The organism is Ruegeria sp. CI5, from assembly GCF_056536885.1.
The window spans coordinates 1,069,162-1,295,530 of sequence record NZ_JBQFQN010000001.1 but is presented as its reverse complement, the minus strand read 5'-3'; the positions used below and the strand labels follow the sequence as shown (position 1 = coordinate 1,295,530).

Below are 226,369 nucleotides of genomic sequence, written 5' to 3'. Positions count from 1 at the left end.
ATCCTGGATGTCGGAAGTTCCAAGATCGCCTGTCTTGTGCTGCGGTTTGATGGGTCGGCGCGGCTCAGCGAGGACAACTCGATCGGGTCCATGGCCGGGCAGACCGGGTTCCGGGTGATCGGTGCGGCGACGACCCGATCGCGCGGGGTGCGCTTTGGTGAGATCACGGCCATGCAGGAAACCGAGCGCGCCATCCGCACCGCGCTGCAGGCTGCTCAGAAGATGGCCGATATCAGGGTAGACCATGTGATCGCCTGTTTCTCGGGGGCAAACCCTCGGTCTTATGGGCTGGATGCGCAGGTGGATCTGGACGGTCAGCTGGTGACCGAGGCCGAGATCGGTCGTGTCCTGAACGCTTGCGATGTCCCGGACTATGGGGCAGGGCGCGAGGTGCTGCATGCACAACCTGTGAACTTCGCTCTGGACAACCGATCTGGCTTGATCGACCCGCGGGGGCAGATGGGCCAGACGCTTGCGGTCGACATGCACATGTTGACGGTCGATGCGGTTGCGATTCAGAACATCGTTCGTTGCGTCAAGCGGTGCGACCTGGAATTGGCGGGCATCGCGAATTCGGCCTATGTGTCGGGGATTTCTGCGCTGGTCGAAGACGAACAGGAACTTGGAGCGGCCTGTATCGACATGGGCGGTGGGTCCACCGGCGTTTCGATCTTCATCAAAAAGCACATGATCTATGCTGACAGTGTTCGCATGGGCGGGGATCATGTCACCAGTGACATTTCGATGGGGCTTGGTGTGTCCGCCTCGGTTGCCGAGCGGATCAAGACCTTCAATGGCGGGGTTCACGCCACCGGAGCCGATGACCGCGACATGATCGACATTGGCGGCGACACCGGGGATTGGGAACACGACCGGCGCACCGTCAGCCGTGCCGAGCTGATCGGCATCATGCGTCCGCGCGTCGAGGAAATCCTGGAGGAAGTCCGTGTTCGGCTGGACGCTGCAGGGTTCGAACATATGCCAAGCCAACAGATCGTTCTGACTGGTGGAGCCAGTCAGATCCCCGGTCTGGATGGGCTGGCCAGCCGCATACTGGGTCAGCGGGTGCGTCTGGGCCGACCGCTGCGTGTGCATGGGTTGCCGCAATCCGCGACGGGCCCGGGGTTCTCCTCGGCGGTCGGTCTTGCGCTGTTCGCGGCGCATCCGCAGGACGAATGGTGGGATTTTGAAATCCCGGTCGATACCTACGCAGCACGGCCATTCAAGCGTGCCGTGCGCTGGTTCCGTGACAACTGGTAGGTTCCTGCTCCGGGCTGCGGTGTTTTGCGCAGCCTGGGTTCCGGCTGCGGCTGTCGCGCAGACCCGTATCTCGCCCGAAGCATTCCTGGACGCGGTGGTCGGAAAAACCGTCACGTTCCACGAATTGACCAGCGGTATGCTTGTGGGCACCGAGGAGTTCCTCAGCCCAACCCGCTCGGTCTGGCGGCGAGAGGGCGAGGGCTGTGTCTATGGCCAGATCACGACGCCTGACGGCAAGCTGTGCTTCCTCTACGACACCGAGCCCGGCCCTGTGTGCTGGTGGCCATTCGAGCATGATGGGCGGTTGCTGGTCCGGATCGCGCGGCTGGGGGATGGCGAAATCCAGGAAGTCAGCGGATTTTCGGACGACGGCCTGGATTGTCCTTCCGTTCCCATCAGCTGAAAATTCCGGTTGCGGTGCAGGGATTTATCCCTCAGAATATCAACAAGGCCCGTCAGAGGCTCGTCGGCAGGACCCGAGCAGTCAGCCGCAGTTTGAACAGGATGTCCAGCATCGCACCCGCCAAATCAGGCTGGGCGTTTTCGCGTGTGTGGTGGTCTGTCCGCCCTGAACCGCTAGATTTGCGCAGGCGGGCGAAATGCCGCGAAAAACCGCCTTATTTCTTCCATATTTTGTGGATTCACGCGATTTTTGGCGTGACGTTTGACGTTTGGAAAGGTAGAATCACAAGCGGATAGGCAAGAAAAACACCGCTTTGCGGGATCATAAATACAGGCGGACAGAGCATGACATTGAATCTTTCGATGCCCGGGCACGACGAACTCAAGCCTCGGATTACGGTATTTGGCGTAGGCGGTGCAGGTGGAAACGCCGTCAACAACATGATTGAAAAACAACTCGACGGCGTTGACTTCGTGGTGGCCAACACGGACGCGCAGGCACTGCAGCAAAGCCGCTCTTCGGCTCGGGTGCAGCTGGGCATCAAGGTGACCGAGGGTCTGGGCGCGGGCGCCCGCGCATCGGTCGGTGCCGCCGCCGCCGAAGAGAGCATCGAGCAGATCGTCGATCACCTGGCCGGCGCGCATATGTGCTTCATCACCGCCGGCATGGGCGGGGGCACCGGTACCGGCGCCGCTCCGATCATCGCGCAGGCTGCGCGTGAGCTGGGTGTGCTGACCGTGGGCGTGGTGACCAAGCCGTTCCAGTTCGAGGGCGCCAAGCGCATGCGTCAGGCCGAAGATGGCGTCGAGGCGCTGCAAAAGGTCGTCGACACGCTGATCATCATCCCCAACCAGAACCTGTTCCGTCTGGCCAACGAAAAGACCACGTTCACCGAGGCCTTCTCGATGGCCGATGATGTGCTGTACCAGGGCGTCAAGGGCGTGACTGATCTGATGGTGCGTCCGGGCCTGATCAACCTCGACTTCGCCGACGTCCGCGCGGTGATGGACGAGATGGGCAAGGCCATGATGGGCACGGGCGAGGCCGAGGGCGAAGATCGCGCCATCCAGGCTGCGGAAAAGGCTATCGCCAACCCGCTTCTGGACGAAATCAGCCTCAAGGGCGCCAAGGGCGTGTTGATCAACATCACCGGCAGCCATGACCTGACTCTGTTCGAACTGGACGAGGCCGCCAACCGCATCCGCGAGGAAGTGGACCCCGAGGCCAACATCATCGTCGGCTCGACGCTGGATCCCGAGATGGAAGGCAAGATGCGCGTCTCGGTCGTGGCAACCGGCATCGACGCCAGCGAAAGCGGCTCCGAGGCGCCGGCGCCGCGCCGGTCCATGTCCGCTCCTCTGACCCGTACCGTATCGGCGGAAGAAGAAGCAGCACAGCCGGCTCCGGTCGCGGCGGAAGTTGCTGAACCGGCTCCGCAGCCCGAAGCTCCGCGCGAACCGTCTCTGTTTGAAGCGGCCGAAGAGCCTTCGCACACGACTTTGCAATTCGGTCAAGGCGCGGATGAGGCTGTCGAGGACGATGACGACGGGCTGCCTCCTCCGGCCTATCAGCCACGCAGCGCCGAGTTCGATCCGCAGCCCGAGCCGGTCGAACGCCCGGCGGAAAGCTATCAGCCGCAACAGGTGCCGCATACCCCTGGAACGCCTTCGCCGGCCGCGCTGGAACGGCTGCAGGCGGCTGTTCAGAACGTACCGACTTCGGCCCAGCGTCTGACCGCGTCGCGCCCGCAGGAACCGGCGCCGCAGCGCCAGCCCGCCGCCGAGGAACGGCCGCGGTTCGGGTTCAACCGTTTGATCGACCGGATGACTGGGCATGCCCCGGATACCCCCGCTCAACCGGCCCGGCAACAGCCTGCGATGCGCCAGACTGACGCTACGGCACCCTCGCATGAGGAGGTCGATCCCGAGCAGGAGCGTATCGAAATTCCGGCTTTCCTGCGCCGTCAGGCCAACTGATCGCGGTAACAATATCCACTCACGGGGTCGCCGAAAGGCGGCCCTTTTTCCTTTTGATGCAAACGTTTAAGTGCCAGTAAGCAGGGTTTTGCCGATCTGTTGCAGAACTGTTTCATTCAGTTACAAAGAGTGAGTTGAGCCTTGATGCGCGCTTCCTTAACTGAGGGTGCAACACAGCCGAAAAAGGCTGGACACCGCTCACCGAGGTTCAATTTGCAACAGACGCTCAAATCTTCGATCACGTTCAAAGGCGTGGGCCTGCACAGTGGCAAGCCCGCGACGATGGTTCTGAAACCGGCAGCTGCCGGTCACGGAATCTGGTTCAAGCGGACAGATATCGAACTGGGCAATGCGTTGATCCCGGCCATCTACGATGTGGTCGAAAGAACCCAACTATGCACGCGCCTGGTCAATGACGCCGGCGTTTCGGTGTCGACTGTCGAGCATATCATGGCTGCGCTGGCAGGGTGCGGGATCCACAACGCCCTGATCGAGATTGATGGACCCGAAGTTCCTATCATGGACGGTTCTTCGATCGACTTCGTGCGCGGTATCATCGCCAAGGGCGTCCGCCGTCAGGCCAGCCCGGTTCTGGCGTATGAGGTCCTCAAGCCGGTCGTGGCCGAGCGGGAAGGTGCCCGTGCCTCGATCCGGCCGGCAGACGGTTTGATCATCGAGTTCCACATCGATTTCGAAGACACTGCGATCGGCAGCCAGTCGAAGATCCTGGATATGCGCAACGGGTCGTTTGCAAGGGAACTTTCCGACTGCCGGACCTTCTGCCGCCGAACCGATGTTGAGGCGATGCGCGAAAACGGTCTGGCCTTGGGTGGCACTCTGGAGAATGCGGTTGTTGTTCAAGGGGCCGAAGTACTGACACCGGGTGGCTTCCGTCACCAGGATGAAGCGGTGCGCCACAAAATGCTGGACGCGTTGGGAGACCTGTATCTGGCCGGCGGCCCGATCTTTGGTCACTTCGTCGGCGAGAAATCCGGCCATGCCATGACCAACACATTGCTGCGCAAGCTGTTCGAGACGCCTGGCGCCGTGCGACCGGTGCTGTGTACGCCTGAGCAAGCCGCACAACTTCCCGGGCAGGGGTTGGTCTGGGACGAAATCCCCGAAGTTGCCTGATCCGGCCCGGCCCGGCGACAAATCGGTCGTGGGGCCGATAAGGCGTTTTGCACCGGAATTTTATGTGCTAGACCAAAGCTCAATCCGGGGTTACCCAAAGAGACAAGACGACTAGGATGGGCGGTATGGTTGGCACCAAAGCGGCAGTCAGGCTTGCGGGCGCGATTCTTCTGGCAGCTACTTTGACGGCCTGCGGCAACGCGGGCGGCCTGTTTGGTAACAAGGGCGCTGACAAGTCCCAGAACCTTGAAGGCTTTACGCCCGAGCAGATCTACACCCGTGGCGAATACGAGCTTGCGCAGAATCGTCCCGCAGATGCGGCCTGGTACTTTTCCGAAGTCGAACGGCTTTATCCCTATTCCGACTGGGCCAAGCGGTCACTGATCATGCAGGCTTTCGCGTTCCACTCGGACAAGGAGTATGAAGAAAGCCGCGCCGCCGCGCAGCGGTATATCGACTTCTACCCAACCGACGAAGACGCAGCTTATGCGCAGTACCTTCTGGCGCTCAGCTACTATGACCAGATCGACGAGGTCGGCCGCGACCAGGGTCTGACCTTCCAGGCGTTGCAGGCGCTGCGCACGGTGATCGAGGTCTATCCCGACAGCGAATACGCCACCTCGGCCGTGCTGAAATTCGATCTGGCCTTCGACCATCTGGCGGGCAAGGAAATGGAGATTGGGCGCTATTACCTGCGTCAGGATCACTATACTGCGGCCATCAACCGTTTCCGTGTCGTGGTCGAGGATTTCCAGACCACCAGCCACACAGCCGAGGCGCTGTACCGCTTGGTCGAGGCTTATCTGGCCTTGGGGCTGGTCGACGAGGCTCAATCGGCCGGCGCGATCCTGGGCTACAACTACCAGTCGTCTGAATGGTATGACGCGGCTTACAAGCTGCTGACCTCGCGCGGGCTTGAACTCAAGAGCCGCGGCAACAACTGGCTCAGCACGATCTACCGCCAGACCATCAAGGGCCAGTGGTTGTAATCGCCATGGTCACAGGCTTGGGACGCTGACGACCCGATGCTGCGCGCCCTTGATATTCGCGATATGCTGATCATCGACCGGCTGGAATTGACCTTTCAGCCGGGCTTGAACGCACTGACCGGCGAGACGGGGGCGGGCAAGTCGATCCTGCTCGACTCGCTGGGCTTTGTGCTGGGCTGGCGCGGTCGGGCCGAACTGGTCCGGCAGGGGGCCGCGCAGGGCGAGGTCGTGGCCGAGTTCGAACTGCCCGAGGGCCATCCTGCCCATGCGATCCTGGCCGAGGCTGGTTTGCCCGGCGGGGCAGAGCTGATCCTGCGCCGCGTCAACACCGCCGAGGGGCGCAAGACCGCTTGGGTCAACGACCGCCGCTGCTCGGGCGAGGTGCTGCGGGCGCTGTCGGAAACCTTAGTCGAACTGCACGGCCAGCATGATGACCGCGGCCTGCTGAACCCGCGCGGCCATCGCGCCATGCTGGACGCCTATGCCGGGGCCGAGCCGCAATTGGCCGCCGTGCGCGCCGCCTGGACCGAGATGGCGCGGGCCCGCAAGGCCCTTGCCGAGACCGAGACCGCCGTGGCCGCCGTGCGCAGCGAAGAAGAATTTCTGCGGCATTCCGTGGCCGAACTCGACAAACTTGATCCGCAGCCGGGCGAGGACGCCGAACTCGACGCGCGCCGCCGGATGATGCAGGGGGCCGAGCGCATCCGCGACGACGTGGCCCGCGCCTTTGCCCTGCTGGGCGGTGACGGGGCCGAAGGTGCGATGGCAGATGCCGTGCGCTGGCTGGAAGGCGTCGCCGACCGGGCCGAGGGCCAGCTGGACGAGCCGATCGCCGCCTTGGGGCGCGCCCTTATCGAACTGGGCGAGGCGCAGGACGGCGTGACCGCCTGCCTCGAGGCGCTGGACTTCAACCCTGTCGAGTTGGAGCAGACCGAGGAACGTCTGTTTGCCATCCGCGCACTGGCCCGCAAACATGACGTGGCGCCCGATGACCTGAGCGGTTTCGCCGACACGCTGCGCGCCCGTCTGGGCCAGCTTGAGGCCGGAGACGCCGACCTGGCCGACCGCCGTGTTGCGGTTCAGACCGCGCAGGCCGCCTATGACGCGGCCGCCGAGGCGCTCGGCGCTCTGCGGCGAACGGCGGCCGGCCGGCTGGACGCGGCGGTGATGGCCGAGCTTGCGCCGCTGAAGATGGAGCGTGCGGTGTTCCAAACCCAGATCACGCCCGCCGACCCCGGACCCGAAGGGCAGGACGCCGTGGCCTTTACCGTGGCCACCAACCCGGGCGCGCCGTCGGGTCCGCTGAACAAGATCGCCTCGGGTGGAGAACTCAGCCGCTTTCTGCTGGCGCTCAAGGTGTGCCTGTCGGGCGACGACAGCACCCGCACCATGATCTTTGACGAAATCGACCGCGGGGTGGGTGGCGCCACCGCGGACGCCGTGGGCCGCAGGCTGGCGGCGCTGGCGCAGGGTGGGCAGGTGCTGGTGGTAACCCATTCGCCGCAGGTCGCGGCCCGCGCGGCGCATCACTGGCGGGTTCAGAAACACGTGACCGACGGGCAAACCCTGTCGACCGTCCTGCCGCTGTCCGAACCGGACCGTATCGACGAGATCGCGCGCATGGTTTCGGGCGACGTCATCACGGATGAAGCCCGCGCGGCCGCCCGTTCGTTGTTGCAAGCCTGATGCAGCCAGGCGGCGACACTTGCCTTCAATATCTTGTCAGCCGACTTTTCTACGCGCTCGGCGTGGCTTAGTAAGGGATACCTGTTTATCCACAAAGCCCTATGACACAATCAACCCGAACCGTCCTGCGCACTCAGCTCAACCAGGCCCTGGCCGCGCTCAAGGACGCGTGGCGGGTGCTGCGGCACCGCGGGCCAAGCCAGATCCAGTTCTGGTTCATCGCGCTGGTGATCGGGATCACGGCGGGTTTCATGGCCTTGGGGTTTCGCAAGGGGATCGCGGCCCTGCAAGCGCTGGTCTATCAGACCGACGACATCCTGTTTCTGCACAGCTTTGCCGAGAAACTGCACTGGACCTGGATTTTGGCAATCCCCACGGTTGGAGGGCTGGTCGTCGGGATCATCCTGCACCGTTTTACCGATGACGGGAGAGTTCGGTCTGTCGCCGATGTGATCGAAGGATCCGCGATCAGCGATGGCCGGGTCGAAACCAAAGCCGGGGTCGCGTCGTTTTTCGCCTCGCTGATCACACTCAGCACGGGCGGGTCGACGGGCCGGGAAGGACCTGTCGTGCACATGGCCGGCGTGATTTCGACCTGGGTGTGCCAGCGCATCAATGCGGATGGAATAACCGGCCGCGACCTGCTGGGTTGCGCGGTGGCCGCGGCTGTATCGGCCAGTTTCAACGCCCCGATCGCCGGAGCGCTGTTCGCGCTGGAAGTCGTGTTGCGCCATTTTGCAGTCCACGCATTCGCACCGATCGTGATCGCGTCGGTGGCTGGCACCGTCATCAACCGGCTGGCATATGGCGATGTGACAGAGTTTGTCCTGGATACGCCCGGATCCCTGCAATTCTACGTCGAACTTCCGGCCTTTTTGATCCTTGGGCTGATCTGTGGGCTGGTCTCGCTGTTGCTGATGCGGTCGATCTTTTTTGCCGAAGATTTTGGCAATCACGTGCAGGCGCGCCTGTCGCTGCCGCGCTGGCTGCGACCCGCCGTGTCCGGCGCGATGCTGGGCGTGCTGGCGGTGTGGTTCCCGCATATCATCGGCGTCGGATACGAGACGACCATCCGTGCCCTGACCGGAGATCTGGTGCTGACCACGGCCATCCTGTTTGCCGTGATGAAAACCGTGGCAGTGGCCATTACCATGGGTGGACGTATGGGCGGCGGGGTATTTTCTCCGTCGTTGATGATCGGCGCGCTAACCGGCCTTGCCTTTGGCCTGATCGCCACAGGCCTTCTGCCAAGCGTTTCGGGCACGCATACGCTTTATGCCTTTGCCGGCATGGGTGCTGTCGCGGCGGCGGTTCTGGGCGCTCCGATTTCGACCACGTTGATTGTGTTTGAATTGACCGGAGACTGGCAGATCGGGCTTGCCGTGATGGTCTCGGTGTCGATGTCCACGGCGTTGGCCTCCCGCCTTGTGGACCGGTCCTTCTTCCTGACCCAGCTTGAGCGCCGCGGGGTGCATTTGGCCGCCGGGCCACAGGCTTATTTGCTGGCGATGCTGCGCGCCGGGGCCGTGATGCGACCGCTGGGAGATCCGAATACGGCAAGCAGGGAAGAGGTTCAGGAGATGATTGAGCAGGGTCTGTGCGTCCGGGCCAGCGCAACCCTCGAGGCGGCAATGCCGTATTTCGATCGAGACGGAATCACCTGGCTCCCGGTGGTCGTTCGGGATGACGACGGGGTCGAGAACCCGGTCGGAGCCTTGTACCACGTGGACGCATTGAAGGCGTACAATCGTGCACTGGCCGCAACAGCGGCCGAGGAACACTCATGACGCAGCAGTGGCAGGCGGGCCACTGAGAGTTTCTCTTTGATTTTGACGCCTTGTCAAAAAGTGAGAGCATTCTAGCCTGATGGAAGAATTATCCCTGATAGTCACTTTGATTGAGGTGTGAACATGGCTTTCGAACGGTCTTCTTTGCTGACTGTGGTGGTTGCGGTTTCGATGATTGGTGCTGTCCCCGCGCGGGCGCAGGAGGCTCCGTACGTGACCGGCTTTCTCGGTATCACCGATATGGGCGACTATGATTTTGATTTTTTCCAGACAATTCCTTCGGTCGTGGTTGGCCAAGGCACCATCACAACCGACAATGGAGTAACCTACGGTCTGGCCGTCGGACTACGTGTCGCGCCAAATCTGCGGGCCGAGTTCGAACTTTCATATGCTTCGAATGATACCAAGGAAATCGGTCGCCCGTTTGCTCAGTATGACGGAAGCTTTGATGCGACCTTCGGGATGGCAAACCTTTGGTATGACGTCCCGGTTCAGGGCAGGTTCAAGCCCTATGTTGGGGGCGGGCTCGGGTTTGCGCGCGTGTCCCATGACGGTCAGTCTGGTGCTGGCGTCACATTGGTCGATGACAGCGACACCGCCATTGCGGGGCAATTGGGGTTTGGCGGACGCTTTCAGGTAGGGGAACGCGGGAACATTGACATCGGGTACCGCTACAAGACGACCGGCGATCTTGATTTCACCACGACCCAAGTGTTCATCCCGACAGATCTCGCGAATGGCCGCTACTCTTCGCACTCGCTCATTGTCGGATACAGCTACAGTTTCTGACAGACGTAGTTGAGGGCCAGGTTTGTCCAGCCCTCAAATCTGTTCGACCTTCACCGACTCCAGCGGGTAGAACGCAAGGTAGCCCTTGATTTGGGCAACGGCGGGTATCGGATCTTCATAGCTCCAGACCGCGTTCTGCGTCACGCTCGACTTGTTGACGATCGAGTAATGCGTGGCATCGCCTTTGTGCGGGCAATGGGTCAACTTTTCGGTCTTGTCCAGAAAGGCCATCGCGATGTCTGCACGCGGAAAGTAGATGACGGGGGCCAGATCGCCTTCCAACAGTTCCAGGGCGTTGGTCGTCTCGCCCAGAATCGCGCCACCGGACCTGACGCACCACTTGCCAGGTGCTTTGCGGATCTTGATGTAATCTGTCATGTCTGCTCCTTCCCTCGTCGTCGCGGCCTCGTTGTGGTCAGGCCTTCGCCTATGCCCATAGTATGTGACAAACGGGTGTCACAAGGGCGCGGTTGCGGCATCCAACCACAGTTGCGCGGCATGTGACAGTCTTGGCCGGACTTTTTCCGCCACGTCCCGGTGATACGCGTTCAACCAATCACGCTCGGCAGTGGTCAGCATGTCGACGACGATCAGGCGTCGATCGATGGGGACATATGTCAGTGTCCGCCAGCACAGCATCGCGCGCTCGGGGTCTGCGCCGGGCAGGGCGGGGGCCTCCTCAACAACCAGCAGGTTCTCAATCCGAATGCCGAAGGCACCTTCGCGGTAGTAACCCGGTTCGTTCGACAGGATCATCCCGGGCTCGAGCGGAACGTGGCTGACCCGCGCCAGGCGCTGTGGCCCTTCGTGAACGCTCAGGTATGCGCCGACACCGTGGCCGACGCCGTGATTGAAATCCTGGCCCGCGGCCCACAAAGGTGCCCGGGCGATGCACTCGATGTCTCGACCGGCCAGACCAACGGGCCAGCGCAGTTTCGACATCGCGATCATTCCCTTCAGAACCCGGGTAAAGCAGGTTTTTTCCTCGTCTCCCACCGTGCCGATGGGGATCGTCCGGGTGATGTCCGTGGTACCATCCAGATACTGCCCGCCGCTGTCCAGAACCAGAATATGACCGTCCTCAAGCCGGCTGTCGGTTTCTTCGGTCACTCTGTAGTGCATGATGGCGCCGTTTGGCCCGGTGCCCGCAATGGTGTCGAACGAGATATCCTGCAACGCATTGTCGCGCCGCCGGTTCTCCTCCAACCGTGTGACGACCTGCGTTTCAGTCACGCTGCCGGGGGGTTGGGCATCCAGCCAGCACAGTGTTTCGATGACGGCGGCGGCGTCACGAAGATGCGCGGCGGCGCTGCCGGCAATTTCGGCTTCGTTCTTGCAGGCCTTGGGGCGGGCGCAGGGATCGCCACCGTCCACAGCCCGGTCGCCAAGCACATCGGCAACGGCTTGCGGCAGAGTTCCCATGTCCACTTGCACCGCGCCCTCAAGCGCCGCAACAGCGTTCAGGAACGCGTCGGGTTCGTGGATCGAAACGCGCGACCCCAGATGCTCGTCCATCCCCTTCAGCTTTTTTGCGGCCATGAACAGGTCCACGTGCCCGTCGGCCTGCAAAATCGCAAACCCATGCGCAACCGGGTTATATGGGATGTCTGACCCGCGGATATTCAGCAGCCACATGATCGAATCCGGCAACGTGATGACGGCAGCCGACCTCCCGTTCTGAGCCAGCGCCAAAGCCAGCCGCGAGACCTTGCTTTCGGCGCTTTCGCCTGCAAATTCCAGCGGGTGCACCTTGACCGGGTTCATTGGCGGTGGTGGCTGGTCGGACCAGATGCGGTCCACAAGATTGTCTGACGCAACCAACTCTATCCCGCTATTCTGCAGCTCGGCCCGGGTTGCGGTGATCTGTCCGGCGGAATGCAGCCAGGGATCGAACGCCACTTTCCCTCCATCGGGCAATTGCTGCTTCAACCACGCCGCAAGGCTTACGTCCGGCCATGGTACCGGCGTGAAATCGGATGCCACCTGCGCCTTGACCTGAGTGCGATACCGTCCGTCCACAAATACGCCGGCCACGTTTCGCAGCGCTGCGCAGAACCCGGCAGAACCAGTGAATCCGGTCAGCCATGCCAGCCGCCCGTCGCGGGCGGCCACATATTCGCCCTGATGCGCGTCGGCACGCGGGACGATGAAGCCATCCTGTCCTTCGCGCTCCAATTCTTTGCGCAGCGCCGCCAAACGTGGCGGCCCCTGTTCGGGTCGCGCCGTGACTTCGAAAGACTGGAACATCTGCATCTCCTTCGGCTCACTACAGGTCTTGATCGCCTGCCTTCACCTTTCTTTTAAATGCTCTCGCTGGAGGCAAGACCGGCCTCATCCGGCCTTTTTCATGCCCATCACGCGGGCCCGCGCGCGCGGGTCGCTGTCGAACAGCGCGGCCAATTGCTCGGTTATCGCTCCTGCCAGCTGTTCGACATCGGTAATCGTGACCGCGCGATCATAATAGCGGGTGACGTCGTGGCCGATGCCGATGGCCAGCAACTCGACCATCTTGCGCTTTTCGACCATGGCGATGACATCGCGCAGATGCTTCTCAAGGTAGTTGGCGGGGTTCACGCTGAGTGTTGAATCATCGACCGGAGCGCCATCCGAGATCACCATCAGGATCTTGCGCTGTTCACGACGCGCCAACATCCGGCGGTGGGCCCATTCCAGCGCCTCGCCGTCAATGTTTTCCTTCAGCAGGCCTTCTTTCATCATCAGGCCAAGGTTGGGCCGTGCGCGGCGCCAAGGCGCGTCGGCGCCCTTGTAGACGATGTGGCGCAGGTCATTCAGGCGGCCGGGTTGCTGCGGTCTGCCGTCGTTGAGCCACGCCTCACGCGCTTGTCCACCCTTCCATGCCCGCGTCGTGAAGCCCAAGATCTCGACCTTCACGTTGCACCGTTCCAGCGTGCGGGCCAAAACATCGGCGCAGATCGCTGCAATGGAAATCGGCCGTCCACGCATCGAGCCCGAATTGTCCAGCAACAGTGTCACCACGGTGTCGCGGAACTCGGTATCCTTCTCGACCTTGAAGCTGAGCGGTGTCGTGGGGTTGGCCACCACCCGCGCCAGCCGACCGGCATCCAGAATGCCCTCTTCGCGGTCAAACTCCCAACTGCGGTTCTGCTGTGCCTGAAGGCGGCGCTGCAGCTTGTTGGCCAAGCGGCTTACAGCGCCCTTCAGCGGCTCGAGCTGCTGATCAAGATAGGCCCGCAGCCGTTCCAGTTCGGCGGGTTCGGCAAGGTCCTCGGCCGCAATCTCTTCGTCATGCGTGTTCAGATAGACCATGTAGTCCGGATCGGCCTCAGATGCGGGCGGTGGGGCGGGCGGCTCCAAAGGCGCTTCGCCCTCGGGCATCTCGGCTTCTTCACCCATCTCGTCATCGGCCATCTCGTCCATCGAGACCTGCGCCTGAGACTGATCCTGTTGCTCTTCCTGAGTTTGCTCGGGCGTCGCGTCGGCGTCCTGTTCGTCTTGGTCGTCCTGGCCGGTGCTGTCCGGATCGGGCTGTTCTTCGGCGTCTTCCTCGGCCTGATCTTCCTGATCTTCGTCCAGTTCGTCCGGGTCGTCACCCAACTGGTCGCCATAGCCCAGATCCTTGATCATCTGGCGGGCGAATTTGGCGAATTCGGCCTGATCCGAGAGCACCTCGTCGAGATTCTCCAACACACCGCCGGCCTGTTCTTCGATGAACCCGCGCCACAGGTTCATGACGTTCTCGGCTGCAGCGGGCAGATCACGCCCCGTTGCCAGATGACGGATCAGATAACCCGCCGCCACCGCAAGCGGTGCCTCGGAGGGTTGCTTGCATTGGTCATAGCCGCGCCGCAACGCCTCGTGGCCGATCTTGACGTCAATGTTCGAAGCCGTGCCGGGCATGTCCCGGGCGCCCATCGCTTCGCACCGGGCGGTTTCCATCGCTTCATAGAGGTCGCGCGCCATATCTCCCGGAGGCGCATATCGTGCATGCGTCGCATCGTCATGGTAGCGCCGGTTCAGCGCCAAGGCATCTGCGGTGCCCCGCGCCAAAAGAACCTCTTCGCGTGTCATACGACGTGACACCTGCGGCAGGCGCATCGAATCTCCGGACAGGCCCGACGGGTCGACGGAATAGCTTACCGACAACTCGGGATCATCGGCCATGACCTTGGTCGCCTCGGCCAGAGCCTTCTTGAACGGATCAGCAGGGTTGTCGTTCTTCTGCGCCATATCTATCAGCCCTCACTCACGCCCTTAGGCCCGACGCCCGGTTGAAGTGACCGGACCCCGTCTTCATCTGGCCCCCGATGTCCCCGCCGGGGGCGTTGCGCCCGATCTGGGCGCAATCGATGCCATCAACCTAGGCTCACGCTGGCCGCGCTTTCCGGCAGTTCTTCATCAAAACAACGCTGATAGAACTCGGCAACGGTCTGCCGTTCCAGCTCGTCGCATTTGTTCAGGAAAGACAGGCGGAAGGCGTAGCCCACGTCGCGGAAGATCTCGGCGTTCTGCGCCCAGTTGATAACGGTACGCGGGCTCATCACGGTCGACAGATCGCCGTTCATGAACGCCGTCCGGGTCAGGTCGGCAACGGTGACCATCTGGCTGACGGTCTTGCGGCCTTTTTCGGTGTTGTAATGCGGCGCCTTGGACAGAACGATCATGACCTCGGCGTCGTGGCTGAGATAGTTCAGCGTCGCCACCAGCGACCAGCGGTCCATCTGGGCCTGGTTGATCTGCTGAACGCCATGATACAGGCCGGTGGTGTCACCCAGGCCGACGGTGTTGGCGGTCGCGAACAGGCGGAAATAGGGGTTCGGCGTGATGATCTCGTTCTGGTCCAGCAAGGTCAGCTTGCCGTCATGCTCCAGAACCCGCTGGATCACGAACATCACGTCGGCGCGGCCTGCATCGTATTCGTCGAACACGATGGCCACAGGGTTGCGCAGCGCCCAGGGCAGGATGCCCTCGTGGAATTCAGTCACCTGTTTGCCATCACGCAGCTTGATCGCATCCTTGCCGATCAGGTCGATCCGGCTGATGTGGCTGTCCAGATTGACGCGCACGGCAGGCCAGTTCAGTCGCGCAGCGACCTGCTCAATATGGGTCGATTTACCGGTGCCGTGATAGCCCTGGATCATCACCCGGCGGTTGTGGGTGAACCCGGCCAGAATTGCCAGCGTGGTTTCGGGATCAAACTTGTAGGTAGGGTCGATTGCCGGAACGCGGTCGCTGCTTTCGGCGAACCCTTTGACGGACATATTGCTGTCGATCCCGAACACGTCACGGACCGAGATCTCTTCGGTGGGTTTTGCGTTGATATCGGTCGATCCGTCAGCCATTCGCCTTGTCCTTATCCTTTGGCCCGTTTTGCCGGGTTTGAACCCGTGTGTGGTGCAACATATTGCAGGCAAGGGCAAGGGAAAGCCGTTCGCGCCGTTGCGTAGTCCGGTGTTTCTTTGAAACTGGCTGTATACAGGGGCGTTCGGTGGCGGGTGGGAACGAAAACTGGAAGCTGGCACCATGCGGTTCCCCGGATCATCCAAGTGTGCACCGGCGTAGTAGGGGGCGGATGTAAGAAACAAACACCCGCCGACAACCCGGATTGGTGGGGGGGTCGGCGCAAGACAACTCCAAAAACCGGCCAAACAGGCTGACACTAGGCAAAACAAATTCAAACAATATAATGCCTTCAGTTCTTGGTTTGAGCGGGACGCGCGCCGTCATGCAAATCGCCGCCGGTGTGGCGGTGCACTAGGGCGCAACCCGTCAGGTGTTTGCATGGTTTCGACCCCAATTGATCCGGTTGACGCGGTCCTTCTGACCATATCAGGGGACACATCCGGCACGGTGACGGGCGAGCCCCCCTTGCCGGCGACTGGCGAGCTTGACGGAACAATTGGTGTCCCAGGCCCTGGATGGACGCCATTTGCCACTTTTTGGGAGATTTCGACGCCGCCGCAGTTCGGCACGGCGTCGATCACGCTGGTCAGTGGGCAATGGACCTATGAGGTGGACCCCGCCTACTACGACAGCCTCGATCCCGGCACGTATACCGACACCTTTGTCGTTCGCGGCGTTGGCACCGCGTTCAACCCGGGTGGGGAACTGCGCGGTGGCGAGGCGTTTCAGACCATCACCATCGAGATCGAGGTCGTCTGCTTTGCCTTGGGTACACTGATTGAAACCCCATCCGGGCCAGTGCCGGTGGATCGGTTGGAACCCGGAGATCTGGTTCTGACCATGGATCGGGGGGCGCAGCCGGTTCGATGGGCGGAATCCGCGCGTATTTCAGCGGATCAACTGGACCAGAGCCAGCATCTCTGCCCGATCGAAATCGCGCCGGGGGCGCTTGGGCCGAACCGACCATCCAGACCACTTCGGGTATCTCCACAGCATCGTATGTTGCTGGACGGCCCGCTTGTGGAATTGTTGTTCGGCGAGTCCGAGGCCTTGGTTGCGGCTTGCCACCTGGTCGGCCTGCCCGGAATTCGCTGGGTCCGTCCGAGTGATGGCGTGACCTATGTGCATGTCCTGTTGGACCGTCACGAAATTCTGTTCGCAGAAGGTGCCCCCGCTGAAAGCCTGTTTCTGGGAGAAGAGGCGCTGACGACGCTCAGCTCGGACGGGTTGCAGGAGTTGGCCGACATTTTCGGGGACCAACTGAACGCTCTGGTCGATGGGTTCCCGAACCTCGCGCGCCGGGCGCTCAAACGGTTCGAGGTGCAGGTCTTCCTGTCCGAATATGCCCAGTTAACGGACAGGTCCGCCGCCGCGGCCGAACTTACTTGAAGTTCCTGCTGTCCTTGATCTGATCCCAGGCCCAGACGACTTCCTGCAGCTGTTCTTCCTGGCTGCGGTCGCCGCCGTTCATGTCCGGGTGCAGCACCTTGATCAGCTTTTTGTAGGCTTTGCGAACTTCGGCCTTGGTCCAAGTGTCCTTTGCTTCGAGGATTTCGATCGCACGACGCTCAGTAGGCGGCAGGCGACGGCCTGTTGCGGCTCGACCGGGGTTCTTGGTTGCGTTTTCGCCCAGAACCTGATGCGGATCTTCGATGCCAAGCCGGGCCCAGGCCCGCGCCTCGGGGTCGCCCATGGGCTTGGTTTCGCGTTCCCACACTTTGTCTTTCGACCGTTGGGCGTTCAACTCGGCCTCGGTGGTGCCGTCGAAGAAATTCCACTTCTGATTATATTCGCGCACGTGCTGCTGGCAGAACCAGAAAAAGTCGTCCAGCACATCCGGTGCCTTGGGCGCGCGGAACTTGCCGGCTTCCTGGCATCCTTCGTGGTCACAAACCCGGGTCGAGGTCTCGGACGCGCCCGACATGCCCCGACGCCCGCGCGGGTTTTTCTTCTTGGCGCTGGACACCGACATGTCGAATCCGAAGGGATCTGATTTCACCATATGCTCATCCTCATGAACGCGTCTTTTCGACTCGGAGGCAGCAGTTTAATCTAAGTGATCGAAAGTAGAAGAGGGGCGCGGCAAAATAATTGCCGCTGAGCGTAAAAATGACCGTGACCGACGAAATCCGCCAGCGACTGCAGGCCGAGTTCAACCCGCGTGAGCTGGAAGTCGTGGACGACAGTGAACGCCATCGCGGCCACGCAGGGTTTCAGGAAGGCGGCGAAAGCCACTTCAACGTCCGAATTCGCGCTGCCGCGTTTCAGGGGCAGTCCCGCGTTGCGCGTCACAGGGCCGTTCACAAGGCCCTGGGCGACATCGTTCCGCGCATCCACGCCCTGGCTTTGGACATCGGTGACTGAAGCCTTTCGCCCGACGTTGTCGATTATTGTCGGCTTTTTTCAATAATCTGCTATGTTTCCCGTGATTTGCGCGGAGGAAACTATGGAACAGATGAGCCACGCCGTTCGTACGGTGCTGTCAAAATACGCAACCTTTCAGGGGCGCGCGCCGCGCTCCGAGTTCTGGTGGTGGGTGTTGGCGCTCTTTTTGGTGCTGGTTGTCACACAATTGATCGACGGTGCGGTGGTGGCGCCTTTGCTGGGCTTCGATGCCTTCGCTTCGGAAGCCGGTCAACCGCTGTCGTGGCTAGTCTCGTTGGGCGTGATCGTGCCGAACATCGCGGTGGGTGTGCGCCGTCTGCATGACACCGGGCGGTCCGGTTGGTGGATCCTGATCGGTTTGATTCCGCTGATCGGTACGCTGATCCTTCTGTATTTCTACATTCAACCCAGCGAGCAGGCCGAAAACGCCTACGGTGCCGCGCCGGCCTGACGCGGCCTTCGCCTAGCTGTCGGGCTTTTCTTTTTCGTCCTCGGCATCCGCTTTGGGGGCATCTTCTGACTTGGCCGGCTTCAGCGTCAGCGGCGGGTCGTCATGGTCCTGCGCGATGCGGGCCGGAGCCTCGACTTGACCGGCCGCAGCCGCATCGTCCGGGCCAGGAACCGGTCGTGCCAGTGGAGTGTCATCCTCTTCTGGCGGGGTCAGGAGTGCGGCGACGTCGTCGTTGGCGACTTCGGTTTCGACCGCACGGCGAAACACCAGAACATTGCGCCAGTTTTCCGCGGTTCCGGTAAGGCCGACCCGCTCCTCGCTGGGCAGCAGCTCGGCGCGCTGGTACTCCCAGCCTTTCGCACCCAACTCGTTCAGCAATTGCTCGATGGTGACGGCAAACCGGCCCTCGGGTGTTTTGACCCCTTTGGCTTTGGTGCCTTTCTTGGGGGCCGGGACGACCTTGTATTCGTAACGCTGCATCAATGGTTCCTGAACTGGTGTTGGCGGGCAATGTATCGTTCCGTCCGGGACGGGGAACAGAAAACTTCGCGCCCCGGCGAATTTCAGCCTCGACTGTTGCTTTCCCCCTGCGTCGCCTTTGAGGCGATCTTCAGGCACAGCTCGGTCGCCACCGCCATGTCCTGGACCGAGATCCACTCCAGCGGCCCGTGGATGCATTGCATCCCGGTAAAGATGTTGGGGCAGGGGGTGCCGAACTCGGTCAGGCGCGACCCGTCCGTGCCGCCGCGGATCGGAACCGAGACCGGCTCGATCCCCATGTCGCGGCAGGCCTCGCGCGCCAGATCCACCGGTGTCATGTCCTTTTCCAGCCAATAGCGCATGTTGCGGTACTGGTGGCTGATCTCGACGCTGATCTTGGCGCGCGGTTCGCTGGCCTGCACCGCGTCGCAGACCTTGCGCACCAGTTCGCCCTTGGCTTCCAGCCCGTCCATCTCGAAATCGCGCAGGATCAGCTTGATCTCCATCTCGGACGAGCCGCCGTTCAGATCGGTCACATGGATGAACCCTTCGCGCCCGTCGGTGACTTCGGGGGTCATGGTGGCCTGCGGCAGCGTCTGCACGATCTTGGCGGCCAGGTGGGTCGCGTTCACCATCTTGTCCTTGGCCAAGCCCGGGTGAATCGAAACGCCCTCGATCCTGATCACTGCCCGGTCGGCCGAGAAGCTTTCATATTCGATCTCGCCCAGTTGCTGACCATCCAGCGTATAGGCGAAGTCGGCGCCCAGATCCTTGGGAAGCGCCTCGGTTACGCCCCGGCCGATTTCCTCGTCGGGGGTAAAGGCGATGCGGATCGGTCCATGCGCGATCGTCCGATCGGCCAGCAGGTGTCTGGCCATCGTCATGATGATCGACACGCCCGCCTTGTCGTCGCCGCCCAGCAGCGTGGCGCCCGAGGCGGTGATCAGGTCGTCACCGACCTTGCTGGCCAGATAGGGATGCTCGGCCGGGGACAGCACCAGTGACGGATCGTCGGGAAAGGTAATGTCGCCGCCATTGTAGCCTTTGATGACTCTCGGTTTGACCCCGGTCGCGTTGAACTGCGGTGCAGTGTCCACATGGGCCAGAAAGCCGATAGTCGGCCCCGGCGCGGTGCCCGGAATGGTGGCCAGAACGACGCCATAGTCCGTCATGGTCACATCCTGCGCGCCCATTTCGGTCAGTTCCTGCCGCAGCAGGTTCAGCATGTCGTATTGGATTTCCGTGCTGGGGGTGGTGGGTGAGTTTTCGTCGCTCTGGCTGTCGATAGCAGCGTAGCGAACCAGCCGGTCCTCCAGCTCCTGGTCAAATCTGTTCTGCATGGCACCTTACCTCTCTGGCCAAGACAAAGGCCGCAACCGGCCGCCCGAGTCAAGCGCCGCCTCGAGCCTGGAAGGCGTCAAGAACTCCGGGTAAAACTTTGAGCAACCGGGCAAACCCGGCTGCCGGGCCTGTACAAATGGAAAGACCTTATTGGCCCAGCTTCTGCGCAACCAACTGGTTGACCGCCTTGGGGTTGGCCTTGCCGCCGGTGGCCTTCATCACCTGTCCGACGAACCAGCCGGCCAGCTTTGGGTTCACCTTGGCCTTCTCGACTTGGGCCGGGTTGGCAGCGATGATCTCGTCCAAAGCAGCCTCGATGGCACCGGTGTCGGTCACCTGCTTCATGCCGCGCTCTTCGACGATCTGCGCCGGGTCGCCGCCTTCGGTATAGACGATCTCGAACAGGTCCTTGGCGATCTTGCCCGAGATGGCGTCCGAGGCGATCAGGTCGATGATCTCACCCAGCTGCGCGGGCGAAACCGGCGAGTCGGTGATGTCGCGGTCGTCTTTCTTCAGGCGGCCGAACAGCTCGTTGATGACCCAGTTCGCGGCCAGCTTGCCGTTGCGACCCTTGGCGACCTCTTCGAAGTACACGGCCGATTCAACCTCGGCGGTCAGCACCGAGGCGTCATAGTCGGTCAGGCCAAAATCGTTGATGAAACGGGCCTTTTTCTCGTCCGGCAGCTCGGGCAGCTTGGCGGCGATGTCATCGACCCAAGCCTGCTCGATCTCAAGCGGCAGCAGGTCGGGGTCCGGGAAATAGCGATAGTCGTGCGCCTCTTCCTTGGACCGCATCGAGCGCGTTTCGCCCTTGTCGGGGTCATACAGGCGGGTCTCCTGCTCGACCTTGCCGCCGGCCTCGACGATGGCGATCTGGCGACGCGCCTCGACCTCGATGGCCTGCTGGATGAAACGCATCGAGTTCATATTCTTGATCTCGCAACGCGTGCCCAAGTGCGAAAAGTCCTGCGTTTCCATGTATTTCTCATAGTCGCCCGGACGGCAGATCGACACGTTCACGTCGGCCCGCAGATTGCCGTTCTGCATGTTGCCGTCGCAGGTGCCCAGATAACGCATGATCTGGCGCAGCTTGGCGATGTAGGCGGCGGCCTCTTCCGGGCCGCGGATGTCGGGGCGGCTGACGATCTCCATCAGGCAAACGCCGGTGCGGTTCAGGTCGACGAAGGACATGTTCGGATCCATGTCGTGGATCGATTTGCCTGCGTCCTGTTCCATGTGGATACGCTCGATGCGCACCATGCGCGCGGTGCCGTCGCCCAGTTCCACCAGAACTTCGCCTTCGCCCACGATCGGGTGATACAGCTGGGAAATCTGGTAGCCCTGTGGCAGGTCGGGATAGAAATAGTTCTTGCGGTCAAAGGCCGATTTCAGGTTGATCTGCGCTTTCAGGCCAAGACCCGTGCGCACTGCCTGTTCCACGCAGAATTCGTTGATCACCGGCAGCATGCCCGGCATGGCCGCATCCACGAAAGACACGTTCGAGTTCGGCTCGGCCCCGAATTTGGTCGATGCCCCCGAGAACAGCTTGGCATTGGACGAGACCTGCGCGTGCACCTCCATCCCGATCACCAGTTCCCAGTCGTGCTTGGCACCGGCGATGGTCTTGGGTTTGGGCAGTTCATAGGTCAAGTCGAGCATGGCGCGCCTCATTTCCGCAGAAGTTCAGGCATGGGTATTATGCCCGGCAAGGCCAAGGGGCAAGGGGCAAAGGGCGCCGAGACGCAATTCTCAGTGGCTGGTCAGTTGCAGACCTGAAGGCGTGAAGGTCACGTCGGTCCCGTTGCGCAATTCCTCGCGGAACAGATCACCGATGGCGCGCAAAGCGTCACGCTGTCCACGTGCCGCGAACCGCTCGGGTGAGTTGACGCGGACCGAGTTGTTGAACCCGTTGGCCGCGTGAGCCCAGATGAGCGGGTGCAGTTCGGTCAAATGATCGCGGATCAGCCATTGGGCGGCCTCCCGGATCTGGCACCGGACCAGATCGGCCTTGTCGTCCAGACCGAACCCATTCTGCACCGTGATCGCGCAATATGAGGCCAGCAGGTTGATCGTTTGCTGGTCCGGCATCCGTTGCACAATGTCGCGCAGACCTTCCAGAAAATACTCGACGTCCAGCCGCGCGCAGGCTTGTTCATCCAAGGCAATTGCGTCGAACTGAACCCACGTGTATCCGCCGGCACCCCACGTGTCGCGCGTGTTCGCGGCATTGCGCAGGGCCTGCACCTCAAGCTCTTCATAGCTGCCGAACCATCGCGGCAGCAGGTGGCTGCCCATCGCGCGCATGTGTCGATGGTTTCGCGGATCCAGAGAAATAAGGCGTTCGTACTGATCCGCCACCCGGGCCCGCTGGGTGCGCTGACCAGCCAGCAGGGCACAGTCGGCGGCGGCGACCACAGGGCTGTCCGGCAGCGCCTTGCGGCACTCGGGCAGGATGGCTGCAGCCCGGTCAAAATGTGCAGCACAGCGTGAACGATGCAGCGGCGGTAGCGCCGCGTCCAGAGCCGTGCCACGCCACGCCCATGCCAGATCGATGTGGGCCAGAGCGACGATGAGAGCAATCATCGGATCATCGGGATGATCCTGTTTCACACCCTCAAGCTCGGAAATACCGCCAAGCAGGTCGTACTCGGCGATCGCACCGCCGTCGGACAGCGCGTGTTCGGCGGCCAGGACAACATCCGATCGCGCGCCAAATGCCAGAAGATCGGCGATGGGCAGCCCGTCCGGGGCTGTTGTCCGCGCTTGGTCCGCGGCCCGGATCTCGGCTGACAGTTCGGCCCAACGATCCTGCCGAGCAAGATGGCGCCCGCGTTCGATCATGTCCCGCCCGATCAGGTCAGCCGCACCCAGTTCCGCAACGGGAATATTGAGACGCCCGACATCTTCCAGACAGCGGGAACCCGCGTCCGAAACCGGAGCCACGTGAGTTGATATGGGATTGATACGGGCAAGACCTGCCCAGAACGACCGGAACATCGAAAACACTCGAAACTGTACAAACTTGTTAACTAGCGATGAATTCTGAACCGGAATTGTGACCAGTTCAAGGATTCTAACATTAAACTTTCTGCTTCAATGGATCGGACAGGATCAATCTACGCGGATTCCGTGAATCGTTTCAGAAAACCGTGAAATGGTGCCGATCAACCCGGAAGCCGGCTTGTTGCAGCGCCTGTTCCAGCTGTTTGTGCGGCGGTAGGGACTCGTCCGGCAGGCGCAACCGCTTGCCGCTGGTCAACACAATCGACACGCGCACGGAAAAATCCCAGCGCGTGTCGAAGCGGAAGAAGTCGATCTCGGTCAGGTCGATCTCGCCCTGCCGCGCGCCCGAATGCCAGCTCAGTTTGGCCGGGTCCAGGTCCAGCCCGGCATCGGTGTCGCGCAGCACGTCCCACAACGTGGGCAGGGTGCCCAGCGCCAGCAACCCGATCAGCCACCAGGCCGCGTCGAAAACCAGAACAAGTGCCAGCAGCCCCGCATAGGCAGCGGCCAGGATGGCGATGCTGCGGGGCGACCGGTTGTGTCGGGTAAAGCGAAACCCGGAGCCCTCGGGCGCCGTCATGCCCCGAGGATGCGCGAGATCATCTCGGTCGTGTCGCGCGACAGGTTCGGGGTTTCGGCGATGCGGGTCAGTTGGGCGCGGATCAGGTCCTGACGGTCGGCGTCATAGCGTTTCCAGGTCTGGAATGCGGTGCACATGCGCGCGGTGGTCTGCGGGTTGACCGGGTCCAACCGGATCAGCCAGTCGGCCAGCAGGGCGTAGGCCTCGCCGCTGGCGTGGTGGAACCCGGCATGGTTCATTGCCAGCCCACCCATCAGCGCACGGAACCGGTTGGGGTTCTTCCAGTTGAAATCCGGATGCTCGGACAGGGCGCGGGCGATCCGCGGCGCATCGTCCGGGGCGGCCAGCGAGGCCTGAAGCCCGAACCATTTGTCCAACACCAGCCGGTCATGGCGCCATTGGTCGTAGAATGCCGCCAGTTCCGCCTGACCTTTGCCAGCACGCAGCAGGCAGGACAAAGCGCTAAGCTGCAGGGTCATGTTGTCGGCCTTGGCATAGACTTCGGCCGCCATGGCACCGCCGTCCAGCCGGGTGGTCAGGGCCAGCGCGGCGCTGCCCAGGGCGCGCTTGCCCGCCTGTTCGGCCTCGGGCGAATAAGGGCCATCGACCAGCGCCTCGGAGTGCAGGCGGGGCGGCAGGTCCTGCATGTGCTGAGCGGTGGCCTGGCGCAGAGTCTCGACCGCGCGCCAGATCGCCATCGGGTCGGGCGTTTCGCCCTGTTCGTGCAGCGCGGCGGCCAGTTCCGATTGGGTCGGCAGGCCCAGCATCAGCGCGCGATAGGCCGGGTCCAGATCGGCGTCGCGCAGAACGGCCAGCAGACCGTCCAGGTATTCGGCATCGGGGGCCGCGTCCTGGGTGATCATGCGCAGCAGGGTATCCTGCGCCAGCGTCCGTCCGGCCTCCCAGCGGTTGAACGGATCGGTGTCATGGGCCAACAAAAACGCGCGTTCGGCGTTTGGGCGGTCGTGTTCAAGGATCACCGGCGCCGAAAACCCCCGCAGGATCGAGGCGACGGGCCGCGCGGCCAGCCCCTCGAAGGTGAAGCTCTGGAGCGCTTCGGTCAGTTCCAGCACCTCGGTACCGCGCACCTCGTCGCCATTGGGACCCAGCAGGCCCACGGCCACGGGGATCACCTGCGGCAGCTTCTCGGGCTGGCCGGGCGTGGCTGGGGTGCTCTGAGACAGGGTCAGGGTATAGGTGCCGTCGGCCCAATCCTCCTCGACCTTCACCCGTGGCGTGCCAGACTGGCTGTACCACCGCTTGAACTGGGTCAGGTCGCGGCCGGTCGTGTCCTCGAACACTTTCAGCCAGTCCTCGATCGTGCAAGCCTGCCCGTCATGGCGTTCGAAATACAGATCCAGCGCTTTGGAATAGGCCTCGTCCCCCACCAGCGTATTCAGCATGCCGATCACCTCGGCGCCTTTCTCATAGACGGTCGCGGTGTAGAAGTTGTTGATCTCTTGAAAGCTTTCGGGGCGCACGGGGTGCGACAGCGGCCCGTTGTCCTCGGGGAACTGGCGCGCGCGCAGGTCGATCACGTCATGGATGCGCTTGACCGGGGCCGAGCGCATGTCCGAGGTGAACTGTGCGTCGCGGAACACGGTCAGCCCCTCTTTCAGGCACAGCTGGAACCAGTCGCGGCAGGTGATGCGGTTGCCGGTCCAGTTGTGGAAATACTCATGCGCGATGATCGCCTCGATCCGTTCGAAATTGGCATCGGTCGAGGTTTCAGGGCTGGCCAGCACCGCCGACGAGTTGAAGATGTTCAGCCCCTTGTTCTCCATCGCGCCCATGTTGAAATCATCCACCGCGACGATGTTGAAAACGTCCAGATCGTATTCGCGGCCATAGACATCCTCGTCCCATTTCATCGACCGCTTCAAGGCCTCCATGCCAAAGGCGCATTTGCCCTCGTCCCCGGGGCGGACCCACAGATTTAGCTCCACATGCCGCCCCGATTTGGTGGTGAAACTGTCGGAATGGGCAAGCAGGTCACCGGCGACCAGAGCGAACAGATAGGCGGGCTTGGGCCAGGGGTCGGTCCATTCGGCCCAGCCTTCGCCCTTGCCCGTCGGGTTGCCGTTGGACAGCAGCACCGGCAGGTCGCCGTTGATGCGCACGGTGAAGGTGGACATCACGTCGGGACGGTCGGGATAGAAGGTGATCTTGCGGAACCCCTCGGCCTCGCACTGGGTGCAATACATGCCGTTCGACATGTAAAGCCCTTCGAGCGCGGTGTTGTTGCCGGGGTCGATCTCGACCTCGGCCTCCCAGACAAAGGGGGCATCGGGGACGCTGGCGGTCAGGCCTTTGTCGGTGACGTCAGGAGTGATCGGGGTGCCGTCGATGCTGGCGCGGATCAGCTTCAGCTCTTCACCGTGCAAAAAAAACGTGCGGTCGGTGGCCTGCGGATTGGGCCGGAACGCGATGCGCGATGTCACGCGCGTTGCCTGCGGGGCCAGATCGAAGGTCAGGTGAACGCTGTCGACCAGAAAACCGAAGGGCGAATAGTCGGACAGGTAGATCGTAGTGGGGGCGGCGTCGCGCATCTGGGGCCTCGTGTCGGTGTGTTCCCGCGCGACGTTAGGAGGATCGCCGTGGCGCTGCAAGCCGGCGGGTCGGGGCGGCATTACCTTGCGCGGTTTGAAGCTGTTTCAGGCGGAATTGAAAGGCGGATTGATGCAGCGGCAAGTTGCCTATCGGAAATAATGCCCCTAATTGAAGACTGCATACAACGGCACACGAAGGGCAGGAGATTCGAGTCATGAGCGGCAGAGCTATCCGGAGCGGATTGGATTTAGATCAGGTTCTGATCGATTTCATCGAGGAACGCGCGCTTCCCGGAACGGGCGTTGAGCCCGATGCATTCTGGGCTGGACTTTCGCGGATGGTGTCCGAGTTTGGCCCGAAAAACCGCGACCTGCTGCAAAAGCGTTCGGATATCCAGGGCAGTGTCGACGCGTGGCACCTTGCGCGCAAAGGGCAACCCATCGACATGGCCGAGTATCAGGCGTTCCTGCGCGAGATCGGCTATCTGCTGGATGAAGGCCCCGATTTCCAGATCGACACGGCGAATGTCGACCCCGAGATCGCCGCGACGCCCGGCCCGCAACTGGTGGTGCCGATCACCAATGCACGCTTTGCCCTGAACGCGGCCAATGCCCGCTGGGGCAGCCTGTATGACGCGCTCTATGGCACCGACGCGACGGGCGACCTGCCGCAGGGGGGCGGCTATGACGCGGCCCGCGGTGCGCGGGTGATCGCCTGGGCGAAGGCGTTTCTGGACGAGGCCACGCCGCTGGCCCAAGGCAGCTGGACCGATGTGTCCGGTCTGAAGGTCGAAGGCGGCGCATTGGTGCCGGCGCTGGCCGAGCCCGGGAAATTCGTGGGCTTCGGCGGCGCGTCCGAGGCCCCGGACTTCGTGCTGCTGAAGAACAACGGCCTGCACATCCAGATCATGATCGACCCGTCCAGCACCATCGGCGCCTCGGACCCGGCGGGCATTTCCGATGTGCGCCTGGAATCGGCCCTGTCCACCATCATGGACTGCGAAGACTCGGTCGCCTGTGTCGATGCCGAGGACAAGGTCGTGGCCTACGGCAACTGGCTGGGCCTGATGAAGGGCGATCTGACCGAAGAGGTCACGAAGGGCGGCCGGACCTTTACCCGCAAACTGTCCGAGGACATCGCCTTTACCCGGCCCGACGGATCGACCGGCAGCCTCAAGGGCCGGTCGCTGATGCTGGTGCGCAATGTGGGCCACCTGATGACCAACCCCGCCGTGCTGGACGCCGAGGGCAACGAGATCGGCGAAGGGCTGATGGACGCGCTCTGCACCACGCTGATCGCCATGCACGACCTGCAGCGCGATGGCGGCAACTCGGTCCACGGCTCGGTCTATGTGGTCAAGCCCAAGATGCACGGGCCTGAAGAGGTGGCGTTCTCGGTCGAAATCTTCGACATGGTCGAGGACATTCTGGGCCTGCCGGGCAACACCGTGAAACTGGGCATCATGGATGAGGAACGCCGGACATCGGTGAACCTCAAGGAATGCATCCGCGCCGCGAAATCACGCGTGGCCTTCATCAATACCGGGTTCCTCGACCGGACGGGGGATGAGATCCATACCTCGATGGAGGCCGGGCCGATGCTGCCCAAGGGCGAAATGAAGAACACGCCGTGGATCCAGTCCTATGAGGATCGCAATGTCGATATCGGGCTGGCCTGCGGGCTGAAAGGCCGGGCGCAGATCGGCAAGGGCATGTGGGCCATGCCTGACCGGATGGGCGAGATGCTCGAGGCCAAGATCGGCCACCCGATGGCCGGTGCGACCTGCGCCTGGGTGCCGTCTCCCACCGCAGCGACCCTGCACGCGACCCATTTCCACAAGGTGGACGTCTTGGCCCGTCAGGACGAGATCGCTACCGGAGGTCCGCGCGGCACGCTCGATGATCTGCTGACCATCCCGCTGCTGGGCGGCCGCAACCTCAGCGACGATGAAATCACCCGCGAGATCGAGAACAACGCGCAGGGCATCCTGGGCTATGTCGTGCGCTGGGTCGATCAGGGCGTCGGCTGCTCGAAGGTGCCCGACATCAACGACGTGGGTCTGATGGAGGATCGCGCCACCTGCCGGATTTCGAGCCAGGCGCTGGCCAACTGGCTGCATCACGACGTGATCGGCGCCGATCAGGTGATGGCGGCGATGAAGAAGATGGCCGCCGTGGTTGATCGCCAGAACGCGGACGACCCGGCCTATCGGCCCATGGCGCCGGGGTTTGACGGCATCGCCTTCCAGGCCGCCTGCGATCTGGTGTTCAAGGGGCGGGTGCAGCCCTCGGGCTATACCGAGCCGGTCCTGCATGCGCGGCGGCTGGAACTGAAAGCCAGTCAGGGCTAGAACCGGGGCAGACCACCGCAGACAGAGGAAAATATCATGTCGGTTTCACTCAGAAAAGCCCGCACCATCATACGCAAAACCCTTGAGAAAGGGCGCGAGATGGACCTGAAACCCCTGTCGGTGGTGGTTCTGGACGCCGGTGGCCATGTCATCGCCTTCGAGCGTGAGGACGGCGCGGCCCCCGGCCGGTTCGCGATTGCCCATGGCAAGGCCTATGGATCGGTCATGCTGGGCATGGCGGGCACCGCCCAGATGCAGCGGGCCGAGGCGCAGGCCTATTTCATGGCCGCGGTGAATGGGGTCTATGGCGGGCAGGTCGTTCCGGTTCCGGGCGGTGTGCTGCTGCGCGACCGCAAGGGCGCGGTGATCGGGGCCGTCGGGGTAACCGGCGACACCTCCGACAACGACGCCGCAGCCGCCATGGCCGGGATCGAGGCCGCCGGGCTGACCGGCGAAACCTGATCTGCACAAGCGCCGTTCCGCCGCGGCCGCATCTTGCGGGAAATCGGTCCAGTAATCTGCGGAAATCGGGAACATTGTGTGCGTATCTGAACACGTCCTTGCGCCATGGTGCAGGGCGTGTTTTCTTGCACGTTACTGACGGGGCGGATAATTTCCGACCAGTTCAAGTAAAACAGCAAGGTAGCACAATGTCCCGACCCGTCGTTGGCATCATCGGCAATTCGTATCTGATGAACGACCAGTACCCCACCCATGCCGGGGGGACGATGAATTCGGACGCGGTCGCGAACGTCTCGAACTGTCTGCCGCTGCTGATCCCGGCCGACCCGCGCTATGTCGACGTGGCCGAACTGCTTGAGGTTTGCGACGGGTTCCTGCTGACCGGTGGCCGCCCCAACGTTCACCCCGAAGAATACGGCGAGCCGGCGACCGATGCACATGGCGAATTCGACCGGGCGCGCGATGCGATCACCCTGCCGCTGGTACGGGCCTGCGTCGAGCGCGGCCAGCCCTTTCTGGGCATCTGCCGTGGCTTCCAGGAGGTCAACGTGGCCATGGGCGGCACTCTGTACCCGGAAATCCGCGATCTGCCCGGCCGGATGAACCACCGCATGCCACCCGATGGCACGCTGGAAGAGAAATTCGCCTTGCGCCACGTGGTCAAGCTGACCGAGGGCGGGGTGTTCCACCGACTGTTCGGCGCCAGTGAGGTGATGACCAATACACTGCATGGGCAGGGCATCAAGACGGTGGGCAAGGGCGTGGTCATCGACGGCCACGCGCCGGACGACACGCCCGAGGCGATCTATATCCAGGATGCGCCCGGGTTCACCTTGTCGGTGCAATGGCACCCGGAATGGGATGCGGCGAATGACCCGGTCTCGCGGCCCCTGTTTCAGGCTTTCGGCGACGCGGTGCGGGCTTGGTCGGCAGGTGCAATGCCGACGCCTGTGCGGCAATCGGCCTGACAATCGGCTCTCGGATTTCTTCAAAAGACCGGCGCGGCAACCACCGCGCCGGTCTTTTTCGTTTCACACCAGCAGGTTGAACTGCTTGTTGAGCGGCAGGGTCCGAGCGCGCTGACCGGTCAGGTCAAACAGCGCGTTGCCCAGCGCCGGCATCGAGGGCGGCGTGCCGGGCTCTCCCGCGCCACCCATGAAGCGGTTGGTTTCCAGCACCTGAACCTCGACCTGCGGCGCGGTGTGCATGCGCAGCGCGTCATAGTCGGGGAAGTTGTACTGTTCGACCTCGCCATCGGCGAAGGTGATCTCGCCGTAACAAGCCGCCGACAGGCCATACATCATGCCGCCGAACATCTGCGCCTTGACGTTTTCGGGATCCAGCGCCAGCCCCATGTCGCAGGCGATCCAGGCCTTGCTGATGCGGATGGTTCCGTCTTCGTCCACCACCTCGATCACCTGCGCGACGGGGGTGCCGAAGCTGTAGGTCAGGGCCACGCCTCGGCCCACGCCATCGGGGGTTTTGCCGGTCCAGCCGGACATGTCGCGCACCGCCTCAAGACACCCGGCCGAGGGCGCATGTTCGCCGCCCGCCAGTTCCAGCCGGAACTCCAGCGGGTCGCGTCCGGCGGCATGGGCCATCTCGTCGATGAAGGTTTCGTGGAAGAACCCGTTGTGGCTGTTGCCGACCGAGCGCCAGAAGCCTACCGGGATCTTCAGATCGGCGATGTGGCCGCTCATGCGATAGTTGGGCACCGCGTAGGGCTGATTGAAGAACCCTTCGACCAGCACCTTGTCGGGGCCAGCGCCGGGCATTCCGGTATAGCGCTCGACGGCCTGCTGCGTGCAGGACTGCGCGGCGACCGCACCATCGATGAGCACTGCTTTGCCATCCTGAACCGCACCGCGCATCCGCGCCATCGCACCGGGGCGGTAGTAGTCGTGGCGCATATCCTCTTCGCGGCTCCAGGTGGTCTGGACCGGAGTGCCGGGCATCGCCATGGCCACCTTGGTTGCGATTTCGCCGAAATCCAATTCTCCGCGGCGACCAAACCCGCCGCCCAGATAGGTGGTGTGGATTTGGACGGCTTCGGTGTCCAGGCCGGCCGTGTTGGCAACGCGGAACTGGATCAGCGTGGGGGCCTGGTTGCCGCACCACAGTTCCAACGCGTCGCCGGTGAACAGCGCGGTGGCATTCATCGGTTCCATCGTGGCGTGGGCCAGGTAGGGGACAGTGTATTCGGCCTCGATCACGGTTGCGCCTTCGGGAACGGTGCTGACATCGCCATCATCGCGCATGGTCGAGTTCGGGTCCGCGTCGAAGGCCTTGGCGATCTCGGCAAAGATGGCGTCAGTTTCGGGCGGATAGGGCGCCTCGCCCCAATCGACCTCGATCGCTTCGACCGCCTTGTTCGCAAGCCAGGTGTTGGTGGCGATCACCGCAACACCATTGCCCAGATCGACAACCTTTTCGACACCCGGCATTGCCTTGGCGGCGCTGTCGTCGAAGCCGTTCATCTGGCCGCCCAGCTTGGGGTTCATCCGGACGCTGGCGAATTTCATGCCGGGCAGGCGCACGTCGACGCCGAACTGGGCGGTGCCGGTGGCCTTTTCCACCATGTCCAGACGCGGCAGGGTCCGCCCCAGATAGCGCCACTGGGACGGGTCGCGTAGTTCTGCGTCGATGGGCTCCATCTGCGCCACGTCGGCAGCCAGGTCGGTATAGGCGATCTTGCTGTCATCAGGCGCGATGACGTGGCCTGATGCGGTTTTCAACTGGCCGCGGTCAATGCCCAGCCGCTCGGCGGCGGCCTGTTTCAGCGTCTCGCGGGCCGAGGCGCCCGCCGCGCGCATGCGTTCGAACCCGTCCTTCATCGAGGTCGAGCCGCCGGTGACCTGCAGGCTGAGCGCCTTGCCGATCACGCCCAGAGCCTCACCCAGATTGTGCTGGAAGTTCGAGACGTCATAGCCCTTGTTGGGCAGGCTCTCGCCGATCAAGGCCGAGTTGTAATAGGCCGCCGCCGCAGGTCCGTGCAGAACGGTGACCTGATCCAGATCCACGTCCAGTTCCTCGGCAATCAGGGCGGCCCATGTGGTTTTGACGCCCTGGCCCATCTCGGCGCGCGGCGCAAACAGGGTCACGCCGTTCTGGTCGATCAGGATGAAGGGGTTCAGCGCCGCTTCGCCCTCGCCCGGTTTCAGCGGGTTCTTGGCGGGACGGTTGACGTAATAGACGCCGAAAGCCACGCCGCCGACGATGGCGGCGGACCCGATCAGGAAGGTGCGGCGCAGGATTTTTCCGATACTGGCCATGGATCAGGCCTCCTTCAGCTTGGCGGCGGCGTCGTGGATCGCGGCGCGGATGCGCGGATAGGTGCCGCAGCGGCACAGGTTGCCCTGCATCGCATCGTCGATCTCTTCGTCAGAAGGGGCGGGGTTTTCGGCCAGCAGCGCGGCGGCCTGCATGATCTGCCCCGACTGGCAATAGCCGCATTGCGCGACCTGATGGTCGACCCAGGCCTGCTGGATCGTGGCCAGGTTGTCGGGCGTTCCCAACCCTTCGATCGTGGTGACCTCGCCCCAGACATCGGACAGGGCAACCTGGCACGAGCGGACGGCCTCGCCATCGATCTGCACCGTGCAGGCTCCGCAGGCGGCCACACCGCAGCCGAACTTGGTTCCGGTCAGGCCAACCTCGTCGCGCAGCACCCACAGAAGGGGGACATCGTCGGGCAGATCGACCTGATGTGGCTTTCCGTTGATCGTCAGCGTGGTCGCCATGGCGCACCTCTTTTGGCTGTGGCTGGTTTCTGACATAATTGATGAAAAATGTCAGTGCGTCAATTGACAATTTTGCGCGAAACTGTCAGAGGTCAATTCATGGCGGAAAAACTGGATGATACACGAGCAAAGGCGATCCTGACTTCGGCGTTTCAGGCCTTTTCCGCCTATGGGTTCCGCAAGACCTCGATGGATGACATAGCGCGTGGCGCGGGCATGTCCCGCCCAGCGGTCTATCTGCATTACAAGAACAAAGTGGCCATCGTTCGCAGCCTGACACAGGCGCATTACGCCGAAAAGATCGCGGCGGTGGCACATGCGTTGCAGGGCGACGGAGCGGTGTCCGAGATCCTGGCGCGGGCGATTGACGCGCAGATCGCCGGGATGGCGGCCATCTTGGCCTCGCCGCATGGGCTTGAGATGCTGGATACCAGCAAGTCCACCGCTGCCGACATCGTGGCCGAGGGCGAGGCGGCGCTGGCGGATCTCTACGCTGAATGGCTAAAGCGCGAACTGGCGGCCGGTCGCGTACGCCTGCCGGACGGTCCGGCCGAGACCGCGCGGACCATCACCGCCACGTTGAAGGGGATCAAGATGACCGCCTCGAACGCCGAGGAGTTCGAGCAGCGCATCGCCCAGTTGTCCGCGCTGATCGGCGCGGGGCTTGAGGTCAGGTAACCCGCTGCCGGATCTTGTATTCCGGCTTGTCCCACAAACGGTTCTGCATGATGTCGGTCAGGATCTCGACGGCGCGCGTCACGTCGCCTTCGTCGATATACAGCGGCGTGAAGCCGAACCGCATGATGTCGGGCGCGCGGAAATCCCCGATCACGCCGCGGGCGATCAAGGCCTGCATCGCTGCATAACCGTCGGCAAACCGGAACGAGACCTGGCTACCGCGCATCTCGGGGTCGCGGGGGCTGGCCAGTTGTAGATCGGGGCAGGTGGCCTCGACCTGCTGGATGAACTGTTCGGTCAGGGCGATGGACTTGGCGCGCACATTATCCACGTCGGCCATGTCCCAGATATCCATCGCCGCAGCCAGCGCGGTCATCTGGATCACCGGTGGCGTGCCGACGCGCATGCGCTCGATGCCTGCGCCGGGGCGATAGTCCAGATCGAAGGCAAACGGCGCCTCGTGTCCCAGCCAGCCCGACAGGGCCGGGCGCGCGGTGTCCGCCCATTTCGGAGCGACATAGATGAAGGCCGGGGCGCCCGGACCACCGTTGAGGTATTTATAGGTGCACCCGACCGCGAAATCGGCGTTGCAGCCGGCCAGGTCCACCGGGATGGCCCCGGCTGAGTGGGCCAGATCCCACACCGTGATGACGCCGCGCGCATGGGCCAGCTCGGTCAGCGCATTCATGTCGTGCCTGCGGCCGGTGCGATAGTCGACTTCGGTCAGCATCAGCACGGCGACTTCATCGGTAATGTGCTCGGCCACGGTCTCGGGGTCCACGACCCGAAGCTCGTACTCCTCGCCCAGCGAGCGCAGCAGCCCGTCAGCCATGTAGAGATCGGAAGGGAAGTTGCCATTGTCCGACAGGACCACCTTGCGCCCCGGGTTCAGCTCCAACGCCGAGGCAACCGCCTGAAAGACCTTGATCGACAGCGTGTCGCCGACCACGACCGTACCGGGCGCGGCGCCGATCAGGCGGCCGATCCGATCGCCCAGGTCGGTCGGCATGCTCATCCATCCGGCCTTGTTCCACCCGGTGATCAGCATCTGGCCCCATTCCTCGGTCAGCATCTTCTGCACTTTCGCGGCCGCCGCCTTGGGCAGAGGGCCCAGCGAGTTGCCGTCCAGATACAGCACTCCTTCCGGCAGGTGGAACATGGCTTTGGTGGCAGCGAAATCGGTCATGATCAATCCCGGTGTTTTCTTGTGTCCGACCCGGGGTATCGGATCGGTGCCGGGCTGTCTACGCCCGCCTGTTTGTGGCCCGGGTGCACAATATTCGACCGCAAGGCCAAGATGCTTTGCCATCGGGGTCTGAAAGCGGTAGGACTTGGCCCGGAAGCGACATGTGTCGGTGCATGTCGTCGTTCAAAAGGGATGCTCATGCGCCGTATCGACGTACCGCCACTGTGGCTTTTGGGCTTCGCGGTGTTGGCTTGGTTGCAGGGCCGTTATCTGTCGCTCGGCCTGTCGCTGGAAGGCGGGTTGACCGACCTGCTAAGCGGGTTGCTGATTGGTGGGGGTATCCTGCTGGCGGTTCTGGCCATCGTAGAATTCCGCCGTCACCGTACGACGGTCATTCCGCATGAAACACCCACCGCAATGGTGCAGTCGGGCATCTACAAACGCAGCCGCAATCCGATCTATCTGGGCGATGTCCTGATCCTTGCCGGGTTGATCCTGCGCTTCGATGCCGTGTTGTCGCTGGTGTTGGTTCCTGTGTTCGTCTGGGTATTGGAACGGCGGTTCATCCTGCCCGAAGAGGACCGCCTGCGCCGCACCTTCCGTGCGGATTTCGCGCGTTACGAACGCAAAACCCGTCGGTGGATCTGAAATGCGCCGACCCGTGACACAACGTAATGAATGCTGCGCTTGCGAAATAATGTTGCGCAGGATAGATCTTTGCTTAACAAACAATACCGACCACCCGCTCGGTCAGAGTGAAAATTAGGGGGACTTGCCGGTGAAAATAGGCACGCCAAAGGAAATACTGAAAGGCGAGAACCGGGTCGCGATGACTCCGGAGTCAGCCGTGCAGCTGCAGAAATTGGGCTATGAATGCGCCATCGAGAAGGGGGCTGGTGCTGCCGCCGGTTTCTCAGACGAGGCTTACGAGGCCGCCGGGGTCGAAATCGTCAAGACAGCTGCCTCTTTGTGGAAATCGTCGGACATCATCGCCAAGGTGCGCGTGCCCACCGAGACCGAAATGAAGCGTCTGACCAAGGGCAAGACGCTGATCTCGTTCTTCAACCCGGCAGGGAACGAAGAAGGGATGGAATTGGCGAAAGCCAAGGGCGCCAATGTCATCGCGATGGAAATGGTGCCCCGCATCAGCCGTGCACAGAAGATGGATGCGCTGTCGTCAATGGCCAACATCGCCGGGTACCGTGCGGTGATCGAGGCGGGCAACAACTTTGGCCGCTTCTTCACCGGCCAGGTGACGGCCGCGGGCAAGGTGCCGCCGGCCAAGGTTCTGATCGTTGGTGCCGGTGTTGCAGGTCTGGCCGCCATCGGGACGTCGACGTCGCTTGGCGCGATCACCTATGCGTTCGATGTGCGCCCTGAGGTCGCTGAACAGGTGGAGTCGATGGGCGCCGAATTCGTCTATCTGGACTTTGAAGAGGAACAGCAGGATGGCTCGGCCACCGGCGGGTATGCTTCGGTTCAGTCCGAGGAGTTCCGAAATGCGCAGCTGGCCAAGTTCCGCGAGCTTGCGCCCGAGATGGACATCGTCATCACTACGGCCCTGATCCCCAACCGCCCGGCCCCCAAGCTGTGGCTTGAGGATATGGTCAAGGCGATGAAGCCCGGCTCGGTCATTGTGGACCTTGCGGCCGAGCGTGGAGGAAATGTCGAAGGCACCGTGCCGGATGAAAAGGTCGTGACCGACAATGGCGTGACCATCATCGGCTATACCGACTTCCCCAGCCGAATGGCGGCTCAGTCCTCGTCGCTTTATGCGACCAACATCCGTCACATGATGACTGACCTGACCCCGGACAAGGACGGTCAGATCAATCACAACATGGAAGATGACGTGATCCGTGGCGCGACCGTCACCTACGAAGGTGAGATCACCTTCCCACCGCCACCGCCCAAGGTGCAGGCCATCGCCGCCAAACCCAAAGCCGAGGTCAAGGAACTGACGCCCGAAGAAAAGCGCGCGCAAGAGATCGCTGCCTTCAAGGCGCAGACCAAGCAACAGGTCACCCTGCTGGGCGTGGGCGGTGCGCTGATGCTGCTGGTGGGGCTGGTGGCTCCTGCCAGCTTCATGCAGCATTTCATCGTCTTCGTGCTGGCCGTCTTCGTGGGCTTCCAGGTGATCTGGAACGTCAGCCACAGTCTGCACACACCGTTGATGGCGATCACCAACGCGATTTCCTCGATCATCATCGTGGGCGCGTTGATGCAAATCGGGTCGGGGTCTTTCCTCGTCATTCTGCTGGCGGCGCTGTCGATCTTCATGGCCGGGATCAACATCTTCGGCGGTTTCCTCGTAACCCGGCGCATGCTCGCCATGTTCCAGAAATCTTAAGGAGGCCGGGCACATGGAATTTGGCTTCACCACTGCCGCCTATGTCGTTGCGGCTGTTATGTTCATCCTTTCGCTCGGCGGCCTGTCGAACCAGGAAAGCGCCAAGCGCGCGGTCTGGTACGGCATCGTTGGAATGGCGCTGGCGGTTTTTGCCACGCTGGTCGGCCCCGGATCGGGCCTGTGGCTGCTGTCGCTGCTGCTGATCATCGGCGGCGGTCTGATCGGTCAATACGTGGCGCAGCGCGTCCAGATGACCGAGATGCCGCAGCTTGTCGCAGCCATGCATTCGCTGGTGGGTCTGGCGGCGGTTTTCGTCGGGTACAACGCCCATTTCGAGATCAAGAATGTCGCCGAAGTCTTTGCGATCGTTGACGCGGCCAAGGATGCCGACCTGTCGGATCTGGGCGCCTTCGCGAAACTGATCGCCAAGAAAACTCCGGCCGAGCTGGCCATTCTGCATGTCGAGCTGTTCCTGGGCATCTTCATCGGTGCGATCACCTTTACCGGTTCGGTCGTGGCCTATGGAAAGCTGGCCGGCAAGGTGACCTCAGCGGCCACCAAGCTGCCGGGCGGGCATGCGCTGAACGCGTCGGCGGCTGGCCTCTCGCTGATCTGTCTGATTTGGTACACCGCTTCGGGTGGGTTCTTCCCGCTGTTCCTGATGACGCTGGCGGCGCTGTTCATCGGTTATCACCTGATCATGGGCATCGGCGGTGCCGACATGCCGGTCGTTGTGTCTATGCTGAACAGCTACTCGGGCTGGGCCGCGGCTGCGATCGGTTTCTCGCTGGGCAACGACCTGCTGATCGTCGTCGGCGCGCTGGTAGGCTCGTCGGGTGCGATCCTGTCCTACATCATGTGCAAGGCGATGAACCGTCACTTTGTCAGCGTGATCCTCGGCGGCTTTGGCGGCACTTCGGGACCCCAGATGGAGGTCGAAGGCGAACAGGTGGCGATCGACGCCGACGGTGTTGCAGCAGCGCTGAACGATGCCGACAGCGTCATCATCATCCCCGGCTACGGAATGGCGGTGGCGCAGGCGCAGCAATCGGTCAGCGAACTGGTCCGCAAGCTGCGCGCCAAGGGCAAGAATGTGCGCTTTGCCATCCACCCCGTCGCGGGCCGTCTTCCGGGCCACATGAACGTGCTGCTGGCCGAGGCCAAGGTGCCCTATGACATCGTGCTGGAAATGGACGAGATCAACGACGACTTTCCGGAAACAGATGTGGCGATCGTCATTGGCTCGAACGACATCGTGAACCCTGCGGCACAGGAAGACCCGAACAGCCCCATTGCCGGGATGCCGGTTCTGGAATGCTGGAAGGCCAAGCAGGTGATCGTCTCGAAACGCGGGCAGGGCACCGGGTATTCGGGCATCGAAAACCCGCTGTTCTACAAGGAGAACACCCGCATGTTCTATGGCGACGCCAAGCAGTCGCTGGACAAGCTGCTGCCAATGATCGACTGATCTGTGGCTCTTATACTTGGAAAAGGCGCCCCTCGCGGGCGCCTTTTTCCGTTTCAGGGTATGATGCCGTATCAACCCCAATCGGCAGGAGGTGTTCCATGCAGAAGGTAAACGGCATTGGCGGAGTGTTCTTTCGCGCCCGCGATCCGAAGGCTCTGTCGCAATGGTACGAGACCCATCTGGGCGTCAATCACTATGACCCGGTCCCGTGGAAGCAGCGCGAAGGCTACACGGTGTTTGCCCCATTCGCGGCGGATACGGACTATTTCGGCGATGCGGCGCAACAATGGATGATCAATTTCCGAGTCGACGATCTGGCGGCCATGGTCGACCAACTGCGTGCGGCTGGAATCGAGGTGGAGACCCGTGACGAATGGAACAGCGAGATCGGAAAATTCGCCCGCTTGCACGACCCCGAGGGCAATCCCATTGAGCTCTGGCAGCCAAATCAATGAGATAGCCGGCTTGTATACCGCGGTATCCACGTAAGTATATGAAATAAAAAGAGAATTGATGAAATCCTCCGGTGTCGTATAGTGCCCGGAACACAAGGAGCCGTTCATGACGCCAATCGAGGATCATCCGCTGCGCTATGCGTTGGCCAATGAATTGCACGCGCGGCCGTTCCCCGTGGCGCAGGCGCCGTGCACGGTTGTCTTCCTTGCGATCAAAAAGCCGGTCGCCGCGGTGGCGCGCGACCGGGCCGAAGATATGGCCCACCTGATCGACCTGTTGGACCGCCACGGGGCGCAGCATCCGCAGCCCGATGCCACCCACTATGCCGGCCAGATCGGGCGGCATTGGTTGAAGTGGGAACACCACACGGAATTCGTGACCTACACGGCCATTACTCAGAATGTCAGCGAGCGTGCCTTCAACCCCGCCGATTTCGAGGTATTTCCCCCCGACTGGCTGATGGCCAGTCCGGGCCAGCGCGTGACCTCGATCATGCTGCGGGTGGTGCCGCGCCCGGATGACGGGGCCACGCAAGCCGCGCTGGCGGACTGGTTCGAGCCGGAAAGCCTGGCGGTGTCGCGGGTGTTGGACGACTCCGCGATCTGCGCCAGCGATTTTCGCATCGACCCGGCGGGCCATATGCGGTTTGCCCTGTTCGTGTCCGAGGGCACCGGGCGTAGGCGCACCGGTCGGATCATCCAGCGCCTGTGCGAGATCGAGACCTACAAGGCGATGTCCATGTTGGGCTTTGCCCGGGTCAAGGCCCTGATGCCCCAGATCGGCGAGTTGGACCGGCAACTGACCCAGCTGATGGGTGAAATGACCAAGGACACGACCCATCCCGACGACCTGCTGCCGCAATTGCTGGCCACCTCGACCGAGCTCGAGACGCTGTCGGCGCGTTCGGCCTTTCGCTTTGCCGCGACGGGGGCCTACGAGGCCATCGTGCACCAGCGGATCGAGGCGCTGCGCGAGGATCGCTTTCATGGGCGTCAGACATTCGCCGATTTCATGATGCGCCGCTATGACCCGGCCATGCGCACGGTCAAAGCGACCGAACGTCGGCTGCAGGCGCTTTCGGACCGGGCCATTCGGGCCGGTGATCTGCTGCGAACTCGGGTCGATGTCGAGCGCAGCGCGCAGAACCAGGCCTTGCTGGAGAGCATGGACCGCCGGGCGGATCTGGCGCTGCGATTGCAGCACACGGTCGAAGGCCTGTCGGTGGTCGCCATCAGCTATTACGCCGTGTCGCTGGTCAGTTACCTGCTGTACCCGTTGACCAATGCCGGGATCAGCAAGGGGATGCTGACCGCAGGCGTGACGCTGCCTGTTGTGGCGCTTGTCTGGCTGGCCGTCCGCCGCATCCGCCGCAAGCTGGAATAGCGCGGCTTGCCAACCGACGCGCTGCCTGTATTGCTGCAAGGCAGATATTTCGCAGGCAGGGCAGGTTTCATGATCGGATTGGTTTCAGCCTGGCGGGCCGTGGCCGCCATGTTCGTCCTGAACGGCGCCCTGTTCGGCATCTGGGCCTCGCGCATTCCGGCTGTCCGTGACCGTCTGGGGCTGAGCCACGAGGAGCTGGGCTATGGCCTGCTGTTCATGGCGGCCGGGGCGGTGTGTTCCTTTCCGGTCACCGGACGCCTGACCGACAAGTTCGGCGCGGTGACCGTGACGCGGGTGATCGCGGTCCTGTACACAGCATCACTGATCCTTCTTGCGGCCGCCGACAGCTTCGGCATGCTGGCCGCCTTCCTGTTCATCTTCGGGGCCTTCCACGGCTCGATGGATGTGGCCATGAACGCCTGGGCCGCCGAGGTCGAGCAGGCCTATGCCAAACCGGTCATGTCCTCGTTCCACGCGATGTGGAGCCTCGGCGCCGGGCTAGGGGCGCTCAGCGGCTATGGCGCGGTTCAGATGCAACTTGCCGTGTTACCGCATTTCCTGCTGGCCGGCGGGGCAACCGTCGCGCTCGCGCTTGCCCTGTCCTGGGTCCGATGGACGTCGCGGCGGGTGCAGTCCGACGGCGCCGCGATCTTTGCCTTGCCCAGCGGCGTTCTGGTTCTGGTCGGGCTGACCGCGATGTGCGGCGCGCTGGGCGAGGGCGCAGTGGCTGACTGGAGCGCCATCTTCCTGCGGGATGTCACGGGTGTGGCTGAAAGCGTTGCGGCCTTGGGCTATGCCGTCTTTTCGGTGTCCATGGTTGCTGTGCGGCTGCTGGGCGGTCTCGTGATCGCCCGGTTCGGCCCGGTGCCGGTGGCCCGGGTCAGCGGAGTCTGCGCGGCCGTTGGCGTGTTCCTGGTGGTATCGGCCGGAGGCGCGGTCGGGGCGCTGGCTGGATTCGCGATGATGGGCGTGGGCTATGCGGTGATCATGCCGCTGGCCTTCAGCAGGGCGGCGAACGACCCGCATGTCCCGCCGGGGCAGGCCATCGCCAGTGTCGCCACTTTGGGGTACGGAGGTTTGCTGATCGGTCCGCCGCTGATCGGGCTTCTGGCAGGTATCCTGTCACTGCGGCTGGCTTTTGCCGTACTTCTGCCGCTGGCGGTGGTGATCGTGGTGTTGGCCAGCGCGCTCAGGCGCGCCGACTGACTTTGGTTCAGCGTCCGCGGATCCGCGGATCGAGCGCATCGCGCAGGCCGTCGCCCAGATAGTTCACGCTGAGAACGGTCAGCGAGATCGCCAGGCCGGGCCAGAACACACGCTCGGGGTATTGCTGCAGATAGTCGACACCATCGAACAGCAGCCGGCCCCAGGTGGGGAAGTCAGGCGGGAAGCCCAGCCCCAGGAAGGACAGCGCGCTTTCGGTGATGATCGCCGTGGCGATGCCCAGCGTGGCCGACACCATGATCGGCGACAGCACGTTGGGCAGGATGTGCCGTGTGATGATCTGCGTGTTGCTGGTGCCGATCGAGCGGGCGGCCAGAACGAACTCGCGTTCCTTGATGGCCAGAACGTCACCGCGCACGATCCGCGCCGTGGGCATCCACGAGGTGATGCCGATGGCGCAGACGATCAGGATGAAGATCCCACGTTCAAGCCCGAACGCAGCGGACAGAGGCTCGCGGAACAGCAGCATCATCACCAGCAGCAGCGGCAGCAGCGGCAGGGCCAGGAACAGGTCGGTCAGGCGCATCAGCGGCCCGTCCAGCCGTTTGAAGAACCCGGCAACCACGCCGATGAATGACCCCAGGAACAGCGCCAGCAGCATCGCAGTGATGCCGACCGATACCGAGGTCTGCCCCCCCGACATCATCCGGGCCATGATGTCCCGGCCCAGCTGATCGGTGCCGAACGGATGGGCCCAGCTGGGCCCCTGGTTTCGGGCACGGATGTCGATCTGGGTCGGGTCGATGGTCCACAGGAACGGGCCAAGGTAAACGGCCGCGACGATGAAGATGAACAGCATCGCGCCGATCATGGCGCCCTTGTGGGTCTTGAACTGGTCCCACACGTCGCGCCACTGGCTGCGGGGCGGGGTGGTCAGTTCTTCCAATACATCGGCAGTCGGCAAGGCCGTCGAGGCCGGCGCAAGGCCCTCATCAGGGACCAGCGTGTCTGATTGATTGTGATCAGTCATAGCGGATCCTCGGGTCCAGAATGCCATAGAGAACGTCTGCGATCAGGTTGAACAGGACGATCAGCACGGCAAAGATGAAGGTCAGCGTCTGCACCATCGGCAGGTCATTGGCCTGAATGGCGCCGATCAGCAGCTGGCCGATGCCGTTCACCTTGAACACCTGCTCGGTGATGATCGCGCCACCAAATATCGCCGGGATCCCTAGGGCGATCACGGTGACCACCGGGATCATCGAGTTGCGCAGGACATGCACCATGACGACGGTGTACTCGCTCAGGCCCTTGGCGCGGGCGGTACGGACGTAATCCTGGTTGAGGTTGTCCAGCATCGAGGCGCGCATGAACCGGCTGAGCTGCGCGGTGATCTGCAGCGCCAGCACCATCACGGGCATGATCATCTGTTTCAGCTGAATGACGAAGCTGTCCCAGTCATTGACCACATGCGTCGTGTCATAGATCGACGGGAACCAGCCCAACTGGACCGAGAAGATCACGATCACCAGCACCCCCGAGAAGAACGGCGGAACCGAGAAGCCGACCATCGACACGAAGGTGCCCATCTGATCGAACCAGGAATACTGGCGATAGGCTGAATAGATGCCGATGGGCAGGGCGATCAGGATGGCGACCACATAGGCGGTGCCGACAACCCACAGGGTCTGTGGGATACGCTGAACGACGATGTCCATGACGGGCGAGCGGGTCTGCCACGAAATCACACGCAGGTCACCTTCGGAAAAGGTAGTGCCAAAGATGTGGTCGACCAGAACCTGCGGTTCGATCCAGAAGAACTGCACGATCCATTTCCAGAACCGGACATGCATCGGCTGGCCGAGGCCAAGCGCCTCGCGCATCTTCTCTTTGACTTCGGGCGGAACGGTAAGCGGAACCTGTGCCATCGGGTCGCCGGGGGCGAGCTCGAGCAACAGGAAGATGACGAGACTGATGAACAACAGCGTCGGAACGGCCAGGATCAGTCGTCGAATGGTGAAGTTGAGCATTAAGAGGCGCCTTTATATGCGTCTTCTTGTTGGTGGAACTTGCGAAAGACCGCGCCCCGATACAAATCGGGACGCGGCTGTGCAAGGCTAGCGCTTAGGAACCGGTCTTGCGGTACCAGTCAGCGATGTTCCACAGTTCGCTGTCCCACACGTTCAGGACGACACCGCCCAGAGTGTTTGCGTGGGCCGACAGACGACCACGGTGGACCAGCGGGATCATGCCGCCGTTCTGAACCATGATGTCGTTCAGCTGCTTCGCAATTTCGGCGCGCTGCTCCAGACCGGCGGTCTGCGCCAGTTGGGCGTGCAGCTTGTCGAACTCTTCGTTGCAGAAGCGGCTGATGTTCTCACCCTGCCACTGGGTCTCGGGACGCGGTGCCTTGTCGCACAGGCCGTTGCCCAGATAGCTTTGCGGGTCGGTGCCGTTGAAGGTGTTGGCATACATTTCAACGTCAGCATAGAACTTCTGGAACGTGTCGGGCGAGCCCGGGTCACCACCGAAGAAGACCGAAGCGTTGATGTTGCGCAGTTCGGTTTCAATGCCGATCTGGCTCCACCATTCCTTGATCAGCGCCTGGAAGTCCTGACGGACGGCGTTGGTCGAGGTCTGATAGACGATCTTCAGCGGAACGCCATCCTTCTCGCGGACGCCGTCGCCGTCGGAGTCGACGATGCCGGCATCATCCAGCAGTTTCTTGGCGCCTTCGATATCCTGCGTGTCGCAGGTCATCGAGGTCGAGTTGAACGCAGCCGGAGCCGGGACCCAGTTGCAGGTCACTTTACCCGCCTGGCCATAGCCGATCTCAACCAGCAGCGGGCGGTCGATTGCCATCGACATAGCCTTGTAGACCGCCGGATCCTGCAGGAACGGGTGCGGGTGCTTGGCCGTCGAACGCTCGCCTTCCGGTAGTTCGGGCGACGGGTTGGTCTGGTTCAGCATGATGCGCTCGACCAGCGGGCCAAAGCCTGCCACCGGAGTGCCTTTGCCGCCTTCCTGCATTTGCGCGATCACTTCGGGCGCCAGCTGCAGGTTCCAGGCATAGTCGAACTCGCCGGTTTCCATAACGGCGCGACCGGCCGCGGTCGCATCGCCGCCGCCCTTGAAGGTCACGGTTGCGAAGGCCGGTTTCGCCGGGTCACGATAGTTGTCGTTGGCCTTGAAGGTGATCACGTCGTTCGGCTTGAATTCGGTGACGACAAACGGGCCGGTGCCGATCGGGTTGAAGTTCTGCTCGGTGCATTCCGGAGCTTTCGCGCCCATGCAGTCCGCGAACTGAGCTGCCTGAATGATCGGGCTTTCACCGCCGACGAACGGACCGTAGGGGAACGGGGTCGGCTTGTCGAAAGTGACCTTGACGGTCAGATCATCCACAGCTTCGACGCTGGTGACGCCTTCGAACTTGGTCACCTGCGCACAGCCACCTTCGGGGTCCATGCAGTAATCGGCGGTGAATTTCACGTCGGCCGAGGTGAACGGCGTGCCATCCGACCAGGTGATCCCCGGAGCGATCTTCCACGTGATCGAGGTGAGATCCTCGCTCACACCGCCGTTTTCGACGGTCGGGATTTCGGCTGCCAGATACGGCACCATGTTGCCGTCCTGGTCGTAGCGGGCCAGGGGTTCGATCACCAGCGAGGCCGCTTCGACGTCTTTGGTGCCGCCCGACAGGAACGGGTTCAGGATCGAGGGTGCTTGCCAATAGATGATGCTGACGTTGCCGTCCGATCCGCGCTCGGCCATGGCCATCGGGGCCATCGCCGTGCTTGCAATCGCACCAAGCAAAAGGGTTTTGATTTTCATCATACACTCCTTGTTGGACACATTCGTGTCTCGATTTTCTCCGCAAGGCCTGCGGATTTGGCGTTGCCGTGCCGGGCTCAAGCCACTGAAACAAAAGACAATTGCGCAAATGTCTGCGCACTACGCCCAATTTCTCGGCACGGTTACGCGGGGTATCGAAACAGAGTTTGCAGAAATTGCAAGCCTTGCCGCAGCGAAACTGGCAATGCGTTTGACTTTTCCTGTCAGCCCGCCTTAGCGTTTGGCAACCAAAACACTCATGCAGCCAAGGGGAGCGCTCGCGTGCTGGATCAGCCTATCGCCCAGATCAGGGAACTTCGGGTCGAATTCCAAACCAAGGATGGGCCCGTCGTCGGGGTCGAGGACGTCTCGTTCGAGGTCCGTCCGGGCGAAACCGTCTGCATCGTGGGCGAATCGGGATCGGGCAAGTCCGTATCTTCGTTGTCATTGATGCGCCTTGTTGAATTCGGCGGGGGTGAAATCGCCGGCGGACAGTTGATTTTCGACCGCAACGACGGGACCGAACTGGATCTGGCCAAGGCCGATCAGGACCTCATGAAGCAGATTCGCGGCAACGAAATCGGGATGATCTTTCAGGAACCGATGACTGCGCTGAACCCTGTTTTCACGGTCGGGCGACAGCTGACCGAAGGGCTGCGGATTCACAAGGATATGTCCAAGTCCCAGGCCGAAGCACGCGCCTTGGAACTGCTGAAACAGGTCCGCATCCCCGAACCCGAGCGGCGGCTCAAGCAGTATCCGCACGAATTGTCGGGCGGGATGCGCCAGCGGGTTGTGATCGCAATGGCCATGGCCTGCGAGCCGCGCCTGCTGATCGCCGATGAACCCACCACGGCTCTGGACGTGACGATCCAGGCCGAGATCCTCGCCTTGATGGACCGGCTGAAGCGTGAAACCGGCACGGCGGTCATGTTCATCACCCATGACATGGCCGTGGTCGCCCAGATGGCCGACAGGGTCGTCGTCATGTACCGCGGCAACAAGGTCGAAGAGGGCACCGTCACCGAGATTTTCGAGAATCCCCAGCATGACTACACCAAGGCTCTGCTGGCTGCGGTGCCCAAGCTGGGTGAGATGCGCGGAAAATCCGCCCCCGAGCCGATGAAGTTGCTGGGTGTCGAAGGACAGAAGATCGCCCCGATTCCCGGAACCGAGGATGTATTGCTGTCAGTCCGGAACCTGACCACGCGGTTCCCGGTAAAAGGCGGGATCCTGCGCCGCACCATTTCGAATGTGCACGCGGTCGAAGACGTCTCGTTCACCCTGAACAAAGGGCAGACGCTGAGCCTCGTCGGCGAGTCGGGTTGTGGAAAATCTTCGGCCGGACGCTCGATCCTGCGGTTGATCGAGCCTATGGCGGGTGAAATCAGTCTTGATGGCATGGACATCATGAAGCTGGACCAGAAGGGCCTGCGCAAGGCCCGCCTGGACATGCAGATGATCTTTCAGGACCCATTCGCATCGCTGAACCCGCAGATGCAGTTGGTTGATCAGGTGGCCGAGCCGATGCGCAACTATGGCGTGGCATCGGGGTCGGAACTGCAGGACCGGGTCGCACAGCTGTTCGACAAGGTGCACCTGCCACGCAGCTTCATGCGCCGGTTCCCGCACGAAATGTCGGGTGGGCAGCGGCAGCGAATTGCGATTGCCCGGGCGCTGGCCCTGAACCCGAAACTGATCATTGCGGACGAAGCCGTTTCCGCGCTGGACGTTTCTGTTCAGGCGCAGGTTCTGAACCTGATGATGGAATTGCAGTCCGAACTTGGCCTGAGCTATCTGTTTATCAGCCACGACATGGCCGTGGTTGAGCGGGTCAGCCACCACGTGGGTGTGATGTATCTGGGCCGGATCGTCGAACTGGGCCCACGGGCGCGTGTTTTTGAGAACCCGCAGCACCCCTATACGCAGGCATTGATGAAGGCGGTTCCGATCGCCGATCCCAATCAGCGCAAGTCGGAAAAAGATCTGAATTTCAAACCGATCCCGTCTCCAATTCACCCAATCGGCTATGAGCCTGCGCCTTCGGAATACCGCGAGGTCGAGCCGGGTCACTTCATTCTGACGACCGACAGCGGTTACTGACCCATATGCCACAGCGCCTGACTCCGCTTGAGATCATGACCAAGCTGATCGCGTTTCCCACCGTCAGCCGCGACAGCAACCTGCCGCTGATCGACTGGGTCGAAGACTACCTGAACGGCCACGGTATCCGCGCCCACCGATGGCCGGATCCGGACCAGCCGCACAAGGCGGCCCTGTTTGCCCATGTCGGCCCCTGGGAGGAAGGCGCGGTCGTGCTTTCCGGTCACACGGATGTGGTGCCGGTGGACGGACAACCCTGGGACAGCGACCCGTTTGTCGTGACCGAACGGGACGGCAAGTATTTCGGACGTGGTACCTGTGACATGAAGGGCTTTGACGCCCTCGCCATCTGGGCGCTGGTCGAGGCGCAATACGCCGACGTCAAGCGCCCGCTGCAATTGGCGCTGAGTTTTGACGAGGAGGTCGGCTGCACCGGTGCGCCGCCCATGATCGTCGCCATGCAGGAGGTTCTGCCCAAGGGCTCGGCCGTGGTGGTGGGCGAGCCGTCGATGATGCAGGCCGTCACCGGCCACAAGGGCGGCTTCGGCTTTGATACCCACGTGGTTGGATACGAGGTGCACAGTTCGATCATGCATACCGGTGTCAATGCGATAATGTATGCCGCGCCGCTGATCGACTGGGCAAATGCGCAGAACGACATCAACATGGCGGCGGACCCCAGCGATATCGCGGCAGTCTTTGATCCTCCTTGGACAACCTGTCACGTGGGCATGATCAAGGGCGGCACTGCGCACAACATAACGGCCAAGGATTGCCGTTTCATGATGGATTTCCGGGTCGTCCCCGGCGAGCAGGCATCAGCTTGGAAAGAAGCCTATCTGGAACAGGTAAGAGTGGCGGAAGAGAAGATGCAGCAAGTGCATCCTGACGCCCATATCGAGGTGAAGGCCAGCTTTGCCGTTCCGGCGTTGGTCCCGGAAACCGATGGTGAAGCCGAGACACTGGTGCGCGCCCTTACGGGCGACAACGCAACCCATGTCGTCAGCTATGGCACCGAAGCCGGTCAGTTTCAGGAAGCCGGTTACTCGGCCGTGATCTGTGGGCCCGGAGATATCGCCCAGGCGCACCAGCCGAACGAATACATCACGATCGCTCAGTTCAACGCCGGCCATGACTTCATGCAGCGTCTGGTCTACAAACTGGCGGCGTGACCCAAAAAGAGGCACTGGAAACTCAGGATTTCAGTCAGAAGCTCGGAGAGTTGAACATGCCGGTCAAAAACAGACTTGCTGAAATGCACGCCGAGATAACCAAGTGGCGGCGGCACCTGCATGCGCATCCCGAGTTGATGTACGACGTGCATGAAACCGCCGGCTTCGTTGTCGACCGACTCAAGGCGTTCGGTGTCGATGAAATCACGCCGGGTATAGGTAAAACCGGTGTCGTGGCCGTGATCCGAGGGCGGACGGACACGCAGGGGCGGGTGATCGGGTTGCGGGCCGACATGGATGCCTTGCCGATCAACGAGGCGACCGGACTGGACTATGCCTCGACCGTGCCGGGCAAGATGCATGCCTGCGGGCATGACGGGCACACCTCGATCTTGCTCGGCGCTGCGCAATATCTTGCCGAGACGCGCAATTTCGACGGAACGGTGGTTCTGATCTTTCAACCGGCCGAAGAAGGCGGAGCCGGCGGTCTGGCCATGTGCCGCGATGGGCTTATGGATCGATGGGGCATTCAGGAAATCTACGGCTTGCACAACATGCCCGGCCTGCCTGTCGGAGAGTTCGCAATCCGGCCCGGCGCGCTGCTGGCGTCGTCGGACGAGTTCGAGATTGTCGTGACCGGCAAAGGTGGCCACGCCGCCGCACCGCATGAAGCCATCGACACAACCTTGGTGGCATCGCATATCGTGGTTGCGCTGCAATCGGTTGTATCCCGCACCGTTGATCCAATCCGACGGGTGGTGCTGACGGTGGGGACGTTTGAAACTGACAGCGTCGCCTCGAACGTGATTGCGCACACGGTCCGGCTGCAGGGCACGGTTCGCACACTGGACCCGGAATACCGTGGCATCGCCGAGGAGCGCGTGCACCGGATCGCCGAAGACACAGCCTCGGCTTTTGGCGCCAAAGCCCGCGTGACCTGGACGCCCGGCTACCCGGTGACGGTGAACTCCGAGGCGGAAACGGCCTTCGCCGCCGAAGCCGCCGAGGCGGTGGCCGGCAAGGTCAATGACGCAACGGATCCGATCATGCCGTCGGAAGACTTCGCCTACATGCTTGAAGAACGGCCCGGAGCCTACATCTTCTTGGGGAACGGCGACACGGCCATGTGCCACCATCCCGAATACAATTTCGACGACCAGGCCATTCCTGCCGGATGCAGCTGGTTCGCCGAGCTTGTCGAACGACGAATGCCCATCGCCTGAAACAGGAAAGACAGTCATGCCGATCAAGAACCGTTTTGCCGAAATGCACCCCGAAATCACCGGTTGGCGGCGCGACATACATCAGCACCCCGAAATTCTCTACGATACCCATCGGACCAGCGCATTGGTTGCGGAAAAACTGAAAGAGTTCGGTTGCGACGATGTGGTGACCGGAATTGGCCGGACCGGGGTAGTCGGCGTGATCAAGGGCAGGACCGACACCCAAGGCCGCGTGATTGGTCTGCGGGCCGATATGGATGCGCTGCCAATGCACGAGCAGACGGGAGCGGAATATGCCTCCAAGACTGCGGGCGCCATGCATGCCTGTGGCCATGACGGTCACACTGCGATGGTTCTGGGCGCCGCCAAATATCTGGCCGAGACCCGAAACTTCGATGGGACCGCGATCGTGATCTTTCAACCGGCCGAAGAAGGCGGCAACGGTGCTGAAGCCATGTGCCAGGACGGTTTGATGGACCGCTTCGGCATCCAGGAAGTCTATGCGATGCACAACGTGCCGGGCCTGCCGACCGGGCAGTTTGCCATTCGCTCCGGGCCTCTGCTGGCGGCGGCGGACGAGTTCGACATCCATCTTGAAGGCCGCGGCGGTCATGCCGCCAAGCCGCAGGAAACCGTGGATACTACGGTCATGCTGTCGCAACTGATCGTGGCCCTGCAGACCATCGTTTCGCGCAACGCCGACCCGATCTTGCAGGCCGTTCTGTCGGTCACGGCGGTCGAGACCTCGTCGAATGCGTTCAACGTGATCCCGCAATCGGCCCGGCTGCGTGGCACCGTCCGCACCCATTCGAACGAGATGCGCGACCTGATCGAACAGCGACTGAATGAAGTTGTGCAAGGTGTCGCGGCGACCATGGGTGGCACCGCCACGGTGACCTACTCGCGCGGCGTTCCGGTCACGATCAACGCGGAAGAGCAGACCGGATATGCAGAATCCGCGGCAATTGCCGTTGGTGGCAGCTGTGCCGAAGCACCGATGGTGATGGGGGGCGAAGACTTCTCGTTCATGTTGCAGGAACGTCCCGGCGCCTTCATAGTCTTGGGAAATGGCGACAGCGCCGGGCTTCACCACCCCGAATACGATTTCAATGACGAGATCATTCCGATCGGATGCTCGTGGTTTGCAGAAATGGTCGAACGCCGGATGCCGGTGGCCTGAGATTTTTTAAGGAGAGAAGACGAAAATGCCAGTGAAGAACCGCTTTGCCGAATTGCAGGATGAAATCACCGCCTGGCGGCGTGATATTCACGAGAATCCTGAAATTCTGTTCGATACGCATCGCACCAGTGCGCTGGTTGCGGAAAAGCTGAGAGAATTCGGCTGCGACGAGGTGGTCACGGGGATTGGCCGCACCGGAGTTGTCGGGGTGATCAAGGGCAAGGCCGACACCAAGGGGAAGGTGATCGGATTGCGGGCGGATATGGACGCTTTGCCGATCCACGAGGCGACGGGGTTGGACTATGCTTCGAAAACGCCGGGTGCGATGCATGCCTGCGGCCATGACGGCCACACCGCCATGCTGCTGGGGGCGGCCAAATACCTGTCCGAAACGCGCAATTTCGACGGAACCGTCGTTGTTATCTTCCAGCCCGCCGAGGAGGGTGGCGGCGGCGGCCGCGAAATGTGCGAAGACAACCTGATGGAGCGTTGGGGCATTCAGGAAGTCTACGGAATGCACAATTGGCCCGGTAAGCCTGTGGGCAGCTTCTCGATCCGGCCGGGGGCGTTCTTCGCGGCGACTGACCAGTTCGATATCACGTTCGAAGGTCGTGGTGGTCATGCCGCCAAACCGCATGAAACCGTGGACACCACTGTCATGACTGCGCAGGCGGTTCTGGCGTTGCAGACCATCGCGTCGCGCAATGCCGATCCGATCGATCAGGTCGTTGTTTCGGTCACCTCGTTCGAGACCTCGTCGAAGGCGTTCAACGTGATCCCGCAGAAAGTGCAGATCAAGGGCACCGTGCGCACGATGAGCAAAGAGATGCGCGACCTTGCTGAGCAGCGCATCAACGAAATCTGCTCGGGCGTCGCCGCGACATTCGGCGGTACTGCCGATGTTAACTATATCCGGGGCTATCCGGTCATGATCAACAGCGACGAACAGACCGAGTTCGCCGCCGAGGTCGCCCGCTCGGTTTCGGGGGCCTGCGAGGAGGCGCCTTTGGTCATGGGCGGCGAGGATTTCGCCTACATGCTGGAAGAGCGCCCCGGCGCCTATATCCTGGTCGGCAATGGCGACACGGCGATGGTTCACCACCCGGAATACAATTTCAACGACGAGGCGATCCCTGCCGGGTGCAGCTGGTGGGCCGAGATCGTCGAACAGCGGATGCCCGCAGCCTGATACCGTGGCGGGGGCGCAGGCCCCCGCTGCTGCTTGCGGTCAGCGGCCTGCGTCCTCCAGACCCAGTTTGTCGCATAGCGTATCTACAACCGCATCCAGCGCCGATTTCTGGGTATTCACGCAGGACTGCGCCGCAGCTTGCGCCGCGGCCAGCGCCGATCTGTCCGACAGCCAGAGTTCGACCGCCTTGGCCAACTCGTAACCCGAGGACACTTCGACCGCGCCACCGCTATCCACCAGCGGGGCAAATGTCTCGGCAAAATTGTAGTAACCCGGCCCGGTGATCACCGCGGCCCCGGCCTGTGCGGGTTCGAACGGGTTGTGGCCGCCGATCTCTTTCAGCGACCCGCCCAGAAACACGATCTGGCACAGTGCGTACCAGGTGCCAGTTTCGCCCAATGTATCGGCCACGTAGACCTGCGTGTCGTCGGTGATCTGCTGCCCGGCGCTGCGCAGGGCGTGGCTTTGACCTGCGGCATCAATCAGGGCGCAGACCTCGTCCCGCCGTTCCGGGTGGCGGGGGATCAGCAGCAGCAGCAGGTCGGGCCAGCGGTTCAGCAATTCGGCATGGGCGGCCAGAACGGTCTCCTCCTCGCCCGCATGGGTCGAACTGGCGATCCAGACCGGCCGCGCGCCGATCTGCGCGCGAATATGCGACAACGTGTCTTGATCCACCGGCAGCGGATCGGACATGGCCTTGAGGTTGGTTCCGGGTTGCACCAGATCGGCGGGCGCGCCCATGACGATCAGGTTTGCGGCCGTGCGGTCGTTTTGCGTCAGGAACAGGCGGAACTGGCTCAGGACATAGCGGGCGGTGTCGGGGCGCTTCTTCCACCCGGCCACCGATTTCTCGGACAGGCGCGCGTTCAGCAGGGCCAGTGGTGTCCCACGCTGGGCGGTCTCGACGATCAGTCGTGGCCAGATCTCGCTTTCGACAAAGACGCCGGCATCGGGCCGCCAGTGATCCAGGAACCGCGCCACCGGGCCGGCGCTGTCCAGAGGGGGGTATTGGTGGCGGGTGCGCGGCGGCAGACGTTTTTCCACCAGCGCCGCCGAGGTCGGGGTGCCAGAGGTGATCAGAAACTGCGCATCCTCGATCCGTTCGCTCATGCGCCTGATAAGGCTCAGAACCGACAGGCTTTCGCCAACGCTGGCCGCATGGAACCAGATCAGCCGACCGTCGGGCCGGGGCTGGCTCGCATGGCCCAGCCGCTCGCGCTGACGGACCTCGGAAACACCCGCCGTCTGCAGCTTGGCGCGAACGGTGCGCCAGGCCAATGGCATGGCGATGGACGTCAACGCGCAGTACATACGGTACAGCGTCGTGGGTTGCCCCGACTGGTCTGCCATGTCAGCCGCCCGTGTGGCTCATGTGACGGCTCATCTGGCCATCGATCTTCTGGCGGGAATAGTCGAAATCATGGCCCTTGGGCTTGAGGGTAATCGCCGCGCGGATCGCCTGTTCCAGTGGCTCTTCACTGTTGGGGTGGTCGCGCAGAGGGGCGCGCAAGTCGGCCATGTCCTCTTGCCCCAGGCACATGTACAACTCGCCCGTGCAGGTCAGGCGTACCCGGTTGCAACTTTCACAGAAATTATGGCTGAGCGGCGTGATGAAGCCGATCTTCTGCCCGGTTTCCTCCAACCGGACATAGCGCGCCGGTCCGCCCGTGCGCTCGGCCAGATCGGTGACAGTATAGTGGTTTTCGTACTCGGCCCGCACGTCTTTCAGCGACCAGTACTGGTCCAGCCGGTCCTCGTTGCCGATGTCACCCATGGGCATGACCTCGATCCAGGTAAGGTCCATGTCGCGTTCGGCGCACCAGCGGGTGATCTTGGGCAGCTCTTCCTCGTTGAACCCTTTCAGGGCCACCGCGTTGATCTTGACGCGCAACCCGGCCTTCTGCGCGGCATCGATCCCGCCCAGGACCTGTTTCAAGCGACCCCAACGGGTGATCTGGGCGAATTTGTCCTCGTCCAGCGTGTCGAGCGAGACATTCACCCGCCGCACCCCGGCGGCATACAGGTCGTCGGCGAACCGGGCGAGTTGCGAGCCATTGGTGGTCAGCGTCAGCTCTTTCAGTTCGCCGCTGTCCAGATGCCGGGTCATCGAGTCGAAGAACCCCATGATCCCACGGCGCACAAGCGGCTCGCCCCCCGTGATGCGCAGCTTTTCCACGCCCAGCCGGATGAAGGTCGAGCACATCCGGTCCAGCTCCTCCAGCGTCAGCAGCTCTTTCTTGGGCAGAAAGGTCATGTTTTCGGACATGCAATAGACACAGCGGAAATCGCAGCGGTCCGTGACGGAGACGCGGAGATAGGTGATTGCGCGGGCAAACGGGTCGATCAGCGGAGCAGTCATGCCCAATAGGTAAAGTGCACGGTGCCTTGCGACAAGTCAGAACTGCGCTTGAGGGGTGGAACGCGGGCGCGGGCAGGGGTAGGCTGGTCGCATGCGATACCTGTTTGTTCTTTTTCCTGCGTTTCTGACCGGCTGTGATGCGGTGCGGCAAAGCCTTGATCGCGCCCCGGATGCGGAACCTGCGCAGACGACAGAAACCGCCGCTGCGACCGAAGAGGTGGAAGCAACGCCTGTTGCGGCCGTGAACACCGGATGGGCCGGCGCCAAGACAACGATTGCCGGACTGGGCGATCCGAACAAGCCCGGACGCTGGCTTGAAACGCCGTTGGTCGAAACTGAGATCAATGGCCGTGTGGTCGTGCCCAAGACGGGCGCGCAGGCCTATATCACACTTGTACCGGCGCCCTCAGGCGGCAGCCGCCTGTCGGTTGAGGCGATGCGTGCGCTATTGGTGCCGTTTGACGAACTGGTTGAACTGGACGTTTATTCTAACTGATCTTTCAGGTACTTGCCGGCCTCTTTGCGGGCAAAAGGCTTCATCGCGTGACCGTGCGCGGCCAGAAACGCCCGCACCCGGTCGGGGTCATGTTTGGACAGGTCGCGCAGCCACCAGGCCACCGCCTTCTGGATGAACCAGTCGCGATCAGGGACATAACCGGCGGCCCACCCTAGAATGCGGTCTCGGCGCTCAAGGTCTTCGGGCTTGGGGTGGTTCTGCTTGGTCCAGGGCAGGGTGGCGACCAGTGCCGCACGCCGGGTCCACATGTGATCCGAGGTGGTCCAGTTTTCGACCTGGTCCAGCCGCGACGGATCGGCCCACAGGCGCTTTTGCATGGCCATGCTGGCATGATCGGCCACCGCCCAGGCGTCGAAATCGGGCAGCCAGCTTTGCAGCAGGTCCCAAACCGCCTGATCGGGGCGGATGCGCGCCTGCGTCAGCAGCTTGGCGGCGGCCAGCCGCGCCTCGTGGATGTTGGTCTGCCACAGCTGATCGGCCAGCGCGACACGGGCGTCCACGTCCATCTGCTGCCGCCAGCTTTTGGTCAGATCATTCAGCACCGGGTTCGGTACACCAAGATAGGGACGATCGACCTTGTGATAGGCCGCCATCTGGGCGGCCCGGTCCAAGTCGGCATACGCCTTGATCTGGTCCAGAGGGCTGTCTGACATCGCGGCTTACTCGACCGTGACGGATTTCGCCAGGTTGCGCGGCTGGTCCACATCGGTCCCCTTGGCGACCGCCGTGTGATAGGCCAGCAGCTGCGCGGGTACCGAATACAGGATCGGCGCGACCGAGGCGTGGGCATGCGGCATTCGGATCGTGCTCCAGACCCCGTCCTGGGCCTCCGCGATCCCGTCGTCGTCCGAGACCAGAATGACCTTGCCCTTGCGCGCCATGACCTCTTGCATGTTCGACACGGTCTTGTCGAACACCGCATCGCGCGGGGCCATCACCACCACGGGCATGTGCTTGTCGATCAGGGCGATGGGGCCGTGCTTCAGCTCGCCCGAGGCATAACCTTCGGCGTGGATATAGCTGATTTCCTTGAGTTTCAGCGCGCCTTCGAGGGCCAGCGGGTACATCAGGCCGCGCCCCAGAAACAGAACGTCGCGTGCCTCGGACAGGCGCTGAGCGGATTTCCGGATCGCCTCCTCCTGGTCCAGCGCGGCGTTCAGCAGCGTTGGCAAGCCGCGCAGCGCGGCGGCGTGATCGGCCAGCGCGTCATCGTCCAGCGTGCCCCGGTCGGCCGCGGCCTTGAGCGCCAGCATCAGCAGAACGCTCAGCTGGCAGGTGAAGGCCTTGGTCGAGGCCACGCCGATCTCGACCCCGGCATGGATGGGCAGCGCCACGTCGCTTTCCCGCGCGATCGAGCTTTCGGGGACATTGACCACCGACACGATCTTGTCGGCCTTGCTCTCGCAATAGCGCAGCGCGGCCAGGGTGTCGGCGGTCTCGCCCGACTGGCTGACGAACAGGGCCAGCGTGCTGTCGGTGATCGGCGGTTCGCGATAGCGGAACTCGCTGGCGATATCGACCTCGACCGGCATCCGGGCCAGTTGCTCGAACCAGTATTTGGCGGTCAGGCAGGCATAGAAGGCCGTGCCGCAGGCCACCATGGTCAGGCGGTCCAGCTTGGAGAAATCAAGATCCGCGTCCGGCAGAACCACCCGGTCGCTGCCGGTGGGCAGGTACGAGCGGATCGCCTCGGCCACCACCACCGGCTGTTCGGCGATTTCCTTGGCCATGAAATGCTTGTGCCCGCCCTTGTCGGTCCGGGTCTGATCCAGCTGGATCTTGCGGATCTCGCGATTTGCGATCTCGCCCGCCTCGTTGCGGATCTCGACCGAAGTGCGGGTGACCACGGCGCGGTCGCCTTCTTCCAGATAGGTGATCCGGTCGGTCAGCGGCGCCAGTGCGATGGCGTCCGAGCCCACGAACATCTCGCCATCCCCGTGCCCGATGGCCAGCGGCGAGCCCTTGCGGGCGGCGACGATCAGGTCATCCTCGCCGTCGAACAGGAAGGCCAGCGCAAAGGCGCCTTGCAGCCGGTCGATGGTCTTGAAGGCGGCCTCGACCGGGCTCAGCCCCGATTTCATGTAGAATTCGGTCATCAACGCGACGGTTTCGGTGTCGGTCTCGGTCTGGAAATCGATTCCGTTCTCGGCCAGTTCGGCCCGCAGCTCGCGATAGTTTTCGACGATGCCGTTGTGGACCACGGCAACCGGTCCGGCCTGATGCGGGTGCGCGTTGCTGACCGAGGGTGCGCCATGGGTCGCCCACCGCGTATGCCCGATGCCCGACTTTCCGGGCAAGGGGTCATGCACCAGCAGGTCGCTGAGATTGACCAGCTTGCCTACCGCGCGCCGACGACCCAGCTTGCCGCCGTTTACGGTTGCGATGCCCGCGCTGTCATAGCCGCGGTATTCCAGCCGTTTCAGTGCTTCGACCAGAATGGGCGCCGCTTCGTGCTTGCCCAATACGCCAACAATTCCACACATTTACTCAGGCTCCCTTGTCCCGGCGTGCCTTTTTCGCCTTCAGCATCTCGAACAGCTTGCGGGCGTAGCCCGGCTTGTTTTCCTGTTTGGCGCGGCCCACCGCCAGGGCGTCGGGTTCGACGTCGCGGGTCACGATGGTGCCTGTGGCCGTCATCGCGCCGCTGCCCACGGTGACCGGGGCCACCAGCATGGTGTTCGAGCCGACAAAGACATTCTCGCCGATCACCGTGCGGTGCTTCATCACGCCATCATAGTTGCAGGTGATGGTGCCCGCGCCGATATTCGTGCCCGCGCCCACCGACGCATCGCCGATATAGCTAAGGTGATTGACCTTGGCGCCCTCGGCGATTTCGGCATTCTTGATCTCGACGAAATTGCCGATACGGGTGTTCTCGGCCAGTTCGGTCCCCGGGCGCAGCCGGGCATAGGGGCCGACCACGGCGCCTTGGCTGACATGGCAGCCCTCGAGGTGCGAAAACGCCCGGATCGTCGCGCCGCTTTCGACGGTGACACCGGGGCCGAAGACCACGTTGGGTTCGATCACCGTGTCTCGGCCGATCACCGTGTCGGCGGCCAGATAGACCGTCTCGGGGGCCATCAGGGTGACGCCCAGATCCAGCAGCTCGGCCCGGGCGCGGGCCTGGAACACGGCATCGGCCGCGGCCAGATCAGCGCGCGAGTTCACGCCCAGCGTCTGCGCTTCGTCGCACGAAACGGCAGTGACCTTCAGGCCGCGGTCGCGCGCGATCTGGACCACGTCGGTCAGGTAGTATTCGCCCGACGCGTTGTCGTTTCCGACCGCGTCGATCAGGTCGAACAGAGTGCCCGCGTCACAGGCCAGAAGTCCAGAATTGCAGAAGGTTATGGCGCGTTCTTCATCTGACGCATCCTTGAACTCGACGATCCGCTCCAGAGCATCGCCGTTCATCACCAAGCGGCCATACCGGGCCGGGTCGGTGGCCTCGAAGCCCAGGATAACCAGATCGTTGTCAGCCCGCGCGGCGATCATGCGCTCCAGCGTGTCAGGCTGCAGAAACGGGGTGTCGCCGTACAGAACGACCACGTCGCCGGTGAACCCGTCCAGGGCCTCGCGCGCCTGGGCGACGGCATGGGCGGTGCCCAGCTGTTGCTCCTGCACGACGATGCGGGCGTCTTCATCCTCGGCCTGCGCGACTTTGGCCACCGCCTGCGAGCCGTGGCCGGTGACGATGACCGTGCGTTCGGGTGCCAGAACCGACCCGGCGCGCATGGCGTGCACCAGCATCGGAACCTGGGCGATCGGGTGCAGAACCTTTGGGATATCCGAATTCATCCGGGTGCCTTTTCCGGCGGCAAGGATGACAAGGGCAGTGCTCATGAATGCGTTTTCTCTTTTGTTTTGTCGCGGTCCGTTTTATCCGCTGAGGGCAAAGGCGCAAGCCGTTCGGCCATCAAACAAGATTGCCGTTTGCAACACGACATGGCGGAAAACTGCCGAGCAAGGAGACAGAATGCGCACGGTCATCTTCGATCTGGACGGGACTTTGGCCGATACGTCGGGCGATCTGCTGGCGGCGGCCAACCATTGTTTCCGGCAGATGGGGCATGGCGACGTGCTGGTGCACGGGCAGGATGCGGCGGTGGCTTTGCGCGGCGGGCGGATGATGCTGACCCACGGGCTGAAACGCGTGGGCGCCTATGACGAAGAGACCGTGAACGCCTATTACCCGGTCCTGCTCGAGGCCTATGGGCAGGCGATCGACACCCACACCACCTTCTATCCCGGCGCGCTGCAGGCGGTCGAGGCGCTGAAGGCCGCCGGATACGGTGTCGGCATCTGCACCAACAAGCCCGAGGCGCTGGCCGAGCTGCTGATGACGCGGCTGGGAGCGCGGGCGTTGTTCGGCTCGTTGGTGGGGGCGGACACGCTGCCGGTGCGCAAGCCCGACCCCGCGCCGCTGCGCGAAGCGGCGCGCCGGGCCGGTGGGCATCCCGACCACTGCATTCTGGTAGGCGACTCGGATACCGACCGTAACACGGCCCGGGCCGCAGGGGTGCCTTCGATCCTTGTGACCTTCGGCCCGTCCGGTGATGACATGGCCGCACTGCAGCCCGATGCGCTGCTGCACCATTTCGACGATCTGCCCGCAATCGTTGCCGAGCTTGTGGGCGCGGCGGCCTGATCTCTTGACCCGCGCTGCGACTGGCCCCACAAACGACGCCATGACTGAGCGATTTTCAGGCAGTTTCACCCAGCAGGAGCCGATCCCCGACGCGGCGATCGAGGCGGCGCTGGCTGTTCTGCGTCACGGGCGGTTGCACCGCTACAACGTGGCCCCCGGAGAGCTGAGCGAAACCGCCCTGTTGGAACAGGAATTTGCCGCGCAGATGGGTGCGAAATACTGTCTGGCCGTGTCGTCGGGCGGCTATGCGCTGGCCACGGCCTTGCGTGCCGTGGGTGTCCAGCCGGGAGATGCGGTTCTGACCAACGCCTTCACGCTGGCCCCGGTGCCGGGGGCGATCGCCTCGGTCAATGCGCGCCCGGTTTTCGTGGGCGTGACCGAGGGGCTGACCATCGATCTGGACGATCTGGCGGCCAAGATGGACCGCGCCAAGGTTCTGATGCTCAGCCACATGCGCGGGCATCTGTGTGACATGGACCGGTTGATGCAGATGTGCGACGCCGCCGGGGTGACGGTGATCGAGGATTGCGCCCACACGATGGGCGCCGCCTGGCGCGGACAGTTGTCCGGCCGTCAGGGGGCGATCGGCTGCTATTCCTGCCAGACCTACAAACATGTGAACTCGGGCGAGGGTGGCCTGTTGATCACCGATGACGAAATGCTGGCGGCCAAAGCCACGATGCTGTCGGGCTCGTACATGCTGTACGAACGCCACCTTGCGGTGCCGAGTCCCGAGGTGTTCGAGCGGATCAAGTACACCACGCCAAACGTGTCGGGGCGGATGGACAATCTGCGCGCGGCGATCCTGCGCCCCCAGTTGCGCGAGTTGGATCGGCAGGTGCGGCGCTGGAACGAACGCTATGCCGAGATTGAGGCGGGCCTGCGCGGCACGCCCGGCCTGACCATCGTCGAGCGGCCTGCCGAGGAGAGCTATGTCGGCTCGTCGATCCAGTTCCTTCTGCTGGATTGGGCGCAGGACAGGATTACCGAGGTTCTGCGACGCTGCGCCGATCGCGGAGTCGAGTTGAAGTGGTTCGGCGGGGCCGAGCCGACCGGGTTCACCTCGCGCTATGACAGCTGGCGCTATGCCGAGTCGGAACGGATGCCCGAGACCGACCGGATTCTGCGCGGGATCATCGACATGCGCGTTCCGTTGACCTTCTCACTGGACGATTGCCGCCTGATTGCCGGCATCATCCGCGCCGAGGTCGGCGCCGTTTTCCAACAGTAATTCAATCGAGTGCGCCATGCGGCGCACGCTCGAACACTGCAAAAGCCGCCCGAGGGCGGCTTTTTCATTTGGGTCACGCGATGATTGACCGCGCGGGGAAAGGTCTGTATCAGTTTATTGAACACCTGTTCATTAACGCGAAAGAGGAGAGCGCGGATGTTCACGGCGACAATGCAATTCGATCTGGGTGAGGATGTGAACGCGCTGCGCGAGATGGTGCACCGCTGGGCGCAGGAGCGGGTCAAGCCGATGGCGGCCGGGATCGACAAGACCAACGCCTTTCCCAACGAGCTGTGGAAGGAAATGGGTGAACTCGGTCTGCTGGGCGTAACCGTTCCCGAACAGTATGGCGGCGCCGAAATGACCTATCTGGCGCATACGATCGCGGTTGAAGAAATCGCACGCGCCTCGGCATCGGTGGCGCTGTCCTACGGGGCGCATTCCAACCTATGCGTCAACCAGATCAAGCTGAACGGCACTGAAGAACAGAAGCAGAAATACCTGCCGCGCCTGATTTCGGGCGAACACGTAGGTGCCCTGGCAATGTCGGAACCCGGAGCGGGGTCGGATGTTGTGTCGATGAAACTGCGGGCGGAAAAGCGCAACGACCATTACCGCCTGAACGGCAACAAATACTGGATCACCAACGGGCCGGATGCCGATACGCTGGTCGTCTATGCCAAGACCGACCCCGAGGCCGGGTCCAAGGGCATCACGGCCTTCCTGATCGAGAAAGAGATGAAAGGGTTCTCGACCTCGCCCCATTTCGACAAGCTGGGTATGCGCGGTTCGAACACGGCCGAGCTGATCTTCGAAGATGTCGAGGTGCCTTTCGAGAACGTGCTGGGCGAAGAAGGCAAGGGCGTTGCGGTTCTGATGTCGGGCCTCGACTATGAGCGCGTGGTTCTGGCCGGGATTGGCACCGGCATTATGGCTGCCTGCCTGGACGAGATCATGCCCTATCTGGCCGAGCGCAAGCAGTTCGGCAAACCGATCGGAACCTTCCAGCTGATGCAGGGCAAGATCGCCGACATGTACACCGCGATGAATTCGGCCCGGGCGTATGTCTACGAGGTCGCCAAGGCCTGTGATCGGGGCGACGTTACCCGGCAGGATGCGGCGGCGTGCTGTCTCTATGCGTCCGAGCAGGCGATGGTGCAGGCGCATCAGGCGGTTCAGGCCATGGGCGGGGCCGGGTTCCTGGCGGATGCGCCGGTCAGCCGGATCTTCCGCGATGCCAAGCTGATGGAGATCGGCGCGGGCACCAGCGAGATCCGCCGGATGCTGATCGGCCGCGAATTGATGAACGAAATGCTCTGAAGAAAAACGCCTCGCCGACGAGGTCACGGCGAGGCGTATCCGATCGAAGGATCAGAAGCGATGGACGTAGGACACGCCAACCAGCCACGGATCGATCTCGGCCTTGCCGATGTCGGCTCCGTTGAGGGTGACGTCCGAGTCGATGTCGAACCAGCGGACGTTCAGGCGAACCGCGCCCTTGTCCGTGACCATGTAGTCCAGGCCGGCCTGCAGCGACACGCCGAACGAGTCGTCGACCTTCAGATCGCCCAGCGGCGATTCCTCGTCAAAGAACACGGTGTAGTTCAAACCGGCGCCCACATAGGGTTTCCAAGCGCTGCTGGTTGCAAAGTGGTAGTTCAGCGACAGTGTGGGCGGCAGGTGCTTGACGCTGCCCGCGTCGACACTTCCGCCCAGCGTGATGTCATGGCTGAACGGCGTTGCGGCCAAAAGCTCGATGCCCAGATTGTCACGAATGAAATACTCGGCGGTGAAGATCGGGCGGGTGTCCGAGTCGACGTCGGCGCTGAAGCCGGCGAGGGATCCGTTGTCGGATTTCGGGTCGAGGTAGCCGATACCGACACCAACGGTCCAGTCTCCCTGAGACTGGGCGAATGCGGGGGCCGAAACAGCGGCCAACGCGGTGGAAAGGGTGAGGATGGCGAGTTTGCTGGTCATGTTCTTGCCTTTGGTTTTGTGTGCAAGCCGACCATGCCTGCAGGACGGGGCGGCCACTCTGATCTGCATCAAGTTTCGTTGATGTTCGATATTCAATTTGGCGCGGCAAGTCGCTTAAATTTAAGGGAAAAACGCCATGCGTCCCGCTGAGGTCATACCGGGTTTGCGGTCTGGTGGCAGCTGGGACATTCCGCCCAGGCTGAACATGGCACGTCAGTGCCTGTCGCGGCCTAGTGAGCAGGTGGCGATCCTCGATCTGTCTTCCGAGGCTACGACCGAGATCACCTATGGTGAACTGGAACAAATGACCGACCGGCTGGCGCGCGGGTTGCTGGGCAGGGTGCAACCCGGCGACCGGGTCGGCGTGCTGCTCAGCCAGTCGCCGTGGTGCGCGGCGGCGCATCTGGCCATCTGGAAGATTGGGGCAATCTCGGTGCCGTTGTTCAAGCTGTTCAAACGCGATGCCCTGGCCTCGCGCCTCGGCGATGCGGGGGCCGGGTATGTGCTGACCGACGGCGAGGGCGCCGGTATGCTGGGTGATCTGGCGCAGCCGCTGATCGTGTCCGAACTGGGGTCGGACGGGCCTGCCGTGGAGTTTGCTGACACCGGCCCCGAGGATCCGGCGGTGCTGATCTACACCTCGGGCACAACGGGCAAGCCCAAAGGCGCGTTGCACGGGCACCGGGTGCTGACCGGGCATCTGCCGGGCGTTTCGACCAGCCACAACCACCTGCGCGCGGGCGACTGCCTGTGGACGCCGGCCGACTGGGCCTGGATCGGCGGGTTGTTCGACGTGCTGATGCCGGGGCTGGCGCTGGGCATTCCGGTCGTCGCCGCGCGGCTCGACAAGTTCACCCCCGAGGCCTGCGCGGACGTGATCGCGCGCGGCGGCGTGCGCAACGTTTTCTTTCCGCCCACGGCGCTGCGGATGCTCAAGGCCGCGGATGTGACGATCCCCGGCCTGCGGTCCGTGGCCTCGGGCGGCGAGCCTTTGGGTGCGGAAATGCTGGCGTGGGGACAGCGGGCCTTTGGTCTGACGATCAACGAATTCTATGGCCAGACCGAATGCAATATGGTGGTTTCCTCCTGCGCCGAGGATTTCCACGCGCGCCCGGGCTGCATCGGCAAGCCCGTGCCGGGCCACGAGGTCGCGGTGATCGACACGGACGGCAATCCGACCGACGCCGAGGGTGATGTGGCTATCCGGCGCGATTCGGCCTCGATGCTGCTGGAATACTGGAACAACCCGCAGGCCACCGCCGAGAAATTTCGCGGCGATTGGCTGGTCACCGGTGACCGCGGCGTGTGGGAGGGCGACTATCTGCGCTTTGTCGGCCGCGAGGATGACGTGATCACCTCGGCCGGTTACCGCATTGGCCCGGCCGAGATCGAGGATTGCCTGCTGACCCATCCGGCGGTGGCGACGGTTGGCGTGGTCGGCAAGCCCGACCCGCTGCGGACCGAGATCGTCAAGGCCTATGTGGTGTTGAAACCGGGGGCCGAGGCCACGGGTGCCGAGTTGCAGGATTGGGTCAAGGACCGTCTGGCGCATTATTCCTATCCGCGTGAGGTGGCGTTTCTGGAGGAATTGCCGATGACGGTGACGGGGAAGGTGATCCGCAAGGAGTTGAAGGCGCGGGCGGCGGGTGAGGTAAGTACATGAAATACAAACTGATTGTCATGTTCCTGTCAGTTTCCTGTGTTTGTCGAGCGAGCGCAGAAACCAATCCAGTTCCTATAGACGCCTTGGAGTGGTTTGAGGGGTGCACTCAACTTACTCAGCCTGCCAATGGGATGGTCATGGATACCAGTTGTGCGGATCTTGCCGTCCAATACTGCATTACCGGTCGTCTTAAAGAAAAACGACTACAATGCCTCGCCGACCTTTCAGAGCACATGGTTTCGCTATCGGCCACGATTAAAGACAGTATTCCTCAGTCTATAGAGGGATCGACTTGGCAGGCGCGTAATTATGAACGCAGATACCTGCAGTTGGTCGAAGACGTCTTTGATGTTTGCGACGCGTCTCCCATTGAAGAAATCCCGCCAGATGCTTGGTGCGACATTTATCTGAATTCTGGTGAATGGGCACAATGGCGGTCTTTGCAGCGACTTGCCTTAGAGGTTAAGCAATGAAACTCACATCCAAAGCCATGCCCACCTCCGAGGGCTTCAAGGCCAACCGAGCAGCCCACCTCGACGCGCTGGCGCAAATCTCTGCCGCCGCCGAAGCGGCCCGTATGGGCGGGGGTGAAAAATCCCGCGCGCGGCATGAATCCCGGGGCAAGATGCTGCCGCGCCGGCGGGTGGCGAACCTGCTGGACCCGGGGTCTCCGTTCCTCGAAATCGGCGCGACGGCTGCGCATGGGATGTATGGCGATGCCGCGCCCTGCGCCGGCGTCATCGCGGGCATAGGCCTTGTGCAGGGGCAGCAGGTCATGGTGGTCTGCAACGACGCCACCGTGAAGGGCGGAACCTACTACCCGATGACGGTCAAGAAACACCTGCGCGCGCAGGAGATCGCCGAAGAAAACCATCTGCCCTGCATCTATCTGGTGGACAGCGGCGGCGCGAACCTGCCCAACCAGGACGATGTCTTTCCCGACCGCGACCATTTCGGCCGCATCTTCTACAACCAGGCCCGGATGAGCGCGAAGGGCATCCCGCAGATCGCCGTGGTGATGGGCTCGTGCACCGCAGGCGGCGCCTATGTGCCGGCCATGTCCGACGTGACGATCATCGTCAAGGAACAGGGCACGATTTTTCTGGCCGGCCCGCCGCTGGTCAAGGCGGCGACGGGCGAGGTCGTCAGTGCAGAAGACCTGGGCGGCGGCGACGTGCACACGCGCCTGTCGGGCGTCGCCGACTATCTGGCCGAGGATGACGCCCACGCGCTGGCGCTGGCCCGCCGGGCCGTTGGTTCGCTGAACAGGCACAAGCCGCAGACGGTGGATTGGGCCAGCCCCGAAGACCCGGCCTATGACCCCGAGGAAATCCTGGGAGTCGTCCCGGCCGATCTGCGCACGCCCTATGACATCCGCGAGGTGATCGCGCGTCTGGTCGATGGCTCGCGCTTTGACGAGTTCAAGCCTCGGTTCGGTGAGACGCTGGTGACCGGCTTTGCCCATGTCAAAGGCTGCCCCGTCGGGATCATCGCCAACAATGGCGTGCTGTTTTCCGAGGCCGCGCAGAAAGGCGCGCATTTCGTCGAGCTGTGCAGCCAGCGCAAGATCCCGCTGGTCTTCTTGCAAAACATCACCGGGTTCATGGTGGGCCGCAAGTACGAGAACGAAGGCATCGCGCGCCACGGCGCCAAGATGGTGACCGCCGTGGCCACCACAAGCGTGCCCAAGATTACCATGCTGGTGGGCGGCTCGTTCGGGGCCGGGAACTATGGCATGGCGGGCCGCGCCTATCAGCCCCGCTTCCTGTGGACGTGGCCGAACAGCCGTATCTCGGTCATGGGTGGCGAACAGGCCGCCGGTGTTCTGGCAACGGTCAAACGCGACGGGATCGAACGGCAGGGCGGCACATGGTCGGCCGAAGAAGAGTCCGAATTCAAACGCCCGACGCTGGAAATGTTCGAGGAACAGTCGCACCCGCTTTATGCCTCTGCCCGGCTATGGGATGACGGCATCATCGACCCGCGCAAAAGCCGCGACGTGCTGGCCCTGTCGCTGAGCGCCGCATTGAACGCCCCGATTGAGGACACGCGCTTTGGCGTGTTCCGGATGTAGAAGGGGCGGTTCGATGCTGGAGAGCTTGAAAGAAAGATATCCGGGGGCCGAGACCTTTCAGTTCGGCGACAGCCGGGCATTGTGCGACGAATTGCTGGCTCTGGTCCGCTCGGGGCACAAGACCGCGACATGTGGCGCGTTGCGGGACTTTGCGGCGGGTGGCGAGGCAATGCCGCAGGCAGGTCGCCGCGACATCGCCTTGGACTGGGACGGACGGCCCGCGCTGGTCATCGAAACGGTCGAGGTGACGGTCCGGCGCTATTGCGATGTGGACGAGGCATTTGCCCTGGCCGAGGGCGAAAACGACAGCCTGGAAGGCTGGCGCGAGGATCATCGCAGATATTTCGAACGAAACGGCGGCTTCGACCCGAAGATGGAGTTGGTCTGCGAACGGTTTCGCCTTGTGGAAGATCTGGCAGGGAAAGGGTAACGGCCATGTTTGACAAGATCCTGATTGCCAACCGGGGCGAGATTGCCTGCCGGGTCATCGAAACCGCGCACAAGATGGGCGTGGCCTGCGTTGCCGTGTACTCGGATGCGGACGCGGCCGCCAAACATGTGCAGATGGCGGATGAGGCCGTACATATCGGCGGGGCGGCTCCGGCCGACAGCTATCTGAAGGGGGATGTGATCATTCAGGCCGCGCTGGATACCGGCGCGCAGGCGATCCACCCCGGCTATGGGTTTCTGTCCGAGAACCCTGATTTCGTCGATGCGGTTCAGGCGGCGGGCCTGACCTTCATCGGCCCCTCGGCGGATGCGATCCGGAAGATGGGCCTGAAGGATGCCGCCAAGGCGCTGATGGAGCAGGCCGGCGTCCCGGTCGTGCCCGGTTATCACGGCGACAACCAGGACCCCGAGCATCTGGCCGGTGCGGCCGATACGATCGGCTATCCAGTTCTGATCAAGGCGGTGGCCGGCGGAGGTGGTAAGGGGATGCGGCTGGTCGAGAGACCGGCGGATTTCGCCGCTGCTTTGGACAGCGCCCGGGGCGAGGCCAAGACCGCCTTTGGCAATGATGCCGTTCTGGTCGAGAAATTCGTGGCCAAGCCCCGCCATATCGAGGTGCAGGTTTTTGGTGATGGCACCCATGCCGTGCATCTGTTCGAACGCGACTGCTCGCTGCAGCGCCGCCATCAGAAGGTTATCGAGGAAGCCCCGGCTCCCGGAATGACGCCCGAGATGCGCGAAGCGATGGGGCAGGCGGGCGTGCGCGCGGCCGAGGCTATCGGCTACAAGGGCGCGGGCACGGTCGAGTTCATCGTCGATGCCTCGGACGGGCTGCGCCCCGACCGGTTCTGGTTCATGGAGATGAACACCCGCCTGCAGGTCGAACACCCGGTGACCGAGGCCATCACCGGCATCGACCTGGTCGAATGGCAGTTGCGGGTTGCGGCGGGGGAAAGCCTGCCCAAACGGCAGGCAGAGCTGTCGATCAACGGCCATGCCTTCGAGGCCCGGCTCTATGCCGAGGACGTGCCCAAAGGGTTCCTGCCCGCGACGGGCACCCTGACCCATCTGGAGTTTCCGCACGATTGCCGCGCCGACAGCGGCGTGCGGGCGGGCGACACGATCAGCCCATGGTATGACCCGATGATCGCCAAGGTGATCGTGCACGGCCCGACCCGCGCGGTGGCGCTGGAACAACTGCACCGCGCGCTGCGCCGGACGCAGGTGGCGGGAACAGTCACCAACCTGTCCTTTCTGGGCGCACTGACCCGGCACGCCGGGTTTGCGGCAGGCGATGTAGATACCGGGTTGATCGGCCGCGATCTGGACGATCTGGTGCGCGAACCGGCCGTCACCCCGGCAATGACCGTTGCGGCCGCGATGGCCGCGACCGGACTGGACAAACCCGCCGAGGATACGGGGTTTACTCTCTGGGCCCCGCTGCACCGGGCGCTTCAGCTGAAGCGCGACGGCGAGGTTCTGGATCTGGACGTTCAGGTTGCAGGACCGGACAGGCAGGACTGGCAGGTCGGCGGGACCAGCGTGATCGCCGAACGGGTCAACGGCCGCTGGATCATCGACGGCCAACCGATGCCTCCGGTTGCGATTGCGGGCCACGATGTCACCGTGTTCGACGCCTATGGCGTCAGCTTCGAGGTGCTGGACCCGCTGGACCGCGATGTCAGCGCCGCCGGTGATACCAACGTGGTCGAGGCGCCGATGCCCGGGTTGGTCAAGGCGGTGTTCACCGCGCCGGGGCAGGCGGTGAAGGAGGGCGACCGGCTGGCCATCCTCGAGGCCATGAAGATGGAGCATTCGCTGCTGGCAGCACGCGACGGCGTCGTGGCCGAGGTTCTGGCCGAGGCCGGATCGCAGGTCGAGGCTGGCGCGGCGCTGGTCCGGCTGGAAGACGACTGAAACCCTGAACGCCCACCCCGAGCGGGGCGGGCCGGGACTGAACAGGAGGGCACCGCCATGGCGGAACGTGTCGAGATTTTCGAAGTGGGGCCGCGCGACGGGCTGCAGAACGAAAAGCGTGAAATCCCGGTTTCCGAGAAGATCGCGCTGGTCGACTGCCTCAGCCGGGCGGGGTTCAGCCGGATCGAGGTGGCCAGTTTCGTGTCGCCCAAATGGGTGCCGCAGATGGCCGGCAGCGCCGAGGTGTTGGCCGGGATCACCCGCGCCCCCGGCGTGCGCTATGCCGCGCTGACCCCGAACATGCGTGGCTATGAGGACGCGCTGGCTGCCGGTGCGGATGAAATCGCGGTGTTTGCCTCGGCGTCGGAGGGGTTTTCCAAGGCCAACATCAACGCGACCATCGCCGAATCCATCGAGCGTTTCGTCCCGATCCTCGAGGCGGCGCGTCATATCGACCTGCCGGTGCGGGGATACGTCTCTTGCGTGACCGACTGCCCCTATGACGGGCCGACGCCCCCCGCCAAGGTGGCCGAGGTGGCCGACCTGCTGTTCTCGCACGGCTGTTACGAGATCTCGCTGGGCGACACGATCGGGCAGGGGACACCCGACAGCATCGCTCGGATGCTGCTGGCGGTGCGTGAATATGTGCCCGCGACCCGCCTGGCCGGGCATTTCCACGACACCAACGGGCGCGCGATCGACAATATCGATGCTTCCCTTGCGCTGGGCGTTCGCGTTTTCGACGCAGCCGTAGGCGGATTGGGCGGCTGCCCCTACGCGCCGGGCGCGGCCGGGAATGTGGCAACCGAAGCCGTGGCCGCGCATCTGGAGCGGCTGGGCTATGACACCGGACTGGACGCCGCTGTGCTGAACCAAGCGGCGGAAATGGCCCGCGCGATGCGGGCGGGATAAGAGGCTGACATGTTTGAAACCATCTCGATCTCCACCGACTTGCGCGGCGTCGCTACGCTGACGCTGAGTCGGCCGGAAAAACACAACGCGATGTCTGCGCAGATGATCGCCGAGCTGACACAGGCCGCGGCGCAGTTGGGCAAAGCCAACGATGTGCGCGTCGTAGTTCTGACCGGCGCGGGCAAAAGCTTCTGCGCCGGGGGGGATCTGGGCTGGATGCAGGCCCAGATGGAAGCCGACCCCGAGACCCGCTTTGTCGAGGCGCGCAAGCTGGCCGAGATGCTGAACGCCCTGAACACCCTGCCCAAGCCGTTGATCGGCGCGCTGCAGGGCAATGCCTTTGGCGGTGGCGTGGGCATGGCCGCGGTCTGCGACGTGGCCATCGGTGTGGACAGCCTGAAGATGGGGCTGACCGAAACCCGGCTGGGGCTGATACCGGCCACCATCGGGCCCTATGTCATCGCCCGCATGGGCGAGGCCCGCGCGCGGCGCGTGTTCATGTCGGCCCGTCTGTTCGACGCGGCCGAGGCGGTGGATCTTGGCCTGCTCGCGCGGGCCGTTCCGGCGGATGAGTTGGATGCCGCGATCGAAGCCGAAGTGCAGCCCTATCTGTCCTGTGCGCCGGGCGCCGTGGCCTCGGCAAAGGCGTTGGTTCGGGACCTCGGGCCGCGCATCGACGACGCGGTGATCGACCACACGATCCGGGCGCTGGTCGACCGATGGGAAACCGACGAGGCGCATGAGGGAATCAGCGCTTTCTTCGACAAGCGAAAACCTTCATGGAATAGTAAGGTTTGACCGCCCGCGACCATTTGAAGCCAAGGGCTTGCGCCTGGTGCAGCGCTGGGCGTTGGCAAGCCGAATATTCGGTGCCATGCGCGCTTCTGCTCGGTTGACCCTCTGACCCCGCGCGGATAGAGAATGTCCAGTCAACACGCCAATTGACGGCGCGTCTCGTTCGGGATGCGCAGGAAAGGAGCCACTCGTGGAAGAGCTGTTGCGGGAATATCTCCCGATCCTGGTGTTTCTGGCCGTCGCCGTGGGCCTTGGAATCGTCCTGATTCTGGCCGCCGTCGTTCTGGCTGTCCGCAATCCCGACCCCGAAAAGGTCAGCGCCTATGAATGCGGGTTCAACGCGTTCGACGATGCGCGGATGAAGTTCGATGTCCGATTCTATCTGGTGTCGATCCTGTTCATCATCTTCGACCTCGAGATTGCGTTCCTGTTTCCCTGGGCCGTGGGCTTCAAGGACATCAGCGATGTCGGTTTCTGGTCGATGATGGTGTTCCTGGGCGTTCTGACCATCGGCTTTGCCTATGAATGGAAGAAGGGGGCCCTGGAATGGGAGTGATGACGGGTGCAAACACCGCGGGCGTCGACAAGGAAGTCGCCACCCAGGCCCTGAACGCCGAGCTGCAGGACAAAGGGTTCCTGCTGACCTCGTCCGAGGACATCATCAACTGGGCGCGCACCGGCTCGCTGCACTGGATGACCTTTGGTCTGGCCTGCTGCGCGGTCGAGATGATGCACACCTCGATGCCGCGCTACGACGCCGAACGCTTCGGCATCGCGCCGCGCGCATCCCCGCGCCAGTCGGACGTGATGATCGTGGCCGGTACGCTGACCAACAAGATGGCCCCGGCGCTGCGCAAGGTCTATGACCAGATGCCCGAGCCGCGCTATGTGATCTCGATGGGATCCTGCGCCAATGGTGGTGGCTATTACCACTATTCCTATTCCGTCGTGCGTGGTTGCGACCGCATCGTTCCGGTGGACATCTATGTGCCCGGCTGCCCGCCGACGGCCGAGGCGCTGCTGTACGGTCTGCTGCAGCTGCAGCGCAAGATCCGCCGCACCGGCACCATCGTCCGCTGAGGAGGGACCGAGATGAGCGAAGCACTCAAGGAACTCGGCACGCATATCGAGCTGAAGCGCACGGACTGTGTTCTGTCATGGAGCGTAGCCCATGACGAGCTGACGGTTGATGTTGCGCCCTCGAGCCTGGTGGAGTTTGTCGAGTTTCTGAAAACGGATCAGAACTGCAAGTTTTCGACCTTGGTCGACATTACCGGAGTTGATTACCCCGAACGTGCCAAACGGTTCGACGTGGTTTACCACTTTCTTTCGATGTACCAGAACCAGCGTATCCGTATCCGGATTTCGGTGCGCGAGGAAGACATGGTTCCGTCGATCGTCGATGTGCACCCCTCGGCCAACTGGTTCGAGCGTGAAGTGTTCGACATGTTCGGCATCCTGTTCTCGGGCCACCCGGACCTGCGTCGCATCCTGACCGACTATGGCTTCCGCGGCTATCCGCTGCGCAAGGATTTTCCGACTACCGGGTATATCGAAGTCCGCTACGACGAAGCGCAGAAACGGGTCGTGTACGAACCGGTCTCGCTGGTTCAGGAGTATCGCCAGTTTGATTTCATGAGCCCGTGGGAAGGTGCGAACTATGTTCTGCCGGGGGATGAAAAACAGGAGACCTGACAATGGGTGGCATCTGGTGGCTGATCCTTTCTGCACTGACCATCATTCCGATGGTGAAGATTTTGCCGTTTTTCGGGATCAACAAATACTGGTGCCTTCTCTGCCTGGTCCCATTCGGCACGATCGCGTTGCTGTGGTGGGTCGGGTTGAAACTGCAGGAACTGGAGCGCCGCTGAGATGGTCATGCTGCTGGGGGAACTGATTGCGTTGGGTGCGCTGGGGGTCCTGCTGGCGGGGGCCGCAGCCAAAGCGCTTGAGGCGGAAAAGGTCCGGGTTCGGGCCGAAGCGAAAAAGAAACGAGGGCGTTGATGGACGGCTCAAGATACGATGACGGCAGCACGGACGCGCTGAGCGGAGAACAGAAGATCCGCAACTTCAACATCAACTTCGGCCCGCAGCACCCTGCGGCGCACGGAGTTTTGCGTCTTGTGCTTGAGCTGGACGGCGAGATCGTCGAACGTTGCGACCCGCATATCGGCCTGCTGCACCGCGGTACCGAAAAGCTGATGGAAAGCCGGACGTATCTGCAGAACCTGCCGTATTTCGACCGGTTGGACTATGTGGCGCCGATGAACCAGGAACATGCCTGGTGCCTTGCCATCGAAAAGCTGACCGGCGTCGAAGTTCCGCGCCGGGCCTCGTTGATCCGGGTCCTCTATTCCGAGATTGGGCGCGTTTTGAACCATCTGCTCAACGTGACCACGCAGGCGATGGACGTGGGCGCGCTGACGCCGCCGCTGTGGGGCTTTGAAGAGCGTGAAAAGCTGATGGTGTTCTACGAGCGTGCCTGCGGTGCGCGCCTGCACGCGGCCTATTTCCGCCCCGGCGGTGTACATCAGGATCTTCCGCCCGAACTGCTGGATGACATCGAGACCTGGAGCCACGAGTTCCCCGCCGTTCTGGACGACATTGACGGACTGCTGACCGAGAACCGCATCTTCAAACAGCGCAACTGCGACATCGGCGTGGTGACCGAGGAAGATATCCAGCAATACGGTTTTTCGGGCGTGATGGTGCGCGGTTCGGGCCTGGCCTGGGACCTGCGCCGCGCGCAACCCTATGAATGCTACGACGAGTTCGAGTTCCAGATCCCCGTCGGCAAGAACGGGGACTGCTATGACCGTTACCTGGTGCGGATGGAAGAAATGCGCCAGTCGGTGTCGATCATCCGGCAGGCTATCGCCAAGCTGCGCGACTGCCCGGGCGACATTCTGGCCCGCGGCAAGATCACGCCGCCGAAACGCTCGGACATGAAGACCTCGATGGAGAGCCTGATCCATCACTTCAAACTTTACACCGAAGGCTTCCACGTCCCCGCAGGCGAAGTCTATGCCGCCGTCGAAGCACCCAAGGGCGAGTTCGGCGTCTATCTGGTCGCCGACGGCACCAACAAGCCGTACCGCGCCAAGCTGCGTGCGCCCGGTTTCCTGCACCTGCAAGCCATGGACCACGTCGCCAAGGGCCACCAGCTGGCCGACGTCGCCGCCATCATTGGCACCATGGACGTCGTATTTGGAGAGATTGACCGCTAATGCTCCGCCGTCTTCATCCCGAACAACCCGAAAGCTTTGCCTTCACCGCTGCCAACCAGCAATGGGCCGAAGCGCAGATCACCAAATACCCCGAGGGCCGTCAGGCCAGCGCGGTCATCCCGCTGCTGTGGCGCGCGCAAGAGCAGGAGGGCTGGCTGAGCCGCCCGGCGATTGAAACCGTCGCTGACATGCTGGGCATGTCCTACATCCGGGTGCTTGAGGTTGCGTCCTTCTACTTCATGTTCCAGCTGCAACCGGTTGGGTCCGTTGCGCATATTCAGGTCTGTGGCACGACGTCCTGCATGATCTGCGGGGCCGAGGACCTGATCGCGGTCTGCCGCGAAAAGATCGCGCCCAAGCCGCACCAGCTGTCGGCGGACGGCAAGCTGAGCTGGGAAGAGGTCGAGTGCCTGGGTTCCTGCACCAACGCCCCGATGGCACAGATCGGTAAAGACTATTACGAGGACCTGACCGCCGAGAGTTTTGGTCGGATCATTGATGAACTGGTCGCTGGCAAGGTTCCGGTGCCCGGTCCCCAGAACGGGCGTTACGCGGCCGAGCCTCTGGGCGGGGTGACCAGCCTGAAGGACTACGAGGGTGGCAAGGCAAAGCACAATGCCAGTGTGCAACTGGCCACGGAACTGGGCGATACCGTCAAGCGCATCGACGGAACCGAAGTTCCGATCCTGACGCCTTGGTTGGGCAAGGATGGCAAAGCCGCCGGAGCGAAAGCCGCGCCCAAGCCGCCGAAGGTGCCAGAGCAGGGCAAACCAGCCGCCCGTCAGGCCGCGCCCAAAAAATCCGCCAAGGCCGAGCCATCTTCGCCCGAGGGTGCTGCGGCCAAGCCAGAAGCGACTGAGGCTCAGCCCGAAACGCTGAGCGGTGCGCGTGAGGGCAAGCCCGACGACCTCAAGCTGCTGAAAGGTGTGGGGCCGAAGCTCGAGCAGACGCTGAACGAACTCGGGTTCTACCACTTCGATCAGATCGCGGCCTGGACGCCAGAACATGTGGCCTGGGTTGATGCCCGGCTGAAGTTCAAGGGCCGGATCGAACGCGACGGCTGGATCGAGCAGGCGGCCAAGCTGGCTGCTGGCGAGGAAACCGAATTTGCCAAACGTGCCAAGCAAGACGGCACCTACGAAGACTGAGAGACGGTGCCCGAACCGGGCAACGGAGAGTGATGGACAAGGACAAGGAACAGGCCATCGCCCGCAAGGGCCGACATATCGGCGTGGTCATCGCGGTGACCATGCTGTTGTGGCTTGCCATGACCCTGTTCATCGGCCCGGCGCTGGAGCTGCCGGGACGCTTTGCGCTGCTGTTTGATTTCGCCGCGATCGCGGCGTTCATCTATGCGGGCGTCAACATATTTCAACTCTGGCGCATGCGTCAGGACAGCTGAAGGTAACACGCGATGCTGAAGGATCAGGACCGGATCTTTACCAACATCTACGGGATGCACGAGCGCACCTTGAAGGGCGCCCACGCCCGGGGGCATTGGGACGGCACTGCTGGCCTGATGGAAAAGGGTCGTGACTGGATCATCCAGACGATGAAAGACTCAGGGTTGCGCGGGCGTGGCGGTGCGGGCTTCCCGACCGGCCTTAAATGGTCGTTCATGCCGAAGGAAAGCGATGGCCGCCCGTCCTATCTGGTGGTCAATGCCGACGAATCCGAACCGGGCACCTGCAAGGACCGCGAGATCATGCGCCACGATCCGCACACGCTGATCGAAGGCTGCCTGATTGCGTCTTTCGCGATGAATGCGCACACCTGCTACATCTACCTGCGCGGCGAGTACATTCGTGAGCGCGAGGCACTGCAGGCTGCAATTGACGAAGCCTATGACGCGGGCCTTCTGGGCAAGAATGCCGCTGGATCGGGATGGGATTTCGACCTGTTCCTGCATCACGGGGCAGGCGCCTACATCTGTGGTGAGGAAACCGCCCTGATCGAAAGCCTCGAAGGTAAGAAGGGCATGCCGCGCATGAAGCCGCCGTTCCCGGCCGGGGCGGGTCTGTATGGCTGCCCGACCACGGTGAACAACGTGGAATCCATCGCCGTCGTGCCCACGATCCTGCGCCGCGGTGCCGACTGGTTCGCCGGTTTCGGTCGCCAGAACAACGCGGGCACCAAGCTGTTTGCCGTCTCGGGTCACGTCAATACCCCCTGTGTGGTCGAAGAGGCGATGTCGATCAGCTTTGAAGAATTGATCGAGACCCATTGCGGTGGCATCCGCGGCGGGTGGGACAACCTGCTGGCCGTGATCCCCGGAGGCTCGTCCGTGCCCTGCGTCCGCGGCGAGAACATGCGCGACGCGATCATGGATTTCGACTATCTGCGCAACGACCTGGGCTCGGGGCTTGGAACGGCGGCGGTGATCGTGATGGACAAGTCCACCGACATCATCAAGGCGATCTGGCGCCTGTCGAAATTCTACAAGCACGAAAGCTGTGGCCAGTGCACGCCCTGCCGTGAAGGTACCGGCTGGATGATGCGGGTGATGGACCGCCTTGTGCGCGGCGAGGCCGAACTGGAAGAGATCGACATGCTGTTCGAGGTGACCAAGCAGGTCGAAGGCCATACGATCTGTGCGCTGGGTGACGCGGCCGCATGGCCGATCCAGGGCCTGATCCGCAACTTCCGCGAAGAAATCGAAGACCGCATCAAGGCTCAGAAATCGGGCCGTATGGGTGCGATGGCGGCGGAGTGACAACGATGGAAGCCTATGCAGAGTATTCCCACGCGATTGCGTCTTTGGTGATTTTCACACTGGTCGTTTTGTTCCTGTCGCCGTTTTCGGCACTGGCGAAACAGGGCAAAGGGCTGGCTCCCGGCGCGACCCCCGACCAGGACTATGCCGACAAGGCCTATCGCCTGAACCGTGCCTATCTGAACGGCACCGAGACTTTGCCCGCGTTTATGACCGTTACTGTTGCAGCCATTCTGTTGGGTGCCAGCCCGTTCTGGGTGAACTGGCTGGCCGCGATTGCCTTGGTCGCGCGACTGGTGATGCTTGTCGTACACATTCAGGGCGTCGGCAAACCGCATAGCGGTATTCGTTCAGTCCTGTATGTGGTGGCCTGGGCCTGCATGTTCGTGCTTGGGATCCTTGCATTGGTGGCTGCATTCTGATGGCCGTCACAATTGTTGATATCACCGCGAACCTGCGTCGCCCGGCTGTCGGTGTCCTTGTTCTGCTAACGCTGCTTTCGGCATGCGGGACGGCGCCAACCAGCGACCGGATCCTGTTTGACGGCAAGTCGTTTCGGGCCAAGGCAAAGCCGGTCGACAAGAAACGGTCGCCTGCGGATTTCACCGTGACGATCAAAGGTGTGTCGGCTTCGCTGGACGGCGCGCGCGAGGCTGGTCGGTACGAGGGCACCCGGTTCTGCATTCAGAATTTCGGTTCCTCCCGCATTGCGTGGAAGGTTGGTCCTGACACCGAACCGCAGAACCTGCGCGTCGAAAATGACAGCCTGACATTTGCCGGAGCCTGTCAACGACCATGAGCTTCGCTATTGCATATCCTGCGCTGATCGGACCGTCGTTATTGCATAACAGCCGTGCTGCGGAACGTCTTGGGGAACCCAAGACGAAAGGATATGTCATGAAACTTGTGAAACTTGCCGCATTTGCCTGTGCGATGGCGTTGCCCGTCTCGGCGGACGCCAAGCCGCCCTTGCGTGAAGTCAAGGAAATCGACAACGAGCTCTACTACATCGCCATCGCAAATGAGATCTCGGAATACTGCCCGTCGATCAGTGGGCGGCGTATGAAAGCAATCGGTGTGATGTGGAGCCTGCGGTCCAAGGCCAACAGCCTGGGTTATTCGGACGGAGAGATCCGGGCCTATGTCGAGTCGGATTCCGAAAAGGCGCGGATGCGGGCCAAAGGCGAAAAATACCTCGCGCAGAACGGCGTGAGCTACGGAAAAGCTGAAACATTCTGTGCCCTGGGGCGCAAGGAAATCGAACGAAACAGCGCCATTGGCGTGTATTTGAGGGCGAACTAGACCATGTCTGACCTCCGCAAGATCGTAATCGACGACAAGGAAATCGAAGTCGATGGCGCGATGACCCTGATCCAGGCCTGCGAACAGGCCGGGGTCGAGGTGCCACGGTTCTGCTATCATGAGCGCCTGTCGATTGCCGGTAACTGCCGCATGTGCCTGGTCGAGGTCGTGGGCGGGCCGCCCAAGCCCGCCGCCTCGTGCGCGATGCAGGTGCGCGATCTGCGCCCAGGGCCGGAAGGTCAACCGCCGGTGGTCAAGACCAACTCTCCCATGGTCAAGAAGGCCCGGGAAGGCGTCATGGAGTTTCTGCTGATCAACCACCCCTTGGATTGCCCGATCTGTGACCAGGGCGGTGAATGCGATCTGCAGGACCAGGCAATGGCCTACGGTATGTCGGCCAGCCGGTTCAAAGAAGCCAAGCGGGCCGTGGATGATCTGGATCTGGGTCCGCTGGTTGGTACGGCCATGACCCGCTGCATCAGCTGCACCCGCTGTGTGCGTTTCACGACCGAGATCGCGGGTATCGACCAGATGGGCCAGACGGGCAGGGGCGAGGATGCGGAAATTACCTCGTACCTGAACCAGACGCTGGATTCGAACCTGCAGGGCAACATCATTGACCTGTGCCCGGTGGGGGCGCTGACTTCCAAGCCTTATGCCTTTACCGCACGCCCGTGGGAACTGACAAAGACCGAAACCATCGACGTGATGGATGCGCTGGGATCGAACATTCGTGTCGATACCAAGGGCCGCGAAGTGATGCGCATTCTGCCGCGCAACCATGATGGCGTGAACGAAGAGTGGATCTCGGACAAGACGCGTTTCGTCTGGGACGGTTTGCGCCGTCAACGTCTGGACACGCCCTATATCCGTGAAAACGGTCGCCTGCGCGCCGCCAGCTGGCCCGAGGCTTTGGCCACCGCCGCAGCGGCGATGAAGGGCAAGAAGGTTGCCGGTCTGATCGGCGATCTGGTTCCTGTCGAAGCCGCCTTTGCGTTGAAGCAGATGATTGAGGGGCTGGGTGGCAAGGTCGAATGCCGAACCGACAATGCCCGCCTGCCTATCGGCAACCGTTCGGGCTATGTCGGCAATGTGACGATCGAGGAGATCGACACGGCGAAAGAGATCATCCTGATCGGCACCAACCCGCGGGACGAGGCCCCGGTGCTGAATGCGCGCATCCGCAAGGCGTGGCTGGCGGGCGCCAATGTCAAATTGATCGGCCCGACCGTTGATCTGACTTATGACTACGAGCATCTTGGCACCGACCGCGATGCGCTGGCCAAGGCCAAGGCAAGCAATGAAGCCGTTGTGATCGTCGGACAGGGCGCCGTGTCCGAGGCAGACGGTCTGGCTGTTTTGGCCGCCGCGCGCGCGCTGTCGGGTCGGATGCTTGTTCTGCACACTGCGGCCGCCCGCGTCGGTGCGATGGATGTGGGTGCAGTGACGGAGGGTGGCCTTGAGGCTGCAATCGACGGCGCCGAGGTGATCTTCAACCTGGGCGCGGACGAGGTCGATATCGATGCGGGTCCATTCGTCATTTACCAGGGCAGCCACGGTGACCGCGGTGCACACCGCGCCGACGTCATCCTGCCAGGCGCAGCCTACACCGAGGAAAACGGTCTGTTCGTCAACACCGAGGGTCGCCCTCAATTGGCGATGCGCGCCGGATTTGCACCGGGTGAAGCCAAGGAAAACTGGGCGATCCTGCGGGCGCTTTCGGCAGAGTTGGGCGAGAAACTTCCTTATGACACGTTGGCCCAGCTGCGGCAAAAGCTGATCGAAGCAGTGCCGCATCTGGCCGGGATCGACCAAGTGCCCGAGAACGAAGATCAGGCAATCGAGGCCGGACCTTTGGGACAGGCCGATTTCCGGACCGTGATCAAGGATTTCTATCTGACCAACCCGATTGCACGAGCCTCGCAGTTGATGGCCGAGCTTTCGGCGCTGGCCAAGGCGCGCGGTGACCAAAAGATTGCCGCGGAATGAGGCTTGCAACGACCATAAACCGCAAAGCGGGCGGAAGCCCGAGCTCGTTTTTCCCAGAGGAGATACGAGGGGCGTGGTCGTATGTTTTGCCGAATGAAATGAAGGAAAAAGGTGGCGTGCGGGCAGCGGATGCTGTTTACACCAATTCGCCAAACCAATCGCGAGCGACGCGAGTCTCCGACCGGCCGGTCGGGCCTCGCGATGGCAGCGGAAAACGGAATACCCACGGTGTGAGGACCAATGGCTGAATTCTTTGACACCCCAGGCGGAATAGCCCTGATCATATTGGCGCAGGTGCTGGCCGTCGTGGCCTTCGTGATGATCTCGCTGCTGTTTCTGGTCTATGGCGACCGCAAGATCTGGGCCGCGGTCCAGATGCGTCGCGGCCCCAACGTGGTTGGCGTTTACGGCCTGCTGCAATCGGTGGCGGACGCACTGAAATACGTCGTCAAAGAGGTGGTGATCCCTGCCGGCGCGGACCGGACTGTGTTCATCCTGGCACCGCTGACGTCCTTCGTGCTGGCCATGATCGCCTGGGCAGTCATTCCGTTCAATGACGGCTGGGTCCTGTCCGACATCAACGTGGCTATCCTCTATGTGTTCGCAGTGTCCTCGCTCGAGGTGTACGGCGTTATTATGGGCGGATGGGCGTCGAACTCGAAATACCCGTTCCTGGGCTCGTTGCGCTCGGCCGCGCAGATGATTTCTTATGAGGTTTCGATCGGCCTGATCATCATCGGGGTGATCATTTCGACCGGGTCGATGAATTTTGGTGACATCGTGCGGGCGCAGGATGGCTCGTTCGGGTTCTTCAGCTGGTACTGGCTGCCGCATTTCCCGATGGTCTTCTTGTTCTTCATCTCGGCCCTGGCCGAGACCAACCGCCCGCCGTTCGACCTGCCCGAAGCTGAATCGGAACTGGTCGCAGGCTATCAGGTCGAATACTCGGCAACGCCCTTCCTGCTGTTCATGGCCGGCGAATACATCGCCATCTTCCTGATGTGCGCGCTGACCACGCTGCTGTTCTTCGGCGGCTGGCTGTCGCCGATCCCCGGCCTGCCCGATGGCGTGCTGTGGATGGTCGCCAAGATGGCGTTCTTCTTCTTCCTCTTCGCGATGGTCAAGGCGATCACGCCCCGTTACCGCTATGACCAGCTGATGCGGCTGGGCTGGAAAGTGTTCCTGCCGTTCAGCCTGGTGTGGGTGGTGTTCGTGGCCTTTGCGGCGAAATTCGACTGGTTCTGGGGTGCATTCGCCCGTTGGAGCGTAGGAGGCTGACAATGGCAAATATCGACTATACCCGCGCGGCCAAATACTTCCTTCTGCAGGATTTCTGGGTCGGCATGAAGCTGGGATTGAAGTACTTCTTCGCCGCCAAGGCCACCGTGAACTACCCCCACGAAAAGGGTCCGCTGTCGCCCCGGTTCCGCGGTGAACACGCCCTGCGCCGTTACCCCAACGGCGAGGAGCGCTGCATCGCCTGCAAATTGTGCGAGGCTGTGTGCCCCGCGCAGGCCATCACCATCGACGCCGAACCGCGCGAGGACGGCAGCCGCCGTACAACGCGCTATGACATCGACATGACCAAGTGCATCTACTGCGGCTTCTGCCAAGAGGCCTGCCCGGTCGATGCCATCGTCGAGGGGCCGAATTTCGAATTCGCCACGGAAACCCGCGAAGAGCTGTTCTATGACAAGCAGAAACTGCTGGACAACGGTGAACGCTGGGAAGCCGAGATCGCCCGCAATCTGGAACTGGACGCGCCCTACCGATGAGCGATCCGGCCAAAAACCCATTCGAGCAGATGCTCAGACAGGCGCATGACATGGCCAAGGCGTTCAACCCGGCGCTGGAGAGCTATTCGCCCGTCGACGCGATGCGCGGCTTCGAGGCGCTGTGGCCGACCATGCCCAAAGAGGTCATGGAAATGATGTTCGGCAACACCGTCAATCCGGGCGGACTGGATGCCAAGACCCGCCTGTTGCTGACGCTGGCCGGGCTGACCTGTCAGGGCGCACAGGCCGACACGGCCATTCGCCAGACGGTGCGCCACGCCATCGAGGCAGGGGCCAAGAAACAAGAGATCGTGGAAACGATCGGTCAGATGTCGGTCTTTGCCGGCATCCCGGCCATGACCCGGGCGCTGGAATTGGCGCAGGAGGCCATGGGCGAAAACGAGGAAGATGACCAATGAGCGTATTTGCCTTTTACCTCTTTGCCATCAGCGCCATCACAGGCGGGCTGTTCACAGTGATCAGCCGGCAGCCGGTGCATTCGGTGCTGTGGCTGATCCTGGCCTTCCTGTCGTCGGCGGGGCTGTTCGTGCTGCTGGGGGCGGAATTCGTCGCCATGCTGCTGATCATCGTCTATGTCGGCGCGGTGGCGGTGCTGTTCCTGTTCGTGGTGATGATGCTGGACGTGGACTTTGCCGAGCTCAAGGCCGAGATGGCGCGCTACATGCCTTTGGCCCTGCTGATCGGGCTGGTCATCCTTATGCAGTTCGTCATGGCCTTTGGCGCCTGGGAAAGCGCACAAGGCGCGACCGCCAATCTGGCCCAGCCGATCCCGGCCGACCGCCACAACACGGAGGCACTGGGTGTCATCCTTTACGATCAATACTTCCTTCTGTTCCAACTGGCGGGCCTGATCCTGCTGGTGGCCATGATCGGCGCCATCGTGCTGACACTGCGCCACCGCAAGGACATCAAGCGTCAGGACATCGTCGGTCAGATGATGCGTGACCCGGCCAAGGCGATGGAGTTGAAGGACGTGAAACCGGGGCAGGGACTTTGAGACGATGATCGGACTTGAACACTATCTTACCGTCGCGGCGACGCTGTTCGTCATCGGCATCTTCGGTCTCTTCCTGAACCGCAAGAACGTCATCATCCTGCTGATGAGCATCGAACTGATGCTGTTGGCCGTGAACATCAACCTCGTGGCGTTTTCCAGTTTCCTCGGCGATCTGGTCGGGCAGGTCTTCACGCTGTTCGTGCTGACCGTGGCCGCGGCCGAGGCTGCCATCGGGTTGGCCATTCTGGTCTGCTTCTTCCGCAACCGCGGCACCATCGCGGTTGAAGACGTCAACATGATGAAGGGGTAAGGGATCATGGAAACCACAATCCTCTTTGCCCCGCTCGTGGGCGCGCTGATCTGCGGCTTTGGCTGGAAGTTCATAGGCGAAAAGGCCGCGCTGTGGACGGCGACGGGTCTGCTGTTCCTGGCCTGTTTGCTGTCGTGGATCGTCTTCTTCAGCTTTGACGGGCAGACCCAGCAGATCGAGATCATGCGCTGGATCGAGAGCGGCTCGCTGTCGACCTCGTGGGCCGTTCGTCTGGACCGGCTGACCGCCATCATGTTGATCGTCGTCACCACCGTTTCGGCGCTCGTGCACCTTTATTCGTTCGGCTATATGGATCACGACCCGCAGTGGCGCGAGGGCGAAAGCTACAAGCCGCGCTTCTTTGCATATCTGTCCTTCTTCACCTTCGCCATGCTGATGCTGGTGACGGCCGACAACCTCGTACAGATGTTCTTCGGCTGGGAAGGCGTGGGCGTCGCGTCGTACCTGCTGATCGGTTTTTACTATCGCAAACCCTCGGCCAATGCGGCGGCGATGAAAGCGTTCATCGTCAACCGTGTGGGCGACTTCGGCTTCGCGCTTGGGATATTTGCGCTGTTCTTCCTGACCGACAGCATCAACTTCTCGGATATCTTTGCCGCTGCACCCCAGCTGGCAGAAACGCAACTGACCTTCTTGTGGGGCGAATGGACCGCGATCGAGGTCATCTGCGTGCTACTGTTCATCGGTGCGATGGGCAAGTCGGCGCAGTTGATCCTGCACACCTGGTTGCCGGACGCGATGGAGGGCCCGACGCCCGTGTCGGCGCTGATCCACGCGGCCACCATGGTGACGGCCGGTGTGTTCCTGGTTTGCCGCATGTCGCCGCTGATGGAGTTCGCGCCAGGAGCAACCGGGTTCGTCACCGTGCTCGGGGCTGCCACCGCTTTCTTTGCCGCGACCGTGGGCTTGGTGCAGACGGACATCAAACGCGTGATCGCCTATTCGACCTGCTCGCAGCTGGGCTACATGTTCGTGGCCGCAGGCGTGGGCATGTATTCGGCGGCGATGTTCCACCTGTTCACGCATGCCTTCTTCAAGGCGCTCTTGTTTCTGGGGGCGGGCTCGGTGATCCACGCCATGCACCACGAACAGGACATGATGAACTATGGCAACCTGCGCAAGAAGATCCCCTATACCTTCTGGGCGATGATGATCGGCACGCTGGCCATCACCGGTGTCGGTATCCCGCTGACCACGATCGGCTTTGCCGGTTTCCTGTCCAAGGACGCCATCATCGAAAGCGCCTATGCCGGCGGATCGGCCTTCGGGTTCTGGGCGCTGGTGATCGCGGCCGCGATGACCTCGTTCTACAGCTGGCGCCTGATCTTCCTGACCTTCTATGGCGAGGAGCGGGGCGACAAGCACACGCATGAGCACGCGCACGAAAGCCCGATGGTCATGCTGGTGCCGCTGGGTGTTCTGTCGCTGGGCGCCGTGTTCGCGGGTATGATCTGGTACAACAACTTCTTCGGTCACGCCGATCAGGTGGGCAAGTTCTATGGCATTCCGGTTGCCGAGGCGCATGCCGACGCCGGTGACCATGCCAAGGCCGATGAACATGGCGACGACACGCATGCCACCGAATCCCATGGCGACGAGGCTGCGAATGATGACAAGGCGAAGGGCGGAGATCACCACTATGCCTTTGTCGGCAAACCGGGCGAGGGTGCGCTGTACATCGCGCCGGACAACCATGTTCTGGACGACGCGCATGCGGCGCCGAAATGGGTCAAGGTCTCGCCGTTCATCGCAATGGTTCTGGGCTTTGGACTGGCCTACCTGTTCTACATCGTGAACCCGGCGCTGCCGGGCCGCCTGGCCGAGAACCAGCGTCCGCTGTACCTGTTCCTCAAGAACAAGTGGTACTTTGACGAAATCTACGACGCGATCCTTGTCAAACCGACTGTGGCCCTTGGCCGGTTCCTGTGGAAGGGCGGTGACGGCAAGACGATCGACGGTTTCCTGAACGGAGTAGCAATGGGCGTCGTTCCCTTCTTCACCCGCCTCGCAGGCAAGGCGCAGACGGGCTACATCTTCACTTACGCCTTCTGGATGGTTCTGGGGATCGCCGCCCTGGTCACCTGGATGTCGATCGGCGGAGGCGCAAACTGATGGACAATATCCTATCCATTGTAACGTTCATTCCGGCCATTTCCGCCGGTCTGATGGCGCTGTTCCTGCATGGGAACGATGTGGCCGCACAGCGCAATGCCAAGTGGATCGCGCTGGTTGCGACCACAGTGACCTTCCTTGTTTCGATCGGAATCTATACCGAGTTCGACCCATCGAACACCGGCTTCCAGATGGTGGAAGAGGGTCAGTGGCTGCTGGGCCTGAAGTACAAGATGGGCGTGGATGGCATCAGCGTTCTGTTCGTGCTGCTGACCACCTTCATCATGCCGCTGACCATCTTGGCCAGCTGGAACGTGACCGACCGGGTCAAGGAATACATGATCGCCTTCCTGCTTCTGGAAACGCTGATGCTCGGCGTATTCATGGCGCTGGATCTGGTGCTGTTCTACCTGTTCTTCGAAGCCGGGCTGATCCCGATGTTCCTGATCATCGGGATTTGGGGCGGCAAGGACCGGATCTACGCCAGCTTCAAGTTCTTCCTCTACACCTTCCTCGGCTCGGTTCTGATGCTGGTGGCGATGGTGGCGATGTATGCGGATGCAGGCACAACGGACATTGCCGCGCTCATGACGCACCAGTTCTCGTCCGAGAGCTTCAGCGTGCTGGGTGTCCACATTGTCGGCGGTATGCAGACGCTGATGTTCCTCGCGTTCTTTGCGTCCTTCGCGGTGAAGATGCCGATGTGGCCCGTGCACACCTGGTTGCCAGACGCGCACGTTCAGGCACCGACGGCGGGCTCGGTCGTGCTGGCGGCAATTCTGCTGAAGATGGGTGGCTATGGTTTCCTGCGTTTTAGCTTGCCCATGTTCCCTGTCGGGTCGGCCGTGATGACCGATCTGGTGCTGTGGCTGTCGGCAATCGCCGTGGTCTATACCTCGTTGGTGGCGCTGGTGCAGGAGGACATGAAAAAGCTGATCGCCTATTCTTCGGTCGCGCATATGGGTTTTGTGACCATGGGCATCTTTGCCGCCAACCAGCAGGGCATCGACGGGGCGATTTTCCAGATGCTCAGCCACGGGTTCATCTCGGCCGCGCTGTTCCTTTGTGTTGGCGTGATCTACGACCGGATGCACACCCGCGACATCGAGGCCTATGGCGGCCTGGTGATCCGGATGCCGGCCTATGCGTTGGTGTTCATGCTGTTCACCATGGCCAATGTGGGCCTGCCGGGCACCAGCGGGTTCATCGGCGAATTCCTGACGCTTATGGGCACCTTCCAGGTCAACACCTGGGTGACCGCAGTGGCGGCCAGCGGTGTGATCTTCTCGGCGGCTTATGCGCTTTGGTTGTATCGCCGCGTGGTCTTTGGCGACCTGATCAAGGAAAGCCTCAAGTCGATCACCGACATGAGCACACGCGAGCGTCTGATCTTTGCGCCGCTGATCGTCATGACCATCCTGCTGGGCGTCTATCCGTCGCTGGTCACCGACGTGATCGGCAATTCGACCGCCGCGCTGATTTCGAACTATGACACGGCTCTGGCCGCGGCCGAGGCCGCGACCCAGGTCGCTTCGCACTAAGGGAGCTTTGGAGACATGATCCAGGCTGATCTCACTGTAATTCTGCCGGAAATCATTCTGGCGATCTATGCGATGGCGGCGCTGATCGGAGCTGTCTACACCAGCAAGGATGCGCTGGCTCCGGTTCTGGTCTGGACGACGGCCGGACTGATGGCGGCGCTGTCGTTCTGGATCGCGTCGAACGGCTCGGGGACCAACGTGGCCTTCAACGGCATGTTCATCGACGACGGGTTCGCCCGATTTGCAAAGGTCGCGATTCTGCTATCGGCCGCCGCGGTTCTGGTTATGAGCCAGGAGTACATGGCGCGCCGGAACCTGCTGCGTTTCGAGTATCCGTTGCTGGTGGCTTTGGCAGCGGTCGGCATGATGATGATGGTCAGCGCCGGCGATTTGATGTCGCTCTATATGGGTCTCGAGCTGCAGTCGCTGTCTCTGTATGTCGTGGCGGCCCTGCGCCGTGACAGCGCCAAATCGACCGAGGCGGGGCTGAAGTATTTCGTTTTGGGTGCGCTCAGTTCCGGATTGCTGCTGTTCGGCGCATCTCTGGTCTATGGGTTCACCGGTACGACGCTGTTCTCGGGCATCATCAACACGGTGCATCACGGCGATGTCTCGGTTGGGCTTCTGTTTGGCCTTGTTCTGCTGATCTCGGGTTTGGCATTCAAGATTTCGGCGGTTCCGTTCCACATGTGGACACCGGACGTTTACGAGGGCTCGCCCACTCCGGTGACGGCTTTCTTTGCAACCGCACCCAAAGTTGCAGCGATGGCCTTGTTCGCGCGCGTTCTGCATGATGCGTTCGGCGGTGCCATCGCGGACTGGCAGCAGGTGATCGTGCTGCTTTCGGTCCTGTCGATGTTGCTGGGGGCCGTGGCTGCCATCGGGCAGCGCGACATCAAACGGCTGATGGCCTATTCGTCAATTGCACATATGGGGTACGCGCTGATCGGTCTGGCCGCAGGCACCGAATTGGGTGTCAAAGCGATGTTGATGTATCTGGCGGTCTATGTGACCATGAATATCGGCACCTTCGCCTTCATCCTGATGATGGAGCGCGACGGCAAGCCGGTGACAGACATCGACGCCCTGCGCCAGTATTCCAAGCGGGACCCGGGCAAGGCGCTGGCCGTGCTGATCCTGATGTTCAGCCTTGCCGGCGTACCGCCAATGCTGGGGTTCTTCGCCAAGTTCGGCGTCTGGCAGGCCGGTGTGCAAGCTGACCTGATTGGGTTGGTTATTGCATCGGCAATCGCCTCGGTGATCGGTGCCTTCTACTACCTGCGGATCGTCTTCTACATGTATTTCGGCGACGAAAACGAAGATCCGATCGAAACCCGCTCGACCCCGGTATTGTGGGTTGCTCTGATGGGGTCGGCCGCATTGATGTTGATCGGTGTGGTCTACCAGTTCGGGATCGAGGGCGCAGCGGCAGCCGCGGCGACGACGCTTGTCAACTGACCGTTTCAACAAAATCTGGAAAGGGGCTCGGCCATCAGGCCGGGCCTTTTTGGCATGAGCACCTGGCCCCAAGGATACGGTCTGCATATCCTGCAGGAAGTTGACAGCACCCTGAATGAGGCCGCGCGGATCGCACCCACTGCAACAGGTCCGGTCTGGATCCTGGCGCATCATCAAACCGCCGCGCGTGGCAGGCGCGGCCGGGCGTGGTCCAACCCCCAGGGCAACCTGGCAGCAACCTTGTTGCTGCGGCCCGAGGGCAATCCAGAGCAGGCAGCCCTTCGCAGCTTTGTTGCCGCGCTGGCGCTTTTTGATGCCTGTGTTTCGGTCACCGGTCGCGCACAGGGGTTCGCATTGAAATGGCCGAATGACGTGTTGTTGAACGGCGGGAAACTGGCCGGCATCCTGTTGGAAAGCACGGGGCAGGGGCGCGACGTATCCCACCTTGCGATCGGCATCGGGGTGAACCTCGCAGACGCGCCTGATCCTGAGACAGTTGAGCAGGGAGCTCTGCGGCCCGTTTCGTTGTTGTCGGAAACCGGGGCTCAGGTGTCCGCCGAGGATTTTCTGACTGAGCTCGCCGATGCCTACGCAAAGCTCGAACTGCAGTTTGTTACCTACGGGTTTGAACCGATCCGCAAAGCGTGGCTGGACCGGGCCGCGAAGCTGGGCGAGGTGATTACCGCGCGCACAGGTGCTTCGGAAACCGTCGGGACCTTTGAAACGGTGGACGCGGGCGGCAACCTTGTCCTAAACACCGCCAAGGGCCGCGTCAGCATTCCGGCGGCAGACGTTTATTTCTGAAAGGGGCGCATATGCTTCTGGCCATTGACTGCGGCAACACGAACACCGTTTTCTCGATCTGGGATGGCGAGAAATTCCTGTGCACGCTGCGCACCTCAACCCACCATGCCCGCACGGCCGATGCCTATTTCACCTGGTACTCGACCCTGGTGAAACATTACGGGATCGAGGCTGACATCACCGACGTCATCATTGCCTCGACGGTGCCGCGGGTGGTGTTCAACCTGCGCGTCTTTGCCGACCGGTTCTTTGGATGCCGGCCGTTGGTGGTGGGCAAGCCCGATTGCGAGTTGCCGGTAGCGCCGCGCGTTGATGAAGGGACGATTCCCGGTCCGGACCGTCTGGCGAATGCGGCCGGTGCCTTTGATCGGCACGGCGGGAATGTCGTGGTGGTGGATTTCGGGACCGCCACGAATTTCGATGTGGTCGCCGCTGATGGCGCCTATGTCGGAGGAGTGATCGCCCCCGGCGTGAACCTCAGTCTCGAGGCCTTGCACCAGGGCGCTGCAGCTCTGCCGCATATCGACGTGACGCGTCCCGAGAAAGTCATCGGCACAAACACGGTTGGATGTATCCAGTCAGGTGTGTATTGGGGGTATTCCGGCCTCATCGAAGGTTTGATCGACAGGATCAAGGCGGAATACGGAATGCCCATGAAGGTCATAGGGACGGGCGGTCTTGCACCGCTGTTCGATCAGGCCGATGTGGGCTTTGATGCAATTGAAGACGATCTGACGATGCACGGGCTTACCGTGATCCATCGCTACAACAAGGATACTGGCTCGGCATGAGCAGCGAAAGACTGATCTACTTGCCGCTCGGCGGCGCGGGCGAAATCGGTATGAACGCCTATGTCTACGGCTATGGCAAACCCGGTCAGGAACGTCTGATCCTGGTCGATCTGGGCGTGACCTTTCCCGACATGGATACAACGCCGGGCGTCGATCTGATCTACGCCGACATTTCGTGGTTGAAGGAACGTGCGGATCGGCTTGAGGCGATCTTCGTCACCCATGCGCACGAGGATCACGTCGGCGCCGTGGCCCATTGTCATGAGGCTCTTGGCGCGCCGGTCTACGCGCGTGCTTTCACCGCAAATATCGCCCGCCGCAAAATGGAAGATGTCGGACATCCGCCCGAAGCCGTGCGCACCGTGTCCGCCTGGCCCGAGCAGATCAAGGCAGGTCCGTTTACGGTCGGATTCCTGCCCGTTTCGCATTCGATCCCCGAGAGTGCGGCGCTGGTGATCGACACGCCGGCCGGCCGTGTCGTGCATACCGGTGATTTCAAACTGGACACCAATCCGGTTGTGGGCGAACCGTTTGATCCCGATCTTTGGGCCGAAGTGGCCAAGCCTGGGGTCAAGGCGTTGGTTTGTGACAGCACCAACGTGTTTTCCTCGCATCCCGGTCGCTCGGAGTCGGAGGTTGGGCCGGCCATCACCCAATTGGTCGAGGACGCGACTGGTATGGTGGTTGCAACGACCTTTGCGTCGAATGTCGCGCGGGTCAAAACGCTGGCCGAGGCCGGGCATCGGGCGGGTCGTTCGGTGGTTCTGTTGGGCCGGGCCATGCGCCGCATGATCGAGGCTGCGACCGAAACCGGTATCCTGTCTGATTTTCCGCGCGTGATCAGCGCTGAGGAAGCCTTGGATCTGCCTCGCCAGAACCTGATGCTGATCGTCACCGGCAGCCAGGGTGAGCGCCGCGCGGCCAGCGCGCAGCTGGCGCGTGGCAAGTACCGGGGGATCGAGCTGAAGGATGGCGACCTGTTCCTGTTCTCCTCGAAGACCATTCCGGGGAATGAACGCGGTGTGATCCGCATCATGAACCAACTGAGCGAAAAAGGCGTCGACGTGGTCGATGACAGCGCTGGCCTGTACCACGTTTCCGGCCACGCCAACCGCCCCGATCTTGAGCAGATGCATGCCTTGGTCGATCCTCAGATCGTCATTCCAATGCACGGTGAACACAGGCATCTGCGGGAACACGCCAAGCTGGCCGAGGCCGCAGGTCGTGCCGGAGTCCTGGCGGTCAATGGCACGATGCTGGATCTGTCGGGGAACGCGCCCGAGGTCGTGGATTATGTCGAGACCGGCCGGACCTACCTGGACGGTTCCGTCAAGATTGGCGCGCTGGACGGTGTGGTGCGGGACCGTATCCGCATGGCTCTGAACGGGCACGTGACCGTAACTGTCATCCTGGACGAAGACGATGAGCCACTGGGCGAACCTTGGTGCGATACCATGGGGCTGCCGGAAACCGGCGTGTCGAGGGCCGGATTGATCGAGGTGCTGGAAGAGGACCTGAACCAGTTCCTGATGCGGGCTGAGGTCAAAACGCTGCGGGACGATGACAAACTGGAAGAAGCCATGCGTCGCATCGTTCGACAAAGTGCGCAGATCGAAATCGGCAAAAAGCCCGAAGTCACGGTTGTGATAAGCCGAATGAAATAAGGCGGCTCAGTCTGTTTCGGGCATCGGGTGTCCCTTGAGGCGCTGGAACAGACTGGCTTCTTCGTTGTTCAGAAAGAACGGCACAGAGTCGGGGGGCGTTGTATCTGATACGCGCGCCTCGACTTCCGACAGAACAACCTCGGTGATGAACGGCAAGTCGAACTCCCGCGCCTGTTCCAGCGGAATCCACTGTAGATGTGACAGTTCATCCGAAGCCTGGCTGAAATCGTCCAGATCACCAGCGATCGCATCTGCGTCCAAAAGAAAAAAACGGGCGTCGAACCGGCGTGGACGTCCGGGCGGGGTTACCGCGCGGAACACGAACTGCAGCGCTTCGGCCGACGGAATGTAGCCTCTTTCCGCGAAGCCGGTCCAGGCATGTGGAACCGGACCCGGCCAGGTGTCGCGGACACCGAGGATAAGGCCGGTCTCCTCCCACAACTCGCGAATTGCCGCTGCCGCCAGTGGCACATGCAGTCCGGCAGGAGCCTGATCGCTCAGCCTTTGTTGGCAAATCTCGGGTACCGGAGTGGCCAGCGGAACTTGCGCGTCCTCAGCATCCACGGCACCCCCCGGAAACACGAACTTGTTCGGCATGAAGGCCGCCGCGGCACCACGTTGGCCCATCAGGATCGACGGGGTTCGAAAACGGTCGCGCAAAACGATGATCGTCGCGGCGTCGCGAATTGCGGATTTGTCCACGGTCATGAGAAGCTCAGCTGCATTGACGGGTCACTTGCTGTCGTCGAACCCGTGCATCTTCCGGGCCCATTGAAAGCCGACGACCGCTCCTTTGAGCCTGGGAAGAAGGAACAGCGACAGGGCAACGCAAGCTATCGAAAAGCCGATTGCCATGGCCCACGGAGACGGGCGCAGGCCGACGTAAGTGACATGCAGCGCCGGAGCCAAAAGGTGTCCGACCAGCAGAATGGTCAAGTAGGCCGGCCCGTCATCTGCCCTGTGGTGAAACAATTCCTGACCGCAGTCTGCGCAGGTATCATTCACCTTCAGGTAGCTGTGCAACAGCTTGCCTTTGCCGCAATTGGGGCATTTGCACCGGAACCCTTTCACGATGGCGGGCCACGTGGGGCGTTCCTCCTGAGAGAGGGTGTCGATGGTTTGATCTGTCATCTTGATACTCGCGCTCGGATTTCGGGGATATTGCGCTTGTTTCATCCCGCAGAAAAGGGGGGTGCGTCGCTTTGCACCGACCCTCTCCAAAATATTGACCGGAAATGCAGGTTTCAATGCCGGAAAAAAATTCGCGGACAGCGACGGAAACTTTGCCGGGCTGCGTTTGAATGAATGTAAGCAGCGGCACAGGGCCGCGACAACAAAGGAAACGAGCAATGAAGAGCGCAAAATTTATCTCTGCCATCATTCTGTCTGCAGTTGCCGTCACCGGGACGGCTGCGCTGGCCAAAGGACCTCGCGACCGTGAACCGGTCAGCTTTCAGGAGCTGGATGCCAACGGGGACGGCCAGGTGACCAAGGCCGAGATGGAGGCCCATCGCCTGCAGAAGTTCACCTCGGCCGATACCGACGGCGACGGAAAGATCAGCGTCGAAGAAATGCAGGCCGAGGCTCAGAAGAAGGCAAACGACCGCGTTTCCGACATGTTCGAGCGTCATGATGCCGACAAAGACGGCTTTCTGACTGCGGACGAGTTGCCGAAACCGCGCCGGGCTGACAAGATGTTTGACCGCCTTGATGCGGATGGAAACGGATCTCTGTCCGAGCAGGAGTTCGCCAATGCACGGGATGGTATGGGTCGGCACCACAAGAAGGGTGACCGCCCGGACCCAGACAACAACTGACGCAGGATGAAGGACGTGCCGTCCCCTGTGCATACTGTCCGCGGCGACACGGTCGCCGCGGATGCCTGCAGCGACGACGTGTTGCTGAAACGGTTTGCCGAAGGCGACGCTCAGGCAGCACGCCTGCTGACCGATCGGTTGGGGCCGCGGTGCTATTCGGTTGCTCTGCGCATGTTGAACAACAGGGCAGAGGCCGAAGACGTAACCCAGGAAGCGATGCTTCGGCTGTGGAAAGTGGCGGCGGACTGGGTTCCGGGGCAGGCCAAGATCTCGACCTGGTTGTACCGCGTGGTCTTGAACCTGTGTGTCGATCTGCGGCGGAAGAAAACGGCAGGCACATTGGACGATGTGCCAGAGCCTGAGGACGACCAGCCCAGTGTCGTGGACCGAATGCAGCAAAACGCCCGCGTGGATGCGTTGCAAGCGGCCTTGGCACAATTGCCGGAACGGCAGCGCGAAGCTGTCATTCTCAGGCATATCGAGGAGTTGTCCAATCCGGAAATCGCGGGAATCATGAGGATTTCCGTAGAAGCGGTAGAAAGTCTTGTTGCCCGCGGAAAGCGGTCGTTGACGGCCATACTGTCAGGCCGTCAGGAAGAGTTGGGGTATGACCATGTCTGACCAAGATACAGAACTGGATCTTTTGTTTGCCGAGGCACGGCAGGCACATGTTGATCTGCCCGACGATTTGGCCGTTCGTATCCTGACGGATGCCGAGGCCATCCGGCTTGCGGCGACAAAAACAGCGAAACCCAAGTCACAGGGGTTTTTGGGCAATCTCGTTGCCGGTCTCGGGGGCTGGCAGGCGCTCAGTGGGCTTGCGGCGGCCAGCGTGGTTGGCGCATGGGTCGGTTTTGCCGCGCCGTCCTTTCTGCCGGACCCGGCAAATTACATAATGACCCAGGATGCATCCTACATGGTCGCCAATCTCGGTCTCGAGGCCGCGTTTCTGGAGGAAGCGGAATGAATGAAGACGTTAAACCCCCAAGGCGCTGGGTGCCTGTGCTATTGGTGGTATCCCTTGGCCTGAACCTGCTGGTCGCCGGGGTGATCATCGGGACTGCGCTGCGGTTTCACGGTGTGCGGGACGATGTTCCTCCCGGATTTGGACCTGCCCTGTACCGCGCTCTTCCTGATCCGGAACGCAAGGCGTTGAGAGGCGATCTGGCCGACAAGCATCGGCGCGGGGCCGAGAAAAGGTCTCGTGATTTCAAGGCGCTTGGCAAAGCGCTGCGGGCCATTCCGTTCGACCGCGATGAAGTCCAGAACCTGCTGGAAGAACAAGCAAGGGCGAATGACGAAATCCAGGCGGCTCTGCAAGAGCAATGGCTGGCTCGGGTTTCGGCCATGTCCGACGAAGAACGAAAAGCTTATGCCGACCGCTTGGAAGACGTGTTGAAGCGGCGCCCGGATCCCAAGAAACGCAAGGACTGACCTGCTTAGGCCGCGTTCTGTTTCATCCACACCTGGTTCCGGCCTGCCTGTTTTGCCGCATAAAGCGCCTTGTCCGCGCATTTGATCAGGCTGTCGGCCGACAGTGAGCCGTCTGGAAGTGGGGAGAAGGGTGGCTCGCATACCTTCAGCCCGATGCTGACCGTCACCGGAAGCCGGGCAGGAATGTCCGCCAGGACGATCGGTACGCTGCTGACGCCGCTGCAGATATCGGCCGCCTTCCTGAGCGCCTTTTCGCGGGTCGCGTTTGGCAGTCCGAACAGGAATTCCTCTCCTCCGATGCGGGCGAGGAAGCCGTCAGGTCCGAAAGCGCGCTTCATCCGTTTTCCGGCCTCGACCAAAACCCTGTCACCGGCACTGTGGCCGTAACGGTCATTGATGGATTTGAAGTGGTCCAGGTCGGCCAGCATGATCGCAAAACCCCGCTGTTTGTGCACCGAACTGTGCAGCAATTGGTCCATCGCGGTCTGTGCGAAACGACGGTTGTTCAGGCCCGTCAGCGTGTCGATCCACGATTCCTCAAGCCCACGGCGCAACGAGTCGCGCATTTGCTCGTCATGCGCCTTGCGTGCAATCAACGCCTCGACCCGAAGCGATACTTCGTCAGGGCAGAACCCTCCGAGGCAAATCGCATCGGCGCCGCGATCCAGGGCCTCGGCGGCAAGAGTGGCGTTGTCATCGGGAATGATTCCGATCAGAGCGGTCCGCCGAGTGCCGGTGCGGGATTTGAGGTCGGCCAACATGTTCAGGCCGGATGGATCGCTGTTCAATTCGACAACAATCGCGTCAGGTATGGTGCCGGACAAGACTCCGCTGAGGTTGGGCAGGGTATGGCTGCACACCGAATGCTGCGTTCGTCCGTTCAGGGCCTTGTGCCACAGCGTGCGAGTACGTGCGGTGTGGGCCAAGACGGCGATCTGACCATGCCGCGCGGGCGTGATCATTGCTGCGGGGGCTTCGGCAAATCCCACGGATTGAGGGTTGCCACTGTTCTTCAGATCCTGAGTTTCCGCACGGGCGCGCAGCAGGCTTCGCACACGCGCCAGCAACAGCGTATCTTTGAACGGATAGGCCAGAACGTCATCCAGCCCCTCGGACAGGTTCCGCAGCCGGGCGGTCCGATCGTTCTGAGGCGCAATCGCGACCACAGGGACATCCTGCAGGGCCGGAACGGAAAGCATCAGTCTTTTGACGTCGCCCGCGTCTCCGTCGGGTAGTGTCTGGGCCGTCAGCACCAGATCCGGCCGGGTCCGCCGCAGCAACGCCCCAAGACCAGCCAGCTTCTCGCCCTGCACGACATGATACCACGCCGCCGTCAGCTGCACCTTCAGCATGATGCGATTGGTCGAGACCCCGTCGAGGACAAGGATGGTTCCCTGCACGGACATTGTTTTCACCGTAGATTGCATGCCTTGCCAAAGTGTTTATGAGTCTGGTTAACAAACCCTTTCCAAATCTTCGAACCGGGGCCTGATCATGCCGATCTCTGCCGCATTCGCCGAAACTCTGGCCTTGAAAGCGCTTGGGTGGCTTGTTGGGAACGATGAATTGTTGCCTGTTTTCCTTGGTTCGACCGGCGCGTCGACGGATGACCTGAGGGACCGCGCCACAGAGCCCGAGTTTCTTGCTTCGGTGCTGGAATTTCTGATGCTTGACGATTCGTGGGTGTTGGCCTTTTGTGACGCAAACGCTGTCCCCTACGATCAACCGGCCCAAGCCCGAAGCGTCCTGTCAGGCGGCGCGGATGTTCATTGGACCTGAACGGGTCCGCGCAGGAGCAAGAATGCATGTCGATTGATGCGCTGGTTTTTGACAAGGACGGAACCCTGTTTGATTTCGCCGCCACGTGGGGGGCGTTCGGCAAGGCGGTGCTGCTGCGTCTGAGCGAGGGCGACAATGCGCGTGCGTCCGTGCTTGGAAAGAGCATTGGCTTTGACTTCGCGACAGAGACCTATTCCGAGGACAGTATCGTGATCGCTGGCACCGTCGACGAGGTCGCAGACGCCTTGCTCCCAGACCTTGACGGCTGGTCCCGCGAGGATCTGGTTCAGACCTTGAATGCGGCTTCTGCCCATGCGCCTCAGGTCGAGGCCGTTGCGCTTGCACCTTTTCTGCAATTCCTGAAAGACGCCGGCAAGAAGCTGGGTGTTGCGACCAATGACGGCGAGATGCCGGCGAAACGGCACCTGGCCTCGGTCGGAATCGAGACCTATTTCGATTTCATTGCGGGGTATGACAGTGGCCACGGGTTCAAGCCCGGGCCCGGACAGCTGTTGGCCTTTGCCCAACATGTTGGCGTCGCTCCGGACCGGATCGCCATGGTCGGCGACAGTCTGCACGATCTGGAGGCCGGTCGCGCCGCCGGCATGACCACGATCGGTGTTCTGACCGGATTGGCCAGGGTTGAGGATCTTGCACCGATGGCAGATGTCGTTCTTCCCGATATCAGCCACATCCCCGGCTGGCTGAACCTTCGTTAAAGCGCCTTGCCTGAAAATCGGCGGTTCATGAGTTGAAACCGACCTTGGCTGTCGCAGACAGAGCGGCCAGAGGCCGGACTTCGGGTCTTGTTTGAGAGTAACAAACGCCGGAGGAACAGATGGCCGACACGAATACTCGCAAGCGCAGGGGTGGTGGACGCGCAGGCGCTGCAGCGCGCCGCGGTGCGGCAGTCATCGACCAGATGCCATGGAATCCGCCGATCAACATCGACCGGCCAACCGAACCGTTGGGCCCCGAGGGCGTCGAAGCCATCCATGACGGTGCCATGCGTATTCTTGAGGAAATCGGCATCGAGTTCTACAACCAAGAAGCCTTGGAGATCCTGCGTGAGGCCGGATGCATCGTCAACGGCGACAACGTGCGCATGGGCCGTGACTTCGTCATGGAAATGGTCGCAAAGGCGCCGTCGACCTTTACCATCACGCCGCGCAACCCGAACCACACGGTCGAGATCGGCGGCAAGACGATGTTGTTCGGAAATGTCTCGTCACCGCCGAACTACTGGGACATGGAGATCGGCAAGAAGGTACCCGGCAACCGGGAAATGTGCCGGAACCTGTTGAAGCTGACGCAGTATTTCAACTGCATCCATTTTGCCGGGGGCTACCCGGTCGAGCCGGTTGACCTGCACGCCAGCGTCCGGCACCTGGATGTCCTGTATGACAAGCTGACGCTGACGGACAAGGCGATGCATGCCTATTCGCTGGGCAAAGAGCGCGTCGAAGATGTCATGGAAATGGTGCGCATCGCAGGCGGTCTCAGCCACGAGGAATTCGAGGCGTCGCCGCGCATGTACACCAACATCAACTCGACCTCGCCCCTGAAACACGACCACCCGATGATCGACGGGTGCCTGCGTCTGGCCCGGCGGGGGCAGGCCATTGTCGTCACGCCCTTCACTTTGGCGGGGGCGATGGCCCCGGTAACCATGGCCGGTGCCGTTGCGCAGTCGCTGGCCGAGGCGCTGTGTGCGATTGCCTTGTTCCAGTACGTCCGGCCCGGCATCCCATGTGTCATCGGGACGTTCACCTCGAATGTCGACATGAAGTCCGGTGCGCCCGCGTTTGGCACGCCTGAATACATCCGGTCGACCCAGATGACCGGCCAGATGGCGCGGTTCTATGGGCTGCCCTTGCGCTCGTCCGGTGTCTGCGCGGCCAATGTGCCGGACGGCCAAGCTGTCTGGGAGACGTCGAATTCACTCTGGGCGGCGGTGCAGTCGGGGACCAACATGGTCTATCACGCGGCCGGATGGCTGGAGGGCGGCCTGATCGCGAGCCCGGAGAAGTTCATCATGGACTGCGAGATATTGCAGCAAATCCAAAGGTATATGCAGCCTGAGATCTGCGCCACAGGCCCAGACGAAATCGCACTGGAAGCCATCCGAGCGGTCGGGAACGATGGGCACTTCTTTGGCATCCAACACACCCAGGATCGCTATACCACCGCGTTCTATCAACCCTTCCTGAGCGATTGGAAAAACTACGAGGGTTGGGAAGTCGCAGGCGGGATCTGGACAGCCGAACGGGCGCATCTGATGTTCAAGGAGATCATCAACAGCTTTGAGGCTCCGCCCATGGATGAGGCGATCCGAGAGGAACTGGCTGACTTCGTCGCACGTCGCAAAGCCGAAGGGGGCGCGCCGACCGATTTCTGATAGCGCATCATCGGGCAGGCAGCTGGAACGGCAGGATATCTCATCCTGAGATTTCCGTGAATTTTCCGCATCTTGAACTGCCGCATTTGGCCTTTGTTAAGATCTTTGAGGTGGGATCGGCATGAAACCTTTTTGAGGGCATTCATGCACGGATTGATCAACAGGGCAGTTCAATCGTTTGTATGCGCGACCTATGGGCGTGAGCGCTGGCTTCGGGCGACCGAGGCCGCTGAACTTGGGTTCGCCGAGTTCGAAGCGATGCTCGTCTACGACCGGGAAAAGTCATATCGCCTGCTGGACGTGGTCTGCGATCAATTGAACCGTTCGCGGGACGAGTTTCTGGAAGATCTCGGAACCTATCTGGTCTCACACCCCAACATGGAAGGATTGCGGCGCCTTCTGCGCTTTGGCGGCGTTACCTATGTCGAGTTTCTGCAGTCTTTGGATGATCTGGCCGACCGGGTCAAACTGGCGGTCTCTGACCTTGAATTGCCTGCCCTGGAACTGCTGGAGCGTTCGCCCACAGAATTCGAACTGCGCTGCCATCCCGGGCTGGATGGGTATGCCAATGTCATGATCGGGATCTTGCGAGCAATGGCGGACGACTATGGCGCGCTCGTGATTCTGAGGCATGCCGGGCAGAGGGGCGGGGTGGACGTCATCTCGATGGTTCTGGTCGAAAGCGCCTTTGCCGAGGGTCGTCACTTTGATCTGGGGGCGCGGAACTGATGATGGATCTGGATCAACTGGGCAGGATGTTGGAGACGTTGTGCCCGATGTTCACCTTGGTGGATCAGGATGGGCGTATCCTTCAGGTCGGGCCGACACTGCAAAAACTGCGCCCCGACCAGCCGTTGGTTGGCAGCGAATTTCTGGAAATATTTGAACTGGTAAGGCCCAGAACCGTGACGACTATGCCGGCGTTGATGGCGACGGCAGGTACCAAGCTTCATCTCAAGCTTCACGATGAACCGCGCACAGCATTGAAGGGTTTGGTGGCGCCGCTGCCTGACGATGCAGGCGCGGTTATCAACTTGTCCTTCGGGATCTCGATCCTGGACGCTGTACGTGATTATGCACTGACAAGTGCGGATTTCTCGGGAACCGACCTCGCAATTGAATTGCTCTACCTGGTCGAAGCCAAGTCTGCGGCGATGGAGGCTTCGAGGTCGTTGAACCTGCGGCTTCAGGGGGCAATGCTTGCGGCCGAGGAACAGGCCTATACGGATACTCTGACCGGCCTCAAGAACCGGCGCGCGATGGACCACATTCTCGAGCATTTGGTTTCAACGAAATCCACTTTTGCGTTGATGCATCTGGACCTGGATTTCTTCAAAGCCGTGAACGACGAATTGGGGCATGCCGCGGGCGACTATGTGCTGTCCCAGGCCGCCCGGATCATGCTGGAAGAAACCCGCAGCGACGACACGGTCGCCCGGATCGGCGGCGATGAATTTGTTCTGATATTCAAAAGCCTGTCGAGCAGGGCTCAGCTTGAACGGATCGCCAATCGCCTGATTGGCCGCCTTCAGAAACCGATGGTTTTCGAGGGCGAGACCTGCGCGATTTCGGCGAGCATCGGGACCGCACTTACGTCACAGTTTCTGTCCCCGAAACCGGCTGAGATTCTGCACGCGGCGGATTTGGCCCTTTACGAGGCCAAGCGAAACGGTCGGTCGTGCCATCGCTTCTATTCCGAAGAGGCGCGGGCACCGGAGTAGACCGGTGCGTCGGTAGGCTGGTTGCTTGACTACTCAGCGAAAGCCCCGTCCAATGTCCGCGCGATGTGCGACTGGATTTCATCCAACTCGCCGACCACAGGCAGCACCGGGCCACGAAATGCGGCCTTGCCCAGCTCGGCGGGAATATCATCCAACACGTGGCCCCCGGTGCAGGCAAAGAACGGCAGGCAGATCGCATGATCCCCGGTCATTTGGGCGGCGTCACTGATCGATGGGGGTTCTTCGACAAATCCACAGCGGATTGATTTCAGTGATATCAACCCGGCCAAACGGTCAGCGAATTCGTGGGTGACGGCTGCCGGGTTGCGGCTGCGGCCTGAGCCGTGTGCGGCAATAAGCAGATCCGTGGATGTGGTGCTCCAACCTAGCTCGTCGATCAAGGGTTGCAGGGCGCGCGCCACCAGGTTGGGTAGCTGCGGGTCAACGCCCAGCGGGTCGAGTTGCCGAACTGCGCGCCCTTCAAGGCGTTTGGGAAGCGCAGAAGTCACGAACCACCCTTTCGCCATGAACAATGGAAAAATCGCGCTGCCGTCCGGAATCTCATCAAGGACCTTTTCCAGCGCGCCTGGCGCGGCGAGGGTCGCCGATCTGACTGTGACTCTATCCGTCAGTTGATCGATCCGAGCGGCCAGTCTGGCCAGAGATGCCTCGGCCGGGTCTGGGTCGGATGGTTGGCCATGCGCTACGATGACGGCAGTCGGCATGCTGGGGCTTCCTTGTTCTGTTTCGGGATAGGTGTGGCGCCCTCCCGCAAAGTCAATTCGTCTTTAGCCGAGCAACGTCAACCACATCCATACCGTAAGAATGGACACGCCTGTGCCAATCAACACCGAAGAGGCGGCAACTCGTTTGGCCCGGCCGTACATATTGGCGAAAATGTAGGCGTTGAAACCGGGCGCCATCGCCGCGTTCAGAACGCCCGAGCGGAAAAGATCTTGCGGCAGGGCGGTCGCTGTACCGAACAACCAAACCAGGCTTGGATGCAGAACAAGTGAAACGCAGCAAACATAGCCGATTGTCCGCAGGTCACCTTCGGGCTTGTATTTGACCAGAACTCCGCCCAGGGCGAATAGGGCACCGGGCAATGCTGCGCGGGTCACCAGGCTCAGGGCCTCGTCTGCCACAGCCGGAATACCGACACCCGTGAGGTTGACGATGAAGCCCAAAGCGATACCCAGGATCAGTGCGTTCTTGAACATTGCCGAAAGCACCGATCGGGCCATGCGCATACCGCCATTGCCTCGGTTGCGGATGACCTCCATCACGGTTATGCCGACGCAGTAGCAGCACGGCGAGTGGAACGCGATGATCGCATAGTTTCCGGTCAGGTTGTCGGGCCCATAGGCGCGTTCGGTGATCGGCAGGCCCAGCAGGACCGAGTTCGAGAACAGACAGCAGAACCCGATTGCGACGCAGTCTTCCCATTCGCGCTTGAATATCAGGCGAGCGCCGAAAACCCCCGCAAGGAAACACAGAGCTGCGGCGGTATAGAAACTGCCCAGAAGGCGCGGGTCAAAGCTGGCGCTCAGGTCCAGATGGGCGATGGCCAGAAACAGCAGGCAGGGGATTGCGAACCCCTGCGTGAACTTCATCAACCCGTCAATATGAACTTCTTTGAAGTAGCCCGTCAGCGTCGAGACATAACCAGCCCCAATCACAAGAAAGACCGGAAGGATGACGTCGATCAGGCTTTGCAACATCTCAAGACCTCAATCCAGGCTGTTCGGTCAGAGCTGGGGGAAGCGCGTGCAATCCGATGTCCTACAATGGCTGCCGGATCACCATGCCGTCATAGGCAGGCTCGACATGGTCCGGGGTCTCGGCATCGACGGCTGCATAGTCCAGATCGATGTGCATATTGGTCAGAACCGCCCGAGCCGGATTTAGCTGTTCGATCCAGCCAAGGGTCTTTTCCAGGTGGGCATGGGTCGGATGCGGGTTCCGGCGCAGCGCGTCGATCACGAGGCAGTCCAATCCCTGAAGCACGGGCCAGGCATCATCGTAGATTTCCGCAACATCAGGCAGATAGGCCAGGTTGTTCATACGAAAACCAAGCGCATCGATCGATCCGTGGTTCACCTTGAACGGGCGAAACGGGATTGACCCTCCCGGGCCGTCTATCTCGAACGGGCCGTCAATGGTCTTCAGGTCGAGGATCGGTGGATAGGGTGAGCCCTCGGGTTGAATGAAGGCGTAGCCGAACCGCCCTAGCAATGCGTTTTGCGTGTCGCCATCCGCCCAAACGGGCACCCGCGCGCGCATGTTGAAAACGATCATGCGCAGGTCGTCGATGCCGTGCACATGATCGGCATGTGAGTGTGTGTAGACAACCGCGTCGAGGCGTCCGGTTCCGGTGTCCAACAGTTGGCTGCGCATGTCCGGGGTCGTGTCGATCAGAACCGAGGTCGTGCCGTCCGGCCCGTCCCGCTCAACCAGCATCGAGCATCGGCGGCGGATATTGCGCGGATTTTGCGGGTCACAATCTCCCCAATGGCCCCCCAACCGGGGGACACCGCCAGAGGAGCCACAGCCCAAGATCGTGAACCGCAGCATGCTCATGCGGCAACCGGATAGGCGGCCGCCTTCGCAAACAGTCGATCAAAATTCGCTTGAGTCTGCGCGGCGAAATCCGGGTAGTCCATGCCAAACAGTTCGGCGCCGACCCGGGCGGTGAAAGCGGTATAGCCGGGCTCGTTCCGCTTGCCCCGGTGCGGCGGCGGGGCCAGGTATGGTGCGTCGGTCTCTACCAGAATTCGATCGACAGGCGCTGCCGCAAAGATATCCCTCAGCTCTTGGCTTTTTGGAAAGGCCGCGATGCCGGACATGGAGAGGTAGAACCCCAAATCCAACGCTGCCCGTGCCAGTTCGGCCGAGGACGAGAAGCAATGCATCACACAAGAGTAAGGTGCGTTCCGAAACTCGTCCTGCAGGATCGTCGCCATGTCCTCGTCGGCTGCACGGGCGTGAATGATCAGCGGCAGGCCTGTACTTTGGGCGGCCTGAATGTGAACCCGCAACGAGCGTTTTTGGATTTCGGCGCTGTCGGCGGTGTAGTGATAGTCCAGCCCGGTTTCGCCAATGCCGACAAATTTCGGATGTCGGGACAATGCGACGAGTTCGTCGACGCTCGCAAGTGGCTCTTCGGACGCGCTCATGGGGTGGGTGCCCGCAGCGTAGAAAACCGGGGCATATGTTTCGGCGATCGCGCGCACGGTCGGTTCATTGCGCAGACGTGTGCAGATCGTCACCATGCGTGTCACGCCCGCTTCGGCTGCACGAGCGATGATTGCGTCCAACTGGCCCTCGAAATCCGGGAAATCCAGATGGCAATGGCTGTCAGTGATTGCGGGAGGTTGGGGCGTGTCGCTCATCTGCTCGGACCGGCGGTTTCCTGAATCTTGAACACCGTATCTAGGACGACGGCGACAGGGTCAAGGTTCACCGCCTGCCCGTGCCGTGCACGGGCCGTGATGATGGATGCGGCCTCGGCCCAGCCCAAGGCTTGTGGGCGCGAGGATGACAGGCGCAACAGAACTTCGGATTCGTTTGGCGCAGCTTCGGTCTGCGGAGGCGCGCCGGTCGCACCGGTTAGAGCAAGGCGAGACAGAGCGATGTCAATCAGATTTAAAAGCAGGTCATAACGCTCGGCTGCTCCGCGCTGCGCGGCCGCTTCGGCCAAAGCCAGCGCGCGCTGGCGGTCGAGGCGGGGCAGGGTGCCAAGTATCTGGATCAGCTCGGCATAGATCTCCATCCCGCCCAGATTGATCAGCCGTACCGCGTCGCCTACGGAACCGGCGGCCAAAGCCGCGAGGTGATCGGATTGCGGAGGCAATTCGGCCCCGGTCTGTGCCAGCGCCGATTTCATGTCCTCCGGCGACAGCGGTGACAGGCGCAGGGTACGGCACCGCGAGCGGATCGTCGGCAACAGCCGTGACGGCTGATGCGAAACCAGCAGCAGTGTCGTGCGGGCAGGGGGCTCTTCGAGCATTTTCAACAACGCGTTTGCGGCGCTGACATTCATTTCGTCTGCCGCATCCACGATAACCACGCGGCGCCCGCCGTCCGCTGAACTGAGGCCGAAGAAGCGCCCCAGTTTTCGGATGTCATCGACAACGATTTCGTTACGCAGGCGGCCCTGATCATTCAGGGATCTGGTGATCGCGGCCAGACCGGGTTCGGCCCCCGCCAGCATCCGCGCTGCAACCGGGTGGTCCGGCGCGATGTCGAGTGTCGTCGGAGCCTCGGGCGCGCCGAACAGCCCGTCATCGTGTAGCGGCGGCGTGGCCAGCAGAAACCGCGCGATGCGCCATGCCAGGGTCGCTTTGCCCACGCCACGAGGGCCGGTCAGAAGCCACGCGTGATGCAGCCGGTCAGACGCAAAGGCGGTCAGGAAGGCTTGCTCGGCCGCATCCTGTCCAAACAGCCTGCGTGTCTCGCGCGGGTGAAGCGCGCCGGGCGCCTGGTCCGGTGTGGGTGTGTCGTCGCTCATTCGTGAATTACCGCAGAACCTTCAGGACGGTTTCTCTCACATCCACGGCCACGCTGTCCACGTCGCGATTGCCATCGATCACACGGAACCGGTCCTTGAACTCGTCCGCCAGCGCAAGGAAACCCGAGCGCATGCGTTTTTGAAGGGCCGGGCCAAAATCCTCGAACCGTTCTTCGGTGCCTTGCCGGCCCTTGGCGCGGGAGAGCCCGATTTCCGGATCCATATCGATCAGCAACGTCAGATCTGGCTCGCGGCCGATCATCAGGCCGTGGAGTTGGTCCACCAACGCGCGCAGATCTCCGCGCGACAGGCCCTGATACATTCGGGTGCTGTCGGCGAACCTGTCGCAAATCACGATCTTACCCGCATTCAAGGCCGGTTCGATCGTGCGCTCCAAATGATCGCGCCGTGCGGCCGTGAACAGAAGGATTTCGGTTTCCGCCGACCACCTGTCGGGGTCGCCTTCGAGGACCAGACGGCGAATCTCCTCGGCCCCGGGCGAACCGCCCGGTTCGCGCGTCAGAACAACGTCATGTCCGGCCGCCTCGAGGCTTTCGGCCAGCCTGCGGGCCTGCGTGGACTTGCCCGAACCGTCGATCCCCTCGAATGTCAGGAACAGACCGCGCCGGCTCACATCGACTCCAGCGGGGTGTTGATCATGTCTTTTAGGACGATGCCGCCCACGGTCATAAGTCGCACCAGGAACCCGCCCATCGCCACATCCTCGGCTGCGACCAGGGGGCGCCGGATTTCGGGCAAACCTTCGGGCTGGATCACAAGTTCGGCCAGTTGTTGGCCCTTGGCGATCGGAGCGTTGATCGGGCCTTGATACACGACTTCGGCCTGCACGTTCTGATCGCCCAGTACGGGGAACAGAAGGGTGAGGTCACCGTCGGGCACAAGCCCAACCGTCTTTTGCGCGCCCATCCACACTTTGGCCTGTGTTATCGGCGTTTCGGCGTTGGCAACTGTCCTCTCGATAAAATTTCGAAACGACCAGTTAACCACGGCCTCAGCCTCCTCTGCCCGGCGAGAGATGCTGTCGAGCCCGGAAAGAACGAAGACCACCCGGCGATCGCCTTGCTTGGCCGATCCGACAAGGCCATAGCCCGCCTCTTGCGTGTGGCCGGTCTTCAGGCCATCGGCACCGATATCCAGTTTCAGCAACGGGTTGCGGTTGTTCACGTTCGACGGGGCGCGGCCGTCAAATTCGAAGGTTTCCTCGGCAAACAGCGGATAATATTCGGGAAAATCGGTGATCAGCCTGTCGGCCAGCACAGCGAGATCATGAACCGACATCATGTGACCTGCAGCAGGCCAGCCGTTCGAGTTGGTGAAGTTCGAGTGGTTCATGCCCATCTGCCTGGCGCGTTGGGTCATGTAGCGCGCGAAGCCGGCCTCGGTGCCGTCCGGGCTGAGCGCTTCGGCGATCACGACACAGGCGTCATTGCCAGACAGGACGATGATGCCCCGCAGCAGGTCCTCGACCCGGACCCGGTCCTGCGTGTTCAGGAACATGGTCGAGCCGCCATAGCTCATGGCATGTTCCGAGACCGGAAGCGTTTCATCCAGCGTCAGTCGACCTTCGCGCAGGGCTTCGAATGCCACGTAGAGCGTCATCAGCTTGGACATCGATGCCGGTGGGAGCGGTTCATCGGCATTCTTCGACAACAGCACAGTGCCTGTCGTCTGATCGATCACATAGGCCGCGCGCGCGGACGTGTCGAAGGCGTGAACCGGCAGGGCCAGCAGGGCAAGGCCCGCGGCCAGAACAGCCGATTTGAGTGAGGTCAGCATTGGACCCTCCTGTTCAGTTCTTCACGATAAAGGCATCGGTAAAGCCCAGGTCTTTCATATCTCCGAGGATCGCTTTGCGTTCGGCGCGCGTCGTGGCAGGGCCGACCAGTACGCGCCAGACCGACTTGCCCGCCGACTCCAGTTCCAGAACTTCGGCCGCCAATCCGTTCGTGCGGACCTTTTCGGCCGCGGCTTTTGCGTTTGCTTCAACTCCGAACGTTCCGATCTGAACATAGGGTTTGGTCAGGTTCGACGATGCGGCTGTGGCACTGGCCGCCGCAGCCGGCGTCGGCTCGGATGCGTCAATGGCGGCCGCGGCACCTGCGATCGGGTCCAATGGCGTCTCGGTAATTTCATTGGGATCTTTCTTCTGCCACCACTTGCGTTTTTTCTGGGCGGGTGGCGGTGCGACGACCGGATCCGTCAATGCAGCGGTCGCGGACGCATCTGCCGCTTCCTCAATTGCGGGCGCAGCTTCTTCGGCGGCGGCGCTTGCGGTCGCTCCGGCCGCGGCAGCACCGGCGACCACGGCACCGGTGTTTTCAGGTGTCTTTTTCTGCCACCATTTCCGCTTGGCCGGCTTTTCTTCGACCTTTTCGTCGGGCCCGGCCGCTGTGGCTTCTTCGGCTGCGGTTGCTTCGGCGGCGTCTGCAGTTTCTTCGGTCGGGGCTGCTTCGGGTTCCGGCGCAGGCTCCGGCTCGATCGTTTCGCGGCGGAGTGCAACAACCTGCAGACGGGCAGGAGCGCCGGCAAGCATTCCCAGTTTTTCAGCCGCTGCCGAGGACACCTGAAGGGCCGGCCCGGGCAGGTTTCGTTCCCGGCGGAACAAGGCGCCTGTCACGGTTTTGTTGTTGCTTGTGTTCTTGATGGCGACCCGCTCGGGTTGAGACGCGCTGGGGTGCGCCACCCAGATGCCACCCAACGAGGGACGCCCATCCCAGAGCCCGGCCTCGGTCACTTCGAAGACGTCCGGCGCTTCAACATCGCGCTGAGAGCCGCTGGCGACTTCGGGGAACAGTTCCGTGGTGTTGCTTTGGGTCTGCCCATCGTCACTGGCTGCCTCCGAGGAAGACTTGCCTGCGTTCAAAGCTTCGTCGCATCCCGTCAGCGCAGTCATTGCAACAACCAGCACCGCCAACGGCCGCGGTCCAAAGCGTGTCTCTGTCGCTCGCTTCATATTGTGTTATCCCTTGCCTGTAGGGCCTTTGCGTGGCTGGCCCCAACCGCGGTTCGACCGGTTCTTTTGCCGGCCTCCTGCAGTCATCGCGCAAATCATAACCTGCGGGTTGTTTCAAGGAAAGACCGCGGGTCCGGCTTCGGCAAGAAATCCCTCTTTTGGACTTGCCACCAACCGATGTTCGTCCTAGACCGCTGCCTGCGCCGGGGAGGTGGCAGAGTGGTCGAATGCGGCGGTCTTGAAAACCGTTGGGCGTGAGAGCGTCCCCAGGGTTCGAATCCCTGTCTCCCCGCCACTCATACCTGTCTCACTTCAGTTGTATTTTCTGATCCGGAATTGTTACGCAATTCCCGCGCGTTGGCGCATGCGCTTTCAATCAGAGACGAAGCAAACCGTACATTCAGAGGACAATTCAGGCGCGAGTCTCAGTGTCGCATTTTAGCGGGGTCGCTTTGGGCTGGATTTCCCTGATAACCTGCAATTTACAGGGAATATTCGCAAACCGGGACTGACTTCCGTCATTTCTTCTATCAGAACTGTATGTTTCTCAGAGGTTTATGTTGCAAATTCCCTAAAAGGTGGAACAGGGAATTTCCTCGTGCGAACAGGGAATTGTTCAGCCGGATCAGGGAGGGCGAAGTCTGTATCAGGGACGCAGGAGCTGGAGATGTCAGAAGCCGAACAGGCGTTCCTGTTCGGACCATTCAAGTGGGTGGGTCACGCTGACCAGACGCTTGAGTGTGAGTTCGGGCGGCTGGCTCCCGTCGAGAATCGCCGTTTGAATCTTTGGTGAGAGAAAGGCGAGCTGAGCACGGGTGCGGATGAAGGCGTCAGGGACGCTTTCGCGGCGGGCAATCTCCATCAGTTGAACTCCGGCCTTCAGATCACGGGCCCAGCCATGGGCGCGGATCAGCATGGACCGGAGGTGGGGATCAGGTTGGGGTGCCATGTCTCCGGCGATGACCTTGGCCTCGACGCCGCGGCGGCACAGATCGAAAGATGCGGTGACGTGGGTGAGATCCGGGTGCAGATGATCGGCCGCGATGCCAAGTGCGCTTGCCAGAGTTTTGGGGTTAAATTCGAGGTCGATCTGTCCTCGTGCAAGTTTGCCTTTGGCCAGAAGAGCAGCGCCGATCTGACAGCCATGGCCTAGAAGCCGGGTTACTAAATCCGCAACTGAAGTCTGAACTGCCTCGGCTGACCCGGCCTCCGGCTGCGCCAGTACTTGGTGCGCCGCGGCGGCGTCTTGCAAATGTCTGACGATGACATCAATGACCGCGTTTTCCAGCGCTGGGCCGGGCAGTCGCCAGCCAGAGATATCCTTGCCGCCTGAGATCAGTCGATTGGAGATATAGTAGCGCAACCGTCGGCCTTTGCGCGTGGTGTGGGTCGGCGTCAACCGATCACCAGTTTCGTCATACAGCAGACCGGTGAGCCAGGCCCCGGGGTCAGTGGAGTGTTGGCGCGCATCGGAGTCGCCGCGTGCCCGCGAGCGGTTGGAGGCCTGTCGCATTTTTTCCTGCACCCGGTCCCAGATGTCCTGATCGATGATCGCCGGATGTTGTCCGTCCCAGATCTTATCCTTGTGGCGGATTTTTCCGAGATAGACCGGATTGCGCAGCAGGTAATAGATTTGACCCCGTGACAGCGGACAATCCCCCTTCACACTGCCATCTGTCCGAACAACCCGTTTTGACCGCAGGTCTTCTGCCGTTGCCCGTTCTTTTACTTTGCGCAGGCAACCAAGCTCGTCATAAAGCCCAAAGAGATGCCGGACCGTTCTGGCCTCCTCTTCATTCACCACCAGCGTTCTTGCCTTCGGATCGGGGTGGCGATCATAGCCCAGAGGCAGGTTGCCACCCATCCAAAGCCCCTTCTTCTTCGACGCTGCAATCTTGTCGCGAATACGTTCGGCGGTGACTTCCCGTTCAAACTGAGCAAAGGACAACAGCACATTCAGCGTTAACCGGCCCATGGAAGATGAGGTATTGAAGGCCTGCGTGACGGACACAAAAGAACAGTTTGCCTGTTCCAGCCGGTCGACCAGCTTAGAGAAGTCGGCAAGCGACCGGGTCAGCCGGTCAATCTTGTAGACCACCACCATGTCAATACGCCCGGCATCGATCTCTTCAAGAAGGCGCTGAAGGGCGGGTCGCTCGACGGATGTCCTTGACGACCTTCTCGCCATGGCTCTGCTTGGTTCCGGGTTTCTGTCTCATCTCCACTCCTTGGTGGTTACGATGTGCCAGAAACCCTCTCTTATCAAATCACCCTAAACTGACTCATTGGCGCTGACGTCAGACAATGGTTGCGCAACGGTTGCACGAGATGGATCCGCCGGGTTATCTGCTCGAACGCGGGACCTACCGGCATCTGAATCTGCCTGCCATCGCAGAAGGCCATGAGGTGGTTCCTCTTGGGCGTGGAAGGGTCATGCGCCGCAAACCGGGTGATCTCCTGTGCCCGTCCCGTTTGGATCAGCAAACGCTGGATACCAAGCGTCGCGAAATGGGCGCGGCCGTGTTCAATTGCCAGTATCAGCAGAACCCCATTGCTCCCGACGGGTCGCCCTTGCGCTGGGAGTGGTTTGGCCCCTACGAGACCATCGAAGATCGCCGCTGGTTCCAACTGGTGGTTCAGAGCTGGGATACGGGCATGTCGGCAGACCCCCGGTCTGATTTCTCTGTCTGTACAACCTGGGGGTTCCGCGAAAATGCGTGGCATCTTATCGACGTCTGGCGCGGGCAGGTAGACTACCCAGACCTGAAAGCCAAGGCACTGCAACTTGTCGGCCGTTGGGATCCCGATCGTGTCCTGATCGAAGATGCGGCCTCCGGCAAACCTCTTTTGGACGAATTGTTTCGTGATGACCGTCGGCGCTACGAACGCATTAAACCCGACAAGGACAAGGAAACCCGGTTCCAGTCCGCTTGCGGTCCTGTCGAAGAGGGCAAGGTTTATCTGCCTGCAGATGCACCCTGGCTGCCGGTATTCAAACGGGAGCTTCAGTCCTTTCCACGCGGACGCAACGACGATCAGGTCGACAGCTTTGCCCACTTTCTGAACTGGTCCAAGGGACCGGGCTTCTACCGGGCATTGGGCCGCGACCACCGGATCAACATCGAACGTCGGGAGCGTAATCGAGAGAGGGTCAGGCGACGGTAGGATCTCGGAGTTGAGCTTGAAAACTCGTTGAATAGTACTGGGAGGGCCGAAGTCGGACCAATCCTGAGAGCGGCCACAATGACCGCTCGCAACCACAAACCGGTCTAATCGCTAATGCCGTCGGATGACGGCTTTGAGCCCAAACCAACCGATGCTGCCGAAAGCACCAATGTCAGCGATGCGCAGAAACCGGACTTTGCAAAGTCTCGCTACGGCATCAAAACGGACGCTTATAGCTGTCTCGGATGTTGCGGGATAGATTCCCAAAAGCGGTCATTGATCTTTTGTACGGCCTCCCAAGCCGCCTTCGCGTTTGGATCGCAGAACGACAGCGTCTTCTCAACTTGTAGAGTTCTAAGCCAGGCAGGTTCGATTTCTCTGTTGCCCTCCACCGCATCAAGGCTTGTATCGTGCGTACTCGAAGTCCATATACACAAGGCTTACGTTTTTCTTTTTCGACCTGCTGTCTCCCCAATTCGGCGTTCAGTCTTTCGATTCAGACCGACCACGCCGAGTCGCCGCAATAATGCGGGCGGCAAGTATTTGGAGATTTCCACCATGGCAAATGGCACAGTAAAATGGTTCAACTCGACTAAAGGTTTTGGCTTTATCGAGCCTGAAGATGGCAAGCGCGATGTGTTCGTACATATCTCAGCAATCGAACGTTCCGGCCTTAGTGAATTAAAAGACGGTCAGAAGGTTACTTTTGACGTCGAAGCTGGCCGTGACGGACGCGAAAGCGCCGCCAATCTGGCACTCGCCTGACCTTTTTTAAGGGCACCCTTTTCGGGTGCCCTATTGAACAATGGGCTACAATAAGCCATTGGAGAACAAGTAACTTGCAACCTAAAGACTGGACGCGGGTGCTCGCGCAATACCGTGTTGCCGATGCGAAGCGCAGTGTTTTTGAACTTGCGATCACAGTTGCTCCCTTATTTGCGCTATGGGCCCTAGCGTGGTTTGCGTTATCTTTTAGTGTCTGGATCGCAATACTACTGGCCATCCTGAATGCCGCGTTTCTGGTCCGTATCTTCATCATTATGCATGATTGCGGTCATGGATCTTTCTTTAGAAGTCGCACTGTTTGCAATTGGACCGGTCGGGTTCTAGGTGTTCTTGCCCTGACACCCTATGACGTTTGGCGGCAAAGCCATGCGATTCACCACGCTTCAACCGGTAACCTTGATCGGCGTGGTATGGGTGACATCCCTACATTGACCACTGAAGAATACCTGAAGCGGAAGTGGTTCGGGCGTGCCGCTTATCGTCTGACCCGGAACCCCGTCTTCCTGTTCGGTGTTGCGCCGATCTATACGTTCTTTATTCAAAACCGTTTACCTCTTGGTTTCATGCGTTCGGGCTGGCTGTACTGGGCAAGTGCGATGGGAACAAACGCTGCAATTGCAGGGATATTGGCCCTAGTTTTTTGGGCCGGAGGCATTGAGGTATTATCGTATGTTTTCCTACCAACCATGATTGTCGCATCATCGATTGGTATTTGGCTTTTCTATATTCAACACCAGTTTGAACACACGACCTGGGAACGGGAAGAGGGGTGGAACCTTCAGAACGCCGCATTCTATGGAAGTTCTCACTATGCCCTACCAGGCATCCTGCGGTGGTTCTCTGCTAACATCGGCGTACACCATGTTCACCACCTTGCCAGCCGCATACCGTTTTACCGGCTAAACGAAGTTTTGCGTGACCATTCTGCGTTAGAAAATTGCCAGCGTATTACTCTATATGAGAGCTTTCATTGTGCACGATTGCATCTTTGGGATGAAAAAAGTCAACGTCTGCTGACATTTTCCGAGGCTTTGTCGAACGCCAATTCCAAAAGGCATTTAGTGTAGTCTGGCGCGTACCAGATAGGCTTCGACCGTATCACCGCCCAGGGCGCGAATGGCCTCTAATCGGTGAAGGCCTTCAATCAGCACGAACCTCTTGTTGTCCGAGCGTATTTGGATCGGGGTCTTCTGGCCGTTCTTCAGGATATCTTCGGCCAGCGTCAGAACTTTTTGTTGATCAAGCGTTTTCGCCCGTTTCACAGGTACATAGATCAGGTCGAGCGGATATGGTCTTTTCTCCAACATAAGCTACGTGAGCAACCTTTCGTGCAATTGTTCCGGTTCAGAGTTCGTTGCAAAAGCGGGGGTTGGAACGTGCGTCATAGAACCGAACGAACAGCGTCGCGCAGTTCCTGATGCATAACCCAAGTGGCTGGCTCATCGTCACTTTCGATGTGAGAAAACGCCAGGACCTGAGCGGCGCCATCATTCTGCACCGATCCGGCTTCGGGTAGGTCCAGTTCCAGATATTCTGCGATCAATAGTCCGATTTTCTTAAAAACCTTGATGGAGGCCTCGCGCGATTTGTAACCGGCCGCCTGAGACAAATGACCAATGGTCAGACCGTCCTTGCCTGCGATTGTAAGTGCTTTGAGCATAGTGACCTGCGCAGGGGTGAGCCTAATCTGTCGCAATGCCTCGGCATATTCTCTTTCACTGGGAACGAGGGTGCCGGAGTTTCTCTCCAAACGGCGTTGACCGCTACGTTTCCTGTCTCGTTCACCGAGAATTTCTTTTAATGCTTCGATGGCCAATGCTGGTGTTTCGCCGACTGCATCAGCAATCATTGTCTGCGTTTTAGCCGGTGGCTTGGGGAATGCGCGCGCAACGCTGTTACCGCTCAGGATGCCGGCCTTAATCAAGTACTTTCCAAATTCTTCTTCAATCACTTCTGCTACGTCAGCGTTCCGCGACTCACGAACACTGCGATCCTGAAATGCTCTTTGTTCCAGACCACGAGCTGACATCTTTGAACCGTGAAGGGTTACTTGAGGGGCATTTTTGCGCATCAGAGAAACACCACCACAATTATGGTCGCAACAAACGCCAATAACGCGATAAACATCTTTACTCTGTAGGACCAGCGATGCGCCCTTTCGGCCTTGAGCATTTTGCCAAGGTTTTCGTCAATCGAGTTATGGTTCACGGCTTGGTCCTTCCGGATTTGTCAGGCGATATTGATTTCCAGCGAACTTATTTTCGCGGCATATTTTCGGCGCACTTATCGTTCTGTCTTGTGAACGGCCGATTACATTCCCAACCATCACCTCTTCGATTCAAATGAGCGTTGGAAGGGACTAGGATCGCAACGCAACTGTCCTGGTTTGCGCGAAAGCCACGTTCACATTTCCATCCAGAGTAGGTTTCAGGCGCAAGGTATGCATGCTGTGGAACGGCCACAGGCTCACAGCCGCTCTCCGCTGCCCTGTACCCTCTGAGGCATACCCACCCATCCGAGCTTCTTTTGTCGCTCAGACGACCGTTTTTTGGAACTTCTATTGCAACACATGTTTGGCTTTCCTTACGAAATCCCCAGTTGCAGTGTATTTCCTGTGCGCCAAACCGGGTTCCGACGTACCCATTTTGAGGCGCTATCAATTCTTCGCATCTTTCACCGACTTGTCGGAAGAGCCGATTGCACTCCCATCGATCTCCGGTCGATGCAAGATATGCGTTTTTAGGAACTTCTATTTCCTCACAAAAATCTCCAACACGCTTGAATCCATGGTTGCATACCCAACCTGGACCATAGGAACTGCCGGTCAAATGCGCATTTTCAGGTGCGTTTGCTCTTTGACACGATCCGTTCTTGTTTTCGAAGCCTTCGTCACAGACCGATCCATCAGCATTGCCTGCGACTTGGGCGGGAAGCTGCGTTCCGGAGAGCAACACCAAGAGTGTCGGGATCAAACAAAGAACGCGGCGCGAAAACACGATGAGTGACTGATTGAAACGGAGCCTGAGACCTGATCTATCCGGCATCGGGCACGCGATTTATAAGCCATGTTCTGTTCATACGGCGCCTTCATTGATGGGTCACGCGATAACTGGAGCATGTCAGGTGACAGTTGCGAATGCTTGCGAGGAACGAGCTCAACGCGAAGACCCCAGCGCGACCCGTTCCTATGCTGGGGCACATGCTACAGTTAGTCTGAAGGCCATTGGATCATCGAAGCCGGCAGCATCGCGACGACGAGTAATTTTCACCAATGCACGTTTGTGGTCCTTTGCCAGAATAGAGTCAAGGAAGTTTCCCTCGTCGCAACGCTAGTACTGCTAAGGCAGGTGTTTGTGAAACAAGCACGTGACCAAGTAGCCTGGTGAACCGCCGAAAGAAGTTACTTGGCATTAATCTGTTGTTGTAGGGATTTGGGGGCGGAGCAGCAGCGAATGGCAGCTTAAGTCCGCGTCTCTCTTGTCGAGCCTGAGTGCGGCGACAGAGCGGTACGTGATCAAGGTTTCCTCGTGGCTATGAATGACTGGCCTGACGTCATCAGCAGCAACGCATCGACATTCGTGCCGCTCCTGTGAACTGATGCTGCGCAAGCACTCGCGGCGCGAGCAAATGGTTGATCTGCTACGCTTCTCGGGAATTGCAAAGTCTAATTGCGAATGTCCGTTTTGGGCTGTCTGCGGTCCTTTGGAAAAAAATGCGGATGGCAGCGTTGTCCGCAATGCAGTCTTTGAGCGTAGGTGAGCGAACGTCTGCCTCGAGCCCAAAGCGGACTGAAATGTGCTCGCCAAAATGAATTGCGGCGATAGACATTCTCTTGAGCGGTCTAACCCATCACTAAATGCATTCACCGCCATCGATAACCAGGGCTTGCCCCGTCATAAAAGCGGATTCATCTGAAGCTAAATAGACAATCCCATGGCCAATCTCTTCAACTGTCGCCCATCGACTCATGGGGATCGCCTGCTCGATGTAGCTTTCCAGTTTGGCACGGCCTCCCATCTGCTTTTCGAAGCCTGCATTGAAAGGGGTGTCTACAAATCCTGGACATAGGGCATTGAAACGGATTGCATGGACAGCGTAGTCGGCTGCCATCTGCCGAACCATCGCAACAGCAGCGTGCTTTGTAGTCGCATAGGCGATCATACCCCGGTCATATTGAACCCCAGAATTGGAGGCCGTGACGATCACGCTGCCTCCACCTTGTGATTTCATATGGGCGACGGCTGCACGCGCGGCAATGAAGTGAGCGCGGACATTCAATGCCCAAGAAGCATCCATTCCATCTGGTTCCACTTCTTCCAGCGTTCCTTCGATCTGCAACCCAGCGTGAGAGTGCAACACGTCAAGCCGACCGAAGTTTTTAACTGCTTCGTCTATGGTTCTGGTAAGGGCATCGTCATCGGTCACATCAAGCTGTATGGCAGATGCTTGATTTCCCTGCGCTACGATCGCGGCCACAGTGGCTTCAGCAAGTGTTGCATCGCGATCGGTTACCACAACATGCGCACCCTCTTGTGCCATTGCCATTGAACCCGCCCGACCAATTCCTGATCCCGCGCCCGTCACGAGCGCGACCTTACCTGCAAGCCGCATGTCACTTGGCTCCTTTATTTAATTATTCGATTTTGAGGCGCCTCGGCGCAAAAGCAGCTGCGCTGCTACGAGCAACAAGAGCGACGCGCCCATAACCATAGTGCCGATGGCATTGATCTCGGGTGTTACGCCGCGCCGGATGGATGAGAATATGTAGATTGGCAGGGTTGTTTCTGAGCCAGCTACGAAGAACGCGATGATGAAATCATCAAATGAGAAAGTGAAGCTGAGCAGGAAGCCTGCCAAAATTGCCGGTGCTATCAACGGCAGGGTCACCTGTCGAAAGGTGCCCCAGGGTGTCGCAAAGAGGTCAGCCGAAGCTTCCATGAGCGCGCGGTCCATACCCGATAGCCTTGCACGTACGATGATTATGACCAGCGCCATTGTGAACATGGTGTGGGCGGCGACAAGCGTGGGCATCCCCATGGAAAGTTGCGGGGGATTTGCTCCATCGGGCCATAGGCTTGCAAGAAGCGGGTTTAGCCAGCCGAATACGGTGACCAGGGCAATGAGTGTCGCGATGCCGATGACGATACCGGGTATCATTATCGCAATATAAATCATCGCATCAAACAAAGTTCGGAGCCATCCCTTAACCCCTTGTAAAGCGATGGCCGCCATGGTTCCGAGAGTGGATGCGAGGCAAGCAGTTATTAATGCCGCAAGCAGACTGGTCTCGAGCGCGTCCATTACAAATGGGTTGTTCAGCGCTCTACCATACCATTGGGTCGAGAACCCCATGAACTGGCTTGCGTGTCGTCCGGCATTAAAGCTGAAAAGCGCGATGATGCCGATTGGAATATAGAGAAAAAGGTAGACGCAAATCGCGTATAAGCGCATCGGACCCTCACATCAGCGAGACATCTTCGCGCTGGCCACCCAGGCGCGAGATGAATTTCATGTAAATTGAGACAGTGACAAGCATTACGACAACCAGAGTCATTGCGACCGCCGATCCGTACGCCCAGTTCCGAGACTGCAGGAACAGGTCCACCAGCGCATTTCCGACGAAAAAGACCTTTCCGCCGCCCAAGATCGCTGGGATCAGAAACTCGCCCATCAGCAAGATGAAGACCAGCATGCAGCCAGTTGCGATACCAGGTACCGACAAAGGAAGTGTCACCTGACGGAACGTACGCCATGGGGTAGAGCCGAGATCAGCCGATGCTTCCAGAAGGCGTTTATCCAGTTTGTCTAAGCTTACAAAAATCGGGAAAACCATCAGAGGTAGATACCCATAGACAATCCCGACAAGCACAGCGAACGGCGTATTTATCAGGCGGATATCATCGATGCCGATCGACTCCAGTAAAGCGGGCAAGCCACGCCCCCCAAGGATGAAAATCCAAGCGTATGACCGGATCAGGATCGATGTCCAGAACGGCACGATCACTAGGATCAACAGCGAAGTTCTCCACTTTGGTGAACAACGCACTGCAAGAAAGTAGGCGAGCGGGTAGGCAATTACCAACGCAGCGATAGTCCCCAGAGGTGCAAGGATCAAAGTGTTCTTAAACGCCGTCCATCGCGCAGGAAGGTTGGCATATTGTTCCAACGTGAACGCTGGAACGTAGCCTCCGGCGGCACCCCGTTCGCCAAAGGAAAAGACGAAGACGACCAGCAGAGGAAGGGCTAGCATTACCAAAAGCCATATTCCTGCTGGAGCCAGCAACAGTGCTTTTCTGCCTCGTTCGGTCATTTTGTCCTCGTCTTTTCCGATATTGGCGGCCTTGCCGCTTAGGCCGACTTGAAGCGGGCGAGCAACTCGGCACGGTTTGGATCGGTTAGTGTAGCCGCCGCGCCGAACTCGAGTGCATTCAGAAGGTCAGCTGCCGGATAAAGGATCGGATCTTCCAGTAGTTCCTTCGGCAGCAACGCATTGGTGCGAGCATCAGCCGATGGATAGCCGTGGGCGAGGACTTCTTTCGCATTAACTTCCGGGTTCAGCAGGAAGTCGATCAAGGCATAAGCGGCATCCATATGGGGTGCGCCCTTAGGAATAGCGTAGTAGTCGGACCAGAGTTCACCGCCCTCAGTTCCCAGAACGTAGGCGATTTCAGGCATGTCGACATTCATCTGCTTGCCGTCACCTGTCCAGCACATCGTCATCCAGGCGTCACCGTTACGCATCGGTGGCTGATAATCCGACGAGATTGCAAACAGATGCGGTTTGGCATCCAGTAACAATTTCTCGGCATCCGCCAGTTCCTTCTCATCGACCGAGTTGAAGGAGTAGCCGAAGTATTTCAGGGCATTACCGATGGTGGTGAGTTGGTAATCATGCACCATTGTCCGGCCTGAGTAACCTTCCATAGTAAGGTCCCAGAACTCTTTCCATGTGGTTGGAGTCGGAGCGCCGTCAAGCTTGCTGGTGTTCACTGCAAAGCCAGTCGTGCCCCAGTTTTTTGGGACCGCGTAAAGCTGGCCATCGACAGAACCGGCATCGGAAAAGCGCTGTTCGAATGAACCTGCGTCGTAGTTTGGCAGTTTGGACGTATCGAGCGGGATGATCAGATCTTCACCCACATACGTAGTGATCGTGTAGTTGGTTGGAACGAAAACGTCCCAGCCAGACCCTCCAGCCTGTAGTTTTGCCAACATCTCTTCATTCGAGCCAAAAACATTGACCTGAACATGGGCGCCAGTGGCTTCCGTGAAGGCTTCGAAGTTCATCTCGTCATGGTAGTTCGGCCATGTGGCGAGGATCACTCGGTCGCCAATGTCCCCGGCAGCAAATGCCGGGCGTGGACGCAACCCAGGAATGGCCGTGCCCAGAACGGCCGTTGCCATCCCAAGACCTGTCACGCCTAAGAAATGTCGCCGTGTAACCGAACCCTTTTGGTACCGGCGAAGCTCTTCCATGAACTTTTGCTTGGAAATAGTCCCATTATCCTTGGTCATTGTGAACCTCTCTGTTGTTGGATTGCGGGATTTGTTATTTTTCCAGGATCAGCAGTGCGCCTTCGCCCCATGAAACAAAGGCCTGCTCTCCTGCATTGAACGTCCCCTCGTTCAATTCCGCTTGCCTTGGCACAAGTACATGGAAATCACCCAGTGCTTCGTTGCGCGCAAGGTATTCTGTGTGCTCCCCAAGGAAGATCCGATTTTGAATGGTAACTGGCAGAGCGATTTCAGCTGTGGGTAGCGCGCGGGTCAGCGTGATCTGTTCAGGACGGATACTAACGCACACTTCCTGCCCTGCATCTATTGGAATCTCCGGAGTTCCGTGCACCTTTTGGCCACTCGCTAAACGCACAGTGATTTGGTCGGCTGCTGAGTCAGTCACAGTTGCATCAAAGAAATTTGAGGTGCCTACAAATCCAGCCACGTAGCGGCTGCGGGGCATGTCATAGAGTTCGCGTGGGCTGCCAACCTGCACAATACTGCCGCCTTCCATCACACAAATTCGGTCGGACATTGAAAGCGCTTCTTCTTGGTCGTGCGTGACGAGGACAAAAGTTATCCCTAGTTGTCGTTGCAGGTTCTGCAGTTCAAACTGCATTTCTTTTCGAAGCTTTCGATCCAGAGCAGCCATTGGTTCATCAAGCAGCAAAAGCTTGGGCTCGTTTACGATCGCACGCGCCAAAGCGACGCGTTGCTGCTGACCACCAGACATCTCCCAGATGCGACGTGGGCCAAACCCACCAAGACGGACAGTTTCCAGCGCTTGCTCAACCTTTGTCGCGATTGTTTGTTTGTCTACGCGTGGTCGTTGTTGGCGCAGGCCGTACGCGATGTTGTCGAACACGCTTAGGTGAGGAAAAAGAGCATAGTGCTGAAACACCATGTTGACTGGGCGATGGTGCGCATCCAAGTCGTTGACGACTTCTCCATCGAGCAACACCTGACCTTCGGTTGGCTTCTCGAAACCTGCCAACATTCTAAGCGCAGTGGTTTTGCCGCAACCAGATGGGCCTAAGAACGACAGGAACTCTCCTTTCCCAATGGAAAGATTCAGGTCTTTGGCGGCGACCACATTCCCGAAGGTCTTGGTCACTCCTCGGAGTTCCGCAATCGTCTGCATGGTGACGCTCATGTCAAAGCTCATATACTGCCGTTTTCCTTTTGCTTGATTTTTTGGCATTTGTTGGCATACCACTCAAACAAGGAAAAAGTAACAATAACGCGGAATAACTGTATATACCACAATTGGGGTATAGAGGTGCTTTTCGAAAATCTGGAGCGGCGTGTGTACGATTGGATGGAAGAGGCCGGCAGGGTCGTGGAGAAGATCGGAACCCCAGAATTTCCATGTGCTTTGGCAGATGGCTTACGGCAGGTCGCACCATTTGATTTTACGGTGGTGTTTGGCCATGTTGGAACCGAAGCACCAATAGACCTTCACGACGATTTCCCCAAAAGCAAACGGCGTATTTTTGTTGAGGATTACCAAGCCGGGCCCTACGTACTTGATCCATTTTTTTTGGCCGCGACAAAACCAATAACACCGGGTCTGTACCGCATGCGCGATATCGCACCGGACAGGTTCTATCAGGGCGAATACTATCGCAGCTATTACAAAAGGACTGGGTTAGCAGAGGAGATTGGCTACTTTATCGATATCCCAGGCGCTGGGATGGTTGTGGTCTCGCTCATGCGAGCAGAGAAGCCTTTTTCCGCCAAGGAAATTCGTCATTTGCACGCTCTATGGCCGCTCGTTCGGGCAGCCTGTTGCAAACATTGGAGTGACTTTCCAACGATGGCCCGCGGCGCCGCAGCGAATGGCGTTAGTCGTCGCGTTGATCTAGCATTCCAGGCATTTGGCGATGGCGTTCTGACGCCACGAGAACGAGAAGTCGTTGAGTTCACATTGAAGGGCCATTCGGCAGAAGCTGTTGGCACAATTCTCGGCATCTCTCCAGGCACAGTCCGCATCCACAGACGCAACATTTACGCGAAACTTAGGATCAACTCGCAGGGTGAGCTTTTTTCAAAGTTCATTGAAAAGGCGCTTTAAAAGGTTCCTTGAACACCCACTTTATCCGTTTTGCCGACCTTGCTACCTTGTGACCCGGAAAACACCAAACATTTGGACGGCACTGTCTGATAGCCAAGGAACGCAAAGGGAGAGGGTTGGGACGCCCGGGACCCATGTTGGGCTAAATTAATACCCGAAAACGCTTTCGGGCCATTGTCTATCTAACCGGATCAGCCGTTTTAAAAATGGCGTCAAGATACGAAAGGCAAAATTTCATGGACGCACCAGTTATCCAGTTGATTTTTATGCTCATCTTGCTGGTTGTCGTGATCTGGCTTTATATCCTGCCGATCACGATGGCAGGGCGGCGCAACCGATCCGGTTTGATCTGGTTCCTGATCGGTCTGGTTGGATCACCTCTTTTGGCTATTCTTTTGCTGCTGGCTCTAGGTGACGCACCCGAACAACCAACAACCTAATTTTGGGACGATACCATCTGACACTCAAAAGGGCTTAACCGGAAGGTATCTGGACGCTCGTGAGCCATAACGTCCTGCTCAGCATGCAATAAGGGTGCCAATTGAGACACTATACTTCCGGAAGTGAAGACAACAAATCCTTCTCACTCTCCACAACCGTGTACTGTAAACTTAAGGTCGGCCGATTTGATTGGAGAACCACAGACCGCTTCGTCCGCAATTCAGTCATTGAGCGTAGGTGAGCGAACGTCTGCCTTGAGCCCGAAGCGGACATTCGTAAAAAGATTTTGCAATTCCGAGACTGGGTGTAGGTGCGTTTAAACTTCTACATGTATAAGATTGATTTTATAAATTAATATGCTGAAACTTCGCCCAAAGTTTGCATGCTACAGAGAACCCATCGAACAAACAGGCTCTCAGGCTTCTATACGGTGCCCAATTGCAGTTTACTCCCAATCACCAGCAGACGAGCGCCACGTTTTAGCGTCCGCGTCCCAAACACTGGCCGTAACGCAAGGCGTTGGGTTTATTCCGTCGCAATCGGATCCATGAATACCTGCCACAACAACGCGTTGGCGCCCAAAATCAACGACTGTCCAGCCTTGATTAAGCAAGGAGTGCACCTCTTCACCAACCCAAAAATGCGACATGCATCCGCCAGTTCCGCAATAAAGAGATGCGGCGCTTGAACACGCGAAATCAGACTCATTCAGAACCCAGTCGCGTCGTAGATCTCCGTCGAGATCGACCCTCTCAACCGCACCCCAGTCTAAGTGAAACTGACCGTCGTTGAACTCCGCGCAGGCCTGTGCCGCCAGATCAACCTTCGCCTGCAAACCGGGCGGAAGTTGCGATACATCAGCCGCGACAGCTGGTGAGTTCCATACTAGACCAGAGACCAGCACAAACCTGGAAACTAAACCTTTCAATTGACGCACTATTTGGGAAGCTGTTTGGAAGGTGGCATCAATTGCACTGATCATATCTGTAGTCCCCGTATTCCAGCCAGTTTACCGAGCCTTCGCTAAAAATCAGAAACTCGGACCTGTCTTCCCCAAGCAGGGCGACGACAAATCCGGCGGGCGGCTCATAGTTTCCGAAGTAACTGTAGGCCGTCATGGCTCTGATCGACTCGCCGTTGACCGTTACTCGCGCGTCCCACTCCCCCTCTGGATTGTCCAGAATTACATATTCGATTTGGCGTTTTTTCGCTCCGCCACCACAATAGACGATGCCTTCGGGTGCTTCGTAGGAGGTCCCTTGGCTAGCATCTGAGTCGCAGGCGGAACGAAGGGACCGAATTGCCGTGCCGGAACCCTTCAAGTCAAAGATTCCGTAGCTGACATCTTGATCAATCATCGACAGATTAACCGATGCATTGGCCGCAAGCTGGTCCAGTACAAAACCATAGTCCTCTTGACTATTGAAACTGACCTCGACGGGATAGTTGTCGACGATCTGCACGGCAGCGTTTTCTGCGCCAACCTGAAATGCCCCAACCTCGGTAGTGCCGTTCTTCAAAAAACGAATGGAAAGCCCTTGCTTCTCCACAATGTCCTGGCTGTCCTCATATCCAGCTGGAGCGAAGCGGATACGGTTACACTGAAGTTCCAGGGTCATGTTTCCGGTTTGATTAAATGCATTGGGACTAGGCCCGGAGTTGAACGACCACTCCGCTGATGCTGTGGTCGCTCCTGCCATCAGTAGCATTCCAATGGAAATGGTTTTGAAGCTCATTTTTTCTCTCCATTGAGTTACGGTTCGCACTGTCATTCAGCAGAAATTCCGGCCCGTTGCCCGGACAACCAGGTCAGGAAACAGGCTCGCCGTATTCGTTTGCGCCTTCTTCCGAAGGGCGCGTCAACCACCAGATCATCAGAATGGACAGAACCAATTGAAGAATTGAGACAACAACAATACCGGTCACGCCCAGGACGGCCGCAGGTCCTCGCAATGCATCGGGGTTTTCCGTCCCTTGCTCCAATACCGAAAAGAACGCCACCCCACCCAGCATAACAAAGAGCGTTGTAATGCTGAGCGCCATCGGCAGCAGCAAATACCAGCCAGGTCGTCCTGTATCATGCAGCCTTCGCCAACCGGCGGCCAGCATAGGTATGAGAACAGCCAGTTGGAAAACAGAGGACAGGACCCGAGATCCCTGGCCTGTTTCGGGGTTGGTCCCGAATATGATCGTATCCAGCACAGCTAAAGCGGCACTCACGAGAACCACAAACAAGAAGAACCACCAGTATTCTGAGCGTATAGCCCGACCGGAGAACTGGAAGTATTTCGAGAAACACGTCTTAACGGCTTCACCAAATCCCATCTTTCAATCCCTTCATTGTTTTTGTGCGGCCTCAAATCGCTTCGCCGCTCAGGGGAACACACTCTTAGCTCCCAGTTACTTTTTTGTTTGAACGCAGAGGCCTATCGTACGAGAGCGTAGAGAAATTTACGCGCGGAAAAAATATTGATTTATTAAAAATTAGATTCAAACATGCGAATCGACACAACTTTATTTTACCTCCGTTGTTGTCGGCCCCGGCAATCAACTCGATTTCGTTCCCCCGACCAATCCGTTGGCGACAAATCTTTGAGATAGGTAAGCACCGGATCGAGCTGTGCTCAATTGGCTGAGTAGAAGCGGACGCTTCAAAAAGGAGCATCCAATTTCACTAGATTCGATGGACCCTGATGGAGAAGAAAATGACCAAAAAGACAGTGATGATTGCAGGCACAACTTTGTTTGCATTGCTTGCGGCATGTGACGAAACGAGTACGTCTAGCGCGTCCGCCGAACTCACACCCGCTCAGCAGGCGTGTTTGCGAGATGTAGCCAAAACAACGAACAATTCGCAAGTCGTTGTGCTCTCATCCGCGTTTAGCGAAGCTGGAACACAAGTCACTGTCGGTGTTGGTGAGGACCGTGCTCCTTGGAATTGCATTGCTTACAGTGATGGCGCGACAGCTGGTATCGAGTTCCTGGGCGACGAAGGCGCACTGTAATCTGGTCGCTGTGTATCTCGAAAGCACCAGTCGTGATCAAATTTGAGTACCGGTAAGCTCAGACATTCAAACCTCGTAATAGGATTGGGTTTTAACATGCTCAATCATGCTAAGGTTGTAGAAAATGCCCGTAACCAACTCGGTTGTAATTGCGATCATTTGCACTTTTTTGGCTATTGTATCAGTCCCAAAATACAGCATGGCCCAAACTTGGGACATCGCATCCCAGCACTCTGTCAGTGGCGTAACGGTGTATGATACCGATGAGCTGTTAACGTTTGCCGGTCAGTTGGCCTTTGACCGGTCGGGGCGCATCACAGCGGCGGATGTCGCATCAACGATTACGCAGATCTACCGAGAAGACGGTTACTTCTTGGCTGAGGCCTGGCCTGGACCCGATGGGCAGAGCATAGTTGTGGATGAAGGACGCATTCAAACCATCGAAATTGAAGGGGTAGATACGCGCACGTTCCAAACCTTGGAAAAGATCTTTCGCCCAATCACCACCGCATACCCGATAACTCTCAAACAATTTGAGCGGGCAGTTATGCTCGCCGAGGACATACCCGACTTGGACGTGTCGACCGAACTTGATTACCCGGATCAGGCTGGTGCTCGGCTGAGAGTATTGGGAGAGCCACTGCGAAAACAAGCCGGTAGTGCGACACTCGACAACCCTCCGCGTGAGCTGGGAGAAGCGCTCAGCTTCTATGTAGTGCAAGAGTTTTATTCGACGCTGACTGTCGGGGATTTGCTGCGATTTGAGGGGTCTGGCAACTACAATTGGGACAAAGACGACGAACACTCTTTGTGGGGCGCTGTTACCTATCGCACGCCGCTAAACAGCGATGGTCTATACGGTGAGGTTTTCTACGGAAACATAAATGCAAAACGTGACCTCTCGGGGGAGTTTGCAAGAACAGATGTTGATGGCGAGAACTTCACCGTCGCGTTGGGCTACCCCGTGATCCGCGATGTGGCCCGTTATGGATATCTTCTGCTGGATTATCGCCTTTCCGAGGCGGACTCAGTCAGTGGCGGCGTGCCATTATCCAGTGACGCAGGTGTCGTCGGCCTAACGTATCTCTATGGGCAAAACTATCCAAAAGGGCAAACTCTGGAGGCTGGGTTAACTTTATCGTTTGGCAACAATAATACGACGGACGCGAATTTTGACGACGGCGACTCCTCGTTCTGGCATCTACGGGGCGGCATTGGATACGAAAGCCCGCTAACGAGCTTGTCGCCCAACACAGCTTGGCGCACTGAGATCTGGGGCCAGTTCACAACCGACCGGCTGCCCTCGGTAGAGGAGTACTTCCTTGGTGATCGTTATGCTTTGCGCGGATATCGTTTTGACGAGGTAGATGGTGATTCCGGGATCTCCGCGATTTTCGAAGTGTCTCATTCCTACTTCCCTAGGTCCCAGAGCATACATCGCTTAACACCCTTTGCTTTTTTCGACGTGGGGTACATCTCGAACAATGACCCTGCGAGTTTTGAAGTTGAAAGTGCTACACTGGCATCGACAGGTCTGGGTTTGGACATTGAGTTTAAGCAAAACCTATTCTTGTCCGGATATGTCGGTGTTCCTTTGAGGGACGGTCCTTTGACCGACTCTGGCGATCCTGGCGCGTATCTTGCTCTGACAACAAGTTGGTGAGGATGTTATGAAACGGAACCGCATTGCTTTACTTTCCGCAGCTTGTTTGATTGCTGGACTGGCCGCTACGCAGGTCTTTGCCCGCGGAAATCACTACGGGTGGTGTCGAGGTGTAGGGAACCCACACCAGTCCGGCCAAGGATGCGGGCAGACCGGTGGGCAAGGGCCAGGCAATCAAATTACCGGCCCAACGCAGCCGGTGGCAAATCAGTTGCCACCTCGAGGAACGCCGCAAACGCCCACGTCCGTTACTGTTCCAGTCCTTGCGCCGGGCGCGGTCCCGAACGCAATTCCCGGTCGGGTTCCTATCGCAACTCCGATAGCTGTGCCCGGTCAAGTTCCAACACCCGTCGTAGCGCCGACCCTAGCTCCTCCATTGGTGCCAAACCCGACGCCAAACCGGGTTCCGACAGCCGTTCCCAATCAGGTTCCGCCGTTAGCTACCGGACCGACTGCCGTGCCGCCGCAAGTTCCGACTGCGACTCCCAATCAAGTTCCGATAGCTGTCCCAGGCCAGGTTCCGCCTCAACCAACCGGCCCAACAGCGGTGCCGCCACTTGTGCCCATCGCAACACCAAACCAAATACCGGTCGCAGTTCCTGGTCAGGTCCCACCTCAGCCCACCGGTCAAACTGCTGTGCCACCGCTCGTCCCGACTGCAACACCAACCCAGATTCCGGTCGCAGTGCCCGGCCGTGTTCCGCAACCCAGCGGCACTACAGCGACACCACCGCTTGTCCCAACCGCAACCCCCAATCAGGTTCCCACGGCGGTTCCTGGTCAGGTTCCACAGTTGACACCAAAACCTACGGCAACTCACGTGGCAGTCCCAGGGCATCCGAAACCACAAGGCGTCGTGACAATCATGCGCCCTAAGCCGAGGCCGACAACCGGTACTGTCCAGCAACCTGGCACAACACAAGTGACCCACCATTTAACCCACCAAAGCAATGCGAAGAAACACGATCACGTCGCAGCAACACCTGGGCGGCATGATCCGCACGACCTACCAAGGTTCCGCAACGAGGCGGCCAAGCAAGACTGGGAATGCGTTGCCAGCGGATTTGGACAGCGCCGTTATGATGCTGGGCGAGGCGTGTTGCTGAACAACGGAGCGTTGCGGCACCTCGGAAACGTGGACGCAATGGCACGCGATGTACCGGCACGACATCCAAAACACTCTGGATGCATTATTTCGGTTAAACGAAAGCAGCGCTGAAGCTCACTTGGTGGGTTTTGCTCGGACAATGAGATTAATCGACCAAAAGTTCCTCAATTGTCATCTGGATAATTGGATTTCGTATTGCCTTATTCCCTGGCGATTACGTTGGCCGACGTAGCCCGACAATGCTCCACACCTAAATTTACTTCAAATAGGCCAACAATCTATACTGCCGCACTTCTACGAAGGGTCTTGTCAGAAGAACTTGTCTTGAGGCAGGCAGGACGGTTGCGTAGCTTTTGCCCATGACCAAACCTGCCTCTTTCAAGTACTTCAAAACCAGTCCCGAGGTCATCCGCCTTGCGGTGATGCTGTACATCCGTTTCCCGCTCTCGCTTCGAAATGTCGAAGATCTGTTGCACGAGCGAGGCATCGACGTGAGCCACGAAACCGTCCGATATTGGTGGAACAGGTTTGGCCCTATGTTTGCTGCTGAAATCCGAAGAAAGCGTGTTCAGCACCTGCGCGCGTTCTCCAAATGGAAGTGGCACGTGGACGAGGTTTTTGTGAAGGTGAATGGCAAGAGACACTAACTCTGGCGGGCCGTCGATCATGAGGGCGAAGTGCTGGAAGCAATCGTTACCAAACGCCGAAACAAGCAGGCGGCATTGAAATTCCTCAGGAAATTGATGAAGCGGCACGGTAAAGCGGAAAACGTCGTCACGGATCGCTTCGCCTCATACAGAGCCGCGCTCAGAGAGCTGGGCGCGCTCCAAACGCAAAAGACGGGAAGGTGGCTCAACAACCGCGTCGAGAACTCGCACCTGCCGTTTCGACGACGCGAACGCGCGATGCAACGATTCAGGCGCATGCGAAGTTTGCAGAAATTCGCCTCCGTCCATTCCTCGGTCCACAACCACTTCAACCAGGAAAGATCGCTCACCAGCCGGGAAACCTTCAAGCTGACACGCACCGCCGCTCTTAGCGAGTGGCGTCAGCTTTGTTCCGAATAGGTTCGCGGTTTCCGCAGTATACTGAGACTGGTTCGAATTAGTCTGACAGCACCGCCACCCAGTCCCGCCTTTCTCCGCAGCACTGCTGGGCTGGGTCATATCTAGTATAGTGTGCAGTGTGACGACGGACTCCTTGACTTTCACACTCTACTCAAAATCCTTGCAGTCAATGAGGGAGAGAGTTTGTGCAAGCTGAGGGATTTGTCAAAGGGCGGCCGATCGACCTGGCAGTTTTGGACTACGGGCTGTTCAAGGTTCATTCCACGGGTCGCATCATTGGGATCTGCGGCTTTCTGATCCGGACGGATCTGGGAGAAGCCATACTCATCGACACCGGGTTTCCCGAAAAATATGCGACCGATACCGAAGCCGCGGTCAAAGAAGATCTTTTGTACGAGTTTGGCGAAGTCCTAAAATGTGAACCGGAAAATCTGCCACGCGCGCAACTGGCAAAGCTCGGTCTCATTCCATCAGACATTACGTTGCAGATTTGTACCCACACTCATATCGACCATATCGGGGGATTGGGCGACTTTCCGAGCACTCCGATACTGATCTCTTCCGTGGAGCGGGCTCTGCCTCGTCCATTGTATTGGGGCGGTGTGCAGCCTTTGGAGTGGCCCGATCGGGATTACCTCTTGGTTGATGGCGACGTAGAGATTGGACCAGGTATTCTGGTAATGGCGGCACCCGGTCATGCACCAGGCCAGATCGCCCTGATGGTCGATCTTCCCTCGGGTCCGGTTTTGCTCACCAGTGACGCGATATCCCGACCGTCAGAAATCGATGAGAAATTTGCAGGGTCATGGGACGAAGAAGCCGCGATTGCCAGCGCAGACAGGTTGATGCGTCTAGCATCCGAGCGAAACGCCTTTGTGATCTATGGGCATTGTCCAAATCAATGGCCAGTTCTGAAGAAAGCACCAGAGGTCTACCGTTGACCCCAACCGGTGGTCCACCTTTCCCGAAATCGATTGATCTTCCTGAAAACTACCTGACGTCCCGCCCTTGATTCAGAATGATTACATTTCCGCTGGAAACGTCACCGGCCGGTGAAATGAGAAAACTGACCCAAGAGGCGACTTGCTCGGGCTGCATCGCATGACCATGCGGCATGGCGCCAACGGCTTTCTCCAAGACTTCCTCAGACAAGACATTGAACAAGGGCGTCTCGGTCATGGCTGGCGCCAGCGAGTTCACACAGATTTTTTCCTTTGCGTATCGACGGGCTAGGTCTTTCGTAAGGGTATCCATCGCCGCCTTTGATGCCCGGTAGTGCGGAGGGTCAAATACATCGAAATTGTAAGCTCCGTTTGATGAGATATTCACAATCTTTTTGACGCCCTCGCGTTCCAACATCAATCGGACAGCCTGCTGGCAACAATGGAACGCAGAGTTGAAATTGATTGCCATCTGCCTTTCCAGTTCCTCGGGCGGTATATGCGGGAAGTCGGACATGAAGCAGGTGCCAGCGTTGTTTACCAAAGCATCGAGGCCGCCATAAGCTGACTTTATGCCATCAAACGTCTGCGCGATTGCAACTGGATCCGTCAAGTCAACGCAGAATTGTGTGAAATTTGAACCTAACTCTGCCGCCAGTTCATCCAAGCCCTCCTCGTTGAGGTCCAGTCCAAGGACGTGGAACTCACATGTCCGCAATTGGCGGCAGATAGCCTGTCCCATCCCCCCCGCGGCACCAGTCACAACGGCTGTTTTCATAGTAACTCCTCGAACCCTGGCGAAACAGTGGATATCTTGAACTACAGAAGGAAACCCGCAACGCAGGTTTCTGCAAGTATGGATAGTCAATCTCGCAAATATTCAGCGTGCGTCCGGGTTGGGCTCAGAGTTGGACCTTGCGATGTCATTCTTCCGCGCTTTGTTGCCGTATGTGCCTTTCGACGTTGCAACTGAAACAAATGGCAGCATGGTCCGCAAAGCAGACGTTCAAGCAAGTTGCAGCGAATGACCGGTTTGAGCCCCATTCTGACCAATGCTGCAGGTGGAACGAACGACTAGAATACCGACCTCGCGGACATTCCGGAAAGTCAGTCGATTGCCCGCAATGGTTTCTTTGATTGCCTTTGCGAACACCAAGCCAAACCAACTCCTGGTTGACAGCCGTCGAGATAGTGTTCAATCTGCAGAAGCGGAATGCCACTCGGATAGGGGGCTTGCCAATTTGGCCTTGTCCGTGGGGAGGAACTAGGGTGCTGATCCAATTAAGGCAGTGCCCGTGAAGCGCAAATCCGTCTTCACACCCGGTTCTCGATTTGTGTCGAAACCAGTGGTGTTAAATGCCAAAAACAATTGCAAAGTTGAGAAACAAGAAATATGCGAGGCAAGGCGGTCGTTGCTTCTATTGTAACCAACCGATGTGGTCCGGATCGTCGAGGCGCTTCCAAATGACCTATTCGATTTCCGAATCTCATGCGCGCTGGTTTCAATGCACGGCAGAGCACTTGTTGGCAGCGTCTGAAGGTGGGCCTTTGTCGCCAGACAACATCGTTGCCGCCTGCAAGTTCTGCAACTGGACGCGCCATAAGTCGAAGCGGCCACTATCACCTGCAGTCTACAAGAGACGGGTGCTTCGCCGATTGGAGTTGGGAAAATGGAACCGGTTACTTTTCTCGGCCACAACGCTCGGAAACACTGAAAGCAGACGTTGCAAAAAGTAGCCTTAACGTCGGCAATGTGCGCATTGCGAATGAGCGAAAGCACCTCGGGAGGATTGGAAATCTGGCGGCGGGTCTAAGACAGCGTGGCGATCGCTTCTGAAAGCGAACAATTGTCCAGTTTGTGAGCAGCACAGTTCCCGTCAGCGCTATCTGGATTTACTTGTCGGAGCATGAAGCTTGATGATTGCGGTTTGTGTTCCTCTCGTCTGAGTAATAGACACTTGATGCGGTGTTTTTGGGGAGAGTGGCTGCCCCCCTGAAGTCCCGTGTCGCTTGTGTTTAGCAAATCAAAACCGAGTTGAACGATTGACATGCATTCGCAGTTGGTATGCTATCCGCAGCCATAACGTTAACAGAAATTTGCGACACGGTATCGTGAATTCAATGCAGTTAAACGACTGCAATATGGGAGAAAATAATGAAAAATCCAATACTCGTACTGACGCTTTTGATGACGACGACGTCTTTAGCCAGTGCCGAAACTCTGCGTTGGGCGCGCTCGGGGGATGCGCTGACGCTTGACCCGCATTCGCAGAACGAAGGGCCAACGCATACCGTGCGCCACCAGATGTATGAACCTCTGATCATTCGGGATACGAGCGGCGCTTTCGAGCCTGCGCTGGCGACCGATTGGGCCCCCAGCGAGAGTGATCCGAATGTCTGGGTGTTCAATCTGCGTCAGGGCGTGAAATTCCACGACGGCGCCGATTTCACTGCAGAAGACGTGGTGTTCAGCATCAACCGTGCGAAGCAGCCGAACTCGGACATGAAAGAACTGATCAATTCGATTGTCGAGGTGCGCGCTGTCGACGACCACACGATCGAGATCGAGACGGACGGTCCGAACCCCATTCTGCCTGCGAACCTCACCGACCTGTTCATCATGGACAAGGGCTGGACCGAGGCGAATAACGCGGTCAACGTTCAGGACTTTGAAGGCGGTGAGATCACCTTTGCGACCGTCAATGTGAATGGAACCGGCCCCTACAAACTGGTCAGCCGCGAACCAGACGTCAAAACGGTGATGGAGCGGAACGAAGATTATTGGGGGCGTGATCAGTTCCCGATGGCGATCAGCGAAATCATCTATACCCCGATCCAGAATGACGCGACCCGCGTTGCGGCGATGCTGTCGGGCGAGGTGAACTTCCTTCAGGATATGCCGGTGCAGGACCTGGACCGGGTGAATGCCGTCGACGGTTTGGTCGTCAAACAAGCGCCGCAAAACCGGGTGATCTTCTTTGGCATGAACCAGGGCGCGGATGACATCGAGGCGGATAACGTCGATGGCAAGAACCCACTTGCCGACGTCCGCGTTCGTCGGGCCATGTCCAAAGCGATCAATCGAGATGCCATCCAACAGGTGGTCATGCGCGGTCAGTCGCAACCTGCCGGGATGATCGCCCCGCCGTTCGTGAACGGCTGGACTGCCGAGATGGACAGTGAAAGCAGCACGGATGTTGAAGGTGCAAAGGCGCTTTTGGCCGAAGCGGGTTATCCGGACGGTTTCTCGATCCGGCTGGATTGTCCCAACGACCGTTACATCAACGATGAAGGTATCTGTCAGGCCGCTGTCGGGATGTTGGGTCAGATTGGTATAACAGTGAATCTGGATGCCAAACCGAAGGCGCAGCACTTCCCGCTGATCACGGACGGAAAGACCGATTTCTACATGCTGGGCTGGGGCGTTCCGACGTATGACTCGGAATACATCTTCAACTTCCTGGTCCATGGTCGTGAAAGCGACATCGGGACGTGGAACGGCACCGGGTATGACAATGATGAGTTGGATGCCAAGATCAAGTCGCTGGCCTCGAACACGGATCTCGTCGCGCGAGATCAAGCGATCGCCGAGATCTGGCGCGTGGTGCAGGATGAACAGCTGTATATTCCGATCCACCATCAAGTGTTGAACTGGGGTATGGCTGAAAACCTGGACATCAACGTTGATCCCGAAGATCAGCCTATGGTCAAGCATTTTGGCCTGAAGTAAGAAACGTGGCCGGGCCTCGGGATGCGAGGCCCGCCACCAAAGAGTGGGAGCTATCATGAAACGTCTGACCACTGCCGCGCTATTCTGCGCGCTTGCCTTGCCCGTCGCAGGCGAAGAGTTCACGTTTGCCGTTACAACGGACCCGCAAACAATGGATCCTCATGCTGTCAACTCTGCCCCGGTTCTAGGTTTCTTGAATAACGTCTACGAAGGGCTTGTGCGCAGGGGCAAGGACATGACCATTGAACCGGCGCTGGCCACGAGTTGGGAGACCATCGGGGATGGAGCCGGATGGCGGTTCAAACTGCGCGAGGGCGTAACGTTTCATGATGGTTCTGAATTCAATGCGGATGACGTGATCTTCTCGTACCAGCGGGCGTCTGACGAAAATTCGGACACCCGCAGCTGGTTCGCGCCCGTCAGCGAGGTGGTGAAAGTTGACGACTATACCGTCGATGTCATGACCACTGCGCCGAACCCGATTTTCCCGGACAGCATTGCCAACTGGATGATCATGGATAGCGGCTGGGCCGAGGCAAACGACGCAGCACTCCCTGACAAAGAATCGGGCAACTATGCGACCCTGAACGCCAATGGCACCGGTGCTTTCCGAGTCACCGCGCGAGAGCCGGGCCTGCGCACTGTTCTGGAGCCGTTCGACGGCTGGTGGGACACAGCAGAACACAACCTGACCCGCGCTGAATTGGTGCCAATCCAAAACCCGGCAACCGCTCTGGCGGCTTTGTTGTCCGGAGATGTCGACTTCATCAACCCGGTCCCAATTCAGGATGTGGCTCGGTTGCAAGGCAGTCCGGATGTGAAGGTCATTCAGGGCGTCGAAGCGCGCGTGATCATGCTGGGGTTTGATCAGCAGGAAGGCTCGAGCGAAGCCGGGCAGGGTGGCTCGGACCTTTTCCGGGATGTGCGCGTCCGCGAGGCGGTAGCAAAGGCAGTCAACGTTCCAGCCATCCTGCAAACCATCATGCGCGGCAATGCTGAGGTGGCGAGCCAGTTGGTCAGTCCCGCGATGCGTGGCTATTCGGCTGCGAATGCGGACCCCTATGGCTACGATCCCGAGGGTGCCAAAGCTTTGCTGTCCGAGGCTGGCGCTGAGGGGGCTGAGATCAGCTTTAAATGCCCCAACAATCGCTACCTGAACGACGAAGCCGTTTGCCAGGCGATCACCGCCATGCTGTCTCAGGCCGGGCTGAACGTGACGCTCGATGCGATGCCGGTTCAGAACTACTGGCCTGAACTGCGGGCCGACAACTTTGATATGTATCTGTTGGGTTGGTCACCCGGTACGTTCGATGCCGAGCATCCCGTGCGTTTCCTCGCTTCGACCCCAAATGAGGAAAAGAAGTTGGGTTCGTGGAACTTTGGCGGCTATTCGAACGCTCGCGTGGATGAATTGCTGCCGCTGATCCAGTCCGAGATTGACGAACCCACACGTCAGGCAATGCTGGACGAGGTGGCAGGTATCCTGCACGATGAGGTGGCCTATGTACCGCTTTACGTTCAACCGCTGGTCTGGGGCGCGCGCAGCAATATCGAGCTGACACAACGGCCCGACAACTTCTTCCTTCTGCGCTGGGTAACGGTCAACTAAATGCTGTCATACATTATCAGGCGTGTGGCTCAGTCGGCGCTGGTTCTGTTCGTCGTGGGCCTGGTCGCCTTTTCCATGTTCCGCTTTGTCGGAGATCCGATCGACAACATGCTGGGGCAAGAGCGGACCATGGAAGATGTGGAACGTCTGCGGTCGCAGTTGGGGCTCGATCAGCCGTTTCCGGTGCAATATGTGAAGTTTTTGCAGGAAGCGGTACAGGGCAATTTCGGCGTCAGCTTCCGTCAAGGGCGTCCGGTCGCGGAAATCCTGGCCGAACGCGCTCCGGCAACGTTGGAACTGGCGCTGGTCTCAGCCGTATTTGCCATAGTCTTGGGCATCGCGCTGGGTGTGTTCACCGCAATCCGGCGAGACGGGTTTGCAGCGAATTTCATCATGTCAGCCTCTCTGATCGGGGTGTCCCTGCCGACGTTCCTGATCGGGATCCTGTTGATTTACATCTTCTCGGTCGAACTTGGCTGGCTGCCCAGTTTTGGACGCGGAGAAGTCGTGGATCTGGGCTGGTGGAACACCGGCTTGCTGACAAGCAGCGGACTCAAGGCGCTGATCCTGCCCGCGATTACACTGGGTCTATACCAGATGACCCTCATCATGCGGCTGGTGCGCTCCGAGATGCTGGAAGTACTCCGGCAAGACTATATCCGCTTTGCCCGCGCCCGTGGGCTGAGTGACCGGACCATCAATTTCCGCCATGCGCTGAAGAATACCATGGTCCCGGTCATCACGATTATCGGCCTGCAACTGGGGGCCATCATCGCCTTTGCCATCATCACCGAGACGGTGTTTCAGTGGCCGGGCCTGGGCCTTCTGTTCATCAATGCAATCCAATTCGTGGATATCCCTGTCATGGCAGCATACCTGATGATGATCTCGGTCATCTTTGTCACCATCAACCTTGCGGTCGATATCCTTTACGCCTTCATCGACCCGCGCCTGAGGGTCAGCGCATGAGTCGTGTGAAACGCATTCTGGATAGCGACCAGTTCTACGCCTTCCGCCGCTCGCCTGTCGCCATGGTGTCGGCGACGGTGGCATTGATCCTGATCCTGGCCACGATCCTCGCACCACTGATTGCGCCGACAAACCCGTTTGACCCGGCCAGCCTGAACCTGATGAACGGCTTCACCCCGCCGATGGAACCCAATGCCTTTACAGGCGAAACCTTCCTGATGGGCACAGACGATCAGGGGCGCGATGTGTTCTCGACCATCCTCTACGGAATGCGGATCTCGCTATTCGTTGGGGTAGCGGCCGTTCTGTTCGCGATGGTTCTGGGGATCATTCTGGGCCTGCTATCGGGCTATTTTGGCGGTTGGACCGAAACCATCATCATGCGCACGGCGGATGTGCAGCTGACTTTCCCCTCGATCCTTCTGGCCATGCTGATCTTTGGGATCGCCAAAGGCATTACCCCGGTGGAGTATCGCGATCAGATGGCGATCTGGGTGCTGATCCTGGCCATTGGCCTGTCCGATTGGGTGCAGTTTGCTCGGGTGGTCCGGGGCGCAACGCTGGTTGAGAAGAACAAAGATTACGTCGCCGCCGCTCGCATCATCGGGCAAAGCCCGCTGACCATCATGCTGCGCCATATCCTGCCCAACGTGCTGTCACCGGTGCTGGTGATCGCGACGATCTCATTGGCGCTGGCGATCATTGCCGAGGCGACGCTCAGTTTTCTTGGCGTTGGCGCGCCACCGACACAGCCCTCGCTGGGGACGCTGATCCGCATCGGACAGGGATTCCTGTTCTCGGGTGAGTGGTGGATCCTGTTCTTCCCGGCCTGCACCCTGCTGGCACTGGCGCTGAGTGTGAACCTGCTGGGCGACTGGCTGCGTGACGTTCTGAACCCGAGGCTGAAATGACCGATCCCGTTCTTTCGATCCGCAACCTGACAGTGGAAATCCCGACACGCCACGGCATCTTCAAGCCGGTCGAGCATGTGACCTACGACCTGCATCCTGGCGAGATCCGGGGCGTTGTCGGCGAAAGCGGTGCCGGCAAGTCCATGACCGGCAACGCCGTGATCGGCCTTCTGGATCCCCCGGCTCATGTCTCCGAAGGTGAGGTCTGGCTGAACGGTCGTCGGATTGACGAATTGGACGCCGAGGACAAACGCCGAATCCGGGGCAAAGAGATCGGGATGATCTTTCAGGACCCGCTAACCTCGCTGAACCCGTTGTTCACAGTGGGTGAGCAATTGGTCGAGACGATCCAGCTTCACCTCGGCCTGTCCGCTTCCGAGGCCAAAAAGCGCGCCATTGCGCTGCTGGATCGCGTGTCTATCCCGGACCCGGCGGACCGTTTCAACCAGTATCCGCACCAGTTTTCTGGCGGGATGCGTCAGCGTGTGGTAATCGCGCTTGCACTCTGTACCGAGCCCAGTGTTCTGATCGCGGACGAACCCACAACGGCCTTGGATGTATCTGTCCAAGCGCAGGTGCTGGATCTGATCAAGGAACTGGCGAAGGAGCGTCAGGTCGGCGTGATCCTCGTTACCCACGATATGGGCGTTATCGCCGACACCACGGACTCGGTAACCGTGATGTATTCCGGTCATGTGGTTGAAAGCGGAACGACCGATCAGATCCTCGGTGCACCGAAACATGAGTATACCAAATCTCTGATTGCCGCCGTGCCGCGCCCGCACACCAAAGTCGAGCGTTTCCCAGTGGTCAATTATGGCGAGCGGGAAAGAACCTTCAAGATCGACGATCTGGCGGCCCATTGGGAAAAGACCGATCTGTCCAAATCCGGCAAACTGCTGGAAATCGAAAGCATTACTAAGACGTTCCTGCAAAAGGGCGGGCTACTGCCATCGCAACGCAAGTATTTCACTGCCGTCGATCAAGTGAGTTTCGACATTCGAGACGGTGAGGTTTTCGGCCTTGTCGGCGAAAGTGGCTCTGGCAAGTCTACAGTCGCCCGGATGATTGGAACACTCTATCCCGTGGACGGTGGGCGGGTTCTCTTTGATGGTGAAGACGTCACAGTCATGGAGGCAGAGGCCCTGCAAGCCTACCGCCGCCAGATCCAGATGATCTTTCAAGACCCGTTCTCCAGCCTTAATCCTCGCATGAGGGTCGGGGACCTCGTGGCCGAGCCCATCCATCATCACAAAATCCTGCCCAAGCCCGCTATTGAACCGCGCGTGCGCGAATTGCTTGACTGGGTTGGCCTAGCCAAGGACGCGTGGCGCAAGTATCCACACGAGTTTTCCGGTGGGCAGCGTCAGCGCATTTGTATTGCTCGCGCCCTCGCAACTCAGCCCCGTTTTCTGATCTGCGATGAGCCGACCAGCGCCCTGGACGTGTCCATTCAGGCGCAAATTCTGAACATTCTCAAAGACCTGCAGGAGCATCTGGGCCTGACTATGCTCTTTATCAGCCATGATCTCCCGGTCGTACGTCAGATGTGTGACCGGGTGGGCGTGATGCGACATGGGAAGCTGCTTGAAGTTCAGGAGACGGACGCGTTGTTCGAAGCTCCAGAGCATCCGTATACGCGGGAACTGTTGGATTTGATGCCACGGCTAAAGCAATTGGCATAACCTTAGCGGTTTGGTCTTGCATCTGTTTTTCCAGAAGAAGTTGTTTGAGAGGCGCACGCGCAAGCGATCAACGGTAGTTTGAACTCAAACACCGACTTGAATTGGCTCCATCGCAAAGCGTCTGGTACTTGTTGTCGACCCATTTTCGGACCCAGACGAAGCCGAATGAAATGCAATCTCGGTCAATGAGGTCTGCGTTGAGGTCACAGCCAACGGAAGCAACGCGGTTTGCGACTTCAGAATTCAGGATATCCCTTGAAAGTCGGCTTTCCACGTCTCGACACGGAAGTACGCGAGACTTGTTAGGGACTGGGTGTCTGCCATTGGTCTCAAACCAAGCGGCTACGGTTCACACCCCCTATGCCGGACCAATGCATCAGAGAACTGACATCAGAAACAAGTCGGCGGCTGGATCCCAACCAACGCACTGTCCACTAGCGCGCATAGGCGCTGAGTTCCCGCCCCTGCAGAGCGGAAAATATCCGCTCTGCAGTTCCTGAGAAGAATCTGCGAGTGGCTAGAAGCGGTTTGTCTGCTTGCCGCCGAACGCAAACGGCACTCCGTCCGGATCACATAGGATGGGGATTTGAGCTTGAACGGTTTCGCTCACCTTCAAGGAGGCCGGACCTGCGCCTTTGGTTTCAGCAACACGGATGGGGTCGGGGACTGAAGTAACTTTAAGGCAAGGGACCCAAGATGCGTTTGAGGCGGTTGCCCAAGTCGCCGCATGCTGGATTGCAACAAGACGGCCCCGAGGCCCGAGGAGAGTGGCGCAATCCTGGTCCTTATCGGGAGACACCTGCCATCCGAAGAGTTCGATGTAGAACGCTTGCGGAAAGTCATCACCGTTGCCGATATACACTTCAGGGCCAAACTGCCGTCTCGGCACGGGGAAACTGTGCCGAGACAGCGAAATCCCCACCAACGCGCCGAGCGGATCGCGAACGAGTGCGTTGCGCCCGACGCCCGGCACCTCGAATGGCTCCCGAACGATTTTGCCTCCGAGCGTGTCGACGCGCTTGGCCGCCAGGTCCACGTCGGGGACCTCGATGTAGGCGACCCAGCCCTTCGCTTGCTCCGGAGGCGTCTCGATTAACCCCGCGCCCGCTTCGTCACCGGAGAGGGCGAGGACGAAATCCTGCTCGCCGCCACCCCATGCAAAATCCGATGCCCGCTCGACTTCATAAGTCCAGTCGGCGACGTGCTGGTAGAATGCCATTGAACGCGCCCTGTCCGGTGTGAACAGGTCATGCCATACGATTTGACCGGCTTTCGACTGTGTCATCGCCTTACTTCCTGATATATTTGAGTTTTTTGACTCCGCGGACCATCTTCCCGAACGCCTTGTCGCGCGACCTGCGTTCCGCAAGACTCGCCGAGTTAAACGCATCTTCGGCCATGAGCTTGCGCCATCTGCGAAGCCGATCGCCATCAAGAACACCCTCATCGATAGCCTTCAAAACAGCGCATTCCGGCTCAGAATCGTGCTGACAGTTCTTGAATCGACACTGTGCGGCCAACTCCTGAATGTCGGCAAAAAGATCATTGATGCCTTCCGCTGCGTCGGTGAGCTGCAGTTCCCGCATGCCCGGAGTGTCCAGGACCAGACAGCCATTGGGCATCGCATGAAGCTCGCGCCGCGTTGTCGTATGCCGCCCCTTTGCGTCGTCCTCTCGAATGGTTTGGGTTTCAATGGACTGGCTCTCGAGCAGCGCATTGGCCAACGTCGACTTCCCGACACCAGATGAGCCGAGAAACGCCACCGTCTTGCCGGGCTTGCACCAGGGAAGCAGTTTTGTCCGTGGCGCATCTCCGCGGGCGTCAAGGGCGACCACATCGATCATGTCCGATACCGCGCGAGCCGCGTCGACATAGTTCTGCGGGTCTGTCACGAGGTCGGTCTTTGTGACGACGATGACGGGTGTCATCCGTGCCTCAAAAGCCAGAGCTGCATAGCGTTCGAGCCGGGCCACCTTGAAGTCCTGATTGCAAGACGTGACGATAAAGGCCGTATCAATGTTCGCCGCGATCAGTTGTTCCTGCCGGTCGGTTCCGGGCGCGCGCCGCTTGATGAGGCTTGTGCGCTCAAGAACCCGACTGGAGCGCGGACGTGTGGAGTCCAGCATCAGCCAGTCTCCGACAGTTGCGTCGGCTCCCGGCGGAAGTACCGTATCTATGCCGTCACCGACGACATGCAGCCCATTGCGATGCACTTCGACAACGCGAACGGGAGGTGTCGCCGACAAGTCCTCTACGCTGATCTGTTGGGCGAAAAACGGTTGCCATCCCAATGCCTGAAGAGGGCTGGGATTGGCGTGCGATCCGGCGTCGCTTGCGCGAAGCGGAAGGAAGTCGGAGTAATCCCTTGTCATAGGGTGTTCACTTTCATGTCTCTGGCCCAGGTCAGATTTGGGCGCTGATGGTAGGAAAGAGTGCGCACATCAAAACACTCCGTCGGCAACAAAGCGACGGCGGTGCTTCAGATTTTGAATATGCTCCGGGAGGCGCGCTGCCTCCCTTCCTTACCGGGACATAAAATCTCCATTTCCGATTAAGTGCACATAGGAAGACCGCGGGCAGAACACAACAGTTGACCGGTGATTTGGCGCACTTCGTCACTTCTCTGTAGCAACCGTTCAACACGAAGAAGAGTGTGTGAGCTTTACCCGCGTAGCAGCCTTTTGTGCTAGAAACAGCAGTTGACGGCACCGGGTCAAAATTTCCCCAAGGTCCTCCTTGGGCCGTTATCACACACCCCAACAAGCTGAATATTAGGCGGCTTCGTCCGCAATGCGCCTGTTGAATTGGACTATAAGCGACTGCTCCGAGCCATAAACTGACACTCGGTATCGAGTACGCTAAGCTGGATCGTGCGAGGCACACATACATTCAGAAACCGCACCTTTGGGAGGACGGATGTATGATCATGCGAATTTTTTAGGTGACGACGCGGTCAGGTAAAGAAGACGAGTTTTGCCGCTTTTTTCGCGACACTGCGATCCCGTTGATGAAAAGCACCCTTGGAATCGTGCACCTTTTTTCGGGGCGCGCCGAGAGGGTGGTCTTGACCCCTGAAACTGGTCCGAACCGAGTACGAGATTTTGGGTACATTTCTGGCAACAAGGGAGTCTGGCGATGCCGAGGAAACGATTCAGCGACGAACAGATTGTCTTTCGATTGTGGACAGGGCGCTTCGTCAGCCGAAAAAATTTTCAGTCGTGACCGGCTGGCTGGCTTTGAGCCGCAATTCCTCTGGAACGACACTACTTCAGGAAACCTCCCCACCTTTCCCGGAACATACTTGCATTCTTGCCTCTTGGCGTAGTCACCTATGTGTGACGAGCGGAGGAAATCGATGAAGCCTTGGACAATCATGTTTTGTGCGTTCTGCACATTCGCTCTTGTCGCTTGTGCCCCAAAAGTTCGTACATATGAGAAAACCAATTCGGTTTCATTTTCGGCAAGGACAAACAGCACACTTGGGCAGGCGGCGACACGGCTTGGGGACCCCAAAGACGGCCGGTCCGGTGTCAAATTGATCAGCGACGGTGAACAAGCCTTGGTGTCACGGCTTCTACTCGCTGCAGCGGCTGAACAATCGATCGACGCTCAATACTACCTTTTGCATAATGACCCGACAGGTCACCTCTTTGCGGCCAGCCTTTTGCAGGCGGCGGATCGAGGCGTGCGCGTTCGCTTGCTGTTGGATGACATGGACACATCCGGATACGACGCGATGACAGCCGCTTTGGACTACCACGAGAATATTGAAATCCGTCTGTTCAATCCTTTCTGGCGCAATCAAAGCCTGATCGTTGCCGGGCTCACGGATTTCAAGCGGATCAATCGCAGAATGCACAACAAGTCGATGACCGCAGACAATGTGTTCACAATTGTCGGTGGCCGGAATATCGGCGCCGAGTACTTCCTCGCGCGGGAGGAAATGAACTATGCGGATCTGGATGTTCTGGCAGCCGGTCCTGTCGTAAATGAAGTTTCGCAAAGCTTTGACGAATACTGGAACAGTGAGTTCGCGGTTCCGGCCCGCGTGGTCGTCGGGCAACCTGAAGATTTTTCGCTTGGCCAAGCGCGAAGCAGACTGAATGAGCTCGTGGAGGCGGCAAAGCACACCCAGTACGGCGAAGCTCTCAGAAAATCCGCAAGAGAGAATTTTGCAGACGGCACGCTTTCCTTGGATTGGGTGCCCGCAAAACTCTACGCCGATCCGCCTTCCAAAGCCGCAGGGCTTGATAACTCAGATCCAATTCTTGCGTCGCAACTGCTGCCGTATTTCGAAGGTGCTGACAGGGAGGTCAATATCGTTTCGGCCTACTTCGTGCCACGCAACAACGGCGTGAAGTGGATGACCGAACTGGAAAACCGAGGTGTCGAAGTCAAAGTCGTAACCAACTCGCTTGCTTCAAACGACGTAGCACCAGTCTATGCGCACTACGCCAAGAAACGCCGGGCGTTGCTGCGTGGTGGGGTCGAGCTTTATGAACTGCGGCCTGACGCTTATCAGGTCCAACGTCGTGGAATAAACTGGGCTCAATCTCGGTCGGGTCTTCATTCCAAAGCGTTCGCTGTCGATGACAGATATCTGTTTGTCGGTTCGTTCAATTGGGACCCTCGTTCAGTCAACAAAAACACAGAAATGGGCATTCTCATCGACTCTCCGGCGTTGACCGCACAAACCATGGGTGCTTTGGACGATGCGCTTCCAGCATATACATATCATGTGACGCTGGAGAGTGCTGGCCAACTCAAATGGAGAACCCGGGGCGAGAACGGAGAAATCCTTGAATATGACTCAGAGCCAACGGGTTCGGCTTGGGATCATATCGTAGCTGGATTTTTCAGTATTTTGCCAATCGGCTCTCAGCTTTAGTAGCGTGGGAGAAGGTCCGTTCCTCTACTGTGCTGTTGACGTTCTATCAATTGCATCGCGCTTGTGGCAGTCTTCTTCGCATTTGAAGAAAAGTGGATAAGCAGGAGGGGCACATGGAAATTCGAACCACATCCGGGCGCGGCCGTTTATATGACAGCGTCCTGGACACGGTCGGCAACACGCCGTGCATTCGCATCAACAAAATCGCGCCGGCCAACGTGACGGTCTACGTCAAGTTTGAAGCCTTCAACCCCGCGGGTTCGGTCAAGGACCGCCTTGCGCTGAACATCATCGAAGCGGGCGAAAGGGAAGGTCGGCTGAAACCCGGGCAAACGGTCGTCGAGGCTACCTCGGGAAATACCGGGATAGGTCTTGCGATGGTATGTGCCGCAAAGGGTTATCCGCTTGTGGTCACTATGGCTGACAGCTTCTCGGTGGAACGCCGCCGGTTGATGCGGTTTCTTGGGGCCAAGGTTGTGCTGACGCCTCGTGCGCTCAAGGGTTTTGGGATGTACTCCAAGGCCAAGGAGTTGGCCGAGGCAAATGGCTGGTTTCTCGCCAGCCAATTCGAGACAAGCGCCAACGCCGACATCCACGAGGCCACGACAGCGAGGGAAATACTCAGTGATTTCGAAGGAGAGCGGCTTGACTACTGGATCACCGGTTATGGAACAGGCGGTACCGTTTCGGGCGTGTCGCGCGTGCTCAAGCGCGATCGCCCTGACACCAAGATCATCCTGACCGAGCCTGCAAACGCTGCGATTGTCGGGTCTGGCTACGTGAACACCCGCAATGAGGCCCATCAGCCTACTGAGAGCCATCCGGCTTTCGAGCCGCATCCCATTCAGGGTTGGACGCCCGACTTCATCCCGTATGTGCTTCAGGAAGCCCTGGACAATGCTTATTATGATGAACTGCTTCCCGTCGCCGGAGCGGACGGTATCAACTGGTCCAGGCGTCTGGCAGCAGAGGAGGGGATCTTCACCGGAATCTCAGGGGGATCCACATTTGCCATCGCAATGGAAGTGGCCAAAAGCGCCCCGGACGGATCGGTGATGCTGGTGATGCTGCCCGACACAGGCGAGCGGTATCTTTCGACACCGCTCTTTGACGGGATTGCCGAAGATATGACGGATGAGGAACGAGCGATTTCCATGTCGACACCAACGGCGCAAATGCCGACTGAGTGAGTCCGGTCTCGTCGCTCATCGATCCGGGTATTAGATCGTTCGATCTGTAGCGTTGATGCCGTCTGAAAGTCTGCGGACAGCGTGGTTGCCGCAATGCGTGGCCAGACGGTCAAACGATCCAGTTGGTTGCGATTCAGAAGTTGAGCGGACTTCAACCGATGGCCGCCGAGTTTCCTGTGTCAAGGCCGCGCCTGTGCGGTCGAATGCTGACCTGAAGCGTCTAGCCAATCGTTGACCAACGATGTTGCACCGTCAACTGAACGGCGTTTGGGCGCCCTTCCGCAACGCAAAGTCAGCCTTTGGTTTGTTTAAGCGAGAGGTGCACAAGGTTCGTTGGAGCCAGCCGGAGCGCACGGGTTTCCCGCGCAGGGCCAGAAAGACCTATGTGAACCGCTCGTGGCTTGATTTGACGGCGACACGGGGCCCACACTCAAGTCTCACGAAATGCTTTCGCAAAGTAGTCGCTGAACGGTTTGATAAGGTAGGCAATCGGTGTTCTGTCCTGCGTCCGTATGAAGGTTTCGACCGGCATTCCAGGGACCAGAGGTGTTTCCGCGGGCAGTTTTTTCTGCTCTCCGGCATTCAGTGCGATCTCGGCCGTGTAGTAGGTCTGGTTTGTCGAAGCTTCCTCGAACGCATCCGCAGAAACCAGGGTGACCCGTCCTGTCAATTCGGGCGTCTTGCGCTGATCCATGGCCGAAAAGCGCAAAACGACATCTTGTCCGACGAACATCTGGTCAACGTGAATGGGGTCGACGCGGGCACTTATGATCAGCGGACGATCCTGCGGAACGAGGTACAATACCGGTTCAGCCGGTTTCACAACCGCGCCAAGGCTGAAGATGTTCAATCCATGTACGACCCCAGAGACCGGCGCCGTGATTTCAAGGTTGGCGATACGCTCTGCGATATTCGTCGTTTCCTCGCGTAATTCCAGTTCCCGATACCGCAGGTCCCTGAGGCGGGTAATGGCATCTTCGCGGCGTTTGCTTTGCAACTTGAGGATTTGAATCTCGATTTCGGTCTTTCGCCCCTCGGATTCCGCGATACGGGCAGTCAGATCACCCATCGTGCCGCTCAAGCGTGCTTCTTCCCGTTGCAATGACAGAACGCGGGATGCGGGGGCCAAACCGCGTTCAAACAAAGACTCCTGATCCGTCAGTTCCTTTCGGATCAGGTCCAGCTGGGTGGCAAGCGCCAGTTTTTGAGCATCAATCCCGACAATCTGGCTGTCGATCTGACCAACCCTTTTGACTTGCTGATCGATCTCCTGCGCGATGGATTGCTTGCGCGCCACAAACAATCGTTCCTGCCCATAGACCAAGTCCGCGATGTCGATGTCCAAAGATGCGGCTTGCTGAAGTATGGGGTCAAAGCGAATTTCTTCGGTTCCGTCTCTTTCCGCCTCAAGACGACCACGGCGGGCCATGAGTTCGTAAAGCTCTTTTTCGGCGATCGCCAATTTGGTGGCAAGGTCATTGGACGCCAGCTTGATCAGAACATCACCGGCCTCGACCAAGGACCCTTCGTCGACTAGTATCTCGGCGACCACGCCGCCATCAGGGTGTTCCACAACCTGTTGATTTTGATCGACTTCAATTCGACCGCTGGCAACGATTGCCCCGGCAATATTGGTCGTGAAGGACCAATAGCCAAAGCCCCCAAGCAACAGCATCAGGCCCACGAGACCCACGAGCACTGGTCCGCGCGCTGACCAGGAAACAGACGAGTTTACGTCGGACCGCTCCGGTTTCATTTCAGGCCTCCCTGTCTTGCGGTTTTTGCGATTTGTTCGTGGTTGATAACGAGTTTCCGAAGCACGTCTTTTTTGGCGCCGAAGTCCCGGACGGTTCCGTTTTCCAGCATTATCAGCTTGTCGCATTCCTGAATTGCGGCCGGCCGGTGGGCCACGATCAACACGGATTTTCCGTTTGCCTTGAACTCTTCAATTGCGCGATTGACCGCGGCACTGCCTTCGACGTCGAGGTTTGAATTGGGTTCGTCCAGCACGAGCAGAACGGGGTCGCCGTACATGGCGCGGGCAAGGCCGATACGTTGCATCTGACCACCGGACAGCTGCCCTCCGTTCGCCGACACGTTGGTGTCATAGCCATCAGCGAGCCGCAGTATCATCTCATGCGCATCTGCTTTCTTTGCGGCTGCCACGACGGCGGCATCGTCCGGCTCGGGCGCCATTCGGGCAATGTTTTCGGCAATCGTGCCGTCAAACAGCTGAAACCGCTGCGGAAGATAGCCGATGAGGCTGCCAAGTTCGGTCGAGCCGTATTGATCCAGCGCGGCGCCATCCAGCCGGATCGTGCCGCTGTGCGGACGCCATACGCCAGTCAAGGATCTGGCGAGTGTGGACTTCCCCGCGCCGGACGACCCAATCAAGCCGACCGCTTCGCCAGGGTTCACGTTGAACGAAACGGATTTCAGAGCGGCTTGCCGTGAGTTCGGCGGAAAGACGGTCAGGTTTTGAACAACCAACTTGGCTTTGGGTTTCGGCAGTCGCGTATTCACACGTTCGGGCGGCACGGTACCGAGCAGTTCGGCCAGACTGTCCCAGCCCCTTTTTGCGGTCTGAACCAACTGCCATTGCGCCACAAGCTGCTCCATCGGTGCCAGCGCCCGGCCCAGCAATATTGAGCTGGCAATCATTGCGCCTGCTGTCAGTTCCCCCTGAAGCACAAGAAATGCACCAACACCAAGAATGGCCGACTGCAAAAACAACCGGAAAGTCTTTGTTATGTTGGCAAAGCTGCCGCTTACGTCAGCTGAGCGGATCTGCTCCTTCAGCGCTCGGTCGCGCAAGGCCTTCCACCGCGTGAAGGTCGCATCGCGCATACCCATCGCCTCAACGATTTCGGCTTCGTTCCGCAGCTGGTTGGACATTGCTTCGGACGAGGCGACAGCGCGGCTGGCATTCGACATGGGGCGTGCCGAAAAAACTCGGTTCAAGCCGGTCAGTGCCAAGATGACCAAGCCACCCAGCGCAGCGACAGCACCAAGCCAAGGGTGGAATATCCAGATGCCCAAAAGGAAAACGGGTGTCCAAAACACGTCGAAAAAGGCCATTGGAACCGGAGAAGACAAAAGCCTCTGAACAGCCTCGAGATCGCGCAGGCCGGATTCCGTTTGATCGTCCGGAGCGACCGAGGCTTTGCGCTGCACCGCCTCGAATACCCGACGGTCAAGCCGTGCCTGAAAACGTGCCGCGACGCGTCCGAAAATTCTTCCCCGAGCATATTCAAGCAGGCCTAGAATGCCGTACAAGAACGCAACAAGCACCGAGAGAGCGACCAGCGTTTCCACCGATCGGCTGCCCAAAACCCGGTCGTATACTTGCAGCATGTACAATGGCCCGGTGAGCATCAGAAGGTTGGTAAAGCAGCTGAGAACACCGACAAAAACGTACAGCCGCCAGCTTTCCCGACGGACTTCGCGAAGTTCCTGACGCCCCGTTTCAACTACGAATTTGGGTTTTCCCATTGGCCGTCACCTTTGCTCTCAACTGATGATCGATACGCTGATCTGATCCGGTTGGATTTGTTTTTTGGTTTCGGTCTTAGCGGGCGCGGGAACGAGCTACACGGTATCGCCGGGCACATATCGTGATTCAGAAATATTTGATCCGAACGGCCCGTGCGCTCCGTACCAGCGATAAGCCAATCGTTGGCTTGAAAAACTCAGGTGGAGGAAATTATGACGACAATTGCAGGAATTGCCGCAGGAAATCCAAGCTTTAGCATTCTTGTCGCAGCAATAGGTTTTATTGATGACCAGAAGGGGACTGACTACCTCGGTGTCCTCAGTGGAACGGCTGGTGACCCTACTGCGACCTACACGGTTTTTGCCCCGACAAACGCGGCATTCGGGCAGCTCGCAGCTGATCTGGGTTTTGCGGGCGACGTTACTGACACCGTAGCTGTAACCGCATTTCTGACCTCTTTGAATGAAGATCCGGTCGAAACGGCAACGCTGCTTGAGACGATCGTCACCTATCATGTTGCAGCTGGCACCCAAGGGTCGTCCGAGATTGCGTCGGCGGGTTCGGTGACCTCACTTCAGGGCGGAGTGATCGATGCGTCCGAGCTGCCGACACTTGGCGATTTGGAGCCGGACCTCATCAACCCGTCGCTGGTGCAGACAGACATTTTGGCGGACAATGGCGTGGTCCACGTGATTGATCGCGTTCTGCTGCCGATCGATCTGCCAGGCAATGACGCCCCGACGATCACCGAAACCGTTCTTGCGGTAAGCGGTGCATCCGGCTTTGACGAAAACGGGGGTGATTTCGACATTCTTCGAGAAGCCCTGATCGCGGCTGATCTGGCGGGCGCCCTTAATGACCCGAATGCCGACCTGACCGCCTTTGCGCCGACCGATGACGCGTTTATCGCGCTCTCGAACTCGCTGGGATACGAAGGCAGCGATGAGGGCGGAGCGTTTGCATACCTTGTTGACGCACTGCGTTTGCTCAACGGCGGAAACGATCCCATCGAACTGTTGACGACGGTGCTGACATACCATGTCTCGGGTGAAAGCCTGCAGGCCAGCCAAGTTCTTGCGTCTGAGGAAATCGAAACGCTCCAGGGCGGAACGATTGGTGTGGATGCCGAGACCCTTACCCTGGTCGATGCCGATCCGGAAGTTAAGGATCCAAGCCTCATCGCGACCGACATTCAGGCGTCGAACGGTGTGATCCATGTATTGAACGGCGTTCTGCTGCCCGCCGATCTGCTGCAATCTGACGGTTCAGGGGCAGTCGATTTCGTCATCGGAGACGACGGTCGCGAAGTTATCCGCACAGGTCGGGACAATGACCTGATCGATGCCAAAGGCGGCAACGATATCGTTTTCGCAGGAAGTGGTGACGATCTGGTTCTCGCCGGTGACGGTCGGGACAAAGTTTTCGGCGGTAAGGGTGACGACACCCTGAACGGCGAGGGTGGAAACGACATCATCTTCGGCGGCCGTGGAAATGACGAAATTTCTGGCGGTGGCGGAAACGACAAACTCATCGGCGGCTCGGGCTCCGACAGCTTCGTCTTCGAACAAGGCGGCGGTCATGACACTGTGTTCGGCTTTCGCGCAGGTCGCGACAAGATCGACCTCAGCGCATATGGCTTCACAGATTACGAGGAAGTCGAGGATGCGATCAGCGGCCGTTTCTTCAAGACCAAGATCGATTTGGGAGACACGGAAATCTCGTTGTTCGGCGTCCGCGCAAGCAGCCTAGACGAAGGTGATTTCATTCTCTGATAGGCAAGCCCGCCTGGACCGACCAAAACTGTTTGGGCGGGCTTTTCTTGTTGAAATGGCTTCACAATATTTTTCGGGAACAGTGTTTTGGCGTGTGTGTGGCGACAGCCCGGGCAAACGACGTTACTCGCCTTAAATTATTATTTTTAAATACTTTAACTATTTGGGTCCGCGTGCATCCTGCAAGGCACAGGCACCCAATCAAGGTCGAAAACTTGTGATTACGGCGGTGCCGGGCGAGGTCGGGCCACGCATCGCGCGAAGCTCACCGCTGGCATCTTCAAGGCGGACCTCTCGGGCCACCATCGGCTGTATGTCAACGTTACCCCGCTCGATCAGTCCAAGCAGACGCGGGTACTTCCAGGACGGCATGCCCCGGGTGCCAAAAACCGAGAGCTGTTTGGAATATATCGCGCGCATGTTCATGCGCATCCAACCTTCACCCGACGGCATCCCAATCTGTACATGACGGCCCAAGATCGCGAGGCACTCCAGCGAAGCGTTCGTCGTTGTTTCGATGCCCAGAGCTTCGATGGAAACCTGCGCTCCTCCACCGGTGATATCCAGGATCGCGGTCGCCGCATCCTCTTTGGATGCATTGACCGTCGCGTCCGCGCCGTGGAGTTTTGCGTGCTCGAGTTTCTCATCGACCACATCCACCACGACAACCCGGCATCCCAGCATTTTCGCAAGCAAGAGAACGGACAGACCAATTCCACCGGTTCCATGGACGGCAACCCATTCGCCCGCAGCAACATCTGCTCGGTCCGTCAAAGCATGCCATGCGGTGGTGACGCGGCAGCCCAGGCCGGCGGCGAGGGCAGGGGAGAGTGTGTCTGGCAAGTGAACCAAGTTATGGTCAAAGGGCACCGCAACATATTCCGCATAGGCGCCCGGAGCGCCAAATCCGGGAACGATCTGGTTGGCGCAGGTATTCGACACTCCGGTTTGACAGGCATGGCAACTGCCGCACCCTAGGATGAATGGGGCGATGAGGCGATCACCCACTTTGTGTTTCGCATTGGACCCGGCCTCGACCACGGTGCCACAGTATTCGTGCCCCAGGATGGAGCCGTTTTGAACTTTCGGGTGGGCACCGGACCAGCCGTGGTAGTCCGAGCGGCACACGCCGCAGGCGGCGACCTCCAAGACCACTCCGTTGTCGGGGCAGGTTGGGTCCGGGACCGTTTCAATCGAAAGGTCCTCGTTGAACTCTCTGACGACTGCAGCTCGCACTTCGCGCTCCCAAAATGGTTTCTTCGACCCAGAAATCCCGTCCCGTCAGAACTAGACGGGTCGGTCGCCTTTCACGGTTACACGCCGCCCCTTTCGTTCCGCGGGCCAATAGTCCCAGATGGCACGATGCATACAGCAACGATTATCCCAAAACGCCATATCGTTGAGCGACCACCGGAACCGGATTTGATAGTTGATCTGTTCGGCATGCTCGAAAAGCATGTTGAGGATCGCCTCACTTTCCTTGGCCGACAAGCCGATAATCTTCGTTGTGAACGTTCGGTTGACGAACAGCGATTTTCGTCCTGTCTCGGGGTGAGTTCTGACGATCGGATGAATTGCTTCGGGGCAATCAATATCCGCGTCCTTTTGGCCCCGGTCGCTGTACCGGCCCTTGTATATGTGCTCGGAGCTGTGGAGGGCGGACAGGCCGCCGAGCATGCTTTTGATCGGTTCGGACAGATCATCGTAAGCCGAATACATATCGCTGAACATGGTGTCCCCGCCGCAAGGAGGGGCAATGTGGATCTGAAGCATTGTTCCCAATGGCGGCGTCTCATCACACGACACGTCCGAGTGCCAGAACTCACCGTTGGCCACCTTTGAATTTTTGGTGGCATGGATCTCGAATATCTCAGGATATCCTTCCATCGTTGGGGCTGCGGGGTGTGCGTGGAGCGGCCCGAAGCGTTTCCCAAACTCGATGTGCTGCGCAGGCGGTATCTCTTTCTGCTCTTTGAAGAACAGAACCTGATAGGTGTGAAAGGCATCGCGGATTTCGGCAAACTGGTCGTCGGGCACAGGCTGGCTCAAATCGACCCCATAGATCTCGGCCCCGAGGTTCGGAGCGAAAGGCTTGGCAACGATGGACGTGTAGGTGTTGGACTTTGGGGCAACCATGGGGACCTCGGGGCGCTGTTTCATTGAGCCTGTTTCGTGCAGGGTACAGATCAAAAAATGTAAACAAAAACGAAAATGATTTGATCAATCGGTGAAAATCTCTCACCTTTCGTGGACCCGGACAAAGGTGGCGAGGCCTTTGAGATGAGCATTCGAGCGCTGCGAACACTGATCGCGATACATCGGCATGGAAGCTTTCGAGCCGCATCGGAGGCCGAGCACCTGACGCCGTCGGCGGTAAGCCATCAGATGCGGAATCTTGAAGCCATGTGGGGGCTCGACTTGTTTGACCGGTCGGCGAAGACACCCAAACTGACCAGTGCGGGGCTCATGCTTGTTGAAGAAGCGGCGGCGGTCGTCGCCGCCTATGACGGCCTGACCGACAAGGTGAGATCAGACAAGGAACTTGCAGGCGAGATAATCTTGGGTGCAGTTCCAACGAGTTTGACGGGTTTGGTGCCTGCTGCGTTATCAAGGCTGAAGTCAGAACATCCTGATGTGCGTGTCAGACTTGTTCCGGGCTTGACCAATCAGCTGCTGTTGCAGCTGGACCGCAAACAGGTTCACGCGGCAATCATCTCACGCCCGGATATCCTGCCGAAGTCGCTGGAGTTCTCGGAAATCGTGACCGAGAAACTGGTCCTGCTCGTCTCGGAAAACACTCCGGACCTTTCTCCCGAAGAACTGCTCGGCGCGTTGCCGTTTATTCGGTTCACTCGCGACGCGGTTGTGGGGAGGCAGATCGAGACCTGGTTGCAAAGGATGGGCATAGAAGTCAAAGACGCCATGGAGCTTGAAGGCCTCGAGGCAATATCAAGCATGGTCGCCGCTGAACTCGGAGTCTCGATCATACCTGACAATCGTCTGGCGTCTTATGACCATTTGCGGCTCAGAAAAATTCCTCTGGAGCAGTTCGGACCCCGACGCATCGTCGGTCTTGCGAGTGTGGCAATGTCACCCCGTGCCAGAATGGTAGACGCAGTCCGGGGCGCGCTGCTGGATGCGGTGGGCACCTAGTCGGTTCTCAGGCGGAGCCGTAGCCCCTGATTGCTTTCGAGGATTGCTTTGGTGGCTGCACGTCATTGAAGCCAGAAGCCGGTAGAGTGGCGGCGATGATTTTTGCTGCACCCAAAACAAGTTTCGTCATCGACGGCCGGGCTGCTGTTCGCTCGAAAACTGTGCATTTCTTGGTAGGCCGCCAATTGGAAAAGCCCGTACAACTTGCAAAGTTTGAATTGATCGTCACACTTCTCGTATGAGCGAGTATTTTGATGAGATGTTCAACGGCGACGGATCTCTCAGAGGTCCTTACGAAGAGATTGGACGTTGGTTCAATGCGGAAGATGTCTCACGGCTGAGGGCCAAACAGCGCGAAGCCGAAGAAGTATTCAGGCTGACGGGGATTACTTTCAACGTCTACGGCAAGACCGAAGCCGAAGAACGTTTGATCCCATTTGATATCGTTCCGCGCGTGATTTCAGGGCGCGAATGGCAGCGTCTGGAACGCGGCATCGAACAGCGGGTTCGGGCGATCAATGCGTTTCTTCACGACATCTATCACCGACAGGAAATCGTGCGTGCCGGTCGCGTGCCGGCAGAGATGATTGCCAGCAACGAAGCCTTCCTGCCGCAGATGCTGGGTGTCTCACCGCCGGGGCAGGTCTACACCCATGTGGTTGGCGTCGATCTGGTGCGTACCGGGCCAGACGAGTTCTTTGTATTGGAAGACAACGCCCGTACGCCGTCCGGGGTCAGCTACATGCTCGAAAACCGGGAAACCATGCTGAAGATGTTCCCCGAGCTTTTCAGCGCCACGAATGTGCGCAATGTATCCGATTATCCCCGCAATCTGAGACGCTCGCTTGCGGCCAGTGCGCCGGCCTGCGCGGATGGCGAGCCGACCGTCGCGGTATTGACACCGGGGATCTATAATTCAGCCTATTTTGAACATGCGTTTCTGGCCGATCAGATGGCCGTGGAACTGGTCGAGGGCCACGACCTGCGGGTTATCGATGGGCGCGTCTGCATGCGCACCACGCGTGGTTACAAACCAATCGACGTTCTTTACCGCCGGGTTGACGACGATTTCCTGGACCCGCTGAATTTCAACCCGGACAGCGCGCTGGGCGTACCCGGCATTCTGGACGTCTATCGGGCCGGGGGCATCACGATCGCCAACGCGCCGGGCACGGGCATTGCCGATGACAAGGCAATCTATTCCTACATGCCTGAAATCGTTGAGTTCTACACGGGCGAGAAGCCTCTGCTCAAAAACGTTCCTACGTGGCGCTGCAGCGACCCCGAGTCGCTGTCCTACGTATTGGACAACCTGTCGGATCTTGTCGTCAAAGAGGTGCACGGCTCGGGCGGCTATGGAATGCTGATCGGCCCGACCGCCAGCAAGAAAGAGATTGCGGCCTTCCGTGACAAGCTCAAGTCGCGGCCGTCGAACTATATCGCGCAGCCCACGTTGTCTCTCTCGACAGTACCGATCTTCGCCCGTTCGGGACTTGCCCCCAGGCATGTCGATCTGCGGCCATTTGTTCTGGTGTCCCCGGATGGGATCGAAATCACCCCCGGCGGCCTGACGCGCGTTGCGCTGAAAAAAGGGTCCCTGGTCGTGAATTCAAGCCAAGGCGGCGGGACCAAAGACACCTGGGTTCTGGAGGACTGACCATGCTGGGAAAAACTGCTGGCGGGTTGTTCTGGATGTCCCGGTATCTTGAGAGGGCGGAAAACACGGCCAGACTGCTTGAAACAGGCCAGAGGATGGCGCTGACCCGGACCAAGAACTCCGATGCGGAATGGGGCTCGGTTCTGAAAACCGCCGGCGTTTTCGGCGGTTACAGCGCCAAATATGATGAGATTTCAAAAGACAATGCCGTGGATTGGATGTTGCGTGATGCCGACAATCCATCCTCGATCAAGTCGGTCATCAAGCAGGCGCGAGATAACGCGCGCGTTGTTCGAACTGCATTGACCCATGATGTCTGGAGTGCGGTGAACGCCACGTGGATGCAGATTGATCAAGCCATGAAGCGCCGCGTGAACGAAAGAGACCTGCCGGGGACGCTGGAGCTTATTCGTCAACAGGCGGCTCTGGTTCGTGGTGCGACGCTAGGGACCATGCTGCGCAACGATATTTTCGACTTCACCCGGATCGGCACCTTTGTCGAGCGGGCCGACAATACCGGGCGCATCCTGGACGTTAAGTACTATGTCCTTCTGCCCACGGCCTTTTCGGTCGGCTCGTCACTGGACAACATCCAATGGGAAAGCATCCTGCGGTCCGTGGGTGCGGGTGGTGGCTATCGCATGACCCACGGCCAGAATACCCGGCCGTCGGAAATTGCGCAGTTTCTGATCCTCGATCAGCGGATGCCTCGCAGCCTGCATTTCTGCTGCAGGAAGATCCAAGAGAACCTTTCTTATCTCAGCAAAGACTATGGCTTTGCGGGGCCGTCGGTTACGGCGGCCAATGCGCTGTCCGAGAAGTACCTCGACCGGCAGATTTCCGATATCTTTGACCTTGGGCTGCACGAGTACATTCAGGACTTTTTGAAAGATCTCGGAGACTTGAGCCGCCAGATTGAAGTTGACTACCGGTTCTATGAGTGACCAATGAAACTGCATATTCGCCACGAGACACGATACGATTTCGACGCGCCGGTTCCCTTTGGCCTGCAGCAGCTGAGAAAAACACCCAAATCCTTCCGCAATCAGAATATCTTCTCTTGGAGCACCGAAGTGACCGGGGGGCGCAAGGAGCTGAGCTTTGAGGACTACCATCGCAACACGGTGGAACTGATCAGTTTCGAAGCGAATACCCAAAGCATCTCATTGATCTCCGAAGGTGTTGTCGAGGTTGAAGATACGCATGGTGTGTTGGGACGTCACGAGGGCTCGACGCCGTTGTGGCTTTTTCAGCGGAGCACGCCTTTGACAACGCCGGGCAAGGGTGTTGCAGACGTGATCGCCGCTTTGCCGGATGGTGAGCCGCTTGAGCGGATGCACGCCCTGTCCGAAAGAGTTCGGGCTCAGGTCTCCTACGAAGTGGGTGGCTCGCACCCGGACTGGAGCGCAGAAGACGCTCTCGAGGCCGGGCGCGGCGTGTGCCAGGACCATGCGCATGTGTTCATCACCTGTGCGCGGAAGATCGGTGTGCCGGCCCGCTACGTCTCGGGTTACCTGATGATGAACGAAACCGAATTGCAGGATGCCACTCACGCGTGGGCCGAGGTTCATTTGGACGGGCTTGGCTGGGTTGGATTCGACGTGTCCAACGGGATTTCACCCGATGACAGATACGTGCGTGTCGCAACCGGTCTGGACTATGCCCAGGCGGCCCCGGTAATAGGAAACAGAATTGGGGCAGCGGGCGAGCAGTTGACGGTTCAATTGCAGGTCGCACAGCAGTAACGGAGAACCTGATGACCTATGCTGTGGGCATGCGGCTGAACCGCGGACTGGTTTTCATGTCGGACACGCGCACGAATGCAGGTGTCGACAACGTGTCCACCTTCAACAAGATGTTCAATTGGACCGTCGAAGGCGACCGTTCAATCACCTTGTTGACGGCTGGCAACTTGGCGACCACCCAAGCCACCATAAGCCTGCTGGAAGAACGTACAAAAGCCCCGGAAGACCGGTCGCCGTCGATCCTTGAGGCGCCGACGATGTTTCAGGTCGCCCAATTGGTTGCGGCAACGCTGAACGACGTCATTGAGGGGCATTCCCGAGCGGGCCAACAGGCCGACAGCGCCTTTCACGCAACCCTGATCCTGGGGGGGCAGATCAAAGGCGGCCCGTCGCGCCTGTTTCTGATCTATCCCGAAGGCAATTTCATCGAGGCCGGTGAGGACACCCCGTTCTTTCAGATTGGTGAGACGAAATACGGCCGCCCCATACTGGTACGCGCGTTTGATCCGGACATGAGCTTTTCCGAAACGGTAAAGCTGTTGCTGGTCAGTTTCGATTCAACGATCAAGGCCAATTTGTCCGTCGGTGCACCGCTTGATCTGCTGCTCTACGAGGAAGACAGCCTTACGGCCGGCACGCGTTCGAGGTTCGAGCCTGACGATCAGTACTTTCGGACAATATCCGAAGGGTGGGGCGATGCGCTGAAGGCCGCCCTTTCAAAGCTTCCGGCATACGAAGCCTGACGAGCGAATTCTTGTGCTCCCGGAGGGCGCAGGTTTCAGGCCGACAGACCCTCAGCAGGCATTTGACTCAGGGTCGCTCAGATAGGCGATCATCTCGTCCAGGTCGCGGCGAATCCCGTGCAGGTCTTTGATCTTTTGATCCACATCGGCCAACTTGCTTTTTAGGTTCGCAATCACTTCGGGCCGCGGGATGGTGTTTTCCGGGTCTTCCGGAAGGAAGCGCTTGATTTCCGACAGAGAAAAGCCAAGCGACTTGCTCATTGCGATGGTTTTGATACGAGAAATCATTGCGTCGGGATAGTCGCGATAACCGTTCTCCAGACGCTCGGGCGGTGGGATCAGGCCGTGTTTTTCGTAGAACCGAATGCTTGACGCTGACACGCCTGTGGCTTCTGCCAATTTTCCGATCTTCATGCCCTTGACCTTCAACCATTGTCGAAGGTTTATATCACCTGGGATCGAGAAGAAAAGGATCCCAAGATGACTGTTTCACCGCTGTTCGAACCGCTCACATTGCCAAATGGCGCGGTTCTCAGAAACCGTCTGGCAAAAGCTGCAATGGAAGAAAGTCTGGCGGCTTTTGGGCAGGTGCCAGACGAGAAAATTCACCGGCTTTACCGCCGCTGGGCCGCAGGCGGCGCGGGCCTGTTGATCACTGGAAATGTAATGGTCTCGGCTGATGCGCTGTCGGGCCCCGCCAGCGTGGTGCTGGAAGACGGAACCGATCTTGCGCCTTTCCGGGAATGGGCCGAGGCAGGGCAGACGCGCGGCGGAGCAATCTGGATGCAGATCAATCATCCCGGTCGTCAGGTCCTGGCGAGCCTGGGAGAAGAAACGGTGTCGGCGTCCGACGTTCCGGTCGAGATCCCCGGCATGTCCAAAAATTTCAACCCGCCGCGGGCCCTGACCGAGGCCGAAATCCAAGACCTGGTTGCCCGTTTTGCTCGAACAGCCGCGTTGGCCGGAGAAGCAGGATTTGACGGCGTTCAGATACATGCCGCCCACGGTTATCTTATCAGCCAGTTTCTATCGCCCTTGACCAATCGCCGTACCGACCATTGGGGCGGCTCTTTGGAGAATAGGGCGCGCTTCCTTTTTGAGGTCGTTCGCGCGATCCGGGCCAGCGTCTCCAAGAGCTTTACCGTTTCGGTGAAGCTGAACTCGGCTGATTTTCAGAAAGGTGGATTTGGGCAGGATGATGCCAAGTGGGTGGTCAACCAACTTGGCGATATGGCTATTGATCTGGTCGAATTGTCCGGCGGTTCCTATGAGAGTCCGGCCATGCAGGGCAGGCAGGAGGATGGCTCCAGCACGGCCCGGCGCGAAGCCTATTTTGTAGACTTCGCGCGGGAGATCGCTGCTGACGCGAAAATGCCGATCATGGTGACCGGCGGCATTCGCTCTCGGGCTGTTGCCGAGGATGCATTGGCCAACAACCGGGGCGGGATTGGCGTCTCGGTTCTGGGAGTGGCTCGCGCGATGGCGTTTGAACCTGATCTTGTCGAAAACTGGCGGAATGGCAAATCAGAGTCGGTCAATATCCCGGAAGTGTCTTGGAAAAACAAAAGGCTGGCGGGGTTCGCCTCGATGGTGCTGGCGTATTTCCAGCTTGAACGACTGGCAAATGGCAAGCCACCGAAAGTACCTCACTCGGCATTTCTCGCGCTGATGCGAAATCAGATGCGGGCGAAGCGATGGACGAAACGATACCGTTCCTGGCGCGATGCCCGGGCATGATGTGGTCAGGGAAGCCTAAAGCAGGGAGCCAACGGCGTTTGTGCGGGTAATCACCGTGTGGCGGAGCCTTTGACGCTTGGCTTCCGGCACCGACCGCAGGTGTTTCTGCCGTTGCCGCCAGAGTTGGAAATGGGCGCAACCTTACCCAGGGTGCGTCCGGATCTTTTGCCTGCTCGCCGCTTCTAACCAAGCAACCCTGGCAGGGTCAGCGAGATCGCGGGCACAAAGGTGATCAGCATCAGAGCGACCAGAATTGCCAGGTAAAAGGGCCATATCGTCCGAACCGCCTTTTCCATCGGCAGTTTGCCAACGGCGCAGCCGACAAACAGGCAGGAGCCAACCGGAGGGGTGCACAGTCCCAGGCCCAGATTCACCAGCAAGATCATTCCGAACTGCAGGGGATCAATGCCAAGGCTGTTGGCAACCGGCAGGAAGATCGGCGTGCAGATCAGGATCAGGGCCGCCATGTCCATGATCATGCCCAGAAGCAACAAGACCGCATTGATCATCAGCAGGATAAGGATCGGGTTTTCCGTCAGGCCTGTCAGAAGATCCACCGTTTTGTCCGGCACTCTGTAGAAGGTCAGCATATAGGCAAAGGCACCCGCGCAGGCGATCAGGATCATGACCATGGCCGTCGTACGTACGGCCGACGCAACCGCGATGCAGAACTTGTCCCAAGTGATACTCCGGTAGACCACGAGCGTGACGACAAAGGCATAGATTGCGCCGAACGCCCCGGATTCGGTGACCGTGAAGATGCCTGACAGGACACCTCCGACGATGATCACGGCAGTCAGCAGCCCGGGGATCGCGCTGAGAAAGCTGATGACCAGGGCCTTCCAGCCCGGAAAGGTTTCGGCCTGATACCCTCGGCGCACCGCAACAAGATACGCGGCGACGGCTAGGCAGAGGCACATCAGCACGCCGGGAACTACACCCGCGAGGAAAAGTTTCGAGATCGAAATGCCGCCCCCCGCTGCAATGGCGAAGATGATCATGTTGTGGCTGGGAGGGATGATGATCCCTGCGATCGACGACGTGACCGTCACATTGACCGCATAATCCGCGTCGTAGCCTTTCTCTTTCATCACGGGAACAAGAATGGAGCCGAGGGCAGATATATCGGCGATGGCCGATCCCGAAATTCCACCAAACAACATCGACGAAAACACATTCACGATGCCCAAGCCCCCACGAACGGCGCCGACCGCGGCTGACGCGAACCGCACCAGACGCATGGCGATCCCGCCGTGGAACATCAGTTCACCGGCGAAGATGAAAAACGGGATTGCCATCAACGAGAAAACGTTGATGCCCGAGATGATCCGCTGGAACCCGATCATCAGCGGCAAACCTTCGAACCAGAAGGCCGAGATGGCGGCAATGCCCAAGGCGAAGGCCACGGGTGTTCCGATCAGTACACACAGGGCGAAGACGCCAAGCAAAAGAAGAATTCCCATGATCCGCCTCTATTCGATGCTGTCTTTTCGCTCGTCAAAACCGACGCAGAGGCGGATCAGGTGACCAACGGAAAACACAAGGATAAGGCCCCCGCCAATGGTCAGGGGCAATGACCGCAAGCCTTCTGGAACCTGGATCAGGGGGATGAGCGACCCCCATTTGAACATCGTAAGCCGCGCCCCGAACACCAGCATCAGAGCGCCGAATCCGGCCATGATCACATCCGTGCAAACGACCAGAGCCGTCCTGACTCGTCGCGGAACGGCCGAGCGCACGAGGGACACGGACAAATGCGTGTTGTCGTGCACACCGACCGCCGCGCCGATGAACGCGATCGTCATGACCAGCAGCAGGGCGACCTGCTCGACCCACGTTGGCGTTGCGTTCAGGACGTAGCGGCCGAAGACGAGCCAGCCGAATATGACGGTGACCACGACCAGCGCGACACCGGTCACGATCCGGCATGCATCGGCGATGCGGTCGAGGATCCTGACCATAGTGCGCACTGAGGACGGGGGCGTAGATGTATTGCTCATAAGCCTGAAACTCTTGATCAGATGTCCGGCCCCGCATTGGCAGGGCCGGACGGTATCAGATCCGATACGGTCCGATCACTCGGTCGCCTGGATGGTTTCAACCAACGGGCGGAGGTCAGGGTTGGTTGCGAAATAGGCCTCGTAGACCGGGGCCATCGCGGCCTGGAACGGCGCTTTGTCGGCCACTTCGTTCACTACCACACCCGCAGCCTCGACCGCCGCGCGGCTGGCCGCTTCACGCTCGGCCCACAATTGCCGCTGCAACTCGGCGGACTCTTGCGCCGCCTCTCTGACTGCGGCCTGCAGTTCGGGCGACAAGGCGTTGAATTTGTCGGTGTTGACGCACACGCATTCAGGGATGATCAGGTGCTGGGACAGCGAGTAATAGCCGGCAACCTCGAAATGGCCGGTCGACTCGTAGGACGGCCAGTTGTTCTCGGCGCCATCGACGACCCCGGTCTTCAGGGCCTGATAAACCTCGGCGAAGGCCATGGGCGAGGGGTTGCCGCCAAGTTCGGCAATCATGCCGGTGAACAGATCGTTGTTCATGACCCGCACTTTCATGCCCTGGACATCGGCCGGGGTATTGATCGGCTTGGTCCCGTTGTAGAAGGATCGGGCGCCGGCGTCATACCAGGCAAGCGGGGTCAATCCCTTGGCTGCCATACCGGCCGCGATCGCGGCACCGCCCTCGCTGTCCAGAACGCGGAACATGTGTGGGACGTCCTTGAAGATGAAGGGCAATGAAACGACATTTGCCTCGGCGACAATCGGGCCAATCGGACCCAGGTTGAAATTTCCGACCTCCAAGGCGCCAGCGCGGACCTGTTCGACCGCATCGGGCTGGCTGCCCAATGTGCCGCCGTGGAACATTTGCAGGTTGATTTCACCGCCGGTCTTTTCGGTGACCAGTTCGGCGAATTTGTCCATCGCGACAGTATTCGGGTAGCCGTCTGCGTGGATGTTCCACCCGCGCCAATCCTCGGCCAAAGATGCGCTGCCGGTCATGACGACCATGGCTGCGGCGCCGATCAGTGTTTTTGTAAGTTTGGTGTTCATGCTTTCCTCCCTAGAAGCAGACAGATGTTTTTGGTGATCGGTCGGAGCCGGCTATGAAAAGAGCAGGCCTCCGTTGATGTCGATGTTCGCGCCCGTAATGAAAGCGGCGGCGTCCGAGGCCAGAAACGCGACGAGGTTTGCCACATCCTCGGACGTGCCTTCGCGTTTCAGCGGTGTGGCGCTGGCCACGTTGGTGCGGACTTCGGTCTTGGTGAAGACATTGTGGAAGTCTGTGTCGATCATGCCCGGGCAAACCGAATTGATCCGGATCTCGGGCCCCAGTTCCTTGGCCAGCCCACGTGTCATCGTCATGACCGCCCCCTTCGAGGCCGCATAGGCAACCGCGCCGGGACCACCCCCGTCACGACCCGCCTGACTGGCGAACCCGACGATCGCGCCGCCTTTTTTCATGTGCGGCAACACCGACTGAACGGCGCGGGCAAAAGAAGTGGTGTTCAGGTCCATAACGTAACGCCAATGGTCCATGTCCATCTCAGACAGGGTCTTTCGGGCCACCAACCCTCCGGTCACATGGACAAGAATGTCGATCCGGGGCCCGAAGGCGGCAATCGTTTCTGAGACCAGCCTGTCCACATCCGCGCCTGACGTCATGTCGCCCTGTACGGCAATCGCCTGACCGCCGGCAGCCGTAATCTCCTGGACCGCAGACTCTGCACCCGTGGATGAGCTGTGATAGTTGATTGCGACCGATGCTCCGGCCTCGGCCAGTTTCAGAACGCAGGCACGGCCGATGTCCCGTCCGCCGCCGGTCACGATCGCAACCTTCCCTGCAAGGTCCCGGTTCAGGCCAATCTGTTCGGCGTTCAATTCGGTCATTCTCTTGTCCCTTTGGATCCCCGGTCAGCCTGCCGGCGCGCCCGTTCCGATATTTGAGTTCGAACGGGCATGAAGCAGTGTTGCGTATTTTAGTCGACTAGGATACTAGTATTGTCAACAACTTTGTTTGAGGGTCACAAAGGGCATCGCACGGCGCGTGCCAAAATAATTGGCTGGAGTTACATTGAGGAGTATCGAGGGAGGGGCCTCGAGCCACGGAAAACCACCCGAGTTGGTCATGCGCAGAAAAAAGGCAAGAAATGCAAAGTATTACGGACAAGATCGAGCGGCGCACAACCACTGACATCGTTTATGAGAGCCTGTACGAGGCGATCGTTTCGCTTGAAATTCTGCCGGGGACGAAACTGTCCGAAGCAGACGTCGCAAAGAAGTTTGAGGTGTCCAGGCAGCCCGTCCGCGATGCTTTCAACAGGCTCGAGGCGCAGGATCTGCTGCTGATCCGCCCTCAGAAAGCCACGCGGGTCCGTAGCTTTTCAATGGAACGGATCGGTCATGCACGCTTTGTTCGCCTGGCCGTCGAGTTGGAGGTGGTGCGCGCTGCGTGCCAGGTTTGGAAGCCCGAATACTCGAAGCTGCTGGAAGACAATCTCAAGCGGCAGAAAGACGTGGTTGCAAGGAACGAGGCCGAAGAGTTTCATCAACTCGATTACGATTTTCACCGGTTGATTTGCGAGCTGAGCGGCAACCCGCTGGCCTTCGACACGATTCAGGAATGCAAAAGAAAGATCGACCGCCTGTGCGTTCTGAGCCTTGGACGCGAGAGCGAGGCCGAGACTCTGGTTCGGGATCATGTGGCGCTGGCCAAGGCGCTTGCAGACCGCGACGAGGCGATGGCAAGCGAAACCATTCGCCTTCATCTGGGCCGTATCGACAAGACCATCGAAGAGGTTCACGCGAAACATGCCGAGTATTTCGAGTGAAATGAAAGCCGCCACCTGACCGAGGACACTGCATCATGACCAATAGCTATCCGATTGTGTCGCCCGCGCCGGGCGTCATGCGCCAGATCTTGGCAGATCACGAAGACCTCATGATGGTGTCCTTCCGCTTTGAGAAAGGTGCCGAAGGCGCACTGCACGACCACCCGCATGTGCAGTCGACATTTGTGCGGTCCGGGCGGTTCAATTTCGTCATCGGAGATCAGGAGCGAGAGCTGGGGCCCGGTGACAGCCTGATCATTCCGTCCGGCGTAAGCCATGGCTGCGTTTGCCTGGCGGCCGGAGAGTTGATCGACTGTTTCACGCCCAGGCGGGACGACTTTCTGTAAGGCGCATTCCGCGAGCGCTCTTGCCGTGGCCCGCGATTACTTTGACCCCATGAGGCCGGGTAACCTGTTTTGTGGCAAAACGGGCCGGGCAGGGGGCATGTCATCGCGCCGGATATCGGATCAACAGGCAGCGGCCCCGCAGCTTGGGCTAGGAATTGCGGTCCTCGCGTGCTGATCCAATGCCAAGGATCAGGTCAGCGCATCGTTCGCCCAGCATCATGGCGGGTGCGTTTGTGTTGCCTGCGTTGATGTCCGGCACGGCGGACATGTCGCACACCCGCAAGCCCTCGATTCCGCGCACGCGCATTCTGGGGTCCAACACGGCCATTCCATCACCGTCCCGGCCCATTCTGGCCGTGCCCGCCGGGTGATAGTTGGTTTTCACGAACCGTTTGCAATGTGCTCGCAGCGTCTGGTCGTCGTCCGCCGTCGGAATCACGATTTCGCGGATCCTTTGTGCAAGCGGGCCCGAGGTGAATGCTCGACGAAAAAAACGCTGCCCCCGAATCATCTCCTGCATGTCGTCTTCATGCTTAAGAAGGTTGGGCGAAACCACTGGCATGGCGTCGGGGTCTACCGAGCGAAGCCGAACCTCTCCGCGTGATTTCGGTTTGACCACGACAGTCGTGACGGTCAGGCCAAAGTCATCCTGCACCTCGTCCAGCGCATCGCGATCCAGATAGACGATGGGAACGCAAAAGGCCTGAATGGTCGGTTCTCCAGCAGGGTTCGACGGATTGACGAACGCGCCGGCTTCTACCCCGGCCGAAGTCACCGGGCCGCTGCCGAACAGCTTGAACTGGATGCCGTTGCGCAGCATCCGCCAGCCCTCACCTTGTTTGAAATATCCGTAGGGGCCGTTGGCAAAGGCGGTGATCGGAACTTCGGGGTGGTCGATCAGGTTTTGGCCGACCCCGGGCAATGGGCAGACCACGGGAATATCGTGTTCGGCAAGATGTGCATCCGGTCCGATACCCGACAGCATTAGAATTTTCGGCGTGACGAGGGCGCCAGCCGCAAGCACAACCTCACCATCACATCGGACGGTGTGGGACCCGCGTTTGTCTCGATACTGCACGCCGACGGCCCGGTCGTTTTTGATGATGACTTTGCTGACATTTGCGCCCAACCGGACGGTCAAATTCGGGTTCGCCTCAAGTGGAGCGAGGAAAGCGTAGGCTGACGAGCTGCGCTTTCCGGCGCGATTGGTGAACTGATAGAACCCGACGCCGCGCTGCGTTGCGCCGTTGAAGTCCGTGTTGAATGGTTCGCCAAGGGCCTGCACCGACTGAACGAACCAACGGGACATGTCGTCGATATGCCCCGGATCCGAGACCTGCAACGGACCGTCGCCGCCATGCAGGTCGTTGTGCAGCCTGTTGTTGCCTTCCATCCTGCGGAAATAAGGCAGCACATCATCCCATCCCCAGCCGACCCCGTCGTTGGTCTGTCTCAGCAGGTCGTTCCATGCGTCATAGTCGGAAGGCCGACCGCGCATATAGACCTGCGCATTCACCGACGACCCGCCGCCCAGCACGTTGGCCTGCGGAATGTCATGCACGCGGCCGTCCAGGTGGTCCTGCGGTTCGGTCTGGTGGTAGGTCATGAACTTGGACCCGTTGATCATCTTGAAGATACCCGGCGGCATGTCCAGCAGTGGATGGCGATGCGAATGCCCCGCCTCCAGCACCAGAACCCTGCACTTGCCTTTGTTGACCAGCCGCGCTGCTGCCGCGGCGCCGGCCGAGCCGCCGCCGATGACGATGTGATCGAAGGTTTCCGTCATGATTTCGCCTTCAGGTCCGGCGTTTGGGCTCGCTGATCGAGTCGCGCTCGACCAGTTCGCATTCCAGCTTCACGAGTGGATGCCGCTGACCGTCCGTCGGTCCATGGAACAGCTGTTCGACGACCCAGCGTCCCATCGCCCGGGTGGGAAGGATCATCGACGTCAGGGGCGGCGACAGGTGCCGCGCGGTTTCGTCATCGTCAAATCCGATGACTGAAATGTCCTCGGGGATGGACAGGCCAAGTTCCTTGAGAGCCTCGTAGCAGCCGATGGCCATGCGGTCATTCTGGCAGAAAATGGCGGTTGGCGGTGAGGGCAGGTCCATCAATTCCCGCGTGGCGGCGTAGCCTGCGCTGGGCAGCCAGTTGCCCTCGATGACCAAATCCTCGTCAAATGGGATGTCGGCGGAAGCCAGGGCGTTTCTGTACCCGGTCGTACGCCCGGCGGCGCATTCCATGAACGGCTCGCCGGTGATGGTGGCAATTCGTTTGTGCCCGGCCTTGATCAGGGCGTTGGTCGCCGTATGTCCGGCAGCGACTTCGCCGGGGATCACCGCAGGAAAAGAGAGGTCGTCGCAAAAGCAGTTCAACAGCAGAACCGGAGTGGCCGTCTGCCTGAGGATCTCCGGCACGACCACCCGCCGCGTAAAAACGGTCGCGTAGATGATGCCTGCAACCTGTTGGTCGAGGAAATACCTCAGCGTTCTGGGCTCGACCTCGGGGTCGTTTTGTGTTTCGGCCAGCAACACAAGGTTTCCGGTGTCCCGAACGGCCTGTTTCACCCCGTTGAACGCGTTCACCATCTCGGGGCTCGACGCCAGATCATCCACGACGAAAGCTATGGTTCCGTCCAGCGCCGCGGGCCGGCGCGCGCTGTCCTGGGGTTTCCTGAGTTGAGGGGGCATGGCGTATCCAAGCGTGTTGGCGGCATCCAGGACCCGTTGCTTGGTATCCTCGGAGATCTTGACGGAATCATTCTTGTTGAGAACCAGCGATACTGTCGTCTGCGAACACCCGGCGACGCGCGCAATGTCGTGCATCGTTACGCGCTGCCGGCCCGCGACTCGTCCTACACCCCTGTGCTGCCCGGCTTTGTTCGCTTGATCGTTCATCGCTCAACCTTTTTGTTCGCATCCTTTTTATCGACTATGCGGAGGGCGCGCAACTAATATTAGTAGGTGATGATTAATATTAGTGTTGACGAAATAATAATATTAGTGTTTTGATCGGCGGTGCGGTCGCCATTGTGGTCTGGCCGAGCAAGTGCGGGAGGCGAAATTGCGGTCTGTAGTGGGGGAGTTGGGTCAAGTCGTTCGCTATTCGATGTTCATCGATGGCCGCTTTGCCGACTTTGACGCGGACGCGGTCGATGTCGAAAACCCTGCAAATGAAGAAATGGTAGCACAGGTTCCAGATGGTGGTGCCATGCATGCCGATGCGGCGGTCGAGGCGGCCCGCAGGGCTTTTGGCGCGTGGTCTGCGGGCCCGGCGATCGAGCGGGCGCAAATGGTCCGAAAGCTCGCCGAGGCCATCCGGGTCGACGCCGCGCGTCTGGCTGCTTTGATCACAGCCGAGCAGGGCAAGCCGATCTCGCAGGCCCGAGGTGAAGTGGATGCCGCCGCTACCTTTCTTTGCCATGCAGCTGAAGAGGCCCGGCGGATTTCGGGTGACATAGTGGCCTCGGACAACAGGTCCGAAGAAATCCAGATTCGACGCCATCCCTACGGCGTTGTCGTCGCGCTGACGGCCTGGAACTATCCCTTGGCATTGGCGGCCAGGAAAATCGGGCCAGCGCTGGTCGCGGGCAACACCGTTGTTTTGTTGGGACATGAAATCACGCCGCTGTCGGGTCTTGCGGTTGCCGAGCTTGCGGACAAGGTCGGCTTTCCGCGCGGTGTTCTGAATGTTCTTACGGGGAAAGGGCCGGTGGTTGGGCAGCGGCTGGTCGAACACCCCGATACGTCACTGATCACGATGACTGGCAGCACGCGCGCGGGGAAAGAGATTTTTCGCACAGCGGCCGACCGGATCAAGGTTGTCCGGCTCGAGCTTGGGGGCAAGGCTCCGTTCATAGTGATGGAGGATGCGGATGTTGACGCCGCCGTTTCGGCCGCCGTTGCCGCCCGGTTTGCCAATTGCGGCCAGATCTGCACCTGCAACGAGCGGATGTATCTGCATCACGAAATTGCGGATCAGTTCTTGGAAAAATTCGTGTCAGCAGCCCGCGCATTGTCGATCGGGGATCCGATGGAGGACTGCGACCTGGGGCCCAAAGTCAGCAAGGTCGAAGTGACCAAGGTCGCTGAAATCATCCAACGCAGCATCGCAGAGGGCGCCACGGTGCATCTCGAAGGTGGGCCTTTGACGGACGGCGCGCACGGCAAAGGGCACTGGATGTCCCCGACCGTTCTTGAGGTCTCCGACAACGGCAATGCCGCGATGCAGGAGGAGGTCTTTGGCCCCGTGGCGACAGCCATGCGAGTCGATGATTTTGATCAGGCGATAGCCTTTGCGAATGACACGTCATTCGGGCTGTCCGCCTATCTCTTTACGGCATCGCACCGTCGATTGATGGAGGCCCCGAGCCGTTTGAAGTTCGGCGAACTGTACCTGAACCGTTCGAATGGCGAGGCCGTGCAGGGGTTTCACACTGGTTGGGGGCTGTCCGGGGTTGGGGGCGAAGACGGCGCCTATGGCTTCGATGGCTATCTGAGGAAACAGACCACTTACATGAATTGGGAATGACCTGAAAACTCGCGGTCAAAACGGAGGCGACCGCACCAATGGAGGAGGAATAACCATGAAACGCAGAACTCTTTTGATATCGACGGTTGTCGCAGGTGCGCTGTTGGGCACCACGGCGATGGCGCAGGATCTGCCGCCGCTTGAGCAGAAAGATCGCTACAAGGTCGGCTTTGCGCAGATGGAGTCGAACAATCCCTGGCGTATTGCCGAGACGAAATCGTTCCATGACACCGCCGAGGCCTGCGGCTGGGATCTTATCGCGACGGATGCGGCCGGATCTGCGGCCAAGCAGGTTGCGGATGTGGACAGCATGATCGCCCAAGGCATCGACGTCCTGTTCCTGCCCCCGCGGGAAGAAAAGCCGCTGATCCCGGCCGTTATGAAGGCTCGTGCCGCCGGCATTCCGACCTTTCTGGTGGACCGCTCGGTTGATCCGGCCGTCGCCAAGCCGGGCGAACATTTCGTGGCATTCCTTGGGTCGGATTTCATTGATCAGGGCAACCGGGCCGCGCAATGGCTGATGGAAAATTTCGAGGGCGACAAAGGCATCATCGTCCAGTTGGAAGGCACGACAGGGTCCTCGCCTGCAAATGACCGCAAAAAGGGCTTCGACGACGCGATCGCAGCGGATGACCGTTTTGAAATCGTGGCGTCTCAGACCGGGGACTTTGCGCGCGACCTGGGTCGTCAGGTGATGGAAACCCTGCTGCAGGCGCATCCTGACGTGAACGTGGTCTACGCCCACAATGACGAGATGGCGATTGGCGCGATCCAAGCTCTGGAACTGGCCGGCCGCAAACCCGGCGAGGACGTGACCATCGTGTCGATCGACGGGACACGCGATGCGCTTCAGGCCATCATCGACGGCAAGATGGGCGTCACGGTTGAAAGCTCGCCCTTCTTCGGCCCACTGGCCTGTGAAGTCATGAAGAAATACGCGGCTGGCGAGACGATCCCGGAATGGGTGAAAGTCGAAGATCGCATCTTTACCAAGGACAACGCGGCCGATCACATCGACGAAGCCTATTGATTCTCCCTGGTGGGTGGTGCTGGCCTGTGGTCGGCGCCGCCTGCAAGCAATCGGAGGAAGACATCTCATGAATGCGCTCGTCTCGATGTCGGGAATTGAAAAGTCCTTTGCCGGCGTACCGGCACTCAGCCAGGCCAGCCTGGAGATCGCACCGGGCGAAGTTCATGCGCTGATCGGTCAGAACGGTGCCGGCAAATCGACGATGATCAAGGTCCTGACCGGAGTTTACGACCGGGATGCCGGAGACGTCCATCTGGCGGGTGTGCCGAGCCGCATCTCCACTCCGCGCGAAGCGCAGGAATCCGGAATTGCCACGATCTATCAAGAGCTCAACCTGGTGCCGCTGCGGTCAGTGACCGAGAACATCATCATGGGGTACGAGCCCAAACGTCTTGGCTTTCTCGTCGACTGGCGCGAAGGCAACAGGCGCGCACGCGAGGTTCTTGCGCGCTTTGGCATAGATATCGACGTGACCGAGCCGCTGGGAAATTTCTCGACAGCGATCCAGCAGTTGGTTGCGATTGCGCGGGCTGTGTCATTGGACGCAAAGCTGGTCATCATGGACGAACCCACCTCGTCACTGGATGCCAGCGAGGTCGAGGTTCTGTTCGGTGTGGTGCGCGAGTTAAAGAAACAGGGTGTTTCCGTTCTTTATGTCTCGCATTTTCTCGATGAGTTGTTCCAGATCTGCGACCGGGTCACAACGATGCGAGACGGGCGTACCGTCAGCACGCGCAACGTGCAGGACACGACCAAACTGGAAATGATCGCGGACATGCTGGGCCGCAACAAGGACGAGATCGCGGCAGACGGACTCACGGACTTTGCAGGCGCCAAGGCCAAGAAAGGCGATATCGTTTTGCGGGCCGACTCTGTTTCGACAGGCCCGCGACTGACGCATTTCGACCTCACGCTCCACCGCGGGGAGATCGTTGGGCTGGGCGGGCTTCTGGGCTCTGGCCGGACCGAGGCCGCGCGCGCATTGTTCGGAGTGGATAGTGCACGCGGCGGCGCAATCGAGCTGCACGGTGCGGTCGGGCAACCGTCCAGACCGGGTGACGCGATCGCAAACGGGGTTGGCTTTCTGACCGAAGATCGCAAGGCCGAAGGGATCATTCCTGACATGTCCGTGCGCGAGAATATGACGCTGGCCCTGCTGCCGAAACTGGCCAGCCGTGGTCAGATCGACTTTGCCCGCGAGCGCGAGATCGTTCAGGCCTTCATCGACGATCTGGGTATCAAGGCGGCGCATATGGACCAACCCATTCGCGAGTTGTCCGGCGGCAACCAGCAAAAGGTACTCCTTGCCCGTTGGCTGGCGACACAGCCAGACATCCTGATACTGGACGAACCGACCCGAGGCGTAGATGTCGGCGCCAAGCGAGAGATCCAATCGTTCATTCGGTCTTATGTCGAGAAAGGATTTGGCGTCGTCCTAATCAGTTCGGAATTCGAAGAACTGGTGGAAGGCGCCGACCGCATTGTGGTCATGCACGAAGGGCGCTCGGTCAAGGAACTGACTAACCCCGGGATTACCGAGAACATACTGGTGCGCGCGCTTGCGCATCATGAAGAAGGAACTGGTTCATGGACCGCGCAATGAAGTTGCCGCAACGGGTCGCATCGATGCCCTTCCGCTTTCATGGCGGCATCGCCGCGTTGGTCGCCCTGCTGGTGTTCAATGCGTTTTTCACCCCAAATTTCCTGCAGCTGCAGACCCTGTTCGTGAATATCAGTCAGGTTGCCACGATCGCCATCGTGGCCATGGGTATGACGCTTGTCATCGCCACGGGTGGGATCGATCTGTCGGTTGGCGCGGTCATGGCTCTGGCCGGGGCGCTGGCCCCGCTGATCTTTCTGTCGGATCTGGGCGCCGCCAATCCGATGCTTGGCGTCACTTTGGCCATTGTCCTGCCGCTGTTCGTCGCGGGGCTATGCGGGGTATTCAACGGCGTGATGGTTGCTGTGTTGAACGTGCAGCCCATTGTTGCGACGCTCATTCTTTTCATCTCGGGTCGCGGAATTGCGCAGGTTTTGACGAACGGGAACCTGCAGACATTTTCCAACCTTTCATTCAGCTATCTTGGAACCGGCAAGGTGCTTGGCTTGCCGTTCCAGGGGTGGCTGGCGCTGGCGATTGCCTGTGTGCTGTTTTGGGTGATCACCAGAACCACTTGGGGCCGCTACCTGCTGGCGATCGGCGGCAATGAACGTGCGGCCTATCTGGCGGGTGGTCCCGTCCGGCGGGTCAAGATCGGGGCCTATGTCATCTGCGCGGTACTTGCAGGCCTCGCCGGTCTGATCGTGGTTGCGATCAACTCGGCCTCGGACGCCGCGCGCAACGGCAATCTGATGGAGCTTGATGCCATCGCGGCGGCCGTCGTTGGCGGGGCTCTTTTGCAAGGCGGGCGGGCGCCGATCTTTGGCGCCATACTGGGCGCCGTGATCATCCAGCTGGTCAAATATACATTGCTGGCCAACGGGGTAGAGGACGAAGTTGCACTGATCGCCAAGGCGGTCATCATTATCCTGGCCGTTTGGGTCCAGCAGTTCCGGAGGGCTTGATCGATGTTGGATGAAACGGCTTTTGACCTTCGAAAGTACCTTCGGCGCAATTCGGCCTCGGTGACGGTGTGGATCGCACTGCTTGCTTTGATCCTTTTTGGGCTGATGCGCTATGACAACTTTGGCAGTGCCTACAATTTCTCGTCTTTCCTGAACTACAACGCGATGTTCATCGCGATTGCGCTGGGCATGTGCTTCGTGATCATGACCGGCGGGATTGATCTGTCGGTTGGATCCGTGGCGGCCTTTACGTCGGTCGTTGCGGCTTATCTCAGCCCATACGGGATTCAGGTTGCCCTGCCGGGGGCCGTGCTTGCCGGGATTGGTTTCGGAGCGATCAACGCCTTTTGCATCATCGTCCTTCGCATCCCGCCTTTCATCGCCACGCTGGCCACCATGCTGGCCGCAAAAGGCGGCGCATTGGTGATTTCGGGCGCCCAGACAATTTCGGTCGATTGGGGGTCGAACTTCACCAAGCTTGGCATGGGGCAGGCGTTCGGCCTGTTTCCATGGGCAATCGTCATCGTGGCCGGACTGACGCTGGCACTTTGGCTGGTGCTGGAAAGAACAACCATCGGGCGGACCGTCTTGGCGATCGGTGGCAGCGAGGATGCCTCGAACCTCATGGGTCTGAAGGTGAACCGCGCCAAGGCTTTCGTCTACCTGCTTTCGGGTGGCTGTGCCGGGCTGGCTGGCGTCTTTCTGGCCTCGGGTTTTGGAGCAGGACAACCCCTTGAGGGCATCGGATGGGAATTGTCGGCCATCGCGTCCGTCGTTGTGGGCGGCACCTTGTTGACAGGTGGGATGGGGTCGATCCCTGCAACCGTGGCCGGAGCGCTTTTGCTGGGTCTGGTGTTCAACGTTCTGAACTTTGAAAACGGTCAGGGCACCATCAGTTTCAGCGCCTATTGGCAGATGGTTATACGTGGAGGCTTTCTTTTTGCGGTCATCCTTTTACAGTCTCGGGTTATTGCCAGGCAGCAGAAGGTCTTGGGTTCGTGAATCGCATAGAAAGTGTTTCAGCGCGGCTGTTCAACGTCCCGCTCGCCGAAGTCCTGGTCGATGCCAAACACGGGGATCACACGTTCTTTCAATTGATCACCGTCACCATTCAAACGACGGATGGGGTCGAGGGGGTTGGGTATACCTATACGGGCGGCAAGGGCGGTCATGCCATCTTGGCGATGATCCAGCATGATCTGGCACCGTTCCTTGTAGGACAAGACGCGGAACAGATCGAAAGCCTGTACGATGCCATGCAGTGGCACGTGCACTACGTCGCACGGGGTGGGATAGCCTCGTTCGCTATCTCGGCCGTGGATATTGCCCTTTGGGACATTCGTGGCAGAGCGCAGAATGCACCGCTGTGGCAAATGGCGGGCGGAGCGTCCAGACGGTGCAAGGCCTACGCCGGCGGGATCGACCTGAATTTCTCGTTGGAGAAACTGCTGCGCCAGACCGAAGGCTACCTTGCGCGTGGGTTCAACGCGGTCAAGATCAAGGTTGGGCAACCGGATCTTGCCGACGATCTTGCACGTGCCCGGGCAGTGCGCGAGATGCTGGGGCCGGACCGGTTCTTCATGGTCGACGCGAATTACTCCATGAGCGTCGAGCAGGCCATCGAGGCCGCCCAGGGGTTCGCCGACTGCGATATCCTGTGGTTCGAGGAGCCGACAATTCCAGACGATTACAAAGGCTATGGCCGAATTGCCGAAGCCACGGGCGTTCCCCTTGCCATGGGTGAAAACCTGCACACGATTCACGAATTCGAGTATGCCTTCGATGACGCCAAGCTGAGTTTCATCCAGCCCGATGCCTCAAACTGTGGCGGCATTACCGGCTGGTTGCGCGTGGCCGCGCTAAGCGCCCAGCACGGCATTCCGGTTTGTAGCCATGGTATGCAGGAGCTGCACGTCAGCCTTGTTTCGGCGCAACCCAATTCGGGTTGGCTGGAAGTACACTCATTCCCGATAGACCAGTACACGACCCGTCCGCTTGTCGTGGAAGACTACCTGGCCGTGGCCCCGGATACGCCGGGGACCGGAGTGGAATTCGACTGGGACAAACTGAATGCGGAACACAGGGAGATGCATACATGACGACCCAGACGATCTCTGCGGCGTACTACAGGGGCAACAAGAGCTTTGCCGTGGAACAGGCCCAGGCGACGGCTCCGGGCGCTGGCGAGGCCGCCATTCGCGTTGCGTATTGCGGGATATGCGGGACGGATATGCATGTCTACCACGGCAACATGGATGCCCGTGTCGGCCTGAACCGGGTAATCGGGCACGAGATGTCCGGTGTCGTCGAAGCGGTGGGCGCGGGCGTCGATACTGTAAAACCCGGCCAGAAGGTCGTGGTCCGACCGCTTGATCACTGCGGCGAATGCCCGGCCTGCAAACGGGGGCATCAGCATATCTGCCAGAACCTCAAGTTTCTCGGCCTCGATACCGATGGTGCCATGCAAGAGATCTGGACCGTTCCGGCCCACACCTTGCACGTTCTACCGGATGACTTGCGCATGGATCACGCGGCGCTGATCGAGCCGGTCGCCGTTGCTTGCCACGATGTGCGGCTGTCTGGACTGCAACCTGGCGAGGACGTCGTCGTCATCGGCGGTGGCCCGATTGGCATCCTGGTTGCCATGGTTGCGCGGGACGCGGGCGGAAACGTCGTGATTTCCGAAGTGAATCCGAACCGTCTGGCGATCGCAGAAAGACTTGGCTTTGATACGATCAACCCAACCGAGACCGATCTGGTGTCCACAATCAACGCGCGCACGGGCGACAAAGGGGCGGATGTGGTTTTCGAGGTATCGGGAACGCAGCCCGGTGTTGATGCGATGACCGCCGTTGCCGCGACGCGGGCCCGGATCGTGATGGTCGCGATTCATGCTCAAAAGCCCCAGATCGACCTGTTCCAATTCTTCTGGCGAGAGCTGCAACTGATCGGTGCTCGGGTCTATGAGCCGGAGGATTACGATAAGGCGATCGCAGTTGTCGCCTCGGGCGGAGTGGACGCGGATGTCGTGATCACTGATGTCAGCCCTCTGGCAGACATTCAGGCCGCGTTCGAAGCACTGGATCGCAGCCCAACCGCAATGAAAAGCCTGATCGAAGTAGGACCGCGTTCATGAGTGTTTTGCAAAGTTTCGACCTGACGGGGAAAACGGCCCTTGTGACCGGGTGCAAACGCGGCATCGGGCGCGGTATGGCCGAGGCATTGGCATCGGCCGGAGCTGATATCATCGGAGTGTCGGCCTCGCTTGAACTGTCCGGGTCAGAGGTCGAAAAAGCCGTCACGGCTATGGGGCGCAGTTTCCGGGCTTACCAATGCGACTTCTCGGACCGCTCCGCGTTGCATGGGTTCATTGATCAGTTGAGGGCCGACGGACAAACTCCTGATATCCTTGTCAACAATGCCGGTACGATCAAACGCAAACCTGCTGCCGAACACCCGGACAACTGGTGGGACGAAGTGATTGAGGTCAACCTGTCCTCGCAGTTTGTTCTGTCCCGCGAGATCGGCAAGGACATGCTGGCGCGCGGCTCGGGGAAGATCATCTTCACCGCATCGCTGCTGACGTTTCAGGGCGGCATCACCGTTCCCGGATATGCGGCCTCGAAAGGTGGTATCGGACAGCTGACGAAGGCCCTGGCCAATGAGTGGGCCGGGCAGGGTGTGAACGTGAATGCAATCGCCCCCGGCTACATCGCGACCGACAACACACAAGCCCTGCAGGACGATCCGGTTCGGTCGAAGTCGATCCTGGAACGAACACCCCAGGGCCGTTGGGGTACGCCAGGTGATTTTGCTGGACCTGTAGTCTTTCTGGCTTCTGCAGCGTCGGACTACGTCAACGGTGAAATCCTTGTTGTCGACGGGGGCTGGATGGGGCGGTAGCACCGTCAACGCTCCATGTGACCCAAGGCCTCAAGTCCCGATGTAGTGAACCTTCAATCGCCGCGTCTTTTGTGCCTCGCGATGTTCGAACAGGTACAGGCTTTGAACGCGGCCCAGCGGAAGCTGTCCCTGTTCGACCGGTATCGACACCTGCGTTTGCGTCAACAGCGCCCGCAGATGCGATGGCGCGTTGTCGTCTTCGCTCGGGCGGTGGTGATACTTGCCTGGTGACTTGGGGACCAGTTCTTCGAAGAACGTCTCGATATCCCTGACCACCTCGGGATCGGCATTGGCCTGCACCAACAGCGCAGCCCCCGTGTGGACGCACCAAAGGGTCAGCAGGCCCGAGACAAACTCATGTTCGGAAACCGCACGCTGAACCACCCCGCTGATGTCGGTCAGGGATTTGCCGGGCGTTTCAATGGACAATTCAAAAAACTCTTGCTTCATCCATCAGATCCTTTCCTTGATTTTGCGGGAGTGTGCCCAGCTTTCCGCGCCCCATCCGGCATTCAACTTGGAGGCTTAAGTATCTGATTTGTAACACTCTAGAGCTTTCATTCATGCAAACAGGCTTTTGAACCTGTCTATGCACAGACGAAACCCATCTTCGAAATTTCCGTTTCCGGGATGATAAACGCTTTCGAAGGAAATCACGCCATCGTAGCCGTCGGATCTGAGCGCGTCGGCGATGGGTTGGAACAGAGGCGCAAGCTGACCTTCCCCCATGCGGCGCACTTCCAGAGTTGCCCTTGGCGTGTCGACCTTTACGTCCTTGATGTGAATGTGCCCCAGATAGCCGCCGCGCAGTTCTTCGTAACCGTCCGGGTATGCCAGTTCATGGCACCAGCAGTTGTTTCCGGGGTCCCAAAGAACTTTCAACGCATCCTTTGCATCCAACTCGTCGATCAGTTTGCGGGCGGTATAGTTCGAATTGACCAGCGTGCCGTTTCCTGTTTCCACGACAAGCGTCACGCCCTCAGCCCTGGCCAGTTCAACCGCCGGCGCGATCAGCGGTGGCATCGAGTCCCATACCCCATGCGCCACGTTCCACTTCTCGGCGCCGTTTTTTCCCCAGAGTATCTGCTCTTTTCGTTGGGTCATGATCCGAACCAGCGGAGACCCCACGATATGCGCCATGTCGATCACGCGTTTCAGCGCGTCCATGTGTCGGGTGTGCAGGTCGTCACCGGGCCTGTTGGCAGCCGTCATCCCCGCGAAGATATGGCGCGACAGACAGGACACAGGCTTGCCCCGGTCGCGCAAGAGCGCGTCGATCTCGGCAATTTCCTGCGGGGAATGGTCCCCGACCTCGGTGTCGCCCACGAACTGAAGCTCTGCATAGTCCAGACCGAATTCGTCCATCACGTCCACGGCATGCCGCAGATCGCGGGAAATGCCGTCGCAAATTACACCTAATTTCATGTCCGGCCCCCTCAGCGATGCAATTCTGCGCCAACGATCTCTTCGATGACGCGGGTACACACCCAGTTGTCGCCGTTCGGGTATTTGGTTTTTCCGGCGTGAAAGATCTGCATGGCGGACGAGGCGGTATGCATTGGAACGCCCAACGCACCGGCCAGGGCCAGAGAGATCGTCAGGTCCTTGTGCATCGTTGCGATATGGCTGCCAGTGGCTTCGAACTTGCGATCAATGATGTTTTCAAGGGCGGTATTCACAACACCACATCCCGCGCTAGACGATGAGAACACGTCAAGCAATGCTTGACCGCTGACACCGGCTTTGGCCGCCAGGGCCGCAGCCTCGAATGTGGCGGAAAAGATCGATCCGATCAGGGATTGCAGGCAGGCTTTCACGGTTTGCCCGTCACCGGCGTTTTCTCCAACCCGGTGTATGGTTGCCGACACTGCTTGCATGACTTCGGCATTTTGGTCCAGCACATCAGCAGCACCGGCAGCCATCATCGTCAATGTGCCGTTCTGCGCGCCGGGAAACCCACCCGAGACCGGAGTGTCGATCAGGTTGATGCCCGAACCCTCCATGTCTCGCCCGATGGCGCTTGCTTCGGCCGGGGTAATGGTCGCCGACAGGATCACAGTTCCGCCTTCGGCCATGTTCGCAACCAGTCCGTTTTCTCCCAGAATGACATCGCGGGCCTGATCTCCGTTCATCACCATGACGAACACGCTGGCGGCGTGACGGCCGACCTGTCCCACGCTGTCCCTGGCCAGGCCGCCCATGTCGGTAAATGCCGTCATACGCGTCTCACTCAAGTCGAAACCAGATGTTTCAAAGCCATTCTTGATCAGGTTCTTGGCAAGGCCGCTGCCCATGTCGCCAAGACCGATTACGCCTGCGGTTTTCATTTGGAGTCCTCCCGTTCTTTCGTCTTTGCCGTCTGGCAGACGTTTCGAAAAATGATGCCATAAGGCGTCGGTTTTCGCGGGAGTTTCACGCGTCTTGAACAGACGTCGGGCGAGTCCGGAAGACACCCCGCTGCCCGTTTACGTGCCGTAAGTAAACGAAGAATGCGGCGTTCAGGCAAGCAAAGAAGTGGTGCGGCGGAAAGAAACCGCCTGATCCGACGCGTTACAAGAACGCCGCCATGATGCCGCGCAGTTCGGCCAACCCGCGCATTCGTCCGATCAGCGGATAGCCGGGAGTGCTGTGTCCGCCCAGATCGCTCAGCAGCTCTTGTCCGTGGTCGGGTCGCATCGGAATTTGCCAGTCGTCTCGCCCTTGGGATTTGCGGCGGCGTTGTTCGTCCATCAGCTCGCGAATGGTTCCGACCATGTCGGTGTCGCCCTCCAGATGCGCAGCCTCATAGAAATCCGGCTTCTGTCTGTCCGACCCCGCGATGCGTCGGGTATTCCGAAGATGGACAAAGTGAATCCGGTCGCCATGCCGGCGCACGAACTCCGGCCCATCGAATTCAGGGGAAACACCCAGCGATCCGGTACACAAAGTTGCGCCGTTCGCGGGCATATCAACCGCATCCAGTACGGCGCCGTAGTTCTCGGTACTGGACATGATCCTTGGAAGACCGAGCAACGAGAAGGGCGGATCATCGGGATGACAGCACAAGCGCAGCCCCAATTGTTGGGCGACCGGGGCGACCTCAGACAGGAAGTCGATGAGGTTTGCGCGCAGTCGGTCACGGTCTATCTCGGCATATGTCTGCAGCAAGGCGCGTACGTCCTCTACGCTCCACTGATCGTTGGCGCCGGGCAGCCCCGCGGTGACATTGTGCTGCAACTGGGCCTTGGAGGCATCCGACATGCCTATGAAGCGATCCTTGGCCGCTTGCTGAACGGCGTTGGAGTAGTCTTCGGACGCGCCGGGACGTTCAAGAATATGTATGTCGAAAACTGCAAAATCGGTCAGGTCGAACAGCATGGCCGTTCCGCCATGCGGCTGCAGGGCGCGAAGGGCGGTGCGCGTCCAATCCAGGATCGGCATGAAGTTGTAGCAAACAACTTTGATGCCACGGGCGGACAGGGCCCTGAGGCTGGACTTGTACGCCTGCAGATGCTCGGCCATGTCCGCCGACTGCGTCTTGATCGCCTCTGAGACGGGCAGGCTTTCGACAACGTCCCAACTGTACCCGTCCGCGGCCAGAACGGCCTGCCGGTCGGCGATGCTCTGTTCATTCCAGGGCTGTCCGGGCGGGATGTGATGCAGCGCGGTGACGATACCCTGAACCCCGACCTGATGGAGATCGGCCAGAGCGATCGGATCCTCGGGTCCGAACCAACGCCAACATTGTTTCATGGCAGCCATCCTTCATACAGCGGGTGATCGGGCCTGATGGGAAGGGCAACGCGCTGCCCGGTGCGCGCAGCGTGATAAGTCGCCGTCACAAGGCCGATGGACGCAGCGCCATCCTTCAGCGTAACGGCCGAATTTGCCTCGGACCGCAGCGCCTTGCCGACTTCGGTAAAAAAACCTTCGAACCCCGTTGGCTCGGCCGCAGCGGCGGCAAGAGCCTCGTCGACAGCGGCTTGATCTACGGGGTCCCGCGCGACGAAAGTCCAGGGCGTTTGACCCGGGGCATAGGGTTCGGTGCCAGAAGTGGCGGTCAGTTTTTCAAAGACGAACCGCAGGCGGGTTTCGTCCGTGGCTGCGCCCAAGGTGATATTGCTTGTGCACAAGGCTCCGGAAGTCATGCCAAAGCAGATCGCGGCGCAGTCTTCGGTCTCGATCGGGTTGACTCGCGTTGTGGTCATCGCAGACACCCAGGCGATATCACCCGCGATATGAGTCAGCAGATCATGGTTGTGGATGGCATGGCCCAGAACCGCGCCGCCGCGTTCACCGGCCCATGTCCCCCGCCACGGTACCGCGTAATAGTCCGCCCCTCGGGACCAATGGGTTTCAAGCGCGGCAGTTTGGACCGCTCCGGTCAGGCCCGCGCGTTGCAGGTGGCGCAATTGGGCCAGTGACGGGCCCCACCGGTATTGAAAGACCGGAAACACATGCTTGCCCGCGCTGCTTGCGGCTGCCGTGATCCGATTCACATCCTGCATCGAGGTCGCAAGAGGCTTTTCGCAGACAACGTGTTTTCCTGCGGCCAGTGCCGCAAGCGTGGTCGGTACATGCAGATGGGGCGGCAGGCAGATGTCGATGACATCAATCGTCGGATCATCCAGAGCGTCCTGAATGTTGGTCAATGCTCGAAAACCCGAGTTCTGCCGTATCTGTTCGATCCGGTCGATATTCTGGTCGACCACGGCGGCTACGCAAAAGGTGCGGTCAAGCCGTTCCAGAGCGTCCAGATGTTGCGCACCGATACCTGCGCCGAGGATCGCAACGTTGATCATCTGCGTTCCGCCATTTCCTGCGCGCGCAGAGCCAGTTCCATGACCGTAAAGCAGTGGGTCTGCGTCATTGCGGTTTCGGTCCGGTTGAGGATGTCATCGGCGAGGCGCGAAAAGTAGGGAAGGCCAGCGTCGGATGCGTCGATCTTTTGGCAGGTGTTACCATTGACGAGGATCAGATGATCTGTCCCCGGGGCTCCACCCACATCGACGTATTTCCGTAACTCGATGTATCCTTCGGTGCCTAGGATCGTCAGACGACCATCCCCCCAGTTTGGCAAGGCATCCGGCGTAAACCAGTCAACCCGGATGTACCCGGTTCCATTCTCGCTGCGCAGATTGATCTCGCCGAAATCCTGCAATCCGGGATCGCTCGGGTTTGCGTAGTTTGCCACATAAGCGTTTGTGATTTCGGCGGTTTTCGAACCCGTGTAGTGCAGGAACTGATCAATCTGATGCGAGGCGATGTCGGTCAGAATGCCGCCGTAGCAGTCGCGCCGAAAAAACCATTCCGGCCGGGTCGCCCGGTTCAATCGGTGCGGGCCAAGTCCGACCGTCTGGACCACGCGCCCGATGGCACCGGCCTCGACCAGCTCGATGGCCCGGGTGCTGACGGGCGTTTCGAACCGCTCCGAGAAGTTCACCGACCAGATCCGACCGGTGTCTGCGACCGCTCTTTTGATCTGGTCGAGTTGTTCGAACGTCGTGCAGCCCGGCTTGTCGCTCATGACATCCATGCCGTTCTGCATCGCGCGGACCGCCAACGCGGCCCTATCTGCCGGTATCGCTGAAATCAGCGCCAGATCCGCGCCGCAGGTCAGGGCGTCTTCCAGTTGGGCCAGCCGCGGAATATCGGGAAACCTTTTGACGTAGCCCGCCAGCGTCTCCTGATCGCCCTGTGTCCAATAGCCAACGCAGTCCACGCCGATTTTGCGCATGTTTTCCGTCATGCCATAGATATGGCGGTGGTCGAGGCCAAGGGCGACGCAGGTCAGGCTCATAAGATGACTCGTGTTTTCTGGCCGGTTCGATTGGCGATCTGCATCGCGTCGATGACGGCGTGGGTCAAAAGGGCACTGCGTCCGGTGGCCATAGGTTGTGTTCCACTGGAAACGGCCTTGGCGAAGTCCTCGATGACCGCCTGATGCCAGGCATGTGTGAACGCCATGGGATCGGCCCCTCCGCCTGTGGCGGCGGTTTCGCCGACCGTGGATTCCCGGCCGTCGAAAGTGGTCACGGTCAGGACACCTGACTCCAGATGCGCTTTGGCTAGGGTGCCTTGGATCGTGATGGACTCAGCAGACCCGGGATATTCGGCGGTAGTTGCCATCAACGTTCCCACCGCTCCGTTGTCCATTTCAAAGACTGCACCCGCCCAATCCTCAGCCTCGAGATCGTGTAGAGGAGTTTTTCTCATCACGGCCTGAATGTTCGAGATCGGCCCCAGCAGCCACATCGCAAGGTCAAGCGTGTGGATCGCCTGCGAGATCATGGCGCCGCCTCCGTCACGTGCGTAAGTGCCGCGCCCTGGCTCGTCATAGTAACTCTGATCACGCCACCAGGGGACACGGATCTCGACCGTGGCGATCGCGCCCAACTCACCCCGTTCAATGGCGGATTTCAGCGCCTGCGAGGCGGCGCGGGCGCGGTGCTGAAAGACGATGCCCAGCGGCACACCAGACACCTCGCACTGCTCGACAATGGCTTTCGCGGCGCCCAGTGTTCTTTCAATGGGCTTTTCCATCAGGATCGGTTTCGACGCGGTCGAAAGAATCCGTACCAACTCAGTGCGCTGATCGGGCGGGGTTGCGATGATCGCAAAGTCGACCTTTGGGTCGTTTGCGATTTTCTCGACCGAGACGAATGCGCGGGTCTCGTTTCGCCGAGCGAACGCAGCTGCCTTGTCAGGATTGCGCCCAAGGACTCCGGCAAGACTGAGGCCTTGATCCGATGCCCGAATGGCGGCGACATGCGTGCCGGAAACCATCCCCAAACCAATCAGCGCAATATTCATTCAATCCCCCGGATCACCCGGTCAGTCTGCGGGTTTGAACGGGAAAGATGCAACCATTAAAAACTGTGTTAACAATTGCGGGCAGCAGTATCGGAGGCAGAATTGACTGGCAATTTGAATGGGATGGCAGAAGACCTGTACCTGGGCATCAAGGACCTGCCGATCGTGTCTCCGCATGGTCACTGCGATCCGGGGTGGTTTGCATCCGATGCGCCGTTTCCCAACCCGGCAGAGCTGTTGGTGGTTCCCGACCATTACGTGTTCCGTAAGCTCTATTCGCAGGGCGTTCCCTTGTCGGAACTCGGCGTTGGGGAAGAGGGGCGAAAGAAGGATCCTCGCGCCGTTTTCCGCACATTTGCCGAACATTGGCATCTGTTTCTGGGAACGCCTTCCCGGATCTGGATGAACTACGTGCTGCATGAAACGCTGGGCGTGTCTGAAGAGTTGTCTTCGCGCACCGCAGATCTGATCTACGACAAGATCGCGGAAAAGCTGGCGCAACCCGATTTTCGCCCGAGGGCTTTGTTCGACAGGTTCGGGATCGAGGTGCTGGCCACCACGGATTCGGCTCTCGACACTCTCACACAGCATCAGGAGATCCGTGCAAGCGGTTGGGGCGGGCGGGTTGTTCCGACGTTCCGCCCGGACGGGGTCTTGGATGGGGCGGACCCGGAGTTCGTGCAGAACCTGAACAAGTTGGCCGAGCTGACAGGCTGCGATCTGGACAGCTATGATGGTTATCTCAACGCACTGCGGATGCGGCGAGCTTATTTCATCCAACTGCGCTGTACCGCCACCGACCACGGTATCGAACGTGTACAGACCGAGTGGCTTGAGGACCCGGATGCGCTGTACCAGCGGCTGAGACGGCGGGAAGGGACCGAACAGGACGCCCGCCGTTTCTACGGGCATATGCTGATCGAAATGGCGCAGATGTCTGTCGATGATGGTCTGACCATGCAGATACATGCAGGCAGCAAGCGCAACACGAACCACGCGTTATTGCGGGATTTCGGACGGGACAAGGGGGCCGACATTCCAATCGCGATGGATTGGGTCACGGGCCTTGAGGCGCTGTTGAACCGGGTCGGAAACTCGGCGGAACTGCGCATCATTCTGTTCACACTGGACGAAGGCACCTATGCCCGTGAACTGGCACCAATGGCGGGACATTGGCCGTGCCTTCGGATCGGGCCGCCCTGGTGGTTCCATGACAGTCCGGCTGGGATTGCGCGGTATTTTGATCAGGTCGTTGAAACGGCCGGATATTACAATCTTGCCGGATTCAATGACGACACGCGGGCTTTCCTGTCCATTCCTGCACGACACGACCTCTGGCGGCGGGGCGTGGCGATTCATTTGGCCGAGCAGGTTGCGCGCGGTTACTTCGGTCGGGACAGTGCCGAGCATCTTGCACGGTTGCTGGCGGTCGATCTGGCGAAACAGGTTTATGGATTGCAAAGCTAGATGGGTACACTTCTTCACTTCGGCCTCGGAAACTTTGCCCGGGCGCATTTGCTGGACTACACCGATCAAGCGGGCGGATGGGACGTTGTCGGCGTCAGCCTGCGTTCATCCTCGGTTCGGGATGGATTGGCCCGGCAGGGTTTCGAGTACGATCTGTGCGTGCAGGGGCAGGGCGTCCGGCGCATTAAAGCTCTTCGCGACGTTCTGGTCGCGCCCGAGGGTCGTGCAGCGATTTTCGATGCGATGACGGATGCCGAGATCATCTCGGCGACCGTGACCGAGAAAGGTTATCATCTTGATGCCTCGGGCAAGCTGAACCTCCAGGACCCGGCGATTGCCGCCGATCTGGCAGGGCAGGGGCCCGCGACTCTGATCGGGTTTTTGGCTTTTGGCCTTGCGGAACGGCGCAAACCTGTGACGGTGCTAAGCTGCGACAATCGTATGGAAAATGGCAAAACGCTCGAGACGGCCGTTTCCGATTTCGCGAAAGCAGCCGGTCTGGACGTCAATTGGGACGCCGTTCGCTTTCCCAACGCGATGGTCGACCGGATCACCCCGGCCACAACGGACGCTGTACGCGCAATCAGCGGTGACCCTATGGCCGTTCCGACCGAAGCGTTTTCGGAGTGGGTGATCGAAGACAGTTTCGCTGGCCCACATCCGGATTGGCCTGGCGTGCAACTGGTGGATGACGTAGCCCCTCACGAGATGCGAAAGCTGCGCATGTTGAACGGGGCCCATTCCCTGTTGGCTTATGCCGGGTTGGAGCGAGGCCTGACCTACGTCAACGAGGCGGTTCGAGACCCGGTTCTGCGCCCGCTGGTTTCCGAGTTGATGAAGGATGCGGGCGCAACTCTGCCTGCTGCGGTGCAAGCACAGGTTCCGGACTATGCCGAGGCTCTGTTGCGCCGCTTTGAAAACCCCGAGTTGGCGCATCGTCTGGACCAAATCGCGATGGATGGAAGCCAGAAGCTGCCGTATCGGTTTGTTCCCACACTTCGTGAGACCGGCTCTCAGGCGGTGATCGCGGGTATGCGGGCCTGGGTCTCCTATTGCCTGTCCGAGACCGCCAAGGGCAGGGCGCTGAACGATCCGTGCGCGTCGGAAATCGCTTTGGCTGCCAAGCAGCCAGATCCGCTAGTGCCGCTTTTGCGTCTTGTCGGAGCCGAGGATCTCGCGCCGCTTATCCGGGAATGATCGCGCCGCGGAACTGAACAACGGTGGATGCCAGATTGTGTCCAGCCATCAGGGCCTCGGCCTGTGATTTCCCAGTCAGCAACGCCGCGAGGTACCCACCGTTGAAACTGTCGCCCGCCGCGGTCGTATCCAGCACGTTTTTGGCAGACTCATAGGTTTGGTCAATGCTCTGACCAATGGACAGGGGGCCATTCTCTCCGCGCTTCAACGCGCCGACTCCGTGATGACCCGCAAAGCGTGCCGCCACCTGATCGGCGCTTTCCCCGAACAGTGCCATCTCGTCGTCGATGGATGGCAGGGCAATGTCAGCACGCCGCCAAAGCCGTTGATTGATCTGTCGGGCGTGTTCAACGCTGTCCCAAAGACGTGGACGAAAGTTGCTGTCATAGACCAACCGGACTGAAGCGCCTTCGAGCCAGTCCAGAAGCGCAAGCCTTACCGAATGCGGTAGAATGGCTACCGAAATACCCGACAAATACAGCACGTCATAACCGTTCAACGAGCTGAAATCGTGATCGGCAAAAAGCTGGCGGGCGGCCGCTTCGCTGCGCCAATAAGTAAAGCTGCGTTCACCGTCCGCAGAGGTGGTGATCGCGTACAGGCCCGGAGAGGCATTCGGAATGATGCGGATGCCGGATGTCCCGATGCCATGGCTGGCGATGAAGTCCGCGATGCGCCCCGAGAACGGGTCGTCGCCCAAACATGTCACATACTCCACCTGCAGATCAGGCGCTGCGCGGTGCATGTAGATGGCCGTGTTCAGCGTATCCCCCGCGACGCCCACCTTTGCGCCGGTTTCCAGCATGGACAATTCGATCATTGCTTCGCCGATGCAGGCAATTCGCGTCATTTCTTTTCTCTTTTCCAGATGATGAGACCGGCAGCCATGATCAGCGCAGCCCCTGCCAACGTGAATGCGTCCGGTACCGTGTCAAAGAACAGATAGCCCCAGATCGCAACGTAGATCAGGAACGAATAGGTGAATGGCATCAACTGGTTCGCCGTTCCGAAGCGATGCGCGTTCGTCAGCAGTTGATGCCCGCACCATCCAAAGACGCCAAGACTGATCAGGACGATCAGGCTCCAGGTGTTTTCCGGTTGGATCCAAAACCAGATGGCGAAGGGCAGCAGGACCACTGTACCGGTAAGTCCGAGGTAGAATTGCATGGTGTCCACGGCAACAACCCCCGACAGCCTGCGCGTCATGATCGAGTACAAGGCCAAAGCGGTGGCATTGTAGACGATCAGCAGCATGGTCAGATGAAAGGCCGAACCAAACGGCCGCACGACAACCAACACCCCTAGGAAGCCCAGGATGATAGCCGCCCAACGCCATGGTCCCACTCTCTCCTTCAATACGAAAACGGACAGGAAGCACACGATGACCGGGCTTGAGAACATGATTGCCGACACGACGGTCAGGGGCAAAAACCGCAGGGCATAAAAATTGAAAACGGTCGCCGAGATCAGCAGCAAGGCCCGGCTTATCACCTGCCAAGGGTGGTCCGTCTTGAACCGGCCGGCCTCGATCCCGCCCTTGGCGATCACGCCCACTGAGATCACGAAGTGCCCTGCATAGCGCATGAACGCCAATTGAAATGCCGGCACGCCGGCCAACGCCAACCATTTGGCCCCAAGGTCTACCAGCGAAAAGAACAGCCACGCCGTCAGCATCAGCACGATGCCCAGGCGCGGCAGGTCCGCAGTGGGGTTGGCGGTGACGGCCATCGATCAGGTGTTGAAACGCTTGACGTAGTAGTCAACCATCTGGCTGACCATGTCATCCGCCTGACCGTGGTCGCGCGCGTCGTTCAGCGCGGAAAGCGCGCCCTGCGACATCACGCTGGTAACGCCGGCCTCGCGCGCCATTCGATCATAATACCCAAGGTCTTTTGCCGCGTTCTTGATGGCAAAGGCCAGCTGGTTTGGATCATTCTCGACACCGTAGGCTTTGACGAAATCCATCATGCCGGAATGCAGCGGCCCTGCGGCCATAACGTCATACAGCTGCTTGCGGTCAACGCCGGTGATGTCAGCCATTGCAAAGGCTTCAGCCATCGCGTTCGCGACCGTCATGCCGAAGAAGTTGTTGATCAGCTTGATCGTATGTCCCGATCCGACAGGGCCCAGGTAAAACACGTTTTCACCCAGATCCTTCAGTGTCGGCTCGGCCTTGTCGAAGGCAGCCTTGTCGCCGGACGTCATGATGTTGAGTTTGCCTTCCAGCGCATGCGACGGCGTACGGCCAAGTGGCGCGTCAAGATAGCTTCCGCCGGCTGCGGCAACCTCCTCGGCCAGGGCGCGTGTACTGCCCGGAAGCGAGGTGCCAAAGTCGATGACGATCGCCCCGGGCTTCAGTCCCGCGATCACTCCATCAGCACCGCGCATACGGCCCTCGACCTGCTCGGACGTTCCCATGCACAGCATCACGATGTCGCTGGCCTGAGCCAGTTCCCGCGCGTTTTGCGCCTCGCGGGCGCCACGGTCAATCGCGGCATCCAGATGTGTGCGATCGCGGTTTCCCAACACCATGACCGAGTATCCCTGGTCCAACAGCCGGCTCACCATGGCTCCGCCCATGAGTCCCAGGCCGATAAACCCGATTGATGGTTTGCTCATTGGTTTCCCTTTCCGTGAATATGTCTGGTTTTCATTCTTGTGTCTGTCGCGGGCGGATTTGCAGTCTGATTGCTGATATTGCCCGGGGAGTAGTCATTGGTCTTTTGAATGGTCAGAAATTTTGCTCTGCCGCGTCTTAGTCAGGCCGGCGCCCGCGCTCGAGCGGTTCGCGCCTTCAGCTCCTGTTCGATGCGTGATGTGACTTCGAGCGTCCGGGCTGCATCCTCGACGTCGATCAAAGGTGGGGCGCCATCGATCACGTCAAGGAAGTGATCCAGTTGCGCCTCCAGCGGTGTGCGTGTCTGGTCCGGCCTTGGAAGTTGGTCTTTTTGGGCCGCAGTGCCCCAATCCTGTCCGCGCCACAGGGTCATGGATGGAAAACTGAAGGCGCCCCTGGTTCCCGTGATCCACATCATGTCCTGGCGGGTCGTGCCGATGTTCGGATTTTCGCCGGTTCCGGCTTCAAACCCCCAAGGGCTGGGCGCGGTGTCGGCAAAGCTGATGGTACCCGTCGCGCCGTTTTCGAATGCGATCGCGACAGCGCCGCTTTCGATCCGATCCGATCCGCGGATCGACGCGCCGGGCAGGGCGACGACATCCGAGATTTCTCCGATCACAAAGCGCAGGACATCGATATCGTGCACGAGATTGATCATCACCGGGCTGCCATCGGAAGTCCGCCAGTTCTGTTCAAAATAGCTGTCGGGTTTACGCATGGCCCACAGCAACGAGACGTTGATGACTTGTCCGATCGTACCTTGCGCGATCACCTCCTTCAGGTGCTGCAAGGTTGTGTGGTACCGCCTATGGTGGCCGACCAGGCTGCGGACATTGGCCTCGCTAACGGCCGTCTTAAGGCGCAGGGCATCATCGACCGACGCGGCAACCGGCTTTTCGATCAGCATGTGCCAACCACGGGACGCGGCCAGAATGCCATGTTCGGCATGCAGGCGGGTCGGCGTCGCGATGATGACACCATCCACTGTGTCCTGCACCTCGTCCATACTGGCAAAACGCGGCGCGTCGATCTGGATCGAGCCATCCGGATCGGCCAACCCGACCAACGTGCAGCCGGGATGCTCAATGACGGCGCGGACGTGGCGGATACCGATCAATCCGCCGCCGGCTACGAGGATCTGTTTCACATCACCGCTCCGATTTGCCAGGGAACGAATTCGTAATCACCCAAGCCCTGTGCCTCGGACTTGGTTCGCGCGCCCGAGGCGACTTGGAGCAGCCGTCGGTATATCTCCTGTCCTTTTTCTTCGACGCTGACGCCTTTGGTCAGAATGTCGCCCGCGTCCACGTCCATGTCTTCGGGCATACGCGCCGCCAATTCGGAATTGGTGGCGATTTTCAGTGTTGGTGCCGGTTTGGACCCAAAGGCCGACCCGCGCCCCGTGGTAAAACACACAAGGTTGCACCCGGCCGCGATCTGGCCGGTCACCGAGGCTGGGTCGTATCCGGGGCTGTCCATGAAGGTGAAGCCTTTGGCGGTGATGGGTTCGGCGTATTTGAATACACCGGTCAAAGGGGTGGTTCCGCCCTTCGCCGCAGCCCCCAGCGATTTCTCGAGGATGGTCGTCAGACCCCCTTGCTTGTTGCCGGGGCTTGGGTTGTTGTCCATCGAACCGTGATTGCGGGCGGTGTAGTCCTGCCACCAATCGATCAGTCCGATCAGTTTTTCCCCAGTTGCGCGGTCAAGGGCACGGCGGGTCAAAAGATGTTCGGCTCCGTAGATTTCGGGCGTCTCCGCGAGGACACCCGTGCCATCTTGAGCGACCAACAGGTCGCAGGCATATCCGAGCGCCGGGTTCGCCGTCACACCGGACCAAGCGTCCGATCCACCACATTGCAGCGCAACCATCAGTTCAGACGCCGGGGCTTCTCTGCGCTTTGCCTCATTGGCAATGGGCAGCATCTGGTTGATCTTGCTGATGCCCATTTCCACGGTCCGACGCAACCCGGCAACGTTTTGGATGTTCATCGTCTGGAAGGTTGGACTCTGCTTCAACCCATATGCGTCCAGCAGCCAGTCGATCTGGTTCATTTCGCAGCCCAGACCGACCATCAGAACGGCAGCGTGGTTGGGATGTTTTGCAAACCCCCACATGACCCGTTGAAGAGCTTCGAAACCGTCGCCGGAATCTGCCATTCCGCAGCCCGTTCCGTGGACAATGGCCACCACGCCGTCGACATTCGGATACGCGGCAAGCTTGTCCGGCGTGAAGTGGTTAGCGATCATGCGGGCCGCCGTAGCAGAACAGTTCACGGTGGTCAGAACCGCAATGTAATTGCGCGTGCCGACCCGACCGCTGTCCCGATGGTAGCCCATGAACGTATCGACCGAGGTGGCGGGTCTCATAGGCCTGTGATCCGTCGCAAACTCATAGTCCACGCTGGTGTTTCGGAACTCGACATTATGGGTGTGTACATGATCGCCGGGGTGGATCGGTTGGGTGGCGTAACCAATGATCTGGGCGTATTTTCTGACCGGATCGCCGGGTGCAAGGGTCGCCGTGGCGACCTTGTGGCCCGATGGGATGCGCGCATTGGTCGTGACGCCTTCGACCACACTGCCGGCCTCCAGCAGCCGAGTTGCAACCACCACGCTATCCGTTCGATCTAAACGTACAAAAGTCATAATCAGCTTTCCTGGCGGCTGCAGCTAGGCGCAGAACGGCGAGTCCGATGTCCACCGGTGAATATCTATATGCGGCTGTCCAGACAGCCTTGCTCGTGCCGCCTCCCAATTGGATTTGCAGACACGCCAATCCCGCAGTTCGGATTCGGGGCGCGATCTGGACCTTGCGATGAAGCTGGGGAAATGGTCCCGACCGGTGGGCTGGCCTGCTGCACTGAAGCGGATGTCGAACGACCAGCGGAACCGGTCCGTTTCGTTGACCAGCGACGCATGTGGCGTCAGAGGATGAAACAGGATGATCCCGCCCGCCTTGACGGGCAAGGGCACGGCTCGGTCTTCGTCAATGAACCCGTTGGCAATGCCTGTCTGCGTCCGCGCGCAATGCGGCAGGATGGATTGGTCCTTTGCCTTAGGCAGCACTTGCAGGCAGCCGTTCTCGATCGTTGCATCGTTGACGGCAATCCAGACCGTGACCATGTCGGTCTGGTCCGCATCCTCCAACGCAACTGCCCGGTCCTGATGCCAGTCCGTTGCGGTGATATGCGCGCGCACCTCATCCTTGGACAGCTTGAGGGCAGGGGGCTTCAGCCGAACGTGCTGGATCGGATTGCTCACCAACTCTGGCCCGATCAACTGCTCGACGATGTCCAGCATGGGTTGGGCCGTCAGCAGGTCGAACACGGCGGGCCCAATATGGAACGGTGTGTCAGCCATGATCCGGTCGCCGGGCAGCGAGATGTCCAGCGGCTGGAAATAGTCGCAACCGGCCTGATAGGCGGACAGAAGTTTGTCCCAGAAGGTCATTCCTGACGGCTCGTCCTTGACCAGTCCCTTTTCGTACCAACCGTCATAGAGCCGGTTCAGGACATCCGAGTATTCGGCCTGTACCCGATCCAGGACATCGCCGGGAATTACATCCTGGACCACGAGGTATCCGTCCGTCTGGAACTTGCCAATCTGATCTTGTGTCAGCATGGGTGCAACCTCACAACAGCAGCGCGATGATGCCCGGCCAGATCAGAAGAACGGAAAGCGCCAGCAGCTGGATCCCGATGAATGGCAGGAAGCCGCGGAAGATATCCGTCAGGCTGATATGCGGCGGGGCCACGGATTTCAGGTAGAACGCCGCCGGGCCGAACGGGGGCGACAGGAAGCTGACCTGCATGTTCATACAGAACACGACGCCAAACCAGATCGCGACATGGCTGGGCTGCAACCGGCCGATGAGTCCGATTTCCTCGATGGGAAGGCGCAGAACGATCGGTAGAAAGACCGGAATGATCAAAAGCACGATGCCGACCCAATCCATGAACGCGCCCATGAACAGCAGGATCAGCATCATCACCAGAATGACCAGCATGGTCGGCAGGTCCTGCCCGACGATCAGGTCGGCCACGTATTGAGGTCCGCCGGCAATGGTGTAGGCACCCGCCAGCGCGGCGGCCCCGATGGTGACCCAGATGATGGTGCCTGTTGATTTCAGTGTCCGCATCAAGCTGTCCCAAACCAGCTCGAACGATCCTTCGCCCCGTAGGATGGCGATGATCAGAACGGCGAAGGCGCCCATGCCTGCTGCCTCGGTGATGCCTGTGATCCCGCCATAGATCGAGCCGAGAACGACGCCGATGACGACCAGCGGCGCGACGAGGCCTTTACCCATTTCCCACCCGATTTTGGCGCGCTCTCTGCCAAAGACGAAGAAGATCAGCAGAAGGGCGACGATCGTAATACCGGCAAACCAGGGCAGGTAGTCAGCTGTCCCCAATCGCGCGGGCTCGCCCTGGCTGGCAGCGTTCGAGCCGGAAAGCTCGAAAAACGCGGCCCGGATAAACAGAACGGTGGAAAATCCGGCGACGACGATACTCATGAAGGCGGCAAACAGTTTGCGCTTTTCAGCCGGTTCGGGGTCGTTCGGATCCGGTTCCGGAAGCGGCGCGTGGTGAGGATTCAACTGCGTGCGGATGATGATGTACAGGATGATCATCGAGGCCAGCATGAAGCCCGGGATGAAGGACGCGGTAAACAGCGACTTGATCGAGGTTTCGGTGATCAGCCCATAGATGATCAGAACGATCGAGGGCGGGATCATGGTCCCCAACGATCCCGAGGCGCAGATGACGCCGATGGCGAGGTTCTGATCGTAGCCGAGGCGCAGCATCTGGGGCAGGGCGATCAGACCCAGCAGGACCACCTCACCGCCGATGATGCCGGACATGGCTGCCATGATCACCGCCATGATCGAGGTCACGATCGCGATGCCGCCACGTGTTCTGGACAGCCAGACATTCAGCGACGAATACATGTCGCGCGCGATCCCGGATCGCTCCAGCAGCGATGCCATGAAGATGAACAATGGCACGGATATGAGCACGTAGTCCGTTAAGAGCCCATATATCTTCTGCGCCAGAATATATAGCGGCCCAGTCCCCGGGCGTCCGGTCAGAATGCCATCGCCGAATGAAAACGGGTTCAAAAGAAGTGTTGGCTCGAACTTCAGAACAAGAACCAGAACCGCAAGCGAGGCCGAGGCCAGACCCAGGGGCATCCCGATCGCCAGAAGCACGATCAGGGCGACCATCAGGATGAGTGAGATCGTTCCAATATCCATCAGTCTTGTCCCACCGCTCGTTTGATCATTTCAATTTCGTCTTCGTCCGGTTCATCCGTGTGGATTTCCGGTTCTTTGTTCCAATCCGCGATCAGGTTCAGAACGGCCTGCATGGCGACCAGGGTGATCACGATCAGGACCATGGGCTGCAACGTCGCCGGGATCGGCGGGTTGAAGGCCGAGCCATAAAGCTCCCATTTGTAGAGTTTGTTGACGAAAACCTGCTGATAGCTGCCGTAGACCAGAAAGAACGCGAACATCACGATCAGGATGGTCGAGATCGTGTCGAACACCCGCTGCAACCAGCGAGGAACCGCATCATACAGCAGAAAGATCCGGATATGGCTGCGTTGCTGCATGGCATAGTAGCCGGACATCAGGAACACGAAGCTGGCGAACCACAGTGTCATCTCGTTGGCCCATTCGGTCGGCTTTTCGAGGATGTAGCGCATGAAGACTTCGTACAGCATCACCACCGTCATGATGGCGATCATCATCATCGTGACCCGGCCGATGAAAAGGGCGAAGCGGTCCATCGCAGTCGTGCCCTCGTATTCCATCGCGGCCGGCTGGACGGTCTTGGTTCCGATCACCGCAAGGATCGGCAGCAGTATCAGCGCGCCGATATCGACAATGTCGACAAATCCGCCGAAAACCCCGGTCATTTCGGGCGTCACGTCGCTGCGCAGATAGATTTCCGTTACCTGGCTTTTCAGAGATTCGGATGTGTAGGGCAGCCAGTCCAACAGGAAGGCCGGCAGATGCCAGACGAGCCAACTGGCCGTTGCGACGAAGGCGAGCGGGATGAGCCACTCCAGTATTCCGCCTGAGTTTTTTTGCATCACGTAGCCCTCGTCCTTATCCGTCGATCCGGTGGTGATCGATAAATTCCAGGTCCGGCTCGACACCCAGTCCGGGGCCGGTCGGGATCGTCACGCGGCCTTTGTTGGCCTTGACTTGTTTCTGTATCTCCAGCGGAACGGTCAGCAGATCGTCGCGGAACTTGTTGTCCGTGGTGTCGAATTCCAACATCGGTTCCCACGGGTGCAGCCCGCCCGGCATTACCGGCATTGCCGCGAGCAGATGCAGGTTGGTGGCCACAGCAACCGCACTTCCCCAGACGTGATTGACGACCGGGGTGAAGTGTGCGTGGCACAGCGCAAGTACCCGCAGATACTCCGAGATTCCGCCCAACGCGCACACTTCGGGCTGAGCGATATCGACACTGCGGTTTTCGAGAAGCGCGCGCCATGCCCAGCGATTGAACACAGCCTCGCCCCCCGAGATATTGACCTTCAGTCCAGCGCGCAGTTCGCGATAGCCATCAAGATCCTCAGGGGCCACCGGCTCTTCAAACCAATAGACGTCAAGCTCTTCCAAGGCACGGCCCACATAAAACGCGTCCGAGGTCGTGTAGGCATGATTTGCGTCGACCATGAAGGGGAAGTCGTCTCCAACCCCGCGACGCACCGCCTCGCACAGCTGTACGTCTGGTTTGGGTCCGAAACCGGTCTTCATCTTGGTGGCGACAAACCCCATGTCCCTGATCGTTGCGGCTTCGTCCTTGAACCGGGCGGCAAGGTCGGCGGTCGGCTCATCCCGCAGCATCATCCCGTAGCCGTAGCAGGAAACGCTTGACCGATGCGCGCCGCCGATGAGTTTGTGCAGCGGCAAACCGGCCACCTTGCCGACGATGTCCCACAGAGCGATGTCCACGCCGGACAGCGCCTGTATCGGCATTCCGCCTTGTCCATGATCTCGCAGAAGGTTGTACACCTTGTGCCAGATCACGTCCTTGTCCAAAGGGTCCAGCCCCAGAACCATCGGCTGAATGACCTGTTCAACGATGGATTTGTTGGCTCTTGCTACGTTGCCGGGGCCAAAACACTCTCCCCAGCCGGTCACGCCTTCGTCGGTTTGAACCTCGACCAGATGGGTTGTGCGCTTGTCATAATACTGCTGCGAATACCCCAGGACTTCGGGCATCTTGTACTGCAGTACATGGCTGGTGATCTTGGTGATTTTCATGAAATGCAGGGTCCCGGGCACATTCGGAGAGGCCGTCAGCACGGCCTTTCCGATTGTCGTTGAATGGCCGAAGCCCGATTATTGCATTGCGCCCAGATCGCGCAGGAAGTTGATGTGGCTTTCCAACAGCGCCTTGGCCTCTGGGGTCGTGGCGAACTCGGTCCACCCGACCTGAACGGCTGCGCGGTAGGCGGCCAGATCTTCCGGCGACCATTCATACAGCTGAACGCCTTTGGCCTTCAGGTCCTTGGCGGTCTGAGCGTTCTGCACTTCGTTGATCGTCGCATTGTGCAGCGCCAGGCTGTCCATTGCGACTTCCATGATCTTTTTGTGATGTGCAGGCATCGCGTCCCAAACGTCCTTGCGGCAGGCCAGGTGGTCTGCGGGCATCGAGTGGAAGCCGGGATAGTTCGTGTGACCGGCGATTTCGTACAGTCCCAGACCCACGTTGTTGGTCAGGTTCGCAGCATCCGCGCCGTCGATGATGCCGGTTTCCAGAGCGGTGAAGATTTCGTTGAAGTCCATCACGATCGGCGATGCGCCCAGCTCGGCAAAGACCTTGGTGGCCAGGCCCGGGGGCGAACGGAATTTCCAGTCTTTGAAGTCATCGACCTTGGCGATCGGCTTGGTCGAGGCCAGAGATTCCGGCCCCGGGATCCACCAGCCAATGAATTCCATGTCGTAGCCGTTGTACAGGTCATTGACGGCATCTCTGCCGCCACCGTGCAGCAGCCATGCCATTTGCTGATAGGGGTTTTGGTAACCGCCCAGCAGATCGCCCGCGAACTGGAAGGCCGGGTTCTTACCGGTCTGATAGCCGCCGCCGGTCATGTCGCAGTCGAGGATGCCTGTCGCCGCGGCATCGAAGGTTTCGACCGATTTGACCACCGAGGACGAGTAGAACATCTCGACTTCGATCTCGCCGTTCGACATTTCCTGGATGTCTTCGACGTATTTTGCCGCCATCTGCCCGGACAGCGTCTCGGGCGAGAAATGGGTTTGAATTCTGAGCTTGGTCGTTTCAGCCACCGCGAAACCGGCCGCCATCGTCGTTGCTACGGCCGCAACAGCCGCTGTCTTGACTATTTTCATATTGTCCTCCCAGACGTTGAGCAGTGCGCCGGGTAGGAGATCTTGCCGCCTCCCTTGTCGACACGCTGCTAGACGTTAAGCGGTCGAATCGAATGCAACAAGTAAAATATGAAATTTTCAAGAATTTCGAGATTCTTGCAATAAATCGAAAATACGACTAGGACAATAAGTGGCCAGACCTGAAAGGTGCAAACCGGAATGAGTGAAGAAGTAGATATTTATCAGCACCTTAAAATGCGTCTGATCTCGAACGGATTCGAGCATGGTGCCAAGGTTCGGGCCGAAGAGTTGCGCAAGGACTATGGGTGCTCGGCCAGCACGGTTCGCGAAGTTCTTTTTCGTTTGTCATCGGTGGGTTTGGTGGACTTTCAGGAGCAGAAGGGCTTTCGCGTCCCGAAGCGTTCACCGCAAAAACTGATCGAGCTGACCCACATCCGCGTTTTGCTGGAGGGAGAAGGCACCGCAATGTCGATCCGCAACGGCGGGGTGGATTGGGAAGCCAGACTGACCGCGGCGCATCACAAGCTGAGCCATATCGAAAAGCGCATTCATGCCACCGACGACCCCAGCGAGCTGATCGAGATCTGGTTTGCCTCGGAAAAGGAATTCCATCAAACGCTGATCTCGGCCTGCGGATCGGAAACGTTGAAGCAGATGCACGGCCGAATTTACGCGCAATTCCGGCAGCAGCTGATGGTGGCGGACCGGCGGTTCGAGTTCATCTCCGAGAACATCCGGCATCACGCCGACATCCTCGAGGCCGCATTGTCCGGCGATGAGCAACTGACCAAGCAGAAGATTCATGACCACCTCAAGCGCCACCTTACAGGCAAGACGATGGGCGACTAAGCGCGGAAGTCATCCTCAAGATAAACGCGGATGATGTCTTCAAAGCTCGACTCTGCGCGGAAGCCCAGCTCAAGCGCGCGGTCGGTTTGAAAGTCGCGTGGCCAGCCTTTGACAATGCGCTCTATGTCGGGGTCGGGAACATGCTTGATCAGGTTGACCGCGTCTTGACCGGCGACAGTGCGCAAAGCTTCGATCTGTTCGGCGACCGTACAACTGATGCCGGGCATGTTCAGGGCGCGCCGGTCGTTCAGCAGCGTCGCATCAAGATCGGCCGCGTGGGTCAGAAATCTTGCCGCTGCCCGAGGGCTGGCGTGCCAGTGGCGAACGGTGTCGTGGACCGGCAGAACCGCCTCGAGCCCGTTCAGGGGCTCCCGTATGATACCCGAAAAGAAGGAGGACGCGGCGGCATTTGCCTTGCCGGGCCGCACGCACAGCGTCGGCAGCCGCAGGGAGATGCCGTCGATGTATCCTTTTCGACTGAAGTCGGAAATCATCAACTCGGACGCAGCCTTCTGCGCCCCGTAGCTGGTCAGAGGGGCGCACAGGAATTCATCGTCGATCCTTGCGGGGAAAGGGGCGCCAAAGACGGCTATGGACGAAGCGAAGACCAGCCGCGGGCGGTAGGCGCCGCTGGTGGCGTTATGCTCGTCCCTCAATGCGTTCAGCAGTGCCCAAGTCGTCATCAGGTTGACGTCCCAACCAAGGTCAAAGTCAGCTTCTGCCTGACCCGAGACAATCGCGGCCAGATGAAAGATCACGTCAGGGCGCTGAGCGGCCAAAAGCTTGGCCGAGTTCGGGGCCGCGATGTCGCCAACGATTTTTTCTCCCGGTGCACCGTCGGCCGGAAATGAAAGGTCGAACAATGATACACGGGCGTCCGGGCCAAAGGTCTGCTCGGCCGAAATGTGATGCGCCAGCTTCTGACCGAGCATTCCACCGCCGCCGATGATGAGAATATGCGTCACGACATGCCATTCCGTTTTCTGAGTTCGAGGTAGAGCGCAGAATGATCCAGCTCGGCCCCATCCATTTCGTTTATCAGGTATTCGAACCGGTCGCGTACGGCTTGCGTATTCGGCAGTGCCAGGCCGAGACCGCGCGCCTCAGCCAGGGTGTTGTCCAGATCCTTCAGTTGAAACTTTGAGAGCCCGCCGGGAACGAAGTCCCGGTTGGACATGCGCTCCCCGTGCTGTTGCAGGATCACGCTGTCGGCAAACCCACCGCGCAGCGCGGCGCGCAAAGCAGCCGGGTCTGCGCCACCTTGTTCGGCCAGCAGGGTAGCCTCGGCAACGGCGGAAATCGTGACGGCAACGATTGTCTGATTGGCCAGTTTGCACAACTGTCCGGCGCCGCTGGGGCCGACATGCACGGGGCGCCCCATGGCGGACAGGATTGGCAGTACCTCCTGCATGACCTTCTCGTCGCCGCCCACCATGATCGCCAGCGAGCCCGCCTCGGCCCCCTTGGTGCCACCGGAGACCGGGGCATCCAGATGCCGCAGGCCGAGGGTTTCGAGTTGGGCCGACTGCGCGCGGGCATGTTCAGGCTTGGCGCTGGACATGTCGATCCAGACGGCACCAGGTTTCAGCTGGTCGTAAAAGGAAGGGGCTTCCAGCAGCGCGCCGGTTGCGTATCCGTCGGCCAGCATGGTCACGATCACATCGGCTTGGGCAACCGCGTGGGCCGGGGTGTCCGCAACCGTGGCACCTTGGTCCGCCAATGGTCGTGCCTTTTCGGCGCTGCGGTTCCAAACGGTCAGGGGAAAGCCTGCCGCAAGCAGGTTTCGTGCCATCGGCGCCCCCATTAGGCCGGTGCCCAAAAGGGTCACTTTGCGCTTTTCGCTCATACTTGCTTATCCTCCTTCGGGCCGCACCACGCATGGTTATAGCCAAACCAAAATCTCTGTCATACGCTAACGGCATCAAGTTCCTGCGCCAAAGCCTGTCGCGTGTCCATGCAGAATTTTTTGGTGCTGCCCGGTCGCACTCGGGCCCGGGGTCGTGGTGTTTGATCGCAAGTAGTGAAAGGTAAATTTTACATATGTCAGAAAGACTTGTGGGGAAGCGCGTCCTTGTGACGGCCGCCGGACAGGGTATCGGTCGTGCCAGCGCAATCGCAATGGCGCGCGAAGGGGCGCAGGTGTTTGCGACGGATATCAACCTCGAAAACCTTTCTTCGATTCGGTCCGAGAATCTCGAAAATATCGAAATTTTCGAGATGAACGTCACCGATGACGCCAGCGTCGCTCAGGGGGTTGAGCGGGCAAATCCGGACGTGTTGTTCAACTGTGCGGGCTTCGTGCATCACGGGACCATCCTGGACGCCACCGATGAGGAGTGGGATTTTGCGATGGACCTCAACGTGCGGTCCATGATGCGCACAACGAAGGCTGTGCTGCCGGGGATGGTCGAACGGGGCGGTGGCTCGATCATCAACATGTCTTCCGCTCTGGGGTCGATCATCGGCGCGCCCAACCGCTTTGTCTATGGCGTGACCAAAGCTGCGGTTGTGGGGCTGACGAAATCGGTTGCGGTTGATTTCATCACAAAGGGCATTCGCTGCAACTGCATCTGCCCCGGAACGGTCGACAGCCCCAGTTGGCGCGATCGGGTCGAGGCCTTGGCCCAAGAGCTGGGCAGCAGGGAAGAGGCCATGGCGCAGTTCGTGGCTCGCCAACCCATGGGCCGCGTCGCCAAGGCGGAAGAAATAGCGGCACTGGTCGTCTACCTGGCAAGCGATGAGAGTGCTTTCACCACAGGACATACACACATAATCGATGGGGGGTGGTCAGGCCAATGACGAAGATAACAAAGGACGATCTGCGGTCGCGGAAATGGTTCATGAACTCGGAGAACCTCGAGATGACCGCGCTGTATCTGGAACGGTATCTCAACTACGGCCTGACCCGCGCCGAGCTTCAATCCGGCAAGCCAATCATCGGCATTGCGCAAACGGGCAGCGATCTCAGCCCGTGCAACCGCCACCACCTGGAATTGTCCAAACGTGTGCGCGACGGGATCATCGCGGCCGGTGGCACGTGCATCGAAATTCCGGTGCACCCGATTCAGGAAACGGGTAAGCGGCCGACTGCCTCGCTGGATCGCAATCTGGCCTATCTTTCGCTGGTCGAGAGCTTGTTTGGTTACCCGATCGACGGCGTGGTGCTGAACATCGGTTGCGACAAGACCACGCCGGCGCTGTTGATGGCGGCCGCCACCGTCAATATCCCCGCAATCGCTCTGTCGGTCGGCCCGATGCTGAACGGCTGGTGGAAGGGTGAACGCGCTGGGTCGGGAACCGTGATCTGGAAGGCTCGGGAAGACCTTGCTGCCGGTGAGATCGACACTGATGAGTTCATGGAAATCGCGGCGGCTTCGGCGCCTTCTGTTGGCTATTGCAACACGATGGGAACGGCGACCACGATGAATTCCCTGGCCGAAGCCTTGGGAATGCAACTGCCCGGGTCCGCCGCGATACCGGCCCCGTACCGGGAACGCGGACAGATCAGCTATGAAACCGGAATGCGCATCGTCGAGATGGTGTGGGAGGATCTGCGCCCAAGCGATGTCATGACGCGGGCGGCATTTGAAAATGCGATCGTCATCAACTCGGCGATAGGTGGATCGACGAACGCGCCGATCCATTTGAATGCGATCGCCCGGCATCTTGGCGTTCCACTCAACAACGATGACTGGCAAAGCCTGGGTCACGACGTACCGCTGCTGGTAAACATGCAGCCGGCCGGGAAATACCTTGGAGAAGACTACCAGCGCGCCGGCGGTGTCCCTGCCGTGGTCGGTGAGTTGATTGATGCCGGATTGCTGCCCAACCCCGATGCGCTGACGGTCAACGGCCAGTCGATGGGCGAGAACTGCGGGACACGCCGGTCGCTGAACGACGACGTGATCAAGCCGGTGAGAAATCCGGTCAAGCATCAGGCCGGGTTCATCAACCTCTCGGGCAACCTGTTCGAAAGCGCGATAATGAAGACATCGGTGATCTCGTCCGCTTTCCGCGAGGCCTACCTGTCGAACCCGGATGACCCCAATGCTTTCGAGGGCCGGGCGGTCGTTTTTGACGGGCCTGAGGACTTTCATCACCGCATCGATGATCCGGCAGAAAACATCGACGCAGACTGTATCCTGATCATGCGCGGTGCGGGGCCCAAAGGTTACCCGGGCGCGGCCGAGGTGGTGAACATGCGGCCGCCCTCATACCTGTTGAAACAAGGGATCGAAGCTCTGCCCTGCATCGGTGATGGGCGCCAGTCCGGCACGTCCGGAAGCCCGTCGATCCTGAACGCCTCGCCCGAGGCGGCCGAAGGCGGCGGGCTGGCGCTGGTGCGAAATGGCGACCGGTTGCGCATCGATCTGGGCAAAGGGACGGCGGATATGCTTGTTCCGCTGGAGGAGCTGCATGAACGCGCCCGCGAACTGGAAGCTGCAGGTGGCTATTCGGTCCCGTCCGACCAGTCACCCTGGCAGGAGATCTTCCGCGAGAAGGTCGATCGTCTGGATCGCGGCATGACGCTGAAGGGCGCCGACAAATTCAAGGACATCGCGCGGCAATTCCTGCCGCGGGACAATCACTAAAAGGAACCGAAATGAAACTTGTTCGCTACGGAGCCGCAGGGTCGGAAAAGCCCGCGTTGGTCGACTCTGCGGGTCAATTGCGGGATTTGTCCGCCCATGTCACCGATATCACCGGTGAAACGCTGGGCGACGCCGAGCTGGACAGGCTGCGCGCAATTGATCCCGAAAGCCTGCCGATTGTTGAAGGGGATCCGCGGATCGGAGCTTGCGTGGGCAAGATCGGAAAATTTCTGTGCATCGGACTGAACTACTCGGACCATGCTGCCGAAACGGGCGCGGATATTCCCAAGCATCCGATCCTGTTCTTCAAGGCAAATTCCGCCATCGTGGGGCCTTATGATGACGTTGTGATGCCGCGCGGGTCCACCCATACCGATTGGGAATGCGAGTTGGGTGTCGTGATCGGAAAAACGGCTAAATACGTCTCCAAGGCTGATGCTTTGGACTATGTCGCCGGCTATTGCATCGTCAATGACGTGTCCGAGCGGCATTTCCAGACGCAACTGACCGGACAATGGACCAAGGGCAAGTCCTGCGACACGTTCGGTCCGACCGGCCCGTGGCTGGTCACCCGCGATGAGGTTCCCGATCCTCAGGCGCTGGGCATGTCCCTGGATGTGAACGGTCAGCGGATGCAGACCGGGAACACGGCCACCATGATCTTTACCGTTGCCGAGATCATCGAGCATCTGAGCCAGTTGTTCACCCTTCATCCCGGTGACGTGATTTCGACCGGCACACCGCCCGGGGTCGGCATGGGGATCAAGCCCGATCCGGTCTATTTGAAGAAGGGCGACGTGATGGAACTGAGGATCGACGGGCTGGGCACACAGCGGCAGAAGGTCAGTCAGGATGACTGAGCTGTTGCAGATCGGCGGGATTACCGACCGGATGAAAGATCGGCTGTCCGCCGCATTTGATATTCGCCAGTTGGACGATTTTGATGCCCCGCGCACCACGCATGTGGTCACGAACGGACATGACGGCGTGCCGCCCGACCTGATGGCCCAACTGACAAACCTGAAGATGATCAGCGTCTATGGGGTTGGATATGATGCGGTCGATGCAACGGCTGCTGCAGCCCGCGGAGTTGTCGTAACGCACACCCCGAATGTGCTCAACAACGAGGTCGCAACCACCGCCGTTCTGCTGATGCTGGCCTGCTACCGAGAGCTTGTGCGCGACCATGAATACGTCCGGTCGGGGCGATGGGAAACAGAAGGCAATGCCCCTTTGACCCGATCAGCCGACAATCAAAAGGTTGGAATTCTGGGGCTTGGCCGCATCGGCCAGGCGATTGCCGACAAACTGGCACCGTGGTCGCCCGAAATCTCTTATCACACCCGCAGTCCCAAGGATGTGCCATACCGATATTTCGACAATCTGGTCGACATGGCCAAACACGTGGATGTGCTGATTTGCATAACACCGGGCGGGCCGTCGACCAACAAGCTGGTCAACGCCGAAGTGATGCGGGCGTTGGGGGCCGGGGGCACGCTGATCAATGTCAGCCGCGGGTCCGTTGTTGAAGAGGCGGCTTTGATTGACGCGCTGCAAAGCGGTACGCTTGGCTGGGCAGGGCTGGATGTTTTCGAAGATGAACCTCGCGTTCCACAAGCGTTGCGCGAGTTGCCAAACGTGGTTCTGTTGCCGCATGCGGGCAGTGCTACTGTCGAAACGCGTGCCGCGATGGGCGACCTGACGGTCGACAATCTGTTGCAACATCTCAAGGACGGATCGGTTCTGACTGCCGTGCCGGAATGCAAAGGTCTGTGAATTGACCGCTTGGGCGCTCAGAACCCGTTGACCCGCTCGATCAGCCAATAGAGCGATATGCACCCGATGGCATAGCCTGTTACGGGGGGGGCCAAGCGGGTCACCCAACCGGCGTTTCGTGGCGCGATAAGGCGCCACATCGCAATCAGAAGCGCGAGCACTGCGATAAAGGCAAGCTGACCGGCCTCGACGCCGATGTTGAAAGCCAGCAGCGCTGCAGGGATCTCTTGCGAAGGCAGGCCGATTTCAGCCAGAGCACCGGCAAAGCCAAGCCCATGCAGCAGGCCGAAACTGAAGCAGACGATCCACGGGTATTGCTCGGATAACCGCAGCTCGCCCTCTTTGTGCCTCAGGATTTCCAGAGCAAGGAATACGATGGACAAGGCAATAACGGCTTCGACGGGGCCGGCGGGCACGTTGAGAAACCCAAGCGTCGCCATCGCCAGCGTCAGCGAATGCGCGACTGTGAACGCGGTTATCGCACTGACCAACCGCCATGGGTTCCGCACCAGAACAAAAAGCGCAAAAACGAACAACAGGTGGTCCCAGCCGCCCAAAATGTGTTCGAACCCAAGCAGGAAGTAGCTGCCAAAAACCGACCAGATCGTAGGCTCCGCCGGAACCATCAATTCGGCCTCATCAGGCGTAAATCTGAGCGTCACGGGTTCAGTGTTCAGCGGTCGAACGCGCAGCAAGACATCGTTCTGCTGGCGCTCCAACCCGTCTATGGCCACAACATGGCCCGCGATTTCGGCATCACATTCTGCAATCCAAGAAGACACCCAAGCCTGGTTTTCCGCTGTTGGCTCCGGGCCATTTGCCGGCGCGCAATGGTCGGGCAGAACCGCATCGATCTCCATGGGTTGTCCGTTCACGTCGGGAATACGCCAAAGGATTCTCCAGGTGCCCGGCGCCAGTTCGTTCAGGTCCAGATAGCCGGGGTCAAGCGCGTGTGCTCGGCTGGATTGTGGAACCATGCCCAGCCAGAAAGCCAGCAGAACAAAGAAGACCGTCTTCACGAGCCGCCCTCTGCGGATTCGGGTGTCTCGACCCGGTACCGGGCGGCGAGGCTTTCGTATTGAGCCTGCGCCAAGTCCTGAGCCGTCGCCCTGCGCCAATCGTTCAGAACGGAGTCGTAGATCTCCGCGAGCGGTGGGAGGTAGCCGGGCTTTGCCTCGGTCACGCGGACAAGGTGCTGTCCGTATCCCGAGTTGATCGGGCCGATCCAGATCATCGGCTCGCTCCCGTCAAGCAGAGACGCGAACCCGCGCCCAAAGGTTGTGTCGATTGCGCCCGCGGCTGTCAGTGGCATCGACCGCGCCAGCAAGGACGAAACACCAACGCTGGACCAATCCGCGCCACCGTTCAAAGCTTGCAGGGTGTCATCGACAACGTCCGGGTCAGGGGCATCCCCAAGATAGACCTGATCAAACGCGATCAGGGTAGGAGTCGTGAAGCGGTCTGCGTTCTGGGCCAGATGCTCTTGCAGAACAGCGTCTTCTGGGGCAACCGAGGACGCAATTGCGGTGGTCAGAAACTCCATTTTTCGGGCAAGGCGGGCCCGGATCACCTGATCACCACGGTCCAAGCCCAGCTTTCGGGCCTCGCGCACAAGAATTTCTTCGCGGATCCTGGAATCGATCAGGGCCTGCAACTCGGCGTCGGTGGGTTGACGTTTCCAGCTGGCCTCGAACCGTGTTTTCAAAAGCGCGATGTCGTCGCCGTCAATTGTGATCGTTTCGGTCTCTACCGGGGGCTCGGCCTCGTCGGATACAAGATAGAACCAGCCGAAAATGGCCAGCCCGATCAGAATGAAGTGGAACAGCGGTTCATTGAAAAAGCGCATGAAAGATCTGACCTGCTGGCAATTCGATACCCGATCGTTGATCCCAACGGCCCGTCATGTCAAATCGCCGATTTCAACTTGGGGTGAAGATGTTGCTGCAACGACCCCGGCCCAAGGGCGCGATCCCGCGCCCCCGGTTTCGGTCTTGGTTCATTCGCTGGCAGGCGTGTACCAGATCGGTGACGAATACGCCCGTTCCTGATGGATCAACTGGGCCTCGGCCGGCAGATCGATTCCAAAACGAAGCTTGTCGTACAGCACCCAGCGCGGGGTCGGGATTTCCAGAACCCGCACGTAGTAGAATGCCCGCGCGTCGGGATCGAAGTCGGGATCCGTCCAAACGGTCACCAATTCCGAAGCGCCGATCGAGTTGCTCCAGCTGGCGGTGTCCAGATCTACGGTATTGCCGACTTCGGGAAGGTTGCCATTGGCATCCAGCGCACGATCGTCGGACCAGGCTACGTTATAGACCTTTTCCTGAAGCGCGCCGTCGGCATCCAACCAGCCCTTGACGACCTGAACTCGATCAAGGTTTGCACCGACGGGGTCGCGCAGCGCGCCGATCAGGAAAGTCGGTGCGCCTTCACCCTCGGGCGGACGCAGGTCACCGCCCATCGGCACGCCTTTGGTGTATCCCACATCGGCCACCAGACGCGTCAGCAGGTCGGACTCATCGAAATCCCATCCGCCGAAGAAGCGAAGCCCGATGCGAGGCCCGGTCGTGGCGTATGTCTCGCGTCGCTTGAACGCGTCGAAAACGGCCGAGCGCGTATTCTCGGACGCCCAGACTGCGGTGTAGCCCGATGCGACCAGCGTATGCCCCTCAAAGGCGCCCAGATCGCTTTCGACAAAGGGGTGCAAAACGCGCGTGGCCGACGGCTCGGCACTTACGGATTTGCCGAAATAGTTGTCTTCCTCGGCCGTGGCCAGCGACGTATGGCTGTCCGTCGCGCCGCCCATCCCGAACTTGTAGGGGTTCACGCCGAATTTCTCTTCAAGCATCAGCCCGCGCTTCAGCGCCTCACGCGCATATTCGCCGGCCAGCATGTCATCGGTTTTCAGCTCGGAGATATCGAGGTTCCCGACATCCCAGTTTTCATAGTCGGCAAATGGGTCGTCAGGGCTGAGATAGGGATGGGCTTCGCCGTCACCCTTGATCTGGGTGACCTCGTAATGCGGCTCCCACTTGGCGCGGTTCTGTACGTATTCCTCATCCACCTTGCCGCCGTGATAGGTGTCTTCGGTCGGGAACATCCAGCCGTTCGACAGATTGCCGTTATGCGCGAAGGCAACGGCACGGCCTCCGGTCTTGGCTTGGTACTCCTCGAGCCACGCATAGAGTGCCTTCGGATCCGTATTCCCATAGGGCGGCTGCGTGACCGGCGGCACCATCTGCAGCGCACGGATCGGGCCATCGCGCAGCATGACGTTTCGATGCAGGTTGAATCCCTTGGGCACCGAGGTCCACTCGAAACCGATGAACGCTGTGAAATTGCCCGGGTCGTTGTGCCGTTCTGCGGCCATCACGATATGTTCCCAAGTAAACGCAAAAGCGTCCGCTCCGGGGCTGTATGATTCAAGCAGGTCTTCCGGCAGGGTCATCTGCGAGAAATTGGAAATGATGTCGAACGCCGCTTTGGCAGCTTCGTCCCCGCCCGCAGAGTATCCTTCGTACCATTCCAGACCCTTGGGATGTGCCAAGACCCCTGGATTTCCAGCCTGCAGGTCCGGGGCAAACCCCATCAGGTCCGTGTGATCCGTAAGAACCATCCAATCCAGTGGGCGCGCAAGCCGAACCGGCTGTCCGGTCGACGAGATGACCTGTTGGCCTTTGGCAAATCGCCAGGCGTCATCCGGCAGCAGCGTATTCCCGAACGTTCCGGCGTCCAGTGACAACCCTGTGTGCAGGTGCGTGTCCCCCCAAAGAGGGCGCTCCGGGAATGTCCGGTTGGCATAGGGCGAGAACGGACGCTCGGCAAAGGTTCCCTCTGCAGCTTCCTTGGTCGGCACAGCGTCGGCGAGAACGCCTGCCGGGCCGAGTGTCAGCAGCATTGAACAGACGTAGAGTCGCAGCATGAGAACCTCCCAATTCAACAGCTTCGAATTCAAAGAAACGGTTTTATGTCATAACATTCTGATATGACGATAGCATGCGAGTGGGGCCGACTGTCAATTCTGCCGGGTTCAGGAAGTCAGAAAGCCTTGTACTCACGAAAGGGCGGGAGCCTTCGCTGCCGGTCCTTAAAAGTACAATCCGAAGATTGCCGTGACTAAGGTGCGTCCGAGATTATGCGCGGTTTGGCCAGGCGGCTTTCCAGAAGATCTCCCGTCTCTTCGGCGATCGGGTAGGCCACAAACGCCAGCGCCGCGTTGATTTGCTTCAATAGGCGCAGCGTCTCCTGGTGGATATTGGTCGTCTCGATACTGGCCGGACCCCGACTTTGCAGGCGCTTCAGGTGGCGCTCCTGCAGGTATTGCTCTTCAATCCGGATCCGATCCTTTTCGGCCACCAATTGGCAAGCCGCCTCAGCGTCGCCGGTGGTCAGAATGCTCAGAGCCAACTGGCCGTTCGTTGTGATCTGATCGTGGAATTGTTCGATGTCGGTCAGACCTTCCTTTGAAAAGGTTATGCCCTCGTCAGCCATTTTTTTCGCCAGCGCCACAAGGTTGACCGCGATCCGGTCGGCGGCCTCTTCAAGGTTGTTGGCCATCGACACCAGCTCGAGTGTCTTTTTCTCCTGCTGAGGTGTCAGATCGCCTTCCCGCAGACGCGAGACGTAGATTTTGATGTCAAAATGCATGCGGTCGACATCGTTCTCCCGCAATTCGATGGTGCGGGCCAGTTCGGGGTCCCAGTTCCGGAACAGATGAATGGTTGGCACCAGCATCGCCTGAACCGTTTCAGCCATGCGCAGCAGTTCGCGCTGTGCGCAGGCCAGCGCCAGAGGCACGTGGTCCAGTGCGCTGGGGTCCAATGCGGTCACGTTGTCGGCGGTGATGCTGGAATGGCGGGGAACGAACGCGTCTGCCAACCGGATCAGCAGGTTGGTGAACGGCAGCGCAACGACCAGAAGGGCGACATTCATCGCAATGTGCAGCATCACCACCTGTTGACCGGGCGCTGTGCCGAACACGGATATGTTCAGTACGCCGGTCAGCAGCAGGGCCAGCGCCACCAAAGTGACACAGGCCCGAGCCACCAGGTTGGCAAGGACGATCAACTTGGCCGGGCGCTCCTGAGACCAGAGCAGGGCGAATGAGATCACAGCGCCACCGAGATTGGCACCGATGACCAGTGCGGCGGCCACCGTGCCGCCAACCAGTGCCGACGCCGCGAATGTGGCAAAGGTCAGCACAGCGGCAAGGCTGGAATGCATGAGCCACGCCAGAATTGCGCCGACCACATAGGCGCTGATCAAGTCACTTTGAAAATATGCGGCAATGCTTTGAACGATTGGGCTAGCCCCGATTGGCACTGTGGCTTCGCGGATCATTCCAAGCGACAACAGCACCAGGGCAAAACCGATGGTGATGCGCCCGATTTGTTTCGTCCGCCGTCGACCGGCTTTCAAAAACACCACGACGCCGACCAGCAATGCGAATGGCATCACCGCCTGGACGGGCAGGGTCAGCACCTTTGCCATCAGGGCGGATCCCACCTCTGCCCCCAGCAGCAGCGCAAGGGCCGAGGGTGGGGCCAGCATGCCCGATACCGCGAATCCGGCTCCGATCAATGCAACTGCAGTCGAGCTTTGCATAAGCATCGCTGCCATACCGCCACCCAATGCAGCGGAGATTCGGTTTTCAGACAGGATTTTCAGGCCGCGTTTCAACTCGGGCAGGAACGCTCGTTCCACTCCGGTCCGGATCAACCGGACAGACCACAAAAGCAGGGCGACGCCGGCCGCCAGATGGGTGGCCAGCACGATCATGCGTTCAATACCTTGTTTGCGCTGCGCCGTTGCATGGCCAACATTTTGCCTTCCACAATGGGGTGAGTCCGACGATTTTCATCACCAGTTTGAGGGTAATGCAACAAAATATTTGCAAAAATGAGGTAAACGCCACAGAAATTGAATGTCGTCTAGCCGGGGCAATAGGATGTCAAAGGCCAAAACACGTCAGAAACACAGCAAGAAAGGGCGGGATCGGCTGAAAAAGTCCGATCGTCGCCAACGTATCCTGCTTGAGCTCAAGCTGCGCCCGCACGTGCGCATCAGTGATCTGGCCCGCAGTTTCGACGTATCCACCGAGACCGTCCGCAGGGATTTTGACGCGCTGGCCGAAGACGGCCTGATTGCGCGTGCGCACGGTGGCGCGTCGGCGCCGGTGCAAGGGCATTATCTCAGCCTGGACGAGCGCAATGCGGCCCGGGTTGCCGAACGCGAGCGGATAGGAAACGCCGCCGCTGGCCTTGTGCGTGAAGGTGAGACGGTCATGATCGACTCGGGCTCGACAACCGCTCAACTGGCGCGCTCATTGGCATATCGCGACATACGTTGCACTGTCATCACGAATTCTATTCCGGTGGCCGTGACACTGGGCGGCAGCGCGGCCGAGGTGATTGTTTGCCCCGGTGCTTATCTTGCCGCCGAGGCTGCCGTCGTTGGTTGCGAAACGCTGGAGTTTCTGGGCCGGTTCAACGTCGATCGCTGCATGATCGGCGCGTCGGGATTGTCCGATGATGGCCCCAGCGAGCCGATCGGTGATATCGCCGCCGTCAAACGCGCGATGCTGGGCCGTTCTGCGGAACGCCATCTTCTGCTGGATGCCCAGAAGTTCAATCACAAGCAGTTGCACAAAGTGTGCGAACTGTCGGATTTGGATACGTTGATCGTCGACACGGTCCCGCCAAGCCAGTTGGCCGTGGCGCTGGGCGTGTCAGATGTCGAACTGTTGATCGCCGATCCTGCGCCCGAGCAGGCTTTGGCCTGAACCGTTGGGGTTCAGCCCGGGCCAGGACCAGCGGCGCAGAAGGCTAGGGGGCGCGACTGCGGTCTAAAACCTTGGCGCTGCCTTATCCCTAAGAAGCGTAGTCCGGCCGGGATCATCCCGACCGGATTGCGTGGGTATCAGGCCTCTTGCAGTAGCCGTTCGCTGATCTCCCACAGCTTTTCGGCTGATTCGTCGTCGCAGGCATGTGCGTTGACCCCGAAATATCGGGCCGTCGGGCTGTTGGGGTCGGTCGGGGCAGCAATGTCAGCGTCCTCGCAATACACTCCTGGTTTGCCAACCAGCATTGGCGAAGTCGCCGCCCAAACCGTTGTTGACGCGCCCTGTTCGGGCGTCTTGAAACCCTCCTTGGCCAATTCGGACGGTTCGCCATCCTCGTTCAGCCAACCCAGTGCGATCATCTCTTCCTTCGGCAGGTGCCGTTGCAACGGGGTGAAGATCCCACCGGGATGTACCGAAAACGCCAACCCGCCGGTCTCTGCCAAACGGCGGGACAGGGCGTTGGCAAACAACGCATTTGCGGTCTTTGCTTGGCCATAGGCCTGCCATTTGTCGTAGTCCGTCTTTTCGAACTGGATATCATCCCAATGCACGTCGCAAATCTTGTGTGCGGTTGAGGAAAGAGCAACGACCCGCGCGCCCGGCGTTTGCTGCAAAAGCGGCAGCAGCAACTTGGTCAGGGCAAAGTGGCCCATATGGCAGATACCGAATTGGGATTCCCAACCGGGTCCAACACGGGCCTCGGGGCACGCCATGATCCCGGCGTTGTTGATCAGCAGATCCAGGTTTTGCAGGTCGCTGGATACCGTCTCGGCAAACCGTCGGACTGATCCCAGATCTGCCAAGTCCATCGGCGTGGTTCTGATATTGCCATCCACGCTCGCAAGGCTCTCCCGCGCTTTGGCTTCCGACCGTACGGGAACGATCACCGCGGCCCCCTTGTCGGCAAGGGCGCGGACGGTTTCGAGGCCAATGCCGCTGTAGCCACCGGTTACGATTGCGGTCTTTCCGGTCAGGTCGATATCGGCCAACACTTCGGCCGCCGTGCTTTTTGCGTGAAATCCTGAATTTGTAGGAACTTGGTCGGGAACTGCCATCAGGTATCCTTGCGATTTCGGGGGCAACATCGCCCGGTTGCTTCATGGATGAACCTAACCTGTCCGCCTCGGGTGGGACACAGAGCTTCCTCCTCAACTCTTGCTCGATTCTCCGAAACCCAAGAGCAGAGGGTGCGGTTCAGGTCACGTGATCCCGGGTCAGTTCTCGGGGCGGAACGCCAAATTTCTTGGCGAACTCACGGCTGAATTGGGCCGGGCTTTCATACCCCACCGCGTGTGCAACGCTCGATACAGGCGTTCCTGTCTGCTGAAGCAGTTGGAAGGCCTCGGTCAGGCGCAGGTCTTTCTGGAACTGCAGCGGACTGTTGGCCGTGACCCGTTTGAAAGCGTCATAGAATACCGACGCGCTCATGCCCGAGATCGCGGCAAGGTCCGAGGCTTTGATCGTCGAGCGGTACTCTTTGCGGATATGCGCGATTGCCTTGGCAACCTGGTTGGCCTTGCTGTCCGCGCGGATGATACGGCGCAGCGCGCGCCCTTTGTCGCTGCGCAGAACCCGGAAATAAACTTCGCGGACGGCGGCGGCCCCCAGCGTTTGCTCTGCGATCGGATCCCTGCGCAAACGGAAAAGACGTGCAAATGAATCAATGACTTCCGCGTCAGCCTGACCGCTTTCCAAGGCCGGACCCGCATCGTCCAGCGAGGTGCCGCCCATGTCGGTGTAGACGCCCCGCAATACGCGCATGTCGATGCCGAGATACAGGGCGATGTAGGGGTTTCCGGGCGAGGCATCCACAAGGCCGGAGACCATCGGCAGAGCACTTCCCACGACAATGACGTCGCCTGCGTCATAGCGGACATGCTCGGTTCCGTATTGTACCGACTTGCTGCCCTGAAGCACCAGCCCGATCATGGGCTCAACGACCGAGCATGACGGGCGTTTGGATTGGCGCGTCTGGGCCAGAACCATGTCCCGCACACCACAGGGCCAGAAGCCGTCATCCAGCTGGGCCTCGGTAATCAGCGCCTTGGCGTCGTCAAGGAGTCTCTGCAGTTCCAATGGGATCTCTCCGGCCGGTCTACAAAGACTACAACCTGCATTTTTCCGCACAAGAGTTTCGGTCTGACATTCGGAGGATCAGGCAAGTCCGCCGGAGAAACAGCTGGCCGAATTTATAGAGGCGTGCGGTCGAACACCGTTTCTTATTCTTAGATTGGGGCCACCTGATCTGACCGGTCTCAGCACAGAGGTAACAGTGGTCGCAGCCTGATTGGTTCTGAGAGAACCCAGGCGAATTGTCCGAAGGGGCAGGCCGGCTGCTATTCCGCTGCGGAAATCTCCCATGGCGGACGATAGATGCAATCAGCCAGTGTTGCCCAGTTCAGGTCGTCATAAAAAGCCTGCTCGGCTTGCTTCAGCCGGTCTTTCAAAAGGCAGCTTGGAGTCAGAGTGCACGCACTGCCATCGGCCGAAAAACACTCAACGATTGGTTGCCCGGTCTCCAGAGTGCGCACCACGTCGCCCAAGCGGATGTCCGACGCCGGGCGAGACAAGACGGCCCCGCCGCCACCGCCCCGCCGCGTTTTGAGGTATCCGGCATTGGCCAGCGCTGAAATGACCTTGGCGAGATGGGCGCGTGACACCTTGAATTCATCCGCAAGTTCGCCGGTTGAAAACGGGCGGTCCGGGCTGCCAGCCAGCCGCATCAGAATGCGGAGACCATAGTCAGTGAATGAGGTGAGGCGCATGGTCGCGTTTTCCAATTGGTATTTTCTATGCGTATTAGCAAAACAGAATGCGCAAATCAAATTCCGATTCGAGATGCTCGGGTCGTGAACCTGAAAGCACGGACCATGACGAACTTCGATATGCACGAAGCTGATCTTGAGACAGGCGCCCTGATTGATCTCATCCTCACACGGTATCACGAAACACACCGGACCGAGCTTGAACAGCTTCAACACCTTGCTGAACGCGTGGCCTTGGTTCACCGAGACGATCCCCAAGCCCCCCGAGGGTTGGTCCGCGCGCTGGCCGAACTGGCGGCCGAAATGGAAACGCACATGGCAAAAGAAGAGATCGTCCTGTTCCCCGCCATGCGCACGGGCGGCATGGAAGGGATCGAAAACCCGATCCGGGTTATGCGCGCCGATCACGATGGCCACGCCGAGAGTATCGCTCTGATCCGGCATATCACCCATGACCTGACACCGCCCGCACATGCCTGCGGGTCTTGGCGACGGCTTTATGACGGGCTGCGGAACCTTCTGGCGGATCTTGACCGGCACATGATGCTTGAAAACCAGGTCCTGTTTCCACGGTTCGAACGGTAGAGGGGATCAATCATGCTTCTTGCAGGTGTCGACGCAAGTGAGGCAGGCGGAACGGATCATTTGCTGGCGACAGTGGCCGCGCGATTGCAGGAAGAAGGTCTGTGCTTGCTCGGAGCGTTGCGTGTGAACATTCCGGACACTGGCACCCAGTTTTGTGAGACAACGCTTGGACTGCTGCCGCATGGTCCCGACATCCGGATCACGCAGGTTCTGGGTTCGGGCTCAAGCGCGTGTCGCATGGACGCCGGTGCGATCGAAGACGTGGTCGGCATCGCGACCGCTCGGTTGCGAGATGACAGTTGCGACATCGTTCTGCTGAACAAATTCGGACTCAGCGAGGCCGAGGGCCGCGGATTTCGCACCCTCATAGCCGAGGCCTTGGCGCGGGATATTCCGGTCCTGATCGGCGTGAGCAACACCCATCGCGCCGCCTTCGATCAGTTTGCCGGAGGAACCGCCAAACTCCTGCCGCCCCTTGAGGACGTTGTGGTCGAATGGTGCCGATGGTCCATCGCGCAAGGCCGAAACACGGCGGCACCGGGTTGAACCCGCACAAATACAACAGCCAAACGGATGAGGCAGTACATGCAGGATATGGTGAGCCCAACACAGACATCGAACAGGCCAAGACCGCCGGGACAGGCAATCGTCTCGCGTTTGGCCTGTTTGGCGGTTCAGCCCATTCTCGCGCGGGTGGTCCGTAGGGTCGCGCAGGAACACCCTGCGCTATTCGCCCGGCTTGGCCCGTATCAAAGCGCCGATTTCCTGATCGACCCGATCGAGCTGCCGTTCGCGCTGCATTTGCGTCCGGATCCTCAGAACCTGAGCTTTCGCGCCGTGCCGCGGTCGATGCTGCCTGACGCCACAGCCGTTATACGCGGGCGGTTCCTGCTGCTGTTGGAACTGGTCGATGCGGAACAGGACGGCGACGCGGCCTTTTTCTCGCGCGATCTGGAGATCACAGGAGATACCGAGGCCGTCGTCCGTTTGCGCAATGCATTGGACGACATGGATGGATCCATCGCTCAGGAGGCTGCGGACATGTTCGGCCCGCCTGGCCGCGCGATCCTGTCCCGGTTGCGCCGAAATTACCAAGAAGTAGAAGGAGCGACTGCTTCATGAGCCTCGCCGAATTGATATGCCCCGCCGGAACTCCCGCTGCCCTGCGCACAGCGGTCGATGCCGGGGCCGACGCCGTCTATTGCGGCTTTCAGGACGCCACCAACGCCCGAAATTTTCCGGGGCTGAATTTCACGCCGCAGGAATTGGAGGAGGCGGTCGCTTATGCCCATGCCAAGGGTGCCAAGGTCCTTCTGGCACTCAACACTTATCCCCCGGCGGGCAAGGTCGACCTTTGGCGGCACGCTGCCGACACCGGTGCGCGGATCGGCGTTGATGCCTTCATCGTGGCTGATATGGGCGTGGCCGACTACATCGCCCGAACCCATCCACAGATGCGCTTGCACCTGTCGGTACAGGCTGCAGCGTCGTCACCCGAGGCGATCCGCTACTATTGCGAGAATTTCGGTGTCAAACGCGTGGTCCTGCCCCGTATTTTGACCATCCCCGAAATCCAGCAGATCCGAAAAGAAATCCCCTGTGAGATCGAAACCTTCATCTTCGGAAATCACGGTCTGATGGTCGAAGGGCGCTGCAGCCTGACGAACTATTTGACCGGGCAGTCCACGAACCTCGATGGCGTCTGTTCGCCGGCGTCCGACGTGGAGTACGTGCGCGATGCCGATGGTTCGATGTCGTCGAGGTTGGCTGGCTTTACCATCGACCGGTTCGGGCCAGATGAGAAGGCCGGTTATCCGACGATTTGCAAAGGCCGCTATCAGGTCGCACATCGTCCGGACGGGTACTATGCGTTCGAGGAACCGATCAGCCTGAACCTGGCCCGCCTTCTGCCTGAGTTGATCGATGCCGGGGTGCATGCGTTCAAGATCGAAGGGCGGCAAAGGTCCAAGAGTTATGTCCGGTCCGTGGTGTCTGCATTTCGAAACGCTGTCGACGATATCCGGGCGGGTCGCGAAGTGGATATCGGGAACCTCGTCGCACTGACCGAGGGTCAGAAACAGACGCAAGGCGCTTTTGCCACGAAGAAATGGCGGTGAAACGATGACGAAACTTACATTGGGCCCGATCGCCTATCACTGGTCGGCCGACCAACGCCGGGATTTCTATGCGCGTGTCGCCGACGAAGCTCCGGTGGATGAGGTCTATCTGGGCGAGGTCATCTGTTCAAAACGCGCCCCGTTCCAAGAGGCTGACCTGCCGTCCATCATCGAAAGGCTCGAACGGGCGGGCAAAAAGGTGATTTTGTCCTCCTTGGCCGAAGTGATGCTGAAGCGAGAGCGCAAGGCCACCGAAGACCTGTCTGAGATGGAGTCGCCCGAGATCGAAATCAACAACGCTGCGGGACTGTATGCACGCGGTACGCGACCGCATCGCATCGGCCCATTCATGAATGCCTATAACGAGGCCACAATCCGCTGGATGGCGTCAAAGGGGGCGACGCATGTCTGCCTGCCCACCGAGTTGCCAGCGCCCTCGATCGCCGTCGCGGCGCGAATGGCGCGCGACTTGGGTCTCGGGGTTGAAGTGCAGGTCTTTGGCCGGGCGTCGCTGGCCGTTTCGGCGCGGTGCTATCACGCGCGCTCGCACGGGCGGACAAAGGACAATTGCCAATTCGTCTGCGAAGAAGACCCCGACGGGATGCCACTGCGTACGAGGGATGAGCAGCCGATCCTGCGCATCAACGGGATCCAGACCCAATCCGAAGGGTATCTGATCCTGCTGCAGGAACTGCCCCAACTGGTTGCCGATGGTGTGAGCCATCTGCGATTGATGCCGCAGGCCGTGGACATGGTCGCCGTCGCCGAGGTTTACCGGGCGGTGCTGGATCAAAGCATGTCGACCGTGGCGGCCGAAGCCCGGTTGCAGCAGGTTTGTGCGGATACGCCGTTCAGCAATGGGTTCTACCACGGTCAGGCCGGCTACCGCAGGATAGCCCAGGCGTCCCTTGCATGATCGGAAACCATGCTGTCCTCGCCTCATCGGATAATGTTTCCTGCGGCGGGGGCGGCTGCCCTTCTGGGGGTGAGCGGCCTGTTTCTGGGGCAGGATTTCATCACCCATTGGTCGCCGTTGCCGGGGCTGTACGCCTGGCATGCGCATGAGATGTTGTTCGGCTTCGTCGGCGCGGCATTTGCGGGCTATTCGCTGACGGCGATGCGCAGCTGGTCGGGGGGCGATTCTGTCTCGCCAACCGGCACATTGTTGCTGTTTGCGATTTGGGCGATGTCCCGGTTTGCCGCCATCGGTGCGCTTGGGGGCGAACCCATGTTCATCGTCCCAATGGGCACGGCGTTCTTGCTCTTTCTCACCGGTCGTCTCGCTTGGGCTGCACTGCGCGAGCCCGCGGTTGCCGGAGGGCTTCAGGCGCTTTTCGCCCTTTTCCTGGCCATCTGCCAACTTGCCTTTCTAGCTGGGTCTGCGCCGTCCTTCCCTTCAGTTTTGCTTGTGGCACTTTTGGTGTCGGTTGTCGGCGGGCGCATGATCGCTGCATTCACATGGAATTGGACGCACCAAAGCCCAACCGCCGCGCATCGGTTTCGGTGCGCGAGGGCAATGGGAGACGCTTCGGCGGCAGCTCTGGCTTTGACTGCGGTGCTTCTCGGGCTTGTTTCCGTCGCCGATGATCCGCTTATCGGCGTCCTTCTTGTGATCTGCACCGGGTGCGAAGGTGGGCGTCTGTGGCTCTGGCATTCAACGGCAGTTCTTCAGGATGGATTGCTGGCGATGCTTCATATTGCCTTTGCGTGGTTGCCCGCTGGTCTGTCCCTGTTGGCGGCTTCGCTGTACTTCCCCGACTTGCTGGCGGCGCATGATGCGTTGCACGTTCTGACGGTCGGAGCGGTCAGCTGCGCGATCTATGCCGTAGCTGCCCGTGCGGTCGCGCGCCGTTGCGGCCGGCTGCGCCCCAGCGCGATCGATAGTATTGGATATGCTTTGCTGTGCCTTGCCGCGGTTTTGCGGGCGTCCTCTGCAGACGTGCCCGCGGCCCTGGCTTGGGGAGCATGTTGGGCAGTGTTCCTCTGGCGGCACGTCCAAGCGTTGGGCCGCCCGCTCGAGCGACCCGTGTTCAGCGGTCGGGCCAGCAACAGGATAGATCCGGGCGTCGCCGATCAGTTGCCCTGATTGCGTGCCTCGAGCCGTTCAAGGTTCACGACGGTCGACAGCATCAGCCGGTCATGGCTCCAGTCCTGAGTCTGGCGGATCGTGGCTGCACCCAAGGCCAGGAGAACAGCGAACAGCAGGGCTGAACCCAGGAACATTGCCGGCAACGGTGCCGAGAACGAGGGCGCATCGGCCAGCGCGATCACGCGCTGTTTCAGAACCCGTTTGGCCTTGCCACCAGAGACCAGCGCCACGTTCAAAACCCGTGGCCGGCCTTGTGCGACGGTGCGGGCGCAATAGCTCAGCAGGCAATCGGTATAGTCGCGCGCGTCGATCCCGCGCCGGGTGACGACGGACTGGTCGCAGGCCAGTTCGCGCAATCGGCTGAACTGGTATTTTAAAACCCAGTAGGCAGGGTTCCAGAACAGCAGCGGTCGCACGGCCTCAAACGCAATCTCCCATTCGACATCCCGGGCGCGAACGTGCTGCAATTCATGCGCCAGGGCAAATCGCAGTTCACGGGGGGTGTCCAACAGATGGCTGGGCAGAACGACATGGCGACGACGCGCCCCGCGCACGGCAAATGGAACCGTGATCCGATCGGACAAGCGGATGTCCACGTTGGCCGAACGCCGCCACAGGAAGCTGGAAACCACCGTATCGCGGATCGCCAGCGCATCCCGGACGGTGCGGACCAGCATCCGGAGGGCGGCCAGGGCCAGCAGCACCAGCACGGCCGTCACAAGGGCGCTTTGTCCGGACAGAACCGTGTCGACCCAACGTTCGCGCGTGTTCAGCAGAGCTTCGAATTGTGTAGCCGGCATCGCGATTTCACCGCGCAAATACGCCGCTACCGCAATATCACCGATGGAAACGGCTTGACCCGGCCAGAAAAAACCGGCGGCTGCCGTGACCCCAAGGGCCAGAACAGGGCTGAGCATGACGCAGACGCAAAGAACCTTCAGCACGCGCAGCTGTGTCATGTAGTCGTGCCGCAGACGCGTTCGGGCCACGGCCATGCGGGCGCACAGCCAGATGAGTGCTGAAAGAACCAGCACCACGTTCAGGTCGAGAAATACATCGAGAACCGGTTTAACCGCTGTCATTTTGCAGTCTCCTCTCTACCAGTGCTCGAATTTCCTCCAGATCAGCTTCGGTCAGGCCGGCGTCGTCGACAAGTCGTGCCACCAGCGAGGCCGGGGTGTCATCGAACAACGTGCGGGACAGGTTCTGCAGCGACCGCGCCTGATAGGTGTCCTTCTCAAGCAGCGGACGGTAGATCAGGGTTTTGCCATTCTTGCGGCTTTGGACAAATCCCTTTTCATCCAGGATACGCAGGATCGTCGCGCCCGAGGTGTAGGCCAGGTTCCGCTCGGGCGGCAGCCGGTCCAGCACGTCGCGTACCGAGCCTTCGCCAAGTGCCCAGAGCTCGTTCATGAACTCCAGTTCAACCTCGGTCAGCAGATTTCCTGTCTTTCTCTTTCGCATCGGTCTCGGTGTCACCATTTTGCCTGTTATGCTTGCCAGACAAGCATCCTTTCGCGGTTACGCAAAGCCTAAACTTTCCAGAAAACGAAAATGCCCCAGCCGATCGAAAGGAAAAGCGGGGTCCAGACCGGTTGGCCGACCAGCCCCAGCCAGGCCAGAAAGATGTAGGCCGAACCCAGCAGGGTGATGAACAGCCGGTCGCCCAACGTGGTGGTCAGGCCCAGCACGCCCCGGCGTTCGATCCCGTCGCGGAACTTGACCACCTCGAGCACGCCGATCAGGGCGATGGCTGAGAAGATGCCCACGAAAACCGCCAGCGTTGCCGGGGTCCAGGCCATCCAGAAATCGGGCCACAGCGGGTCGGTCCATGAAAAGCCCTTGGGTTCTTCCTGACCGACATTGCCCCAGCCGGCCTTGGCTTGCGCCAGCGCCGAGGACGGGGCGAGCAGGGAGAGGGAGAGAAGGAGTTTGCGCATGTCGAACCTCATACACGTCCCATCGCGAAGCCGCGCGCGATGTAGTTGCGGACAAACCAGATGACGATGGCGCCGGGGATGATGGTCAGGGTGCCGGCGGCGGCCAGCAGGCCCAGCTCGTAGCCGGCGCTGGACGCGGTACGGGTCATCACGGCGGCGATGGGTTTGGCCTCGACCGCTGTCAGGGTCTTGGCCAGCAGCATTTCCACCCACGAGAACATGAAGCAGAAGAACGCCGCCACGCCCACGCCCGCCTTGATATTGGGCAGGAAGATCGTGACGAAGAACCGGGGGAAGGAATAGCCGTCGACATAGGCGGTTTCATCCAGCTCTTTCGGGATGCCGCGCATGAAACCTTCCAGGATCCACACCGCCAGCGGTACGTTGAACAGCGTGTGCGCCAGCGCCACCGCCAGGTAGGTGTCGAACAGATGGATCGACGAATACAGCTGGAAGAAGGGCAGGGCGAACACGGCCGCCGGGGCCATGCGGTTGGTCAGCAGCCAGAAGAACAACTGTTTGTCGCCCAGGAACCGATAGCGCGAGAACGCGTAGGCCGCAGGCAAGGCCACGCAGACCGAAAGCACCGTGTTGATCGTCACGTAGGTGATCGAGTTGATATAGCCCCAATACCATGTCGGATCGGTGAAGATGGTGATGTAATTCTCCAGCGTAAAGGTCTGGGGAAACAGGGAAAAGCCCGACAGGATCTCGTTCGTGGTCTTGAAGGACATCGCCACCAGCCAATAGATCGGCAGCATCAGGAACGCGATATACAGGATCGGGATGAGAGACCGCTTCTTCATTGCGCGTCATCCTTTGTCATGAGGGTGTAGAAGACCCAGGAAACCAGCAACGTGATGGCGAAATAGATCAGGCTCATCGCGGCCGCGGGGCCAAGGTCGAACTGTCCCAGCGCGATCTTCACCAGGTCGATCGACAGCAGGGTGGTCGAGTTGCCGGGGCCACCCCCGGTCAGAACGAAGGGTTCGGTGTAGATGTTGAAACTGTCCATGAACCGCAGCAGAACCGCGATGGTCAGAACCGTCTTCATCTTGGGCAGTTGGATATAGCGGAACACGGACCAGGGGCTTGCACCATCGATCTTGGCCGCCTGGTAATAGGCGTCGGGGATCGAAACCAGGCCGGCATAGCACAGCAGCACCACCAACGAGGTCCAGTGCCAGACATCCATCACCACGATGGTGATCCAAGCCGACAGCGGCTGTTGGGTCATGTCATAGTTGATGCCCAGCACGTCGTTCAGGAAATACCCCAGCAGGCCGATCTTGGGCAGGGTGAAGATGTTCCACATCGAGCCGACCACGTTCCACGGGATCAGCATCGGCAGGGCCATCAGGACCAGGCAGACCGGCACCCAAAAGCCCTTGCGCGGCATCGACAAGGCCACGATGATGCCCAGCGGCACCTCGATCATCAGGATCAGCGCGGTGAACAGGAACTGCCGCCCCAGCGCCGCCTGGAACCGGTCGGACCGCAGGATCTGTTCGAACCAGCCCAGCCCTTCCCAGAAGAACTGGTTGTTGCCAAAGGTTTCCTGCACCGAGTAGTTGACCACCGTCATCATCGGCACCAGCGCGTTGAACGCCACCAGCGCCAGCACCGGCAGGACAAAGAACCACGCTTTCTGGTTTTCCGTTCTCATCGGGCGCGCTCCTCGGTTGCGATCCAGCCGTCGCGATACACGCGCGTCTGTTCAGGTTTGAATTTCAGAAAGACTTGCGATCCGGGCTCGGGGGGCGCGTGTTCGGTCACCGCCTTCAACGCGGTGTTGCCGACCATGGCACTGACCACAAAATGCCGGCCGATATCGGCCACCTTGGTGACATGGGCCGGAATGCCCTCGGGGCCGAAACCCACATATTCGGGCCGGATGCCCAGATCTGTGCGGCCGCCACTGCCGCTGACCGGACCTTCCAGCGCCACCTCGTGCCCTTCGAACAGGGCACGATCGCCGCGGGCTTCGCAGGGCAGAACGTTCATGCCGGGCGAGCCGATGAAATGGCCCACGAACGTGTGCTGCGGGCGTTCGAACAGCTCGACCGGGGTGCCGATCTGGACCACTTCGCCTTCCTGCATCACCACGACCTCGTCGGCGAAGGTCAGCGCTTCGGTCTGGTCGTGGGTGACATAGATCATCGTCGCCTTGACGCGCTGGTGCAGCTCTTTCAGCTTGGACCGCAGCTTCCATTTCAGATGCGGGTCGATCACGGTCAATGGCTCGTCGAACATCACCGCGTTCACGTCGTCGCGGACCAGACCGCGCCCCATCGAGATCTTCTGCTTGTTGTCCGGGCTGAGGCCGCTCGCGCGGGTGTTCAGCATGTCGGTGACATCCAGCATCTCGGCGATCTCGTCGACGCGGCGCTTGATCGTCGCCGGATCGACGCCGCGGTTCTTGAGCGGAAAGGCCAGGTTTTCGCCCACGGTCATCGTGTCGTAGATCACCGGAAACTGGAATACCTGTGCGATGTTGCGTTGATCAGGGGGCAGGGCGGTCACGTCGCGGTCGTCGAACAGGATCTGCCCTTCGGACGGGGTCAGCAGGCCAGAGATGATGTTCAGCAGCGTGGACTTGCCGCAGCCCGACGGCCCCAGCAGGGCATAGGCCCCGCCATCACGCCAGGTCACGTCGATTTCCTTCAGCGCATAGTCCTGCGGGCCTTGCGGCGACGGCATGTAGCTGTGTTTGAGGTTGGAAAGCTTGATCTGTGCCATGTCAGGCCATCCTTTTGCCGTCTTGGCCGAAATACCGGCAATGGGCCGGGTTCATGTAGAATGTGTGGTCTTCGCCCACCTGATAGGGGTGGACCCCGGCGGCCAGCGAGACCCAGGCGTCCTCGCCATGTTGGAAATGCGCGCTGGAGTCGGACCCGGACAGCTCGGTCACGATCACGCGGCCGGTAAGTTCAACGTCGTCGTCAGAAGCCTTGAGCGGAGTGACCCGGTGCGGACGCACGGCGACCATGTATTCGCCATCGGCAATCCCGGACACAGTCCATCCGCCTCCACCGGCCAGGCGCGCTTGGGCACCGGCGACCGTGACGCGGGCCACGTTGATCGGGGGGTCCGAGAACACCCTCGCGGCGGCGAGGTTTTCGGGATTGCGATAGATGTCCGCCGTCGGGCCGAACTGGGTCACGCGGCCGTCTTCCATCAAGGCGGTGTAGCCGCCCAGCAGCAGCGCCTCTTCGGGTTCGGACGTGGCATAGACCACCACGGCGCCGCGCCCGGCGAACAGCTCGGGCAATTGCTCGCGCAGTTCCTCGCGCAGCTTGTAGTCCAGGTTGGCCAGCGGCTCGTCCAGAAACACGGCGCGGCTGTCCTTGGCGATGGCGCGGGCCAGTGCGGTGCGCTGCTGTTGACCACCCGACAGTTCATGCGGACGACGGTGCAGCATCGGGCGCAGTTGCAGCAGGTCGGCGGCCTCTTCCACGCGTCCTTCAATCTCGGATTGCGCCATGCCTGCCACACGCAGGGGCGAGGCGATGTTGTCGAATACGGTCATATGCGGGTAGTTCACGAAGAACTGGTGCACGAGGCTGATTTTTCGCTTCTGCGTATTCAGCCGTGTGACGTCCTGCCCATCCATCAGGACCTTGCCCGAGGCGATCGGGTCCAACCCGGCCATCATCTTGATCAGAGAGGTCTTGCCCGACCCGGTCGCGCCCAGCAGCACGTTGAAATGGCCGGTCTGCAGCGTCAGGGACGTGGGTTTGATATGGGTAACGGTGCCGACCCGCTTGGTTGCGTTTTGTAGTTCGATCATGTCCGTGGGTTCCGATCCCGCAGCGCGTGGCAACGCTGTTTGGTCTTGGTTGGTAAGGGGCGCCGGTACCGGCGCCCCCCGGGGAGTAGTGGCTTACTGGGACTGCCAGCGTGCCACCAGTTCGTCGTAGTTGACGGTCTGGCCTTGCGGCTTCTCGTTCTCCAGCTTGGCTTTCGGCGCGCCCGGCTTCTCCAGCCAGAAGGCCGGATCCTGCGGTTCGTTCAGGCGCGGACCACAGCCGCCGTAGACGCCGGCGCTTTCATCCGCGGCCTGCATGCGGGCCATGGTGATGTCCATCTCTTCGGCCAGACGGTCCATCGCCTCTTGCGGGGTGAAGGCGCCCGAGTTCACGTCACCGATCTGCTGCCACCAGATTTGGGCCAGCTTCGGATAGTCGGGAACGTTGATGCCGGTCGGCGACCACGCCACACGGTCGGGCGAGCGGTAGAACTCGACCAGGCCACCCAGCTTGGGTGCGCGTTCGGTGAACGACTCGTGGTTGACCGAGCTGTCGCGGATGAAGGTCAGACCCACATGGGACTTCTTCACATCGACAGTCTTGGACGTCACGAACTGAGCGTACAGCCACGCGGCCTGCGCCCGATCCGACGGGGTGGACTTCAGGAAAGTCCACGATCCCACATCCTGATAGCCAACCTTCTGGCCTTCTTCCCAATAGGGGCCATGCGGGCTGGGCGCCATCCGCCACAGCGGGTTGCCCTCATCATCGACAGTGTTGTTGCCTTCGGACTTGGGCTTGACCATGTCGGCGGTAAAGGCTGTGTACCAGAAGATCTGCTGGGCCACGTTGCCTTGCGACAGGGCGGGCAGCGACTGGTAGAAGTCATAGGACGCCGCACCCGGAGGCGCATAGGCCCGCAGCCACTCGTCCCATTTGCGGATCGCGTAAACGGCCGCTGGGCCGTTTGCGGCACCACCCCGCGACACCGAGGCGCCGACCGGGTTACAGGTGCCCGCTTCCATGCGGATGCCCCATTCGTCGACCGGCACACCGTTCGGCTCGCCCTTGTCGCCGGCACCGGCCATCGACAGCCATGCGTCGGTCATCCGCCAGCCAAGGTCAGGTGCGCGCTTGCCGTAGTCCATGTGGCCATAGATCGCGACACCGTCCACTTCCTTCACGTCATTGGTGAAGAATTCGGCGATATCCTCGTAGGCAGACCAGTTGACCGGTACGCCCAGATCATAGCCGTATTTTTCCTTGAATGCGGCCTTGTTGGCTTCGTCATCGAACCAGTCCTTGCGGAACCAGTACAGGTTGGCGAATTGCTGGTCGGGCAGCTGGTACAGCTTGCCGTCGGGACCGGTGGTGAACTGGATGCCCATGAAGTCATCCAGGTCCAGCGTCGGCGAGGTTGTCGCCGCCCAATCACCCGCCATCATGTCCGACAGGGGATAGGCCAACTGCAGGCGCGAGTGCGTACCGATCAAGTCACTGTCGTTGACATAGCCGTCATACAGGTTCCGTCCGGTCTGCATCTGCGTCTGAACGGCCTGAACGACCTCACCTTCACCCAGGATCTGGTGGTTGACCTTGATGCCGGTGATTTCCTCGAACGCCTTCGTCAGAACTTCGGATTCATACGAGTGGGTCGGGATACCTTCGGACAGAACGTTGATCTCCATCCCGGCATACGGTTCGGCAGCCTTGATGAACCACTGCATTTCCGCCATCTGCTCGTCTTTCGACAAGGTGGATGGTTGGAATTCGTCGTCGACCCAGCGCTGTGCTGCGGCTTCGTCGGCCCAAACAGGACCGTGCCCCGCAATGACGGCAGCCGCCGCCACTGCGGACAAAAGATGTTTCCGCATCTTTCTCCTCCCAAAATTTATGGTTCTCCGGCGCGAACCGGATGACGAACAGCATCAGCGATTTTTCGCGAGTCTGTCAAACTAAAAAATTAGTAAATGGCGAAATTGGCCTGTTTGACCCAACGATTTCAACGCCTATGGCTTTGAAAATATATGGTTTTTAATCCACTCGACGTGGCGTCATATGCCAGGCGAAAAGAGCATGCCAATGACCCTTCACTATGGGTTTTTCAGCGACACCGCACGTCGATTTGCAAATTTCGATGCAGAAAGTTGCCGCAGTGGTAGCGCGGGATTAGCGTTTCTCGGGGGTGAAAATGGCAGCCCGTAGGGGAATCGAACCCCTCTTTCCAGGTTGAAAACCTGGCGTCCTAACCGATAGACGAACGGGCCACGTCAGCATTGCCCAAGCACAAGTGGCAGCCCGTAGGGGAATCGAACCCCTCTTTCCAGGTTGAAAACCTGGCGTCCTAACCGA

General features: G+C 59.8%; 209 protein-coding genes, 3 tRNA genes and 3 pseudogenes (2 of these 215 running past the window's edge). 120 read left to right on the top strand and 95 right to left on the bottom strand.

Annotated elements, in window-relative coordinates; all coding sequences use genetic code 11:
- The 8 genes from ftsA to ACR0BA_RS06365 form a co-directional block, all read left to right on the top strand.
- Positions 1-1,260, top strand: partial view of a cell division protein FtsA gene (ftsA, locus tag ACR0BA_RS06400; RefSeq protein WP_093964849.1) — the 3' portion only. Its footprint begins 75 nt before the window's first position; the window shows 1,260 of its 1,335 coding nt (coding positions 76-1,335); its start codon lies off the left edge, out of view; the stop codon is at positions 1,258-1,260.
- A gap of 19 nt (positions 1,261-1,279) precedes the next feature.
- Positions 1,280-1,663, top strand: a complete 384-nt coding sequence (locus tag ACR0BA_RS06395; RefSeq protein ID WP_260065228.1) for a hypothetical protein — start codon at positions 1,280-1,282, stop codon at positions 1,661-1,663.
- 344 nt (positions 1,664-2,007) lie between these two features.
- The gene (gene ftsZ / locus ACR0BA_RS06390) at positions 2,008-3,639 is read left to right on the top strand and encodes a cell division protein FtsZ (RefSeq protein ID WP_170368145.1); all 1,632 of its coding nucleotides are present in this window, start codon (positions 2,008-2,010) and stop codon (positions 3,637-3,639) included.
- Between the two features lie 213 nt (positions 3,640-3,852).
- Positions 3,853-4,773 (top strand): UDP-3-O-acyl-N-acetylglucosamine deacetylase, encoded by a 921-nt coding sequence (gene lpxC / locus ACR0BA_RS06385; RefSeq protein ID WP_093964852.1) that lies wholly within the window; start codon positions 3,853-3,855, stop codon positions 4,771-4,773.
- 125 nt (positions 4,774-4,898) lie between these two features.
- On the top strand, positions 4,899-5,762 hold the full coding sequence (locus ACR0BA_RS06380) for an outer membrane protein assembly factor BamD (RefSeq protein ID WP_170340921.1): 864 nt from the start codon (positions 4,899-4,901) through the stop codon (positions 5,760-5,762).
- A 36-nt stretch (positions 5,763-5,798) separates the two neighbouring features.
- The gene (recN, locus tag ACR0BA_RS06375) at positions 5,799-7,448 is read left to right on the top strand and encodes a DNA repair protein RecN (RefSeq protein WP_480726984.1); all 1,650 of its coding nucleotides are present in this window, start codon (positions 5,799-5,801) and stop codon (positions 7,446-7,448) included.
- A gap of 101 nt (positions 7,449-7,549) precedes the next feature.
- Positions 7,550-9,235, top strand: coding sequence for a chloride channel protein (locus ACR0BA_RS06370; RefSeq protein ID WP_093964854.1), 1,686 nt, complete (start codon positions 7,550-7,552; stop codon positions 9,233-9,235).
- Between the two features lie 123 nt (positions 9,236-9,358).
- The gene (locus ACR0BA_RS06365; protein ID WP_170598474.1) at positions 9,359-10,024 is read left to right on the top strand and encodes an outer membrane protein; all 666 of its coding nucleotides are present in this window, start codon (positions 9,359-9,361) and stop codon (positions 10,022-10,024) included.
- Positions 10,025-10,057: 33 nt separating this feature from the next.
- Here ACR0BA_RS06365 and ACR0BA_RS06360 read toward each other — a convergent pair whose 3' ends face one another.
- The 4 genes from ACR0BA_RS06360 to cobS all read right to left on the bottom strand — a co-directional run bounded on the left by ACR0BA_RS06360 (position 10,058) and on the right by cobS (position 15,345).
- Positions 10,058-10,402: a DUF427 domain-containing protein gene (locus tag ACR0BA_RS06360; RefSeq protein WP_170357298.1), complete on the bottom strand. Its 345-nt coding sequence runs from the start codon at positions 10,400-10,402 to the stop codon at positions 10,058-10,060.
- Between the two features lie 78 nt (positions 10,403-10,480).
- The gene (locus tag ACR0BA_RS06355) at positions 10,481-12,271 is read right to left on the bottom strand and encodes an aminopeptidase P family protein (protein WP_480726982.1); all 1,791 of its coding nucleotides are present in this window, start codon (positions 12,269-12,271) and stop codon (positions 10,481-10,483) included.
- Positions 12,272-12,355: 84 nt separating this feature from the next.
- Positions 12,356-14,233 carry a cobaltochelatase subunit CobT gene (gene cobT, locus ACR0BA_RS06350; RefSeq protein WP_480726980.1) on the bottom strand — a complete coding sequence of 626 codons (1,878 nt, stop codon included), beginning with the start codon at positions 14,231-14,233 and terminating at the stop codon, positions 12,356-12,358.
- A gap of 125 nt (positions 14,234-14,358) precedes the next feature.
- The gene (gene cobS / locus ACR0BA_RS06345) at positions 14,359-15,345 is read right to left on the bottom strand and encodes a cobaltochelatase subunit CobS (RefSeq protein WP_093964859.1); all 987 of its coding nucleotides are present in this window, start codon (positions 15,343-15,345) and stop codon (positions 14,359-14,361) included.
- Between the two features lie 439 nt (positions 15,346-15,784).
- Here cobS and ACR0BA_RS06340 point away from each other — a divergent pair, with 439 nt between their 5' ends.
- Positions 15,785-16,795: a Hint domain-containing protein gene (locus ACR0BA_RS06340; protein WP_480726978.1), complete on the top strand. Its 1,011-nt coding sequence runs from the start codon at positions 15,785-15,787 to the stop codon at positions 16,793-16,795.
- Here ACR0BA_RS06340 and ACR0BA_RS06335 read toward each other — a convergent pair.
- Positions 16,788-17,408: a J domain-containing protein gene (locus ACR0BA_RS06335; RefSeq protein WP_093964862.1), complete on the bottom strand. Its 621-nt coding sequence runs from the start codon at positions 17,406-17,408 to the stop codon at positions 16,788-16,790. The genes ACR0BA_RS06340 and ACR0BA_RS06335 overlap by 8 nt on opposite strands.
- Positions 17,409-17,515: 107 nt before the next feature.
- Here ACR0BA_RS06335 and ACR0BA_RS06330 point away from each other — a divergent pair, with 107 nt between their 5' ends.
- The gene (locus ACR0BA_RS06330; protein WP_093964863.1) at positions 17,516-17,770 is read left to right on the top strand and encodes a BolA family protein; all 255 of its coding nucleotides are present in this window, start codon (positions 17,516-17,518) and stop codon (positions 17,768-17,770) included.
- An 82-nt stretch (positions 17,771-17,852) separates the two neighbouring features.
- The gene (locus ACR0BA_RS06325) at positions 17,853-18,242 is read left to right on the top strand and encodes a DUF805 domain-containing protein (RefSeq protein ID WP_170340933.1); all 390 of its coding nucleotides are present in this window, start codon (positions 17,853-17,855) and stop codon (positions 18,240-18,242) included.
- 12 nt (positions 18,243-18,254) lie between these two features.
- Here ACR0BA_RS06325 and ACR0BA_RS06320 read toward each other — a convergent pair whose 3' ends face one another.
- From ACR0BA_RS06320 to pepN, 6 genes are all read right to left on the bottom strand, one after another.
- Positions 18,255-18,722: a DUF4177 domain-containing protein gene (locus tag ACR0BA_RS06320; RefSeq protein ID WP_170368152.1), complete on the bottom strand. Its 468-nt coding sequence runs from the start codon at positions 18,720-18,722 to the stop codon at positions 18,255-18,257.
- A gap of 83 nt (positions 18,723-18,805) precedes the next feature.
- Entirely contained in the window at positions 18,806-20,062 is a 1,257-nt protein-coding gene (gene pepT, locus ACR0BA_RS06315) for a peptidase T (protein ID WP_480726976.1), read from the bottom strand.
- Between the two features lie 148 nt (positions 20,063-20,210).
- Positions 20,211-21,722 carry an Asp-tRNA(Asn)/Glu-tRNA(Gln) amidotransferase subunit GatB gene (gatB, locus tag ACR0BA_RS06310; protein ID WP_170365804.1) on the bottom strand — a complete coding sequence of 504 codons (1,512 nt, stop codon included), beginning with the start codon at positions 21,720-21,722 and terminating at the stop codon, positions 20,211-20,213.
- Positions 21,723-21,812: 90 nt separating this feature from the next.
- Positions 21,813-23,060, bottom strand: a complete 1,248-nt coding sequence (locus tag ACR0BA_RS06305; RefSeq protein ID WP_222457471.1) for a hypothetical protein — start codon at positions 23,058-23,060, stop codon at positions 21,813-21,815.
- 142 nt (positions 23,061-23,202) lie between these two features.
- The gene (locus ACR0BA_RS06300; RefSeq protein WP_480726974.1) at positions 23,203-23,646 is read right to left on the bottom strand and encodes a hypothetical protein; all 444 of its coding nucleotides are present in this window, start codon (positions 23,644-23,646) and stop codon (positions 23,203-23,205) included.
- A complete protein-coding gene (gene pepN, locus ACR0BA_RS06295) occupies positions 23,643-26,195 on the bottom strand; it encodes an aminopeptidase N (RefSeq protein WP_480726972.1) in 2,553 nt (850 codons plus the stop codon). Before pepN ends, ACR0BA_RS06300 begins: the two co-directional genes overlap by 4 nt.
- A gap of 215 nt (positions 26,196-26,410) precedes the next feature.
- Between pepN and ACR0BA_RS06290 the strand changes: the two genes are divergently transcribed.
- From ACR0BA_RS06290 to ACR0BA_RS06280, 3 genes are all read left to right on the top strand, one after another.
- Complete coding sequence (locus ACR0BA_RS06290) at positions 26,411-28,546, top strand: malate synthase G (protein ID WP_480726971.1); 2,136 nt, start codon at positions 26,411-26,413, stop codon at positions 28,544-28,546.
- A gap of 36 nt (positions 28,547-28,582) precedes the next feature.
- Positions 28,583-29,008, top strand: a complete 426-nt coding sequence (locus ACR0BA_RS06285) for a GlcG/HbpS family heme-binding protein (RefSeq protein WP_093964871.1) — start codon at positions 28,583-28,585, stop codon at positions 29,006-29,008.
- A gap of 188 nt (positions 29,009-29,196) precedes the next feature.
- Positions 29,197-29,976 carry a gamma-glutamyl-gamma-aminobutyrate hydrolase family protein gene (locus ACR0BA_RS06280; RefSeq protein WP_480726969.1) on the top strand — a complete coding sequence of 260 codons (780 nt, stop codon included), beginning with the start codon at positions 29,197-29,199 and terminating at the stop codon, positions 29,974-29,976.
- 63 nt (positions 29,977-30,039) lie between these two features.
- Here ACR0BA_RS06280 and ACR0BA_RS06275 read toward each other — a convergent pair whose 3' ends face one another.
- Both ACR0BA_RS06275 and ACR0BA_RS06270 read right to left on the bottom strand, forming a co-directional pair.
- On the bottom strand, positions 30,040-32,280 hold the full coding sequence (locus ACR0BA_RS06275) for a xanthine dehydrogenase family protein molybdopterin-binding subunit (RefSeq protein ID WP_480726967.1): 2,241 nt from the start codon (positions 32,278-32,280) through the stop codon (positions 30,040-30,042).
- A 3-nt stretch (positions 32,281-32,283) separates the two neighbouring features.
- Positions 32,284-32,748 carry a (2Fe-2S)-binding protein gene (locus ACR0BA_RS06270; protein WP_480726965.1) on the bottom strand — a complete coding sequence of 155 codons (465 nt, stop codon included), beginning with the start codon at positions 32,746-32,748 and terminating at the stop codon, positions 32,284-32,286.
- 99 nt (positions 32,749-32,847) lie between these two features.
- Here ACR0BA_RS06270 and ACR0BA_RS06265 point away from each other — a divergent pair, with 99 nt between their 5' ends.
- Positions 32,848-33,426, top strand: coding sequence for a TetR/AcrR family transcriptional regulator (locus tag ACR0BA_RS06265; RefSeq protein WP_480726964.1), 579 nt, complete (start codon positions 32,848-32,850; stop codon positions 33,424-33,426).
- Here the strand turns inward: ACR0BA_RS06265 and kynU are convergent.
- Entirely contained in the window at positions 33,419-34,612 is a 1,194-nt protein-coding gene (gene kynU, locus ACR0BA_RS06260) for a kynureninase (protein ID WP_480726962.1), read from the bottom strand. The genes ACR0BA_RS06265 and kynU overlap by 8 nt on opposite strands.
- A gap of 198 nt (positions 34,613-34,810) precedes the next feature.
- Here kynU and ACR0BA_RS06255 point away from each other — a divergent pair, with 198 nt between their 5' ends.
- From ACR0BA_RS06255 to ACR0BA_RS06230, 6 genes are all read left to right on the top strand, one after another.
- Positions 34,811-35,260: a methyltransferase family protein gene (locus ACR0BA_RS06255; protein ID WP_093964875.1), complete on the top strand. Its 450-nt coding sequence runs from the start codon at positions 34,811-34,813 to the stop codon at positions 35,258-35,260.
- 130 nt (positions 35,261-35,390) lie between these two features.
- Complete coding sequence (locus tag ACR0BA_RS06250) at positions 35,391-36,962, top strand: Re/Si-specific NAD(P)(+) transhydrogenase subunit alpha (RefSeq protein ID WP_480726960.1); 1,572 nt, start codon at positions 35,391-35,393, stop codon at positions 36,960-36,962.
- Between the two features lie 13 nt (positions 36,963-36,975).
- On the top strand, positions 36,976-38,430 hold the full coding sequence (locus ACR0BA_RS06245; RefSeq protein ID WP_480726959.1) for an NAD(P)(+) transhydrogenase (Re/Si-specific) subunit beta: 1,455 nt from the start codon (positions 36,976-36,978) through the stop codon (positions 38,428-38,430).
- A 98-nt stretch (positions 38,431-38,528) separates the two neighbouring features.
- The gene (locus ACR0BA_RS06240; RefSeq protein ID WP_149776878.1) at positions 38,529-38,885 is read left to right on the top strand and encodes a VOC family protein; all 357 of its coding nucleotides are present in this window, start codon (positions 38,529-38,531) and stop codon (positions 38,883-38,885) included.
- A 106-nt stretch (positions 38,886-38,991) separates the two neighbouring features.
- Entirely contained in the window at positions 38,992-40,269 is a 1,278-nt protein-coding gene (locus ACR0BA_RS06235) for a DUF3422 family protein (protein ID WP_170527968.1), read from the top strand.
- A 69-nt stretch (positions 40,270-40,338) separates the two neighbouring features.
- Entirely contained in the window at positions 40,339-41,475 is a 1,137-nt protein-coding gene (locus ACR0BA_RS06230; RefSeq protein ID WP_480726958.1) for an MFS transporter, read from the top strand.
- A 7-nt stretch (positions 41,476-41,482) separates the two neighbouring features.
- Here ACR0BA_RS06230 and ACR0BA_RS06225 read toward each other — a convergent pair whose 3' ends face one another.
- The 3 genes from ACR0BA_RS06225 to ACR0BA_RS06215 form a co-directional block, all read right to left on the bottom strand.
- On the bottom strand, positions 41,483-42,463 hold the full coding sequence (locus tag ACR0BA_RS06225) for an ABC transporter permease (RefSeq protein ID WP_480726956.1): 981 nt from the start codon (positions 42,461-42,463) through the stop codon (positions 41,483-41,485).
- Positions 42,456-43,463, bottom strand: coding sequence for an ABC transporter permease (locus ACR0BA_RS06220; protein WP_170340961.1), 1,008 nt, complete (start codon positions 43,461-43,463; stop codon positions 42,456-42,458). The genes ACR0BA_RS06225 and ACR0BA_RS06220 overlap by 8 nt, the downstream gene beginning before the upstream one ends.
- A 94-nt stretch (positions 43,464-43,557) precedes the next feature.
- Positions 43,558-45,264 (bottom strand): peptide ABC transporter substrate-binding protein, encoded by a 1,707-nt coding sequence (locus ACR0BA_RS06215; protein WP_480726955.1) that lies wholly within the window; start codon positions 45,262-45,264, stop codon positions 43,558-43,560.
- Positions 45,265-45,546: 282 nt separating this feature from the next.
- Here ACR0BA_RS06215 and ACR0BA_RS06210 point away from each other — a divergent pair, with 282 nt between their 5' ends.
- The 5 genes from ACR0BA_RS06210 to ACR0BA_RS06190 are packed head-to-tail and all read left to right on the top strand — an operon-like array spanning position 45,547 to position 52,131.
- Positions 45,547-47,367 (top strand): ABC transporter ATP-binding protein, encoded by a 1,821-nt coding sequence (locus ACR0BA_RS06210; RefSeq protein WP_170357320.1) that lies wholly within the window; start codon positions 45,547-45,549, stop codon positions 47,365-47,367.
- Between the two features lie 5 nt (positions 47,368-47,372).
- Complete coding sequence (argE, locus tag ACR0BA_RS06205; protein WP_480726953.1) at positions 47,373-48,539, top strand: acetylornithine deacetylase; 1,167 nt, start codon at positions 47,373-47,375, stop codon at positions 48,537-48,539.
- A 56-nt stretch (positions 48,540-48,595) separates the two neighbouring features.
- Positions 48,596-49,762, top strand: coding sequence for a M20 aminoacylase family protein (locus tag ACR0BA_RS06200; protein ID WP_480726951.1), 1,167 nt, complete (start codon positions 48,596-48,598; stop codon positions 49,760-49,762).
- A gap of 16 nt (positions 49,763-49,778) precedes the next feature.
- The gene (locus ACR0BA_RS06195; RefSeq protein WP_480726949.1) at positions 49,779-50,942 is read left to right on the top strand and encodes a M20 aminoacylase family protein; all 1,164 of its coding nucleotides are present in this window, start codon (positions 49,779-49,781) and stop codon (positions 50,940-50,942) included.
- Between the two features lie 25 nt (positions 50,943-50,967).
- The gene (locus tag ACR0BA_RS06190; protein WP_260065275.1) at positions 50,968-52,131 is read left to right on the top strand and encodes a M20 aminoacylase family protein; all 1,164 of its coding nucleotides are present in this window, start codon (positions 50,968-50,970) and stop codon (positions 52,129-52,131) included.
- Between the two features lie 39 nt (positions 52,132-52,170).
- Here ACR0BA_RS06190 and ACR0BA_RS06185 read toward each other — a convergent pair whose 3' ends face one another.
- Positions 52,171-53,481 (bottom strand): 3-deoxy-D-manno-octulosonic acid transferase, encoded by a 1,311-nt coding sequence (locus ACR0BA_RS06185; RefSeq protein ID WP_260065276.1) that lies wholly within the window; start codon positions 53,479-53,481, stop codon positions 52,171-52,173.
- Between the two features lies 1 nt (position 53,482).
- A complete protein-coding gene (gene moaA / locus ACR0BA_RS06180; protein ID WP_480726947.1) occupies positions 53,483-54,490 on the bottom strand; it encodes a GTP 3',8-cyclase MoaA in 1,008 nt (335 codons plus the stop codon).
- A 91-nt stretch (positions 54,491-54,581) separates the two neighbouring features.
- Here moaA and ACR0BA_RS06175 point away from each other — a divergent pair, with 91 nt between their 5' ends.
- A complete protein-coding gene (locus tag ACR0BA_RS06175; RefSeq protein ID WP_480726945.1) occupies positions 54,582-54,986 on the top strand; it encodes a hypothetical protein in 405 nt (134 codons plus the stop codon).
- On the opposite strand, the gene ACR0BA_RS06170 is transcribed toward ACR0BA_RS06175, so the two are convergent.
- From ACR0BA_RS06170 to glmU, 3 genes are read right to left on the bottom strand one after another with little or no spacing between them, the layout of a single operon-like run.
- On the bottom strand, positions 54,974-55,660 hold the full coding sequence (locus tag ACR0BA_RS06170; RefSeq protein WP_480726943.1) for a DNA alkylation repair protein: 687 nt from the start codon (positions 55,658-55,660) through the stop codon (positions 54,974-54,976). The genes ACR0BA_RS06175 and ACR0BA_RS06170 overlap by 13 nt on opposite strands.
- 6 nt (positions 55,661-55,666) lie before the next feature.
- The gene (gene glmS, locus ACR0BA_RS06165) at positions 55,667-57,490 is read right to left on the bottom strand and encodes a glutamine--fructose-6-phosphate transaminase (isomerizing) (RefSeq protein ID WP_480726942.1); all 1,824 of its coding nucleotides are present in this window, start codon (positions 57,488-57,490) and stop codon (positions 55,667-55,669) included.
- A gap of 4 nt (positions 57,491-57,494) precedes the next feature.
- Positions 57,495-58,847, bottom strand: coding sequence for a bifunctional UDP-N-acetylglucosamine diphosphorylase/glucosamine-1-phosphate N-acetyltransferase GlmU (gene glmU / locus ACR0BA_RS06160; RefSeq protein ID WP_480726940.1), 1,353 nt, complete (start codon positions 58,845-58,847; stop codon positions 57,495-57,497).
- 133 nt (positions 58,848-58,980) lie between these two features.
- Here glmU and ACR0BA_RS06155 point away from each other — a divergent pair, with 133 nt between their 5' ends.
- The 3 genes from ACR0BA_RS06155 (at position 58,981) to ACR0BA_RS06145 (ending at position 62,203) form a co-directional block, all read left to right on the top strand.
- Positions 58,981-59,652, top strand: a complete 672-nt coding sequence (locus tag ACR0BA_RS06155; protein ID WP_480695938.1) for an HAD-IA family hydrolase — start codon at positions 58,981-58,983, stop codon at positions 59,650-59,652.
- A 40-nt stretch (positions 59,653-59,692) separates the two neighbouring features.
- The gene (locus ACR0BA_RS06150) at positions 59,693-60,883 is read left to right on the top strand and encodes a DegT/DnrJ/EryC1/StrS family aminotransferase (RefSeq protein ID WP_480726938.1); all 1,191 of its coding nucleotides are present in this window, start codon (positions 59,693-59,695) and stop codon (positions 60,881-60,883) included.
- 156 nt (positions 60,884-61,039) lie between these two features.
- The gene (locus tag ACR0BA_RS06145; RefSeq protein ID WP_170357332.1) at positions 61,040-62,203 is read left to right on the top strand and encodes an isovaleryl-CoA dehydrogenase; all 1,164 of its coding nucleotides are present in this window, start codon (positions 61,040-61,042) and stop codon (positions 62,201-62,203) included.
- A gap of 51 nt (positions 62,204-62,254) precedes the next feature.
- Here ACR0BA_RS06145 and ACR0BA_RS06140 read toward each other — a convergent pair whose 3' ends face one another.
- Positions 62,255-62,860, bottom strand: coding sequence for an OmpW/AlkL family protein (locus ACR0BA_RS06140; protein WP_170357333.1), 606 nt, complete (start codon positions 62,858-62,860; stop codon positions 62,255-62,257).
- Positions 62,861-62,996: 136 nt separating this feature from the next.
- On the opposite strand from ACR0BA_RS06140, the gene ACR0BA_RS06135 reads away from it, so the two are divergent.
- The 31 genes from ACR0BA_RS06135 to ACR0BA_RS05985 all read left to right on the top strand — a co-directional run bounded on the left by ACR0BA_RS06135 (position 62,997) and on the right by ACR0BA_RS05985 (position 91,396).
- Positions 62,997-64,523 carry an AMP-binding protein gene (locus tag ACR0BA_RS06135; protein WP_480726936.1) on the top strand — a complete coding sequence of 509 codons (1,527 nt, stop codon included), beginning with the start codon at positions 62,997-62,999 and terminating at the stop codon, positions 64,521-64,523.
- On the top strand, positions 64,520-64,996 hold the full coding sequence (locus tag ACR0BA_RS06130) for a hypothetical protein (protein ID WP_480726935.1): 477 nt from the start codon (positions 64,520-64,522) through the stop codon (positions 64,994-64,996). Before ACR0BA_RS06135 ends, ACR0BA_RS06130 begins: the two co-directional genes overlap by 4 nt.
- Positions 64,993-66,597 carry a carboxyl transferase domain-containing protein gene (locus tag ACR0BA_RS06125; protein ID WP_480726933.1) on the top strand — a complete coding sequence of 535 codons (1,605 nt, stop codon included), beginning with the start codon at positions 64,993-64,995 and terminating at the stop codon, positions 66,595-66,597. The genes ACR0BA_RS06130 and ACR0BA_RS06125 overlap by 4 nt, the downstream gene beginning before the upstream one ends.
- Before the next feature lie 13 nt (positions 66,598-66,610).
- Complete coding sequence (locus ACR0BA_RS06120; protein WP_480726932.1) at positions 66,611-67,027, top strand: ASCH domain-containing protein; 417 nt, start codon at positions 66,611-66,613, stop codon at positions 67,025-67,027.
- Positions 67,028-67,032: 5 nt separating this feature from the next.
- Positions 67,033-68,964 carry an acetyl/propionyl/methylcrotonyl-CoA carboxylase subunit alpha gene (locus tag ACR0BA_RS06115; protein ID WP_480726931.1) on the top strand — a complete coding sequence of 644 codons (1,932 nt, stop codon included), beginning with the start codon at positions 67,033-67,035 and terminating at the stop codon, positions 68,962-68,964.
- A 57-nt stretch (positions 68,965-69,021) separates the two neighbouring features.
- Positions 69,022-69,876, top strand: a complete 855-nt coding sequence (locus ACR0BA_RS06110) for a hydroxymethylglutaryl-CoA lyase (RefSeq protein WP_480726929.1) — start codon at positions 69,022-69,024, stop codon at positions 69,874-69,876.
- Between the two features lie 9 nt (positions 69,877-69,885).
- On the top strand, positions 69,886-70,674 hold the full coding sequence (locus ACR0BA_RS06105) for a crotonase/enoyl-CoA hydratase family protein (protein ID WP_480726927.1): 789 nt from the start codon (positions 69,886-69,888) through the stop codon (positions 70,672-70,674).
- Positions 70,675-70,861: 187 nt separating this feature from the next.
- Positions 70,862-71,227: an NADH-quinone oxidoreductase subunit A gene (locus ACR0BA_RS06100; protein ID WP_093964903.1), complete on the top strand. Its 366-nt coding sequence runs from the start codon at positions 70,862-70,864 to the stop codon at positions 71,225-71,227.
- Positions 71,218-71,751, top strand: coding sequence for a NuoB/complex I 20 kDa subunit family protein (locus ACR0BA_RS06095; protein WP_093964904.1), 534 nt, complete (start codon positions 71,218-71,220; stop codon positions 71,749-71,751). The genes ACR0BA_RS06100 and ACR0BA_RS06095 overlap by 10 nt, the downstream gene beginning before the upstream one ends.
- A gap of 12 nt (positions 71,752-71,763) precedes the next feature.
- Entirely contained in the window at positions 71,764-72,366 is a 603-nt protein-coding gene (locus ACR0BA_RS06090) for an NADH-quinone oxidoreductase subunit C (RefSeq protein WP_170340389.1), read from the top strand.
- Between the two features lie 2 nt (positions 72,367-72,368).
- A complete protein-coding gene (locus ACR0BA_RS06085) occupies positions 72,369-72,542 on the top strand; it encodes a hypothetical protein (RefSeq protein ID WP_010442775.1) in 174 nt (57 codons plus the stop codon).
- 7 nt (positions 72,543-72,549) lie between these two features.
- The gene (locus ACR0BA_RS06080) at positions 72,550-72,675 is read left to right on the top strand and encodes a hypothetical protein (protein ID WP_261391884.1); all 126 of its coding nucleotides are present in this window, start codon (positions 72,550-72,552) and stop codon (positions 72,673-72,675) included.
- A complete protein-coding gene (locus tag ACR0BA_RS06075) occupies positions 72,675-73,898 on the top strand; it encodes an NADH-quinone oxidoreductase subunit D (RefSeq protein ID WP_170340391.1) in 1,224 nt (407 codons plus the stop codon). The genes ACR0BA_RS06080 and ACR0BA_RS06075 overlap by 1 nt, the downstream gene beginning before the upstream one ends.
- Positions 73,898-75,046, top strand: a complete 1,149-nt coding sequence (locus ACR0BA_RS06070) for an NADH-quinone oxidoreductase subunit E (RefSeq protein WP_480726924.1) — start codon at positions 73,898-73,900, stop codon at positions 75,044-75,046. Before ACR0BA_RS06075 ends, ACR0BA_RS06070 begins: the two co-directional genes overlap by 1 nt.
- Before the next feature lie 32 nt (positions 75,047-75,078).
- On the top strand, positions 75,079-75,300 hold the full coding sequence (locus tag ACR0BA_RS06065; RefSeq protein WP_093964908.1) for a DUF5337 domain-containing protein: 222 nt from the start codon (positions 75,079-75,081) through the stop codon (positions 75,298-75,300).
- A 12-nt stretch (positions 75,301-75,312) separates the two neighbouring features.
- Positions 75,313-76,611, top strand: coding sequence for an NADH-quinone oxidoreductase subunit NuoF (gene nuoF / locus ACR0BA_RS06060; RefSeq protein ID WP_480726923.1), 1,299 nt, complete (start codon positions 75,313-75,315; stop codon positions 76,609-76,611).
- Positions 76,612-76,616: 5 nt separating this feature from the next.
- Positions 76,617-77,033 (top strand): MAPEG family protein, encoded by a 417-nt coding sequence (locus ACR0BA_RS06055; RefSeq protein ID WP_480726921.1) that lies wholly within the window; start codon positions 76,617-76,619, stop codon positions 77,031-77,033.
- A complete protein-coding gene (locus tag ACR0BA_RS06050) occupies positions 77,033-77,410 on the top strand; it encodes a hypothetical protein (protein WP_480726919.1) in 378 nt (125 codons plus the stop codon). The genes ACR0BA_RS06055 and ACR0BA_RS06050 overlap by 1 nt, the downstream gene beginning before the upstream one ends.
- 98 nt (positions 77,411-77,508) lie before the next feature.
- A complete protein-coding gene (locus tag ACR0BA_RS06045) occupies positions 77,509-77,913 on the top strand; it encodes a DUF5333 domain-containing protein (RefSeq protein ID WP_170357345.1) in 405 nt (134 codons plus the stop codon).
- Between the two features lie 3 nt (positions 77,914-77,916).
- On the top strand, positions 77,917-79,902 hold the full coding sequence (gene nuoG, locus ACR0BA_RS06040) for an NADH-quinone oxidoreductase subunit NuoG (RefSeq protein WP_480726917.1): 1,986 nt from the start codon (positions 77,917-77,919) through the stop codon (positions 79,900-79,902).
- A gap of 240 nt (positions 79,903-80,142) precedes the next feature.
- Positions 80,143-81,180: an NADH-quinone oxidoreductase subunit NuoH gene (gene nuoH, locus ACR0BA_RS06035; protein ID WP_170340401.1), complete on the top strand. Its 1,038-nt coding sequence runs from the start codon at positions 80,143-80,145 to the stop codon at positions 81,178-81,180.
- A 2-nt stretch (positions 81,181-81,182) separates the two neighbouring features.
- On the top strand, positions 81,183-81,677 hold the full coding sequence (gene nuoI / locus ACR0BA_RS06030) for an NADH-quinone oxidoreductase subunit NuoI (RefSeq protein WP_480726915.1): 495 nt from the start codon (positions 81,183-81,185) through the stop codon (positions 81,675-81,677).
- A complete protein-coding gene (locus ACR0BA_RS06025; protein WP_093964916.1) occupies positions 81,674-82,096 on the top strand; it encodes a carboxymuconolactone decarboxylase family protein in 423 nt (140 codons plus the stop codon). Before nuoI ends, ACR0BA_RS06025 begins: the two co-directional genes overlap by 4 nt.
- Positions 82,093-82,695: an NADH-quinone oxidoreductase subunit J gene (locus ACR0BA_RS06020; protein ID WP_480726913.1), complete on the top strand. Its 603-nt coding sequence runs from the start codon at positions 82,093-82,095 to the stop codon at positions 82,693-82,695. Before ACR0BA_RS06025 ends, ACR0BA_RS06020 begins: the two co-directional genes overlap by 4 nt.
- 4 nt (positions 82,696-82,699) lie before the next feature.
- Positions 82,700-83,005 (top strand): NADH-quinone oxidoreductase subunit NuoK, encoded by a 306-nt coding sequence (nuoK, locus tag ACR0BA_RS06015; protein ID WP_005984024.1) that lies wholly within the window; start codon positions 82,700-82,702, stop codon positions 83,003-83,005.
- Between the two features lie 6 nt (positions 83,006-83,011).
- Positions 83,012-85,138: an NADH-quinone oxidoreductase subunit L gene (gene nuoL, locus ACR0BA_RS06010; RefSeq protein WP_480726911.1), complete on the top strand. Its 2,127-nt coding sequence runs from the start codon at positions 83,012-83,014 to the stop codon at positions 85,136-85,138.
- Complete coding sequence (locus ACR0BA_RS06005; protein WP_170340407.1) at positions 85,138-86,679, top strand: NADH-quinone oxidoreductase subunit M; 1,542 nt, start codon at positions 85,138-85,140, stop codon at positions 86,677-86,679. Before nuoL ends, ACR0BA_RS06005 begins: the two co-directional genes overlap by 1 nt.
- A 15-nt stretch (positions 86,680-86,694) precedes the next feature.
- Entirely contained in the window at positions 86,695-88,137 is a 1,443-nt protein-coding gene (gene nuoN / locus ACR0BA_RS06000; RefSeq protein ID WP_480726910.1) for an NADH-quinone oxidoreductase subunit NuoN, read from the top strand.
- Positions 88,138-88,191: 54 nt separating this feature from the next.
- The gene (locus ACR0BA_RS05995) at positions 88,192-88,941 is read left to right on the top strand and encodes a biotin--[acetyl-CoA-carboxylase] ligase (RefSeq protein ID WP_480726909.1); all 750 of its coding nucleotides are present in this window, start codon (positions 88,192-88,194) and stop codon (positions 88,939-88,941) included.
- 11 nt (positions 88,942-88,952) lie between these two features.
- Positions 88,953-89,732 carry a type III pantothenate kinase gene (locus ACR0BA_RS05990; RefSeq protein ID WP_093964922.1) on the top strand — a complete coding sequence of 260 codons (780 nt, stop codon included), beginning with the start codon at positions 88,953-88,955 and terminating at the stop codon, positions 89,730-89,732.
- Positions 89,729-91,396, top strand: a complete 1,668-nt coding sequence (locus ACR0BA_RS05985; RefSeq protein ID WP_170364469.1) for a ribonuclease J — start codon at positions 89,729-89,731, stop codon at positions 91,394-91,396. Before ACR0BA_RS05990 ends, ACR0BA_RS05985 begins: the two co-directional genes overlap by 4 nt.
- 6 nt (positions 91,397-91,402) lie before the next feature.
- Here ACR0BA_RS05985 and ACR0BA_RS05980 read toward each other — a convergent pair whose 3' ends face one another.
- Positions 91,403-92,104 (bottom strand): NUDIX hydrolase, encoded by a 702-nt coding sequence (locus ACR0BA_RS05980; RefSeq protein ID WP_170538215.1) that lies wholly within the window; start codon positions 92,102-92,104, stop codon positions 91,403-91,405.
- Between the two features lie 24 nt (positions 92,105-92,128).
- The gene (locus tag ACR0BA_RS05975) at positions 92,129-92,527 is read right to left on the bottom strand and encodes a DUF983 domain-containing protein (protein WP_170364465.1); all 399 of its coding nucleotides are present in this window, start codon (positions 92,525-92,527) and stop codon (positions 92,129-92,131) included.
- 218 nt (positions 92,528-92,745) lie between these two features.
- Between ACR0BA_RS05975 and ACR0BA_RS05970 the strand changes: the two genes are divergently transcribed.
- From ACR0BA_RS05970 to ACR0BA_RS05955, 4 genes are read left to right on the top strand one after another with little or no spacing between them, the layout of a single operon-like run.
- Positions 92,746-93,213, top strand: a complete 468-nt coding sequence (locus ACR0BA_RS05970; RefSeq protein ID WP_170445068.1) for an EF-hand domain-containing protein — start codon at positions 92,746-92,748, stop codon at positions 93,211-93,213.
- A 6-nt stretch (positions 93,214-93,219) separates the two neighbouring features.
- Positions 93,220-93,834: an RNA polymerase sigma factor gene (locus ACR0BA_RS05965; RefSeq protein ID WP_480726907.1), complete on the top strand. Its 615-nt coding sequence runs from the start codon at positions 93,220-93,222 to the stop codon at positions 93,832-93,834.
- Positions 93,827-94,180 carry a hypothetical protein gene (locus ACR0BA_RS05960; RefSeq protein ID WP_254429904.1) on the top strand — a complete coding sequence of 118 codons (354 nt, stop codon included), beginning with the start codon at positions 93,827-93,829 and terminating at the stop codon, positions 94,178-94,180. Before ACR0BA_RS05965 ends, ACR0BA_RS05960 begins: the two co-directional genes overlap by 8 nt.
- Positions 94,177-94,647, top strand: coding sequence for a periplasmic heavy metal sensor (locus ACR0BA_RS05955; protein ID WP_170341035.1), 471 nt, complete (start codon positions 94,177-94,179; stop codon positions 94,645-94,647). Before ACR0BA_RS05960 ends, ACR0BA_RS05955 begins: the two co-directional genes overlap by 4 nt.
- A 5-nt stretch (positions 94,648-94,652) precedes the next feature.
- On the opposite strand, the gene ACR0BA_RS05950 is transcribed toward ACR0BA_RS05955, so the two are convergent.
- Positions 94,653-96,053 (bottom strand): diguanylate cyclase, encoded by a 1,401-nt coding sequence (locus ACR0BA_RS05950; protein WP_480726905.1) that lies wholly within the window; start codon positions 96,051-96,053, stop codon positions 94,653-94,655.
- An 88-nt stretch (positions 96,054-96,141) separates the two neighbouring features.
- Between ACR0BA_RS05950 and ACR0BA_RS05945 the strand changes: the two genes are divergently transcribed.
- From ACR0BA_RS05945 to ACR0BA_RS05925, 5 genes are all read left to right on the top strand, one after another.
- A complete protein-coding gene (locus ACR0BA_RS05945) occupies positions 96,142-96,426 on the top strand; it encodes a DUF3572 domain-containing protein (protein WP_480726903.1) in 285 nt (94 codons plus the stop codon).
- Between the two features lie 26 nt (positions 96,427-96,452).
- Positions 96,453-97,145, top strand: a complete 693-nt coding sequence (locus tag ACR0BA_RS05940) for an HAD family hydrolase (protein WP_480726902.1) — start codon at positions 96,453-96,455, stop codon at positions 97,143-97,145.
- A gap of 119 nt (positions 97,146-97,264) precedes the next feature.
- The gene (locus tag ACR0BA_RS05935; protein WP_480726900.1) at positions 97,265-98,824 is read left to right on the top strand and encodes a trimethylamine methyltransferase family protein; all 1,560 of its coding nucleotides are present in this window, start codon (positions 97,265-97,267) and stop codon (positions 98,822-98,824) included.
- Between the two features lie 144 nt (positions 98,825-98,968).
- On the top strand, positions 98,969-99,553 hold the full coding sequence (locus tag ACR0BA_RS05930; RefSeq protein WP_170365909.1) for a heme NO-binding domain-containing protein: 585 nt from the start codon (positions 98,969-98,971) through the stop codon (positions 99,551-99,553).
- Positions 99,553-100,545, top strand: a complete 993-nt coding sequence (locus ACR0BA_RS05925; RefSeq protein ID WP_170357358.1) for a GGDEF domain-containing protein — start codon at positions 99,553-99,555, stop codon at positions 100,543-100,545. Before ACR0BA_RS05930 ends, ACR0BA_RS05925 begins: the two co-directional genes overlap by 1 nt.
- Positions 100,546-100,574: 29 nt before the next feature.
- Here the strand turns inward: ACR0BA_RS05925 and ACR0BA_RS05920 are convergent, their stop codons facing one another.
- The 8 genes from ACR0BA_RS05920 to ACR0BA_RS05885 all read right to left on the bottom strand — a co-directional run bounded on the left by ACR0BA_RS05920 (position 100,575) and on the right by ACR0BA_RS05885 (position 108,029).
- The gene (locus ACR0BA_RS05920) at positions 100,575-101,270 is read right to left on the bottom strand and encodes a CbiX/SirB N-terminal domain-containing protein (protein ID WP_170420514.1); all 696 of its coding nucleotides are present in this window, start codon (positions 101,268-101,270) and stop codon (positions 100,575-100,577) included.
- A 63-nt stretch (positions 101,271-101,333) separates the two neighbouring features.
- Positions 101,334-102,266 (bottom strand): AEC family transporter, encoded by a 933-nt coding sequence (locus ACR0BA_RS05915; protein ID WP_480726898.1) that lies wholly within the window; start codon positions 102,264-102,266, stop codon positions 101,334-101,336.
- Positions 102,267-102,327: 61 nt separating this feature from the next.
- Entirely contained in the window at positions 102,328-103,125 is a 798-nt protein-coding gene (locus ACR0BA_RS05910) for an MBL fold metallo-hydrolase (protein WP_480726896.1), read from the bottom strand.
- Positions 103,122-103,937 (bottom strand): TatD family hydrolase, encoded by an 816-nt coding sequence (locus tag ACR0BA_RS05905; protein ID WP_480726894.1) that lies wholly within the window; start codon positions 103,935-103,937, stop codon positions 103,122-103,124. The genes ACR0BA_RS05910 and ACR0BA_RS05905 overlap by 4 nt, the downstream gene beginning before the upstream one ends.
- Entirely contained in the window at positions 103,934-105,055 is a 1,122-nt protein-coding gene (locus tag ACR0BA_RS05900; protein ID WP_480726893.1) for a DNA polymerase III subunit delta', read from the bottom strand. Before ACR0BA_RS05900 ends, ACR0BA_RS05905 begins: the two co-directional genes overlap by 4 nt.
- A gap of 7 nt (positions 105,056-105,062) precedes the next feature.
- Positions 105,063-105,689: a dTMP kinase gene (gene tmk, locus ACR0BA_RS05895; protein WP_170434764.1), complete on the bottom strand. Its 627-nt coding sequence runs from the start codon at positions 105,687-105,689 to the stop codon at positions 105,063-105,065.
- The gene (locus ACR0BA_RS05890) at positions 105,686-106,852 is read right to left on the bottom strand and encodes a D-alanyl-D-alanine carboxypeptidase family protein (RefSeq protein ID WP_480726891.1); all 1,167 of its coding nucleotides are present in this window, start codon (positions 106,850-106,852) and stop codon (positions 105,686-105,688) included. The genes tmk and ACR0BA_RS05890 overlap by 4 nt, the downstream gene beginning before the upstream one ends.
- A gap of 13 nt (positions 106,853-106,865) precedes the next feature.
- On the bottom strand, positions 106,866-108,029 hold the full coding sequence (locus ACR0BA_RS05885; protein ID WP_480726890.1) for an SPOR domain-containing protein: 1,164 nt from the start codon (positions 108,027-108,029) through the stop codon (positions 106,866-106,868).
- A 205-nt stretch (positions 108,030-108,234) separates the two neighbouring features.
- On the opposite strand from ACR0BA_RS05885, the gene ACR0BA_RS05880 reads away from it, so the two are divergent.
- Positions 108,235-108,324, top strand: a tRNA-Ser gene (locus ACR0BA_RS05880).
- Positions 108,325-108,699: 375 nt separating this feature from the next.
- On the opposite strand, the gene ACR0BA_RS05875 is transcribed toward ACR0BA_RS05880, so the two are convergent.
- The gene (locus ACR0BA_RS05875; protein ID WP_480727467.1) at positions 108,700-110,154 is read right to left on the bottom strand and encodes a recombinase family protein; all 1,455 of its coding nucleotides are present in this window, start codon (positions 110,152-110,154) and stop codon (positions 108,700-108,702) included.
- Between the two features lie 179 nt (positions 110,155-110,333).
- Here ACR0BA_RS05875 and terL point away from each other — a divergent pair, with 179 nt between their 5' ends.
- The 3 genes from terL (at position 110,334) to ACR0BA_RS05860 (ending at position 113,047) form a co-directional block, all read left to right on the top strand.
- Positions 110,334-111,194 carry a phage terminase large subunit gene (gene terL, locus ACR0BA_RS05870; RefSeq protein ID WP_480726889.1) on the top strand — a complete coding sequence of 287 codons (861 nt, stop codon included), beginning with the start codon at positions 110,334-110,336 and terminating at the stop codon, positions 111,192-111,194.
- 558 nt (positions 111,195-111,752) lie between these two features.
- Complete coding sequence (locus ACR0BA_RS05865) at positions 111,753-111,959, top strand: cold-shock protein (protein WP_170382448.1); 207 nt, start codon at positions 111,753-111,755, stop codon at positions 111,957-111,959.
- A gap of 74 nt (positions 111,960-112,033) precedes the next feature.
- A complete protein-coding gene (locus ACR0BA_RS05860) occupies positions 112,034-113,047 on the top strand; it encodes a fatty acid desaturase (protein WP_170452345.1) in 1,014 nt (337 codons plus the stop codon).
- Here the strand turns inward: ACR0BA_RS05860 and ACR0BA_RS05855 are convergent.
- The 7 genes from ACR0BA_RS05855 to ACR0BA_RS05825 form a co-directional block, all read right to left on the bottom strand.
- The gene (locus ACR0BA_RS05855; RefSeq protein WP_039524390.1) at positions 113,039-113,287 is read right to left on the bottom strand and encodes a ParB N-terminal domain-containing protein; all 249 of its coding nucleotides are present in this window, start codon (positions 113,285-113,287) and stop codon (positions 113,039-113,041) included. The genes ACR0BA_RS05860 and ACR0BA_RS05855 overlap by 9 nt on opposite strands.
- A gap of 74 nt (positions 113,288-113,361) precedes the next feature.
- On the bottom strand, positions 113,362-114,051 hold the full coding sequence (locus tag ACR0BA_RS05850; protein WP_480726886.1) for a hypothetical protein: 690 nt from the start codon (positions 114,049-114,051) through the stop codon (positions 113,362-113,364).
- Between the two features lie 1,781 nt (positions 114,052-115,832).
- Complete coding sequence (locus ACR0BA_RS05845) at positions 115,833-116,591, bottom strand: SDR family NAD(P)-dependent oxidoreductase (RefSeq protein ID WP_170343551.1); 759 nt, start codon at positions 116,589-116,591, stop codon at positions 115,833-115,835.
- A gap of 18 nt (positions 116,592-116,609) precedes the next feature.
- Positions 116,610-117,431 carry an ABC transporter permease gene (locus tag ACR0BA_RS05840; RefSeq protein ID WP_093962200.1) on the bottom strand — a complete coding sequence of 274 codons (822 nt, stop codon included), beginning with the start codon at positions 117,429-117,431 and terminating at the stop codon, positions 116,610-116,612.
- 7 nt (positions 117,432-117,438) lie between these two features.
- Entirely contained in the window at positions 117,439-118,290 is an 852-nt protein-coding gene (locus ACR0BA_RS05835; protein WP_093962199.1) for an ABC transporter permease, read from the bottom strand.
- A 38-nt stretch (positions 118,291-118,328) separates the two neighbouring features.
- Positions 118,329-119,492, bottom strand: a complete 1,164-nt coding sequence (locus tag ACR0BA_RS05830; RefSeq protein WP_093962198.1) for an ABC transporter substrate-binding protein — start codon at positions 119,490-119,492, stop codon at positions 118,329-118,331.
- Between the two features lie 34 nt (positions 119,493-119,526).
- Positions 119,527-120,627: an ABC transporter ATP-binding protein gene (locus ACR0BA_RS05825; RefSeq protein WP_237216008.1), complete on the bottom strand. Its 1,101-nt coding sequence runs from the start codon at positions 120,625-120,627 to the stop codon at positions 119,527-119,529.
- A 153-nt stretch (positions 120,628-120,780) separates the two neighbouring features.
- Here ACR0BA_RS05825 and ACR0BA_RS05820 point away from each other — a divergent pair, with 153 nt between their 5' ends.
- Together ACR0BA_RS05820 and ACR0BA_RS05815 are read left to right on the top strand one after the other, a co-directional pair.
- Positions 120,781-121,548, top strand: coding sequence for a helix-turn-helix transcriptional regulator (locus tag ACR0BA_RS05820; RefSeq protein WP_093962973.1), 768 nt, complete (start codon positions 120,781-120,783; stop codon positions 121,546-121,548).
- 236 nt (positions 121,549-121,784) lie between these two features.
- Positions 121,785-121,988 carry a hypothetical protein gene (locus tag ACR0BA_RS05815; protein WP_058283652.1) on the top strand — a complete coding sequence of 68 codons (204 nt, stop codon included), beginning with the start codon at positions 121,785-121,787 and terminating at the stop codon, positions 121,986-121,988.
- 446 nt (positions 121,989-122,434) lie between these two features.
- Here the strand turns inward: ACR0BA_RS05815 and ACR0BA_RS05810 are convergent, their stop codons facing one another.
- From ACR0BA_RS05810 to ACR0BA_RS05800, 3 genes are all read right to left on the bottom strand, one after another.
- A complete protein-coding gene (locus ACR0BA_RS05810; RefSeq protein ID WP_480726884.1) occupies positions 122,435-122,971 on the bottom strand; it encodes a hypothetical protein in 537 nt (178 codons plus the stop codon).
- Entirely contained in the window at positions 122,955-123,725 is a 771-nt protein-coding gene (locus tag ACR0BA_RS05805; RefSeq protein WP_480726883.1) for a hypothetical protein, read from the bottom strand. Before ACR0BA_RS05805 ends, ACR0BA_RS05810 begins: the two co-directional genes overlap by 17 nt.
- Before the next feature lie 73 nt (positions 123,726-123,798).
- On the bottom strand, positions 123,799-124,314 hold the full coding sequence (locus ACR0BA_RS05800) for a DUF805 domain-containing protein (protein ID WP_170357387.1): 516 nt from the start codon (positions 124,312-124,314) through the stop codon (positions 123,799-123,801).
- A gap of 380 nt (positions 124,315-124,694) precedes the next feature.
- On the opposite strand from ACR0BA_RS05800, the gene ACR0BA_RS05795 reads away from it, so the two are divergent.
- The 4 genes and pseudogenes from ACR0BA_RS05795 to ACR0BA_RS05780 all read left to right on the top strand — a co-directional run bounded on the left by ACR0BA_RS05795 (position 124,695) and on the right by ACR0BA_RS05780 (position 129,773).
- Positions 124,695-124,994 (top strand): hypothetical protein, encoded by a 300-nt coding sequence (locus ACR0BA_RS05795; protein ID WP_170343556.1) that lies wholly within the window; start codon positions 124,695-124,697, stop codon positions 124,992-124,994.
- A gap of 124 nt (positions 124,995-125,118) precedes the next feature.
- Positions 125,119-126,657: a ShlB/FhaC/HecB family hemolysin secretion/activation protein gene (locus ACR0BA_RS05790; RefSeq protein WP_480726882.1), complete on the top strand. Its 1,539-nt coding sequence runs from the start codon at positions 125,119-125,121 to the stop codon at positions 126,655-126,657.
- Positions 126,658-128,124: 1,467 nt separating this feature from the next.
- Positions 128,125-128,832, top strand: a pseudogene (locus ACR0BA_RS05785) (IS6 family transposase).
- A 185-nt stretch (positions 128,833-129,017) separates the two neighbouring features.
- On the top strand, positions 129,018-129,773 hold the full coding sequence (locus tag ACR0BA_RS05780; RefSeq protein WP_480726880.1) for an N-acyl homoserine lactonase family protein: 756 nt from the start codon (positions 129,018-129,020) through the stop codon (positions 129,771-129,773).
- 49 nt (positions 129,774-129,822) lie between these two features.
- Here ACR0BA_RS05780 and ACR0BA_RS05775 read toward each other — a convergent pair whose 3' ends face one another.
- The gene (locus ACR0BA_RS05775; RefSeq protein WP_170357411.1) at positions 129,823-130,551 is read right to left on the bottom strand and encodes an SDR family NAD(P)-dependent oxidoreductase; all 729 of its coding nucleotides are present in this window, start codon (positions 130,549-130,551) and stop codon (positions 129,823-129,825) included.
- Positions 130,552-131,129: 578 nt separating this feature from the next.
- On the opposite strand from ACR0BA_RS05775, the gene ACR0BA_RS05770 reads away from it, so the two are divergent.
- The 7 genes and pseudogenes from ACR0BA_RS05770 to ACR0BA_RS05740 form a co-directional block, all read left to right on the top strand.
- On the top strand, positions 131,130-131,510 hold the full coding sequence (locus tag ACR0BA_RS05770) for an HNH endonuclease (protein ID WP_480726878.1): 381 nt from the start codon (positions 131,130-131,132) through the stop codon (positions 131,508-131,510).
- Between the two features lie 418 nt (positions 131,511-131,928).
- Positions 131,929-133,503, top strand: a complete 1,575-nt coding sequence (locus tag ACR0BA_RS05765) for an ABC transporter substrate-binding protein (RefSeq protein WP_170357425.1) — start codon at positions 131,929-131,931, stop codon at positions 133,501-133,503.
- 55 nt (positions 133,504-133,558) lie between these two features.
- Positions 133,559-135,112: an ABC transporter substrate-binding protein gene (locus ACR0BA_RS05760; RefSeq protein WP_480726877.1), complete on the top strand. Its 1,554-nt coding sequence runs from the start codon at positions 133,559-133,561 to the stop codon at positions 135,110-135,112.
- The gene (locus ACR0BA_RS05755; RefSeq protein WP_170357427.1) at positions 135,113-136,081 is read left to right on the top strand and encodes an ABC transporter permease; all 969 of its coding nucleotides are present in this window, start codon (positions 135,113-135,115) and stop codon (positions 136,079-136,081) included. It abuts the gene before it with no gap.
- On the top strand, positions 136,078-136,992 hold the full coding sequence (locus ACR0BA_RS05750) for an ABC transporter permease (protein ID WP_170339892.1): 915 nt from the start codon (positions 136,078-136,080) through the stop codon (positions 136,990-136,992). The genes ACR0BA_RS05755 and ACR0BA_RS05750 overlap by 4 nt, the downstream gene beginning before the upstream one ends.
- Positions 136,989-138,677, top strand: coding sequence for an ABC transporter ATP-binding protein (locus tag ACR0BA_RS05745; RefSeq protein ID WP_170419501.1), 1,689 nt, complete (start codon positions 136,989-136,991; stop codon positions 138,675-138,677). The genes ACR0BA_RS05750 and ACR0BA_RS05745 overlap by 4 nt, the downstream gene beginning before the upstream one ends.
- A gap of 271 nt (positions 138,678-138,948) precedes the next feature.
- Positions 138,949-139,059, top strand: a pseudogene (locus ACR0BA_RS05740) (integrase); the annotation flags it as partial.
- A gap of 135 nt (positions 139,060-139,194) precedes the next feature.
- Here ACR0BA_RS05740 and ACR0BA_RS05735 read toward each other — a convergent pair.
- Together ACR0BA_RS05735 and rsgA are read right to left on the bottom strand one after the other, a co-directional pair.
- A complete protein-coding gene (locus tag ACR0BA_RS05735; RefSeq protein WP_480726875.1) occupies positions 139,195-139,962 on the bottom strand; it encodes a VOC family protein in 768 nt (255 codons plus the stop codon).
- A gap of 4 nt (positions 139,963-139,966) precedes the next feature.
- Entirely contained in the window at positions 139,967-140,803 is an 837-nt protein-coding gene (gene rsgA / locus ACR0BA_RS05730) for a ribosome small subunit-dependent GTPase A (RefSeq protein ID WP_480726874.1), read from the bottom strand.
- 1,229 nt (positions 140,804-142,032) lie between these two features.
- Between rsgA and ACR0BA_RS05725 the strand changes: the two genes are divergently transcribed.
- Entirely contained in the window at positions 142,033-143,565 is a 1,533-nt protein-coding gene (locus tag ACR0BA_RS05725) for a phospholipase D family protein (protein WP_480726873.1), read from the top strand.
- 113 nt (positions 143,566-143,678) lie between these two features.
- On the top strand, positions 143,679-144,755 hold the full coding sequence (locus tag ACR0BA_RS05720) for a PLP-dependent cysteine synthase family protein (RefSeq protein ID WP_480726871.1): 1,077 nt from the start codon (positions 143,679-143,681) through the stop codon (positions 144,753-144,755).
- Positions 144,756-145,185: 430 nt separating this feature from the next.
- On the opposite strand, the gene ACR0BA_RS05715 is transcribed toward ACR0BA_RS05720, so the two are convergent.
- Positions 145,186-146,511, bottom strand: coding sequence for an HlyD family type I secretion periplasmic adaptor subunit (locus ACR0BA_RS05715; protein WP_480727465.1), 1,326 nt, complete (start codon positions 146,509-146,511; stop codon positions 145,186-145,188).
- Complete coding sequence (locus tag ACR0BA_RS05710; protein ID WP_480726870.1) at positions 146,508-148,247, bottom strand: type I secretion system permease/ATPase; 1,740 nt, start codon at positions 148,245-148,247, stop codon at positions 146,508-146,510. The genes ACR0BA_RS05715 and ACR0BA_RS05710 overlap by 4 nt, the downstream gene beginning before the upstream one ends.
- A 213-nt stretch (positions 148,248-148,460) precedes the next feature.
- On the opposite strand from ACR0BA_RS05710, the gene ACR0BA_RS05705 reads away from it, so the two are divergent.
- Entirely contained in the window at positions 148,461-150,020 is a 1,560-nt protein-coding gene (locus ACR0BA_RS05705) for a fasciclin domain-containing protein (RefSeq protein WP_480726868.1), read from the top strand.
- A gap of 201 nt (positions 150,021-150,221) precedes the next feature.
- On the opposite strand, the gene ACR0BA_RS05700 is transcribed toward ACR0BA_RS05705, so the two are convergent.
- Positions 150,222-151,256 carry a zinc-binding dehydrogenase gene (locus tag ACR0BA_RS05700; RefSeq protein ID WP_170368238.1) on the bottom strand — a complete coding sequence of 345 codons (1,035 nt, stop codon included), beginning with the start codon at positions 151,254-151,256 and terminating at the stop codon, positions 150,222-150,224.
- Positions 151,257-151,307: 51 nt separating this feature from the next.
- The gene (locus ACR0BA_RS05695; protein WP_480726867.1) at positions 151,308-152,180 is read right to left on the bottom strand and encodes a TauD/TfdA dioxygenase family protein; all 873 of its coding nucleotides are present in this window, start codon (positions 152,178-152,180) and stop codon (positions 151,308-151,310) included.
- Between the two features lie 120 nt (positions 152,181-152,300).
- Here ACR0BA_RS05695 and ACR0BA_RS05690 point away from each other — a divergent pair, with 120 nt between their 5' ends.
- From ACR0BA_RS05690 to ACR0BA_RS05670, 5 genes are all read left to right on the top strand, one after another.
- Positions 152,301-153,173: a LysR family transcriptional regulator gene (locus tag ACR0BA_RS05690; protein WP_480726866.1), complete on the top strand. Its 873-nt coding sequence runs from the start codon at positions 152,301-152,303 to the stop codon at positions 153,171-153,173.
- Between the two features lie 238 nt (positions 153,174-153,411).
- Positions 153,412-154,830, top strand: a complete 1,419-nt coding sequence (locus ACR0BA_RS05685) for a circularly permuted type 2 ATP-grasp protein (RefSeq protein WP_480726864.1) — start codon at positions 153,412-153,414, stop codon at positions 154,828-154,830.
- A 2-nt stretch (positions 154,831-154,832) separates the two neighbouring features.
- Positions 154,833-155,774 carry an alpha-E domain-containing protein gene (locus ACR0BA_RS05680; RefSeq protein ID WP_170366848.1) on the top strand — a complete coding sequence of 314 codons (942 nt, stop codon included), beginning with the start codon at positions 154,833-154,835 and terminating at the stop codon, positions 155,772-155,774.
- Between the two features lie 3 nt (positions 155,775-155,777).
- On the top strand, positions 155,778-156,575 hold the full coding sequence (locus tag ACR0BA_RS05675) for a transglutaminase family protein (protein ID WP_480726863.1): 798 nt from the start codon (positions 155,778-155,780) through the stop codon (positions 156,573-156,575).
- An 11-nt stretch (positions 156,576-156,586) separates the two neighbouring features.
- The gene (locus ACR0BA_RS05670) at positions 156,587-157,318 is read left to right on the top strand and encodes a proteasome-type protease (protein ID WP_170366850.1); all 732 of its coding nucleotides are present in this window, start codon (positions 156,587-156,589) and stop codon (positions 157,316-157,318) included.
- 51 nt (positions 157,319-157,369) lie between these two features.
- Here the strand turns inward: ACR0BA_RS05670 and ACR0BA_RS05665 are convergent, their stop codons facing one another.
- A complete protein-coding gene (locus tag ACR0BA_RS05665; RefSeq protein ID WP_480726862.1) occupies positions 157,370-157,732 on the bottom strand; it encodes a MerR family transcriptional regulator in 363 nt (120 codons plus the stop codon).
- Positions 157,733-157,798: 66 nt separating this feature from the next.
- Here ACR0BA_RS05665 and ACR0BA_RS05660 point away from each other — a divergent pair, with 66 nt between their 5' ends.
- Positions 157,799-159,055, top strand: coding sequence for an NADH:flavin oxidoreductase/NADH oxidase family protein (locus tag ACR0BA_RS05660; RefSeq protein WP_480726860.1), 1,257 nt, complete (start codon positions 157,799-157,801; stop codon positions 159,053-159,055).
- 182 nt (positions 159,056-159,237) lie between these two features.
- On the opposite strand, the gene ACR0BA_RS05655 is transcribed toward ACR0BA_RS05660, so the two are convergent.
- The 4 genes from ACR0BA_RS05655 to ACR0BA_RS05640 all read right to left on the bottom strand — a co-directional run bounded on the left by ACR0BA_RS05655 (position 159,238) and on the right by ACR0BA_RS05640 (position 162,951).
- On the bottom strand, positions 159,238-160,518 hold the full coding sequence (locus ACR0BA_RS05655; RefSeq protein WP_170339264.1) for a TRAP transporter large permease: 1,281 nt from the start codon (positions 160,516-160,518) through the stop codon (positions 159,238-159,240).
- 9 nt (positions 160,519-160,527) lie between these two features.
- Positions 160,528-161,016, bottom strand: a complete 489-nt coding sequence (locus ACR0BA_RS05650; protein WP_254429308.1) for a TRAP transporter small permease — start codon at positions 161,014-161,016, stop codon at positions 160,528-160,530.
- Positions 161,017-161,130: 114 nt separating this feature from the next.
- Complete coding sequence (locus ACR0BA_RS05645; protein ID WP_093961689.1) at positions 161,131-162,114, bottom strand: TRAP transporter substrate-binding protein; 984 nt, start codon at positions 162,112-162,114, stop codon at positions 161,131-161,133.
- 51 nt (positions 162,115-162,165) lie between these two features.
- Positions 162,166-162,951: an SDR family NAD(P)-dependent oxidoreductase gene (locus ACR0BA_RS05640; RefSeq protein WP_170366853.1), complete on the bottom strand. Its 786-nt coding sequence runs from the start codon at positions 162,949-162,951 to the stop codon at positions 162,166-162,168.
- 260 nt (positions 162,952-163,211) lie between these two features.
- On the opposite strand from ACR0BA_RS05640, the gene ACR0BA_RS05635 reads away from it, so the two are divergent.
- Positions 163,212-163,892 (top strand): GntR family transcriptional regulator, encoded by a 681-nt coding sequence (locus tag ACR0BA_RS05635; protein WP_480726858.1) that lies wholly within the window; start codon positions 163,212-163,214, stop codon positions 163,890-163,892.
- A gap of 35 nt (positions 163,893-163,927) precedes the next feature.
- Complete coding sequence (locus ACR0BA_RS05630; RefSeq protein ID WP_260065552.1) at positions 163,928-164,239, top strand: cupin domain-containing protein; 312 nt, start codon at positions 163,928-163,930, stop codon at positions 164,237-164,239.
- A gap of 148 nt (positions 164,240-164,387) precedes the next feature.
- Here the strand turns inward: ACR0BA_RS05630 and ACR0BA_RS05625 are convergent, their stop codons facing one another.
- Both ACR0BA_RS05625 and ACR0BA_RS05620 read right to left on the bottom strand, forming a co-directional pair.
- The gene (locus ACR0BA_RS05625; RefSeq protein ID WP_480726856.1) at positions 164,388-166,025 is read right to left on the bottom strand and encodes a GMC family oxidoreductase; all 1,638 of its coding nucleotides are present in this window, start codon (positions 166,023-166,025) and stop codon (positions 164,388-164,390) included.
- Positions 166,026-166,035: 10 nt separating this feature from the next.
- The gene (locus ACR0BA_RS05620) at positions 166,036-167,064 is read right to left on the bottom strand and encodes a LacI family DNA-binding transcriptional regulator (RefSeq protein WP_480726855.1); all 1,029 of its coding nucleotides are present in this window, start codon (positions 167,062-167,064) and stop codon (positions 166,036-166,038) included.
- Positions 167,065-167,302: 238 nt separating this feature from the next.
- Here ACR0BA_RS05620 and ACR0BA_RS05615 point away from each other — a divergent pair, with 238 nt between their 5' ends.
- From ACR0BA_RS05615 to ACR0BA_RS05580, 8 genes are all read left to right on the top strand, one after another.
- A complete protein-coding gene (locus ACR0BA_RS05615) occupies positions 167,303-168,769 on the top strand; it encodes an aldehyde dehydrogenase family protein (RefSeq protein WP_480726853.1) in 1,467 nt (488 codons plus the stop codon).
- A 55-nt stretch (positions 168,770-168,824) separates the two neighbouring features.
- Positions 168,825-169,799, top strand: coding sequence for an ABC transporter substrate-binding protein (locus tag ACR0BA_RS05610; RefSeq protein WP_093961695.1), 975 nt, complete (start codon positions 168,825-168,827; stop codon positions 169,797-169,799).
- A 67-nt stretch (positions 169,800-169,866) separates the two neighbouring features.
- Complete coding sequence (locus ACR0BA_RS05605) at positions 169,867-171,402, top strand: sugar ABC transporter ATP-binding protein (RefSeq protein WP_480726851.1); 1,536 nt, start codon at positions 169,867-169,869, stop codon at positions 171,400-171,402.
- Positions 171,387-172,364 (top strand): ABC transporter permease, encoded by a 978-nt coding sequence (locus ACR0BA_RS05600; RefSeq protein ID WP_480726849.1) that lies wholly within the window; start codon positions 171,387-171,389, stop codon positions 172,362-172,364. Before ACR0BA_RS05605 ends, ACR0BA_RS05600 begins: the two co-directional genes overlap by 16 nt.
- A 3-nt stretch (positions 172,365-172,367) precedes the next feature.
- The gene (locus ACR0BA_RS05595) at positions 172,368-173,366 is read left to right on the top strand and encodes an ABC transporter permease (protein ID WP_170357453.1); all 999 of its coding nucleotides are present in this window, start codon (positions 172,368-172,370) and stop codon (positions 173,364-173,366) included.
- Positions 173,363-174,463, top strand: a complete 1,101-nt coding sequence (locus ACR0BA_RS05590; RefSeq protein WP_170442262.1) for a mandelate racemase/muconate lactonizing enzyme family protein — start codon at positions 173,363-173,365, stop codon at positions 174,461-174,463. Before ACR0BA_RS05595 ends, ACR0BA_RS05590 begins: the two co-directional genes overlap by 4 nt.
- Positions 174,460-175,500, top strand: coding sequence for a zinc-dependent alcohol dehydrogenase (locus ACR0BA_RS05585; protein WP_480726846.1), 1,041 nt, complete (start codon positions 174,460-174,462; stop codon positions 175,498-175,500). Before ACR0BA_RS05590 ends, ACR0BA_RS05585 begins: the two co-directional genes overlap by 4 nt.
- Positions 175,497-176,267 carry an SDR family oxidoreductase gene (locus ACR0BA_RS05580; protein ID WP_480726845.1) on the top strand — a complete coding sequence of 257 codons (771 nt, stop codon included), beginning with the start codon at positions 175,497-175,499 and terminating at the stop codon, positions 176,265-176,267. Before ACR0BA_RS05585 ends, ACR0BA_RS05580 begins: the two co-directional genes overlap by 4 nt.
- 30 nt (positions 176,268-176,297) lie before the next feature.
- On the opposite strand, the gene ACR0BA_RS05575 is transcribed toward ACR0BA_RS05580, so the two are convergent.
- The 7 genes from ACR0BA_RS05575 to ACR0BA_RS05545 all read right to left on the bottom strand — a co-directional run bounded on the left by ACR0BA_RS05575 (position 176,298) and on the right by ACR0BA_RS05545 (position 183,059).
- Positions 176,298-176,717, bottom strand: coding sequence for a secondary thiamine-phosphate synthase enzyme YjbQ (locus tag ACR0BA_RS05575; protein ID WP_480726843.1), 420 nt, complete (start codon positions 176,715-176,717; stop codon positions 176,298-176,300).
- A 111-nt stretch (positions 176,718-176,828) separates the two neighbouring features.
- A complete protein-coding gene (locus ACR0BA_RS05570) occupies positions 176,829-177,692 on the bottom strand; it encodes a sugar phosphate isomerase/epimerase family protein (protein WP_480726842.1) in 864 nt (287 codons plus the stop codon).
- Between the two features lie 11 nt (positions 177,693-177,703).
- Positions 177,704-178,594 (bottom strand): NAD(P)-dependent oxidoreductase, encoded by an 891-nt coding sequence (locus ACR0BA_RS05565; RefSeq protein ID WP_170419398.1) that lies wholly within the window; start codon positions 178,592-178,594, stop codon positions 177,704-177,706.
- 223 nt (positions 178,595-178,817) lie between these two features.
- Entirely contained in the window at positions 178,818-179,999 is a 1,182-nt protein-coding gene (gene uxuA / locus ACR0BA_RS05560) for a mannonate dehydratase (RefSeq protein WP_480726840.1), read from the bottom strand.
- Entirely contained in the window at positions 179,996-181,048 is a 1,053-nt protein-coding gene (locus tag ACR0BA_RS05555; RefSeq protein WP_480726839.1) for a Gfo/Idh/MocA family protein, read from the bottom strand. The genes uxuA and ACR0BA_RS05555 overlap by 4 nt, the downstream gene beginning before the upstream one ends.
- Positions 181,045-182,046: a Gfo/Idh/MocA family protein gene (locus ACR0BA_RS05550; protein WP_480726837.1), complete on the bottom strand. Its 1,002-nt coding sequence runs from the start codon at positions 182,044-182,046 to the stop codon at positions 181,045-181,047. The genes ACR0BA_RS05555 and ACR0BA_RS05550 overlap by 4 nt, the downstream gene beginning before the upstream one ends.
- On the bottom strand, positions 182,043-183,059 hold the full coding sequence (locus ACR0BA_RS05545; protein WP_480726836.1) for a Gfo/Idh/MocA family protein: 1,017 nt from the start codon (positions 183,057-183,059) through the stop codon (positions 182,043-182,045). Before ACR0BA_RS05545 ends, ACR0BA_RS05550 begins: the two co-directional genes overlap by 4 nt.
- 123 nt (positions 183,060-183,182) lie before the next feature.
- Here ACR0BA_RS05545 and uxaC point away from each other — a divergent pair, with 123 nt between their 5' ends.
- Positions 183,183-184,526 carry a glucuronate isomerase gene (uxaC, locus tag ACR0BA_RS05540; RefSeq protein WP_480727464.1) on the top strand — a complete coding sequence of 448 codons (1,344 nt, stop codon included), beginning with the start codon at positions 183,183-183,185 and terminating at the stop codon, positions 184,524-184,526.
- Positions 184,527-185,723, top strand: a complete 1,197-nt coding sequence (locus ACR0BA_RS05535) for a mannitol dehydrogenase family protein (RefSeq protein WP_480726835.1) — start codon at positions 184,527-184,529, stop codon at positions 185,721-185,723.
- Here the strand turns inward: ACR0BA_RS05535 and ACR0BA_RS05530 are convergent.
- The 10 genes and pseudogenes from ACR0BA_RS05530 to ACR0BA_RS05485 form a co-directional block, all read right to left on the bottom strand.
- Positions 185,710-186,573, bottom strand: coding sequence for a sugar kinase (locus tag ACR0BA_RS05530; RefSeq protein WP_480726834.1), 864 nt, complete (start codon positions 186,571-186,573; stop codon positions 185,710-185,712). The two genes, ACR0BA_RS05535 and ACR0BA_RS05530, sit on opposite strands and share 14 nt — an antisense overlap.
- Positions 186,570-187,451: a DMT family transporter gene (locus ACR0BA_RS05525; RefSeq protein WP_170368255.1), complete on the bottom strand. Its 882-nt coding sequence runs from the start codon at positions 187,449-187,451 to the stop codon at positions 186,570-186,572. Before ACR0BA_RS05525 ends, ACR0BA_RS05530 begins: the two co-directional genes overlap by 4 nt.
- Positions 187,452-187,454: 3 nt before the next feature.
- Positions 187,455-188,366 (bottom strand): annotated as a pseudogene (locus tag ACR0BA_RS05520) (NAD(P)-dependent oxidoreductase); the annotation flags it as partial.
- Positions 188,367-188,482: 116 nt separating this feature from the next.
- Positions 188,483-189,487 (bottom strand): Gfo/Idh/MocA family protein, encoded by a 1,005-nt coding sequence (locus ACR0BA_RS05515; protein ID WP_480726832.1) that lies wholly within the window; start codon positions 189,485-189,487, stop codon positions 188,483-188,485.
- Positions 189,484-190,986, bottom strand: coding sequence for a UxaA family hydrolase (locus ACR0BA_RS05510; RefSeq protein ID WP_480726831.1), 1,503 nt, complete (start codon positions 190,984-190,986; stop codon positions 189,484-189,486). The genes ACR0BA_RS05515 and ACR0BA_RS05510 overlap by 4 nt, the downstream gene beginning before the upstream one ends.
- A gap of 24 nt (positions 190,987-191,010) precedes the next feature.
- Positions 191,011-191,961, bottom strand: a complete 951-nt coding sequence (locus tag ACR0BA_RS05505; RefSeq protein ID WP_480726829.1) for a phytanoyl-CoA dioxygenase family protein — start codon at positions 191,959-191,961, stop codon at positions 191,011-191,013.
- A 10-nt stretch (positions 191,962-191,971) separates the two neighbouring features.
- The gene (locus ACR0BA_RS05500) at positions 191,972-193,594 is read right to left on the bottom strand and encodes a TRAP transporter large permease (protein ID WP_480726828.1); all 1,623 of its coding nucleotides are present in this window, start codon (positions 193,592-193,594) and stop codon (positions 191,972-191,974) included.
- Positions 193,594-194,436: a TRAP transporter small permease subunit gene (locus tag ACR0BA_RS05495; RefSeq protein WP_174819626.1), complete on the bottom strand. Its 843-nt coding sequence runs from the start codon at positions 194,434-194,436 to the stop codon at positions 193,594-193,596. The genes ACR0BA_RS05500 and ACR0BA_RS05495 overlap by 1 nt, the downstream gene beginning before the upstream one ends.
- A gap of 16 nt (positions 194,437-194,452) precedes the next feature.
- Entirely contained in the window at positions 194,453-195,622 is a 1,170-nt protein-coding gene (locus ACR0BA_RS05490) for a mandelate racemase/muconate lactonizing enzyme family protein (protein WP_480726827.1), read from the bottom strand.
- Between the two features lie 78 nt (positions 195,623-195,700).
- Complete coding sequence (locus ACR0BA_RS05485; protein ID WP_093961716.1) at positions 195,701-196,714, bottom strand: TRAP transporter substrate-binding protein; 1,014 nt, start codon at positions 196,712-196,714, stop codon at positions 195,701-195,703.
- Positions 196,715-196,912: 198 nt separating this feature from the next.
- Here ACR0BA_RS05485 and ACR0BA_RS05480 point away from each other — a divergent pair, with 198 nt between their 5' ends.
- On the top strand, positions 196,913-197,563 hold the full coding sequence (locus tag ACR0BA_RS05480) for a GntR family transcriptional regulator (protein WP_170450407.1): 651 nt from the start codon (positions 196,913-196,915) through the stop codon (positions 197,561-197,563).
- Here the strand turns inward: ACR0BA_RS05480 and denD are convergent.
- Together denD and ACR0BA_RS05470 are read right to left on the bottom strand one after the other, a co-directional pair.
- Entirely contained in the window at positions 197,560-198,528 is a 969-nt protein-coding gene (denD, locus tag ACR0BA_RS05475) for a D-erythronate dehydrogenase (protein ID WP_480726826.1), read from the bottom strand. The two genes, ACR0BA_RS05480 and denD, sit on opposite strands and share 4 nt — an antisense overlap.
- Positions 198,525-199,409 carry an NAD(P)-dependent oxidoreductase gene (locus ACR0BA_RS05470; RefSeq protein WP_480726824.1) on the bottom strand — a complete coding sequence of 295 codons (885 nt, stop codon included), beginning with the start codon at positions 199,407-199,409 and terminating at the stop codon, positions 198,525-198,527. The genes denD and ACR0BA_RS05470 overlap by 4 nt, the downstream gene beginning before the upstream one ends.
- Before the next feature lie 194 nt (positions 199,410-199,603).
- On the opposite strand from ACR0BA_RS05470, the gene ACR0BA_RS05465 reads away from it, so the two are divergent.
- From ACR0BA_RS05465 to ACR0BA_RS05450, 4 genes are read left to right on the top strand one after another with little or no spacing between them, the layout of a single operon-like run.
- Positions 199,604-200,362, top strand: coding sequence for an SDR family oxidoreductase (locus tag ACR0BA_RS05465; protein WP_480726823.1), 759 nt, complete (start codon positions 199,604-199,606; stop codon positions 200,360-200,362).
- Positions 200,359-202,155, top strand: coding sequence for an IlvD/Edd family dehydratase (locus ACR0BA_RS05460; RefSeq protein WP_260065612.1), 1,797 nt, complete (start codon positions 200,359-200,361; stop codon positions 202,153-202,155). Before ACR0BA_RS05465 ends, ACR0BA_RS05460 begins: the two co-directional genes overlap by 4 nt.
- Before the next feature lie 11 nt (positions 202,156-202,166).
- Positions 202,167-203,015, top strand: coding sequence for a fumarylacetoacetate hydrolase family protein (locus tag ACR0BA_RS05455; RefSeq protein ID WP_480726821.1), 849 nt, complete (start codon positions 202,167-202,169; stop codon positions 203,013-203,015).
- On the top strand, positions 203,008-203,931 hold the full coding sequence (locus ACR0BA_RS05450) for a 2-hydroxyacid dehydrogenase (RefSeq protein ID WP_480726819.1): 924 nt from the start codon (positions 203,008-203,010) through the stop codon (positions 203,929-203,931). The genes ACR0BA_RS05455 and ACR0BA_RS05450 overlap by 8 nt, the downstream gene beginning before the upstream one ends.
- 17 nt (positions 203,932-203,948) lie before the next feature.
- On the opposite strand, the gene ACR0BA_RS05445 is transcribed toward ACR0BA_RS05450, so the two are convergent.
- The 4 genes from ACR0BA_RS05445 to ACR0BA_RS05430 form a co-directional block, all read right to left on the bottom strand.
- On the bottom strand, positions 203,949-204,950 hold the full coding sequence (locus ACR0BA_RS05445; RefSeq protein WP_480726818.1) for a HupE/UreJ family protein: 1,002 nt from the start codon (positions 204,948-204,950) through the stop codon (positions 203,949-203,951).
- Positions 204,947-205,777 (bottom strand): peptidyl-prolyl cis-trans isomerase, encoded by an 831-nt coding sequence (locus ACR0BA_RS05440; protein WP_480726817.1) that lies wholly within the window; start codon positions 205,775-205,777, stop codon positions 204,947-204,949. The genes ACR0BA_RS05445 and ACR0BA_RS05440 overlap by 4 nt, the downstream gene beginning before the upstream one ends.
- 150 nt (positions 205,778-205,927) lie before the next feature.
- A complete protein-coding gene (locus ACR0BA_RS05435) occupies positions 205,928-207,853 on the bottom strand; it encodes a DUF3604 domain-containing protein (RefSeq protein ID WP_480726815.1) in 1,926 nt (641 codons plus the stop codon).
- A 194-nt stretch (positions 207,854-208,047) separates the two neighbouring features.
- The gene (locus tag ACR0BA_RS05430; RefSeq protein ID WP_480726813.1) at positions 208,048-209,709 is read right to left on the bottom strand and encodes a Na/Pi cotransporter family protein; all 1,662 of its coding nucleotides are present in this window, start codon (positions 209,707-209,709) and stop codon (positions 208,048-208,050) included.
- Between the two features lie 169 nt (positions 209,710-209,878).
- Here ACR0BA_RS05430 and ACR0BA_RS05425 point away from each other — a divergent pair, with 169 nt between their 5' ends.
- A complete protein-coding gene (locus tag ACR0BA_RS05425) occupies positions 209,879-210,712 on the top strand; it encodes a DeoR/GlpR family DNA-binding transcription regulator (RefSeq protein WP_480726812.1) in 834 nt (277 codons plus the stop codon).
- Positions 210,713-210,849: 137 nt separating this feature from the next.
- Here ACR0BA_RS05425 and ACR0BA_RS05420 read toward each other — a convergent pair whose 3' ends face one another.
- The 3 genes from ACR0BA_RS05420 to ACR0BA_RS05410 form a co-directional block, all read right to left on the bottom strand.
- The gene (locus ACR0BA_RS05420) at positions 210,850-211,827 is read right to left on the bottom strand and encodes an oxidoreductase (protein ID WP_480726810.1); all 978 of its coding nucleotides are present in this window, start codon (positions 211,825-211,827) and stop codon (positions 210,850-210,852) included.
- 139 nt (positions 211,828-211,966) lie between these two features.
- Positions 211,967-212,848 carry an AraC family transcriptional regulator gene (locus tag ACR0BA_RS05415; protein ID WP_480726809.1) on the bottom strand — a complete coding sequence of 294 codons (882 nt, stop codon included), beginning with the start codon at positions 212,846-212,848 and terminating at the stop codon, positions 211,967-211,969.
- A gap of 260 nt (positions 212,849-213,108) precedes the next feature.
- On the bottom strand, positions 213,109-213,663 hold the full coding sequence (locus ACR0BA_RS05410) for an RrF2 family transcriptional regulator (protein WP_480726808.1): 555 nt from the start codon (positions 213,661-213,663) through the stop codon (positions 213,109-213,111).
- On the opposite strand from ACR0BA_RS05410, the gene ACR0BA_RS05405 reads away from it, so the two are divergent.
- Genes ACR0BA_RS05405 through ACR0BA_RS05380 form a run of 6 tightly spaced genes read left to right on the top strand, consistent with a single transcriptional unit; the run spans position 213,643 to position 218,325 of the window.
- Positions 213,643-214,122, top strand: coding sequence for a hemerythrin domain-containing protein (locus ACR0BA_RS05405; RefSeq protein WP_480726806.1), 480 nt, complete (start codon positions 213,643-213,645; stop codon positions 214,120-214,122). The genes ACR0BA_RS05410 and ACR0BA_RS05405 overlap by 21 nt on opposite strands.
- A gap of 12 nt (positions 214,123-214,134) precedes the next feature.
- Complete coding sequence (locus tag ACR0BA_RS05400) at positions 214,135-214,668, top strand: DUF2478 domain-containing protein (protein ID WP_480726805.1); 534 nt, start codon at positions 214,135-214,137, stop codon at positions 214,666-214,668.
- A 39-nt stretch (positions 214,669-214,707) separates the two neighbouring features.
- Positions 214,708-215,244: a ubiquinone anaerobic biosynthesis accessory factor UbiT gene (gene ubiT / locus ACR0BA_RS05395; RefSeq protein WP_480726804.1), complete on the top strand. Its 537-nt coding sequence runs from the start codon at positions 214,708-214,710 to the stop codon at positions 215,242-215,244.
- Positions 215,241-216,239: a ubiquinone anaerobic biosynthesis protein UbiU gene (gene ubiU, locus ACR0BA_RS05390; RefSeq protein WP_480726802.1), complete on the top strand. Its 999-nt coding sequence runs from the start codon at positions 215,241-215,243 to the stop codon at positions 216,237-216,239. The genes ubiT and ubiU overlap by 4 nt, the downstream gene beginning before the upstream one ends.
- Positions 216,240-216,243: 4 nt before the next feature.
- Complete coding sequence (ubiV, locus tag ACR0BA_RS05385) at positions 216,244-217,155, top strand: ubiquinone anaerobic biosynthesis protein UbiV (protein ID WP_170403832.1); 912 nt, start codon at positions 216,244-216,246, stop codon at positions 217,153-217,155.
- 9 nt (positions 217,156-217,164) lie between these two features.
- Complete coding sequence (locus ACR0BA_RS05380; protein WP_480726800.1) at positions 217,165-218,325, top strand: NnrS family protein; 1,161 nt, start codon at positions 217,165-217,167, stop codon at positions 218,323-218,325.
- On the opposite strand, the gene ACR0BA_RS05375 is transcribed toward ACR0BA_RS05380, so the two are convergent.
- From ACR0BA_RS05375 to ACR0BA_RS05330, 10 genes are all read right to left on the bottom strand, one after another.
- Positions 218,313-219,410: a M56 family metallopeptidase gene (locus ACR0BA_RS05375; protein WP_260065644.1), complete on the bottom strand. Its 1,098-nt coding sequence runs from the start codon at positions 219,408-219,410 to the stop codon at positions 218,313-218,315. The genes ACR0BA_RS05380 and ACR0BA_RS05375 overlap by 13 nt on opposite strands.
- Entirely contained in the window at positions 219,397-219,792 is a 396-nt protein-coding gene (locus ACR0BA_RS05370) for a BlaI/MecI/CopY family transcriptional regulator (RefSeq protein WP_170339764.1), read from the bottom strand. Before ACR0BA_RS05370 ends, ACR0BA_RS05375 begins: the two co-directional genes overlap by 14 nt.
- A gap of 68 nt (positions 219,793-219,860) precedes the next feature.
- Entirely contained in the window at positions 219,861-220,130 is a 270-nt protein-coding gene (locus ACR0BA_RS05365; RefSeq protein WP_370797609.1) for a DUF2160 domain-containing protein, read from the bottom strand.
- A gap of 146 nt (positions 220,131-220,276) precedes the next feature.
- Positions 220,277-221,074 carry a carbohydrate ABC transporter permease gene (locus ACR0BA_RS05360; protein WP_170339760.1) on the bottom strand — a complete coding sequence of 266 codons (798 nt, stop codon included), beginning with the start codon at positions 221,072-221,074 and terminating at the stop codon, positions 220,277-220,279.
- Positions 221,071-221,934: a carbohydrate ABC transporter permease gene (locus ACR0BA_RS05355; RefSeq protein ID WP_005983941.1), complete on the bottom strand. Its 864-nt coding sequence runs from the start codon at positions 221,932-221,934 to the stop codon at positions 221,071-221,073. Before ACR0BA_RS05355 ends, ACR0BA_RS05360 begins: the two co-directional genes overlap by 4 nt.
- On the bottom strand, positions 221,931-223,007 hold the full coding sequence (locus tag ACR0BA_RS05350) for an ABC transporter ATP-binding protein (RefSeq protein WP_480726797.1): 1,077 nt from the start codon (positions 223,005-223,007) through the stop codon (positions 221,931-221,933). The genes ACR0BA_RS05355 and ACR0BA_RS05350 overlap by 4 nt, the downstream gene beginning before the upstream one ends.
- Position 223,008: 1 nt before the next feature.
- A complete protein-coding gene (locus ACR0BA_RS05345) occupies positions 223,009-224,058 on the bottom strand; it encodes an ABC transporter ATP-binding protein (RefSeq protein WP_480726795.1) in 1,050 nt (349 codons plus the stop codon).
- Between the two features lie 93 nt (positions 224,059-224,151).
- Positions 224,152-225,891 (bottom strand): ABC transporter substrate-binding protein, encoded by a 1,740-nt coding sequence (locus ACR0BA_RS05340; RefSeq protein WP_170339174.1) that lies wholly within the window; start codon positions 225,889-225,891, stop codon positions 224,152-224,154.
- Positions 225,892-226,209: 318 nt separating this feature from the next.
- A tRNA-Glu gene (locus ACR0BA_RS05335) sits at positions 226,210-226,284 on the bottom strand.
- A gap of 24 nt (positions 226,285-226,308) precedes the next feature.
- A tRNA-Glu gene (locus ACR0BA_RS05330) sits at positions 226,309-226,369 on the bottom strand (it continues 14 nt past the right edge of the window).

What these genes read in the sequence shown, in the direction of transcription:
- ftsZ (WP_170368145.1), top strand. Translation starts at nt 2,008, where the DNA reads ATGACATTGAATCTTTCGATGCCCGGGCACGACGAACTCAAGCCTCGG.
- ACR0BA_RS06380 (WP_170340921.1), top strand. Translation starts at nt 4,899, where the DNA reads ATGGTTGGCACCAAAGCGGCAGTCAGGCTTGCGGGCGCGATTCTTCTG.
- recN (WP_480726984.1), top strand. Translation starts at nt 5,799, where the DNA reads ATGCTGCGCGCCCTTGATATTCGCGATATGCTGATCATCGACCGGCTG.
- ACR0BA_RS06370 (WP_093964854.1), top strand. Translation starts at nt 7,550, where the DNA reads ATGACACAATCAACCCGAACCGTCCTGCGCACTCAGCTCAACCAGGCC.
- ACR0BA_RS06365 (WP_170598474.1), top strand. Translation starts at nt 9,359, where the DNA reads ATGGCTTTCGAACGGTCTTCTTTGCTGACTGTGGTGGTTGCGGTTTCG.
- ACR0BA_RS06360 (WP_170357298.1), bottom strand. Translation starts at nt 10,402, where the DNA reads ATGACAGATTACATCAAGATCCGCAAAGCACCTGGCAAGTGGTGCGTC.
- ACR0BA_RS06355 (WP_480726982.1), bottom strand. Translation starts at nt 12,271, where the DNA reads ATGTTCCAGTCTTTCGAAGTCACGGCGCGACCCGAACAGGGGCCGCCA.
- cobT (WP_480726980.1), bottom strand. Translation starts at nt 14,233, where the DNA reads ATGGCGCAGAAGAACGACAACCCTGCTGATCCGTTCAAGAAGGCTCTG.
- cobS (WP_093964859.1), bottom strand. Translation starts at nt 15,345, where the DNA reads ATGGCTGACGGATCGACCGATATCAACGCAAAACCCACCGAAGAGATC.
- ACR0BA_RS06340 (WP_480726978.1), top strand. Translation starts at nt 15,785, where the DNA reads ATGGTTTCGACCCCAATTGATCCGGTTGACGCGGTCCTTCTGACCATA.
- ACR0BA_RS06335 (WP_093964862.1), bottom strand. Translation starts at nt 17,408, where the DNA reads ATGGTGAAATCAGATCCCTTCGGATTCGACATGTCGGTGTCCAGCGCC.
- ACR0BA_RS06330 (WP_093964863.1), top strand. Translation starts at nt 17,516, where the DNA reads ATGACCGTGACCGACGAAATCCGCCAGCGACTGCAGGCCGAGTTCAAC.
- ACR0BA_RS06325 (WP_170340933.1), top strand. Translation starts at nt 17,853, where the DNA reads ATGGAACAGATGAGCCACGCCGTTCGTACGGTGCTGTCAAAATACGCA.
- ACR0BA_RS06320 (WP_170368152.1), bottom strand. Translation starts at nt 18,722, where the DNA reads ATGCAGCGTTACGAATACAAGGTCGTCCCGGCCCCCAAGAAAGGCACC.
- pepT (WP_480726976.1), bottom strand. Translation starts at nt 20,062, where the DNA reads ATGCAGAACAGATTTGACCAGGAGCTGGAGGACCGGCTGGTTCGCTAC.
- gatB (WP_170365804.1), bottom strand. Translation starts at nt 21,722, where the DNA reads ATGCTCGACTTGACCTATGAACTGCCCAAACCCAAGACCATCGCCGGT.
- ACR0BA_RS06305 (WP_222457471.1), bottom strand. Translation starts at nt 23,060, where the DNA reads ATGTTCCGGTCGTTCTGGGCAGGTCTTGCCCGTATCAATCCCATATCA.
- ACR0BA_RS06300 (WP_480726974.1), bottom strand. Translation starts at nt 23,646, where the DNA reads ATGACGGCGCCCGAGGGCTCCGGGTTTCGCTTTACCCGACACAACCGG.
- pepN (WP_480726972.1), bottom strand. Translation starts at nt 26,195, where the DNA reads ATGCGCGACGCCGCCCCCACTACGATCTACCTGTCCGACTATTCGCCC.
- ACR0BA_RS06290 (WP_480726971.1), top strand. Translation starts at nt 26,411, where the DNA reads ATGAGCGGCAGAGCTATCCGGAGCGGATTGGATTTAGATCAGGTTCTG.
- ACR0BA_RS06285 (WP_093964871.1), top strand. Translation starts at nt 28,583, where the DNA reads ATGTCGGTTTCACTCAGAAAAGCCCGCACCATCATACGCAAAACCCTT.
- ACR0BA_RS06280 (WP_480726969.1), top strand. Translation starts at nt 29,197, where the DNA reads ATGTCCCGACCCGTCGTTGGCATCATCGGCAATTCGTATCTGATGAAC.
- ACR0BA_RS06275 (WP_480726967.1), bottom strand. Translation starts at nt 32,280, where the DNA reads ATGGCCAGTATCGGAAAAATCCTGCGCCGCACCTTCCTGATCGGGTCC.
- ACR0BA_RS06270 (WP_480726965.1), bottom strand. Translation starts at nt 32,748, where the DNA reads ATGGCGACCACGCTGACGATCAACGGAAAGCCACATCAGGTCGATCTG.
- ACR0BA_RS06265 (WP_480726964.1), top strand. Translation starts at nt 32,848, where the DNA reads ATGGCGGAAAAACTGGATGATACACGAGCAAAGGCGATCCTGACTTCG.
- kynU (WP_480726962.1), bottom strand. Translation starts at nt 34,612, where the DNA reads ATGACCGATTTCGCTGCCACCAAAGCCATGTTCCACCTGCCGGAAGGA.
- ACR0BA_RS06255 (WP_093964875.1), top strand. Translation starts at nt 34,811, where the DNA reads ATGCGCCGTATCGACGTACCGCCACTGTGGCTTTTGGGCTTCGCGGTG.
- ACR0BA_RS06245 (WP_480726959.1), top strand. Translation starts at nt 36,976, where the DNA reads ATGGAATTTGGCTTCACCACTGCCGCCTATGTCGTTGCGGCTGTTATG.
- ACR0BA_RS06240 (WP_149776878.1), top strand. Translation starts at nt 38,529, where the DNA reads ATGCAGAAGGTAAACGGCATTGGCGGAGTGTTCTTTCGCGCCCGCGAT.
- ACR0BA_RS06235 (WP_170527968.1), top strand. Translation starts at nt 38,992, where the DNA reads ATGACGCCAATCGAGGATCATCCGCTGCGCTATGCGTTGGCCAATGAA.
- ACR0BA_RS06230 (WP_480726958.1), top strand. Translation starts at nt 40,339, where the DNA reads ATGATCGGATTGGTTTCAGCCTGGCGGGCCGTGGCCGCCATGTTCGTC.
- ACR0BA_RS06225 (WP_480726956.1), bottom strand. Translation starts at nt 42,463, where the DNA reads ATGACTGATCACAATCAATCAGACACGCTGGTCCCTGATGAGGGCCTT.
- ACR0BA_RS06220 (WP_170340961.1), bottom strand. Translation starts at nt 43,463, where the DNA reads ATGCTCAACTTCACCATTCGACGACTGATCCTGGCCGTTCCGACGCTG.
- ACR0BA_RS06215 (WP_480726955.1), bottom strand. Translation starts at nt 45,264, where the DNA reads ATGAAAATCAAAACCCTTTTGCTTGGTGCGATTGCAAGCACGGCGATG.
- argE (WP_480726953.1), top strand. Translation starts at nt 47,373, where the DNA reads ATGCCACAGCGCCTGACTCCGCTTGAGATCATGACCAAGCTGATCGCG.
- ACR0BA_RS06200 (WP_480726951.1), top strand. Translation starts at nt 48,596, where the DNA reads ATGCCGGTCAAAAACAGACTTGCTGAAATGCACGCCGAGATAACCAAG.
- ACR0BA_RS06195 (WP_480726949.1), top strand. Translation starts at nt 49,779, where the DNA reads ATGCCGATCAAGAACCGTTTTGCCGAAATGCACCCCGAAATCACCGGT.
- ACR0BA_RS06190 (WP_260065275.1), top strand. Translation starts at nt 50,968, where the DNA reads ATGCCAGTGAAGAACCGCTTTGCCGAATTGCAGGATGAAATCACCGCC.
- ACR0BA_RS06185 (WP_260065276.1), bottom strand. Translation starts at nt 53,481, where the DNA reads ATGGCAGACCAGTCGGGGCAACCCACGACGCTGTACCGTATGTACTGC.
- moaA (WP_480726947.1), bottom strand. Translation starts at nt 54,490, where the DNA reads ATGACTGCTCCGCTGATCGACCCGTTTGCCCGCGCAATCACCTATCTC.
- ACR0BA_RS06175 (WP_480726945.1), top strand. Translation starts at nt 54,582, where the DNA reads ATGCGATACCTGTTTGTTCTTTTTCCTGCGTTTCTGACCGGCTGTGAT.
- ACR0BA_RS06170 (WP_480726943.1), bottom strand. Translation starts at nt 55,660, where the DNA reads ATGTCAGACAGCCCTCTGGACCAGATCAAGGCGTATGCCGACTTGGAC.
- glmS (WP_480726942.1), bottom strand. Translation starts at nt 57,490, where the DNA reads ATGTGTGGAATTGTTGGCGTATTGGGCAAGCACGAAGCGGCGCCCATT.
- glmU (WP_480726940.1), bottom strand. Translation starts at nt 58,847, where the DNA reads ATGAGCACTGCCCTTGTCATCCTTGCCGCCGGAAAAGGCACCCGGATG.
- ACR0BA_RS06155 (WP_480695938.1), top strand. Translation starts at nt 58,981, where the DNA reads ATGCGCACGGTCATCTTCGATCTGGACGGGACTTTGGCCGATACGTCG.
- ACR0BA_RS06150 (WP_480726938.1), top strand. Translation starts at nt 59,693, where the DNA reads ATGACTGAGCGATTTTCAGGCAGTTTCACCCAGCAGGAGCCGATCCCC.
- ACR0BA_RS06145 (WP_170357332.1), top strand. Translation starts at nt 61,040, where the DNA reads ATGTTCACGGCGACAATGCAATTCGATCTGGGTGAGGATGTGAACGCG.
- ACR0BA_RS06140 (WP_170357333.1), bottom strand. Translation starts at nt 62,860, where the DNA reads ATGACCAGCAAACTCGCCATCCTCACCCTTTCCACCGCGTTGGCCGCT.
- ACR0BA_RS06135 (WP_480726936.1), top strand. Translation starts at nt 62,997, where the DNA reads ATGCGTCCCGCTGAGGTCATACCGGGTTTGCGGTCTGGTGGCAGCTGG.
- ACR0BA_RS06130 (WP_480726935.1), top strand. Translation starts at nt 64,520, where the DNA reads ATGAAATACAAACTGATTGTCATGTTCCTGTCAGTTTCCTGTGTTTGT.
- ACR0BA_RS06125 (WP_480726933.1), top strand. Translation starts at nt 64,993, where the DNA reads ATGAAACTCACATCCAAAGCCATGCCCACCTCCGAGGGCTTCAAGGCC.
- ACR0BA_RS06120 (WP_480726932.1), top strand. Translation starts at nt 66,611, where the DNA reads ATGCTGGAGAGCTTGAAAGAAAGATATCCGGGGGCCGAGACCTTTCAG.
- ACR0BA_RS06115 (WP_480726931.1), top strand. Translation starts at nt 67,033, where the DNA reads ATGTTTGACAAGATCCTGATTGCCAACCGGGGCGAGATTGCCTGCCGG.
- ACR0BA_RS06110 (WP_480726929.1), top strand. Translation starts at nt 69,022, where the DNA reads ATGGCGGAACGTGTCGAGATTTTCGAAGTGGGGCCGCGCGACGGGCTG.
- ACR0BA_RS06105 (WP_480726927.1), top strand. Translation starts at nt 69,886, where the DNA reads ATGTTTGAAACCATCTCGATCTCCACCGACTTGCGCGGCGTCGCTACG.
- ACR0BA_RS06095 (WP_093964904.1), top strand. Translation starts at nt 71,218, where the DNA reads ATGGGAGTGATGACGGGTGCAAACACCGCGGGCGTCGACAAGGAAGTC.
- ACR0BA_RS06090 (WP_170340389.1), top strand. Translation starts at nt 71,764, where the DNA reads ATGAGCGAAGCACTCAAGGAACTCGGCACGCATATCGAGCTGAAGCGC.
- ACR0BA_RS06085 (WP_010442775.1), top strand. Translation starts at nt 72,369, where the DNA reads ATGGGTGGCATCTGGTGGCTGATCCTTTCTGCACTGACCATCATTCCG.
- ACR0BA_RS06080 (WP_261391884.1), top strand. Translation starts at nt 72,550, where the DNA reads ATGCTGCTGGGGGAACTGATTGCGTTGGGTGCGCTGGGGGTCCTGCTG.
- ACR0BA_RS06075 (WP_170340391.1), top strand. Translation starts at nt 72,675, where the DNA reads ATGGACGGCTCAAGATACGATGACGGCAGCACGGACGCGCTGAGCGGA.
- ACR0BA_RS06070 (WP_480726924.1), top strand. Translation starts at nt 73,898, where the DNA reads ATGCTCCGCCGTCTTCATCCCGAACAACCCGAAAGCTTTGCCTTCACC.
- ACR0BA_RS06065 (WP_093964908.1), top strand. Translation starts at nt 75,079, where the DNA reads ATGGACAAGGACAAGGAACAGGCCATCGCCCGCAAGGGCCGACATATC.
- nuoF (WP_480726923.1), top strand. Translation starts at nt 75,313, where the DNA reads ATGCTGAAGGATCAGGACCGGATCTTTACCAACATCTACGGGATGCAC.
- ACR0BA_RS06055 (WP_480726921.1), top strand. Translation starts at nt 76,617, where the DNA reads ATGGAAGCCTATGCAGAGTATTCCCACGCGATTGCGTCTTTGGTGATT.
- ACR0BA_RS06050 (WP_480726919.1), top strand. Translation starts at nt 77,033, where the DNA reads ATGGCCGTCACAATTGTTGATATCACCGCGAACCTGCGTCGCCCGGCT.
- ACR0BA_RS06045 (WP_170357345.1), top strand. Translation starts at nt 77,509, where the DNA reads ATGAAACTTGTGAAACTTGCCGCATTTGCCTGTGCGATGGCGTTGCCC.
- nuoG (WP_480726917.1), top strand. Translation starts at nt 77,917, where the DNA reads ATGTCTGACCTCCGCAAGATCGTAATCGACGACAAGGAAATCGAAGTC.
- nuoH (WP_170340401.1), top strand. Translation starts at nt 80,143, where the DNA reads ATGGCTGAATTCTTTGACACCCCAGGCGGAATAGCCCTGATCATATTG.
- nuoI (WP_480726915.1), top strand. Translation starts at nt 81,183, where the DNA reads ATGGCAAATATCGACTATACCCGCGCGGCCAAATACTTCCTTCTGCAG.
- ACR0BA_RS06025 (WP_093964916.1), top strand. Translation starts at nt 81,674, where the DNA reads ATGAGCGATCCGGCCAAAAACCCATTCGAGCAGATGCTCAGACAGGCG.
- ACR0BA_RS06020 (WP_480726913.1), top strand. Translation starts at nt 82,093, where the DNA reads ATGAGCGTATTTGCCTTTTACCTCTTTGCCATCAGCGCCATCACAGGC.
- nuoK (WP_005984024.1), top strand. Translation starts at nt 82,700, where the DNA reads ATGATCGGACTTGAACACTATCTTACCGTCGCGGCGACGCTGTTCGTC.
- nuoL (WP_480726911.1), top strand. Translation starts at nt 83,012, where the DNA reads ATGGAAACCACAATCCTCTTTGCCCCGCTCGTGGGCGCGCTGATCTGC.
- ACR0BA_RS06005 (WP_170340407.1), top strand. Translation starts at nt 85,138, where the DNA reads ATGGACAATATCCTATCCATTGTAACGTTCATTCCGGCCATTTCCGCC.
- nuoN (WP_480726910.1), top strand. Translation starts at nt 86,695, where the DNA reads ATGATCCAGGCTGATCTCACTGTAATTCTGCCGGAAATCATTCTGGCG.
- ACR0BA_RS05995 (WP_480726909.1), top strand. Translation starts at nt 88,192, where the DNA reads ATGAGCACCTGGCCCCAAGGATACGGTCTGCATATCCTGCAGGAAGTT.
- ACR0BA_RS05990 (WP_093964922.1), top strand. Translation starts at nt 88,953, where the DNA reads ATGCTTCTGGCCATTGACTGCGGCAACACGAACACCGTTTTCTCGATC.
- ACR0BA_RS05985 (WP_170364469.1), top strand. Translation starts at nt 89,729, where the DNA reads ATGAGCAGCGAAAGACTGATCTACTTGCCGCTCGGCGGCGCGGGCGAA.
- ACR0BA_RS05980 (WP_170538215.1), bottom strand. Translation starts at nt 92,104, where the DNA reads ATGACCGTGGACAAATCCGCAATTCGCGACGCCGCGACGATCATCGTT.
- ACR0BA_RS05975 (WP_170364465.1), bottom strand. Translation starts at nt 92,527, where the DNA reads ATGACAGATCAAACCATCGACACCCTCTCTCAGGAGGAACGCCCCACG.
- ACR0BA_RS05970 (WP_170445068.1), top strand. Translation starts at nt 92,746, where the DNA reads ATGAAGAGCGCAAAATTTATCTCTGCCATCATTCTGTCTGCAGTTGCC.
- ACR0BA_RS05965 (WP_480726907.1), top strand. Translation starts at nt 93,220, where the DNA reads ATGAAGGACGTGCCGTCCCCTGTGCATACTGTCCGCGGCGACACGGTC.
- ACR0BA_RS05960 (WP_254429904.1), top strand. Translation starts at nt 93,827, where the DNA reads ATGTCTGACCAAGATACAGAACTGGATCTTTTGTTTGCCGAGGCACGG.
- ACR0BA_RS05955 (WP_170341035.1), top strand. Translation starts at nt 94,177, where the DNA reads ATGAATGAAGACGTTAAACCCCCAAGGCGCTGGGTGCCTGTGCTATTG.
- ACR0BA_RS05950 (WP_480726905.1), bottom strand. Translation starts at nt 96,053, where the DNA reads ATGTCCGTGCAGGGAACCATCCTTGTCCTCGACGGGGTCTCGACCAAT.
- ACR0BA_RS05945 (WP_480726903.1), top strand. Translation starts at nt 96,142, where the DNA reads ATGCCGATCTCTGCCGCATTCGCCGAAACTCTGGCCTTGAAAGCGCTT.
- ACR0BA_RS05940 (WP_480726902.1), top strand. Translation starts at nt 96,453, where the DNA reads ATGTCGATTGATGCGCTGGTTTTTGACAAGGACGGAACCCTGTTTGAT.
- ACR0BA_RS05935 (WP_480726900.1), top strand. Translation starts at nt 97,265, where the DNA reads ATGGCCGACACGAATACTCGCAAGCGCAGGGGTGGTGGACGCGCAGGC.
- ACR0BA_RS05930 (WP_170365909.1), top strand. Translation starts at nt 98,969, where the DNA reads ATGCACGGATTGATCAACAGGGCAGTTCAATCGTTTGTATGCGCGACC.
- ACR0BA_RS05925 (WP_170357358.1), top strand. Translation starts at nt 99,553, where the DNA reads ATGATGGATCTGGATCAACTGGGCAGGATGTTGGAGACGTTGTGCCCG.
- ACR0BA_RS05920 (WP_170420514.1), bottom strand. Translation starts at nt 101,270, where the DNA reads ATGCCGACTGCCGTCATCGTAGCGCATGGCCAACCATCCGACCCAGAC.
- ACR0BA_RS05915 (WP_480726898.1), bottom strand. Translation starts at nt 102,266, where the DNA reads ATGTTGCAAAGCCTGATCGACGTCATCCTTCCGGTCTTTCTTGTGATT.
- ACR0BA_RS05910 (WP_480726896.1), bottom strand. Translation starts at nt 103,125, where the DNA reads ATGAGCATGCTGCGGTTCACGATCTTGGGCTGTGGCTCCTCTGGCGGT.
- ACR0BA_RS05905 (WP_480726894.1), bottom strand. Translation starts at nt 103,937, where the DNA reads ATGAGCGACACGCCCCAACCTCCCGCAATCACTGACAGCCATTGCCAT.
- ACR0BA_RS05900 (WP_480726893.1), bottom strand. Translation starts at nt 105,055, where the DNA reads ATGAGCGACGACACACCCACACCGGACCAGGCGCCCGGCGCGCTTCAC.
- ACR0BA_RS05890 (WP_480726891.1), bottom strand. Translation starts at nt 106,852, where the DNA reads ATGCTGACCTCACTCAAATCGGCTGTTCTGGCCGCGGGCCTTGCCCTG.
- ACR0BA_RS05885 (WP_480726890.1), bottom strand. Translation starts at nt 108,029, where the DNA reads ATGAAGCGAGCGACAGAGACACGCTTTGGACCGCGGCCGTTGGCGGTG.
- terL (WP_480726889.1), top strand. Translation starts at nt 110,334, where the DNA reads ATGGTTGCGCAACGGTTGCACGAGATGGATCCGCCGGGTTATCTGCTC.
- ACR0BA_RS05865 (WP_170382448.1), top strand. Translation starts at nt 111,753, where the DNA reads ATGGCAAATGGCACAGTAAAATGGTTCAACTCGACTAAAGGTTTTGGC.
- ACR0BA_RS05855 (WP_039524390.1), bottom strand. Translation starts at nt 113,287, where the DNA reads ATGTTGGAGAAAAGACCATATCCGCTCGACCTGATCTATGTACCTGTG.
- ACR0BA_RS05850 (WP_480726886.1), bottom strand. Translation starts at nt 114,051, where the DNA reads ATGCGCAAAAATGCCCCTCAAGTAACCCTTCACGGTTCAAAGATGTCA.
- ACR0BA_RS05845 (WP_170343551.1), bottom strand. Translation starts at nt 116,591, where the DNA reads ATGCGGCTTGCAGGTAAGGTCGCGCTCGTGACGGGCGCGGGATCAGGA.
- ACR0BA_RS05840 (WP_093962200.1), bottom strand. Translation starts at nt 117,431, where the DNA reads ATGCGCTTATACGCGATTTGCGTCTACCTTTTTCTCTATATTCCAATC.
- ACR0BA_RS05835 (WP_093962199.1), bottom strand. Translation starts at nt 118,290, where the DNA reads ATGACCGAACGAGGCAGAAAAGCACTGTTGCTGGCTCCAGCAGGAATA.
- ACR0BA_RS05830 (WP_093962198.1), bottom strand. Translation starts at nt 119,492, where the DNA reads ATGACCAAGGATAATGGGACTATTTCCAAGCAAAAGTTCATGGAAGAG.
- ACR0BA_RS05825 (WP_237216008.1), bottom strand. Translation starts at nt 120,627, where the DNA reads ATGAGCGTCACCATGCAGACGATTGCGGAACTCCGAGGAGTGACCAAG.
- ACR0BA_RS05815 (WP_058283652.1), top strand. Translation starts at nt 121,785, where the DNA reads ATGGACGCACCAGTTATCCAGTTGATTTTTATGCTCATCTTGCTGGTT.
- ACR0BA_RS05810 (WP_480726884.1), bottom strand. Translation starts at nt 122,971, where the DNA reads ATGATCAGTGCAATTGATGCCACCTTCCAAACAGCTTCCCAAATAGTG.
- ACR0BA_RS05805 (WP_480726883.1), bottom strand. Translation starts at nt 123,725, where the DNA reads ATGAGCTTCAAAACCATTTCCATTGGAATGCTACTGATGGCAGGAGCG.
- ACR0BA_RS05800 (WP_170357387.1), bottom strand. Translation starts at nt 124,314, where the DNA reads ATGGGATTTGGTGAAGCCGTTAAGACGTGTTTCTCGAAATACTTCCAG.
- ACR0BA_RS05795 (WP_170343556.1), top strand. Translation starts at nt 124,695, where the DNA reads ATGACCAAAAAGACAGTGATGATTGCAGGCACAACTTTGTTTGCATTG.
- ACR0BA_RS05790 (WP_480726882.1), top strand. Translation starts at nt 125,119, where the DNA reads ATGCCCGTAACCAACTCGGTTGTAATTGCGATCATTTGCACTTTTTTG.
- ACR0BA_RS05775 (WP_170357411.1), bottom strand. Translation starts at nt 130,551, where the DNA reads ATGAAAACAGCCGTTGTGACTGGTGCCGCGGGGGGGATGGGACAGGCT.
- ACR0BA_RS05770 (WP_480726878.1), top strand. Translation starts at nt 131,130, where the DNA reads ATGCCAAAAACAATTGCAAAGTTGAGAAACAAGAAATATGCGAGGCAA.
- ACR0BA_RS05765 (WP_170357425.1), top strand. Translation starts at nt 131,929, where the DNA reads ATGAAAAATCCAATACTCGTACTGACGCTTTTGATGACGACGACGTCT.
- ACR0BA_RS05760 (WP_480726877.1), top strand. Translation starts at nt 133,559, where the DNA reads ATGAAACGTCTGACCACTGCCGCGCTATTCTGCGCGCTTGCCTTGCCC.
- ACR0BA_RS05755 (WP_170357427.1), top strand. Translation starts at nt 135,113, where the DNA reads ATGCTGTCATACATTATCAGGCGTGTGGCTCAGTCGGCGCTGGTTCTG.
- ACR0BA_RS05750 (WP_170339892.1), top strand. Translation starts at nt 136,078, where the DNA reads ATGAGTCGTGTGAAACGCATTCTGGATAGCGACCAGTTCTACGCCTTC.
- ACR0BA_RS05745 (WP_170419501.1), top strand. Translation starts at nt 136,989, where the DNA reads ATGACCGATCCCGTTCTTTCGATCCGCAACCTGACAGTGGAAATCCCG.
- ACR0BA_RS05735 (WP_480726875.1), bottom strand. Translation starts at nt 139,962, where the DNA reads ATGACACAGTCGAAAGCCGGTCAAATCGTATGGCATGACCTGTTCACA.
- rsgA (WP_480726874.1), bottom strand. Translation starts at nt 140,803, where the DNA reads ATGCTGGACTCCACACGTCCGCGCTCCAGTCGGGTTCTTGAGCGCACA.
- ACR0BA_RS05725 (WP_480726873.1), top strand. Translation starts at nt 142,033, where the DNA reads ATGAAGCCTTGGACAATCATGTTTTGTGCGTTCTGCACATTCGCTCTT.
- ACR0BA_RS05720 (WP_480726871.1), top strand. Translation starts at nt 143,679, where the DNA reads ATGGAAATTCGAACCACATCCGGGCGCGGCCGTTTATATGACAGCGTC.
- ACR0BA_RS05715 (WP_480727465.1), bottom strand. Translation starts at nt 146,511, where the DNA reads ATGAAACCGGAGCGGTCCGACGTAAACTCGTCTGTTTCCTGGTCAGCG.
- ACR0BA_RS05710 (WP_480726870.1), bottom strand. Translation starts at nt 148,247, where the DNA reads ATGGGAAAACCCAAATTCGTAGTTGAAACGGGGCGTCAGGAACTTCGC.
- ACR0BA_RS05705 (WP_480726868.1), top strand. Translation starts at nt 148,461, where the DNA reads ATGACGACAATTGCAGGAATTGCCGCAGGAAATCCAAGCTTTAGCATT.
- ACR0BA_RS05695 (WP_480726867.1), bottom strand. Translation starts at nt 152,180, where the DNA reads ATGAAACAGCGCCCCGAGGTCCCCATGGTTGCCCCAAAGTCCAACACC.
- ACR0BA_RS05690 (WP_480726866.1), top strand. Translation starts at nt 152,301, where the DNA reads ATGAGCATTCGAGCGCTGCGAACACTGATCGCGATACATCGGCATGGA.
- ACR0BA_RS05685 (WP_480726864.1), top strand. Translation starts at nt 153,412, where the DNA reads ATGAGCGAGTATTTTGATGAGATGTTCAACGGCGACGGATCTCTCAGA.
- ACR0BA_RS05680 (WP_170366848.1), top strand. Translation starts at nt 154,833, where the DNA reads ATGCTGGGAAAAACTGCTGGCGGGTTGTTCTGGATGTCCCGGTATCTT.
- ACR0BA_RS05675 (WP_480726863.1), top strand. Translation starts at nt 155,778, where the DNA reads ATGAAACTGCATATTCGCCACGAGACACGATACGATTTCGACGCGCCG.
- ACR0BA_RS05670 (WP_170366850.1), top strand. Translation starts at nt 156,587, where the DNA reads ATGACCTATGCTGTGGGCATGCGGCTGAACCGCGGACTGGTTTTCATG.
- ACR0BA_RS05665 (WP_480726862.1), bottom strand. Translation starts at nt 157,732, where the DNA reads ATGAAGATCGGAAAATTGGCAGAAGCCACAGGCGTGTCAGCGTCAAGC.
- ACR0BA_RS05660 (WP_480726860.1), top strand. Translation starts at nt 157,799, where the DNA reads ATGACTGTTTCACCGCTGTTCGAACCGCTCACATTGCCAAATGGCGCG.
- ACR0BA_RS05655 (WP_170339264.1), bottom strand. Translation starts at nt 160,518, where the DNA reads ATGGGAATTCTTCTTTTGCTTGGCGTCTTCGCCCTGTGTGTACTGATC.
- ACR0BA_RS05650 (WP_254429308.1), bottom strand. Translation starts at nt 161,016, where the DNA reads ATGGTCAGGATCCTCGACCGCATCGCCGATGCATGCCGGATCGTGACC.
- ACR0BA_RS05645 (WP_093961689.1), bottom strand. Translation starts at nt 162,114, where the DNA reads ATGAACACCAAACTTACAAAAACACTGATCGGCGCCGCAGCCATGGTC.
- ACR0BA_RS05640 (WP_170366853.1), bottom strand. Translation starts at nt 162,951, where the DNA reads ATGACCGAATTGAACGCCGAACAGATTGGCCTGAACCGGGACCTTGCA.
- ACR0BA_RS05635 (WP_480726858.1), top strand. Translation starts at nt 163,212, where the DNA reads ATGCAAAGTATTACGGACAAGATCGAGCGGCGCACAACCACTGACATC.
- ACR0BA_RS05630 (WP_260065552.1), top strand. Translation starts at nt 163,928, where the DNA reads ATGACCAATAGCTATCCGATTGTGTCGCCCGCGCCGGGCGTCATGCGC.
- ACR0BA_RS05625 (WP_480726856.1), bottom strand. Translation starts at nt 166,025, where the DNA reads ATGACGGAAACCTTCGATCACATCGTCATCGGCGGCGGCTCGGCCGGC.
- ACR0BA_RS05620 (WP_480726855.1), bottom strand. Translation starts at nt 167,064, where the DNA reads ATGCACGACATTGCGCGCGTCGCCGGGTGTTCGCAGACGACAGTATCG.
- ACR0BA_RS05610 (WP_093961695.1), top strand. Translation starts at nt 168,825, where the DNA reads ATGAAACGCAGAACTCTTTTGATATCGACGGTTGTCGCAGGTGCGCTG.
- ACR0BA_RS05605 (WP_480726851.1), top strand. Translation starts at nt 169,867, where the DNA reads ATGAATGCGCTCGTCTCGATGTCGGGAATTGAAAAGTCCTTTGCCGGC.
- ACR0BA_RS05600 (WP_480726849.1), top strand. Translation starts at nt 171,387, where the DNA reads ATGGACCGCGCAATGAAGTTGCCGCAACGGGTCGCATCGATGCCCTTC.
- ACR0BA_RS05595 (WP_170357453.1), top strand. Translation starts at nt 172,368, where the DNA reads ATGTTGGATGAAACGGCTTTTGACCTTCGAAAGTACCTTCGGCGCAAT.
- ACR0BA_RS05585 (WP_480726846.1), top strand. Translation starts at nt 174,460, where the DNA reads ATGACGACCCAGACGATCTCTGCGGCGTACTACAGGGGCAACAAGAGC.
- ACR0BA_RS05580 (WP_480726845.1), top strand. Translation starts at nt 175,497, where the DNA reads ATGAGTGTTTTGCAAAGTTTCGACCTGACGGGGAAAACGGCCCTTGTG.
- ACR0BA_RS05575 (WP_480726843.1), bottom strand. Translation starts at nt 176,717, where the DNA reads ATGAAGCAAGAGTTTTTTGAATTGTCCATTGAAACGCCCGGCAAATCC.
- ACR0BA_RS05570 (WP_480726842.1), bottom strand. Translation starts at nt 177,692, where the DNA reads ATGAAATTAGGTGTAATTTGCGACGGCATTTCCCGCGATCTGCGGCAT.
- ACR0BA_RS05565 (WP_170419398.1), bottom strand. Translation starts at nt 178,594, where the DNA reads ATGAAAACCGCAGGCGTAATCGGTCTTGGCGACATGGGCAGCGGCCTT.
- uxuA (WP_480726840.1), bottom strand. Translation starts at nt 179,999, where the DNA reads ATGAAACAATGTTGGCGTTGGTTCGGACCCGAGGATCCGATCGCTCTG.
- ACR0BA_RS05555 (WP_480726839.1), bottom strand. Translation starts at nt 181,048, where the DNA reads ATGATCAACGTTGCGATCCTCGGCGCAGGTATCGGTGCGCAACATCTG.
- ACR0BA_RS05550 (WP_480726837.1), bottom strand. Translation starts at nt 182,046, where the DNA reads ATGAGCCTGACCTGCGTCGCCCTTGGCCTCGACCACCGCCATATCTAT.
- ACR0BA_RS05545 (WP_480726836.1), bottom strand. Translation starts at nt 183,059, where the DNA reads ATGAATATTGCGCTGATTGGTTTGGGGATGGTTTCCGGCACGCATGTC.
- uxaC (WP_480727464.1), top strand. Translation starts at nt 183,183, where the DNA reads ATGGCAGAAGACCTGTACCTGGGCATCAAGGACCTGCCGATCGTGTCT.
- ACR0BA_RS05535 (WP_480726835.1), top strand. Translation starts at nt 184,527, where the DNA reads ATGGGTACACTTCTTCACTTCGGCCTCGGAAACTTTGCCCGGGCGCAT.
- ACR0BA_RS05530 (WP_480726834.1), bottom strand. Translation starts at nt 186,573, where the DNA reads ATGACGCGAATTGCCTGCATCGGCGAAGCAATGATCGAATTGTCCATG.
- ACR0BA_RS05525 (WP_170368255.1), bottom strand. Translation starts at nt 187,451, where the DNA reads ATGGCCGTCACCGCCAACCCCACTGCGGACCTGCCGCGCCTGGGCATC.
- ACR0BA_RS05510 (WP_480726831.1), bottom strand. Translation starts at nt 190,986, where the DNA reads ATGACTTTTGTACGTTTAGATCGAACGGATAGCGTGGTGGTTGCAACT.
- ACR0BA_RS05505 (WP_480726829.1), bottom strand. Translation starts at nt 191,961, where the DNA reads ATGCTGACACAAGATCAGATTGGCAAGTTCCAGACGGACGGATACCTC.
- ACR0BA_RS05500 (WP_480726828.1), bottom strand. Translation starts at nt 193,594, where the DNA reads ATGGATATTGGAACGATCTCACTCATCCTGATGGTCGCCCTGATCGTG.
- ACR0BA_RS05495 (WP_174819626.1), bottom strand. Translation starts at nt 194,436, where the DNA reads ATGCAAAAAAACTCAGGCGGAATACTGGAGTGGCTCATCCCGCTCGCC.
- ACR0BA_RS05490 (WP_480726827.1), bottom strand. Translation starts at nt 195,622, where the DNA reads ATGAAAATCACCAAGATCACCAGCCATGTACTGCAGTACAAGATGCCC.
- ACR0BA_RS05485 (WP_093961716.1), bottom strand. Translation starts at nt 196,714, where the DNA reads ATGAAAATAGTCAAGACAGCGGCTGTTGCGGCCGTAGCAACGACGATG.
- ACR0BA_RS05480 (WP_170450407.1), top strand. Translation starts at nt 196,913, where the DNA reads ATGAGTGAAGAAGTAGATATTTATCAGCACCTTAAAATGCGTCTGATC.
- ACR0BA_RS05470 (WP_480726824.1), bottom strand. Translation starts at nt 199,409, where the DNA reads ATGAGCGAAAAGCGCAAAGTGACCCTTTTGGGCACCGGCCTAATGGGG.
- ACR0BA_RS05465 (WP_480726823.1), top strand. Translation starts at nt 199,604, where the DNA reads ATGTCAGAAAGACTTGTGGGGAAGCGCGTCCTTGTGACGGCCGCCGGA.
- ACR0BA_RS05460 (WP_260065612.1), top strand. Translation starts at nt 200,359, where the DNA reads ATGACGAAGATAACAAAGGACGATCTGCGGTCGCGGAAATGGTTCATG.
- ACR0BA_RS05455 (WP_480726821.1), top strand. Translation starts at nt 202,167, where the DNA reads ATGAAACTTGTTCGCTACGGAGCCGCAGGGTCGGAAAAGCCCGCGTTG.
- ACR0BA_RS05450 (WP_480726819.1), top strand. Translation starts at nt 203,008, where the DNA reads ATGACTGAGCTGTTGCAGATCGGCGGGATTACCGACCGGATGAAAGAT.
- ACR0BA_RS05440 (WP_480726817.1), bottom strand. Translation starts at nt 205,777, where the DNA reads ATGCGCTTTTTCAATGAACCGCTGTTCCACTTCATTCTGATCGGGCTG.
- ACR0BA_RS05435 (WP_480726815.1), bottom strand. Translation starts at nt 207,853, where the DNA reads ATGCTGCGACTCTACGTCTGTTCAATGCTGCTGACACTCGGCCCGGCA.
- ACR0BA_RS05430 (WP_480726813.1), bottom strand. Translation starts at nt 209,709, where the DNA reads ATGATCGTGCTGGCCACCCATCTGGCGGCCGGCGTCGCCCTGCTTTTG.
- ACR0BA_RS05425 (WP_480726812.1), top strand. Translation starts at nt 209,879, where the DNA reads ATGTCAAAGGCCAAAACACGTCAGAAACACAGCAAGAAAGGGCGGGAT.
- ACR0BA_RS05420 (WP_480726810.1), bottom strand. Translation starts at nt 211,827, where the DNA reads ATGGCAGTTCCCGACCAAGTTCCTACAAATTCAGGATTTCACGCAAAA.
- ACR0BA_RS05405 (WP_480726806.1), top strand. Translation starts at nt 213,643, where the DNA reads ATGACGAACTTCGATATGCACGAAGCTGATCTTGAGACAGGCGCCCTG.
- ACR0BA_RS05400 (WP_480726805.1), top strand. Translation starts at nt 214,135, where the DNA reads ATGCTTCTTGCAGGTGTCGACGCAAGTGAGGCAGGCGGAACGGATCAT.
- ubiT (WP_480726804.1), top strand. Translation starts at nt 214,708, where the DNA reads ATGCAGGATATGGTGAGCCCAACACAGACATCGAACAGGCCAAGACCG.
- ubiU (WP_480726802.1), top strand. Translation starts at nt 215,241, where the DNA reads ATGAGCCTCGCCGAATTGATATGCCCCGCCGGAACTCCCGCTGCCCTG.
- ubiV (WP_170403832.1), top strand. Translation starts at nt 216,244, where the DNA reads ATGACGAAACTTACATTGGGCCCGATCGCCTATCACTGGTCGGCCGAC.
- ACR0BA_RS05380 (WP_480726800.1), top strand. Translation starts at nt 217,165, where the DNA reads ATGCTGTCCTCGCCTCATCGGATAATGTTTCCTGCGGCGGGGGCGGCT.
- ACR0BA_RS05375 (WP_260065644.1), bottom strand. Translation starts at nt 219,410, where the DNA reads ATGACAGCGGTTAAACCGGTTCTCGATGTATTTCTCGACCTGAACGTG.
- ACR0BA_RS05370 (WP_170339764.1), bottom strand. Translation starts at nt 219,792, where the DNA reads ATGCGAAAGAGAAAGACAGGAAATCTGCTGACCGAGGTTGAACTGGAG.
- ACR0BA_RS05365 (WP_370797609.1), bottom strand. Translation starts at nt 220,130, where the DNA reads ATGGCCTGGACCCCGGCAACGCTGGCGGTTTTCGTGGGCATCTTCTCA.
- ACR0BA_RS05360 (WP_170339760.1), bottom strand. Translation starts at nt 221,074, where the DNA reads ATGAAGAAGCGGTCTCTCATCCCGATCCTGTATATCGCGTTCCTGATG.
- ACR0BA_RS05355 (WP_005983941.1), bottom strand. Translation starts at nt 221,934, where the DNA reads ATGAGAACGGAAAACCAGAAAGCGTGGTTCTTTGTCCTGCCGGTGCTG.
- ACR0BA_RS05350 (WP_480726797.1), bottom strand. Translation starts at nt 223,007, where the DNA reads ATGGCACAGATCAAGCTTTCCAACCTCAAACACAGCTACATGCCGTCG.
- ACR0BA_RS05345 (WP_480726795.1), bottom strand. Translation starts at nt 224,058, where the DNA reads ATGATCGAACTACAAAACGCAACCAAGCGGGTCGGCACCGTTACCCAT.
- ACR0BA_RS05340 (WP_170339174.1), bottom strand. Translation starts at nt 225,891, where the DNA reads ATGCGGAAACATCTTTTGTCCGCAGTGGCGGCGGCTGCCGTCATTGCG.